This window comes from Oricola sp. (genome assembly GCF_022763245.1).
In the GTDB taxonomy this organism is placed as follows: Bacteria; Pseudomonadota; Alphaproteobacteria; order Rhizobiales; family Rhizobiaceae; genus Oricola.
In genome coordinates this window covers 56,585-287,270 of record NZ_JALEGV010000011.1, presented here as the reverse complement: position 1 = coordinate 287,270, position 230,686 = coordinate 56,585, and the positions used below count along the sequence as shown (strand labels likewise).

Sequence of the window (230,686 nt, the reverse complement as noted above, 5' to 3'; positions counted from 1 at the left end):
GAACTGGTCGGCATGCCGGTCGGCCGCATGCGCAAATTGCGCGGCCACGACATCGCGATGGTGTTCCAGGATCCGATGATGACCCTCACGCCGGTGCTGCGCATCGAGACGCAGATGGTCGAGGCGGTGCTGGCGCATGAGAAGGTTTCGGCAAAGGCGGCGCGCGACCGAGCGGTCGACGTTCTGGCCCGGGTGGGCATTCCCGCGCCGGAAGACCGCATCCGCGCCTATCCGCACCAGTTTTCCGGCGGCATGCGCCAGCGCGTCGCCATCGCGATCGCGCTTCTGCACAAGCCGGCGCTGATCCTCGCCGACGAACCGACCACGGCGCTCGACGTGACGATCCAGGGACAGATCATCGCCGAGATGCAGAAGCTGGTGTCGGAGACCGGCGCTGCGATGATCTGGGTCAGCCACGATCTGGCCGTGGTGGAGACGATCGCCGACAAGATCGCGGTGATGTATGCGGGCCGGATCGTCGAATTCGGCACCGCCGCCGAGGTGATCGGCGCGCCGGCGCATCCCTACACGCAGGGGCTGCTCGATTCGATCCCGAGCCGCACGACGCCCGGCCAGCGGCTCAACCAGATCCCCGGCATGGCGCCCTCCGTGCTGCACCTGCCGCCGGGCTGCGCCTTCGCGCCGCGTTGTCGATACGCGGACGAAGCCTGCAACGCGCCACCGCCGGTGCGTGACACCGGTGCGGGCCGATGGGCGCGCTGCGTTCGCCCCCTGGTGCTGGAGGCAGCGCAATGACGGCCCAACCTCACGTCGTCCTGGAAGACGTCTCCAAGCTCTTCACCCGCAAGCCCGACTTCGCCGAGCGGATCGCCATCTCGCTCGGCTGGCCGGAACCGCCGGTCGTGCGGGCCGTCGACGGCGTGTCGCTGGAAATCGGGCATGGCGAAGCGCTCGGCCTCGTCGGCGAATCCGGCTGCGGCAAGTCCACGCTCGGGCGCATCGTCGCCGGCGTGCACGCCAAGTCGGGTGGCCGCTTCAGCTTCGACGGCAAGGAGGAGGCCGACTGGACGAAAGCCGACGCCAAACGGGCGCGGCTCGACATCCAGATGATCTTCCAGGATCCGATGTCCTCGCTCAATCCGCGCAAGCGCATCGCCGACATCATCGGCGAGGCGCCGGTGGTGCACGGCCTGATCCCCGCGAGCCAGCGCCAGGCGGCCGTGGCGGAGCTGATGCGCGAAGTCGGTCTCGATCCGGCCTATGCGCGCCGGTTTCCGCATCAATTCTCCGGCGGCCAGCGGCAGCGCATCGGCATTGCCCGGGCGCTCGCCGTGGAGCCGAAATTTCTCGTCTGCGACGAGGCGGTGGCCGCGCTCGACGTCTCGATCCAGGCGCAGGTGCTCAACCTCTTCATGGATCTGCGCGAGCGGCGCGGCCTGACTTACCTGTTCATCAGTCACGATCTCGGCGTGATCGAGCAGCTGACCGACCGGGTCGCGATCATGTATCTCGGGCAGATCGTCGAGGTGGGCGCCACGCGCGACATCTTCGCCGGGCCCGCGCATCCCTACACGCAGGCGCTGCTCGAGGAGGCACCGCGCATCGGCCGTGGCCGACGCGTCTACGCGCCGCTGAAAGGCGAATTGCCGTCACCGCTCGCGCCGCCGCCCGGCTGCCGTTTCCACACGCGCTGTCCCCACGCCATGCCGGTCTGCAAGACCGAGGCGCCGGCGCTCAAGCAGATTGCCGCGGGGAGGATCGCGGCATGTCACCTGAACGACAAAGCCACCTAGGAGAATGTGCATGAAAGCCCTGATGAGACTAGCATTGGCCACGGCGCTTGCGCTGTCGGCCGCGCCTTCGATGGCGCAGGAACTGACGATCGGACGCGGCAACGAGCCGCAGTCGATCGATCCGCAATTCTCGCGCACCGGTCCCAACCAGATGACCGCGCTGCACATCTTCGACCGCCTGACGACCACGGACAAGAACGTGCGCGTCAAGCCGGCGCTCGCCGAAAGCTGGGAAAGCGTCGATCCGACCACGTGGATCGTGCATCTGCGCGAGGGCGTGACCTTCCATGACGGTTCGCCGCTGACCGCCGAAGACGTGGTCTATTCGATGGAGCGTGCTCCGGACGTGCCGAACTCCCCGGCCTCGTTCGCTGGCTCGGTCGCCGACATCGAGTCGATGGAGATCGTCGACGATCTCACGATCCGCTTTGTCTCCAAGACGCCGTCGCCGCTGTTCGTCCAGAACATCGGCACGGTCTACATCGTTTCCAAGGCCGCGACCGAGGGCAAGGCGAACGAGGACTTCAACTCCGGCGTGGCCGCCATCGGCACCGGCCCCTACAAGTTCGTCTCCTGGGAGCCGGGCGACAAGCTGGTTCTGGAACGCAACGACGACTACTGGGGCGACAAGCCGGCCTATGAAAAGGTGACGATGCGCTTCCTGTCGAACGACGCGGCGCGTGTCGCCGCGCTTCTGTCGGGCGCCGTCGACCTGATCGACCTCGTGCCGCCGGCCGACCTGCCCTCGCTGCGCTCCAACCCGGACATCACGGTCTACGACACGCCGACCGTCCGCCTGATCTACCTGGCGCTGAACCAGCAGGACGACGCGCCGTTCCTCACCGATCTCGACGGCAACCCGCTGCCTGAAAACCCCTTCAAGGACGCTCGGGTTCGCAAGGCGATCTCGATGATGATCGACCGCCAGGCGATCATCGACCGGCTGCTCTACGGCGCCGGCGAGGCGGCCAGCCAGATCGTTCCGGACGGCGTCTACGGCTTCAACCCGGAGATCGGCGTGCCGCAAGCCGACATCGACGCGGCCAAGGCGCTGCTGGCGGAAGCCGGCTATCCGGACGGCTTCGGGATCACCATCCACAGCTCCAACGACCGGTTCAGCCAAGACGGGGAACTGGCGCAGGTGCTCGGGCAGTTCCTCGCCCGCGGCGGCCTGAAGGTGAACGGCGTCGAGACGCTGCCCTATTCCGTCTATTCGAAGGAAGCCGGCAAGAACGCCTATGGCGCGTTCGTGTTCTCTTACGGAAACTCGACCGGTGAATCCTCGCGCGGCCTACTGAGTGCGATCCACACCTACAACAAGGACGCCAATCTCGGCACGCTGAACCGCTTCCGCTACTCCAACCCGGACTTCGACAAGGCCGTGGTGGACGCTGCCCAGATCTTCAACGACGACGAGCGCGAGGCCGCCCTGCAGAAGGCCGCAGCGATCGCCGCCGAGGACACGGCCGTGGTTCCGCTCTACTTCCAGGCGCTTAGCTGGGCCTCGAAGAAGGGCATCGAGTTCGAGCCGCGTCGTGACGAGCGCACGCTCGCCATGGGCGCCAAGCCGGCCAATTGACCTCAGCGCACGGGACCATCATGGACTACATCATCTTGCGGGACGTGATGGTCCCGATGCGCGACGGTGTCCGCCTTGCGACGGACATCACGCTACCGGCCCGGGCGGGCGAACCCCTGCCCGGCGCCTTTCCCACCATCTTGCACCGGACACCCTACGACAAATCCGCGGCGCGCCTCAGCGAGGTGACCGTGACGCGGCGCGAGCCGAAGAGCAACGGCCAGATCGCCATCGATCTTGCCCGGGCCGGCTATGCCGTGATGATGCAGGACTGCCGCGGCCGACACGGCTCGGAAGGCGTCTTCCAGAAATATATCGGGGAGGGCGAGGACGGGTTCGACACGCTTGCCTGGGCCCGCGAGCAGGACTGGTGCAACGGCGATTTCGGCACGTTTGGCCTGTCCTATTCCGCCCATACTCAGACCGCGCTCGCCATTCTCCAGCCCGAGGGGCTGAAGACGATGCTGCTCGATTCCGGCGGCTTCTGGAACGCCTATCAGGGCGGCGTGCGCCGGGGCGGCGCCTTCGAGCTCAAGCAGGTCACATGGGCCTTCAAGCATGCCCGGCTCAGCCCGGCCGCGCGCGACCCGCTGGTTGCCGCCGCGCTCGATGCCGAGGACATCTCGGACTGGTTCAAGGCGATGCCCTGGCGGCGGGGCCACTCGCCGCTGCGCCATGCGCCGGAGTATGAGGACTACCTCTTCGACCAATGGGAACGCGGGGCGTTCGACGATTTCTGGCGCAAGCCGGAACTCTACAGCGCCGAGCATTACGAGACGCTGGCGCGCTATCCCATGTTCCTGATCTGCGGCTGGTACGACCCCTATGCGGAGACCATGCTGGAACATTTCAAGGGCGTGCGTGCCGCCGGCGGCACGGCGGAACTGGTGATGGGGCCATGGCTGCATGGCCGGCGCAGCCAGACCCATGCCGGCGACGCGGATTTCGGCCCTTCATCCGTTCTCGACGGGCAGATCGCGCAGGATTACGACAGTTTGCGGCTCGCCTGGTTCGACAGCAGGCTTAAATCCGCCGGGGCCGAGGCGGGACCGTCCGGTGCGCGATGGTTCTGCATGGGCGGCGGCGACGGGCTGCGCGACGAGGCCGGGCGGCGACGGCATGGCGGGCGCTGGCGCGAGGACGCGCATTGGCCCCCTTCCTTCACGCAGCCGGTTTCCCTCCATCTGACGGGTGAAGGGTCGCTGCAGGCTGGAGAAGCGGCGCCGGCGCAGATCGTCTACCAGACCGACCCGGCAAACCCCGTTCCCACGATCGGCGGCGCCATCACGTCCGGCGAACCGGTGATGGATGGGGGCGTCTTCGATCAGGTGGTGACGGCGGAGACGTTCGGCGCCAAGCCGCCGTTCCTTCCGCTCTCGGCGCGGCCCGACGTGCTCGTCTTTGCGACGGAGCCGCTGGCGGAGGACTTCGAGATCGCCGGGCCGGTCGAATTGCACCTGACGCTGTCGACCGACGTTCCGGATGCCGATGTCACCATCAAGCTGATCGACTGGGCGCCGCCGAACGCGGATTATCCGGCCGGCTTCGCGATGAATGTCACCGACGGCATTCTTCGGCTTCGCTACCGCGACGACTGGGCCGCGCCGACGATGATGCGCGACGGCGAGAAGGTGGCGATCACGGTGGCCGCGACGCCGGTCGCAAACCTCTTCAAGGCAGGGCACCGCATCCGCCTCGACGTCGCCGGATCGAACTTTCCGAAGTTCGACGTCAATCCGCAGAGCGGCGAAGCGGAGGGTGGCGGGCGCTGCCGGCGGATCGCGACGACGACGCTGCATCTCGGCGGCGCGGACGGTGCGCGGCTGGTGCTGCACGCGGCCCGCTGATGCGGATCGTCGTCTTCGGCCAGGCGGTCATCCACGGGCCGGTCGATTGGTCGGCAGGCGTTCGGGAGGCCGCCGCCGGGGCGGATGCCGCGATCTGCAATTTCGAGGGCTGCCTGCCGCCGGACGGCGCCTGGCCGATGAAGCGCAAGACCGTCCACCCGGCGCATCGCGACGCGCCGTCCATGCTCGCGGATCTCGGGGTCACCCATCTCGCGATCGCCAACAATCATGCCTGGGATTTCGGCCATGCCGGCATCGTCAACACGCGCGCGGTGGCGCAGGCCGCCGGGTTCGCGGTCGCAGGCGCCGGCCGGACACTCGCCGAAGCCTCGGCGCCCGCGACGCGCAACGGCGTGGCGCTGATCGCCGCCGATTGCGGCCCGACACCCGACTGGGCCGTCGCCGGCCCCGCGACGCCGGGCGTCAACCCGCTGCGCATGACCCGCAGCCTCGGGCTGCCGCAAGCCGATCTCGACCGAATGCGCGCGATCGCGGAGCAAACCGGCGAGGCGGGGTTGCGGCGGTTGCGACGCGCCATCGGCTATGACCGGCCGACCGAACGCGAAGAGTTCTACGGTCTCGCGATGGAGGCGGCCGACGCGCCGGCCGAGATATGGCGGTGTGACGAAGGCGATTTCGACCGCCTGGCCAAAGGCGTTGCGACTGCGCGTCAAGCCGCCGAAAAGGTCGTGGTCGCGCTTCACTACCACCACTGGGCCAGCGACTGGCGCCGCCCACCCGAATGGATCGTGCCGCTCGGCCGCCGGATCGTTGAGGCGGGCGCCGACGCCGTGGTCTGCACGGGGCCGCCATTTCTCTACGACATGGCGGATCACAAGGGCGCGCCCATCGCGCCGAGCCTCGGCAATCTCGTCTTCCACACCGCGCGGGGCGAGGCCTATGACCGCCTCGGTCACCCGGTGTGGGAGGGCGGCATTCTCGTGATCGAGGACGAAGGCTGCTCGCTTTTGCGAACCGACGTTCCCCGCCTCGAGACAGGAGCGTGAGGCAGCCTGTGCTGGCTAGGCGCTGTCCGCCTTCCGCCAGGTGGCGAGAGCCGAGAAGCAACCCGCGATCGAGCGGAAGACGCAGAGCCGCTTCGTCGCCTCGGCCGCATCGGCGCCGGGGCCTTCCAGCCACTGGCTCATCCAGACAAGGCAGATCGGCTTGCCATGCGCCTCGACAAGGTCGGACAGAGCGCCGAACTGGCCTGAATCCCATGCCTTGCCCCAAGGCAGAACGAGGCAATCGACCGCCGGATCCGAGAGGAGGATGTCGGCGCATCGCGTGACCATGGGCGGGTTGGCGGTGGCCTGCGCGGTGGCGTCGCAGGGATTTCGCGGAGACGCGAAGGACGGGAGTTCCTGTGCGAGCAGGGCGCTGGTCTCGTCGCTGAAGACGGCGAGCGGCACCCCTGCCGCCGTGGCGCCGTCCGCGGCGAGGATGCCCGAACCGCCGGAACTCGAAAGGATGGCGACGGCCGGTGCGGCCGAGGGGCGGGCAAGGTCGGCCGTCTTCGCCAGGAACGCGGCTGTTTCGACCAATCGCTCCGCACCACGGACAATTGAGGCCCCGGCTTGGGCGAGGTTCTCGTCCCACGGATAGTCCACATGCGGGTTCGTGCCCGTGTGCCAACGAACCGCGCTGGCGCCGGCCGGCGTGACGCCGACGCGGCAGATTGCGACGGGTTTTCCGCTGGCGGTCGCGTTGCGGACGGCTTCGATCAGGCGTTCGGGCGAGTTGATGCCTTCGAAGGTCAAGGCGATGGCGCCGACTTCGGGCTGGTCGGTCAGGAACGACACGAGGTCCGCGACCTCGATGTCGGCGGAGTTGCCGCATGTCAGCACATGGCTGATGCCGGTACCGTGTTCGGCGGATTGCGCCAGGGCGAGGCCGAGCGCGCCGGATTGGCTCACCAGCCCGATGCCCTTGCCGCCATCGGCGACGCCGCCCGGAAATTCGGCGAAACCCGCATGCGCGCCGAGGGCGAAATTGGCGAAGCCGGTCGTGTTCGGGCCGAGCAGCCGCATGCCAGCCTCGCCGGCGAGGTCCCGCAGGCGCTTCTGTGCGGCGGCGCATTCGGCGTCGTCGAGTTCACCGTAGCCTGACGCGAAGACCACGCAACCGCCCACGCCGCGCCGGGCGCAGGCCTCGACTTCCGCTTCCACCGCCGCGGCGGGAACCGCGAGGATCGCACAATCCGGCGCGTCCGGCAGGTCGTCCATCGAGGCGTAGCAGCGATGGTCGCCGATCTTTTCGAGGCGGCGGCTGACGGGAAACAGGCGTCCCGAATAGGCTTCGAGATTGCGCATGGTGCGCAATCCCAGGGAACCCGGCCGGTCGCTGGCGCCGATGACCGCGATGCTTCGGGGCGCGAGAAACCGGTTCAGGTTCTTGCGTGATTGTTCGGGTGAATTGGTACTCATGGGTAGACAGAATCCGCAAATACTCGCGCGAAGTTGCGCCATTGCGCCAGATATGTCCAGTGAATGAGTTGCGTTCCCGCAATAAACCTACCAATAAGTAGAAATGGTTGCGTCATCGGCGAGGCCACGAACGGGAGGGATGCGACATGCGGGCGGTGGTCATCCGCGCTTGGCAGGAGCCGTGGGACTTGACGGTCAGCGAGACGGATGTGCCCGTCTGCGGGGCAGACGCGGTTCGCATCGCGGTGCGGGCCGTGCCTGTGAGCCATGCTCTCGGCCTCCTGGTGCGCGGGAAATACCAGCGCAAGCCGGACTTCCCCTTCGTCCCGGGTAACACCGTCGTCGGCGAGATATTGGAGGTCGGGGCCAACGCTGGGCGCGGGCTCCGGGTTGGCCAGCGAGTGATCGCATCGGTCGAATTCGGCGCGCTGGCGGAACAGGTCGTCGCGCCGGCGGTCAATGTCTATCCGCTCCCCGGCGGCGTGGACGCGGCAGCGGCGACGGCGATCAACACCTCCTACAATTCCGTCTACGCGGCGCTGACATGGCCGCGGCTGCTCGACCTTCGCGCGGGCCAGACCCTGCTCGTGCATGGCGCGGCGGGCGGGGCCGGGTCCGCGGCCGTTGAGATCGCGCGCGAACTGGGCGTGCGGGTCATCGCCACGGCCTCTACCGAGGAGCGGCGCGCATGGGTGCGCGGCCGGGGCGCGGACGTGGTTCTCGCCTCGGACCCGGCCACGCTGCGGGACGCTGTGAGGGCGGCCACCGGCGGCAAGGGCGTCGACGCGGTGCTGGACACGGTGGGTGGGGAGTTGTTCACGCAGTCGATCCGGTGCCTTGCGCCGGAGGGCCGGATCGTGCCGCTCGGCTTCGCGTCGGGACGCATTCCCGAGGTCGCGGCGAACCTGATCCTGGTGAAGAACATCTCCGTTTGCGGCCTTTATATGGGCTATTACAAGATCGACGCCCGCGACCGCTACGAGGGCGAGGTGCGCGCGATCTTCGACACGCTCGGCGCCTGGCTGGCCGCAGGCCGGATCAATCCGAAGGTTTTTGCGCGGCTGTCGTTGTCGAATGTCGGCGAAGCGTTCCGGCTCGTCGAGGACCGCGGGCGGCTCGGGCACGTCGTGCTCGAGCCTTGAGGTTTCAGCCCGCGACCAGGCGCTCGGTCAATGCGTGCAGCCGCTCGGCGTTTTCCCGGTTGAGATGCGGCAGCGTGCCGTTCATCGGGCGCTCCGGCGTCCAGGTGGCAGACTCGTTGCAATCCTCGAAATAGCGACCGCTGACGCCCCGCGTCTCGTCGGCCGTGGCGATCCACACCGAGGTGGCGGCGCATTGCGCCGGGGTGCGCCAGCGGGCGAGCACCTTGCCGTTCTCGTCGATCCAGCCGAGTTCGCGCTGCTCCTCCTCGGTCAGGAAGCGCTGCAGGCCGGTCATCGAGCCGCCGGGATTCATCGTGTTCACGAACACGCCGTCGCCGGACAGCCGTTCGCCGAGCGCGATGGTGATCAGCGCGCAGGCGGTCTTGGACTGCCCGTAGGCTTCCCATCGGTCATAGGGACGGGTCAGGTAGTCGGGATCGTCGTAGATGATGTCGGAGCGGCGATGCCCGATCGACGAGACGCAGACGACGCGCGCGCCGTCGCCCGACCGCAAGGCCGGCAGGAGGCCTTGCGTCAGCCTGTAGTGGCCGAGGTGATTGATGCCGAGCTGCAATTCGTGGCCTTCGGCCGTGCGCCGCAGCGGCGGAGCCATCACGCCCGCATTGTTGATCAGGATGTCCAGTTTCGTGCCCGAGCCGAGATAGTCGTCGGCGAAGGTGTCGATCGAGGCGAAGGCGGCCAGGTCGACCTTGCGGGCGGTGACCGTGTCGCGACCGAGTTCGGAATTGATGGCGCCTGCGGTGGCCGTGGCCGTGTCGATATCGACATCGGCGATCACGACCTCGGCGCCGCCCATGGCGAGGCCGCGCGCGATTTCGCGGCCGATGCCGCTGCCGCCGCCGGTGACGATGGCATTTCGGCTGGACAGATCCTTGTCCGCGATCACCTCCTCCGCGGTGGTGGTGGTGTCGAACCTCGAGGTGATCAGGGGTTCCCCCCGGTAGTTTGTCGGCGCAGTTTGGGTGTCGTCGGCCACGCGATGCTCCTCCATCTGAATGTGTGTTCGGTCGTGCCTTGTCGCGCTCAGGCGATGGCGCGTTCGCGACCCTTCCAGTACGGCTCCCTGAGGACCCGCTTCAGGATCTTGCCGCTGGCGTTGCGCGGCAGTTCGCGCACGAATTCGTATTGGCGCGGGATCTTGTAGCCGCCCAGCCGGTCGCGGCAGAACCCGATCAGGGCGTCCGCCGGCAGTGTGTTGCCGGATCGCGTCACGCAGATCGCGAGCGCCGCCTCGCCCCACTTCTCGTGTGGGACACCGATCACCGCGACGTCGAGAATGTCGTCGTGCTCCAGAAGCGCGCTTTCGATCTCGTTGGGATAGATGTTGGTGCCGCCGGACACGATCATGTCCTTGATGCGGTCCTGCAGGAACACATAGCCCTCGGCGTCGAGATAGGCTGCGTCGCCGGAATGCAGCCAGCCGTCGACGATGGTTTCGGCCGTCTTCTCCGGGTTGCGCCAATAGCCCTTCATCACGTTGGGGCCGCGTATCACCAGTTCGCCGACGGTGCCGGCCGGCACCTCGTTTCCGTCGCCGTCGACGACCCGTATGTCGGCGAGAACGACGGCGCGGCCGGTGGATTTCAGAAGCTCGGGGCGGCCTTGCAGCGCCTTCTGGTGATCGACCTCGTTCAGATAGGCGATGCCGCCGGTGGATTCCGAAAGGCCGTAGCCCTGGATGAGCGGGCACTGGAAGGTGGCAAGCGCGCGGCGCAGGACCGGTTCGCCGATCGGCGCGGCGCCGTAATAGATCACCTGCAGGCTGTCGAAGTTCATGTCCTCGATGCCCGGATGCTCCAGCAGCGTCTGGACGATGGACGGCACCATGTTCACGGTGTTGATCTTCTCGGCGACCACGGTTTCCAGAAACGCCTCCGGGTCGAAGTGTTCCATCAACACCACGGTTCCGCCGTTGATCGCCGCGGTCATGATCCGCAGCACGCCGGCGGCGTGATAGAGCGGCGTGACCACCAGCGCCCGCGAACCGGGCGCGCGCGCCGCCACCGACGCGCACATCGACTGCTCGACATGGGCGATGACGTTCTGGTGGCTGATCATGATGCCCTTGGGGTGACCCGTCGTCCCGCTGGTGTAGATCAGGTAGAGGAGGTCGTGCTGCGTCAGCGGCAGGCGGGGGGCGGAGGCCTCGCTGTCGCCGATGAACGCGTCGAGCGGCTGCCAGCCCTCGCGTGTGTCCGTGCCGACGCTGACAAAGGCGTCGACGCCCTGCAGTTGGTCCCGGATGGTGTCGATGCCGTCCAGATAACTGCCGCCATGGACGAAGGCGGCCTTCACCTCGGCGTCCTGGAGGATCCACAGCCATTCGCGGGGCGCGAGGCGGTAGTTCAGCATGACCGGGGCGACCCCGGCCTTGGCGCATGCCATGTACATGACGCCCATATCGATGGTGTTGGTGGAGAGGTAGGCGATGCGGTCGCCCGGCTGGAGGCCCCGCGCGATCATCGCGTTGGCCCAGCGATTGGCCTTCAGGTCAGCGTCGCGGTAGCTGAGGCTGACCCCGTCCTGGCGCAGGAAGGGAATGTCCGGTCTGCTTCGTGCATGATACTCGAACCAGTCATGAACCCGCATCATCTCTTGTCTCACCTTTCATTCCGACGCCCCGGAAGAAGAAGTCGAGGAAGTCCTCGGCGATCATCTCCGGCGATTTGCGTCCGTTCTCGTCGTACCAGTAGCTCAGCCAGTTGAAGGCGCCGAACATCGCGAAGGAGAGCATGCGGGGATCGCAGCTGCGGATGGAGCCGTCGGCGATGCCTTCGGCGACGATCCGCTCGACTTCGTGGTTCAGGCGGCGGCGTCCGGTCCACAGCGTGTCCCGGCTCTTGGAATTCAGGCTTCCGGGCGCGGTGGACCGGATCAGGCAGATGCCGAAATCGGTCGTCATGACGCGCGCGTAGCGGCGGAACAGCATTTCGAGCCGTTGCTTGCCGTTGACGTCGGCGGCGCGGACCTCGTCCAGCAATTCGTGCAGCTGCATCGTGGCGATGCGCGAGCACTGGAAGATCAGGTCTTCCTTGTCGTTCAGGTAGTAGTAGAGAAACGGCTTGCTGACCCCGAGCGCCTCGGCGACGTCGGCCATCGAGGTGTTGTGGAAGCCGCGGCTGTTGAAGAACGCGGCCGCCGCCTTCAGGATCGTCAGCCGTTTGGCTTCCCGTTCGTCGCCATTGCGCTCCGTCTCCGTCGCAGTCTTTCCGGTCATGTCGCTGAACCCTCGTGTCTTTTGAACCGCGGGTAGCATAGCGTCGGGGCATCGGCGTCGCCATGGCGATGTCCGATGTGAACGGGAAAGTGACGGGGACGGCGTCTCATGCGCTAGACCACGCTCGGCCGGGCATAGGTGAAGCCATCGTCGAGCCACCATGCGGCGCCGGAAGCGCGCAGCGATTCGGCCTCTTCGCGGCTCAGACCGGCAAGCCCGGTGAGGATCCGCAGCGTGTCTTCGCCCAGCGCCGGCGCATGCCGGAAACCTTCGAACGCATGGGCGGAGAGCTTGACCGGCGTGCCGGCGACCTTCAACCGGCCGCCGAGCGGATGATCGAAGCTTTCCAGCATGTTGCGGGGTGCGACATGGGGGTGATCATAGGCCTCGGCGATGCTCTTCACCGTCGCGCCGGGAATGCCGAGATCGACGAAGCGGCGCTGCCATTCCTCCGCGCTTTCGGTGGCCATGACCGTCTCGACCAGCGCGTTGAGCGCGTCTTCGTTGGCCTGCCGGTCCGCCTCGGTGACGAACCTTTCGTCCTCGATCCACTCGGGATGGCCGAATGCGCGCGCCACGGCCGGCCAGAACTGCCCGGTGATGCCGAGGACGAACCAGCGGCCGTCGGCGCATTTGAAGGGGCCGTAGGGCAGGGCGCCGCTGCCGCCGCGTCGTTGTACCGCGGGGTAGTCGCGACCGGACAGGGCCGGCGCGACCCGGTAGCCATGCATGGCGAGCTGGATGTCGAGGAGCGCGATGTCGAGCGAGGCCGTGCGGCCGGTCGCCCGGCGGCGGCGCAAGGCCGCGAGAATGCCGATGACGGCGTAGAACGCCCCGGCGATGCCGCCGATCGGGTTGCCGTAGCGCACCGGCATGGTGCCGGCTTCGCCCGTTCCCGTTATGCTCATGCCGCCGCCCAGCGCCTGGATCGTGGCGTCGAATGCGGGCAGATGCGACCAAGGCCCCGTCTTGCCGAAGCCGGAGACCGAACAGGTGACCACGTCCGGGTTGACCGCGCGCAAGCTGTCGGGGTCGAGGCCCAGCCGCTCCATCACGCCGCCCTTGTAATTGTCGTAGACCACGTCGGCGCGACGGACGAGCCTCAGCACCGCGTCGCGGCCTGCGTCCGATTTCAGGTCGAGGCAGATCGAGCGCTTGTTGCGGTTGAGGCCGAAATAATAGGCGACTTGCGGCGAGACGCGCATCCCGACCAGGTCTTCGGCCTCGGTGCGCTTCGGCATGCGCTCGATCTTGACGACGGTGGCGCCGAGATCGGCCAGCATCTGCGTGCCGAAGGTGCCGCTCGGCTCGTCGCCGCAGAATTCCAGCACGAGTAGGCCGTTGAGCGGGCCATCCTGCGCAGCGAGCGCCGCGATGTCGGATTGCACGTCTTGCGACGGCGTTTCTGCGGAGGGCGAACGGATCTCGCCGAGGAGTTCGTCATTGTCGGCGCCGTCGGGCGTCGGTGCACCGAAGCGCGGCGTTTCCTCGCCGATGAAGCGGATCGGCGATCCGGCGGTTCGGACGCCTTCCGCGCCTTCCAGCGACACCGTCATGTTGCGCGCGTGCGCCTGCGGCTGGTCGAAGGCCTCGCGGATCGTGTTGACCTTGCCGACGGGCACGCCGGCTTCGATCAATCTGTCCTGCCAGGCGCTCGCGGTATCCTGCGCGAGGCGCGCCTCGATCAAGGGGTCCAGTTCGCGCTGGTTCGCGTTGCGGTTTTCCAGCGTGTCGAAGCGGGGATCCTCGATCAGGTCCGGCAGGCCGACGGCGTGGCAGAAACGGCTCCAGAAATTGGAGGAGACGCCGATGACGATCCAGCTGCCGTCGCCGCACAGGAAGGGGCCGTAGGGCACGCTGCCGGCGCCGCCGCGGCGCGGGGCGGGCGCGCCGAAGGAGACGCCTGCGCCGAAGGCCTGCGGCACCCGGTAGGTGTTGAGCGCCAATTGCCCGTCGAGCAGCGAGATCTCGACCGCCTGGCCGGTCCCGGTGCGGCTGCGTTCCTCGATCGCCGCGAGAATGCCGATGACGGCGTAGAACGCGCCGGTGATGTCGCCGACCGGGACGCCCCAGCGGCAGGGCATGCCCTGCGTGTCGTTCGTGCCGGTGATGCTCATGCCGCCGCTCAGCGCCTGAACGGTGACGTCGTATGCGCCCACCTGCGCCCAGGGGCCTTGCGCGCCATAGCCGCTGATCGAGCAGGAAACGATGCGCGGATTGACCGCCTTCAGGGCGGCATGGTCGATGCCGAGCCGCGCCGTCACGCCGGGGCGGAAATTGTCGTAGACGATGTCCGCGCCCTCGACGAGGCGCAGGAACGCGGCCTTGCCGTCTGCGTCCTTCAGGTTGAGCGCGACCGACTTCTTGTTGCGCTGGAAGGCGTAGACGAACCCGTCCGCATCGGTGACGGACGCATGCGGCTCGCGCGTGCCGATCCCGGGTGCGGCCGTCTTCGGGGTGACGCGGATCACCTCCGCGCCGAGATAGGCGAGGATGTCCGAACCGTAGGGACCCGCGACGACCGTCGACAGGTCGAGGACGCGCAGCCCGGCAAGCGGGCGGATGTCGGGCGTGTCGCTCTTCATAGTGTCCGCGCGATCAGCGTCTTCATGATTTCGGAACTGCCGCCGGCTATGCGCCGCACGCGCGCGTCGGTGTACATGCGGGCGATCGGCGTTTCTGCCATGTAGCCCCAGCCGCCATGCAACTGCAGGCATTCGTCGACCATCCGGCATTGCAGCTCGGTGTTGAACAGCTTGGCGGCGGCGGCCTCGTCCGACGTCAGTTCGCCCTTGAGGTGCCTGGCGATGCACCAGTCGAGATGCGCCCATCCGACCTGCAACTGCGTCTTGAGTTCGGCCAGCTTGAACTGGGTGTTCTGGAACTCGACCAGCGGCTTGCCGAAGACCTCGCGGTCCTTGACGTAGGCGACGGTCATGTCGAAGGCCTTTTGCGAGGCGGCCATGGCGATGGTCGCGATCGACAGCCGTTCCTTCGGAATTTCGTGCATCACCTGCTTGAAGCCGGCATTCTCGGTGCCGAGCAGGTTCTCCACAGGCACGCGGACGTCGTCGAAGAACAGTTCCGCCGTGTCGGACGCCTTCATGCCCATTTTCTTCAGCCGCTTGCCGCGCTCGAAACCCTCAGCCGGGGCCTCAATGACGATCAGGCTGACGCCCTTGCGGCCAAGTTCGGGCGCGGTCTTGCAGACCACGATGATCAAGTCGGCATTGATGCCGTTGGTGATGTAGGTCTTCTGCCCCTTGATGACGAAGTGGTCGCCGTCGCGCCTGGCGGTGGTGGCGATCGCCTTGAGATCGGAGCCGGCCTGCGGCTCGGTCATCGCGACCGCGCCGATCAGTTCGCCCTTGACCATGCGCGGCAGCCAGCGGCGCTTCTGCTCCTCGGTGCCGAGGGCCTCGACATAGGCGGCGACGATGTCGGTGTGGGTCTGGATCGTGAAGCTCGCCTGGCCGGTGTAGCCCAGCTCCTCGTCGATGACGGAGAGATGCAGGAAATCGCCGCCGAAGCCGCCATACTCCTCCGACACGGTGGGGCAGAGCAGGCCCATCGCGCCGGCCTTCAGCCAGAGTTCCTTGGGAATGATGCCGTCGGTTTCCCATTGGTCGATGTTGGGCAGCAGTTCCTGCTCGAAGAACTTGCGGGTGGAACGCCGCAGCTCCTCGTATTCGGGGCCGTAGATCGCGCGGTCTTCCATCATCGCCGGGTCACTCCGCAGCCTTGGCATCGGCGTCTTCGGCCGGCGAGGGATTGACGTAGCCCTGCAGCAGCGCCTGCGGGACCATGCGCGACAGTTCGTCGAAGGTGAAGATGCCCTTGTCCGCCTTCACGAGGCTCGCCTTGATCTCGGGCTCGTTGTAGATCGCGACCCGGCCTTCCTCGACCCGGAAGGCCTGCCCGTTGATGTTGGCGGCCGCGTCGGAGCAGAGATAGGCGACGAAGGGGGCGATGTGCTCGGGCCCGCCCATGTTGACCACGGCGTCGTAGCGCTCCTGGGTGACGAGGCCGGCCTCGAGGCGCTTGCGGAAGCCTTCCTTGACCGCCTCGTCGAGCGTCAGCCGTGTCGCGGCCGCCGGGCAGATGGTGTTCGCGGTGACGCCGTATTTGCCCAGTTCGCGCGCCATCGACCGGCTGATGGAGAAGTTGCCGCCCTTGGCCGCGCCGTAGTTCACGCCTCCGACGGTGCCGCGCCACGCTTCGGAACCCATGTTGACGATCCGGCCCCAGCGCGCCTCGCGCATGTGCGGCGCGGCGTGGTGGATCATCGAGAACGTGCCGCGCATATGCGTGTTGACGACGATGTCCCAGTTTTCGACCGGCATGTTCCAGATCATCTTGGGGCGCAGCACGCCGGCATTGTTGATCAGGATGTCGACCGAACCGAAGGTGTCCTTGCAGAGCTGCACTGTGCGGCCGCAGGCGTCGTGATCGGCGACGGATTCGGCTGCGACGATGGCCTCACCACCGGCGTCGCGGATTGCCTGTACGGCCTCTTCGGCCGGGCTTGCGCCTTCGCCGCCTTCGCCGTCCTTGCCCGTGCCGGGATCCATGATGACGACCTTGGCGCCCTGCCTGGCGAGTTCCTCGGCGATGGCGCGGCCGATTCCGCGGGCCCCGCCCGTCACGATAGCCGCCCTGTTCTTGAAATGCATGGTTCCAACCTCCGTGATTGCTGTGCCGGCGTCAGGCCGCGCGTGTCCTGTGAGAGACGGATTTCGCGACGAGATAGCCGTCGAAACAATGGCTTCCGCCTTCGCGGCCGTAGCCGCTGTCCTTGACCCCGCCGAAGGGGATTTCCGGGTTCGCGCCGCCGAAGTGATTGATCGACAAGATGCCCGTTTCGACGCCGTCCGTGATCCTCGCCGCGGCCTCGCTCGAGCCGGTGAAGGCGTAGGCCGCGAGGCCGTAATCGGTGCCGTTGGCGCGTTCGATGGCGTCGTCGAGGTCAGAAAAAGACTGCACGAGCGCGACCGGGCCGAAGGGCTCCTCGGTCAGGATCCGGGCAGTGTCGGGCAGGTCCGTCAGCACGGTCGGCGGGTAGAAATATCCATCGCCTTCCATGGGCCTGCCGCCGGTGCGCAGCGTCGCGCCGGCTTCGACGGCCTGGGAGACGAGCGTGTGCACGGCGTCGCGGCGGCGGGCGTGGATCATCGGTCCGACGTCGGTTTCGGCGCCGAGCGGGTCGCCGAGTTTCAGGGCCTCGGCGCCGGCGATCAGGCGCTCGGTGAACGCCTCCGCGATCGTCTCGTGGACGAAGAACCGGGTGGGCGAGATGCAGATCTGGCCGGCGTTGCGGAACTTCGGCAGGATCGACGCGTCGGCCGCGGCGAGCGGATCGGCGTCCTCGCAGACGATGACGGGGGAGTGGCCGCCGAGCTCCAGGATGCAGGGCTTCAGATGCCTTCCGGCCTCGACGGCGAGGTGCCGTCCGACCGGGACGGAGCCCGTGAAGGTGAGCATGCGGATGGTCCTGGACGCGATCAGCGCCGCCGAGATCTCGGCCGGATCGCCGAACAGCATGTTGACGACGCCCTTCGGCAGGCCCGCTTCGACGAGGCATTCGACGAGGACGATGGCCGTCGCCGGCGTTTCCTCGGCCGGCTTGATGACGACCGAGCAGCCGGCGCCGAGCGCGGCCGCCATCTTGCGCGCCGGCGAGGCGCCGGGCCCGTTCCAGGGCGTGAAGGCGGCGACCGGGCCGACCGGCACGCGCAGCGCGGTGTTGGTGATGCCGGGCGCGGCGGGGATGGTCTCGCCGAAGGTGCGCAGCGCCTGCTCGGCGTGCCATTCGAAGTGTTCGGCCGCGCGGCCGATCTCGGCGGGGCCCTGCTTCACCGGCTTGCCGAGTTCCAGCGCCATCAAAGCGGCCATCTCGCCGGCGCGGCTTCGGATGATGCCGGCGGCGCGGTGCATGAGCGCGGCGCGCTCCCTGACCGGTGTGTTGCGCCAGACCTGAAAGCCCGCCTCTGCGGCGGCGATGGCCCGCCGGATGTCGTCGGCGGACGCGGCCGGCAGGTCGCCGAGCGTCTCGCCGGTGGACGGGTTTTCCACCGCGATCGCGCGGTCGCCGGTGCCGTCTGTCCATTCGCCGTCGATGAACAGTTTCAGCGCGCTGTATCGGTTGGTTGCGTCAAGCATTGGCGAGGATCACCGTTCCTGCGGCCGCGAACTGGCGGCCCGGCCCATGGACGAGCGAAGTTTCGATGCCCTCGACCTGCCGCGCGCCGGCGTCGCCGCGCAATTGCGTGACGGCCTCGATCAGCGCGTACATGCCGTAGCGGCCGCTGTGGCAATAGCTGAGGCCGCCGCCATTTGTGTTCATGGGCAGGTCGCCGCCCGGCCCGGTCTTGTAGACCAGCTTGCCGTCGGGGCCCGTGCGGGTTTCCGACACGAAGGCGCCGGCCTCGCCCTTGGCCACGAAGCCGAGATCCTCCAGGAACAGCATCGGCGTGAAGCTGAAGGCGTCGTAGAGCATCAGGTGGTCGATGTCGGCGTGATCGAGGCCCGCCTCGGCAAAGGCGGCCTTGCCGGACAGGACGGTGGAGTCCGACGTCGTGAAATCGCGCATCATGGAGACCTGGCGATGCGCCGTCGCTTCGCCGGTGCCGAGAACGTGGATCGGCTTCTGCCTCATGTCCCTGGCGCGTTCGGCCGAGGTGATGACCAGCGCGCCGCCGCCATCGGCGACAAGGCAGCAGTCGAGCAGGTTGAACGGATAGCAGACGAGCGGCGACGCCTCGACGTCCTCGGGCGTGATCGGCCCCTTGTCGTGCATCATCGCGCGCGGGTTCAGGACGGCCCATTCGCGTGTCGCCGCCGGCACATGGCTCATCTGGCGTTTCGTCGTGCCGTATTCATGGAAGTGGCGCAGGACGGGCAGGGAATATGTCGTCGGCGCGCCGCGCGTTCCGAAGGGCTGTTCGAACTGGCCGTTGGGGCTGGCCGGGCCGTCGAGCCCCGGCATGTCGATGCCGCTCCGTCCGCTCTCGCCATGCACGATCAGAGCGACGTCGCAGTAGCCGGCGGCGATCGCGGCGACCGCGTGGCGCACGAAGATCATGTAGGAGCAGCCGCCGACGCTCGTGCCGTCGACGTATCGGGGCACGATGTTCAGATATTCCGACAGTTCGTTCGGGCCCGCCGGCGCGCAGAACAGTCCGTCGACGTCCTGCAGCGACAATCCGGCGTCGGCCAGCGCGTTCTTCGCGGCCTGGGCATGGATCGCCAGTCGCGACATGCCGGGAAGCTTGCCGATCGTGTCGGTCTCGGCCGCGCCGACGATGGCGCAAGTGCGGGAGAGCTTTCCGGTCATGGCGCAGGCCTGAAGCGCGGAAGCGTGATGTCGTCGGTGACGGGGTCGAAGGTCACTTCGAGATCCATGTCGATCGTCAGCATGTCCGGCGTCGGTTCGCCCTCGGTGACGACGTTCGACAGCATGCGCGGACCCTCCGCAAGTTCCACCACGGCGATCACGTAAGGTGCGGTAAAGCCCTTCGCCGCGCGGTGGTTGATGACATAGGTGTGCAGCTTGCCGCGCCCCGAGGCCTGACGCCAGTCCAGACGGTCGGACAGGCAATGAGGGCAGATCGCGCGCGGATAGAAATGCGGCTGACCGCAGTCTTCGCACCACGGCAGCATCAGCTTGCCGGCTTTCGCGCCTTGCCAGAACGGCAGCGTCTCCGGTGTCGGCCTGGGCAGCTTGCCCTCATATGCGCCGTCCATCTCAGGCCACCTGCGCCAGGCCGTTCTTGAAGATCACGATGTCCCGCTCGGGGATCCGCGCCTCGAAGCCGAACTGGCCGTCGCCCTCGTCCCAGATATCGACCCGGATCGTCTCGCCGGGATAGCCGGGCGCGCTGAAGCGGCCGCCGAATGCGCGCAGACGCGAGACGTCCTTGCCGCAGGCGGTGGCGATGAGGGCGCGGCCGATCATGCCATAGGTGCACAGGCCGTGCAGGATGGGGCGGTCAAAGCCCGCCTTCTTCGCTTTCTGGGGATCCGCGTGGATCGGGTTCCAGTCGCCGGACAGGCGGTAGATGAGCGCGGCCTCGGGCCGGGTGTCCATCACGTAGCTCTCGTCGGGCTTGCGGTCGGGCACGGCATGCGGCACGGGCTGCTTGCGGGCCGGCGCGCCGCAGCCGCCGTCGCCGCGCAGGAACGAGGTGGAGGTGCGGGTCGCGATGATCTCCCCGGTGCTCTCCTCGACGATGTCGCGCTCCAGCATCAGGAGCGCGCCGCGGCCTTCGCCCTTGTCGATGATGTCGACGACGCGATTGCGTCCGATGACGTCGCCCGAGGCCGGCAGGGGACGGTAGATCTTCAGCCCCTGTTCGCCGTGCAGGCTCTTGATCCAGTCGATGCCGGTGCGCGGATCGGTCATCCAGGGGCCCGGTCCGCCGAGTACGACGGACATGGTCGGAACCGCGACGAGCCGGTCTTCGAGAAGGTAGTCGAGATCGTCTTCGTCCAGCGGATCGTGGCCGTAGCCGAGGCCCAGCGCATACAGGATCGTGTCGCGGACGGTGTAGGACTGCCTCACATCCTCGAATTTCCAGTTCATCACCGTTTCGTAGTCGAGCACACCGCTCCTCCGCGCTTCGCCGTCCTGAATGTCGGCCTGACTAGGCACCTACCATTGGGTAGGATACCTGTCAACGCGCGCGGTGAAATAGCGACAAGATCAGCGGAAAATCCGAAATTCCGAGGTTGAAAGACCCGTTCGTAGCGCTCATAACCTACCATCAGGTATATTGAAGGTGGTTGCAATGGAGCGCTTCGGTCCTCTCAAGGGCATTACTGCAGTGGAATTCGTGGGCGTCGGTCCCGGGCCCTTCGCGGCCATGTGGCTGGCGGACATGGGTGCCGAGGTGGTGCGCATCGACCGGCCGGGCCAGCGCTGGAACCAGACGCGCGGCGACATCCTCAATCGCGGCCGCCGCTCCATGGCGCTCGACCTCAAGGCGCCGGGCGCGACCGACGTGGCGCTGCGCATGATCGACAAGGCTGACATCCTGCTCGAAGGCTATCGACCGGGCGTGATGGAGCGGCTCGGCCTCGGCCCGGAGACCTGCCTTGCCCGCAATCCGCGGCTGGTCTACGGCCGGATGACCGGATGGGGCCAGGACGGCCCGCGCCGGATGGAGGCCGGCCACGACATCAACTACATCGCCACGACCGGCATTCTCGCGACCGTGGGCACGCAGGAGCACGGTCCCGTGCCGCCGCTGAACCTCGTCGGCGATTTCGGCGGCGGCGGGCTGCTGCTGGTGGCGGGCATCCTGGCGGCGCTGGTCGAGCGCTCGACATCGGGGCAGGGTCAGGTCGTGGACGCGGCGATGTCGGAGGGAAGCAGCCTGCTCGCCAGCATGATCTGGTCCTATCACAACAAGGGGCTCTGGCGCCCGGAACGCGAAGCCAACATCTTCGACGGCGGTGCGCCCTATTATCGCTGCTATCGCTGCAGGGACGGGAAGTTCGTCTCTCTCGGCGCGATCGAGCAGCAGTTCTGGGAGCAGTTCCTCGACCTCTGCGGCATCGACGACGAGGAACTGCGCACGAAGCGCAACGACCGGACGATGTGGCCGGAACTTCGCGGTCGTCTGGAGCGGATATTCCTGACGCGCGACAGCGCGGAGTGGTGCGCGCTGACCGAGGGAAGCGACGCCTGCCTCACGCCAGTGTTGGGTTTCAACGAGGCCGCTCGCGACAAGCAGGCCGTTGCCCGAGAGGCCTTCGTCGATATCGGGGGCGCGCTTCAGCCGGCGCCGGCGCCGCGTTTCGGCCGTACGCCCGGCAGTGTCGCGTCGCCGTCTCCCTTCGTCGGCGAGCAGACCCGCGAGGTGCTCGCGGACATGGGGTTTTCCGCGGACGAGATCGCCGATCTGGAGCAGCGCGGCGTGGTGCGGCACGAAGACGACGTGCAGGCGGGCGAGGCCGGGCCGCTCGAATAGGCGGCGGGCCCGGCTGCCTAGTCGTCCTGGGTGGAGACGCCCTCGCGCAAGATCACGGTGCCGTCGATTTCCACCGTCGGCTTGTGCATGATCAGGTCGATGTGAATGTCGGAATTGACGTCCTGATTGTAGACGAGGCCGTTGCCGACCGCGATGTGCAGCCGCCCGAGGCCCTTCTTGTAGGTGTTGCAGCTGTGATCATTGGCCTTGGCGTTGATGCCGAGGGCGATCTCGGCGATGTTCGCGCCGTTCTCGTTGTCGCAGATCAGCTTCCACAGCGCGGCCGAGACCTCGGGATCGCCGGTGACGGAGGTCGCCAGCCCGTTTTCGATCTCGACGACGACCGGCTCCTTCGGCCACTCGAAACCAAGGATCGGCCCGTCGCAGACGAAGCGTCCGTTCGTGGTGCCGACCACCGGCCCCTGATAGACCTCGCCCCAGTTGCAGGGCGACATGCGGCCGGGCTCGTGGGCGAAATTGGAGCGGTGCGAGGGCTGGCCCTTGATGCTGGCGGTCAGGTCGGTGCCGGCCCGCGACGTCACGCGCACGGTCTCGCCGTCCTGGAAGGCGGCCTGCCAGAAATTGGCGACTTTCGACATGGCGGCGTAGTCGGCCTCCAGAACGCATGTGTCGAGCAGGTCGGCGCGGCTGCGCTTGACCATGAAGACGCCGCGCGCCTGGCCGGATCGGATCAGCCCGATCGGAACCTGGTGGTGAGGAAGCGGCGCCGAAGTTGTTCGCGTGAGGCTGATGATGATGTCCTGCCCCGGCATCATCTTCTGCACGCCCTCCGGCAGGTATTCACCGCCTCTGCGCGGGTTGTCGTTCATCTCGACAAGCAGGACCTCGGCCTGCGCCGCGCGGCTTTTCGCCGCGATCGCCTCGACGATGTCGCCGTTCTCGGCCATGCCGGAAACGTCCGTCACGATCACGACCTTCTCGTCGGGCCGCGTTGCGAGCAGCGTGTCGACGACGATCTCTGCGAGTTGGGCGACCTTGTCCGCGTCGCTTCGTGGCGTCAGCATCGGCATTCTTGCTCCCTCCTGGTTTGATCCGGGTGAATATACCCGTTGGTAGGTTTCTTCAAATGAAATCTCCCTCGCTGCTTCATCTTCCCGCGAACCGATAGGCGTTGACACCCGTCGGGGGCTCCAATATCAAAGCGAATGCCTACTGATGGGTAGAAGTCATGACGGTTATGGACACAATTCACGAACTCGACCTGGAGGAGTGGCGCCGCGCGAGTGCTGCGGTCGCCAAGGGCAGGATCATCGAGCTGGGGCGCGTGTTCCAAACGCAGATGCCCCATTATCCGACCCATCCGGATTTCGAGGTCGCGCTGTTTCGCAAGCATGGCGACCGCGTCCGCGGCGACGGCGCGAGCTCAGCCAGCTGCCATTGGTCCTTCGGCGGGCATACGGGCACGCATATCGACGCGCTCTGCCATGTGTCTCATTGCGGCGCGATGTTCGACGGCACGCCGGTCGACAATGAGAGGCTGGAGCGCGGGGAGGCGGACGGGGACGCGGCGCAGCTCGCTCCCTATATCCGCCGCGGCGTTCTCTTCGACATCGCCGCGTTGAACGGTGTCGCGACACTCGACGGCGACCACGTCGTCACGGCCGACGAGATGGAGCGGGCGGCGCATCTGCACGACCTCGACGTGAAGCCGGGCGATGTCGCGCTGATCCGCACGGGTTGGGCGCGCCATTGGGAGACCGGGGCCTACATCGCCGAGGAGACGCCGGGCCCCGGATTGAACGCCGGCACGTGGCTCGCGGACCGGTGCGTCGGCCTGGTCGGGAGCGACACGGCGGTCTTCGAAAAGGGCCCGGTGACCGAGGCGGCGCCTGTCCACCGGCTGATGCTGATGGAACGGCGCATCCACATCATGGAGAATCTGGATCTCGAGGGGCTTGCCGAGGCGCAGGTTCATAGCTTTCTCTTCCTGGCGCTGCCGCTGCGCACGCGCGGGGCCACCGCGTCGCCGCTGCGGCCGGTCGCGGTTTGCTGAACGGGCGGAGCCAAAGAGTGTCAAAAAGAACGATCCTGATAACGGGGGCGTCCAGCGGCCTGGGCGAACATTTCGCACGCGTGCTGGCCGAAGACGGCGCGCACGTGATCCTTACCGCGCGCCGGCGCGACCGCCTGACCGTCATCGCGAGCGAGATCGAGGCCGGCGGCGGATCGGTCGCCGTCGTCGAGATGGATGTCGCCGATCCCGCCTCGGTGGCCGCGGCCTTCGAGGCGATCGAGGGTGGGATCGACGTCGTCGTGAACAACGCCGGCATCAGCGGCAGTGGCCCGGCGCTGGAGATCGATCATGAAGCGTTCGAGCAGGTTGTCGATACGAACCTGAAGGGGACGTTCTGCGTCGCGCAGGCGGCGGCCCGGCGGATGCGGGAGACCGGGGGCGGCGCGATCGTCAACATCGCCTCTATCCTGGGCCTGCGGGTGGCCGGCAACGTGGCCGCGTATGCGGCGTCGAAGGCCGGCGTCGTGCAACTGACCAAGGCGCTGGCACTGGAATGGGCCCGGTACGGGATCCGCGTCAACGCGCTCTGCCCCGGCTATGTCGAAACCCCGATCAATGCCGATTTCTTCGCGACGGATGCCGGCCAGGCCCTCATTCGCCGTATCCCGCAGCGCAGGCTTGGCCGAATGTCCGATCTGGACGCGCCGCTGCGTCTGCTATGCTCTGAGGGTGCGTCCTACATGACCGGCTCCGTGCTCGCGGTCGATGGCGGGCATCTCGTCTCCAGTCTGTGAGGTTGACCATGGATTTCACAATTCCCCGTCACATCGAGGATTTGCGCCGGCAGATCGCCGAATTCGTCGATAGCGAGCTGCTTCCGCTGGAATCGGACGCTTCCACCTATGACGCGCACGAGAACATCCGCCCCGAGGTTTTGGCGGGACTCCGCGCCAAGGCGCGCGAGCGGGGCCTCTGGTGCCTGCAGCTTTCCACGGACGCCGGCGGGCGCGGCGTCGGCCGGGTCGGCATGGCGGTTTGCTACGAGGAGATGAACCGCTCCATCTTCGGGCCGGTGACCTTCAATTCCGCAGCGCCCGACGACGGCAACATGATGGTGCTGGAGGCGGTCGGAACGCCGGAGCAGAAGGCGACATGGCTCGAACCGATCGCCGACGGGCGGGTGCGCTCGGCCTTCGCGATGACGGAGCCGCATCCGGGCGCCGGGTCGGATCCCGGCATGATGCAGACCACGGCCACGCGCGACGGCGGCGATTACGTGGTTCACGGCCACAAATGGTTCATCACCGGCGCGGAGGACGCGGCCCATTTCATCCTCGTTGCGCGCACCTCGGACGATGGGCGCCGTGGCCATACGTGTTTCCTGTTCCATCAGGATGATCCGGGCTGGGAGATCGTTCGCCGCATTCCGATCATGGGACCGGAGGAGCATGGCGGCCATTGCGAGCTGCGGTTCGACGGGCTGCGCATTCCCGCCGAAAACGTGCTGCTCGAAGAGGGGCGGGGGATGAAGGTCGTCCAGACGCGTCTGGGCGTCGCGCGGCTGACCCATTGCATGCGCTGGCTGGGGCTGGCCAAGCGCTGCGTCGAGATCGCCAGCGAATATGCCGGAAGGCGCCAGGGCTTCGGTATTCGCCTGGCGGATCGCGAGAGCGTGCAGATCATGCTCGGCACCTTGTGCGCCGACATCGAGGTCGGACGCCTGCTGGTCATGAAGGCGGCCTGGGAACTCGACCGTGGCGGCTATGCGCAGAAGGAGGTTTCCACGGCCAAGGTCCATGTCGCCAACCTGCTGCATCGCGCCGCCGACACCGCGATCCAGATCAACGGCGCGCGGGGCTATTCCAAGGACACGGTGCTGGAGTGGATCTATCGCTACGCCCGCCAGGCGCGGCTGGTGGACGGCGCCGACGAGGTGCATCGCATGGTGCTGAGCCGCCACCTGAGCGATCAGGGCATGGATTTCTGGCGCTGGCCGGTGGCGCAGGACGGCGCCTGATGGTCGCCGCCGCACACCTGTCGCGCCGACCGGCGAACTACAGGGCGCTGACGCCGCTCGACTTTCTCGACCGGGCCTGTCGCAACACACCCGATCGGCCCGCCGTGGTGTGGCGCGACGGGAGCTGGAGCTACCGCGAGTTCGGCGTCGTGGTCGCCCGGCTGAAGGCGCATCTCGCCGCGTGCGGCGTCAAGGCGGGGGACGTGGTCTCCGTCATGTGCGGCAACCGGCCGGAAATGCTGGCGGCCCATTTCGCGGTTCCCGCGCTGGGCGCCGTGCTGAACGCCATCAACACGCGGCTCGACGCCGGCGCTGTCGCCTGGATCCTCGAACACGCCGAAAGCCGCCATTTCCTGTGTGATCCGGGGTCTGCCGACGTCGCCGCGGCGGCGGCGGCCATGGCGGGCCTGCCGCTCGCTCAGTTTTCGGAGGACGGCACGAGCGGGCCCGATCTCTCCCTGCTCGGACGATCGGACGAGACCGTCGGCGAACTGGCGGGCGCCGTTGCGGACGAATGGACGCCGATCGCGCTGAACTACACTTCCGGCACGACCGGCTCGCCCAAGGGCGTGGTGCTGCATCATCGCGGGGCCTATCTGAACGCGCTCGGCAACATCGCCTCGCTCGGCCTCGGCCCCGATACGCGCTATCTGTGGACGTTGCCGATGTTCCACTGCAACGGCTGGTGCCACACCTGGGCGGTGACGGCGGCGGGCGGCGTGCATGTCTGCCTCGACAAGGTCGATCCCGCGCTGATCATCGACACGATCGCGCGTCACGACGTCACGCACATGTCCTGTGCGCCGGTCGTCTTGTACATGATCCTCGGCCATGAAGCGGCATCCGGCTGGTCGGCGCCGCGCCGGGTGACGGTCGCCTCGGGCGGGGCCGCGCCGACGAGCGCCCTGATCGGCCGCATGGACGCGATCAATTTCAACTTCATCCATCTCTACGGCCTGACCGAGTGCTACGGACCGACGTCGCTCAGGCGGCTGGACGAGAGCGAGATGGCGTTGCCGGCCGAAGAGCGGGCACGGTTGCTGGCGCGGCAAGGCGTCAGCCATCTCACCGCCAACATGATCAGGGTGCTCGACGACGGCGGAAGCGACGTGCCTGCGGACGGCGCCACCTCCGGCGAGATCGCGCTGACCGGCAACACGCTGATGGCGGGCTACCACCGCGACGCCGACTCGACGCATGCTTCGCTCGGAGACGGCTTCTTCAGAACCGGCGACATCGCCGTCATGCATCCGACGGGCGAGATCGAGATCCGCGACCGTGCCAAGGACATCATCATCTCCGGCGGCGAGAACATTTCGAGCCTGGAGATCGAGAGCGTCCTGCACATGCATGACGCGGTGGGCCTTGCTGCGGTCGTGGCGCGTCCGGACCCGAAATGGGGCGAGGTGCCCTGCGCCTTCGTCGAGGTGAAGGCCGGTCACGCGCCGACGGTGGACGAGCTGATCGCGCATTGCCGGGCGAACATGGCGCATTTCAAGGCGCCGAAGCACATCGTCTTCTGCGACCTGCCGAAGACGGCGACCGGCAAGATCCAGAAGTTCAAGCTGCGCGAACAGGCGCGCGAGGAGGCGGCGCACCCATGAGCGAGACGGCCCCCGATTTCGACCTGCCGGCCTTCGAGCGATATCTCGATCGTGTCTTCGGCGCGAACCCCTCCGGCTCGATCGAGCTGCAGCGGATCGGCGGCGGCCAGTCGAACCCGACCTACATCTTCGCCCATGGCGGCCGCCGCATGGTGCTCAGGAAGCAGCCGAACGGGGACATCCTGCGCGGCGCGCATGCCGTCGATCGCGAATTTCGCGTTTTGAGCGCCTTGTACGGGACCGACGTTCCCGTGCCGGAGCCGATCCGCTTCGAGGCGGACCCGTCGGTGTTGGGTACGCCCTTCTACCTGATGGCGTTCATCGAGGGGCGCGTGTTTTCCGACTGCAGGCTGCCGGATCTGTCTCCCGACGAGAGGCGCGCGCTCTACGTCTCGATGGCGGAGACGCTGGCGCGGCTGCACCGCATTCGTCCGGACGATGTCGGGCTGGAGACTTACGGCAAACCGGGCAGCTATTTCGCCCGGCAGGTCCATCGTTGGACGACGCAGTTGCATGCGTCCGTTTCTGCGCCCGACCCCGTGCTGCACGAACTGGCGGGCTGGCTTGGCGACAATCTTCCTGACGATGACGGACTGGTGTCCGTCGCGCATGGCGATTTCCGTCTCGGAAACATGCTGGTGCATCCGACCGAGCCGAGGGTGATCGCGGTGCTCGACTGGGAATTGTCGACGCTCGGCCATCCGCTCGCCGACCTCGCCTTCTGCTGCATGCCCTGGCACACATCGCCCGACGAGTATGGCGGCATCCTGGGTGCCGTCAGCGAGGGTATCCCGTCGGAAGCGGAATTCGTCGCCGCCTATCGGCGGCTTTTGGCGGAGGTGCCCGAGCCGGAGCCCTTCCATCTCGCCTTCGCACTGTTCCGCTTCGCGGTGATCTTCGTGGGCATCGCCGACCGTGCCGCGGCCGGCACCGCCGCGGACCCGGAGGCGGCGCGCTATGCGCCGCTTGCGCATCGCTTCGCCTGCCGGGCGCGCGAAGTGCTGGACGGAAACGCGCACGCCCTCTGAGGCTTCAGCCAACCCCAAATGAAAAGGCGCTCCGGGTTTCCGAAGCGCCTTTTTTCTTGAGCGGATTGTCGTCACTCCTCGTCGATGTCGGGCGGCACCTTCCTGCTGAGGCCGCTGACGATCGACCAGACCAGCACGAGTGCGGTGATGGCCAGCAACACGCCGCTGATCGGCCGAAAGACGAATGTGCTGAAGTCACCGCGCGACAGGAGCAGCGCCCGCTGGAAATGCTCCTCCATCATCGGGCCGAGCACGAAGCCGAGCAGCAGGGGCGCGGGCGAAAGCCGGGCCCAGCGCATGACGTAGCCCATGAACCCGAACAGCAGCACGCACCAGACGTCGAAGGGGCTGTTGCTGAGCGAGTAGGTGCCGATCGCGATGAACACCAGCACCGCCGGAAACAGGAGGTGGTAGGGGATCGACAGCAGGCGCACCCACAATCCGATGAACGGAATGTTCAGGACGAGCAGCATCAAATTGCCGATCCAGAAGCTCATCACCAGACCCCAGAACAGGGCTGGCTGCTGGGCGATCATGTTCGGGCCGGGCGTGATCCCGTGGATCATCAGCACGCCGAGCATCAGCGCCATGGTGACGCTGCCGGGAATGCCGAGCGTCAGGGTCGGAATGAAGGCCGTCTGGTCCGCGGCGTTGTTGGCGGCTTCAGGGCCCATGATCCCCTCGATGGCGCCCTTGCCGAAGCGCTCGGGGTGTTTCGACGACCGCTTTTCCACCGCGTATGACATGAAGGCCGCGATCCCCGGGCCGGCGCCGGGCAGGGCGCCGAAGAACGAGCCGATCGAGGAGCCGCGGATCATCGGGAACCAGGTGCGCTTCATCTCCTCGCGGTCGGGCCACATGTTGCGCAGCTTGAGATCGTCGGTGCTGATCGCTTCCTTCTCGACCTTGCCGATGCTGGAAATCACTTCGGACACGCCGAAGAGGCCCATGGCGAGGGCGACGATGCTCACGCCGTCGACGAGTTCGAGCCGGTCGAATGTGAAGCGGTGGACGCCGGTGTTCAGGTCTGCGCCGACCAGGCCGATGATGATGCCGAAAAGCGTCATCACCAGCCCTTTCATGGCCGATCCGTCGGTGATGCTGGAAGCGGTGACGAGGCCGAGCAGGATGAGCGAGAAGAACTCGGCGTCGCCGAATTTGAGCGCGTAGGCGGCGATGAGCGGCGACAGCGTCATCACGAGGATGATGCCGAACGACGCCCCGAAGAACGACGCCACCGTCGTCATGAGAAGCGCCGTGCCCGCGCGTCCCTGCTTGGCCATGGGATAGCCGTCGAGGCAGGTGACCGCGTTGGCCGGCGTTCCGGGCACGTTCAGGAGAATGGAGGAGGTCGATCCGCCATAGGTCGTGCCGTACCATATGCCGGCCAGCATGATCAGCGCCGTGTCCGGGTCCAGATAGAAGGTCAGCGGGAACAGCATCGACATGGCAGCGAGCACGCCGATGCCTGGAATGACGCCGAGCAGCGTGCCCAGGCTCACGCCGAGCAGGCAGTAGAGCAGGTTGTGGATCGACAGGGCCGTCTCGAGACCCAGCAGCATATTGGAGAACAGGTCCATCAGAAGGGCCACCGGAACATGGGAAGGGAAAGGCCGAGCGCGTAGCTGAAGATCAGCCAGCCGCCGGCAAACAGCACGCAGGCGACCATCAGCGCGGGGACCAGCTTGACCGGCCGCTCGGCAAGCGAGGCGACGAGCACCGACGCGAAGACTGCGGCGAACAGGCCGAACGGCGCGATCAGCGCGGCGAAGCAGGCGACGCCGCCGAGAACGAACAACAGGCTGGTGAACGAGAAATCGGGGAGGTCACGGTCCTTGTCGGGCGCCAGGATCGCGATCCCCAGGCCCAGCGCCGCCATGGCCAGGCCGAGCAGGAGCGGGAACATGCCCGGTCCGACGCGGCGGAAGGTTCCGAGTTCGAACGTCGTCGCGGTATGCACGCAGAAAACGACGCTGAACAGAACGATGACGACGCCTATCAGGCGTTCCGCCTTCAATGAAGACAACTTCAAACCTCCCTTGAACGTGATGTGCCAAATCGTTTGCGGTCGATCATGCGATCGGGCCGGATCGACCACGCATTACGGGAGCGCCGCGTAACACGGCGCTCCCTGAGAGCTAGACTGCCATGATCGGCCCTGCGGTTCATAGCGCGACCCGCGGGCATCGGTCAGTTGGTCGGGATTCCCGCCGTCTCGATCAGCTTGGCGTCGCTGGCGATGCGGTTCTCCAGCATGGTGCGGAAGCCTGCGCGATCGTTGAGCGCCTTCACGAAGCCGTAGCCCTGGAGGGCGACCGTGGCTTCGTCGCTGCTGAGCACCTCGTTCACGTCGGCGTTCAGCTGATCGAGGATCTCTGTGGGAACGCCGGACGGGGCGACGATGCCGAACCACGAACCGTAGGAGATGTTCACGCCTTCTTCCTTGAAGGTCGGCAGGTCGGGGGCGACGCCGATGCGCTCGTCCGCCGCGACGGCGAGCATCTTCAGATTGCCGGCTTCGGCCTGTCCGGAGACGGTGGAGAAACCGCCCATATACATCTGCGTTTCACCGGCGACGATGGACTGCAGCGAGGGAGCGGCGCCCTGATAGACGATCATTTCCATGTCGAGGCCGGCCTCGGCGCTCAGGAATTCAGCGGCGAGCTGGGTGGCGGAGCCGACGGCGGCCGACGCGTAGTTCACTTCGCCCGGGCGGTCCTTGGCCCATGCCACGAACTCGCTCAGCGATGCGGCGGGAACGTCATTGCCGACGACCATGACCAGCGGGGACAGGCCGACCAGCGCGACCGGTTCGAAGGCCTCGAGCGTCTTGTAGGGCGTCTTGCTCGGGTTGAGGAGCTCGTAGGTCCCCTGCGCGGCGTTGTTGCCCATCAGGATCGTGTAGCCATCGGGTTCGGAGCGGGCCGTGTAGTCACCGGCCAGCGTGCCGGACGCGCCGGGACGGTTCTCGACGACGACCGGCTGGCCCCATTTTTCCGAAAGCCGCTGGGCGACGAAACGTGCCGTCAGATCGGTCGGGCCGCCCGCCGAGTAGCCGACGACCATGGTCACCGGCTTGGTCGGGTAGGACTGGGCAAGAGCGCCGGTGGTGCCGGTCGCAGCAAGGATGGCCGCAGCGCTCATCGCGCAGATGATATCTCTTCTCGTGGTCATGTTTTCTCCTCCACTGATGCGGCGTGCCGGACCAAAGGCGGGCCGGACGACACTTTTTGCAGCATGCCTACTTATGGGTAGGAATCAACCCCAAAACTTCAACGAAACGTCAAAAAAATCGGCGTTTTCGGGTGTTGTTAGCCGTTCGAAGCGTCAATGACCCTACCTGTGGGTAGCCAGTTTCAGATTTCTCTGACAGGTTGCGATCCGGCCGCGGTGACGGGGGATCGGCGCCGACTTCGGGCCCCGGGAAAGGAACAAGCTGGCGTGCGCATGGGGAATCCGGCCTTTGTCGTCTTCTCGAACCAGACCTTCCGGCGGCTCTGGCTGGCGGCACTCGCGTCGAATTTCGGCGGGCTGATCCAGGTCGTCGGCGCCTCCTGGCACATGACGACGCTTTCGGCCTCGGAGAGCATGGTCGCGCTGGTCCAGACGTCCATCACGCTTCCGATCATGCTCTTCTCGCTCGCCGCCGGCGTGCTTGCGGATGGCGGCGACCGCCGGCGGATCATCCTGACGGCCCAGCTCTTCATGTTGGTGGTCGCCGTCGCGCTCGCGGTTCTGGCCGGCTACGGGCTCCTTACGCCTTGGCTGCTGTTGACCTTGAGCTTCCTGATCGGCTGCGGAACGGCCCTGCACAATCCGTCCTGGCAGGCCTCGGTGGGAGACATCGTCTCGCGGGAAAACGTGCCCTATGCGGTGTCGCTCAACGCGATGGGCTTCAACATGGTGCGTGGCGTCGGGCCGGCCGTCGGCGGTTTCGTGGTCGCGCTCGGCGGCGCAGCGGCGGCCTTCGCACTGAACGCGGTCAGCTATATTGCGATCATCTGGGCGATCTGGCGATGGCGGCCGGCACGCACCGCGGCGGCCCTGTCGCGCGAGCCCTTCGCTCCCGCCTTCGTCGCCGGTCTGCGCTATGTGGCCATGTCACCGAGGCTGCAGCGCGTGATCGGCCGGGCGATGGTCTTCGGCTTCGCGGCGATCGCGGTGCAGGCGTTGCTCCCGGTCGTGGTCAAGGAGCGCCTGGAACTGGGCGCGGTGTCTTATGGCGTTCTGCTCGGGTGTTTCGGGTTCGGCGCGGTGACGGGCGCCTTCGTCAGTCCGGGGCTGCGGGCGCGTTATCGCAACGAGCGAATCGTGACGATCTGCTTTGCCGTCGTCGGATGCGGCACCGCGGTGGTGGCGGTGAGCACGATCTTCATCGTCAGCGCCGTCGCTCTGATCGTCTCGGGCTGCTTCTGGCTGATCGCGATGTCGCTCTCCAACGCCACGGTCCAGATGTCGACGCCGCGCTGGGTCCTGGGGCGCACCCTGGCGCTCTACCAGACCGGCGCATTCGGCGGGATGGCGGTCGGCGGCTGGGTGTGGGGCGTGATCGCCGAGGTCTATATAGTACAGGAAGCGCTTATCGGAGCGGCGGCCGTGCTGGCGTTCGGAGCGCTGGTCGGACGCTTCGCGCCGTTCCCGGATTTCGACGGGCTGGATCTCGACCCGTTGGATCAGTTCCGCGAGCCGTCCCTGCGGCTCGATCTCACCCGCCGAAGCGGGCCGATCAAGATCGGGATCGAATACGAGATCGCCGAGGACGACGTCGGGCAATTCATGACGCTGATGGCGGAACGCCGGCGCGTCCGGATCCGCGACGGCGCGCGACGCTGGTCTCTCAACCGGGACCTCGAGAACCCGGCTCTGTGGACAGAGGAGTATCATGTTGCAACCTGGACGGAGTATCTCCGCCACCATGCGCGCCGCACCATGGAGGACGGCTCGGTCAACGACAGGTTGAAGCGGCTGCACAAGGGAGACCTGCCCCTGCGGGTCCGTCGATCGCTCGAGCAGTCGCGTTCGCCAGCAGGCCGCAGAGCCCATTTGCCTTAGAAAGCATCAGGCCGGGCGAGATTTCTGTGCAGGGTCCTCGGAGAAAGGTCCGCCTAGTTGCCGCTTTGCAACGTTGCGCGGGCAAATGTGGTCACAACTGCAGAATCTGAGGACTAGAAGTTGTAGTTAACCTTTGGGAAAAAGATACTCGGCGATCTGTTCCATTCAAGCGATTGATTCGGCTCGATATCGGGGGGGCTCAGGATGAAAAATGACGCATGTGAGGCCCTGGTGGTGCCTGGTGAGGTTGGGGCATCGAGGCGATCGCGGGGAAAGCATGCCCGTCTCCTGAGCGGCACGGCGATCGGCCTGTTCTTCATGGGTTTCGGCGGCCCCGCGACGGCCGATACGCCCTGCACGATCAACGGCGTCACCCAGACCTGCACCGACGATCAGTCCGGCGGTATCGCGGTGACCGATCCGATCGAGGTCTTGAACGTCCACTCGCTGGACGGCTCGATCTTCCCCTCGCCGGGCACGAGCGGCATCAGTTTCCAGTCGACCGGACCCGTTTCGATCGTGAGCGACACGGGTAACAAGTCGATCTTCGTGTTCGGCGCGGACGGCATACACGCGGAAACCTCCGGCGACACGCTGTCGATCGATCACGAGGGCAAGATCATCTCGTTCGGCGGGATCGGCGTGAGTGCGGTTTCGCTGGGCGATGTCGATGTCGACGTGGACGGCGACATCCTGGCTTCGACCGGGATCTACGCGCGCAACGACGTCGCGGGTTCGACGCTCAGCGTCACGCATGACGGAAAGATCTGGGCTTTCGACGGCGCCGGCATCGATGTCGCGTCGTCCAGCACGCCGATCTACATCGACAATTCCGGCAACATTCTCTCCGTCGGCGACGGCATCAGCGCGGTCAACACCTCCGGCTTCGGCATCGAGGTGGAGCAATATGGCGACATCATCGCCGGGGGGCGTGGCGTCTTCGCGGATTCCTCGGTCGGGTCGGTCTCGGTGATGGGTGTCGGTGACATCCATGCCGACGGCAACGGCGTGGAAGCGCTCTCGTCGAGCATGAACGTGTCCGTCGACTATCACGGCGACATCACGTCGCTGAACGGCTACGGGATCATGGCCGACGCGCCGGACGGCAGCGCGAGCGCCACCGGCTCCGGCGACATTTCCGCCTATAGCGGCGGCATCTTCGTCCAGGCGACCGGCCTCACCGGATCCGCCACAGTCGACTGGGACGGCGACATCTCGACGGCGACCGGCCGCGGCGTCTACGCCTATGCGGCGCGGGGCGTCGTGTCGGTCACTACGGATGGCGACATCGTCGCCCCGAATGACGGCATATTCGCCTATGGCGACGGAGAGGCCTCCGTCACGGTGAACCATGCCGGCGACATCGATGCGGGCAATCGCGGCATCTACGCCTATTCGCCGCGCGGAGAAGTGTCGGTCACGGTTTCCAGCGGCGACATCACCGCCTTGGCCTACGGCATCCACGCGTTCAACGAATCCGATGCCAACGGGGTGACCGTCGATTTCACCGGCAACATCCTGCAGAGCGTGCACGGCATCCACGCGGAATCCCCGCGCGGCGAAATCGACGTCACGGTGCGCGGAGACATCACGGCTTCAAGCGACGGCATCTTCGCGCAGAACTTCGGCGAAGCGTCGGTCAGGGTCGACCAGTCCGGAGCGCTCGACGCGGGCGAGCGCGGCATCTTCGCCTATTCGTCGGAGGGCGCGATCACCGTCATCGCGGACGGCACGATCGACTCCGGGAGGGAGGGCATCTTCGCCCAGAACTATGGCGCCGGCGCAATCGACATTGACAACTGGGCCGACATCGATGCGGGGACGAAAGGCATTTTCGCCTCCACAACCCGCGGCCAGATCACGATCGACAATGTCGCCCGCATCGATTCCGCTGCGGACGGCATTTTTGCGATCAACGACGGCACTGCCTCGGTCTCGGTGACCAGCACCGGCGACATCGACGCCGGCTACAAGGGGATCTACGCCTATTCATCGCGCGGGTCCGTGATGGTCGACAGCGATGGCGACATCACCTCCACCAATGACGGCATCTACGCCCAGAACGACAGCAATTCCTCGGGCGTCGGCGTCACGGTCTACAGCGACGGCATGATCGACGCCGGCAATACCGGCATCTACGCCCGCTCGACGCGCGGCTCGGTGCTGGTGGACAATGACGGCGACGTCTACGCCAATTTCCACGGTATTTTCGCGGAAAACGACAGCACGTCGGGCGACGCGGGCGTGTCGATCACGACGATGGGCGACATCGACGTGGGCAGCATGGGGATCTACGGCCGCTCGACCCGCGGCGCGGTCACGATCTGGAACGACGGCGACGTCACCAGCGGCAATCACGGCATCTTCGCCGAGAACAACAGCAATACCAGCACTTACGGGATCTCGATCACCAGCTTCGGCGACATCGACGCATCCGGCATGGGCATCTACGGTTATTCGCCGCGGGGCGCCGTGACCATCGCCAGCGAAGGCGACATCGATTCCGGACAGGACGGCATCTTCGCGCAAAACGACAGCAGCTCGGGCGATTACGGGGTTTCGGTCACCAGCGTCGGGCACATCGATTCCGGCGGCATGGGCATCTACGGGCAATCGACGCGCGGCGGCGTCTACATCGACAGCGAAGGCGACATCGACGCGACCAAGGCCGGCATCTTCGCGCTGAACGACGCCTCGACGAACGAGGCCGGCATCACAATCGTCAACGTCGGCGACATCGACGCCGGTACGAAGGGCATCTACGGGCAGTCGACGCGGGGCTTCGTGAGCATCGACAGCCAGGGCGACATCGATTCCGTTTCCGATGGCCTGTTTGCCGAGAACGACAGCGACGACGGAGCGACCGGCGTGTCGATCGTCAGCGTCGGCGACATCGACGCCGGCGGGATGGGTGCCTATGCCTATTCCACCTATGGCGCCGCTTCGATCGAGAGCGAAGGCGATATCGACGCCGAGGGAAGCGGGCTCGTCGCGATCAACTCGGGCGATCTCAACGACCTGCCGGGTTCGAAGGTCACCGTGACCCACACCGGCGACATCGATTCGGAGACCGGCTCGGGCATCGTCGGCCAGTCCGACGTCAGCGAAGTCAGCGTGACGCTCAATTCGGGCGCCTTGACGGCTGCGGCGGACGGCATCAGCGTCCACAGCGAGAACGACCTTTCGGTGATGATCGGCGAGGACGCAAGCGTCACCGGCGCGGCGGGCTTTGCCGGCGTGCTGTTCTCGCAGGGCTTCGAAAACAGCCTCGTCAATTACGGCACGATCTCCAACGCGGGCGGTTTGACCGAAGACGCGGTGCTCGCCGACGGCAACGACATCGACGTGGACAACTACGGCACGATCACCGGCCGGGTGACGCTGGGACCGTGGTCGAACAGCTTCAACAACCATGCCGGCGGCCTGTTCGAGATGGGCGACCTGGTGAACCTGACCAGCGGCAACATGCTGACCAATTCCGGCGTCGTGTCGCCGGGCGGCCAGGGCCTCGTTCAGACAACCGACCTGACGGGCGGGCTGGTGAACAATGCCGACGGCACGCTGCTCTTCGACGTCGACATGGACGGATCGCAGACCGACGTGGTCAACGTCACCGACGAGGCGTCTCTCGACGGCGACCTGGCGCTGAGCTTCGTCAGCGCAAACGCGACGCCCGACAGCTACACGATCATCACAACCGGCGGCGGCGTCACCCTCCAGTCGCTCGACCTGGTCAATCCGATGGTTCTCGGCGACATCTCCTACGTGAACGGGGGCAATGACGTCGAACTGTCCATCACCGGGTTCGACTTCTCACCGACCGGGATCGTTGGCAATGCAGCCGCGTTGGGCGACTATATCGGCGCCTCCTTCGAGGCGGGGTCCGACGGGCTCGATCCGATCGTCCTCGCCCTTTTGAACCTGCCGACGCTGGAAGAGGCCGACGATGCGCTGAGCCAGCTCTCGCCGACCATGTACCTGTCGGACCAGATCGCCGCGATGAACGACGCGGAGGCGTTCGCCGACAGCATGCTGAGCTGCCGCATGGCGTCCGGCAACTACAAGTTCGGATCGGAAGGCCAGTGCGTCTGGGGCCGCGGCGTCTACCGGGACTCTGACCGCAGTAGCGGGAATGGCTCGGCAGGGTTTGCGAGCCAGTCCTTCGATCTGGCGGGCGGCGTCCAGGTTGCCCTGAAGGACACCGACTGGCGGCTGGGCGGTGCGCTCGGGGTCAGGCTTTCCGACCGCAGCGGCGAGAACGGCGCGTCGAGCGAAGGCACCAGCGTGATGGGCGGCGGCGTGTTGAAATACGCGCCCGGGCCGTATCTGTTGGCGGGCGCCGTGTCATTCTCCTATGGCGAATACGACACCGAGCGCAGCGTTTCCTTCCCCGGCTTCAGCGACATGCTGACGGGTACCGCCGACGTGACGACGGTGAACGCCCGGCTGCGTTCCGCCTACACGATGCAATCGGGGGACTTCTATCTGCGGCCGCAGGCTGACCTGAACGCGACCTATGTTCACACCGCTGCGTTCACGGAAACTGGGGGCGTCGCGTCCATTTCGACCGATGCGACCAGCAACACGGTGTTCAGCCTCGTGCCGTCGATCGAGATCGGCGGGCAGACGACGATCGGGGAAGGCCTCCTCGTTCGGCCCTATCTGCGCGGCGGCGTCGGCCTCTACATGAACAACGACTTCGAACTGAACGGCATCTTCTCCGCCGACACGGCCGGCGTCGATCCCTTCACGATCGGCGTGGGAACGGACGACATCCTGTGGACCGTTGCGGCGGGCGTCGATTTCCTGCGGACCGAAGGCGGCGTCGTTCAGCTGTTCTATGAGGGAAGCTTCGGAGACCACACCACGATCCATTCCGGCGGCGCCAAGCTCAGCATGGACTTCTGATTGCGGGACGAACGCAGGGCGTAAATGTAGCAATGTACGATTGCACGCGAGACAATCTGGGTATGGAGTTGAGCACGGCGCCGATCAGCGCCGGCACCGCCCAGCATTTCGCGAAGAAGCCGACCGCCCAGGCGAGGGACGCATCGGAGACGGTCACGGCACCGCGTCCGCGTGTCCTCGAGTCCGGTGCGATCCTCGCCGGCATGGTGTTTTCGACCGTGCTGCTCAGCGGTTTCGTCGTCTATCATTTCTATGTGCAGGCGCTTTTCAGCACGGGGCTTCTGGTTCACTACGGGCTGATCCTCGGTCTTTTCTATTGCACGATCGCCTATCAGCTGAACCGCTGGGGTGCCGCGCGGCGCGGATTTCGGGATCAATCCGTACCGGAGACGGATGCGGCCGAACTCTTGAAATCCGAAGCGCCGCTGGTCACCGTCCTGATCCCGTCCTACCGCGAAGAACGGCGTGTTCTCGTCTCCACGGTCCTGTCGGCGGCGCTGGCGCAATATGGCAATCGCAACATCGTCGTCCTCGTTGACGATCCTCCGGGCGATGCGGAGTCCCTGCAAAGCTCGCTGGCCGCGATCGAGGAAGTGAAAGCCTGGCTCGATCAGCGCAGCGACCTCTTGCGCCGCGAGGCCTCAGACTGGCTGGAGCGCTGGGTTTTCGGCCGGTTTTCCGCCGAGGGCGAAGCCAAGCGGCTCGCCTCGACCTACCGGCTCGTCGCGGGATGGCTCGAGGCTCTCTCCGGCGACCTCAGGGCGCAGGCAACCGAGGACTTCCGGCACGTCGACACGTTCCTGACGGACAACGTGATCCTGGACCTGGCGAAGCGATGTCGCCGCGACGCGGACCGGCTGGAGCGCGCGGATCTGGGCATCGCGCAGGTGGACGCGGAATACCGGAAGCTGGCGAACCTCTTCTGTTCGGACGTCTCCAGCTTCCAGCGCAAGCGTTTCGAGAACCTGTCGTATGCGCCGAACAAGGCCATGAACCTCAACGCCTATATCGGGCTGATGGGCGGGCGCTATGCTGTCGCCGAGCGGGACGGCAAGCGGTTCATCGAAGAGTGCGGCGCGGAGGAGGCATGCGATTTCGAGGTCGCGCGTCCCGACTACGTTCTGACGCTCGACGCCGACAGCGTGATCCTGAACCGCTACATCCTGACACTGGTCAACGTGCTGGAGAAGCGGCCGAATGTCGGCGTTGCGCAGACGCCGTATCGCACCTTTCCAAACGGGGCTTCGGCGATCGAGCGCATCGCGGGTGCGACCACCGACATCCAGTATCTCGTCCACCAGGGATCGACCCACTTCGACGCGGCCTATTGGGTGGGGGCGAACGCGGTCATCCGCTACGATGCGCTGAAGGACATCGAGACCACGCAGCCCGAGGGCGACAAGACGGTCAAGGTCTTCGTGCAGGACCGCACGGTGATCGAGGACACGGGCTCGACGATCGACCTCTTGGAGCGCGGCTGGCGCGTGCAGAACCATTTCGACCCGCTCGCCTACAGCGCGACGCCTGCCGATTTCGGAGCGCTGGCCATTCAGCGCAAGCGCTGGGCCAATGGCGGCCTCATCATCCTGCCGGCCCTGATGCGTGAATATCTGAGGGCCGGACGCCGCATCCGCCGTCTGCCGGAGCTGCTGCTGCGTTCGCACTATCTGCTGTCGCCGGTCGTCGGCAACGTGGCCGTGCTCGCGCTGATGCTGTGGACCAGTTCAGAGGCCGACAGCATCGTGTGGACGCCACTGATCATGCTGCCCTATTTCCTGCTCTACGGCCTGGACCTGCGCCGCCTCGGATATCGGCCGCACGACCTGTTCGGCGTCTGTGCGCTGAACCTGATGCTGCTGCCGGTCAATTTCGCGGGCATCGCGTCGTCGATCCGGCAGATCGTGACGGGTCGCAAGGGCAGTTTCTCGCGCACGCCGAAGATCGCCGACCGAAGCTTCATTCCGCCTTACGCCTATCTGTTCAACCTGGGCATCCTGGCGCTGATGGTGCATTTCGCCGCGAAGGCCCTGGCGGCCGGGCAATATGCCGGCGCGATCATCCCGATCGCCAATATCCTGCTCTACGGCTACGGGCTGACGCGCTTCGTCGGCGTGCTCGAGGGCGTGAACGACCTCTCGCTCTCGGTGGCGCAGCGGCTCTCCTTCCTGGCGCGCCCCGTCAAGGCGCTGGCGCGTGCGGGCCGAGGATTTGCCGGAGCGGGCGCACAGACCGCCAGGCGCTTCGCGCCGGTTCCGGCGCTTTCAGCCGTCATGCTCGTGGCGCTGCCCTGGGGCCTTGCGGCCGGCGACGCCAATAGCGAGACGACAGGTGTGGCGGTGAACTACAGCGAGGCGGTGTCAGACCGCTTCGCGGCGCCGAGAGACGCCGCGGCAAGTGAGGCGCGCTCCGACGTGGCAGCCAGGATCGCCGGGCAAATCGGTTCGCAGCAGTAGAACTGCATGGCCCGTATTCGATAGGGTGGCGGCGGCCGCGGTCGAACCATGGGGTCATGACCGGGATGATGGGGGCAGGACAATGAAACGTATCAGCATGAGCAGAGTAGCCGTGGTGGCCTCCTCGCTGTTCGTGGCGGCGTGCACGCTGGACACCATTTCCCCGGCTGCAGGCAACGAGGCCATGCAAGCGATGAAGGCCGGCGACGCGCTGATGAAGCAGCCGACCGACAGCAACGCCTCGGTCGCGGCGCGCTACTACAAGAAGGCGGCGGATCTCGGCAATCCGTGGGGCGCCTACAAATACGGCAACATGCTGTTCGAGGGGCAAGGGGTGGAAAAGGACATCCCCGCCGCCGTGGCCGCCTACACGCTCGCCGCCGACAAGGGCAATCACTGGGCGCAATACCGGCTCGGTGAGATTCTGGTGGACGGCACCGGGGTGGAGAAGGAGCCGGAACGGGGTCGCGAGTTGCTTGCCAAGGCCGCCGCGCAGGACAATCCCTGGGCGCAATATCGGCTGGGCGACATCTACCTGAACGGCACCGGCGTCGAGAAGGATCTGGCCAAGGCGATGACCTATCTCACCCCCTCCGCCAGCGCCGGAAACGCGTGGGCACAGGTGCGGCTAGGCGAGATGTATGTGAGCGGCACCGGCGTGGCCAAGGATGTCGCGAAAGGCCGTTCCTATCTGGAGAAATCGGCCGCGCAGGACAACACCTTCGCGCAATATGCGCTGGCGAACCTGATCGTCGATCAGGATCCCGACCGGGCGAGGGCGCTCCTGAAGAAGGCGGCCGACGCGGGCAACGAACTCGCCGCAAAACGGCTGAAGCAACTCGGCGCAGGCTGAGCGGGCCTTCCTTCAGCCTCGGCTGCGTGGCTGCCGGGGGGGCTGAAAGCCCATGGCCTTGAGGCGGGAATGGTCTAGAATGGGCGGCTTGTTCAGCAAGAAGCCCCGATGTTCCGCCCGCCCCGCCACTACCTCTATCTCGACGCCGTCGCCCGAACGGGCTCGATCCGCAAGGCCGCCGCGAAGCTCGGCGTCGCCTCGACATCGCTCAACCGCAAGATCATCGAGATCGAGGCGGAACTCGGCGTGCCGATGTTCGAGCGCCTCGCGAAGGGGGTGCGGCTGACCACGGCCGGGGAGGTGCTGATCGAGACGGTGCGGCGAAACCTGGCCGACATCGAATCGGCCAACGCCCAGATCGAACAGCTGCGCGGGCTGGTGCGCGGCAATGTCAGCCTGGCGGTCGCGCATTCCGTCGCCAACGACCTCATCCCGACCGCGATCGCGGATTACCAGGTTCATCATCGGCGGGTGAATTTTCAGCTCATGGTCGGCGGGACGGTCGACCTGATCGCCGCTCTTCTGCGCGACGAGACGGACCTTGCCCTCGTCCACGACCCGGCGCCGTCGCCGGACCTCAACGAGATCGCCTCGATCCGGCAGCCGCTTTGTGCGCTGGTGCGCCCCGACCACCCGCTGGCCGGCCGCAGCAAGATCCGCCTGGCGGATTGCCAGCCATACCCCATCGCCATCGGTCACCGGGCCTTCGGAGGCCGGCAGCTCCTCGAACCGGTGATCCGGCGTTCGAACCTGTCGCTCAATGTCGTGCTGGAATCCAACACCGTGCGCTCGCTGACTGTGTTCGCCCGGCGTACGGGCGCAATTTGCTTCCAGTTCCAGATCGGGACGCTGGAATATGTCAATGCCGGGGAAATGGTGGCGCTGCCGTTGTCGGACCCCGAACTCAACAATGGCCGGCTTGTGCTGGTGAGCCGGGCAGGCCGCAAGCTGTCCTTGCCGGCGCTCAGCTTTTCGGAAGCCCTGAAGCAGCAGCTCGCGCGTATCTGAACCCCTCCATGAAGCGCCGAGCTATCGGCAAGTGCACACATTTTGCTCTCAGGCCGAGTGTTTTTTTGAACTATCGCAGATGCATTTTTCGTCCCAACCTTCCCTTGGACAGTCAAGAAATTCGGACGAAGTGAACCGTGCAGGCCGACGTATTCAAGCTCTCGATGGACAATCCCGGCGACGTTTCGGCCCTGGCCGGCCTGATCGAGAACGGCACGATCCTGGCGCAGGAGATCGTCGCGTTCATCGGCAAGACCGAGGGCAATGGCGGCGTCAATGACTTCACGCGCGGCTATTTCACAGACCGCCTGATGACGATGCTGTCGACCTATCTGAACGAGCCGGCCGAAAGCCTCGCCAGGCGCATTCCCTGCATCCTTTCGGGCGGGACCGAGGGCGTTCTGTCGCCGCATTATCTCGTTTTCGTGCGCAAGACCGGTGAGAGCGACGGCGCCACCGGTGCGCTTGCCGTCGGCACGGCGTTTTCGCCGGCGCTCGACTATCGTCATGTCGGAACGCGCGAGCACGCGCTGAGCGTGGCGAAAGCCGTGGAAGCGGCCATCTCGGATGCGGGGATCCGGTCGCTGGACGACGTGCATTTCGTGCAGGTCAAGGCGCCGTGCCTGACGTCGGAGCGCATCGCGATCCTGCATGAGCGTGGCGAAACGCCGCCGGCGCCGAATGCCGGGCGCTCCATGGCGCTGGCACGCGCGGCCGGCGCGTTCGGCGTTGCCCTGGCGCTGGGCGACATCGGCGAAGACGAACTGTCGGACGACCTGTTCCTGGAGGATTTCCAGCGCCACTGCGATCGCGCGAGCATATCCTCCGGCGTCGAGGTCGAGGCGAACGAAGTGATCGTGCTCGGCAACAGCGAGGGCTGGACCGGAAACTTGCGGATCGCCCACCGGGCCATGTGCGACGCCGTCGATCTTACGGCGGTCCAGGCGGTTCTGGGCGATCTCGGGCTTGCCGCGACGCCGCAACTCGACGCAAGCGAATGGGACAGGGTCAGGGGCGTTCTGGTCAAGGCGGAGCCGGACCGCCGAGGCCGGATCCACGGCCAGCGCCACACCATGCTCAACGATACGGATATCGACGCCCAGCGCCATATTCGCGGTGCGGTCGGCGGGCTTGTCGCGGGCGTCATCGGGGACACCCGCATCTTCGTGTCGGGCGGTGCGGAGCACCAGGGCCCCGACGGTGGCGGCCTGATCGCGGTGATCGCCGCGTCTGACACCGCCGACATCAACCAGCAAACGGCAGGAGCTTAGGATGCGGATCGTCATCGTCGGGGCAGGTGTTGCGGGATGCGTGATCGCGCGCGGGCTGTCGCGACTGCCCGGCATGGACATCCATTGCCTGGAACGCGTCGAGCCGGGCGACCATGCCGAGGCCGGCACCGGGCTGAACATCGGCCCGAACGCCGTCAAGGCGCTGCGCATTCAGGATCCGGAACTCGCCGGCATCATCGACGACGCAGCCTTCGAGTGGACGAACTGGCGCATTTCGCTGACCGACGGAACCGTGCTCTTCGACCTGCCGCTGGACGACGTGGCCTCCGAGAACGGCTGGCGCCTGCGCTGGTCGGAACTCTACCGGGTGCTGCGGGAGTCCGCCGAGGGGCTGATCACCTATGGATGCCGGATCGCCGACATGGGCGCCACGCCGGAGGGTGCCGGCAAGACCTGGATACGCTGGTCGGACAGCGAGGGCGATCACGAATTGACCGACGTCGACCTGCTCATCGCGGTGGACGGCCGGTTCTCGCAGACCCGCCAGACCTTTGCAGGAGGCGTGAATTCGCGCCAGATCGGCGTCGCGATCTTCAGGACCCTCGTGCCCGATACGAGCGACGGCCTGATCACGGACTACCAGCAATGGTTCAATGGACCGAACCGCCTGCTCGCCTATCGGGTGCCGGAAGACCACATCTACATCGCGGGAACCTTCCCCATCCCGCTCGATATGGAAACGCCTGACGAGATGAAGACCGCCGAGGCGTTGCGGGCGGCCTACACGCCGGTTTCCGGCTATGCCAGCGGTCAGGCCCGATGGCTGATCGACACGGTCTGCGCCCCCGAAAGCGAATTGCACTGGGCGCGTATCCAGGAATCGGAGGCGCGATATCGCGAGACCGGGGCCAATGTCCTCTATCTCGGCGACAGTTCCAACGGCATGGTCCCGACGCTCGGCCAGGGCGCGACCCAGGCGATCGAGGGCGCCTGCGCGGCGCTCGGCGAAATCGAGCGGCTGGCGGGGGACGGCAATTTTGACGCCGGCGACTGGCTGGCGGCCATCGAGGCGGTGCGCGCGGACCGCACGCGCTTCGTCATGGAGTTCTCGCTCGAGGCGAGCGACACGCTTCTGGCCGGGTCCGACCCGGTCGAGGGCACACGAAAAAAGAGAAACCCGGCGTTCCAGGAAAAACTCAAGCGTCTCTACAACGATATCGGAACGATCGGGGCGGTTCACTCCAGGGAGGAAAGCGCAGTTGGCTGACAGCACTGCCGCCAGATGCGGCCAACGACTTCCAGCAACAGGGAAATCAGGATGATCAAGCTCACCTCACTGAAACAACTGGCCGTCACCGGCCTCGTGATCGCGGCGACCGCGGTCGGCACGGTTTCCGCCGATGCCGCCGACAAGGTCAAGGTCGGCGTCTTCAAGGCAAGCTCGGCGCTGCCCTATTACATCGGTCTGAAGCGCGGCTATTTCGAAGAAGCCGACATCGAGGTCGAGACGGTCGTCATCGGCACGCATCCGCTGATCGTGCAGGCGCTCGTGACCGGCGACATCGATGTCGCGTCGAACGTCGTGACGCTGGAAGGCGCCAACATCGTGTCGCGCCGCCCGGGCACCCTGAAATTCATCGCGCTGAACGGCCAGAATTCCGAATACATCATGGAGCAGTTCGTCGTCGCACCGGACAGCGAAGCCAAGACCGTAGCCGACCTGAAGGGCGCGCGCCTGTTCTCGGCGCCCGGACCGGCCAATCTCGGCGCGGCCAAGGCCGTTCTCGTCGCCGCCGGCCTGAAGGAAGGCGACGACTTCACCATCCAGGAACAGGGCATGGGCAACCATATCGGCGCCATGCAGGGCGGCTCGTTCGAGGGCGGCTACACGCTTGAGGCCCTCGCCAGCACCATGGTCGATCAGGGCATCGCCAAGCGCCTGGAAACCGGCGTCATCTCCAAGTACCTGCTGAAGGACGAAGCGGCGGAAGCCTATGCGGCCGGCGCCGCGGTTTCCGGCAAGATGCTCGAGGAGCGCCCCGATGTCGCCGCCCGCTTCAAGGCCGCCTGGGCCAAGGCGACCGCCGACGCCAATGACGACCCGACCGCCCGCGCCTATATGGCCGAGGACATGAACGTCAATCCGAAGCTGGTCGACACCGTTCCGCTCGCCCATTTCGTGATGTCTGCCGACCTGACCGAAAAGGAAATCGAGGACTTCCAGAAGTTCATCGGGATTGGCGTCGATCTGGGTGTCGTGGCCTCCTCGGTTTCCGCCGAAGACCTGCTCGAAAAGTAATGAACGAGGTTCTTGCTCGCGTGCCGATCGATCCCTCGACCATGGCCGAAACACCGGCGGCGCTTGATGCGTCGCCGGAGTCCGATCCCGACCGGCTGCGCTGGTTTCCCAAGGGCACCCACATCACGATCCGGGGCCTGACGAAGACCTTCGACGACGTCGTCCTCTACAAGGACTTCGATCTCGACATTCCCAAGGGCAAGGTCGTCTCCGTCTTCGGGCCCAACGGCTGCGGCAAGAGCACGCTGATCAACATGATCTCCGGCATCCTGGAGTTCGACAGCGGACAGATCCTGTTCGACGGCAAGACCGCGCGAGAGACGCGGATCGGCTATGTCTTCCAGAATTACCGCGAGGCGGTGTTTCCCTGGTCGCGGGCCATCGACAACATCCGCTACCCGCTGCAGTTCCTCGGGCTGTCGAAGGCGGAGCGTGACGCCCGCGTGGAGGAACTGCTCACCAGCTTCGACGTGAAGATCGACCTCAACCGCTATCCCTATGAATTGTCCGGCGGCCAGCAGCAGCTCGTCTCGATCATGCGCGCCCTCGTCGTCGATCCGGAAGTGCTGTTCCTCGACGAACCCTTTTCCGCGCTCGACTACGAAATGACGCTTTTCCTGCGCGACCGGCTGCAGAAGGTCCTGACCGAGCGGGAGGTGACGACGCTTCTCGTGTCGCATGATCTCGACGAGGCGGTGACGCTTGCCGACGAGATTCTGCTCCTGACCAAGAAGCCGACACAGGTGGCCGAGCGGCTGCAGTTCAATGCATCGCGTCCGAGGACGCCCGAAACGACGCTGACGGACGAGTTCATCGCCGTGAAATCCCGCAGCCTCGAAATCTTCCAGCGGGAGGTGCGCAAATGAGCGCGGGTCTTGGAAAGAACCGGATCGTGAAACGTCTCCAGCCGCTGATCGGTGCGGCCGTTCTCGTTTTCCTTTGGTGGCTGGCGAGCGAAGGACGGCTTGTCGATCCCGTGCTCCTGCCGACACCGGGCGAATCCTGGCATGCCTTCGTGTCCGGCCTGACGGAAGGCACGCTGTGGAACGATTTCTGGCGCACGATCGTGCGCACGACGGTGTCGTTTGCGATCGCGATCATCGTCGCGGTCCCGATCGGCGTGTTCCTGGGATCCTCCGAGACGGTCTATCGCTCCGTCGAGTTCTCGGTCGACTTCTTCCGCTCCACGCCGGCATCGGCGCTCTTTCCGCTGTTCCTCGTCATCTTCGGCGTCGGCGAGGAAGCCAAGATCGCAGTGGCCGCCTTCGGTGCGGCGTTGATCATCGTCTTCAACACCGCCTATGGCGTGATGAACGCCCGCAAGCAGCGCCAGCTGGCCGCCAAGGTGATGGGCGCGCCGAGGGTGCGGATCCTGACGGACGTCACGATCTGGGAGTCGCTGCCGCAGACCTTCGTCGGCATGCGCTCGGGCATTTCCATCGCGCTGGTGATCGTCATCGTCGCGGAGATGTTCATCGGCTCCACCGACGGGCTCGGCCAGCGCATCATCAACGCCCAGATGATCTTCGACATGCCGGAGATGTATGCGTCGATCTTCGCCGCGGGCGCGCTGGGCTACGGGCTCAACCTGCTTTTCATCATCCTGGAACGGCGCTTCGTCCATTGGGGCGGCAAGTAGCCCGAACCGACAGCACACGCACGAGAAGAGGTCGCAGATGAAAGTCGGCGTACACAAGATCGCCATGAACGCACCCGACGACGTGTCCGCACTCGTCGCCCTCCTCGAAGACGGCACGATCGACGCCAACGCCATCGTCGCCGTGATCGGCAAAACGGAAGGCAATGGCGGCGCCAATGATTTCACGCGCGGTTTCGCCACCCTGTCCTTCGCGCGGGCCCTGGCGCCCTATCGCGGCGGAAGTGCCGAGGAGATCATGGGCGAGATCGCCTTCGTATGGTCGGGCGGCACGGAAGGTGTGTTGTCGCCGCACGCAACCGTCTTCACACGCTCTGCCGATACCGGCGGCGAGACCGTCCCGGGCGGGCGGCTGGCGCTTGGCATCGTCATGACGCGCGACATCCTGCCAGAGGAAGTCGGCACCATGGTCCATGTCGGGGAAGTCGCGGATGCGGTGAAGCGGGCGCTGGCCGAGGCCGGGATCGCCGATCCCGCCGATGTCCACTATGTGCAGGTGAAGGGGCCGCTGCTTTCGCCGGCGAAGATCGCCGATGCGGATGCGCGTGGCGCGGCTGTGGTGACGCGCGATCCGAACGGGTCGAAACCCTATGCCCGTGGCGCGATGGCGCTGGGCGTCGCGCTCGGCCTCGGTGAGGTGGATGCGGCGGAGGTGTCTGAGACGACGATCGCCAAGGATATGGCTGTCTTCTCGATGGTCGCGTCCACGTCGGCGGGCGGCGAACTGACGAAATGCGAGATCCTGCTGTTCGGCAACGCGCCTGATGCCACCAGCGATTGCCGCATCGGCCACGCGGTCCTGGGCGACGCCATCGACGCGGCTGGCGTGCGCCGCGCGCTCGCATCCGCCGGCCTTCAGGACGGCGAAGAGGATCGCATACTCGCCGTCTTCGCCAAGGGCGAGGCCGCGCCGAAGATCAGGGGCCGGCGCACGACAATGATGTCGGACGCCGATATCCATTTCGAACGGCATGCGCGTGCCGCCGCGGGCGCTGTCATCGCCTCCGTCACCGGCGATCCGGCGATCTTCCTGTCCGGCGGGACGGAGCATCAATGCGCGCCTGGCGAAGCGCCGATCGCGGCGATCGTCAAGGCATGAGCGGCGGCGACCGGCCGCTCTGGCAGCTGACGGCGGGCGAGCTCGTCGAGGGCTATGCGGCGGGTCGTTTCACGCCCGTCGATGCGCTGGATGCCGTGCTCGAGCGTCATGATGCGGTCAATCCTTCCCTGAACGCGGTGGTGACGCTGGCTGTCGAACAGGCGCGAGCCACAGCTGAGGCGAGCACGCAACGATGGCGAAATGGTACGCCCGCGAGCGGGCTCGACGGCGTGCCGATGACCGTAAAGGACAATCTCTTCGTTGCGGGCATGCGTGCGACCTGGGGCAGCCGTGCCTTTTCCGATTTCGTGCCGGACCATGACGAGCGGCCGGTGGCCCGGCTGCGGGCGGCCGGTCTCGTGATCTTCGGCAAGACCAACGTGCCGGAACTGACGGTACAGGGCTACACCGACAATCTGCTGTTCGGTGCGACCGGCAGTCCCGCGAAACCGGCCTTGACGCCGGGCGGATCGAGCGGCGGCGCGGCGGCGGCCGTCGCAAGCGGCATCGGCCCGCTGGCGCTTTGCACCGACGGCGGCGGTTCGATCCGCAGGCCGGCGTCGCATTGCGGGGTGTTCGGCCTCAAGCCGTCATCGGGAACGATCCGGCGCGGACACGGATTTCCCGCGATCCTTGGAGAGTTCGAAGTCGTCGGCCCGATTGCCCGTTCGTTCGACGACATCGCTCTGATGCTCGACGTGCTCGCGGACGGCGCGCTGCCGGAAGCGCGAACCGAGGATGCGCCGCGCATACTCCACGCCCGCACCTTCAACGGCCAGCCCGTCGATCCGGAGATCGCGGCGGGCATCGACCGCGCGGCCGAAAGCCTGCGCTCGCGCGGCTGCGCGATCGAGACCCGCGACAGTTTCGACTGTCTCTCGCCGATGGACGCGATCTGGCCGGTCATCAGCACATCGGGCGTCGCCTTTATGTTCGAGCAGAACCCCGCCCTCGCCGAACAGGCCGGGCCGGCATTGAAGGCGATGGCCGAGACAGGCCGCGGCTTTACGGCGACGGACTACGCCCGCGCGATCGTGGGGATCGAAAAGCTGAAGGATACGTATCGCGAGGCGATGGCCGGTTTCGACGTGCTGATGACGCCGGCGATTGCGGCCCTTTCCTGGGCGAAAGAGACCAGCCATCCGGAGACGATCGACGGACAGTCGGTGGGACCGAGAGGCCATGCGGTCTTCACGGCGTTTGCGAACGCACTCGGCCTGCCGGGATTGAGCGTGCCGGCGGGAACATCTGCCGACGGCCGGCCGTTCGGATTCCAACTGGTCGGGGCGCGCGGTTCGGAGAAATCGCTGATCGATCTGGCACGGCGCTTCGCGATCGACTGACAAGTAATCATGCGAACCGGCCTTCCATCCCGTGATTGACGGGCATCAACGCATGCCGTCTTCCGCAAAGTAATCTTGTCCCGATTTCTTTGCGGGGGAAGACGAAATGCAAACCGATGATCTGACAATTCGCGCCCGTGGCAGGGCGGAAGCCAAATTCGGCTTCTACAAACATCTGGCCGTCTATGCGGTCGTGTGCGTTCTGCTTCTGGTGATCAATTTCCTGACCGAGCCGGGTTCATATTGGGTGATCTGGCCGGTGCTTGGCTGGGGTGTCGCCATCATCATCCATGCCGTGACGGTTTTCGGTGCGCGCCGGAAGGAAGAGATCATCGACCGCATGACGGACAAGGAGATGGGCAAGCGGGATTGGGGCCGCAAATAGCCGGCGGCGCGCGATGACGGCAGGTCGGCCATGAGCGGGACACGCGACTTCGACATCATCCTTTGGGGCGCGACCGGCGCCGCGGGACGGCGCGTGGCGCATCACTTGGCGCGCAGGATCGCAGCGCACGGGCTGAGATGGGCGATCGGCGGGCGAAATCGTACCAAGCTAGAGGCGGTGCGAAAGGCGCTTCCTGATGCCAGTAGCACGGCCGCGATCCTGATCGGGGACAGCCATGATCGCGCCTTCCTGGCAGAAATGGCTGCGCGAACCCGGGTCGTGGTGTCGACCGTCGGCCCCTTCGCTCTCCACGGCACGGAGTTGCTGGAAGCCTGTGTCCGAAGTGGCACGCATTACTGCGACCTGACGGGCGAGGTGCAATGGATGCGGGCGATGATCGACGCGCATCAGGCCGAGGCGCGCGAGACCGGTGCTCGGATCGTGCATGCTTGCGGGCACGACTCGATCCCTTCCGATCTGGGCGTTCAGTTTCTGCAGGAGGCTGCGGTGCAGCGCCACGGCAGGCCCTGCACGCGCGTCACCACGCGGATCACCCGGATGAAGGGCAGCTTCAGCGGCGGGACCGCGGCGACGTTCCTGAACGCCATGGAATTGCGCGAGAAGGATCCGGGTTTCGATGCACTGTCCGTGGATCCCTACGCGCTTTGTCCCGAGGGCGAGCGGCAGGGACTGGAAGAGCCGGATCGAATGATGCCGGTCTCCGTCACCTATGACAAGGATCTGAAAGCCTGGACCAATCCCTACTTCATGGCGCCGATGAACGCGAAGGTCGTGCGGCGCACCAATGCGCTGCTCAAATATCCCTATGGTCGCGATTTCAGCTATGCGGAGACAGCGTTGACGAGAGGCGGCGTCGGCGGCTGGTGGGTGGCGATGCGCCAGGCTTTGCTCGGTCGGACCTTCCTGATCGCGATGGCGATCCCTGCCACCCGGCGGCTTCTGAAGCGTCACGTGCTGCCGAAATCGGGCGAGGGTCCGTCTGCCGAATTGCGCGAAACGGGCTCCTACGAACTGATCCAGGTCGGTGAGATGTCTGACGGCACGATCCTGAAGGCCCGCATCACGGGACAGGGCGATCCGGCGATCGAATCGACAAGCAGAATGCTGGTCGAGGCGGCCCTGTGCCTCGCCGAAGATGCCGACAGGATCGGTGTCGGCGGCGGCTTCTGGACGCCGGCCTCGGCGCTCGGCCCGCTTTTGCGTGACCGGATCACCAAGCATGCGGGTCTGAGATTCGAACTGCTCTGACCCCCGGGCGTGTCAGGCGTCACGTGCCGCAGTCTGGCGCCTATCGAATCTTGCATCGCACATGAAAGGAACGCCCATGCATTGGATCCTGCTTTCGACGGGAATCGCCATCGAAATCCTTGCGACCGCATCGCTCAAACTGTCAGACGGCTTCACGAAGATCGGATTTGCCGCTCTCGCCCTGATCTGCTTCGGACTTGCGTTCTACGTGATGTCGCTCGTCGTCAGGACGATGCCGATCGGCATCGCCTATTCGGTCTGGGCGGGTGGTGGCATCGCAGGCGTGACGCTGCTCGGCGCCCTGGCGTTCGGTCAGTCGCTCGACGGTTTTGCCTTTCTGGGAATTGGCCTGATCGTCGCCGGCGTGGTGGTGTTGAATGCCTTGTCGTCGGCGGCAAGCGGGTAGGAACGCAAAGGCCCGGACGGACCGGCGCCTCCCCAACCGTCTGGAAGCGCCGGTGAGGCGATGCTAATGGGTTGCTGGTTCAAGAAGAACTCCGGCGCGATTTCAATCGGCGCCGAAGAGACCAACTTGGCTCAGGGGAGGGGTAATGTCTGGACCATTGTTGAAGGACAAGCATTGCGTGATCACGGGCGCTGGCGGCAGTCTCGGAAGTGCGACTGCGCGGCGGTTCCTGGAGGAGGGAGCCTGCGTCGTGCTGGTCGATCTGGATGAGCCGGATCTCGACCGTCTCGGACTGGGGACGTATCGCGACTCCGCGCTGACGGTCGCCGCCGACGTGTCCGACGCGGCATCGACCGCGGCCTATGTCGAGGCGGCGACACGGCGGTTCGGCGAGATCGACGTGTTGATGAGCAATGCCGGAAATTTCGGCACCGTCGCGCCAATCGACGAATATCCGCTGGATGTCTTCGAGAGCGTCCTGTCGGTGCATGTGCGCGGCGCCTTTCTCGCCTGCCAGAACGCGGTGCCGAAAATGCGTGACGGTGGCAGCATCATCATCACGTCGAGCGTCGCGGGGGTGACAGGTGACCCGGGCGTCTACGGATACATCACGGCGAAGCATGCCCAGGTCGGGCTCATGCGGTGCCTCGCCAAGGAACTCGCGCCGCGCCGCATCCGCGTGAACACGCTTCACCCGGGGCCGATCGACAACAGTTTCCAGAAGAATGTCGAGGACGGGTTCACGGCCGCGACGGGCCGCGACGGCACGGAGTTCTTCAACAGCATCATCCCGATGGGCCGGCACGCGTCGCCCGACGAAATCGCCGCTTCCGCGTTGTTTCTGGCGAGCGACATGAGTACGTTCTCGACGGGAACGCTGCACATGGTGGACGGCGGAATGAGCATCTGACGGGTGCTTCCGGGTCAGTTTCGGACAGGCCAAAAGCGATGTCCGAAACTGACGCCCCAAATGTCCATTATGACCCGTGACCGCCGTCCCCGCTGCGGTTAAGCTGACAACATGTCGCAGTCTCCCCGCTCAGTGAGCGGCGGGGTTTTGCGTCAACTGTCGCTGCCTGCCATCGGCACCGTGCCCGGCAGGCCGCAGGCCGCAGGGCGGAAACGGTCGCCAAGAACCGTTTTCGGGGAGGAGGACGAATGCCGTCGGTACAGGAGATGTTCGACGTCAGCGGCAAGTCGGTGATCGTGACCGGAGGCGGAAGCGGTCTCGGACGCGCCTATGCCGAAGTGATGGCCGACAACGGCGCGAATGTCTGCATTTTCGACATTGATGAACAGCGGCTTGCCGAGACGGTCGATGCCATCAAGGCAGCCGGCGGTTCCGTCTGGTCGCAGAAGGTCGATGTTTCGGACCGCGCTGCAATGGCGGCAGGCTTTGACGCAGTCGCCGAGAAGCACGGCAGGATCGACGTCGTCTTCGCCAATGCAGGCATCGATGCCGGCCCCGGCTTCCTGACGCCCGAGGGCGACCGCAACCCGGACGGCGCGATCGACGCGATGGACGACGAGCATTGGGATCGCGTCATCGCGGTGAACCTGTCCGGCGTCTACACTTCCATCAAAAACGCCGCACGCCACATGAAGAAGACCGGCGGCGGGCGTATCATCGTGACGTCGTCGGTGGCAGCGCAGATCAACGAGGCGATCGTGGGCACGCCCTACATGCCGGCCAAGGCGGGCGTCGACCATCTGGTCCGCAACACCGCGATGGAACTCGGCATGTTCGGCATTCACGTCAACTGCATTTCGCCAGGCCCGTTCATGACGAACATCGCGGGCGGCAGGCTCAAGAACCCGGCGGACCGTGCGGCCTTCGAGGCCCAGTCCCTGATCGGGCGTATCGGCGATCCTGAGGATGTGAAGGGGCTCGCCCTTTATCTCGCCTCGCCGGCTTCATCCTATGTGACGGGGGCGCAATTCGTGATCGACGGGGGGTCGATGCTGCGCATCGCGTGACTTCATGCCCGTGGTCGTGTCGTGGAGGGCGCGCCCGGGTTTCAACTGCAACCGCAGACATCTGGGAGGAAACCATGTCTCACTTCAAGAACAGGCTGATCACGTCGACATCCCGTCGGACGGTGCTCAAGGGAATGGGCGCGGGCGCGGCGGCGCTCGCCATGCCGAACATCGCCCGCGCGCAGGCCGGCACGATCAAGATCGGCTATGTCACGCCGGCCACCGGCCCGATGGCGCTGTTCGGCGAGACCGACGGCTACATGGTCGAGAAGATCAACGCGTTGCTGGCCGACGGCCTCGAGGTCAATGGCGAGCGCTACAATGTCGAGATCCTGGTCCAGGACAGCCAGTCTGACTCCAACCGCTCGGCAGAAGTTTCCGGCGACCTCATCCTCAACGAGGAAGTGAACCTGCTGATCCCGGCCTCGACCACGCCGACGATCACCGCGGCCGCCGACCAGGCCGAGCTTTACGAGATTCCCTGCGTGTCGTGTGGTGCGCCCTGGCAGGCGATCATCTTCCCGCGTGGCGGCGCCGACAATCCGTTCAACTGGACCTATCACTTCTTCTGGGGTCTCGACGAGGCGCTCAACACCTTTGTCGGCCTTTGGAACACGATCGAGACCAACCGCAAGGTCGGCATGCTGTTCCCGCAGAACATCGACGGGGAGACCTGGGGCAACGAGGACTACGGCCTGCCGTCTCCGACGCGTGAAGCGGGCTTCGAGGTCACAAAGCCGGGCTACTTCCAGCCGCGCACGAACGACTTCACCGCGCAGATCGCGACCTTCAAGAACGAAGGCTGCGAGATCGTCGGCGGCATCGCGTTCGTCGACGATTTCAAGACCTTCGTGAACCAGTGCAACCAACAGGGCTACAACCCCAAGGCCATGACGATGGCGGCGGCGCTGCTGTTCCCGTCCGCGGTCGAGGCGATGGGCGATCTGGGCAATGGCATGTCCTCGGAAGTCTGGTGGACGCCCGCATTCCCCTTCAAGTCCTCGCTGACCGGCCAGGTCAGCCGCGACATCGCCGACGTGTGGGAAGCCGAGTCCAATCGCCAGTGGACGCAGCCGCTCGGCTACAGCCACGCGATCTGGGAGGTCGCCATCGACGCGCTCAAGCGGTCCGGCAATCCGCTCGACAAGGTGGCCGTGCGCGACGCCATCAAGGCGACGAACCTCAACACCCTGATCGGACCGGTGAACTTCTCGACCGGACCGCACCCGAACGTTTCGACCACGCCTATCTTCGGCGGTCAGTGGGTGCCGGGCGAGAAGTGGATGTACGATCTCAAGATCGTCGACAACTCGGTCAATCAGCTGTTCGAACCCGAACAGAAGATGAAGATCCTGCCCTGGGCGCAGTGATCCCTTGACGGCGGTGGAGACTATGGAGGGATCCTCCGAAGGAGTTGCAGCAGCGTCGCCGACGCTGCTGCAGGCTGACGGGCTCGGCAAGTCGTTCGGCGCGAACCGTGTTCTCCACGACGTGAGCTTCACTGTCCGGCGCGGCGAGGTCCTTGGCATTCTCGGACCGAACGGCGCCGGAAAGACGACGCTCTTCAATCTGATTTCGGGCGACCTTCGCCCGAATTCCGGCACGATACGGTTCGACGGCCACATGCTGGGCGGCGAGCCGCCTTTCCGCCGCGCGCGCCTGGGCATTGGGCGGACCTACCAGATTCCGCTGCCCTATGGCGGGATGACGACCTTCGAGAACCTCCTCGTGTCGGCCAGTTTCGCCGGCAACAAGAGCGAGAGCGCGGTCTACGACTACTGCGCCACCGTGCTCGAGGAGTGCGAACTGGGCGGCAAGGCCAACAAGATGGCCGACACCTTGACGCTGCTTGACCGCAAGCGGCTGGAACTGGCGCGGGCGCTGGCCGCCCGTCCCAAGCTCCTGCTTCTCGACGAGATCGCGGGCGGCCTGACGGATGACGAGGGCAGGGACCTCGTCGAACTCGTCCGCAAGATTCGCGACCGGGGCATCACCATCGTCTGGATCGAGCATGTCCTGCACGCGCTGATGGCGGTCGCCGAGCGGGTAATGGTTCTCGATTTCGGCGAGAAGATCGCCGAGGGCCCGCCGCGCGAGGTGATCGAGGACCCCGAAGTCAAACGCGTCTACATGGGGATCGAGGTATGAGCGAAGCGCTTCTGTCCACGCACGGGCTCAAGGCTTTCTACGGCGATTTCCAGGCATTGTTCGGCATCGATTTCGAGATCTGCCCGGGCGAGGTGGTCGCGCTTATCGGCGCCAACGGGGCCGGGAAATCCACCTTTCTGAAATCGGTCATGGGTGCGCTCAAAGTGGCGCCCGACAGCGTCCGGCTGCAGGGAAAGCCCTGCGGCGGGCTGCAGCCGCACCAGATGGTTTCGCAGGGCGTCGCCATCGTTCCCGAAGGCCGCAGGCTGTTTGCCGGCATGTCGGTGGAAGACAATCTTCGCGTGGCGATCGATCACAAGGCGGGCGGGAGCGACACATGGACGCTCGACCGGGTCTACCGGCTCTTCCCGATCCTCAAGGAGAAGCGCCGCGATCCGGTACAGAGCCTGTCGGGCGGGCAGCAACAGATGGTGTCCATCGGGCGGGCCCTGCTCAACGAACCCAAGGTCCTTCTCTGCGACGAAATCTCGCTGGGTCTGGCGCCCAAGGTCATCAACGAGATCTACGAAGCGATTCCCTCGATATCGGCGGCGGGCACCGCGATCGTGCTCGTCGAGCAGGATGTCGGCCTCGCGAAGAAGGCCTCGGACCGACTTTATTGCATGCTGGAGGGAAAAGTGACTTTGACGGGCAAATCCGCCGAAGTGCCCCGCGAGGATATTTCCGCGGCCTATTTCGGAGCAAGCCATGCAGTGGCTTGACGGCTTCATTCAGGGCATTCTTCTGGGCGGCCTCTATGCCCAGTACGCGCTCGGGATGGCGCTGATGTTCGGTGTCATGCGGATCGTGAACATTTCCCATGGCGATCTGATGATCCTGCTGGCGCTGATTGGCGTTTCGCTGGTTGCGTCGCTGCATGTCGGACCCTTCGTCCTGGTCCTCTTGCTCGTCCCGATCGCCGCAGCGATCGGCTATGTCCTGCAGCGCGCCGTGCTCAACCGCGTCGTCAGCCAGGATCCGCTTCCCTCGATCATCGCGACTTTCGGCCTGTCGATCGCGCTGCAGAACGCGATGCAGCAGATCTGGTCGGCGGATACACGCTCGATTCCGGGCGGCGGCATCGAGCAGGCGTCATGGCAGATCGGTCCGATCTTCATCGGCGTCCTGCCCGTCATCGTTCTGGTCGTGGCGACGGTGCTGACCGGCGGACTGGACGCGCTTCTGCGCTACACCCGCTTCGGACGCGCGCTGCGGGCGTCGGCTGCCGATGTCGAGGCTGCCGCGTTGACCGGCATCAACCCGAAGGCAGTCTACGCATGGGCGACCGCGATCTCGGTGGGCATCCTCGGTTTCGCGGCGCTCTTCCAGGGGCTGCGTTCCACGGTCGCTCCCTCCGACGGTCCCGCGCAGCTGATCTACGCCTTCGAGGCGGTGATCATCGGAGGCATGGGCTCGATCTGGGGTGCGTTTCTGGGCTCCATGGTGCTCGGCGTGAGCCAGGCCATCGGGTTCCGGATCAATCCCGGCTTCGGCATCCTCGCTGGGCATCTCGTCTTCCTGTGCGTGTTGATCGTTCGCCCGCAGGGCATCTTCGGGAGGTCTTGAGATGACAGGCTTCGAGAGCACCGTGCGCGCGCAGGTTCGCAGCCAGACCAAGTCCGGCATCGCCGCGATGATCATCGGGATTGCCCTGCTTGTCGCGCTCGTCGCCATGCCGTGGTGGGCGAGCCAGGGCACGATCCGCTCGGTGGTGGAATTGTGCTGCTACATCGCGATTGCGCAGATGTGGAACCTACTGGCCGGATATGGCGGCCTCGTCTCCGTCGGCCAGCAGGCTTTCAGCGGCGTCGCGGCCTATGCCATGTTCGCCCTGGCGCAGAATCTCGGCATCAATCCGTTCTTCGCGGTACCGCTTTGCCTCATCGCGCCCGTCTTGCTGGCGGTTCCGACCTACGGGCTTCTCCACCGCCTCGACGGACCGTATTTCGCGATCGGGACCTGGGTGGTGGCCGAGGTCATGCGCCTCCTGACGTCGAACTTCAGCTATGTGAATGCCGGCGCCGGGATGAGCTTGCGCGTGATGACGCAGTACAGCGCCCATGAACGCGCGATCGGCGTGTCCATCTTGTGCGCGCTCATGCTCCTGATCACGGTGGGCGGAACCTATTGGCTGCTGCGGTCGCGCTACGGCCTGGCGTTGACGGCAATGCGCGACAATCCCGTATCGGCGGCGAGCCAGGGCGTGAATGTTTCGCGGCTCCGCTTCCTCCTGTTCATCGCGGGCGCGGCGGGGACAGGACTCGCGGGCGCGATCTATTTCATGGCGCAGTTGAGGATCACCCCGGAGGCCGCCTACGGGCCGCAATGGGCCACCGTCGCGATCTTCATCGTCATGATCGGCGGGCTGGGCAGCATAGAGGGCGTGCTCGTCGGTTCCATCATCTACTTCTTCGCCGACCGCTGGTTCGGCGAATACGGGGCCACCTACCTGATCGTTCTCGGCATTCTCACCCTCATCGTGGCGCTCTTTGCGCGTCAGGGGATCTGGGGGCTGATGAGCAAGGTCGTCGACGCACCATGGTTCCCGACGAGACGGGTGCTTGTTTCGGGAGAAAGCCGATGAAAGCCGTCCTGTTCGACACCGTCGGCCGGCCGCTCCGCGTCGACACGATCGGAGATCCGCAGCCGGACGACGACGAGGTCCTGCTGAAGGTCGCCGCCTGCGGAATCTGTGGCAGCGACCTGCACATGACGGAGGATCCCAAGACATTCGGCATCGGGCAGGGCGTGGTGCTGGGGCATGAATTTGCCGGCGAGATCGTCGCTGTCGGGCGGGACGTTTCGGATTTTCGCGAAGGCGACAGGGTTGCGGTCGCCCCGATGCGCGGCTGCGGCGCGTGCGACCGGTGCCGCGCGGGCGATCCGGCATGGTGCTCCGAAATGCAGTTGATTGGCGGAGGCTATGCGGAACTGACCACCGTGGCGGCCCGGCAATGCCGGAAACTGCCCGACAGCCTGTCGCTGGTCGAGGGGGCACTGGCGGAACCGACCTCGATCGGACTGCACAGCGTCATGCGCTCTGGGTTGAGGCCTGGCGAGAAGGTCCTCGTTCTCGGGGCCGGCCCGATCGGGCTGCTGGTCGCGCTTTGGGCGAGACGGATGGGCGCCTCGGACGTGATCGTGGCCGACATCAAGGACCATCAGAAGGAGCGGGCCAAGGCGGTGGGCGCCACCGGGTTCGCCCTTTCGGGACCCGGGCTGGCCGACGAGTTTGCAGCCATGGCGGGCGGTCCGCCCGACATCGTCTTCGAATGCGTCGGCAAGAAGGGCCTGATCAACTTCGCCTGCGAACTCGTACGGGTTCACGGGAAGGTCGTCGGTGTGGGGCTTTGCGTCGGCGGCGACGAATGGGATCCGTTCGCCGTTTTGAGCAAGGAGATCACGATCGTGATGGCCGCGTTCTTCAATATGGCCGAATTCGAGATGGCGATCGACGCGCTGGCGACGTTGGAGACCTACCGGCCCCAGGCGCTGATCACCGACAGGATCGGTCTCGGCAAGGTGCCGGACACGTTCGAGGCGCTGCGCGACCGGACCACCCAGTGCAAGGTTCTCATCGAAGTCGCTGCCTGAGACCCTTCGCGCGCCATCCGTCAGGACAAGAAAAAACCGCCCGGCCGATCTCGGTCCGGGCGGTTTCGTTTGCGCGGCGAGGGATGTTCAGATGAACATCTCCTGGTTGATCGGGATGCCCTGCTCCTCGCAATATTTCGTGTAATGGTCGATGAACCAGAAGACGTCGGCCGTGAAGTCGTACTTGCCGTTGTCGTCGTAGAACTCGATCGGGCCGTTGATCCAGAACAGCGCCTTCATCCCGTTCGGGTCGTCCGAGTAGAGCGTATGGGCAGCGCCCGGCAGTTCGTAGACGAAATCGCCGGGCCGGGCGACCCAGTCATATTCGTAATAGGCCCAGGAACCTTCCAGCGTGACGGCCGACACGACGCCCCGGTGCTTGTGCGTGCCGATGCGGCCGCCACCCTTCACCCAGAGGATGTTCGCCACCGAATTCGTGCGGACATCGAAGCAGAAATGCTTGATGGAAGCGGCCTCTCCGAAGGGCACCCAGGGGTTGGCTTCGTCGTCTCCCGGGATGTGCGCGCCCTCCTTGGCGAAACGCTGGATCGTCGCCTCGTAGGCCTCCTCCGGCAGCTTGGTTATCTGGTTGATTTTGCTCATGTTCCTCCCTCGCGACTGTGACTGTGCGAATGCCCGTCAGTATCGCAAAACGGGGCCTTTCATTCAATGAAAATGGCCCGTTTTTTGGGGTTTTGTTGGCACGCGAAGCCGCCGTTGCGGCGGGCGTGTTCATCCCTGGAGCGCACCTCGTCAGGCGCGCAGTCATTCCGCTTCAAACGACGCCGACAGGAGGGGCGGTCGTCCGATTTTCCGGCGAGGCTAGGTCGCGTTCTCCGCGTCCTGCGCGGCGACGCGCATCTCGCTCGGCGCGACGCCGAAACGCCGCCGGAAGCTTTTGGAAAAATGCGACGGGCAGGAGTAGCCGCAATTGTAGGCCAACTCCGTCAAGGTGAAGCGTTCACCGCCCGATGCGCCCGATATCACCCGGTGGGCGCGGTCGAGCCGCTCGTTCTGGATGAGTTTGCGCACGGTCAGCGACTGGACCGCGAGGATCCGGTTCAGTTGGCGCGAACTCATGCCGATCTCGACGGAGACCGTTTCCGTATCGAGGTTCGGGTCGTCGATGCGCGAGCGAATGAGGGTTCGCACCCGCTGGATGATGCCGAAATGATAGGACGAGATTTCCGAGCTGCCGAATACGTGGTCATGGACCATTTCCAGCGCCGACCAGATGTTGTTGATCAGCATCGGTTCGGGAGCGAGATACTTGCGCGCGCGCACCTTGGAGAAGGTGTTGCGCATCGCCCGGCCGATGGCGATGCCAGTCCCCTTGTTGCCGTCGATCTTCAGCGCGTCGCGCAGGTCCCATTCGGGGAAACGCTTGCGGAACTCGCCGCCCGGAACATCGAACAAGACCTGCCGCGCCTCGGTCGGGAAACCGTGCATGTAGGGCGTGGTCGTATCGTAAAGCACGATGTCGCCGGTGTTCAGCAGATCGATGCGATCGCGCCGGTTCACGAAGACATTGCCCTTCATGATGATCGTGAAGAAGACGGAGTCTTTCTGGTCCCGGCGCACCATTTCCGACGATCGGCAGATCACATGCGGCCGGCCCGCGATGTCGAAGGCCGAGAAACTGCCGAAATCATAGTGATCGAATTTTGCCTCGAAGCCGTTTTCTTCGGTGGTGGAGCAGGTCAGGCCAACCACGCTGCTGGAACAGCGTTCTTCCCAGAAATCGATGCGATCGGACTTCGCGACACTCCTCGTGTCGAATGAACTGATCAAACCCATATCCGCGATCCTCCCTATCGCATTCAATCGGTCGAGGGAGGATGCACCAATAACTCGCCACCTCCAAGTGCTGGAACGATTCCGGGGCGGTTCATGGCGTTTTCACGGGTCAGGCGGTCAGATATCCGCCATCGATCGGCAGGGTCACGCCGGTGATGTAGCGGGCGAGCGGCGAAGCCAGGAAAAGGATCGGATCGGCGACTTCGTCCGCCTGGCCCCAGCGACCCATCGGAATGCGCGCCTTGATCGGCGCCGAGACCGGAATGTCGGAGAAGAGGCCCCGGCTCAGCGGCGTCTCGATCCAGCCTGGCGCCACGGCGTTCACCCGAATGCCCTGCGACGCATATTCGATCGCCAGCGACTTCGTGAGCTGGACCATCCCGCCCTTGCTCGCGCTGTAGGCCGGGCGGTCGGCCGCTCCGAAAGTGGAATACATGGACGCGATGTTGACGATCGAGCCGCTGCCACTGCGTGCGAGCATCGGCCGGGCCGCCTGGCTCGCCCGGAACGCCGCGGCGAGGTTGATGTCGATAACCTCGTCGAACGCCGCGTCGGTCCATTCCACGCGGTCGCGGCTGACGCCTGCGCAATTGACAAGGACATCGAGCTGGCCCAGCCCCTCGAGGGACGCGACGAGCGCTTCGCGGTCGCGTACGTCCATCTCCTTGCAGGTGACGTTGTCGTGGCGTGGGGCGTCCTCGCCTCCGGCGTTCAACCCGAGTGCAAGAACCCGGGCGCCGGACTGCGCGAAGGCAAGGGCCGTCGCGCAGCCGATGCCCGACGTTCCGCCGGTGATCGCGACGGTCATGCCTTCGAAGGCGTCGTTTTTCAAAGTCATGGCGTGGGTCCGACCTGTAGCGGGCCGCGAGGCGCTGTCCCGCGGCCCGAAACCTCCGTTACCGGAAGAGCTTCTCGATGTAATCGGCGCCGATCCCGACCTCGTCATAGTGCTTCTTGCACATGTCGATATACATGTGGACGTCGAAATAGCCGTCGGGTTCGCCGTTCTCGTCGAGCCAGATCAGCGGGCCGGTCACCTTGAAATGCACCTTCATCGGGTCGGGGTGTTCATAGGCCACGAGCGTGTGGCCCTCGCCCGGCGTCTCGTAGATGAAGTCACCGGCGGTCGCGACCCAGTCGTGTTCCAGGTACCCCCACTTGCCCGAAATCGTGTAGGCAAACACCTCGTGCGGATGGTAGTGGCGGTTGACCAGGCCGGGGCCCTTGGCCATCAGCACGTCGCACCACATGTTGCGCTGCGGGGAAATCCAGATCGGCTTGGTGAAGACCGTCTCCGACAGCGGAACGTAATAGCGTTCGTCGTCATCGGCGATGTTGGGCAGGTAGACCTCGGGCAGGGCGTCGGGCTGGAATACTTTCTCGATCGGTTTGATGCCGCGCCAAAACTCGTTCCGTGCTTCCTCAGCCATCTCAACTCCTCCTTTGAAAGACCAAGCGGTGCCAGGAGCACCTTCCTCGGCCTGATCATAGGCGGATCGGCCTTCCGATGGATTGTCCCGACCGGACGGAACGTCCGTCAAATTAGGACGCAAACGCCTGCGCGGAGCGCCTTTTCCGGCAGCTCCGCCCGTGAAATTCGCGGCAAGTCGGTCCCTGCGGCTTCGATGCTTTGCCTAGGCGCTGAGCGTTTCCTTCCCGGTTATGAACCGCGCACCGCGTTCGGCGATCATCATCGTCGGCGCGTTGGTGTTGCCTGAAACGAGGCGCGGCATGACCGACGCGTCGCAGACGCGCAGGCCCTCGACGCCCTTCACGCGAAGCTCGTTGTCGACGACCGCCATCCTGTCGCTGTCCGGGCCCATCTTGGCCGTGCCGACGGGGTGAAACACTGTCTTCGCCGTCTGCCGGACGAAATCCCGCAGCGCGTCGTCGTCCTTTTCAACGCCGGGCTCCGGGAGCGCGCGGCGCTTGACGAGCTTTGCCAGCGACGGCGCCTCGAGGATCTCGATACCCTTCTTGACGCCGCGCATCAGGACTTCGAGGTCTTCGGGATCGGAGAACGCGCCGGCGTCGAACAGCGCCGGATCCTTCGGATTGGCCGAACGGAGCTTGACCGTGCCGCGCGATCGCGGACGCAGGAAGCAAGGCCCGATGGCGATGCCGTGTTCCTCGATCGGCGGCCGGTCGGCCCAGCCCACCATGAACGGCAGCACGTGGAACTGGATGTCGGGCAAGCCCGCGTCCGAGACATCGGCAAAGCCGCCGCATTCGACGACGTTGGAGCACAGGATGCCCGTCTTCGTCGCGAGATACTGCAGCATGTGGAGCGCGGCCTTCACGCCCTTGTCCTCGCGATAGATCGAGATCGGATCGCGGGTGACGCCCTGGACGGTGGATTCCAGATGGTCCTGATAGTTCTCGCCGACGCCCGGAAGGTCCGAGACAACCTCTATCCCGTGGCTCTTGAGGTGCGCGGCGTCACCGACGCCGGAAAGCTGCAGGAGCCTCGGTGTCTCGATGCCGCCCGCGCACAAGACGACCTCGCCTGTCGCCTGGTACCTGGTGCCGTTTTCAAGCTCGACGCCGACGGCGCGCGTTCCTTCGAAGAGAATGCGTGCGACGCGCGTTTCCGTCAGGATCTTCAGGTTCGCGCGACCTTCCGCCGGACGCAGGAAGGCTTCAGCCGCCGACCACCGTCTACCGTTGTGGGTGGTGGTCTGGTAGAAGCCGACGCCTTCCTGGACCTGCCCGTTGAAATCGGGATTGTAGGGAAGGCCGGCCTCTTGCGCCGCGCGAACGAACGCCCGGCTCAACGGATGGTGAAAGCCGGTTTCCGACACATGCAGTTCACCGTCCGTGCCGTGGAACTCGCCAGCATGCTCCATGTTGTTTTCAAGGTCGCGGAAAACCGGCAGCACGTCGGAGTAGGCCCAGCCGCGATTTCCCTCCTGCGCCCAGCCGTCATAGTCCTGCGATTGGCCACGGATGTAGATCATCGCATTGACGGACGAACCGCCGCCGATGACATGGCCCTGGATCACGATGGAAGGGCGGCCGTTGACGCGTTCCGAGGGCTCGCCGACATAGGCGACGATGTCCTTGCCCTGTTCGATCACCTTGAAGAACGTCGCCGGGATCTTGATCCAGCGATTGTCGTCGCGTCGGCCGCTTTCGATCAACAGCACGCGCGAGGCGCCGTTCTCGGAAAGCCGGTTGGCCATGACGCAGCCCGACGAGCCTCCGCCCACCACGATATAGTCGAATTGTTCCATCTTGCTCCCCCTCAGCAGTAGACGACCTGGATGTCAGTATACTCCGCAAGGCCTTCCTCGCCGAATTCGACGCCCAGTCCGGAGGATTTCACGCCGCCGAAGGGCGCGTTTGGCTGGATCGCTCCGTGCTTGTTGATCCAGACCGATCCGCACTGCAGTCGGCGCGCGATCTCTTTCGCCTTCCCGGTGTCCTTCGACCAGACCGAGCCGCCGAGGCCGTTCTCGCTGTCATTGGCCAGCGCGATCACCTCCTCGATGTCGGAATATTTGACGATCGGCAGCGCCGGGCCGAATTGCTCCTCGGCGACGAGCGGATCGTCATGGGAGAGGTCGGCGATGATGGTCGGAGCGAAATAGAGGCCTTCGCCCGGTTCGCCGCCCAGCAGAACCCTGCCTTTCGTCTTGGCGTCGTCGACCAGCCGCTTCACCTTGTCGAACTGCATCTGGTTGGCGATCGGACCGAGGACGGAGGTTTCGTCAAGGCCGTCGCCGACCGTGACGTTGCGCGCGTAATCGACCAGGGCGTCGCACACGTCGTCATAGACGTCTTCATGCACATAAAGCCGCTTCATGGCGGCGCAGGTCTGGCCGTTGTTGATGAAGCCGCCCCAGAACAGTCCTTCGGCGATCTGTTTGGCATCCACGTCCGGCAAGACGATGCCGGCGTCGTTGCCGCCGAGTTCGAGCGTCAGCCGCTTCATGGTCTCGGCAGCCGTCATCATCACTCGCTTGCCGGTCGCGATCGACCCGGTGAAGACCATCTTGCGGATGTCGGGATGCGCGGCCATCGCCGCGCCGATATTGTGAAGCTGGTCGTCCGACGCGACCGCGTTGACGACCCCGGCCGGCAGGACCTCGTTCATGATCTCGACGAGCCGGAGCGTGGACAGAGGCGTGTACGGCGAGGGCTTGATGACGACGGTGTTGCCGGTGCGCACGGCCGGCAGGATGTGCCAGACGGCGATCATCACCGGCCAGTTCCAGGGCGTGATCGATCCGACAACGCCGACCGGGTTGCGATGCAATTCGATCCGCCCCTCATTGGTGTCCTGAAGCACCTTCATCGGCAGCGAGAGCCCGGCCGTGTGACCGGCCCAGGCCTGCGCGCCGCCCAGTTCGAAACGCGATCCGAGCCCGTTCAGGGGTTTGCCCTGCTCTTTCGTCAGCAGATGCGCGAGTTCCTCGGCGTGCTCGCCGATCCTCGCGGCCACGGCCTCGCAGGCGGCGGCCAGTTCGGCGTCCGACTTCTTTGACCAAGTCTCGAAGGCGACCTTGGCGGCCGAGACGGCTTTGTCGAGGTCGTCTGGCGTCGCGTTCGGCGCCGAACCGACGATCTCTCCGGTGGACGGATTCGTGACGTCGAAACTGGCGGCGGCGGCCATGCGGCCGCCATCGATGATCATTCCCATGTCGGACATGGGCTCCTCCCTTTATGACTTTCCTCCATCGTCACAGCTATCAGGGCACAAGGCAGCCGTTCTTGGCGTTTCACGACAGCATGCTTGGACGGCGGCGACAAAGCGCGCGAGCACCCTGCATCCGATCGATATTGAAAACTGGCGGCAGCGCGTCACAATGGGCGCCATGCTGACCGTCGTTCACCCCGGCGAACTCGCCGTCGATCAGTTCCAGTCGCGCCTCCAGGAGGTGTGCGGCCTGTTTCGCGCCGAGCCGGCGAAGGGACGGGACAGGGTCAGTGGCTGCATAGTCCTTGAGGAGCGAGCCGGCATCGAGATGGCGCATATCGCCAAGGACCTGCAGAAGGTGAGGCGCTCGGGCGAGGACTGCCGCAGGGACGACGGGGAACACTTCTTCCTCGTCATCCAGGAAGAGGGCCGAGCGCTGATGTCGCAGCACGACACGGCCCGCATGATGACACCGGGCGACATGATGCTGATCGACAGCGCGAGACCGTCGGAATTCACTTTCTTCGGCAATTACGGCCGCCAGCTGTCGGTGCACCTCTCGCGGGCCGAGATGCGGGCGCGCTTCGGCGAGAACATTCGCAGCGGCCTGTTTCTGCCGCGTGGCGACTACACGGCGCTCGCCATCACGTCGGTGCTCGCCAAGGCGCTGTCGCTCGACAGCTCTCCGCAGCAGGACGGTTACCTTCGCGAATCCATGTTCGGACTGCTCGGCGTCATGCTGCATGAGCGCGAAGGGCGCGAGCGGCTCATGCAGATCGAGGCCGACATGGGCGGTGCGCATCTGTTGAAACAGGGCATCGCCTATCTCGACGCACAGTTCGACCGCTGCGAACTGACGATCAGGGAGATCGCCGCCGATCTGCGCGTCTCGACGCGGCAATTGCAGCGGGCGTTCTCGCTCATGGGCACGTCGCCGACCGAATACCTCACCCGCAAGCGCCTGGAGCGGGCGTGCCAGCTGCTGCTTGACCGCAGGCGCGGCAGGAACGATCTGCTGATCTCCTCCATCGCCTATGCATGCGGTTTCAGCGACATTTCCAACTTCAACCGCCAGTTCCGCCGCGCCTTCGGCTGCGCGCCGGGACGATACGGACAATGACGCGACAATCGTCGCGGCGCTGAGCGCGTGACGCGCTCTCCTGGAAGCGTACCGAACAATCGAGCCGACACCGCCAGCGTGTCTTGACGCCGCCCAAGCGGGGGCGTAATTAATTCGTGGTGGTAAAAAATAATTCGCAGTAGCGAATAATGAAAAGCCGCTCAGGCGGCGGCCGCACGGTGCGGTCCGAGAGGGGAGTGGAGGCCAGCATGACGTTCGAAGCCATGGTGAAGACCGACGAGCAGGCGGCCATCCGCGACGCCGTCAAAGCGATTTGCGACCGGTTCGACGACGCCTATTGGCGCGAAAAGGATGCGACCGGCACGTTTCCCCATGAATTCACCCAAGCGATCGCCGAAGGCGGATGGCTGGGTATCGCGATGCCGGAGGAATTCGGCGGTGCGGGGCTCGGCGTCACCGAGGCGGCGATCATGATGCAGGTGGTCGGCAATTCGGCCGGCGCCTTCGCCGCATGCTCGTCCATTCACATCAACATTTTCGGGCCTCACGCGCTCGTCGTGCACGGCACGCCGGAACAGCACGACCGCATGCTGCGTCCCTTGATCGCCGGCAAGATCCGCGCCTGTTTCGGCGTCACCGAGCCTGATGCCGGTCTCGACACGACGAAGCTGAAGACGCGGGCCGTCCGCCAGGGCGACAAATACATCGTCAACGGTCGCAAGATCTGGACCTCCACGGCGCAGATCGCCGACAAGATCATGCTGATCGCGCGGACCACGCCGATCGAGGAATGCAAGAAGCCGACCGAGGGCCTGACCCTCTTCTTCACCGACCTGGATCGCAACAAGATCGACGTGCACGAGATCCACAAGATGGGTCGTGCCGCGGTGGATTCGAACTCCATCTTCATCGACGGGCTGGAAGTCCCGGTCGAGGACCGGATCGGCGAGGAAGGGCAGGGCTTCAAGCTTCTTCTGGACAGCCTCAATCCGGAGCGCATCCTGAACGCGGCCGAAGTCATCGGCATTGGTCGCCGGGCGCTGTCCAAGGCGTCGCAATATGCCAAGGACCGTGTGGTCTTCGGCCGTCCGATCGGCATGAACCAGTCGATCCAGCATCCGCTGGCGGAAAGCTGGTCCGAACTGATGGCCGCCGAGTTGCTGACGCTTCGTGCCGCCGAACTCTATGACAGCCGCCAGTCGTGCGGCGCGGAAGCCAACGCGGCCAAGTATCTTGCCGCCGACGCCTGCTTCAACGCCTGCGACCGCGCGGTGCGCACGCATGGCGGCATGGGCTATGCTGCGGAGTTCGATGTCGAGCGCTATTTCCGCGAGGCCGTCGGCACGCGGCTGGCGCCCGTCTCGCGCGAACTCGTCCTGTGCTACCTCGCCGAGCGCGTGCTGGGCCTGCCCAAATCCTACTGATCAAGGAGGCCAGGCATGAGCGAACGCCTCGTCCGTATCGGCGGCGCCTCGGGCGCCTGGGGCGACAGCCCGACCGCGATCCCGCAACTGCTCACCGCGGAAGTGGACTACTTCGTCATGGACTACCTCGCCGAGGTGACCATGTCGCTTCTGGCGCGGGCCCGAATGAAGGATCCGAAGGCCGGCTTCCCGCCGGACTTCGTCAAGGACCTCGCGGCGAACCTCCCCGACATCTCAAGCCGCGGCATTCGCGTGGTCACCAATGCCGGGGGCGTCAACCCCGCCGCATGCCGTGATGCGCTCGCCGCCGCGGCCGCAGACAAGGGGCTTTCGCCGAAGATCGCCATTGTCGAGGGCGACGACATGCTGCCCCATGCGGAGCTCTTGCAGGTCGAGGCCGGGTCAGGCGAGCTGCCGGAACTGCTGACGGCGAACGCCTATCTCGGCGCCCTGCCGATCCGCGCGGCCCTCGAAGCAGGGGCGGACATCGTCATCACCGGCCGCTGCGCCGACAGTGCGCTGGCGCTCGGCGTGCTCATGCATGAATTCGGCTGGAGCGAGGACGATTTCAACCGGATGGCGGCGGGAAGCCTTGTCGGCCACGTGCTGGAATGCGGCCCGCAGGCGACCGGCGGCATCCACACCGACTGGGACAAGGTGCCGGGCTGGGAGAATATCGGCTATCCGATCGCCGCCTGCGCCGAGGACGGCAGTTTCACCCTGTCGAAGCCGCCCGCGACCGGCGGGCTGATCACGCCCGGCGTGGTCGCCGAGCAGGTTCTCTACGAAATCGGCGATCCGTCGGCCTATCTGCTGCCCGACGTGGCGGCCGATTTCTCCAATGTGATGATCGAGCAGACGGGACCGGACGAGGTTCAGGTGTCCGGCGCGCGCGGCCGGGCGCCGACGCCCACTTACAAGGTGTCCGCCACCTGGCTCGACGGGTATCGCGCGGTCGCGACCATATCCATCGTCGGCCCCGAGGCGGCGAAGAAGGCCTACCGAACCGGCGAGGCGCTGGTGGCGCGCGGCCGTGCAATCCTCGCGCGCAACGGGTTCGAAGATTTTTCCTTCACCCATGCCGAGGCTCTCGGCGCTGAATCGGCCTATCCGCCCGGACAGCGCAACGAAGCGACGCGGGAAGCCGTTTTGCGGCTGGTCGTCGCGCACAAGGACCGGCGGGCGCTCGACCTGTTTTCCAAGGAGATCGGCTCGATCGGCATTTCCTTCGCCCCGGGAACGACGGGCATCATGGGCGGTCGTCCGCGGGCGACCCCGCTCATCCGACTGCTGACGGCCTTCGTCGACAAGGCGAAACTCCCGGCTCCGGTCGTCACGGTCGATGGACGCTCCTTCGAGGTCGCGGTGCCGGAAGGCGAGGCTCCTGCACCGTTGTATCGCGCGGATGGGGAGGTCGCGCAGCCCGATGTCGGCGAGACGGTCAAGGTTCCGCTGCGGATGCTTGCTTTCGCCCGTTCGGGTGACAAGGGAAACAGCTCCAACATCGCGATCATCGCGCGCAAGCCGGAATATCTGCCGTTCATCCGCCGCGAGGTGACAACGGATCGGATGCTGGCGCATTTCGAGGGGCTTGTCGTAGGACCCGGAGAGCGTTTCGAGGCGCCGGGGATCCATGCGATCAATTTCCTGCTGCAGGATGCGCTCGGCGGCGGCGGCATCGCCTCGCCGCGCATCGACCCGCAGGGAAAGGCATTCGGCCAGATGGCACTCGAGATGACCGTGGACGTTCCGCGCGATCTCGTCAAAGACGCCTGACCGGTTCATACGCAACGAAAGGAACCGCCCATGTCCGCGACCGATCCTGTCCTCGTCGAACGGCGTGGCGCCGTCATCTGGATCACCATCAACCGGCAAGAGCGCCGCAACGCCATCAACAACGATGTCATCACCGGCATCGAAAATGGTCTGCGCCGCGCAAGTACCGAGGAGGGTGTCCGCGCTGCCGTTTTGACGGGCGCTGGCGAGAAAGCCTTTTGCGCCGGCGGCGACCTGCAGCAGGGGACGTCGGTCTTCGGCGACCAGTTGCAGGAGCCGACCACAGATTTCGGGCGGCTGGCCCGTTTCGTCCAGACGATGCCTCTGCCGGTGGTCGCCCGGATCAACGGCGCCTGCGTTGCCGGCGGGATGGGACTGATGTCGCTGTGCGACCTTGCGGTGGCCGCCGATCACGCACGTTTCGGGCTGCCGGAAGCCCGCGTCGGGGTGTTCCCGATGCAGGTTCAGGTTTATTTCCGCAACATGATCCTGCCGCGCCATGCCGCAGAACTCTGCTTCACCGGCGAGCTGATCGGCGCGGAACGCGCACGTGAAATGGGCCTTGTGAACTACGTCGTTCCCGCGGCGGAACTCGACGAGAAGGTCGATTGGATCCTGGAGCGGCTGGCCATGAATTCGCCGACGGCGATCCGGCGCGGCAAATATGTCATGGCCGCCATGCAGCAGATGAATTTCCACGAGGCCATCGCGTTCGCGGAAGGGCAGATCATGCTGACCGCGATGACGGACGATGCCGCCGAAGGGCTGTCAGCGTTCACCGAAAAGCGCAAGCCGCGCTGGCAGAGCGACGGTGAATAGGCGGTTGCCGGCGCCTCGCTTCGCCTTGACACAGGCAGGTTGCGGGGATAGCAAATTACGCAGTGTCGAATTAAACTTCGATACAGCGAATTAAAGCAGGAAGCTGTCCCATGAGAGCGTTTCGATGACCGACCTGAACACCGGCGATGCCAAACCGACGGGGCCGCTGGCCGGGGTCCGCGTCATCGACCTGACCTCCGTGGTCATGGGACCTTCCGCGACCCAGATCATGGGCGATCTTGGCGCAGATGTCATCAAGATCGAGCATCCGGGCGGCGATTCCGTTCGTCACATCGGCCCTGGACGGCATTCCGACATGGGGCCGCTCTATCTGCAGAACAACCGCAACAAGCGGTCCGTCGTGCTCGACCTGAAGACCGACGAAGGCCGGGACGCGTTGCTGGAACTGGTCAAGTCGGCCGACGTGTTCATCTACAATATCAGGCCGCAGGCGATCTCGCGGCTGCGCCTTGAGTATGCCGACGTTGCCGCCGTCAATCCTGGCATCATCTATGCTGCCGCGGTCGCCTACGGAAAGGGCGGTCCGGATGCCGGACGTCCGGTCTATGACGACATCATGCAGGCTTCGGCCGGCATTTCGGACCTGTTTGCGAAGGTCGACGGCAAGCCGCGCCAGGCGCCGATCAACATCTGCGACCGGGTCACGGGCCTTTACCTGGCGATCTCCGTGATCAGCGCGCTCTATCACAAGGCTCTGACCGGCAAGGGGCAGGAGCTGGAAGTGCCGATGCTGGAGACGATGGCGCAGTTCGTCCTCGGCGACCACATGGCGGGCAGCGCGTTCGTGCCACCGCTCGGGGACATCGGCTACATGCGCCTCCTGTCGCGCCATCGCGGCCCTTACCCGACCAAGGACGGCCACATCTGCATCGTGGTCTACACAGACAAGCACTGGCGCGCCTTCACCGAACTCGTCGGCGATCCCGACCTGATCGATCGCGATCCCGATTTCGCCGACCAGACGGTGCGCACGAAGAACGCGGAACTGTGCGGCGCCTATCTCGCCAAGCACATGACGTCGCGCACGACCGAGGAATGGCTGGAATTCTGCCGGACGATCGACATCCCGGCCGCCAATGTGACGACGCTGGAAGGCCTGTTCGATCATCCGCATCTCAAGGCCGTCGACATGTTCTCGGTCGTCGAGCATCCGACCGAGGGCAAGATCCGCAGCGCACGGTTTCCCGTGACGTTCAGCGAGACGCCGGCGACTATTCGCCGGCCCGCGCCGGGGCTGGGCGAACACACGCAGGAAGTGCTCGCCGAAATCGGCGAGGCCGTTTCGGAGCGGACCGGCACGAACGACTGACCGGGAGGACCGGCCGCGGTGCATCCTGGGAGGGGATCGCCACCATGACGCGACACCTCAACATTTCCGACATCCGCGAGGCGGCCCGACGCCGGTTGCCGAAGGCCTTCTTCGAGTTTCTCGACCGCGGCACGGAAGACGAAGAGGCCATGGTAGCCAATCGCGCGGCCCTGTCTGCCCTTCGCCTCAAGCCTGCCGTTCTCAAGGATGTCAGGCGGATCGACACGTCCACCGATATCCTCGGCCGTAAATCGCCGCTGCCCTTCGCGATCGCGCCTACCGGATCGGCCGGAATGCTCGCATGGCGGGGTGAATTGGCGGTCGCCCGCGCGGCAGGCCGTGCCGGGATCCCCTATACGCTCGCGACGAGCTCGACATCGACGATCGAGGAGATCGCGGCCGTGGCGACCGGCGGAATGTGGCTGCAGCTTTATGTCTGGGACGACCGCGAGGCGAGCCTCGAAATCGTCGACCGCGCCGCCCGCGCCGGCGCCGAGGCGCTGCTGATCACCGTCGACACGCCGGTGATGGCGAACCGGGAATACAATGAGCGCAACGGCTTCAGCTTTCCGGTGAAGCCGCGCCCGCTTCTCGTCGCCGACATCCTGTCGCATCCGCGCTGGTTCGCCGGCGTCCTGGCGAAATACTGGATGACCGGCGGGATGCCGCATTACGCCAACTATCCGCGCGCGATGAGCGGGCCCGTGACGCAGGCGCCTCCGCGCCGCGCGAATTCCGCGAGCGTCACGTGGGACGATATCGGCCGCTTCCGCGACCGCTGGAGGGGCAAGCTGGTCCTGAAGGGCGTTCTCGACCCGGCCGACGCGGTGCGAGCCGCCGACATCGGCGCGGATGCAGTCGTTGTCTCCAATCACGGCGGGCGGATGTTCGACGCTGCGCCGTCGAGCATCGAGGCGCTTCCCGGCGTCGTGGCCGCGGCAGGGGATCGGCTGGACGTGCTGTTTGACGGCGGCATCCGGCGCGGCACGGATATCATGCGAGCATTGGCGCTTGGCGCGCGCGCCGTTCTGATCGGTCGCGCGCCGCTCTACGGTGTCGCGGCTGAAGGCGAGGCGGGTGTCGCGCGCGTGATCGAGATCCTGGCGGACGAGCTGGAGCGGTCGATGGCACTGGCGGGGACGACCAGCGTCGGGGCGATAAGCCGTGATTGCATCTGGTGTTCGCAGCCGACTAACGGTTAAAGGCGGGGAGTGTGTGGTGCCCGGCCGGTTCCGGGCGGATCGAATTCCAAGGAGCGCCCATGTCGAAGATCGTCAAGCGGACCCTCGATTTCATCGAGCTCTTCGCCGAAGAAAAGCGTCCCCTGTCCCTGTCGGAGATATCGCGGCTGCTCGATATCCCGATGTCGAGCTGCTTCGACGTCGTGCGTTCGATGCAGGAACGGGGTTACGTTTATGAACTCGGGCAACGCGCCGGATTCTACCCGACGCAGAAGCTGAAGCACCTGGCCGGCGTGATCTCGGAAAACGACCCGATCATGGAGCGGGCCGGGATCAAGCTTCGGGAGTTGCGCGACGAGTTTGACGAATCCGTTTCGCTCGCCCATTCGATCGGCCGCCAGGTCACTTATCTGCTCGTCTTCGAACCCTCGCACGCACTGCGGTTCCTCGTGAAGGTCGGCGACCAGGCGCGCAGCCTTCACGCCACCTCCGTCGGCAAGGCACTGCTCAGCACGCTGTCCTCGGACGCTCTTGAGGAGGAGCTGTCGAAGGGGCTGAAGCCGATGACCGATCACACGATCACCGACCCGGAAGTGCTGCGCAAGGACATCGCGAAGAGCCTGGAGCGGGGCTATTTCCTCAACCAGGAGGAAAGCATCCAGACGGGCCTGACGGTGACCACGCACTTCCGCTGGAACCGTTCGGACTACTTCATCACCATGGCCGGCGCCAATTACCGCATGGAAGGCAAGATCGACAAGGCGATCAGCCGCATGCAGGAGATCTGCCGACAGCTCGAAACTCCCTGATTTTCCGGCAGATTCGCCTCCTTGGCTTGACAAACCGATACTTCGCTGTCTTGAATTTAACTCCGCCCCGGCGAATAAATTCGAGCCGGACAGGTCGGCCAAACAGGGAGGAAATGATGAAAATCCAGTCAATCGCGGCCGCAGGTGCCGTTGTCGCGGCCACGCTTCCGGCGAACGCGCAAGAAGTCTACACGCTGCGTCTCGCGGACCAGTTTCCGCTGACCCACATCGCGTCCGTCGTCACGGTGCAGCCCTTCATCAACAAGCTGGAGGAGCGGTCCGAAGGTCGCATCAAGATCGAACACTACCCGGCGCAGCAGCTCGCCAAGTCCGCCGGCATGCTCGAGGCGGTCCGCACCGGCGTCGCCGATCTCGCCGTGCAGGTCGCGGGCTACGTGTCCGACCGCATTCCGCTGTCGACGGTCGTCGAACTGCCGAGCATCAGCGCCGACATCGAACAGTGCTACACCGCGTTCCAGGCGCTCGCCGATGGCCCGCTGCAGGAAAAGGAATACGGTCCGCTTGGCGTCCGTGCCGTCGAGGTCCAGTGCACGCCTTCGCAGTTCCTGACCACCAAGGCCGAGAGCATCGACACCGTCGACGCGCTAAAGGGCCTGAAGCTGCGCGCCGGCGGCAGTGTCGTCGAACTGACGCTCAAGAACGCCGGTGCGATCCCGATCAACATGGGCGCCCCGGACATCTATGTCGGCGTCGAACGCGGCACGATCGACGGCGCCATCTTCGCCCCGGCCTCCACGCTCGGCTACAACCTCCAGGAAGTCGTCAAGGGCGTCGCCAAGAACATCTCCTTCGGATCGAACTCCGGCGTGATGTTCATGAACGAGCGCAAGTTCCAGAGCCTTCCGAAGGACCTGCAGGACCTGATCATGGAAGTCGGCCGTGAAGTCGGTCGCGACATCGCTGTCGAGTACAACAAGGGCAGCGACGAGGCGATGGCGAAGCTCGCCGAAGCCGGCGTGAACGTCTACGACCTGTCGGACGACGTGGTCGGCGTGATCAAGGACGCGCAGGGCAAGGTTGCCGACGAATGGGCGACGCAGATGAACGGTCGCGGCCTTCCCGGCGATGAAATGCTGGCCGAAGCTCGCAAGGCCGCCGGTCTCGACTGAGCCAACGCTTCACGGCCATAAAACAAAAGACGGACCAGAAACAAGCTAACGGAGGAGGCGCAAGCCTCCTCCGTCTTTCTTTGGTCCGCCACCTGCCGTGAGGCGCGGCGGATCTGGCTCTTGGGATTTGCGAGAGTCGAGAGAACGCTCCGGGCGAAGGATCTTCGACCGGCTTTCGTCGGACTACTGGCGAGACTGTCTGTTGGAGCGCCGCGAGTCCGGGGCGGCGCCGCCGATCGGCACCACGCCAATGACTTCATTGCAGATGGAAGGCTGGACGGCGCTCAGGGCGTCCGCGCGCACCGTGATCGGCCGTGCCGTCAAGCATGGCAGCGAATGGCGCTTGGCGCGAATTGCGGCGGACAAGCGAAGCGTTCCGGGCGGGGAGGATGTCGCCCGGAACGCGATGCCCCCTGAGGGAGCGTTGGCTGCTCTTATTCGTAGTCCGCGGACTGGCCTTCATACGCCACCGGCCAGATGGTCTGGTGGAGAAGGCGCAGGGACAGGATGCCGACGCCGATCGGCACCCAGCAATAGCTCAGATAGGTGGGAAACTGCACGGCGCCGAAGGTCGTCGTGCGCGCCGCGATCCGGCTCAGCGCTTCCTCGCCTGTCAGCCATGTCATCAGCCCGAAGGCGATGAGGCACAGCAGGCTGGTCAGCCGCGCGGCGATCCGGAACGGCAGCTTGTTGAGAGTCGGCGCCATGATGGAGATCGCGATATGCCCGCCGAGCGCCTGCGTGCGTGCCAGTCCCATGAACGTCATGATCACCATCAGGTAGAGCGCCGTGAACTCGTACTGGCCTGTGATCGGCGTATGCAGGAAGTAGCGTCCGAACGCGTCCGCCGTGATCGAAATCATGATCAGGAAGAGCGTCAGCAGCGCCAGCGACATGCCGGCAATCTCGATTGCGGACAGGATGCGGTCGGTTGCTTTTCTCATGATTTGCCTCGATCTCTTTCCGGCTTCTTCAGCCCGGCAGCCAGAGGGAAAGTTGCGGCACGGCGATCAGCAGGCCGAGGATGACCAGTTCGGCGAGGACAAAGGGCCATATGCCTCTGAATACCGTGTTCACGTCGACCTTTGTCACCGAACTGACCACGAAGACGTTCAGCCCCATCGGCGGCGTCACGACGCCGATCTCTCCCGCCTTGACCAGCAGCACGCCGATCCAGATCGGGTCGAAGCCCAACTGCATCAGCAGCGGAACGACCACGGGAACGGTGAGGACCTGGATGGCGAACTGTTCCAGGAAGAAGCCGAGGAAGAGCCAGATCGCCACGACGATCAGCAGGATCGTCCAACGGTTGAGGCCGGCTTCCGTCACCATGACCAGCAGCGACTGGGTCATGCCCGACACGGTCAGGAACAGGCCGAAGATGCCGGCGCCGATGATGATCGTGAAGATCATGATGGAGTTGCGCGCCGAGGCGGCCATGGCGCCGTAGAATTCCTTCCAGCCGATCCGGCGCATCACCACGCCGAAGACCAAGGCGAGGAACGCGCCGACGGCGCCGATCTCGGTGGCGGTGACGGCGCCGCTGTAGAGGCCCGCGAACATCAGCACCATGAAGCCGAGAATCGGCCAGATCGGCAGCAGCGCGCGGACACGCTCCTTGATCGGCGGAGCAGGCGCGACGCTGGGCGCGGAATCCGGTCGCAGACGCACATTCAGATAGATGACGATCAGGAAGGTGAAGCCGGTGATGATCCCCGGGATCAGGCCCGCCAGGAACAGCTTGCCGATCGAGACCTCGGTCAGGATGCCGTAGAAGACGAAGCCGATGGAGGGCGGGATCATGATCGCCAGCGTGCCGACGATCGCCGTGGAGGCGGTGGCGAAGCTGTCGGAATAGCCGAGCCGCTTCATTTCCGGATAGGCCGCGGCCGCGAGCGTGCCCGCAGCGGCGCTCGAGGATCCGCAGATCGCCGCCAGCAATGTTCCGCCGCCGACAGCCGCCATCGCCATGCCGCCGCGAATGTGGCGAAGCCACTTGTCGCCGGCTTCGAAGATGTCGCGGGTGAAGCGGCCGGCCGTGAGGAACTCCGCCATCAGGACGAACATCGGGAGCGTGGTCAGGGTGAAGCTGGCGACCGACTCATAGGGCCCGAGCTGCAAGGCGCCGGAGAGCGGGCCGAAGCCGATGGTCATGTAGAGACCGACCATCCCTGAAATGAGCAGGGCGAATGCCACCGGTGTCGCTGCAAGCAGCAAGATCACGAGCAAGGCGCTCGCCCACAGAAGCGGACTGTCCAACGGTACTCCTCCCCCGCGGCTCCGCCATGACGTGGCTCGCGCGCGTTTCCTATTTTCCGCATGCGCGAATACAAATTCACGACCGCGAATAAGACGTTACGTCCCCCGCGCGAGTGCGTCAAGGCGACTCGCTGCTTCGCTGTCACGATAAATGTTGCGCTCTGTCGAATAATGCGGTTTTGTCTGCGCATCATGCATTCACAATAATGATAAGGCATTCGGGGAGGGGACGCATGCGAATTTGCGTGCTTGGGGCCGGCGCCACGGGCGGCCATTTCGCCTATCGGCTGGCACAGGCTGGACATGAGGTCTCGGTGGTCGCGCGCGGCGCCCATCTCGCCGCGATCCGCGAGAACGGGCTGGGCTTCGTCGGCGGAGAGGAGCGCGGAACGGTCGCGGTTGCCGCCAGCGACGATCCGGCGTCGCTCGGGCCTCAGGACGTGGTCATCGTCGGCGTTAAGGCGACCGGCCTTGCCGCCATGGTCCCGCTTCTGAAGCCGCTTGTCGGTCCGCACACCCTTGTCCTCTTTCCCCAGAACGGCATGCCGTGGTGGTATCCGGTCGGCGAAGACCTGCCGCATGCCTTGCCCGATCTGCCGATCTTCCGGCTGGCCAGGGGATTCCTGGATTACCTCTCGCCGTCGCAGATCGCCGGCGGCACGATCTATTCGGGCAACGAAATCCGCGAGCCCGGCGTCGTGTTCAATTCCTCTCCGGGAAAGAACTTCGTCAGTTTCAGCGAACTGGTTCCGGAGGGCGAGGCGGCGACCGACCGCCTGCTGGATGCGTTTTCCGGCACCGACATGATCGCTTCGCGCCCGGCCGGTGTGCGCTCCTCCATGTGGCGCAAGCTCCTTCAGAACATGAGCGGCTCGGCGATCGCGCTGGCGACCCGCAACCGCTCCTCCATCTCCCGGGAGGATCCGCGTCTCGGCGAGATCTATTCGCGCATCATTGTCGAGGGTAACGCCATCGCCAAGGCGTGGGGCTACGAGGTGGAGATCGACCCCGCCGAGGTGATGGCCAAGATCGCGCATCATCGTCCGTCGCTGCTTCAGGACTACGAGCAGGGCCGGCCGATGGAGATCGGAGAGATCGTGCTCGCGCCGGCCGCATTCGCGCGCGCCGCAGGCGTCCCGTGCCCGTCTCTCGATGCCGTGGCGGCGATCGTCGCGCGCCTGGCGATCGACAAGCAGCTCTATTCCGATGACTGATCGGCCGAGCCTGACCGGCACGATCGGCGCGTTCATCGCGCAATCGCCGCAGCCGCCGGCGGAAACGATCGAGCGCGCCCGCATCAATCTCGTGCACAATCTTTCCGTCGCTCTCGCCGCAAGGACGCGCGAAACCGTCGCCCACCGCGTGGCCGTCGACGGGCGCAGTGGTCCGTCCACGCTGATTGCGAGCGGCAAGCGGACGACGCCGGACTGGGCGGCGCTTGCCAATGGCGCGCTGATGGCGATCCGGTCGCAGGACGACACCCATCTCGCTTCGACATCACATCCGGGCGCGCCGATCACCGCTGCCGCCCTTGCGGTCGCGGAAGCCCGGGGCGCGTCGGGCCGCGATTTTCTCGACGCGCTCGTCTTCGGCTACGAGACGCTCGGGCGCATCGGGCGCGATTTCGACAAGGAAGTCAGCGCGCGCGGCTTTCGCGCGGCGGCCGTTTGGGCCGGTTTCGGCGCTGCCGGTGCGGCGGCGCGTCTGCGCCACCTGGACGGTGTCGCCGCGGGCCACGCGCTGGCGCTGGTCACGCACCAGGCTGGCGGCCTGTTGCAGGTGTGGCGGGAAGGCAGTGCCGAATTCCCGTATCATCTGGGTTTCGGCGCCCGCAACGGCGTGGTGGCCGCCGAACTCGCGGCTGCTGGCGCGACCGCCGGGCGCCACATGCTGGAAGGCGAAGACGGTCTCTATGCCGCTGCCGCCGGTGTGGATCGTCAACCTGTGGAGGCGTTGGAGGCGTTGGGCGAGACGTGGCAGGTCATGGAGGTGACGGTGAAGTCCTTCCCCTGTTGCGCCGTCCTGCAGGGGCCGATGGGCCTGGTCCTGTCCCTTGCCGAGGACATCCGTGGCGCGACGGTGGAACGCTGCGTCCTCTCGCTCAATCCCTTCGAAGCCAATTTCCCCGGCATCGACAATCCGGGCCCGGACTTCGCCAGTGCCACGGCGACCAAGATGAGCGCCCAGTTCTGTCTCGGTGTCGGCCTGCTCGACGGGAGGCTGGCGCTGGACGATCTGCACCGCCTGACCGATCCGGACATCCTGCGCCTGGCTGCCCGCATCGCGGTGGAGAGAGACGAGGGGCTGGAAGAGCGCCAATGCCGCATCGAGATGCAGCTGTCGGACGGACGCACGCTCAGGGGCTCGGTCGACAAGGCCGTGGGTCAGCCGGATTTCGACGAAGCTCGCGCCTTCGCGCTTCGCATGGCGCCGGAGATCGGCACGGAGGAGCGGAAGATCGCCAGGTTGGTCGATGAGATCGAGCGTCTGCACGACGCGCCGAATCTCGATCGTCTCTTCGCGGCTGTCACCGCTGTTGGCACCGAGTCGAATTGACTCCGATCGTGCTGGCCTCCACCTTGTTTGCCAAGGCAAGAGGCGGCGATTCGAGAGGCTTAACAACAGGATGGCGAAACGCGACGATAGCGATGAGCGGCAGGATGTCGACATGCGCTACATTGTGCCGGGGCTCTCGCGTGGCGTCGCGATGCTGCGCCTGTTTTCGCGCGAGCATCCCGAACTGTCCGCCGCGGAACTGGCCGCCGGTGCCGGCGTTTCGCGGTCCACGGCCTTCAGGCTCATCTATACGCTGGAGGCCGAAGGCCTGATCGCGCGTACCGCCGACGGCCGCCGCTACGTGCTCACGGGCGAAGTGCTTGGCCTCGGATACCACTATCTTTCCACGCGCAGCATCGGCGAGGTGGCGCAGCCCTTTCTCGAAGACCTCAGCCGCCGCACCCATCTGTCGACATATCTGGCCGTTCTCGACGGGCGCGACGCCGTCTACACCGCGCATGTTCCGGCCCAGGCGTCCCTTGTGAGCAGCTTGCGGGTGGGCGCACGTCAGGACGCATGGAGCACGTCCAGCGGTCGCATACTGCTCGCGGCGATGGACAGTGCCGCGCTCGACCGGTTCATCAAGCGCCACCTGCCCGCCCGCGAAAAGCTGAAGCCGACGGAGTTGCGCCGCCAGGCCGCTGACGACCGCGAAGCCGGCGTGGTGCACAAGCGGTCGGATTTCGACCCTCACATGGCGAGTTGCGCGGCGGCCGTGCGCGGCGCGAGCGGCGAAGTGGTCGCGGCCGTCACCGCGATCGGTCCCGCGAGCCTGGTGCTCGATCCGGCCTTGGCGGCGAGCATCGAAACCGAGGTCAGGCGTTGCGCCGAGGCGCTTTCCGGCGCGCTCGGCTCGCGCGCCGACTGAGGGCGAAGAAGTCTAGTCGACCTTCTCGCGCGTTCCCTCGGGATCGTGGAGGGCGTCGGCCGGTCCGGCCTTGAGCACCATGCCCGGCAGGTTGCGCCCGAGCAGGTCCTGCGCCAGGCGGGCGGCGTCGAGCAGGCGGTCGAGGTCGAGGCCGGTTTCGATGCCCATGCGATGGCACATATGGACGAAGTCCTCAGTGCAGATGTTGCCGACCGCGCGCGGCGCGAACGGACAGCCACCCAGCCCGCCGATGGAGCCTTCGAAGTCGGTCACCCCGCATTCGAGCCCTGCCAGCGCGTTGGCGAGGCCAAGTCCGCGGGTGTTGTGCAGATGCAGGCCGACGCGCGTGTCGGGATGGCGTTCGGCGAGCCGCGTGACGCGATCCTTCACGGCCGACGGGTCGGCCATCCCGGTCGTGTCGGCGAGATAGATGAGGTCCGTGCCGAGCCCTACCAGGTGGGTGAACAGCCGATCGACCTCCTCGAAGCGGACGGCACCCTCATAGGGGCAGCCGAAGGCCGTCGCGACCACGCCGACGACGCGCGACGGCGTGCCGGCGGCCACCTCGGCGATTTCCTCCAGCGAGCGCATGCCCGTGGCGGTGTCCATCCGGACATTCAGCCGGTTGAACGTGTCGGAGGCCGCGACGCCGCATTTCAGGTCATCGACGCCAGCCGCCACCGCACGTTCCGCTCCCCGCCGGTTCGGTATGAACGCGGCGTAACGGACACTTGGCCGGCGCGGCAGCGCTTCGGCCACCTCGGAGGCATCCGCGAATTGCGGGATCACCTTCGGATGGACGAAGCCTGTCGCCTCGATGCGGGTCAGTCCGGCATCCGCCAGCGCCTCGATCAGGCGCAGCTTGTCGGCGGCAGGCAGCATCGTTTTCTCGATCTGCAGGCCGTCGCGCGGGCCGACCTCGCTGACCGTGACTTTCTGGGGAAGCGACATGTCTGTCCTCAATAGGATTTCGGCATGCCGAGCACGTGCTGCCCGACATAGGCGAGGATGAGATTGTAGGAGATCGGCGCGATGCGGGCGAGGCGTGCCGAACGCCACTTGCGCTCGATGTCGTACTCGCTCGCTGCGGCGAAACCGCCGAAGGTCTGCATGGCGGCCTCGGCGGCGTTCCAGGCCGCTTCCGACGCCATCAGCTTGGCGATGTTGGCGTCCTCGCCGCACGGTTCGCCCGTCTCGAACAGCGCCGTTGCGGCACGGTTGAGCATGTCGGCCGCCTTCCATTCCGCATAGGCTTTGGCGATCGGAAACTGCACGCCCTGGTTCGCGCCGATGGGGCGGCCGAAGACCTCGCGTTCGCAGGCATATTTGCGGGCGCGCTCGATGAAGTAGCGGGCGTCGCCGAGACCTTCTGCGGCGGCGAGAATGCGCTCGGCATTCATGCCGTCGAGGATGTAGCGGAAACCCTTGCCTTCCTCGCCGATCAGGTTTTCGACGGGAACCCGCAGGTTGTCGTAGAACATCTCGTTGGTGTGGTGGTTCACCATCGTGTCGATCGGCTTGATGGTGAGGCCGTTGCCGACGGCTTGCTTCAGATCGACCAGCAGGACGGACAGGCCGTCGGTGCGCTTCTGCACCTGATCGACCGGCGTCGTGCGCACGAGCAGGGTCATCAGGTCGCTCTGCAGGGCGCGCGAAGTCCAGATCTTCTGGCCGTTGACGACATAGTGGTCGCCGTCGCGCACCGCCCGCGTCTTGAGCTTGAGCGTGTCGGAGCCGGTGGTCGGCTCGGTGACGCCGAAGGCCTGGTAGCGCAATTCGCCGGACGCGATGATCGGCAGGTAGCGGTCCTTCTGCGCCTGGGTGCCGTGCCGCAGGATGATGTTCATCATGTACATCTGGGCGTGGCACGCATAGGCGTCGCCGCCGGACGCGTGGATCTCCTCAAGGATGACGGCGCCGGCGCGCAGCGGCAGGCCGGACCCGCCATACTCTTCCGGGATCAGCGCGGCGAGGTAGCCGGCTTCCGTCATCGCCGCGACGAACTCGTCCGGGAAGGCGTCCTTCTTGTCGAGCTCTCGCCAGTAGGAGGTCGGAAATCGGCTGCAGACGGCCTGCACGCCTTCTCGAATTTCCGGGTAGTCGTTTCCGATCTCGACGTGAGCGGTCGCGGCGTCGAATGCCATCGTGTCTGTCCTTTCTAGCGGCCCTTGAATTCGGGCTTTCTCTTTTCGTTGAATGCGCGCACGCCCTCGAGCCGGTCTTCCGTCCCGATGGTGCGGCCATAGGCGAGGATTTCGATTTCCAGCCCGCGCGTGAGGTCGGTCTGCAGGCCGTGGCGAACCGCCTTCTTGATCTGCTGCACGGCGACCGGCGCGTTGGCGGCGATGGCGCGTGCCGTCTCCATTGCGGCGGACATCAGTTCCGCCTGCGGCACGATCCGGTTGACCATCCCCCATTCATGCGCGTCCGCGGCCGAGAAGGGGCGACCGGTCATCATCAGTTCCTTGGCTCGGCGTTCGCCGACGGACCGCGACAGGGTCTGGGTGCCGCCGCCTCCCGGAATGATGCCGCGGGTCACTTCGGGCAGGGCGAAGCGGGCGGTGTCGGCGGCATAGATGAAGTCGCAACACAGCGAGAGTTCGCAGCCGCCGCCATAGGCGACGCCGTTGACGGCGGCGATGGTCGGGGCGGTGGCGTTGAGGAGCGCCCAGGCGCCTTCCTCGATGATGTCGTGCTGGGCGCGCCACTGGTCGTCGGTCATCCCCTGGCGTTCCTTCAGGTCGCCGCCGGCGCAGAAGGCGCGGTCGCCGGTGCCGGTAAGGATGATGGCCCGCCACGGACCGGGATTGCGGCTGAAGGGCGCGAAGAGATCGCGCAGGTCCTCGCAGGTCGCGGTGTCGATGGCGTTCATGACTTCGGGTCTGTCGAAGCTGACCACCAGGATGCCGGGCTCGACTTCCTCGAGCTTCAGGCGCCTCATTGCGGGAAGGTTCGTCATTGGGCTGCTTCTTTCCGGTTGTCCTCGTCTTCGTCGAGCAGGTGGGTGGCGTCGCCGAGCGCCGGCGGGCCGTGCCGCAGCGGCGGACGGACGCCGTCGAATGTCAGCGGCACGCCGATCAGCCGCATGTCGTCTTCGGGAAGCGTCTGCTCCATCTCGACGGCGTCGAATTGCGGATCGGCGACGACTTCGTCGAGGCTGAGGACGGGCGCGGCCGGAACGCCGACGGCGTTGAGCCGCGCGACCCAGTCGTCCCGATCGCCGCGGCCGATCAGGTCCTGAAGCCGGGCGTTCAGCTTCTCGCGGTTTTCCACCCGCTGTGGGTTCGAGGCGAAATCCGGATCGTTGGCGAAGTCGGCGTCGCCGATGACGTCGGTCAGCTTCCTGTAGAGCCGGTCATTGCCGGCCGCCAGCATCAGCCAACCGCCCTTCGCCTCATAGGCCTTGCACGGCGCGTAGCCGAAATTCTCGGTGCCGAATTTGCGCGGCACCTTGCCGTTCAGGAAATAGGTCGCGATCTGCACCGGCACCCAGCCGATGGCCGTTTCGTAGAGGGAGGTGGAGACCTCGGAGCCTTCGCCGGTCAGTTCGCGTTCGCGCAGCGCGGCGAGGATGCCGATGACGGCCCACATGCCGGTGCCCTGATCGACGATCGACGGACCGACCCGGATCGGCTCCTGGCCCTCCAGCCCGGTAATGCTCATGATGCCGCCGCATGCCTGCATCAGCGGGTCGTAGCCCGGCTGCATCTTCTTCGGGCCCTGGGCGCCGAAAGCGTGCATGTCGCACCAGATGAGCTTGGGCGCGTCCGCGCGCAGCGACTTGCCGTCGAAACCGAGGCTCGCGAGCAGGCCGGGCCGCAGGTTTTGCAGAACGATGTCGGCGTGGCGGACGATGAAGTCGCGCAATTTGCCGCGCTCGGCTTCGTCCTTCAGGTTCACCGCCAGCGACTGCTTGTTGCGGTTGAAGGAATTGAAGACCGGCGACATGCCGTTGTCGGCGAAGGGCGGCCCCCAGTTGCGCGCGTCGTCGCCATGCTCCGGGTTCTCGACCTTCATGACGCGCGCGCCGAGATCGGCCAGCACCTGACCGGCGAAGGGGGCGGCAACGGAGGTGGAGAACTCCACCACCGTCAGGCCGCGGAGTGGAAGTTTGTCGTCAGGCATCGGCGAATTCCCGTAGTTCGAAAAGAGAGGTTGTGCTGGCCAGCGCCGGCAGATCGGCAAGCGCTCGGTAGAGGGTGTCGGCCCGCTCCTTCGGCAGGCAGCCGGTGAGGCAGTCGTCGAATTTGCGCTTCAGCGCGTCTGGCCCGGCGGGCTTGCGGAAATGGCCGAGCGGGAAGTCGACCTTGCGCGAGACGAGCACGCTGCCGTCCTTCATGCGGATCGTGACGCGGTCCCAGGGCGAATGGGCCGGCTCGTCCGGCGACCGTTCCTCGAGCAGCGTCATCGTGATCTTGGGCGTCAGCGCGCGAACCGGTTCCGACAGGATGAAATCGTCGGCCAGTTCGCCAAGGCCGCATTTTCGCCGCAGCAGGATCGCGGCGATCGAGAATTGCAGCGAGAATCGTGCCTGCGCCACGGTTTCGGGTTGGCTGTAATGCAGGAGGCCGGCCTGCGTCGCGCCGATCTCGACATCGACCGCGGCCACCTGCGCGGGATCGATGTCATTGTCGGCGGCCAGTTCCGCCGCCGCGTCCAGGGCGCGATGCATGGCGTAGCAGACGGGGTAGAACTTGATGTTAAGGCCTTGCTGCAGGACATGCAGGTCTGCGGCGCGCGGGCCGTCGAGCCGGGCATTGCCGCGAGGCGACAGCGCTCCGAGAAAACCGCGCGGATGCTCCAGCGCGTCGGGCGCGGCCTCCATGCCGGTCTCGGCGAGAGAGGCGGCGACAAGGCCGGCCTGCGCGGCCCGTGCGAGTTGCCAGGGCTTCGTCCAGGTGCCGAACTGCGCCACCAGTCCGCCCGTCATCGACGCGGCGATCGAAATCGCCGTCTGCGTCTTGTTCGTATCCAGATCGCGCAGGGAGGCGATGGCCGCGGCGGCGGCCGGGGGGCCGTAGACCGCGCTTGGATGCCAGCCCTTGCCATGCAGGGGATCCGGCTCGCGCGCGTCGAGTTCGGCCCACACCTCGTATCCGGCGACCCAGGCGGCAATGGCGCGCAGGCCGGGTTTCGGATTGGCCTTCAGTTCGGCGAGGATCGCCGGGACGAGGACCGCGCTCGGATGGCCGGCGATCGCAGTGTCGTCGAAATCCAGGGCATGGGCGGCGATGGCGAGGTGCAGGGCCTCCTCCTGCGCGGGAAGTCCCGAGGCCTGCAGCGGATCGGCCCAAGTGTCGGTTCCAGCCACCTTGCGCATATGCGTGGCGGCGGGCGCGTCCCAGCCGGCATAGAGCACGGCGATGCAGTCGATGAAGCCGCTGAGCGCGATGTCACGCGCCTTGGCGGGCAGGTCGTTTGCGTCCAGCCCGGCCACGAAATTGGCGAGCGAGGCGGTGAGTTCGGTCGGTTCAGGCATCTTGCTTTGTTTCACAATCAAACATATTGATCCTCATATCAACAGAAGCGCGCTGATGGAAGACCAATGATCGTTCTGTCCAAATGTCGGTGGAAACAGTGATCGAGGACCTCTCCGCCATTGTCGGTGAAGCCAATTGCATCACCGAAGCCGAACGGCTCGAGCCCTATGTCACGGAGATCCGGGGGCTCTTTCGTGGCGAGACGGCCGCGGTCGTGCGGCCGGGATCGACGGAGGAGGTCGCGGCGGTCGTCGGCCATTGCGCCGCCAACGGCATTCCCATGGTTCCGCAGGGCGGCAATACCGGCCAGTGCGGTGGCGGCGTTCCCAAAGGCGGCCCGCGAACGATCGTGATCTCGACGGACAGGCTGAACAGGATCCGCCGCCTCGACGAAGACGAACATGTTGTCGTCGCCGAAGCCGGCTGCATCCTCGCCGAAATCCAGGACGCGGCGGCGAAGGCCGATCTTCTCTTTCCGCTCTCGCTTGCCTCGGAGGGCTCGTGCCGGATCGGCGGCAATCTTTCCACCAATGCCGGGGGCATCAACGTGTTGCGTTACGGCAATGCGCGCGACCTGGTTCTCGGGCTCGAAGTGGTGATGCCGGACGGCCGGATCTGGAACGGCCTGCGCCCGCTTCGCAAGGACAACACCGGTTACGCGCTCAAGCACCTGTTCGTGGGTGCGGAGGGAACACTCGGCATCATCACGGCGGCTGCCCTGAAGCTCTTCCCCGCCCAGCACGAGATTGCGACTGCCTTCGTCGCGCTCGACGATCCGGCGGCAGCGATCCGGCTGCTCAGGATGGCGCGCCGCAGCACCGACGATTCAGCCACGGCGTTCGAGTTGCTGCCCCGCATCGCGCTCGACATCGGCTTCAAGAATCTCGGGCAGGCGACGGACCCGTTTGCGGACCCTCATCCATGGTACGCCCTTGTCGAGATCGCCTGCCACCAGGCCGACGCGCGAATGGAGGCGTTTCTAGAAGAGGCGCTGGAGAACGGCCTCGCCCGGGATGCCGTGATCGCGCGCTCGGGCGCGCAGCGGCAAGGCCTCTGGCGGCTGCGCGAAGTCGGTGCCGGCGGCCACCAGTTCCATGAGGGCGCGCTCGTCAAGCACGACATCTCCATGCCGATCGGCGCCATTCCGGAGATGATCGAGCGCGGGGCGCGAGAGGCGCAGAAGGTTGTCGCAGGAACGCGGGTCATCGCCTTCGGCCATGCCGGTGACGGCAACCTGCATTTCAACCTTGTGCAGCCGGTCAGCCATGATGCCGAGGCCTTTCGAGCGCGCACCTCCGAGTTCAACCGCGTGATCCACGACCTCGTGCATGAACTCGGCGGCAGCATCTCCGCCGAACACGGAATAGGGATGTTGAAGATCGCCGAGATGGCGCGCTACAAGCAGCCGCTGGAGATCGACCTGATGCGCCGTATCAAGGACGCGCTGGACCCGGAGGGCCTCATGAATCCGGGCAAGCTGTTTGCCTCTGACAATTCGCCGAACGGAGACGCACATTGAGCGGCGTCGCGTTCACGGCGGATTCGCCTGTCGAGGCCGCGAGACAAAAGCCGCCGGTGAAACTGCTGGTCCTGTTCGGCATTCTCGGGCCGCTCACCATTCACCTGATCATGCCGTCCCTGCCCAACATGCAGCAGGAGTTTGCGACGGACTATGCGACGGTGCAGCTTCTCATTTCACTCTACGTGATCGCGCTGGGTGCCGCGCAGCTCTTCGTCGGGCCGATGGCCGACATACTCGGCCGGCGCAGGGTGCTGATCGGCGGATTGACGCTTTATACTGTCGCGAGCGCCCTGTGCGCCTTCGCGCCGGGCTTCGAGGTCCTTCTGGGGTTGCGCATCCTGCAGGCGATCGGCGCCTGCACGGGCGCGGTTCTCGCCCGCGCGATCATTCGCGACCACTATGACGAAAGCCAATCGACCCGGGTGATGGGCTATCTCGCGATGGGCATGGCGGTCGGTCCGATGCTGGCACCCTTGCTGGGCGGCATCCTGTTCGAGATCGTCGGATGGCGGGGCCTGTTTGCGGCACTGGCGGCGATGGGTGTCGCCAGTTTCGCCTTCGCCTGGAAGTTCATCGGCAATTCCGGCCAGATCCGCCACGGGCAGAACCGCCTGAGACGGCTGTTCGCCGACATCACCGTGCTGCTGCGCAACACCCGCTTCATCCTCTACGCGGCCAACATCTGCTTCCACACCGGTATGTTCTACGCCTTCATCGCCGGCGGGCCTTATCTCGCCAGCGTGTTCCTGGGCATGACGCCGAAGGTCTATGGCGCCTGGTTCGCCACGGCGGCGCTCGGCTATGCGGGCGGCAATTTCCTCGCAGGCCGCCTTATCGCACTGGTTCGCAGCGAGACGCTTGTCCTGTTCGGAGCGATCGGCACTTTCACGTTCACGCTGATGCTTTTCCTGGTGCTCATGGCCGGGATCCATATGCCGCTTGCCATTTTCGGGCCGGTTGCGCTGGCGACGTTCAGCAGCGGCTTCGTGATGCCGACCTCCTATTCGGGGTCGCTCAGCATCGATCCGTCGCTTGCGGGTTCGGCCTCCGGCTTCGTCGGTTTCCTGCAATTCTCCTTTGCGGGCATCCTCTCCACGCTGGCGAGCATCGCGATCGAGGTCTTCGACACTCCGGTCGCCCTTGGCGCCGTGATGACGTTTGCCGCGGGGATCGGACTGCTCACCTCGGCCGCGGTGGCGGCGACGAAGCGGGTCTGACGGTCCGCGGCGCGGTTACAGCGAGAAGCTGATCAGGCCCGAGGTCTTCAGCTCGGTCTTGAGGATCTTGCCCAGATCGTTGCGCGGGATTTCGGGCACGGCAACGATCTTCTTGGGGCATTTGTAGCTCGCGAGATGGCCTTTCACGGCGGCGAGCATCGTCTCCTCGTCGAGGAACGGGTCCGTGACCCGGACTGCGGCGACCACCGCCTCGCCATAGTCCGGATGTTCGACGCCGTAGACGGCTGCCTCGGCCACGCCTTCGATCTGTTCCAGCGCCAGCTCCACCTCGCGCGGATAGACGTTGTACCCGCCGGAGATGATCACCTCCTTGTCGCGGCCGACGATGTAGAGATATCCGTCGTCGTCGAGCCGGCCGAGATCGCCGGTGTCGAAATACCCGTCCGGCGTCATCGAACTTGCTGCCAGGTCCTCGCGTTTCCAGTATCCGAGGAAGACGTTCACGCCGCGCGCCTGGATGCGGCCGACCGTGCCGGTCTCGACCGGCTCCCCGTTCTCGTCGGCGAGCCGCATCTCCACGCCCTCGGGGATCTTGCCGACCGAGCCGCGGCGTGGCGCCTTGAGAGGATTGGCCGCGATCAGGCCGGATTCGGTCGACGCGTAGCGCTCGACCACCGGCAGGCCCGTTCGGCCCAGGACCTCGTCGAACAGTTCCATCGAGAGCGGGGCGGACCCGCAGCTCAGGAGCCGCAGGTTCCGGCAGGCCTCGCGGGTGAAGTCCGGATGGTCGAGAAGGCGGCGGTAGATCGTCGGGACGGCCATCACCACGGTCGCGTCCGGCAGTCTCGCGATCATCCGGTCGATGTCGAATTTCGGCATCAGCATGATCGTCGCCCCGGCGAAGATCGGGCAGGCGGTCGCCATGATCAGCCCGTGGGCATGATATGTGGGCAGCACGTGCAGCAGCCGGTCCGCGCTTCCGATTTCCCACGACCGGTTGATGAAGGTGAAGGTGTTGATGATGCCTTCATGGCTCATGATCGCGCCCTTCGGGCGACCCGTCGTGCCGGAGGTGTAGAGCATCGCCGCCGCTTCGGCGGCAGCGGTGGGCGGAGGTGTCGCGTGTTCCTGTCCGTCCGTCAGGATCGCGTCGTGGCCGTCGCATGGCCGCAGCGACACGGCGAGGGGGCCTCCGCCGCCGGTGGCGTTCGCCATCCGGTCGAGATCGTCAGGATCGTCGGCGATGACGAGCAGGGGTTCGGCGTCGGAGACGATCCAGCGGGTTTCCTCGTCGGTGAAGCCGGGATTGACCGGCACGTAGATGACGCCGACTTTCAGCGCCGCGTAGAAGAGGGCGATGCTGTCGACGGATTTGCCCACCTTCGCGGCCACCCGGTCGCTTGTCTTCGCTCCAAGGCGAAGGAGGCCGGACGCGATGCGATCGACCAGGGCGCCGAATTGCGCGTAGGTCAGGTCGCCGGCGTCCGTTTCGAAGGCGATCTGGTCCGGCAGGCGCCTGACCGTCGCCTCGAGGAGGTCGTTCACATTGCGGGTGTCACCACGGGTCGGTCTGTCCATCGGCGTCATTTGCCCTCGAATACGGGTTGGGTGCGATCGCGAAAGGCCTGGTAGCCGCGCCTGTAGTCGTCGCTCTCGTCGCAAAGCCGCGCCAGTTCGTGCGCCTTCTCCCAGCGGTCGTCGTCGCGAACCTCGGTGCTGGCCCGGATCGCGGCCTTGGCGGCTCGCAGCGAGAGCGGCGCCAGCGCCGCCGACCGGCGCGCGACCTCCGCCACGGTCGCGTCGAGCTCCTGCTTGTCGACGAGTTCTGTCGCGAAGTCCCAGCGGGCGGCGACGTCGGCCGTGAAGAGTTCGCTGGTGAACATGAGACGCTTGGCGGCGTGTTCGCCGACCACGTCGACCAGCCGCTTCAGCCAGTCCGGCGAATAGGCGATGCCGAGCTTTCCGGCGGGAATGCCGATCTTGCCCGACGGTTCCATGAAGCGCAGGTCGCACATCAAGGCGAGCGCCATGCCGCCGCCGACGCAATAGCCGTGAATGACCGCGATCACCGGCACTTCCAGATCAAGGACGCCCTTGAAGGCGGCGTCGATGAGCGCGTTGAATTCGTCGGCCTGTTCGCGGGTCGCGCGCAGGCTCTCGAACTCGCCGATGTCTGCGCCGGAACAGAACGCGCTGTCGCCGGCGCCGCGCAGGATGACGACGCGTGCGGCGGGGTCGTTCGCCACGGCGTCCGCCGCTTGCGCCAGTCCGATGCACATCGCCCGGGTGAGCGCGTTGCGACGGCCGGGATTGTTGATCGTGATGGTGCGAATGCCGCCGGGATGTTGCGCGAGTTCGATGTTCGGCGCGCTCGCGCCGCCGAAGCTCTGGGGTTCCGTCACTGGCTCGTTCCTTCTTCAGGCATCGTACGCCACCCTAACAGCCACGCGCCCGACGGTCGCCCGGTCGGCCAGGAGCTGCAACGCCTCGCCGGACCGTTCGAAGTCGAAGACATGCGCCGGCGCGGGCGCACGAAGCGCGCCTGTCGCGATCCGGTTCACCAGGTTTTCGAACCTTGCATGCGCGGCTTGCGGCTCCTGTTCGCAATAGGCGCGAAAGCTGTCGCCGATGATCCGGCAGCGCCGGACAAGCGCCAGGTTCATGGGGATGCGGGGAATGCCGGCGGCAAATCCCAACACCAGATGGCGTCCGCCGACGGCGATGTTGCGCAGCGCCGCCTCGCTCATGTTGCCGCCGATCGGGTCCACGACGATGTCGGGGCGTTTCTCGCCGAGGAAGGATTTGAGCCTCTTCGACAATTCCGCGGGCTCCGCGTGCATGTCCAGTGAGCCGATCTGCAGGCAATCGGCGGCGCCGTTGGCGAGCGCCAGGTCGCGCTTGGCCGGGCTCGACACGAGGGCGAGCGCCTCGGCTCCCGTCTCGCGGCACACTTGCAGGGCCGCCGTGCCGACAGCGCCCGCGGCGCCCAGAACGAGTACGGTTTCGCCTTTTGCGAGATGCCCGTGGTGATGAAGAAAGTGGTCGGCCGTGCCGAAACTCACCGGAAGGACCGCGGCGGCCAGGAGGTCGATGCCATCCGGCAGAATGACGCAATTGTCGGCCGCCGTCTCGACGCATTGCGCCAGTCCGGCGCCGCGGCTGCATCGGGCAGCCACACGGTCGCCGACCTTGAGCGACGTGACCCCGGCACCGACATCCGAGACCGTGCCGCTGACCTCCTGTCCGGGAATGAAGGGATAGTCCGTCGCCTTCTGGTAGCGGCCGGACATCATCAGAAGGTCGACGAGGTTGAGACCGCAGGCAGCGACCCGGACGACCACATGGCCGTCCGCCGGTTTGGGAACGGGCCGGTCGCGCGGCATCAGCGTCTCGCCCGTTCCCGGTCCGGCCACCTCGTAGACTTTCATGTCGCTTTGCCCCGGCTTAGCCTACATCGGTGCAACGACGCACCGGTCAGAACATGTAATGGCCGCCGTTGACGTGGGTGGCCTGTCCGGAACAGAAACCGCCGCCGGGCGATGCCAGGAAGGTGATGGCGGCTGCCACCTCTGCCGGGTCGCCGAAGCGCTTCAGCGGGATCTCGTTCTGGATGCGCTCCTTTTCCTGGTGCGGGTACTGGCTCCAGTCGCGCTGCGTGTCGATGGCGCCGGGCACGACCGTGTTGGCGGTGATGCCGTCCGGGCCGAATTCGCGCGCGATCGCCTTGGCCAGACCGTGCAGGCCCGACTTGGCGGTGATGTTCGCCGCGCGGTGGGTCACGTTGCCCCAGAAGCCGTCGAAGCCCGAGACGAAGATGATGCGCCCCCATTTGCGCTCCTGCATCACCGGGATGATGTGGCGCGACAGCAGAAAGCCGGGGGTGAGGTTGGTGCCCATGATCTGGTTCCATTCCTCCGGATCCATGTCCAGGAAGGCGCGGTAGCGGCGGATGCCGACATTGGACACCAGGATGTCGGCGCTGCCGAATTCCTCGACCGCCGATTTGACCAGCCGTTCGCAATCCTCGTCGCGCGACACGTCGGCCATCACGCCCTTCGCACGGCCGCCGGCGTCGCGGATTTCCTGAACCACGGCCTCGACAGCGGCGCTGTCGGAACTGCCGTTGACGATCACGGCCGCGCCTGCGCGGGCGAGTTCGATGGCCGCGGCGCGACCGATATTGCGTCCCGATCCTGTGACGATCGCGACCTTGCCCTCAAGGTCGAAGCTGTTCATGCGATTTTCCTCTGCTTCGGTGAAAAACGGCCGGCGAAATGGCCGGCCGCTGTGTGGTGCTGCTTGAACCCGAGGGTTCGCTTATTGCGGCTGGATGCCGATTTCCGGGAGGAGCACCTCGAACTTCGCGAGATCGGACTTGATCAGCTCCGAGAACTCTTCCGGAGAGGAACCGACGGGCACGAGACCGGAGTTTTCGAGGCCTTCGAGAACCTTCTCGTCCTTCAGCGCGTCCAGGGTCGCTTCATTGACGCGGTCGATGATCTCCTTCGGCGTGCCCGCGGGTGCGAGAATGCCGAGCCAGGTCGTCATGCCGACGCCCGGGACGGTTTCGGCGACGGTCGGAAGGTCGGGCATCTTGTCGAAGCGCTCGGTCTCGGCCAGGGCGATCAGCTTCAGGGCCTTCGCCTCGAGATGGGGCATGGCCGAGGGCAGGGTGGCGAAGGCGGATTCAATGTGGCCGCCGACGAGGTCCTGCATGGTGGGGCCGCCTCCCTTGTAGGGAACGTGAATCAGGTTGATGCCTTCTTCCTTGTTGATCACCGCGCCGGCGATGTGCATCGCCGAGCCGATGCCGGAGCTGCCGAAGCGGACCTTGCCCGGATGCTCACGGGCATATTCGACATATTCCGACACGGTGTTGGGCGGAAAGTCGGGATGCGCGACGAGGACCATCAGCGTCTTGGCGACGATGGAGATGGGCGCCAGGTCCGTTTCCGGATCGTAGGTCAGGCCGGAAAAGACGAACTTGTTCAGCGACACCGGCGGATTGACCGTGATGACCAGCGTGTAGCCGTCGGGGTCGGCATCCGCCACTTCGCCGACGCCGATATTGCCGGCGCTGCCGGGCCGGTTCTGGATCGCCATCGGCTGGCCGAGCCTCTCGGCGATCGCCGGGATGATCACGCGTGCGGCCGTGTCGGTGGAGCCGCCGGGCGAATAGGGAACGACGACCGAGATCGGTTTGGACGGGTAGTCGTCCTGCGCCATCGCGGCGGACGCGCCGGCGAACGCCGCCGCCAGCGCCAGGGCGCGTAGCCCCATGCGGAATGTATGCTTCATGCTTTTCCTCCCTTGTTCGGAGAGCCGCGATCGTCAGACGCGCGACTCCAACTCAGGATCGGCAGCCTAGTCGATGCGGGTCCGGAGTCAACTTTTGTTTTGTAATGAAATTGCATGTTTCATATTTCAATCAAAATCGCGTTGGCACGCGCGCGGCAAGCTTCACAATATGATTGGAATATGAAACAAGCGCTTTGACAGTGATGCAGGGCGCATCTAGATTTTCGCGACTGCCGGGCGCCATGCTGCCGCCCGGGAAAGCGCTGGGAGGAGACGGCACTTGGCGGGCATTGGAGATCATGCAAATCCCGGGAGCGATGACGGCGACGTCGGGTCCCGCAGCGGCCGGAAGCTCGCCGCCGCATTCGGCGGCATCCTGATCCTGGCGTTCGGCCTTCTGGTGCTCGTCACGTCGTTCGACTACCGGATGGGCACGCTGCGGCAGATGGGGCCTGGCTACGTGCCGGCCATCCTCGGCGCCACGCTCACCGTACTCGGGGTGCTGGTCGTCGTGCAGGCGGTGCGCGAGGAAACGCGGATCGGATTGCCGAACATGCGTCCCTTCGTGATGATCAGCGCCAGCGTCCTGATCTTCGCGCTTCTGCTCGAGCGGGTCGGCCTTGTCCCGACGGTGGTCGCCACCGTGCTGGTCGCGTCGCAGTCGCAGGCCGGCAACAGGCTGCTCGCCGCCTTTCTTCTTTCCCTGGTCATCGCGGCACTGTCCTGGCTGATCTTCAGCTACGGCCTGCGCCTGCCGATGCCCGCATTCGCCTGGCGGTTCTGATGCAGATGATGTCCGATCTCGCGCTTGGTTTTGCCACGGCCTTCTCGCTGCAGAACCTGCTCTACTGTTTCATCGGTGTGTTTCTCGGCACCTTCATCGGCGTCCTGCCCGGCATCGGGTCGATCGCCGCCATCTCGCTCCTGCTGCCGGTCACGTTCTATCTCGATCCGACAACCGCGCTGGTGATGCTCGCGGGCGTCTATTACGGCGCGGAATATGGCGGGTCGACCGCAGCGATCCTGCTGAACTTGCCGGGCACCCCGTCCTCGGCGGTGGCCTGTCTCGACGGCTATCCGCTGGCGCAGCAGGGCCGGGCGGGCGTGGCGCTGTTCATGACGACCATCGCCTCTTTCGTCGGCGGCGTCATCGGCATCATCGTCCTGATGGCGTTCGGTCCGCTGCTCGCATCCGTCGCGCTCAAATTCGGCCCCGCCGAATATGTGGCGATCATGGTGCTGGGGCTCATCGGCGCTGCGACCATCGCGCAGGGCTCGCCGGTCAAGGGCATCGCCATGGTGGTCATCGGCATCACGCTCGGCACGGTCGGCATCGACGTCAACACCGGCACGCCGCGCTTCACCTTCGGCTATGCCGAGCTCAACAGCGGCGTGAACCTGATCGCGCTGGCGATGGGATTGTTCGGCGTGACCGAAGTCATCGCGTCGATCCGGCAGGGCGGCAAGTCGGAGGTCTCGCGCAAGATCAGCCTGCGGTCGATGATCCCGACCCGGGCGGACTGGCGCGTGTCCGCGCTGCCGATCCTGCGCGGCACCGGTGTCGGCGTGCTGTTCGGAACGCTGCCGGGCACCGGCCAGACGATGTCGTCCTTCATGACCTATGCCCTGGAGAAGCGCCTGTCGCGCCATCCGGAGCGCTTCGGAAACGGCGCCGTGGAGGGCGTCTCCGCGCCGGAGGCCGCCAACAACGCCTCGTCGCAGACAGCCTTCATTCCCACCCTGACCCTCGGCATTCCCGGAAGCGCCTCGATGGCGCTGATCCTGGGCGCCATGATGATCCACGGCATCACGCCGGGGCCTGTCATGCTCGACCGCCACCCCGAGGTGTTCTGGGGCCTGATCGCCAGTTTCTGGATCGGCAACGTGATCCTTCTGCTGCTGAACATCCCGCTGATCGGGCTGTGGGTCCGCTTCCTGCAGATCCCCTATCAGTTTCTCTACCCGCTGATCGTCGTCCTGATCTGCATCGGCACCTACAGCGTCAACAACTCCGTTTTCGACGTCGTGCTCGTGTTCCTTCTCGGCGGCGTCGGCTACGTGCTGCGGCTGTGGGACTTCCAGCCCGCGCCGCTCGTGATCGGATACATTCTCGGTCCGATGATCGAGGAAAACTTCCGCCGTGTGCTGACGATCAGCGGCGGCGATTTTTCGGAATTCGTCACCCGGCCGATCAGCGGAAGCGTGCTGGCGATCTCGGCGATCCTGCTGGTGTGGGGTATCGCGTCGTCCTTCAGGAACGGCCGCCGCCGGGAAGCCGACGGCGTTGGGGAGGCCGCGCAGCCGTGAGCTGCGCGGATCGGCCGTGAACGCTCGGCCGCTCCTACTTCAAGGCGACGACAGCCTCGACTTCGACGGAGATGTTGCCGGGCAGTGACGCGACGCCGACCGCGGTTCGCGCATGTCGGCCCATCTCGCCGAAGGCCTCGATGAAGACTTCGGAGCAGCCGTCGATCACGGCGGGATGGCCGGTGAACTCCGGCACCGCGTTGACGAAGCCGTTCAGTTTCACGACCTCGTGGACGCGGTTCAGGTCGCCGATCGCGGCGCGCAGGTTCGACAACAGCGCCAGTCCGACGAGCCGGGCGCGGCGCCTGGCCTCGTCGGTGTCGATCTCGGCGCCGATGCGCCCGGTGAGCGCGACGCCGTCTTCCACCGGCGCAAGACCCGACAGGAACACCAGTCCGCCGGCAATGCGCGCCGGCAGGAACTTGGCCACCGGAGGGGGCGGGGGCGGCAGGCTGTCGAGCAGCGCCGCCGGAAGCGGGTGCCGGTGTGCGCTCATTTCAGCGGAGACGCGGCGGTCGCCACGCCGAGTTCGGATGTCAGCGAGGTCAGCTGGGCCGAACCGCCGGGGGGCGGCCAGATGCCTTCCTTGGACGCCTGCGCGCGCGCCTTCACCCGGTCTTCGAGCGCCGAGTAGGGCCAGATGTGGAGCATCTTCTTCGGCGCGTCCTCGATCGAGGCCATGATGCCGAGGAGCGGCGACATCGCGTCGCGCCGGTCGATGACCTTGGCCCAGGCTTCTTCCGTCTCCGCCAGTCCGTGCGGCGCCAGGGTGTAGGTGCGGAACTCGTAGAACGGGCCGAAGCTGCCCGGCACGATCTCCTTGGAAAATGACAACGGCTTGTAGGCGGTGCGGCTCACGCCGCCGAGATGTTCGGCGATGCCGTAGGGATCGTCCTTTTCCATGTAGCTGGCGCGATCGGTGCTGATCGCGTCGGTGCTCTCGTAGCGTGAGAGCAGGTGGAAGCGGTTGAGGACGCCGAACTCGATGGAGAAGCAGCCGAGCAATTCACCGGACGGGGAGGCCGCCGCGCAGACGTCGGACAGGACCGGCATGACCGCGCCGAGCCGGTTCGGCAGGAGCGCGAGGGTCGTGAGTTCATAGAGCATTGTGCCTCGTTTCCGAATTTGGTGTGCGAATGGTATGCCAAATTCGTGCCACACGATGCCGCCGTTTGCAAGCCGGCATCGGGACGGTTGTGCGGAAGGCGCTGAAAATGGGGCTGACCCGCTGCGACGGAGCGGCAAACCCGCTTGGGTGGAGCGGTTCGGGTCTAGGCGATGACGCCGGTCAGGCGGTTGATGATCGCGGTCTTGACCACGGAAATATGGTCGGACATCGCCGCGCGCGCCGCATCCGGGTCGTCGCCGGCGACGGCGTCGAGCATGTGCAGGCTTTCCTTCACGTTGAACCGGGACTCGTGCGGATTGCGATAGGCGTTGAAGACGTGCGTGCGGCGGCGCAGGTCGCGGATCAGTTCGGCCAGCAGTGCGTTGCCGGAGGCCTCGGCGATCGTGCTGTGCAGCATGTCGTCCACCTCCCAGGTTTCCGCCAGGCTGACCGTGCTCTGCTTGCCGAGTTCGATGATGCGGTCGCGTATTTGTTCGACCTTCGACGCCGACAGCCTCCCCGCCGCCAACCGAGCCGCCTCCGCCTCGAGCAGTTGGCGTACATTTAGAATTTCCAGCAGGGCCTCGGTCGAAAACGGGCTGACTGTCACGCCGCGATTGGGCTGCTTGAACACCAGCCGTTCGGCTTCGAGGCGCCCGAGCGCCTCACGCACGGGGGTGCGCGACGCGTTCAGCCGTTCGGCGATCTTGCGTTCCACGATCACGTCGCCGGGCCGCAGTTCTCCGCTGATCAGGATCTGGATCAGCTTGTCGTAGACCTGTTCCGTGAGATTCGGTTTCGCGCCTTCGCCGGCGGCGGATATCGGTGAAACCTCGGTCATGGCGGATCCTCTTCGTACGGTTGACCTTCGACGCACGGTGCCGTCGGGCTTTGCGCGCGAGTGGTCATGGTGTTTGCACCGTATTCCAGTCGTATGTCACGCGAAGATGCGCCCGGCGACATCGCTTTCAGGTTGTTTCCCCACAAATCAGGGTCTGCCGTTTCTCCCGTCAATGCGCATTTCGTGATGTTGCGGCCTTGCAATCGCCGCGCAGTTGATAGATCATTGTTGGTATACCAATGGTGGGCAATCAGTCTGCCGACGAACCCGGAGACTGCGCATGACCACTGGACAGAACGCACCGAAACCGTGGCGGGCGACCTGCATCCAGATGAAGAGCGAGCGCGCCAGCCAGGCCTCCGACACGGCCGAGGCCCGGCAGGTCATCGCACGCAACCAGGCGCGCCTTGTCGGTCTCATCGAGCAGGCCTGCGCGTCGGATACGCCGCCGGATCTCGTCGTCTTTCCTGAGTTCGGGATGCAGGGGCCGCCGCTCGGCATGCCGGTCGGCCAGTGGATCGAACGGGCCTGCTCACCCGTCCCGGGCTGGTTGACGGAGCCCCTGCAGGATCTCGCCCGGCGCAAGGGCATCTACATCGCCGGTAACGCCTTCGAGGCGCCGGACGAATGGCCGGGGCGCTATTTCAACACCTCCTTCATCATCGGTCCCGATGGCGAGGTCATCCTGCGCTACCGGCGGGTGAACACGGCGGCCTTCCCCTCGGTTCACGATTTCCGCACGGCCTATCTCGAACAGACGCCGATGGAAGAGGTCTTCCCAGTGGCCGACACGCCGCTCGGCAAGCTGTGCGTCGTCGCCTGCGGCGAGATCAGCGTTCCCGAGGTCGCGCGTGTCATGATGATGCAGGGCGCCGAGGTGATCCTGCATCCGACCAATTCGCGCTATTCGGCGTCGCAGGAGGCGGCGAAGATCGCGCGGATCGCCGAGAACATGACCTGCATGGTGTCGGCCAACGTCGCCGGGCCGATCGGATTTTCGCCAGACGGGTCCCTCCTCGGCGGGCGTTCCCACATCCTCGACCACCAGGGGAATACGCTCGCCTATCAGGAGGATGCGGAGGAAAGCACCGCCGTATCCGCGATGATCGACATCGCTGCGCTGCGCCATGACCGCCGAGCCGATACCGGCCTGTCGAACCCGCTCCTTCGGGCCCGATTCGAAATGTACGTGCCGTACTACGAAGCGGCGCGCTTCTATCCCGCCGACGCCTTTCTCGACGCGCCGATGACCGACGTGAGCCAGATCGCGCCGGCGATCGCGCGGTCCCGCGTCAATCTCGAGAACGCGGGCGTGCTCGAACCGCTTGCCGCCGGGTCGGCCGAGCCGGAATCCACCGTTGAACTCTAGGAGAGACACATGATCACAGCAGAAGAGAATATAGACCTGTGCAGCGTCGGACGGGGCACACTGATGGGAGAGTTCTTCCGTCAGTTCTGGGTTCCCGTGTGCCTGTCGTCCGAACTCGTCGCAGACGGCGACCCCGTCCGTCTCATGATCCTCGGCGAGAAGCTTGTCGGTTTCCGCGACACCGAAGGCCGCGTCGGCATCATGGATCATCGCTGCCCGCACCGCTGCGCCTCGCTGTTCTTCGGGCGCAACGAGCAGGGCGGCATCCGCTGCGCCTATCACGGCTGGAAGTTCGATGTGACGGGCAAGTGCCTCGACCAGCCCAATCTCGAAGACAAGACCAAATACCCTGCCGGCACGCCGGCCTATGCCTACAAGACCTGCGAGTCGGGCGGCCTCGTCTTCGCCTATTTCGGTGAGCGCCAGGACAATCCGCCGCCGCTCCCGGAAATCAACGCTATCATGGGCGAGGGCGACGAGCGAAATATCGCGCTGACCCACCGTGACTGCAATTACATGCAGGCACTGGAAGGCGACATCGACACCTCGCATCTGGGGTTTTTGCATGTCGGTGGTGTCGATGGCGAACGTCTTGACCTCTCGGATCCCGAGGCCTTCACGGTCACCGAGAAGGCGCCGAAGATCAACGTGACCGAAACCAATTTCGGCACGATGTATTCGGCCCAGCGCAACGCCTATGAGGGCACGGAACACCAGCGTTACGCCTGCTACCTCTTCCCCTTCTGGGTCACCTATCCCGGTGGCGGGGGGCTTGAGGAAAGCAAGACGGTGAACGCCTGGGTGCCGATCGACGACGAGTCGACGATGATCTTCAACATCGACCTCAGCCGCGCCGCCGGCGGCGGCAAGAAGGCGTTGAAATACAAGGACGGCACGCCTGTGGAAGGGCTCGCCCGACCGCTCGAATACCTGCCGACCACGACCGACTGGAAAGGCCGCTGGCGGCCGGTGAAGGATGCCACCAACGATTACGGCATCGACCGCGAATGGCAGCGTTCGGGCGGCAGCTACACCGGCATCGTCGGCATCCCGCTGCAGGACCAGGCGATCCAGGAGAGCATGGGCCACGTCGTTGACCGGACGCTCGAGCACCTCGCCGCTTCCGACCGCATGGTCGTCCTCACCCGCCGCGTCATGCTCGACGCCGCACTGGCGTGGCGCGACGAGAAGATGTTGCCGGAGTTCGTCGACCGTCCCGAATATGCGCGCGAGGCCCGCGGCGGCGACATGATCGTGCCGAAGGGCACGGACTGGCTCGAGGGTTACGAGGAGGTGATGGCCCGCATCAAGGGCTATGTCGCGCCGAAAGAACCCGCCGAATGACGGAGCATTTCGCGGTTCCCGGCAATCCGGGCGAGACCGGCCACGCATCGATGATGATGCGCGTGCAGGCCATCCGCTGGCGTGCGCCGGACATCCGCGAGATCGAATTCTGCCTGCCCGTCCCGGGCGGCACGCTGCCCGGCATCGAGCCGGGCGGCCATGTCGATATCGAATTGCCGGGCGATCTCGTTCGCAGCTACTCGCTGACCAACGGCCCCGATCGCCGCGACGCCTATTGCGTCGCCGTTCGCCGCGCGCCCGACAGCCAGGGCGGCTCCGCCTATATGTGCGACAGTCTGCGTGTCGGCGAATTGCTGCGCGTGACGCTTGCCCGCAACACCTTCCCCATGGCCGCCGACGCGGCTGAATCGATTTTCATCGCCGGTGGCATTGGCATAACGCCGATCCTGTCGATGATCCGTCACCGCGAGGCCTGCGGCGCGGCCTGGCGTCTGATCTACGCCGCGCGCAGCCGCGCCGATGCGGCCTATCTGCCGGAACTCGAGGCGCTGGATGGCGACCGGGGACGCGTGCAATACCATTTCGACGACGAGAACGGCGGCGCGCATCTCGACCCCGCCACCTGCGTGGCGCAGGCGCCTGCCGGCGCCCATCTCTATGCCTGCGGGCCGGCGCCGATGCTGGACGCCTACGAGGTCGCCTGCGCGGATCTGCCGCCCGATTGCGTCCATCTGGAACGCTTTGCCGGTGACGCCGACCTGTCGGGCGGCGGCTTCACGGTCGAATTGCGCCGCTCCGGCAAGGAGCTCTTCATTCCGGAAGGCCGCACCATCATGGAGGTCCTGCACGAGGCCGGGATACGGGTCGCCTATTCCTGCCAGTCGGGCGTCTGCGGCACTTGCGAGACTCGCGTGCTGGAGGGCCAGCCGGATCATCGCGACCAGCTTCTGTCCGAAAGCGAGAAGGCGCGTGGCAGAACGATGATGATCTGTTGTTCGCGCGCCCTGTCGGACCGGCTGGTTCTCGATATCTGACGCGGTTCTCCCTCTGTCATCAACCGTTTGAGACAAGCCCCCGCCAAGCTGCGGGGGCTTTGTCGTTGTGGTCAGTGAAAAGCGCTGGACCCAACGGGCAAACGCAAAACGGCCCGGCTTCTGCGTGAAGCCGGGCCGTTGAACTGCGCGTGGTTGGTTTGTTTGAACGGCGATCAGCCCTCGCCGGCGATCTCGGTCTGCTCGCGCCACGGGATCATCGTCCGTTCCAACCAAGAGATCAGGCCGAAGAAGCCCATTCCAATGATGGTGATGATGATGATCGCCGCGAACTGCCGGGCGATGTCGAAATTGGCGCCGGCGATGAGGATCAGGTAGCCGAGCCCCTTGTCGGTGCCGATGAACTCCGCGATGATCGCGCCGATCACCGATAGCACCGTGGCGAGGCGCAGGCCGGCGAAGACGCTCGGAAGCGCCTTCGGCAGGCGGAACTTCCAGAAGATCTGCCAGCCATTCGCGCCCATCGATTTGGCCAGGTAGAGCATTTCCGGCGTCGTCGCCCGCAGACCCATCACAGAGTTGATGACGATCGGGAAGAAGGACATCATGATGACGATGACGATCTTCGGCGTCATGCCGTAGCCGAACCAGGTGAGAAGCAGCGGCGCGACGGCGACTTTCGGCACGGTCTGGCTGAGCACGATCAGCGGGTAGACGGCGCGGCGGATCACGCGCGAATAGACGATCGAGACAGCCAGCGGAATCGCGATGAGCACCGCGAGCGAATAGCCCAGCGCGATCTCGCTCAGCGTGACCAGCGCGTTGGGCAGCAGACGATGCCAATAGGAGCCGATCTCGCCCGCGATCTGTGTCGGGGCGGGCAGGATGTATTCCGGCACATTGCGCAGCGTGACGACGGCTTGCCAGAAGATGATCAGGCAGACGAGGGTCCAGAACGCCGGCGGCATGAAGGTCACGACACGATGCAGCATCTCGTTGCGTGCGCGGATCGGCTGGTCGGGGATTGCGGACATGGTCAGTGTTCCTCTCTAAACACGCCGAGCGATTTGAAGGTTTGCGTCAGTTCGCGCACATAGCCGGTGAATTTCGGATCCTCGCGCATGGCCAGGCGGCGCGGGCGCGGCAGGTCGATGTCGAGCACCTGCTCGATGCGCCCCGGGCGCGGTTTCATCACCACCACGCGATCCGACAGGAAGATCGCTTCCGGGATCGAGTGGGTGATGAAGAAGACCGTGATGTCGCGCTTTGCGCACAGATGCATCAGGTCGATCTGGAGCTGGTCGCGGGTCATCGCGTCCAGCGCGCCGAAGGGCTCGTCCATCAGCAGCAGCGGCGGCTCGTGCAGGAGGGCGCGGCAGATCGAGACGCGCTGCCGCATGCCGCCCGACAGCTCCCTCGGATAGGCATCCTCGAAACCGGTGAGCGAGACCATTTCCAGCAGTTCGCGGGCCTTCGCCTCGGCCGCCTTCATGTCGGCGCCGCGGATTTCGGCCTGCAGCAGGATGTTGTCGAGCGCGCCGCGCCAGTCGAGCAGGACGTCCTGCTGGAAGACGATGCCGAGATTGGAGTTCGGGCCGCTGACCTGTTCACCGTCGATCGTGATGCGCCCGGCCGTCGGATCGAGAAGGCCGGACAGGAGCATCAGAAGGGTGGATTTTCCGCAGCCCGACGGTCCGAGCACGGACACGAACTCTCCGCGCCTGATGTCGAGGCTGACCGGGCGAAGCGCCTCCACGTCGCCTTTCTTGCCGCCGAGAAAGGTCTTGCTCACATTCTCGATGCGGATGTGCGGATCGCCTTCGGCGACCTCGGCCATGGTCTGTGTCATCATGTTCATCGTCTTCGCCGGACGGGCCGGTCCTTTCACTGGTGTTCCAGATCGCGTGCAGGGTGGGTGCGGTCTCAGATCGAGCGGATTGCGCCTCCGTCGACCCGAATGATGCTGCCGGTGACGTAGCTGGCCTGGGTGCTGGCCAGGAAGGCGGCGACTGCGCCGAATTCTTCCGGCGTGCCGTAACGCCCGGCCGGTATCGAGGCGGCCGAGGCGGCGGCGACCTCTTCGACGGGCTGTCCCGATCGTTCAGCGGCGTTCCGGTCGAGCTGCGTCGTGCGCGCCGTGCCGATGCGGCCGGGGGCGATGACATTCACTGTGACGCCGTCCCTGGCGACTTCTCCGGCCAGCGTCTTCATGAAAGCGGTCACCGACGCGCGCAGGGCGTTCGACATCGGCAAATGCGGGATCGGTTGAATGACGCCCGACGATGTCACTGCGAGGATACGACCCCACTTGCGCGCGCGCATCTCGGGCAAGAGGTCGAGCGTCAGGCGCAGAACCGGGTCGACCATCGCGCCATATTGCGCGCTCATGACCTCCGGCTTGATGCCGCTCGGCTGCCCGGGGGGCGGGCCGCCGGTGTTGGCGACGACAATGTCGACTGCGCCTGTGCGCCGGCGGGCGGCCGTGGCGAGCGTTTCGGCGACCTGCGGATCGTTGAAATCCGCCAGCACGGTGTCGGCCAGCGGCTTGAGGCCGTCGGGCAAGCCGTCGATGGCGGCCTGCAGCTTGTCTTGCGAGCGGGCGGCAAGCGTGACGCTCGCGCCTTCGGCGAGCAACGCCGTGGCGATCGCCAGGCCAAGGCCGGAACTGGCGCCGGTGACAAGGGCATGCTTGCCGGATAGTCCGAAATCCATGTCTCTTCTTTCAAGAAAGCCCGGGCCCGCGAGGGCCCGGGGTTGTCAGTCGCTGTTGTCGTTATTCGGATGCCGGCAGGTAGGCATCCGTGTAGATCGCGTCGGGGGCCAGGCCCGGCTCCATGCCGCTGTATTTCTCGAGAAGCGAAATGGTCAGTTCGATGTCTTCCGGTGCCAGCACGCCGTAGGGCTTGCCCTCGGTCAGGGCGGTGTGCTCGTACTTCGCCATCGTCTTGATCTGGTCCAGGATCGCTTCGGGATCCGCGTCGGGCCGGTACTTCATGAAGATGTCGCGGGCGGCTTCCGGATCGGCGTCAACCTCGGCCTTGGCCTGGATGATCGCTCCGAGGAAGCCCGAGACGGCATCGCCGTGATCGGCCAGGAAGTCCTTGCGCACGATCACCGAGGAGCCGAGGATGTTCACGCCGTGATCGGCGAACAGGATCGGCGGCTCGATGGGCTTCATGGCCGCGACCTTGTCGCCGTCCGGATTGGCCCAGCCGTTGATGAAATCGACGTCGCCCTTGAGCAGCGCCACACGGTCGGCACCGCCATTGATGATCACGACCTCGACCTTGTCCATGTCGATGCCGTTGGCCTCTGCGAAGGCCTTGATCATGCCGTCCTCGAAGTTGCCGGCGTCGGTGCCGAGCTTCTTGCCTTCGATGTCCTTCGGCTCGGTGATGCCGGAGCCCTTGAGGCTGATGATCGAGGTCGGATCCTTCTGCAGCAGTCCGGCCACCGCGATGATGTCGCTCGCGCCAGCGGCCTGCTGGGCCTGGGCGAGGGCGCCGAGACCCGCGATGCCGATTTCGAAATCCTTGTTGCCGACGGCCTGGATCGTCCCGGTCGAGCCGTTGCCGTCAACGATGTCGATCTCGAGGCCGGCATCGCTGAAATAGCCTTTCTCCGCCGCCACGAAGAAGGGCGCGTCCACGCCGCCGGCGATCCAGGCGAGGCGCAGGCGCATCTCTTCCAGGTCTTGCGCCAGTGTTGGGGGAACGGTCGTGGCGATGCTCAAAAGCATGGCGCCGATTGCTGTGCTGAGTTTGGAATTGAGCTTCATCTTGAGACCCTGTTCGCTGTGCAGTCGTTGCTTTTCGCCTTCCGGCATTCTGATGGTATGCCACTGGTGTATACCAGTCAAACACCAAAGCTCAAAAACTCGCCACCCATTCGAAAATTCCCTGTTTTGCTCATTTTCTATGCACATTGCCGCAAATTCGGCGTTGGATTTCTGAAAATTTCAGCGACCGACCGGTGTTCCGCGCAGTGCGAAGGGCCTTGCAATCCGGGGCCGGAGACCGGTCGCGGCCCGTTCAAGGCCGGGGCGCAGCCGTCGGCGCGCCCCGGCGAACCGGATCAGGCCGGACGCAGCACGCCCTCGGCTTCGAGGTTGGCCAGAGCGGCACGATGGACCTCGGTGAAGTCCTGCATGGTCTTGACCGGATGGTCGGCGAGCGCGTTGGCGGGATAGAAGTCGGCCGACTGGTATGCCGCCCTGTACATCTCCCAGCGCGACCGCATCAGCCCGTTGCCCATGCCGGTGTCGCGCCGTGCCGCCTGCAGCGCCGCCACGTCGATCGTCGCCGAGCAGGCGGTGGTCTCTTCCGCCGTCTCGGTCATCGCCAGGATCTTGCCGGTGTAGTCGATGATCTGCGAATGGCCGCCGGTGAGCGTGTCGGAAAAGCCCGCGGTTCCGGCGACATTGGCGGAGATCAGGTAGCACATGTTCTCCGCCGCCCGGCAGACCTTGGCCGCGTCCGCCACCGGGCTGAGCGGTTCGTTGTTGGGATGCAGCAGCACTTCCGCGCCGCGCATCATGAACATGCGCGAAATCTCCGGCACCGCGATCTCGCCGCAGGGGAAGATCGCCAGCCGGCCGAGTTCCGTGTCGGCGACGGGGAAGATGCCGGCGTCGCCATAGGCGTCGCGATAGGCGTCGAGAATGTCGTGCGGTGACGTCCAGCTCGCCGTGTTGATACGGCGGTAGCGCAGGATCATTTCGCCCTTCGGATCGAGGCAGAAGGAGGAGTTGAAATACCGGTCCGGCCATCTCGGATCGACCTCGAAATGATTGCCCGCGATGAATATGCCGAGTTCCTTCGCCACCTCCGCGAGGCGGTCGGTGATCGGTCCCGGCATCGTTGTGCATGCACGGTCTATCCATTCCGGCACGGGCACGCTGCGCGGCGGTCCCTGAAACGCGAATTCCGGTATGACCACCAGTTTCGGCGGGTTGGGGCCGGCGCAGGCATCACGGATCATCCCGATGGCGCGGGCGATGTTGGCCTCGATGATCTCCCAGGTTTCGTCCTTGCTCTTTGCGTTGCATGCAATCCTGCTCTCGACCTGAATGCACGTGGCGTGCCAAGGCGCAATTTTCATTGCCGTGTCTCCTGTGTTCTTGTTCGTGGATTTCGGGTGGACATATGGAGTTCCCATGGTATACCAAATCGGAAACCAGGAATGCGTCAAGCTGAAATTCTGCGGAACTCGTTTCGCGCCGGATTTCACGACAATCGAAAACAGAGCGGGCGGACGCGCGCGTGGATCGGCTGGAGGTGCCGGTCCCGCGAAACGTGCCTGCCAACCGGGAGAAGCGTCGGGATGAATGCGCAAGCGCTGCGGTCGGAGGATGACAACAAGGCCTTCTCGGGGGAGGGGCACCTGTCCGATTACGCCTATACGCGGCTGCTCGACATGATGCTGGCGGGAGAATTGAGGCCCGGCGCCGCGTTGCAGGAGCGGCGGCTGGCGCAGATGCTCGAGATTTCCCGCACGCCCGTTCGCGAGGCGCTGTTCAGGCTGGAGGCAGAGGAACTGATCATCCGCCGGCCGGAGCGCCAGCTCGTGGTCGCCGATATCGGGCTTGAAACCTATGTGCGCCTGCTCGACCTGCGTCGCATCCTTGAGGTCGAGGTGGCCGGCCGTGCCACCGGACTGGTCACCCACCAGCGCTGCGCCGAGGTCGAGGCGGCGATCGACAACCTGCTGAAGTCCAACATGGTCACTGCGGCCCAGCATTGGGCCGTCGACGACATGGTCCATCACACAATCGCCGAGGCCGCCGGCAATCCGGTCCTCGCCCAGTCCATCCTCGATCTGCGGCGGCGCACCCACATCTTCAACACCAAGCGCATATCCCACCGTCTGGTACCCGGCGCCGAGGAACACCGGCAATTGATCCGCGCGACCACCGGCACCGATCCCGAACTGTCGCGCCGGCTGATGGGCGAGCATCTCGACCATGTGCGCGACGCCATCGTCGATTATCTGCTCGGGATCCGTCGTTGACGGCTGACCCGGCTCCGCCAGCTTCCGGATTGCGGGCGCGCTTCGCCGCGCTGCTGGCGCCCGGCACGCCGCGGCTTCTCGCCGCCGCCATGCTGGCGCTGTTTCTCGCCGCACTCGAGCAGACCATCATCGGCCCCGTTCTCGGCGGCATTCTCACCGATCTGGGGCAGGGCGCGTTGGTGCCCTGGATCACCACGGGGTTCCTGCTGGCCTCCACGGTCGCCGCACCGCTCTATGGCGCGGTCGCCGACATCCATGGCCGGCGCAAGGCGCTCCTGATCGGCTGCGGCCTCTTTCTCGCCGGTTCGCTCGGCTGCGCGCTCGCCACGGGCCTCGAAGTGCTGGTGCTCGCCCGGATCGTGCAGGGCGCAGGGGCGGGCGGTCTTGTCGCCTTGCCCTTCATCATTGTCGCCGACCGCGTTCCGATGCGCCGTCGCGCGGTGTTCAGCGCGTATATCTCGACGATCTACGCGGTCGCGGGTCTGCTCGGGCCGGTGGCCGGCAGCGTCGTCGCCGCGTGGCTCGACTGGCGCTGGGTTTTCTGGATCAATCTTCCGGCCTGCGCGCTCGTGATCTGGGGCGTGACTTCGGCCCTGGCGCCGCGGGCGCCGCACAAGGGGCGGCGGCTTGATGGTGTCGGCGCGCTGTTTCTGCTGTGCGCTGCGGTCCCGTCCATTCTTCTTCTCGAGGGGCATTTCGGAAAAGCCGGCACACTCGTGCTGGTGGTCGCGGCTGTCTCGTTCTGGGGTTTGTTCGCGCGCCACATCCGGAGCGCCGCCGATCCGCTCGTGCCGCTGGCGGTGATGTCGGACCGGTCCATCCTTCTGACCGCGCTTGCGCTTGCCATGGCGCAGGGGTCCAATTTGGGGCTCGCCGTCTACCTGCCGATTTGGCTGCAAGCCGTCTACGGACTCGATCCGGGCACGGCCGGCGTGGCGCTTCTCGCCTTTGTCGGCGCCATCATGGTGGGGGCCTACATTCCGCCGCGGCTGCTGCGCCGTAACCCCGCCTACAAGCCGATGATGCTCATGTCGGCGTTTCTGTCCTTCGCCTTCTCCCTGGTCTTCTGCCTGTTCGGCATCTGGTCCGTCCCGCTCTTCGCCGCGCTTCTTGCAGTGGTGGGGCTCGGTCTCGGGATAGGGCTTCTCTATCCGATCTTCACGCTGGTGGTGCAGAACTCCGCCGGACCGGGTCAGATAGGGGCGGCGATCGGCGTGCAATCCTTCCTGCGGTCATTGGGCGGAACGTTGGGTGTCACGCTCGCCGGGGCCGCAGCGCTCTGGTCCGGCCTATTGAGCACGACGGACGGCACCGAGGTTGCGCCGGGCATCCTGGCCATGGTGCCGACTGTGCTGATGGGGATCTGCGTGCTGCTGATCGCGTTCCTGCCGGCGCGCCGGCTCGAAGGCTACGCCGCCAAGGGCTGATCGAAGGGGATCAGCTCAGTTCCGCCAGCCTGCGATCAAGCCGTGCCATCAGACGATCGACTTCTGCGACAGCTTCGGCTGAAAGGCCGGCCCCCGGTTTGCGCAACACCGGAGACCCGATTGCGCCGCGCTTGTGCAGGACATGCTTGCGCATGGCCAAACCGATGCCGGGCTGCTGTTCGTAGCGGACCATGGGCAGATAGGCGTCGAAGATGTCCTGGGCGCGCGCCATGTCGCCGCTCGCGGCGAGCGCGACGACGTCCCGCATCATCTCCGGATAGCCGAAACCGGTCATCGCGCCATCGGCGCCGCGGCCCATTTCCTCGGGCAGGAACATGCCGCCATTGCCGCACAGGATCGAGATGCGTCGCCGGCCATTGGCTTCCGCGGCGCGCAGCGCGGTGACCTTTTCAAGCCCCGGCCAGTCCTCGTGCTTGAGCATGACGATCGAGGGACAAGTCTCGATGATTGTGCCGAGCGTCGCGACCGAGATGTGCACCCGGGTCGATAGCGGAAAGTCCTGCAAGACGACGGGAATGTCCGTGCCGAGCGCTTCGACCGCATTCTTGAAATAGGCGATGATCTGTTCGTTGGTTTCCAGACCCGTGGGCGGAGCGATCATCACGCCGGCCGCGCCCGCGTCCATGGAGAAGGCGGCGAGATCGCTCAGCGCGGCCAAACCGGGTGCTGAGACGCCGACGATGACCGGCAGTTCGTTCGCGCGCGCGATCGCCGTTCGCACGACCTGCCGGCTTTCCTCGGCGGACAGCTTCGGCGCCTCGCCCATCATGCCGAGCAAGGTCAGTCCGTCCGCGCCCTTCTCGATATAGAAATCGGTGACTCGTTCGAGGCTCGGCAGGTCGAGGTTGCCATTGTCGGTGAAGGGGGTGGCGCTGATGACGAAGACGCCGCGCGATTCGGAAGAGATCAGTGGCATGTGACGGTCCTGGTAGTCGGAGCCGCGCGCTGGGTGCGGCGGAAAGAAGTAGCGTGATTGCCGGGATGGCGGATCAGGCGGGTTTGTTGCACCGAAGGGCGGACTGTATCATGCGCCGCACTTCGGCAGTCTGTGTGATCATAATGGCATACCAATAGAATGCCAAGATTGGCGCGTCCAGAGAATTGAGCGCCATTTCCGATGATGATCTTCTCGGCGGCCGGCTCGTCTCGCTGAACGGATTGCGCGGGCTGGAAGCGTCTCGAGAGAGCAACTGTTTGATTCTCCTTAGCTATCGCGACCTTGTAGGATGGGTGGGCGGTCGCCGAAAAAATCGGAAACCAAGCGTTGCGATCGCGGCGCAAGCTTGGTATTCCAATAGTAGACCAAACAAATGGGTGGCAGTCGGTGGCTAGCATTCTCATATCCGGCGCGAACCGCGGCATCGGCCTCGAAATGGCGAGGCAGTTCGGGAATGCGGGTTGGCAGGTGATCGGAACGGTGCGCCGTCCCGACCAGGCCGACGCCCTGCGAGAGACCGGCGCGCGGATCGAAGAACTCGACGCGAGCGAACCGGCATCGCTGGACGCGCTTGCCGAGCGCCTTGAGGGCGAGCCCATCGACGTCGTCTTCGCCAATGCCGGAATTGCCCGCAATCTCGAGGCGGGGCCGGCGGACGTCGCCGCCGACGAGATGAAGGAAGTCTTCGCCACCAATCTTTGGGGCCCGATCGGCCTTGCCTGCGCGCTGAAGCGCAACGTGCTTGCGAGCGAACGGAAGACAGTGATCGCGATGTCGTCGCTGATGTCCTCGGTCTCTGCGAATGATTGGGGCACCCAGTACAGCTATCGGGCCTCCAAGGCGGCGCTGAACGCGCTCTGGTCGGCGCTGGCGCGGGAATGGACCGGGGAGGGCATCACCTGCACGCTGCTGCGGCCCGGCTTCGTCGCCACAGAGATGACCGGCAATCGCGGCCTGCCGGTCGCCGAAAGCGTCGCCGGCCTGTGCCGGGTCGTGGAGAGCCTGCGCCTATCCGACAGCGGTCGGATCATTGGCTATGACGGGCGCGACGTGCCGTGGTGAGACATTGGATTTGAGGGCCTGGACATGTCGACAGTTCTGATCACCGGGGCCGATACCGATCAGGGGCTGGCCCATGCGCGGGCGTTCGCCGCCGCGGACTGGAGAATCCTCGCCGCCGGCACCCGTCCGCTCGACGATGCCGCTCGCGCCTCGCTGGGCGCTGCGCTGGCGGTCGAATGGCCCTATGATCCTCTCAAGGACGGTGCAGCTGAGGATCTCGCCCACCACCTCGGCGCCGAGGCGCTCGATGCCGTGGTTTTCGCGTCTGAAACGCGCGAGGGCATCGATCTTCCCGCCGAGGAGTTGACGCGGGACCTGTTGGTCGAAGCGATGCTGGTCAACACCTATGCTCCCCTTCACCTTGCCGCCTGTCTTCAGCCCTCTCTCGCCGCGGGCGAGGCGCCCGCGATCGTCGCGCTGGTCGGAAACGCCGGCGTGACCGGATCCAGCGTGATGCCGCATGGTTTTCCGCTCAAGACATCCAAGGCGGCCCTGCGCCAGATGTGGCGCAATCTTGCGGTGGAATGGCGTGATTGGGGGTGCCGGTGTGTCGTCTCGGTCTCCGGTGCGCAAACGGGTTGCCACGATCCCGTCGATCGCGTTCTCGCGGCCATCGCGGATCCGCAAACGCCGCATTATTGTGAAGTCTGACGCGAGGCGCCGCCTGCCGATTGCGGGCGGTTGCACCAGGTTGAACCCGACGGAGAGCGCACATGGAACATGATATCGTCATCCATTCGGGACAGATCGCGACAGCCGATTTCCTGTTCGACGGTGACATCGCGATCAAGGACGGTCGCATCGTCGCCGTCGCCGAGACGATCGCCGGAGGCGAGCGCCGTATCGATGCCGGCGGTCGCATCGTCATGCCGGGCGGGATCGAGGCCCACGCCCATATCGCCCAGGAAAGCGCGGCCGGCGTGATGACCGCGGACGACTATCTGTCCGGCTCGATTTCGGCGGCATTCGGCGGCAATTCCTCCTTCATCCCCTTCGCCGCCCAGCATCGCGGCCAGTCCATCGACCACGTGCTCGAGACCTATGATGCGCGCGCGGCGCGGTCGGTCATCGACTATTCCTACCATCTGATCGTTTCCGATCCGACCGAGGAGGTTCTCAGGGACCAGCTCCCGCGCGCGTTCGAGCGGGGGGTCACATCGTTCAAGGTCTTCATGACCTACGATCTTCTCAATCTCGGCGATGCCGGCATGCTGGACATCCTGACCGTCGCGCGCGCCCACGGCGCCATGACCATGGTGCATTGCGAGAACGACGCGATGGTCAAATGGATGAACCGGCAGTTGGCGGCGCAAGGGCTTGTCGCGCCGAAATATCACGCCATTTCCAGGCCCGCTCTTGCCGAGGCCGAGGCGATCAACCGCGCCGTGCAATTGGCGAAGCTCGCCGATGCCCCGTTGTTCGTCGTGCATGTGTCCACGCCGGAAGGCGCTGAGATCGTGCGGCGCGAGAAATACGGTGGCGCGAAGCTCTATGCGGAAACCTGTCCGCAATATCTCGCTCTGACGCGGAACGATCTCGACCGGCCCGGCATGGAGGGCGCGAAGTTCATCTGTTCGCCGCCCGTGCGCGACACCGAAACCCAGTCCGCGCTTTGGCATCATGTCCGCATGGGCACCTTCGAGAGCGTATCATCCGACCATGCGCCGTACCGCGCCGACGACAGCGGCAAGTTCGGCGCAGGCCGCGACGCGCCCTATCCGAAGATCGCCAACGGCATGCCCGGGATCGCCATGCGCCTGCCCTACCTGTTCTCGCAGGGCGTGGTCGGCGGACGGATCAGGCTCGAGGACTTCGTGGCGCTGACCTCGACCAATGCGGCGCGGACCTTCGGCTGCACGAAGAAAGGCCGTATCGCGCCCGGCATGGACGCCGACATCGCGATCTGGAACCCGGAGACCCGTTGGACGGCGACGCTCGCGGACCAGCACGACAATATGGACTACACGCCCTTCGAGGGGATGGAGATCACCGGCCGGCCGGAAATCGTGATGAACCGCGGCGAGGTGGTCGTGGAACACGGCGCGCTGAAAGCTGCGGAAGGACAGGGTCGCTTCTTCGGGCGCGCTCCCGTCGATCTTCGCGCGCGGCCGGGCGTCGCCCTCTCCGAGTTCGACCCTGCCCGCAATTTCGGTGTCGGTTTGCGCTGATGCCCCGCATCCTGGTGGTGAACCCCAATTCGTCGACGGCCGTTACGGCGTCGATCCGCATCGCCCTCGCGCCCCTGGGGCCGCATTTCGATGTGGTGGAGGTGCCGGATGGTCCGGCAACGATCGCGACGGCGGCGCATGTTGCGCAAGCCGGGCTTGCCTTTGCCGATCTCGTTTCCCGCACGCCGGATGCCGACGCCTATGTCAGCGCATGCTTCTCCGATCCAGGCGTGGAAATCGCCCGGGAGAGGACGGCGAAACCGGTCATAGGCATTCAGGAGGCGGGAACATATGCCGCTCTCGCGCAGGTCGATCTCTTTGGAATTCTCGCCTTGTCCGAGCGGTCCATTGCCCGCCATCGCCGGCGATTGCGCGCGATGGGGGTGCTGTCGCGGCTGGCCGGCGAACTGGCCCTGCCGGATGTTTCCGCCGAGGCCTCGGGGTCGGGCGATCAGGTGTTCGACCTCGCATGCGAGCGGATCTCGGCGATGTCGGGCATGGGAGCGGAAGCGGTCGTGCTGGGTTGCGCCGGCATGTCCCCGCTGCGTTCCCGGCTCGAAGCCGAGACCGGCTTGCGCATCATCGATCCCGTCACCGCTGCCGGCGCGCTCGCATTGGGCGCAGTGCTTACCTGACGGCTCTCGATGGAGTTCTCCGGTTTCATGAGCCGGAAGAAGCCAACCGGCTCTCGGTCGCTCCTGCTGAAGGTCAGATGCGTAACCGCAGAGGCGCGCGGCCAAACTCGGCTTGCGCCAGCTCAGCGATCTCCGAAAGACAAGCCGGAATGCGGATGCCAGATTGCAACACGCGCCCATCTCAGCCCGCATTTGCAATTCCCAAGCATTTCTGCCGGAATCGCATTCGGCTCGGTCAAATGCGGTCGATCGATGCGGTTCTTTTCAATTTGAAAAACAAAGACACATAATCGATTTCTTTGAAAAAAAATCTTTCACAGTAAATGTGTTTCTGCTCACCGGATTTGGGACGGCGGTTGATCTCCTTTCAAATTGAAAATTCATTTTGGCGAATTGCAAATTGCTAAAACTTGCCCATCATGGCGACCGGGCAAGCCCTCTCTTCGTTTGAAAGCAAGATGCCTTGTCTGGTCATCTTGCGAGCGCCCATCCGAGAGGCGGTTTGTGGTGTTGACAGAGGATGGTTGTGTGCAATTTCCGGTGGTCGGCAGGTGAGTGACAAATCCAGGAACAATGCTGAAAGCCGCGCCAGGAAGATCGCGATCCTCGATGCGACGGCGCGCTTGCTGCGTGAAGAGGGGTTGCAGGCTTTCTCATTCGACGCCGTGGCCACCAAGGCGGGATTGTCCCGCCAGTTGGTGAGGTACTACTACCCCAAGCTGGACGAGCTGATCGTCGATCTCTGCGACTACCTGGCGATGGCCTATCAGGAGATGCTGACGACCAGGATCGTCGAGGTCGGCGAGGTGGAGCGACTTAACTTTTTCCTCGATTTCTTCTTCGGCGTCTCGGGAGAGCATCCGATGCCGAACAACCTCGAAGTGTATGACGCGTTTTTCGCGTATGCCGTCGGCTCGTCTGCGCTGAGGGATCGCCTGTGCGACAACTACAAGGTCCTGGGACAGGTCATCGGGCAGGAATTGGCCATTTCGCATCCGGAGCTCGATCCCGCCGCGTGCTCCGAACTTTCGTTCATCTTCGTCTCAATGATGCATGCGCACTGGGGCATGGTCGCGAGCCTGGGTTTTTCAAGCCAGCACAACCGGATGGTGCGCAACGCGTTCGACCGCCTGATCGCATCCTACGTCAAGGACGGGCCGACAGACGGAGTGACGATCAAGCCCTGGGCGCGCGGAAGCTGAGTCGCTCGGGGGGCAGGCCGCCCGCGAGGCGATGACAATGCAGGGTAGCGGACACCCGTCCAGTTCGATGCTCAGCGGAATGAAAGGCCGTGCGCGTAGTTGATCAGCGAAACGAAGTCGGCGGTCGGCACGCCATATCGTTGTCTCAGCGCGGCCGCGTACGGCGTGAATATCGCGCATTCGAGCAGGATCGCGCCGATGTCGTCATATCGTTCGAAGAGCGCGTCGGCCTCTTCCTCCAGCCGCGCCTGAAACGCGTCGGTGTCGAGATCGGCCGTCATGAAATTCTGGAATTCCCGCGTGTGTTCGATGCTCGAGATCGCGGTCTTCGTTTGAGGGCCGAGACCCGCGAGCGCGAGTAGGTCTGGCGTGATCAGGTCTTTCGCGCCCGCAAGGATGGCGATCCTCTTGTCGGGATGGATCATGCGCGCCAGCGTCGGCAGCTGCAGCAGGCTCGACAGGACAACCGGGATGTCCACCGCCCTTCGGACTGCGTCCTGGTGGTGCAGCATGAAGCCGCAATTGCTGGAGATCGCCTTCACGCCCATGCGTTCCAGTTCCTGGGCCGCTGCGACAATCGCCGGCCGGATCGATAAGTCGCCGGACAGGACCTTCTCGCCGACCGCTTCCTCCACAACCCTGAAAAGCACAGGATAATCATAAGTTTCCGCGTGCGCCGTGTCGCCGGGGACATGTGTCTCCATCAGATTGAGGAGCAGGACGCCCACCCGGTATCCATAGGCCTGGGGCTGCGGCAGGAGTTTGTAGGTGGGCATCGCTTGTATCCTTCCTTGCGCTCATCGCATCGTGACGTCTGGAATCGAGTCGTTCAATCAAATACGTTTTTCGTCGCAAATTCCATTGAGTGAGACGAAAAACAATGATAGTAGCTAATCTAGTAGATGGAAATCGTCGGCAATGAAAAAGAAATCGTGGGAATTCGTCAGCACCAGTGACCTCGACGAAACCGAGCAGGCAGTGCTGTCCCAGCTCAAGATCGACGGGCGGATGTCGAGCGTCGACATCGCCAGGAAGATCGGGGTGACGGAGGCGACGGTGCGCCGGAAGATGGCGCGCCTGCTGGAGGATCCCGGGATTAGCATCCAGGCGGTGGTGCGGCCGCTGCGAAGCGAGGAGGGCATCGCGGCCCTGGTCGGCCTCGACGTCATGCGCGAGCACATGACCGACGTGGCCGAGCGTCTCTCGACCTATTCCTACGTGGACAGCGTCTATGTGACGACCGGCCCGTTCGACCTGATGATCACGATCAGCATGCCGTCGACGGCAAGCCTCTACGATTTCCTGTCCCGCGAACTCACCGAGATTCCGGGGATCAAGGATTCCGAAAGCTACATGATCGCCCGCGCATTCAAGCATGCGGGCCGCGTTTACCCGGAAGTTGAACCAGGAGAAGAGGGCGACTGACTATGAACGAGAATGGATTGCGCATGACCCGGCGTCTGGCCGCGGCGATGATCACGACGGTTCCGCTATTTCTTGGAACTCTGTCGGGCGTGAAGGCCGACGGCCTGCTCGACGAGATCAAGGAACGCGGCAAGATCGTCGTCGGTACGGAGGCCGCGTTCGAGCCCTTCGAATTTCTGAAGGACGGCAAGATCGTCGGGTACAACAAGGACATTCTCGACTATGTGGTCGAGGGGCTCGGCGTCGAACTGGAGCAACTCGACCTGCCCTTCCAGGGACTGCTTCCCGGGCTGATCGCCGGCAAGTTCGACCTGATGGCGACATCGACGTCGATCAATCCGGAGCGTGCCGCCAAATACGCCTTCACCCGCCCGATCGGTACCGCGATGAACCTGATTTTGGCGCGTGCGGACGACGACAGCATCTCGTCGCTCGACGATATGAACGGCAAGGTGGCGGCGACCCAGCTCGCCTCGGTCGCGCAGCCCAAACTCGAGCAGTTCGACGCGGAACTCAAGGAGGCCGGTGGCCCGGGGCTTGGCGAGGTCAAGCTGTTCACCTCGTTCCCGGAAACCCATGTCGCCCTTGCTTCCGGCCAGGTCGATGCCATCGCGATCGCATCGCCCACGGCAGGCGTCCTGATGAAGAAGGTGCCCGACACGTTCAAGGTGATCGGCCCGATCAGCGATCCGGCCTATCTGTCATGGGTCGTTCGGCCCGAGGATGGCGACCTGCGGGATTTCATCAACATGAAGATTGGCGAGCTTGCCGAGAGCGGCAAGCTGAAAGAGCTGCAGATGAAATGGTTCGGGTTCGAGATGGAGACCCCGGCCGAAGGCTACTTGCCCGAAGGGGCGAAATAACCTGATCCGCACCTTCCGCCCGGCACGGCTCCGGGCGGACGATGCCGCCGGACGGCGCTTCGCGCCGCTGGTCCGTTCCTCCCCGAGAGATGCCCAGCGTCTCGCGAAAGCAGGACTGTCTCGTGTTCGACATCGATCATGCCTTGTCGCTGCTTCCCCGTTTCATGGCGGGGGCCGGCATCACGCTGGCGGTCTCCCTCGTGGGCTTTGCGCTTGGCACGGCGATCGGGGCGCTCCTTCTCTATCTCGGCCGGTCGGATTTCACGCCGGCGCGGTGGTTCGCCGCCATCTATACGAGCTTCATTCGCGGCACCCCGCTGCTCGTCCAGATTCTCGTGATCTTCTATGCCCTTCCGGGCCTGACCGGCGTCGATCTGCCGCCGCTCGCGGCCGGCATCCTGGCGCTGGCTTTCAACAGCGCGGCATTCATCGCCGAGATCTTTCGCGCGGGCATGACGCGGATCGATCCGGGCCAATACGAGGCCGCGCGGGCGCTGGCGCTCCCCAGGGCGGTCATCGCGTTCAAGATCATCCTTCCGCAACTGATCCGCAACGTCCTACCGCCGCTGATGAGCGAGTTCACGATGCTGGTGAAGGCGTCGGCCATTCTGTCGGTCGTTACAGTCGTCGAACTGACGCGCACCGCGCAGCAGATCATGACGGAGACCTATCGCCCCGTTGAGGCATTCACCGTCGCGGCCGCGATCTACTTCATCATCCTGTTCGCCTTTTCGACGCTGACGCGCCGTCTCGAGCGCAAATATGCGGCGGCGCGGTGATGGCTTTCGACGTCGGCCTAATCGTGGAGAGCGCTCCGGCCCTTGCGAAGGGTCTCGCCGGCACGATCGGCATTTGTCTCGTCAGCCTGCCAGCCGGTTTCTTCGCCGGCATCCTGCTGGCCCTGGTGCGCATGCGCGGTGGCGTGGTCGCTTCCGTTTTGGTCGGCGCCTATGTGGAGCTGTTCCGCAACATTCCGTTCCTCATCCAGGTCTTCCTGCTGTTCTTCGTCCTGCCGGCCTTCGGGCCGCGCCTCTCGCCGCTGACGGCTGCGTTCGTGGCGCTTTCGGCTTACGCGAGCGCCTATTCGAGCGAAATCTTCCGCGCGGCGCTACTGTCCATTCCGAAAGGCCAGACGGAAGCGGGCTATGCCCTTGGGCTGCGCTATCCGGTGATCCTGCGAAAGATCCTGCTGCCGCAGGCCCTCGGCTTCATCCTGCCGACCTCTACCAACCTCGCGATCACGCTGATCAAGGAGTCGGCGGTTCTCTCCACGATCACCGTGCCGGAGCTGACCTACGCCGCGCAGAACATCGTCGGGAGAACCTTCTCCCCGGTTGAGATCTTCACGGCGATCGCGCTGATCTACTGGGCCCTGACCGCATCCCTGTCCGCGCTGACACGCAGCCTTGAAGTGCGGCTGCAGCCGCATCTGCGCGCGGGCATTACCGACACCGATAACAAGACTGAACAGATACGGGAGGACATCCGATGACAGAACTCACCACCGCGCCGAGGCGCGACTACCGGACATTCATGGATTTTCCGCTCGTGGAGTCGCTCGACGATCTCGATGCCGACGTCGTCGTGCTTGGCATCCCCTATGGCGATCCCTACGAGATCGACGAACTGGTCAACGACCAGAGCCGGGCCCCGGCAGCCATCCGGCACGCGTCGATGCGCGTCAGTCTGGGGCTCGATCACTACGACTTCGACATCGGTGGCCCGGTCTTCGACGGCCGGCCGATCCGCGTCGTCGATGCCGGCGATGTGACCTCCTGCGCGCGCGACGTTGCCGGCCATTACCGGCGCGCGGAGGAAGCGGTGCGCAAGATACTGGTCGCCGGGGCATTGCCGATCGTGATCGGCGGCGACCACGGAATCCCGGTCCCGGTCTTCCGCGCGCTCGAGCACGAGGGGCCGATCACCTTGGTGCAGATCGACGCCCACATCGATTGGCGCGACGAGGTCAAGGGCGCGCGCGAGGGCTACTCGAGCCCGATCCGCCGCGCGTCCGAGATGGATCATATCGGCGAGATCTTCCAGCTCGGCATTCGCGGGCAGGGCAGCGCCCGCGTCGAGGAGTACGAAGCGGCGATCGCCTATGGCGCGCATATCGTCACGGCCGATGAATGGGAGGATGCCGGCACCGAGGCGATCCTAGCGCGGATACCGGACGGCGGTCGGTACTATCTGACGATCGATGCGGACGGCTTCGATCCCTCGGTCATGCCGGCCGTCGGCGGACCCCAGCCTGGCGGCGTCCGGTATCGCCAGGCGATCGACCTGATCAAGGGGCTGGTCCGCAAAGGTCGCGTGGTGGGCATGGACTTTGTCGAGATCTGCCCGTCGCGGGACGTCAACGAGATCACGTCCATCACGGCGGGTCACATCATCCTGAACCTGATCGGCGCGGCGGTTCGCGCCGATTATTTCCCAAGCACGAAGCGATGATCCGCGACGCAAAGGAGACGGTCAAATGAACTCGATCGATTACCGGTATTCGGACTATGCCGGGCGGTTGACGCCATCGGCCATCCGCGCGCTTGCAAGCGTCGCGTCGCCCGATGACACGATACGTCTCGGCCCGGGCGAGCCGGATTCGGAGCTCTTCGCGCTCGACGAGTTTCGCGACGCGATCGGCGGCCTGTTTTCCGACCAGAAGGAGGGGCGGAGCGCGCTGCAATATGCGCCTACGGCCGGCAGTCTGGAACTGCGGCAGCACATTTGCCGCCACATGGCTGCACGCGGTGTCGAGGCTGCGCCGGAGAACGTGCTGCTGGTGAGCGGCGCGCAACAGGGCATCCATCTTTGCTGCGCGGCCTTTCTCAATGCGGGAGACCGTGCGCTGGTTCAAACGCCGACCTATCCCGGCGCATTGCAGGTCCTGGCGGCTTGTGGCGCAGAGGTCGCGGATATGGACGAGGCGGGTAGCGAGAAAGCGGGCCTGCTCTATGCCATGTCGACGTTCCAGAACCCGACGGGTGTCACGCTGTCGCAGTCCGAGCGCCGCCGGATCCTCGGAATCGCGCGCGACCGCGATGCGATCGTGGTGGAGGACGATCCCTATGAGGCGCTCCGCTTCGATGGCGAACCGGCTCGATGCCTGCTTTCGCTCGACGCGGAGGACCGGACGATCGACGAGACGCGCACCCTCTATCTCGGCACGTTCTCGAAATCGATTGCGCCCGGTCTGCGCCTCGGCTGGATCGTGGGAGCGCGCCCCGTCATCGAAAAGCTGACATTGATGAAACAGGCCGAGGACCTGCAGGTCGGGACGTTGGCCCAGGCGGCACTTGTGCGCTTGCTTGACGGAGGTCTGGAGCCGCTGACCGACAGGCTGCGCGCCGCCTATCGGACCCGCCGCGATGGCATGCTCGAAGCCCTGCGGACGGAGTTCGGCAATCGCGGCACGTGGAACGTTCCCGATGGCGGGTTCTTCGTATGGGTGACGCTGCCCACGGACATGGACGCTGTTTCCTTGCTGCACGAGGCGGCGCCGCTCGGCGTCACGTTCGTACCGGGTGCCGCCTTCACCCATGACGGCGCGTGCCGCAACGCCTTGCGGCTGAGCTATTCCTCCGTTCCGGTCGAGCGCATGGCCGAAGCTGTCCGCCGTCTTGCGCGCGCCTTCGACACGCTCATAGGCTAGGGCGCCATGGCACGCAGGCGCAACATCCTGTTCGTCATGTACGATCAGCTCAGGTTCGACTATCTCGGCTGCACCGGGCATCCGACCCTGAAGACGCCCAATTTCGACCGGGTCGCGGCGATGGGCGTCCGGTTTGACCGCTGCTACGTGCAATCGCCGGTCTGTGGCGCCTCGCGCATGAGCTTCTACACCGGGCGCTACGTGCAGAGCCATGGGGCGCATTGGAACAATTTCCCGCTGAAGGTCGGCGAAATGACGCTTGGCGACCATCTCCGCGACATCGGCATGGAGTGCTGGCTCGTCGGCAAGACCCACATGAAGGCCGACGACAGGGGATTGGAGCGTCTTGGCATCGCGCGCGATTCCATCATCGGCGCTCGCGTGGAAGAATGCGGCTTCGACATTCATGTGCGCGATGACGGCCTTTGGGCGGAAGGCCCGGGCGGCCCTTATGATGCGCGCCGGTCCCCCTATAACGAGTATCTGCGGAGCCGGGGGTATGACCGGGCCAATCCATGGCACGATCACGCAAACGCAGCGATCAACGATGTCGCAGAGATCGCCTCGGGCTGGTTCATGGAGAATGCCGGCAGGCCCGCCAACATCCGCGATGAGGATTCCGAGACGCCATGGCTGACCGACCGGGCGATGGAGTTCATCGTCGATAGACGAGGGTCCGGCACTCCCTGGCTCTGCCACCTTTCCTACATCAAGCCGCACTGGCCCTATATCGTGCCGGCGCCGTACAACATCCTCTACGGACCCGGCGACATCGTTCCAGCTGTGCGCGACGCGTGCGAGCGGGACGATCCCCATCCGGTTTATGAGGCCTTCATGGAAAGCGGCGTTGCTCGCGCCTTCACTCGGGACGAGGTCCGCGAAGCCGCCATCCCGGCCTATATGGGGCTCATCGCGCAATGCGACGCGGAGCTCGGTCGCCTGCTCGATTTCCTCGAAGGCGAGGGCGTGATGAACGACACGATGATCGTGCTCACCTCCGATCATGGCGATTATCTCGGCGATCACTGGCTTGGCGAGAAGGACCTGTTCCACGAGCCGTCGGTGAGGGCGCCACTGATCATCTATGATCCCTCACCCGACGCCGACGCGACGCGTGGCACGGTGTGCGACGAACTGGTCGAGTCGATCGATCTGACCGCGACCTTCATCGATTTCGCCGGTGGCGAGGTGCCTGGCCACATCGTGGAGGGGCGTTCGCTGATGCAGTTCCTCCACAATGTCGAACCAGCGTCCTGGCGCGACTTTGCGATCTCGGAATACGATTACTCGGCGACGCCGATCGCTTCCCGGCTCGGCGTTGCGCCCGCCGAGGCCAGACTGTTCATGGTCACCGACAAACGCTGGAAGTTCATGCACGCCGAAGGCGGTTTTCGGCCCATGCTGTTCGACATGGTCAAAGACCCCGGCGAATTGCATGACCTCGGTTCCGATCCGGGCCACGCCCACGTCATTGCGTCGATGTATGAAAGGCTGGGCCGGTGGGGGCGTCGGAACTCGCAGCGGACGACGCGTTCGGACGCCGAAATCCTGGCCTATCGCGCAGATGCCGGCGGCAAAGGCGTCATCCTCGGCGCATGGAGCGCAGCGGACGTCGATCCCCGAGAGGTGGAAAAATATGTCGGAAAAGCTGAGCGAATCCACTTGAGCGAAGTGGAGGAGCGGATGGTGGCATCTGGTGAGGACAACATAACTGACAGGCCACATTCAGAGACAGGCGAGCAGTGACGGCATGATCGAAGTGGACGTGAAGCGCGACCACATTGATTGCGCCCTCTCGTCACTCCGCTGCGAAAGGGCGGACGGGTCTGCCGGCGTGTGCGGCCTCGCATTGGGCGCGGATCAGAAGGATCTCCGCTTCGTGGCAGGCGCAAAGCTGGTGCCAGCGGGCGTCGTCCATGCTGCGCGGCCGCCAAGCGGTCATCGTGACGCAGCACTGACCCGCATCAAGCTCGCAGATTTTGGCGGGCACCACGCGGGTGGAAATACGCGGAACCATGGCGCCTGGGTTGCCGAGCAGGTAGTCGATCGTGAGCCGCTCGGTATCGGCGCTGATCGAGAACCGCGTCTGTGACCCGTCGAACAGCGACCGGCCGATGTAGATTCCGTTTCCGGTTTCGTCGGGCCGCGTATTCATGCAGCCCAGCGACCACGCTCCCAGAGCCAGCGGATCGCACAGGAAGCGGAACGCCGCCTCCGCCGCGACACCGACTTCTGCGCTGACGCTGTGGGACAATTGCGACGAGGAACCCCTCATGCGGCGGCCCGCATTCGAGCGAGTTGGTCGAGCAGGCGCGATACGCCGTCGGCGGTCGTCACCGAACCGGGTGACAGGCGCAGCAGGCTGCCACGGCAGTCGGCGTAGAGACCCGATGCGCGCAGCGTCGCCACGGTGTGCGCAGGGTCCGCGTATTCGGGCAAGCGGAGCATGACGCTGCCACCTCGCCGTGCGTCGTCGTCAGGGCTGACGAGGCTCAATCCGAGCTCGGGCGCCGCGTTGAGGATACGCCGCGACAAGGCGCGATTGTGGGCGAGCATCGCTTCGGCATCGGCCGCAACATTCCACTCCAGCGCTGGGATCGAGCCGAGGCAGGCCAGCGCGGAGGGCGTGCCGTGATCGAACCTGCGAGCATCCGGCGCGAACTTGAAAGCGTCGAGATCCCACGAGAACGGGTTCTCTTGGCTGAACCAGCCACGCAATTCGGGGCGGCACTCCTCCAGCAGAGGCCGCGCGACGTGCAGAATTCCTCCTCCCGACGCGCCACCGAGCCATTTGAGACTGGTCGACACCGTGAAATCGACTTCCGGCGCATCGACCCGGTAAGGAATGAGGCCGATGCCCTGGGTCACGTCCACGCCGACGAGGCTGCCCATGCGCCGGCCGTGGGCGACCAGCGTGTCGAGGTCGCACCGGTGGGATGCCGTCGATGTCACGAAAGTCAGAAGGGCGAGCCCGACGCTCTCGTCCCAGGCGGCGATCATGTCTTCGTCGCGGACCCATCCCTCTCCAGGGCGCAGAGGCACGGTGCGCAAGGTGAAGCCGAGTCGCGGCGCCAGGCCTACAAGCATGAAGTGGAGGCTGGGAAAGCAGTCGCCTGCCACCAGGAGGCTGCGGCCGCGCAAGTGTTCAGCGGGCAGGCCGCCGACGAGACTCAACAGCGCCGTGGTCACGTTCTCCGCCGAGGTGAGCGTCCCGGGTTCGGCTCCGATCAGCCCGGACCACAGGTCGATGAAACGCTGGCGTTTCTCCAGCACCTGCGGCCACTGGCTGTCGTCGGGGGTTCCCCAGATATGCGCATAGTCGTCGAGCGCCCGCGCCATCGCTTCGGCCTTGCCGGGATACATGCCGATGGAGTGGTAGAGGAAATAGCCCGAGCCGTCGGGGGAAGAAGTCATGTCGATCGGGTCTCCGAATATCGGGTTGGAGCTAGAAGCCCATCAAGGTGGGCAGCCAGAGGCTGAGGCCGGGAAAGGCGGCGACGATGCCGAGCGTGACGAGTGAAACCAGCAGGAAGGGCAGCGTTTCGCGCAGCAAGGGCACCAGGCCGCAACCCGCCAGCCGTTCGGCGGCAAACAGGCAGACGCCCAGCGGCGGGGTCAGCAGGCCGACATTGAGGTTGAGGATCGCGATGACGCCGAAATGCAGTGGATCGATCCCGGCATGCATCGCCGCTGCCGACAGAAGCGGCCCGAACAGGATGATCACCGTGGTCGGATCGATCACCATGCCCAGCACCAGCAGGATCGCGTTGAAGATCAGCATCGTGCCGAGATAGCCGAGGCCCAGTCCCTCGATCTGGCCGCCGATCAGGCGCGGGACGTTTTCCATCCCCATCACCCAGGAGAACGCGGCGCCGCAGCCGACGATGATCAGAAGCTGGCCCGAAAAAAGGGCCGAGCGGCCGAAGACCGGCCAGAAGTCGCGTATCTTGATCGCGCGGTAGACGACGAGCGAGATCAACGCCGCGTAGAGCGCGGCGACCGCGCCCGCTTCTGTCGGGGTCATCAGCCCGCCCAACATCCCGGCAAGGATGATCACTGGCAACATCAAGGGCAGGATCGCCTTGCCGGTGACGGAGGCCAGAACGCGCGGGGAGCGGTCCATCTTGACGGCCGGAAAATTCTGACGTCGGGCGTGCCAGGAAATCAGCAGCATCTGCGCGACGCCGATGAGCAGCCCGGGCACCAAGGTCGCCGCCATGAGCGCGCCGATCGAAATGTCTGTCATCGAGCCGTAGATCACTGCGATGAGCGAGGGCGGGACCATAGGGCCGATGATCGATGACGAGGCGGTGACCGCGGCCGCATAGGCCGAAGAATAGCCTTGCTTCACCATGGCCGGGATGAAGATGCGTCCCAGCGCGGCGATGTCGCCAAGCGCCACGCCCGTGATGCCCGCAAAGAGGATCGACGCACCGACATTGACCTGAGCCAGGCCGCCACGCATCCAGCCGAACAGGGCGTTGGCGAAGGCGACGAGGCGTTCTGTAATGCGTCCCTCATTGACGAGCTCGCCGGCCAGGATGAACAGCGGGACGGCCATCAGCACGAAGCTGTCCATGCCCTGGAACACCCGCTCGGCGATGACCGGGAGAAAATGGATGTTGCCGGTGAACAGGGTCCAGACGAGGACCGCCGCGATCATCGACCACGCCACCGGCAGACCGAGGATCAGGAGCGCCACGAAGCTGGCGATCAGGACGGTGAGGGACGGAGTCATCGTGCGTCCGCCTGCTCGTGCTCGCTAGCAGGTTGCTGGGTCCCGTGGACAACGCGCAGGAGCGAGAAGACGGCGGCACAGCAGAACGCGACCGGCATCACCGCATAGGGATATGACAAGGGGATGCCGATGCCGGGGCTGGCTTGTCCGTCGGCGAACAACATGGCGTCCAAGCCGTACCAGGCGAGCACCAGGAAGACGGTGAGCGACACGGTTTCGAGGGCCGCTTCGAGGCAGCGCCGCGCGACGGGCGACAGGTTTCCGACCGCGGCGGGCAGGAGGTCGATGCGGATGTTGGCGCCGTCGCGCACGCCGAGCGCGGCGGCCATCATCGCCATCCAGATCATCGCGAAACGCGCGGTCTCCTCGGCGAACAGCGGAACGCTGCCCACGACGTACCGGCTGATCACCTGAAAGATGACCAGGCCCGTCAGCGCCATGAGGCACAGGGCGACGAGCGCGCGAAGCGCCCGGTCGACCATGTTCACGATCCGCATCATCGCCGCGCCGATCACTTGGACGCAGCGGCCGAGATGGCTTCGTCGATCAGCGCCGGCGTGTCGACGTTCTCACGCAGCCACTCGACGGCGACCGGCTGCATGACCTCTGCGAAGGCGGCCTTCGCGTCGGCGTCCAGTTCCAGCACCTCGACCCCGTTGTCCCGCGCGAAGCCCACGGCTGCGGCGTCCTTGGCGCTGGAGGTCTCGCGGTTGAAGGCGATGGCCTTCTCGGCCGCGGCCGTCACTGCGGCCTGCTTGTCCGCGTCGAGCCCCGAGAAGAAGGCGTCATTGATGCCGAGCGGGCCGAAGGCGTAGGTGTGCCCGGTCAGGGAAAGGTTCGACTGAACCTCGTAGAGCTTCACGAGGTTGAAGACGGTGACCGAGTTGTCCTGCCCGTCCACGACGCCCGTCTTGAGCGAGGTGTAGAGCTCGCTGAAGGCCACCGGCGCGGCAGAGGCGCCAAGCGCTTCGACCGGGATGGTCGCGAGCGGGCCGAGGACGCGCATCTTCAGGCCTTTCATGTCGGCCGGGGTGGCGATCGGCTTGTTCGCGCTGAAATGCTTGAAGCCGCCGGATTCCCACCAGCCCAGCACCTTGATGCCGGTCTTCTCGCGCAGGGATTCGGCCAGTTTGTCGCCGAACGGGCCGTCCAGCACGGCGCGCGCCTGATCGACCGTCGAGAACAGATAGGGCATGTTCAGGATCTGGATGTCCGGGAACACCGTGGCGATGTTGCCGTCGGCGGAGTCGCTCATCTGGATGACGCCACGGCGCATCTGCGCGAGGCGGTCGTTCGGGGCGCCGAGCGCGCCGCCATAGACGAGGTCGACGGTCATGTCGGTGTTGGCTTCGACCTCGGTCTTGAAGGTCTCGTACATGCCGTTGATGAAATCGAAATCGGCCATGCCTTCAGGCAGGGCGAGGCCGACCTTGATTTCCTGGGCTTGACCGGAGACGGCGCCTGACGCGGCCAGGGTGGCGGCGAGGGCGAGGGCGCTGAAGAATTTTTTCAATTTGAACTCCCTTTTGCAGTGAGCCGGGCACCCGATGCGCCTCGACAGTTGTTGGCGTGTCAGTCGTCTAGTGTCGCCCCGAAGGCAAACGCGGCACTGCGCACCGGTGCGTTCAGCCAGGGGACGAGCGCGTGGACGGAGGAGGTCCGACCAGAGCTTTTTCAACCATACGGGGGCGATGAGACCCGGGAAGCCAAAAAATAAGCTAGATGATAACCGGAAGTTATCACTGACTTCGACCGCGCGGTTCAGGCGTCGGACCCGACACTCTCGCCGGTTTCGGAAGACTCCGACACCCCGCCCGGCAGCGCGCGCGCCGCACGCTCCAGTCGCTCGGCCAGCGCGGCGGCGGCGGGGGGCAGCACGCTCGCGCGGCGGCGGATGAGGCAGAGGTCGGCGCCCCGCAACCGCTCGGCGATCGGTATTTCGACGACGCTGACCGGGCCGGTCATGGACGGCACCATCTCCTTGGGAATGAGACCCACCATGTCGCTGGCGGCGACGTTGGTGATCAGCCCGGTGAAGGTTTCGCAGGTCACCATGCCGGAGGGGCGAGGCAGGCTCGCCCGGTGCATCGCCGCCCTCAGCGCCTGCGCGGTCGCGCATTCCTGCGTCGGCAGCATCCATTCGGCCTCGGCCAGTTCGCCCAGCGTGACGGCGCCGGCCAGGGGGTGACCGCGGCGCACCACCGGCGTCAGCGTCGTCGCCAGCAACGGCACACGGACAAGATCCTCGGGCCAGTTTTCCGACGGGGCAGGCGAAATCGCGAAATCGAGGGCACCTTCGCGGATCTGCGGCAAGAGGAACGGGTAGACGCTGGCGGCGATGCGCAGTTGGACGTCGGGCCAGGCCTTGCGATATGCGGGCAGGATGCGGGGCATCAGGACCGTCGCGGGCATGTGGGCCAGCGCGACCGAAACGGAGCCGCGCCGTTCGCCCTTGATATGGTTCAGCGTATCGACGCCGGCCTTCAGTTCGGCATCGACCAGCCGGGCGTGCAGCAGCAGCGCCTGGCCGTATTCGGTCAGCACCGCGCCATGCACCGAGCGGTCGAACAGGCGCACGTCGAGTTCCGCTTCAAGCCGTTTCAGCGCCTTAGTCACCGCCGGCTGCGTCAGCCCCAATGACCGTGCCGCAGCGTGCTGGCTGCCGGTATCGACGATGGCAAGGAATATTTTCAGTGGGTTCAGTCTCATGCGGGGCAGTCCCTGCCAGCGGACCGCGCGCCGCCGCGGCAAGCTACGGCGCGGCGCCGCAGCCGGTCAAGCATGCGGCCGATACGCTTGCGTTTCCGGATCAGGCCCCGGAACCGGTTCCCGCATCCGAAGTCATGGGCTGTTTTTCCGAATAGAGCCGGATGTCGCGCAGTTCTCGCAGCAGCAGTTCCGCAGAGGGCGTCAGGTCGGTGAAGCGACGGCGAACGACGTTGAGCCTGCGGTTCCACCACAGGGACGGAACTTCGAGGAAGGCCAGGTCCTTGTCCTGCGCCTGATCGTACATGTGAACCGGGAAGAACACCGCGCAGCCGATCTCGCGCACCAGGTTCTTCATGACGAGGGGCGAATTCGTCTCCATCAGGAGCTGCACGGACTCCACCCCGTAGCGCGACAGGATGTTGTAGAAGGTGCGGCGGATCGGGTCGGTCGGCAATGGCATGGTCCACTGCAGGGCGGCGAGATCCACCGGTGTCGGCGCCGTGTTTCCGACCAGGGGATTGTCGCTGCGCACCATCACCTTGACCGGGCTGTCGCGCAGATATTCCTGCATCAGGCTGTCGTCGATTTCCTCCAGTTCGGTGACGATCATGAAATCGAGATCGCCCCGTTTCAATTCGTCGAGCATCGCGGTGATCGATCCTTCCCGGAGCACCGTTCGCACATCCGGGCGGATCTTCAGGATTTCCGCCAGCGCGTGCGGAAGGAAGACGGCGCCAAAGCTCGGGCGCATGCCGATGCGCACGGTTCCGCGCCGCCCGCCACGCACCTCCTCGATCTCGCGTTCGATCGTGGACACCTCGCCGACGATCGCCTCGGCACGCGGCAGAAGGGCGCGGCCGTAGACGGTGAGGCTGACGCCGCGGGTTTCCCGCTCGAACAGTCGCACGCCAAGGCGCGTCTCGAGTTTTGCGAGGCTCTTGCTGAGCCCGGGCTCGCTGATCGCGACCTCTTCGGCGGCGCGCCCGAGGGAGCCATGGGTTGCGATTGCGAGAAAGTGGCGAAGCTGACGAAGTTCCATGACATAGCCATCAGTTATGACTTGGGGAGAAGAAGATAATTGACGGGGTGGAGGGGTTCCCGTCAAGTTCGGGTCGAGTCGAAACAAGGCTCAAACAAGCATCAAGGGAGGAGACGATGCTGAAGAAACTGTTTGCGACCGCTCTCGCGGCGGCCGCCCTGATTGCAACATCAGCCTCTGCACAGGATTACCCGTCCAAGCCGATCAAGCTCATCGTGCCCTATGGCGCCGGTGGCGGATCGGACTCGCTTGCCCGCGCAATTCAGGCGGCCATCGAGAAATACGACCTCATGCCCGAACCGCTGGTCATCGTGAATGTCGATGCAGGCGGCGGTGTCGTTGGCGCTCGCGAAGGCAAGAACGCGAAGCCGGACGGCTACACCTTCCTGCAGGCGCATAACGAAATCTTCCCGCTCGCGCTCTCGGGGCGCCTCGGGTTCGAGGTGCTGGACGGGCTCCAACCGGTGGCGCAGACGACCACGGCCTGCAACTACCTCGCCGTGCCGGCGTCGTCGCAGTTCCAGTCCTTCGACGAGGTGACCGCCTTTGCGAAGGAGAACCCGGGCGACCTGAAGCTTGCCGACCTGATCGGCGGTCTTTCCCATTACGGGCTCGTGGCCGCGCTCAAGGACCAGGGCGTCGATATCGGTATCGTCCAGACGGGCGGAACCTCGGCACGCTTCGCTTCGCTGAAGGGCGGCCACACGGATCTTGCCGTGATGTCGCCGGGCTGGATCGAGCGCGGCGGTGACGAGCTGCGCGGCCTTCTGTGGCTGGGCGACGACGTGCCCGAATATGCCGGCGACATGCCGACGGCAAAATCCGCCGGGCTCGACATCGTTGGTTGCCTCAATCGCCGCTACTGGGCGCCGAAGGGCACGCCTCAGGAAGCCATCGACTACTTCGCGGGCGTGCTGGAAAAAGCGCTCGACACGCCGGAACTGAAGGAATTCCACGCGAAGTCCTTCGCCAACATCAACTTCCAGACCGGAGACGCGTTGATGAGCGGCATTCAGGACGAAGTCGAGAAGTTCACGGCTGCCGCCGCGAATGTCGACCTCTCGGGTCAGTAAGGCTCTCCGGCGCCGCCAACGGGTGGCGCCGGCTTTCCATCATCCGGAGTAATTCAGGTGTTCGTCTTCATCGCGTCGACACTGATCGCTGCGCTCGCGCTCTGGCAGGCACTTTTGTTGCCGCCGGCGATCTTCGAGCCGCTTGGCCCGTCGACATTCCCGATCTGTCTGGCAATCGCACTGTTCGCGCTCGGTCTGCTGGATCTGCTGGCGTGGGTTCGCAGGTGCCGCTCCGCCGCACCGGCCGAAGAGCAGGCCATGGCCGCGACCGAGGTCGACATGCCGGCGCAGCCCGGAAACGGCCGCTTGTGGGTGCCGGTGCTCATCGGTGCGGCGACATTCGTCTATGTCGCGGTCTGGCAGCATTTCCGCGTCGGGTTTCCGATCCTGACCGCCGTCTACGTCTTCGCGGCAAGCGCGGCGTTCGCCGGGAAGAAGCCGGTCGAACTGTGCCTGATGGCGATCGGCGCCATCCTGTTCGGCTATGCGAACTATTACCTCTTCACCGAAGTCCTCTTCATCGACATCTGACGCCGGAGACGCATCATGAGCTCGGAACTGCTCACCGCGCTTGGCGCGATGTTCCTGCCCACCACCTTTTTCTTCCTGACGCTCGGCGTCTTCGTCGGCATCGTGGCCGGCGCCATCCCCGGCATCAATGGCGCGATGGTGATCGCGCTGTCATTGCCGCTCACCTATTTCATGCAGCCCGGTGACGCATTGGTCCTGCTGGTCTCGATGTATGTCGGCTCGACCACCGGCGGCCTGATTTCGGCGACCCTGATGAAGATGCCCGGCACGCCCGCGGCCATCATGACCACGCTTGACGGGTTTCCGATGGCGCGGCGCGGCCAGGCTGGGCGGGCGCTCGGCTTCGGCATCATGTCCTCGTTTGTCGGCGGCCTGATTTCATGGGTCTTCCTCGCGACGCTGTCGCCGCCACTTGCCGAGATCGCGGTGCGTTTCGGCCCGTTCGAGATCTTCTCGATCACGCTCGTCGCGCTGATGCTGATCGCCGCCATCAGCCAGGGTTCGATGGTGAAGGGTCTGATCTCGGGCCTGCTCGGGGCGATCGCCGCGACGGTCGGCGTGGACCCGGCCTCCGGCGGCGTGCGGCTGACCTTCGGTTACGGCGAGATGGATGCCGGCTTCCGGCTGATCTCGGTGCTGCTCGGCGTTCTCGTGCTCAGCCAGGTGGCCGAGGACTACCGGATGCTGCACCTGCCGGTCGAGAAGATCCGGACCTCGACCCGGGACATGTTCATGCGGTTTGCCGACATGCGCGCGCAGGCGTGGAATTTCCTGCGCTCGTCGATCATCGGGACCTGGATCGGCATCCTGCCGGGCATCGGCGGAACGACCGCGAGCATCGCGGCCTACACCGTGGCGAAATCCTTCTCGAAACGCTCGTCGGAATTCGGCAGCGGCTGCGAGGACGGCATCGTCGCCGCCGAATCCTCCAACAACGCCGCGGTCAACGGCGCGCTGGTGCCGCTGATCACGCTCGGCATTCCAGGCAGCGTCGTCGACGTGATGCTGCTCGGCGCGCTGATCATCCACAATCTCACGCCCGGCCCGCTCCTGTTCCAGAATTCGCCCGAGGCCGCCTATGGCATCATCGCATCCGCGCTCGTCGCGAATTTCGTGATGCTCGCGATGATGCTGGTGCTGACGCCCTACATCGCCCGCCTGATCGACGTGCCGAAGAAATGGATTCTCGCGCCGATCATCGTGTTCTGCATCATCGGCGCCTATTCGGAAGCCAACCGGTTCTTCGACGTGTGGGTGATGCTCGGATTCGCCGTGGTCGGTTTCCTGATGACCCGGCACCGCATTCCGGCAGGCCCCTTCATCATCGGCTTCATCCTGACGCCGATCGCCGAGGTGAACCTGCGGTCCGGGCTGATGATCTCCGACGGCAGTTTCTGGCCGCTGGTGAACCGCCCGATCTCCGCGGTCTTCCTCGTCTTCGCGGTGATCACCGCCTGCTGGCCTTTCATCCAGGGATACATGGCGCGCCGACGCGGCGCCCGTGAAGACGCCGCCAATTCGGTCCGGTGACCGCCGGATTTCAACCCGTTTCAGATCACGCGAGATGACTTCATGAAGATTTCCTCCATCAAGGCCATACCCCTCTACATTCCCATTCACGTGGACATCGCAGGCGCCGACAAGGAGACCGCGATGTCGGTGTGCCTCGTTCGCATCGACACCGATTGCGGCCGCACGGGCTGGGGGTTCACCGCGATCACCGAGGAAGAGGTGATCGCCGAGATCGTCAATCGCGTCGTCGCGCCGAACCTCGTCGGCGAGGAGGTGATGGCGCGCGAACTGATCTGGCACAAGCTCTACTGGCTGCTGTCGCCGCGCGGGCAGACGGGTTATGCCTCGCATGCCATCGCGGCGATCGACGTGGCGGTCTGGGACCTGATCGGCCAGAAGCTGGAGGCGCCCGTCTGGCAGCTGCTCGGCGGCAGCCGGGACAGGGTTCCGCTCTATGCCACGTTCGGATTTCCGTTCTTCGATCAGGACCAGCTCGCCGACGCGGCGCGCCAGTGGGTCGCGGACGGCTTCACCCATCTGAAGATGACGGTCGGCGACGGCGCGCTGAAAAAGGCAGCCGGCGGCTACTCGATCGACGAGGCGATCGAGCGGGACATTCGCCGCGTGAGGGCGGTGCGCGAGGCCGTGGGGTCCGAGGTGCGGCTCTATCTCGACGCGAATTGCAATCTCGACCTCTTCCATGCGGCCAAGCTGGCGCGCGCCGTCGAGGAATGCGACATCGCGATGTTCGAGGAGCCGATCACGCAGAACGACGTGCCCTCGATGGTCGAACTCAAGCGCAAGACGTCGATCCCGCTCTCATGCGGCCAGAATGAGGGCCTGTCGTTCCGCTTCCGTGACCTTTTGGCCGCGGGCGCGGTGGATGTCGTCCAGCCCAATGTCGTGATCAGCGGCGGCTTTACCCAGTGCCTGAAGATTGCGGGCATGGCGGAAGCGCACAATGTGCGTTTCGCGAACGGGGGCGCGTGGTCCTATCACAACATGCACATTCACGCCGGGCTGGCGAATGGCGGGCTTGTCGAGCATCACTACCTGGCCGTCGAGTGCTACAAGGCGGTCTATCGCGGCCTGCCGGAGCCGGACGCCGGGTTCCTTGCCCTGCCGGACGGCTCCGGGCTCGGCTTCACGCCGGACGAGGACGCGGTGCGCGAACTCTCCAAGCGGCCGACGTCGGCCGGGGCGGGCAAGGCATGAGCGCGTCGGAAGAGACCGGCCGCCCGAAGATCGGCCTCATCGTCCCGCCGGCGAACAACGTCGTGCCGCCGGAATGCGAGACCCTCTATGCCGACGCGATCGAGTTCGCCGCTCGTGGGGCTGCGCTGAAGAGCCTCGACATCGCGGGCTACACCGACGCGGAAACCCGCATCGCCGGGCTCGCCGAGGAGCTGCGTGACTGGGGCGCGGAGGCGATCGTGTTGATGGGAACGTCGATGACCTTCTATCGCGGCCGCGCCCATACGCGCGAGATGGAGGAGATGGCGTCCGCCGCCTCGGGCCTGCCGACGACGTCGCTGAGTTCCTCCGTCATCACGGCGCTCGCTTCGCTCAAGGCCAGCCGGATCGTGCTCGGCACCGCCTATGTCGACGAGGTCAACCAGGCGCTCATCTCCTTCCTCGCGGAACACGACATCGAGACCACAGGGCTTTCGGCGATGGACATCCGCGATGTTCGCGCAGTCCACGAGGTGACGAGCCGGCAGGTGCTGGAAACCGGCCTGAGGGCCTTCGAGAAGGACCCGGAGGCTGACGCGATCCTCATTTCCTGCGGCGCTCTGCATACGCTGGAGATCACCGAACCGCTCGAACGGGAAACCGGCAAGACGGTGATCTCGAGCGCTGTGGCCGGCGCGCGTGGCGCCGCCGCCATGGCCGGGATCGACACGCGGCGCCGCGGCTATGGACACTGGCTGGAAGCAATGCCGTTCTAGGCGGCGATCGCCCTTCCACCGCCTTTGGCGCGATTGCGCCCCGACAATCGCGCGCTACCGTGGTGTCCGGGCGTTCGGATCGAACACCCAGCCGTCCGGCCAGGCACGCAGCACGTAGCCGGGGTCTTGTCGCCATTGCGCGACTTCGCCGGTCCATGCCGGGCCCCGGTTGAACCCTGCCGCTCCGGCCTCGAATTCCACGAAACCGATCGCGAGCAGCCAGATGACCGCGATGCGACCGACCCATCGCGGCACGCCGCGTTTCTGGCCCGCGAGCCCCAGGAAGACCAGGGCGAACAATATGTGCGGTACATAGGAGTAGCGGTTGCTCGCCTCGATCGCCATGACGGATCCGCCACGGGCGTTGGCGTAGGAGAGGATGCCGACGACCAGCGCGGCTGCGAACATCCAGGTCAGTGTGCCCGGCCGCCACGCCTTCACGAGCAGAGCCATCGCTGCGACATAGGCGATCGTACTCGCGCCCACCCAGTAGAGGACGTTCCCGGTCTGAATGGCGTTGACGAGTATGGCGGCAACGCGAACCTCGTCTCGGATGCCGAGCCATGGCAGCAGAAGATGGTTCTTGAAGAAGATGTAGGAGAGGATCGCGGCGTCGAAGGTCGTATCGACCTTCGGGGCCGGCTGGAGGAACCAGACGACCTGTATCAGCACCGCGACGCCAAGGACGGCCGTCTGCAGTGCGCGCGCCGGCGACCGGTCCAGCAGCGCCCGCGCGGCAAACAGCGGTGTGAGGAACCACGTCGTCGGACCGCTCAGCGCGCCCAGCGCCAGTATTGCCAGTTGAAACGTGCCCATCCACCGACCGCGCGCCGGCATCGCCAGGATGAGCGCCGCGCAGAGCGTGAGATGGAATTGCGGATGCAGGGAATTCAGCCAGACTTCCTGCATCAGGTGTGCGGTTGCCAGAAGCGACAGCGCCGCCACGATCTGCCATCGACGCCGCAGCCAGTCCACCGACGAGGACAAGAGCAGCGCTCCGGTCAGCCCCTGGAAAACCAGGCCGGTCACCATGCCGACCCACCGCACCTCCTCAAGGGGAACGGCGTGGGCTGCGACGAGGCCTGCCATGTTGGCGACGATGTTGAGATAGCCGCCATAGGAATGAAACAGCGCCTGCCACCAAGGCAACAGCAGTGCGTTGCCCAGGAAGATCGCTTCTTCTGCCCAGACCCGTCCGTGAAGGGCGACGTTGGGCAGCCTTGCCAGGACGAGCAGCAGGAACACGATCAGCCAGATCACCCGCTCGTTCCTTCCCGGACGGACGCGCCACCAGACGGCGGCTGGATGGCTCAACGCGCGTCGCACGAGAGCCGACGCGGAGAGGAAGGAAAACTTGTCATCCGTCTTCGCCATGGAGTGACGGTTCGGAAGAGACGTGTGCATCAGAATGTCGGCGGCGACTTCGGCGTCCGGCTCCACCGCGGCGAGCGCGCGCCGGACCAGCCGCCCGACATGGACCGTGGCCAGGAGCGTTGCAATGACCCCCATGCCGAGCCAGGCGAGGCGAAGGTAGGCGACTTCGTCACTTGCCGCGCGTCCGATCTCGCCGGCGAATGCGCCTGTGGCCACATAGCCGAGCAGGGCGGGCAAGGACGCCAGCGTGCCGATCATGTAATCCCGGAACCCGATGGAGGTGAGACCGAGCGCGTAGCTGGTCGGCGCGAAGGGCATCACCGGCGAGACGCGCAGCAGCAACACCAGCTTCCAGCCGTCGCGCGCCAGCAATTTGTCGACTTCGGCGAGGCGCGGCCGGTTTGACAGGCGCTGCTCCATGCTCGGCCTGGCAAGGGAGCGCGTGAGCCAGAAGGCGATCGCGGCGCCGGCAAGGGTCGCTCCCGTCGACAGCGCAAATCCGGGGCCGATTCCCCACAACGCCCCCGCAGAGGCGCCCGCCAGCGAGGCCGGCAGGATTCCGGCGACGACAATGACGATGAAGGCGGCAAGGAACAGCAACACGCCGCCGGTCTCGTTCAACCGGGAGAGCGCCAGCGAGACCGATCCGTCGTGAAGGCCGGGCCAAAGCATCACGGCCGCCACCCCCGACAGTCCGACGAGGAACAGCAAGGCGGACACCCGGGTGATCGCCATCAGCGGGGTGATCCTGCCGCTCGCGGCGGCCTGGGTCCGGCCGGGCCGGAAAACAGTCCGGATTTTCGCAGGCCCCACCGGTGCAACCGAAAGGCCACCGACGTGGAGAGCACGCCGAGGCCGTAGATGACGCTTCGCCGGAAATTGATCGACGAGGCTTCGGCGAAATAGCGTGTCGGACAGGAGATCTCGCCGATGCGAAACTCGGCGTCGATTGCCTGGACCAGCATCTGGTTGTCGAACACGAAATCGTCCGAACACGCATCCAGGTTCAGGCGCTCCAGGACATCGCGATGCCAGGCGCGGTAACCGGTATGGTATTCGGAGAATTTCTGCCCGACGAACAGGTTCTGTGTGAAGGTCAGCAGCCGGTTGGCGACATATTTGTAGAACGGCATGCCGCCTGCGCGCGCGCCCTTGCCGAGCATGCGCGACGCAAGCACGGCGTCATATTCGCCGGAGGCGATCATGGACGCCATCGCCGTCACGAGCTTCGGCGCATATTGGTAGTCCGGATGCAACATCACGACGATGTCCGCACCGCCCTCGAGCGCGGCGGCGTAGCAGGTCTTCTGGTTGCCGCCATAGCCGCGATTGCTCTCGTGGCGCAGGGTCCGGATGCCCAATGAGCGGGCGAGAGCCACCGTGTCGTCGCTGCTGGCGTCATCCGTCAGGATGATATCATCGACGACATCCTTCGGAATGTCGTCGAACGTGCGCTGAAGCGTCAACGCGGCGTTGTAGGCGGGCAGGACGACCGCGACCCGGTTTTCGTGCAACATTCGTGATCCCCCATCGTCCGATGCCCGTCGGACCAGCGCTCGCCCTCCCGCTCGGCCGACGCCCAAAGACGAGCCTTTGTCTGGCGGGAGGACGAGCCCGAGTCAATTCAGATCGCGGCCCCTGCTTTGAGGCTGACGTTGCGAACGCGCGGAAATGACGCGGCGATCCGGGGCGAAACCGGAAATGCAGCTTTGGGAAGGCGGTTCGGCTGTGAGGTTGAATCTCGGCGAACCAGCCCGTGTTCGCAATTCCCTGCCGTCCTGGAACGTCACGGGGAAGCAGGGTCAGTCTCGGGCCCGGCAGGCCCGCCGGCAGCTCCGGTTCTCCGGTGAGATCAGAGAGCTATGAGAGGACTGCCCGTTGCGGAAGCGCTAGGCCAACGCGTTCCGTTTGAAAATGCAGGTGAAATCGCCTTTGCCTGTCGTGCCCTTCTTCCCTCAAGGCGAGGGAACAAGGCGGCTGCGAAACCAAGTGCTATTCAATCGGTCAGCCTTGTCGCGCCACCGCCGGCACGAAGTTCTCCAGATCGGCGGAAGCGATATCCACGGTCTGGCCGGTCTCCGCCGACTTGTAGAGCGCCATCAGCATCTCCACGACCGCGACGCCGTCCGCAAAGGTTTCCATCGGCGCGCGGCCGGCGCGAAACGCCTCGATCATGTGACGGTTGCCGTCCGTGTAGCCGTAGACGCCGGCTTCGTCTTCGAGCACCGGCATCAGACCCTGTTCGGAGTTCTGTTTCTCGACGAGATCTTCGCCCTGGTCGCCGCTCACCGCGCGCGACATGAACACCTTGAGGCCGGTCGATAGGGTCGAGAATTCCATCGCGTATTCGGGACCGAGAAGCTCGAGCACGATCCGCAGGCCCGGCCCGACATAGGCCCAGGAGGTGGTGGCCTCGACGATGACCTCGTTGCCCTGCTCGTCCTCGAAAACCAGGATGCCGCGCGCGAAATCCTCCGCCGGGCGCTTCGTGTAATCGACGGCGTCGCCCATGCGGGCCTTCAGGTCGGCCGCGTAGCGCGGCCGCGCCCACTTCAGTGTGGCCGTTGTCGCCGATGCGTTCTTGAAGGTCAGGCTGTTGCGCGGCGCGCCGGGCTCGGTCAGCAGGTAGCGCCCGACCTCGACTGAGTGGCACATCATGTCGAGCAGCACGCCGCCGCCCTGCAGCTCGCCTTGCCAGAACCACGGTTCGTGCGGCCCGGAATGCTCCTCCGCCGCGCGTGCCAGATAGGGGCGCCCGGTCGCCGGCACCGCGCGCCGCCAGATGACTTCCTTGCCGCGCTCGACGGCCGTCGAGAAGAGCTGGTTTTCCAGGTAGCCGTGCAGCAGTCCGGCGCTTTCGGCCAGTTCCAGCATCTGCCGGGCTTCCTTCAGCGTGCGCGCCAGCGGCTTCTCGCAGGCGACGGCGCGGATGGCGCTCTTGCCCGACGCGACAGCGTTCGCGATGACCTGCATCGTCGCAAGCCGCGTGTGGTTGGGCGACAGGATCCACACCGCGTCGAGGTCCGGCGCCGCCAGCAGCGCTTCGAGGCTGTCATAGGCAACGCAATCGCCCAGGCCCTGGACTGCGGCGTCTTCGGCAAATGCCTGGCGCTTCGCCGGTGTCGGGCTGTAGACGCCGACAACCTCGACATTGCGCACGCTGTTGAGCGACTTCAGGTGAAAATGGGCGATGAACCCGGATCCGATGAATCCGATCCGCAAGGGCTTCTGGGCAGGCATGGCATTGGCTCCTGGCTGGCTGGGCGTGTCACGCCCAGAGGGTCTGGAAGATGTCGATGAACATCCGGAGGGCGGTCACGCCCAGGAAGGCGGCGAAGGCGTAGCTCAACATCCGGCGCGGGATGACATGCGCGGCCTTCGCTCCGAGCGGCGCGATCAGCATGGTGAGCGGGATCAGCGCGACCAGCGCGATAAGGTTCACATAGCCGATCGATCCGGCCGGCAGATCGGCCTCGCCCCATCCGGCCAGCGTGTAGCCGACGGTGCCGGGGATCGCGATGATGAAGCCGATCGCCGCCGCGGTGCCGACGGCCTTGCGGATGTCGAAGCCGAAGGCGGTCAGGATCGGGACGCTCAGCGTTCCGCCGCCGATCCCCATCATCGCGGAGAACAGGCCGACGAAGACACCGGCCGCCGATTTGACGCCGACATTGGGAAAATTGTCCGTCAGGGCCGAATTGTTGGCGCGCACGACCATGTTGAGGGCGACGAGCAGCGCCACGACGGCGAACACCGTCGTCAGCACCAGGCCATCGACATGGCCACCGATGGCCGTGCCGCAGACAACCCCGATGAAGATTGGCAGGCCCCATGATTTGAGCAGTGTGAAATCCACCGCGCCGCGCTTGTAGTGGCTGCGCGCGGATGACAGCGACGTGAAGATGATCGTCGCCAGCGAGGTGGCGACGGCGACCTTCATGCGGATCGTGTCCGGCACGCCGACGCCGCCGAGCACGAAGTAGAGCACAGGCACGATCACGATGCCGCCGCCGACGCCGAGAAGCCCTGCGACGAAGCCGCCGACGACGCCCGCGAAGATCATCGCGGCGATCCACATGCCGTAATCGGCGAAAAACTCCTGCATCAGCCTTGTCCGTCCTTGGCGTGGGCGCTGCCGTTCCCCGGAATGGCGGCAAGCAACTGGCGCGTGTAGGCGTGCCGGGGATTGGTGAAAAGGTCCGCGGTGGGGCCGGTCTCGACGATCTTTCCCTGCCGCATCACCGCCAGCCGGTCGCAGATCTGCGCCGCGACATGCAGGTCGTGCGTGATGAACAGCATGGCGAGGTCGAGGCGTTTCTTGAGTTCCTCGAGCAGGTCGAGCACCTGCGCCTGAACCGTGACGTCGAGCGCGGAGACCGCCTCGTCGGCGACCAGCACGTCGGGTTCGAGCGCAAGAGCGCGGGCGATGCCGATCCGCTGGCGCTGTCCGCCGGAGAATTCGTGCGGCAACCGGTCGGCAGCCTTCGGGTCGAGCCCGACAAGCGCCAGCAGGTCCCTGGCGTCGCTCAAAGCCTTGGTGCGTGGAACCCCGTTCGACATCGGCCCGTCGGCGATGGCGAGCCCGATCTTGCGGCGCGGATTGAGCGAGGCGAAGGGATCCTGGAACACCATCTGGATGCGGCTTCGCCGCCGGCGCAGTTCCTCGCCCTTCATCGCGCCGAAATCGTCGTTGCCGAGGCGGATCTGGCCGGTATCCGGCTCGATGATACGCGTCACCAACCGTGCCACCGTCGACTTGCCGGAGCCCGATTCCCCGACAAGGCCGAGCGTCTCGCCCTTGTGGATCTGGAAGCTGACGTCGTCCACGGCCTGCACGACGCGGTGGTCGCCCAGCATGCCGGCCTTCGACCGGTAGGACTTGTTGAGACCGACGACCGAGCAGGCGACCGGGTTGGCGTCGACAGTCTCGCGTTTCGGCGGCGCGCCGGTCGGCACGGCGGCGAGGAGCGCCTTCGTGTAGGGATGGCGCGGATTCTTGAGAACTTCCTCGGCGGTCCCGGTCTCCACCACGTCACCCTTTTGCAGCACAAGGACACGGTCCGCGATGTCGGCGACGACGCCGAAATCATGGGTGATGAAGATCACCGAGGTGCCGCGCCGCTGCTGGATGTCGCGGATCAGCCGCAGGATCTGCGCCTGGGTCGTGACATCAAGCGCGGTCGTCGGTTCGTCGGCGATGAGCAGTTTCGGCTCCAGCGCGAGCGCCATCGCGATCATCGCCCTTTGCCGCTGCCCGCCCGAGAGCTGGTGGGGAAAGGCACGCACGATGCGTTCCGGATCGGGCAAGCGCACCTCTTTGGCCAGTTCGAGAACCTTGCGCTGCCGTTCGGCCCGGGTCAGCAAGCCGTGCGCCTCGAACACTTCGGCGATCTGGTCGCCGATGCGCATCGACGGGTTCAGCGCGGTCATCGGTTCCTGGAAGATCATGCCGATGGCGCGGCCGCGCATGCCGCGCATGGTCTTCTGGTCGACCTTGAGAAGGTCGCGGCCGTCGAACAGCGCTTCGCCGCGTTCGACATGGATGACGGAGGGCAGCAGGCCCATCAGCGTCTGGGCGCACAGCGACTTGCCGGAGCCCGACTCCCCGACAATGCACAGGATCTCGCTCTCGGGCAGATCGAAACTGAGGTCGTTGAGCGCATAGGCGCGGTCCGCTCCGCCGGGCAGCCGAAGGGCCAGATGCCGGACCGAGACCGCGGGCGAAGGTGTCGAGGCGGATTGTGTGTTCATCGTCAGTACCCCAGCGCGATGCCGTCCTTGCGATGGTCGGACGCGCCCCACAGCACGCCGCGCTCGTGATCGATCCGGACCGCCTGGCAACCGCCGAGCGGTTCGTCGGCCCAGCGGGTCTTGTGGCCGCGGGCTTCCAGGTCGGCGCGGACCGTGTCGTCGATGGTCGGTTCGAGCGAAATCGCGCCGTCCGTGAAGAAGGAACGCGGCTGGTCGGAGGCCATCTGGATGTCGAAGTCGCGATCGATCACCTGCGAGACGAAATGGGCGTGTCCGGTTGCCTGATACTGGCCGCCCATGACGCCGAAGGACAGGACCGGCTTGTCCTTGTCGAACAACATGGCCGGGATGATCGTGTGGAACGGCCGCTTCGACGGGCCGATCTCGTTCGGGTGGCCCGGCTCCAGCGAGAAACCGCAGCCACGGTTCTGCAACAGAACGCCGGCCTTCGGCGCGTAGATGCCGCTGCCGAAGGCGAAGAAGATCGAGTTGATCAGCGAAATGACGTTCCCGTCGCGATCCGCCACGCTGACATAGACCGTGTCGCGGTGGATCGGCATGTCGAGATCCGCGGGATCGGACGCCCTGTCCATCGAGATGCGGTCGCGAAGCGCCGCGATGCGCTGCTCGGCGAGGATTTCGTCCACCGTGACGGTCATCGCGTCCGGGTCGGCGATCCAGGCGTCGCGCTGCCGGTAGGCGGTCTTGGTCGCCTCGGCGAGAATGTGGATGCTGTCCGCCGCGGACATCGCCGGGTCGCAGAGATCGAACCCGTCGAGAAGGCGGGCCATGATGAGCGCGGCCAGGCCCTGGCCGTTGGGCGGGCATTCGTGCAGCGTGTGGCCGCGATAGTTCGCCGAAATGGTGTCGGAGACGGTGGTCGCAGTCGCCGCGAAGTCTTCCGCCGTATGCAGTCCGCCCAGCGCATTCAGCGTGGCGAGCATGTCCTCGACGGCTTCGCCTTCGTAGAATGCCGCGCGGCCCCTTTGCGCGATGTCGCGCAAGGTCGCGGCGAGGGAGGGATTGTCGAGCCGGTCGCCGGTCACCGGGGCGCGGCCTCCGGGAAGGAACTGCCTGACGGAGGCCGGGTAGGGGCGGAGCCGATCGGCGTACCGCGCCCAGTCGAGGGCCACCCTCGGCGTGATTGTGAAGCCGTTCTCTGCCGCCGCGATGGCGGGCTGGAGGATCCGGTCGAGCCCGGCGCGACCCCAGGTCTCGCTCAGGTGACACCACGCGTCGACCGCTCCGGGGATCGTCACCGCATCCACGGTTCCGTCATCGATGCGGGACCATCCCTTGTCGCGGAAATGATCGGCCGTCGCGGCGGCCGGAGCGCGGCCCGATCCGTTGACGGCGATCGGCGTGCCGCCTGCGGGCGTGTAGAGCGCGAAACAATCGCCGCCGATCCCGGTCATGTGCGGATCGATGACGCCTTGCAGCGCCACGGCCGCGATGGCCGCATCGACCGCATTGCCGCCGGCGCGCAGGACGTCCAGCGCCGCAAGCGTCGCCTGCGGATGCGAGGTCGCGACCATGGCGTTCTCGGCCAGGGCCACGGATTTGCCGGGTTTCATGAAATCGCGCTCAAGCATCGGTGTTCGTCCGCGTAGAGGAGAGGAAACGCGCTGCGTCGCGGTCGGAAATGACCGTGACATCGGAGTGCAGGCGCAGGAAGCAGGCGGGATTATCCGGCGTTATGGGGCCCTCCAGGGCACGGGCGAGCGCATCGGCCTTGGCCTCTCCGGTCGCCAGCAGAAGGATGCTCCGCGCCGACAGGATGGTTGCGATCCCCATCGTGACCGCATGGGTGGGTACGGTCTCGCCGTCGGGAAAGTCGCGCTGGTTCGCGGCGCGCGTCGCCGCTGCGAGTTCCACCACGCGGGTGCGGCTGGTGACCGCAGCGCCGGGTTCGTTGAAACCGATATGGCCGTTGCGGCCGATGCCGAGGATCTGGAGGTCGATACCCTTTTTTGCGATCGCGGCTTCGTATTCCGCACAGCTGTTCTCGTCGGGCAGATGAGCCGAGTTCCGCGGCATGTCCACATGCGCGAAGAGATGATCCTGCATGTAGGACGCGAAGCTCGACGGATGACCGTTGGGCAGGCCGCAATATTCGTCGAGGTTGAAGCTCGTCGCCCGGGCAAAGGAGAGGCCCTCGTTGCGGTGCATTTCGACGAGCGCCCGGTAGACGCCGACCATCGAATTGCCGGTCGCCAGCCCCAGCACCGAGTCTGGCTTACCGCGCAATTGCGCGGCCAACCGTGCCGCGAGGTCCATCTCTGCGGCGTGCCGTTCGGGAAGAACCGCGAGGGCGGGAGTTTCGTATTTCTGTGCGGCCATCATTTCACGGCCTCTGCAATGTCCGGCGTTTCCGCAGGTGTGTAGCGCGGCAATTCGAAGAGGTTCTCGCGCATGTGGTCGAGGCTGTTGGCGAGCGTGCCGTACAGGCCGGCGCGGCTTCCGAGCTGGCTGATGGTGCATTCCGGCGGGGCGGGCATGCAGAGCGGCAGCGCCGCGCAGACCCGTTCCAGCAGTTCCGGGCGTGCGCCGATGCTGCCGCCGAGAATGACGCGTTCGGGATCGACGATGGCCGACACCGCAAGGATCGCCTCGGCGATGGTGCGCGCGACTTCGTTGATCGTTGCCTTGGCCTTCTCGTCGCCGGCTTCGATGGCGTCCATGATGTCGCGGACGCTTCGGCCGGGCATCCCGCCATAGTTTTCATACCGGTCACGGATCGCCGCACTGCCGACCATCGTCTCGAGAGCGCCCGCGTGAAAGGTGCGGCTGTCGAACGGATCGGCGCCGATCGGCAATGTCGAGATTTCGCCTGCCGCGCCGCGCGAACCGTTGAGGATCTGGCGTTCGTTGATGATCCCCATGCCGATGCCCGTTCCGAGGGCGATGAAGACGAAATTGCTGATGCCCTTGCCTTCGCCGAGCCACTGCTCGCCCTTGGCCGCCATGTTCACATCGTTCCCGATATGCACCGTGCAGCCCATCCGCTGGGTCAGGATCGTCTGCAGCGGCGCGCCTTCGAGGTCCGGAATGTTGGGCACCATGATCAGCTTGCCCGTCTTCCGGTTGTAGGCGCCGGGAATGCCGACGGTCCCGACCATGACGCGCTCCAGTGGGAGGCCCGCCTTCTCGGCCAATGAATTGTTCAGCGAGACGAGCTGAGACATCACATGCTCGCCGCCGCGGGAATCCGTCGGTTCCACGCTCTCGGCGACGATCTTGCCGTTCATGTCCGCAAGCGCGGCCTGGATCTTGGTGCCGCCGACATCCGCGCCGAAGACGAGGGCGCGGCTTGGCGTGATCTCGTAGGCCGCCGCGCTGCGACCGACCGTGCCCTGCGTGCGGCCGGTCACTTCGAGCCAGCCGTCATCCTCCAGGAAGCGGAAGACCTCGGACATGGTCTGCTTGGACAGGCCGGTGATGCGCGCGAGTTCGGCACGCGAGATCGGTCCCCTGTCCATGACCGTCCGCATCACGGTGCGAAGCGTGATCTGGCGGGACATCGGAACGGATGAAAAATCGATCATGTGCGGTAGCGCCTAATTGGTCAGTTTTCAGAACGAATAGGTGGAGGAAGCGGCCTGGTCAAGCGGATTGACGGCGAATTATCGGAGATTTCTGCATGTTTTCAAGCTCCGGAACTTTTATTGGTTCGGAAACTTTACAAATGCAAAATCCTGTGGTTCGCTCGGTGGAGAGGTCAAGCGGAAGGCGAAGAGGTCTCCGTGCCGAAAGGGAGTGCACAATGAAAGCTTCAACGAAATTCATGCTTCTGGCTTGTGTCATGGCGATGGGTACCTCCAGCGTCAGCGCGCAGACCTTGCGCGTCGGTATGCAGGACGATCCGGACGCCCTGGACCCGGCAATTGGCGGAACCTATGCCGGCCGTATCGTGTTCGACGCGATGTGCGACAAGCTTGTTGACATCGACGAGAATCTCGAGATCGTACCGCAGCTCGCCACGAGCTGGGAGTGGAATGACGACAACACCGAATTGACCATGGCGCTGCGCGAAGGCGTGACGTTCCAGGATGGCGCGCCGTTCAACGCGGAAGCCGTCAAGGTGAACATCGAGCGCATGAAGACGATCGACGAGTCGCGTCGCAAGTCGCAGCTGGCGCCGATCACCGAGGTCGAGGTCGTCGACGATCACACCGTCGTGCTGAAGCTCGATGCGCCTTTCGCACCGCTGCTTTCGATCCTGACCGACCGCGCAGGCATGATGGTCTCCCCGGCCGTCGCCGGTTCCGGTGACGAATTCGCCGCCAATCCGGTCTGCTCGGGGCCCTACAAGCTGGTCGACCGCAAGGCGCGCGACACCATCACGCTCGAGAAATATGACGGCTACTGGAACGCCGCCGAGATCGGCTACGACAAGATCGTCTACGAGATCATCCCGGACTCCACGGTGCGTCTGTCGCGCCTGCAGGCCGGCGATCTCGAGGCCGCGGAGCGCATCGCGCCGACCGACCTCACGACTGTGCGGTCCGACGACGGCCTCGCGCTTCACACCGCTCCGGGTCTGGCGGTCTCGCACCTCTTCATCAGCCAGAAGCCGGATTCGGGCGTTCTCGCGACCAATCCCGACCTGCGCCATGCGCTGGAGCTTTCCATCGATCGCAACATCATCAACCAGGTCGCGTTCAACGGCGAGTTCACGGCCGACAACCAGATGATCCCGCCGTCAAGCGCCTTCTACAGCAAGTCGCATCCGATGCCGGCTCGCGATCTGGACGCGGCGCGTGAGCTGATCGCCAAGTCGGGCGTCGAGAACCCGACCATCGAGATCACCTATGAGAACTCGCTGACCGACGGCCGCGTCGCCCAGATCATCCAGTCGATGGCGAACGAGGCCGGCTTCACCGTGAACCTGTTGCCGCTCGAGACCTCCTCGGCGATCGAGCGCTACCTGGCAGGCAATTTCGAGCTCTATATCGGCAACTGGAGCGGCCGTGCCGACCCGGATCCGACGCTCTACACCTTCTTCGGAAGCGACGGCAGCCAGAACCTCAACGGCTACAGCAATCCGAAGCTCGACGAAGTCCTGATCGCGGCCCGCAAGGAGCTGGACATGGATGCCCGCAAGAAGCTTTATGACGAGGCTGCGGACATCTACCTCGCCGATCTATCGACCATCCCGCTCTACCACCCGACGTGGTTCTACGCGGCTCAGTCGAATATCGACGGGATCAAGATCTTCCCGGACGGCCTCCTTCGCGTCACCGGCGTGAAGCCCGCCGGCGAATAAGCCAACAGACCAGGCCGCACCCGTTGCTCCGCGGGTGCGGCCACCCTTCGGAAGACACGCGAACATGTTGAACTTCGTATTCCGGCGGCTGCTTGTCGCGATCCCGACCCTTCTCATCGTGTCGGTGTTCGTCTTTCTACTGCTCAAGCTCTTGCCGGGAGACCCGGCGCTGGCGCTGGCCGGCGAGGAGCGGGACCCCCAGGTCATCGAAACCATCCGCGCGAAATACGGGCTCGATCAGCCCCTGCCGGTCCAGTATGTCCGCTGGCTGGGCGGCGTGCTGCAGGGCGACTTCGGCGTGTCGATCCGCACCCGGCTGCCGATCGGCGAGATGATCGTGGAGAAGCTTCCGGTCACGCTGCAGCTCTCGCTGCAGGCGATGATCATCGCGCTCATCATAGGCATCCCCGCCGGCGTCCTTGCCGCCTTCAAGCGCGGCACGCCGATAGACTACCTGGTATCGACGCTCGGCCTGGGCGGATTGTCGATCCCCAGCTTCTGGCTCGGCATCATGCTGATCCTGCTGTTCGCGGTCTCGCTCGGATGGCTTCCAAGTGGCGGCTATGTCGGCTTCCTGGAATCTCCGCTGGCCAATCTCCGCTACACGCTGATGCCCAGCCTCGTTCTCGGTACGGCGGCGGCGGCGATCGTCATGCGACACACACGCTCCTCGATGATCGCCACGCTGCAGCAGGATTACATCCGCACCGCGCGTGCCAAGGGGCTGCGTGAATATGTTGTGGTCACCCGCCATGCCCTTCGAAACGGTCTCATCCCGGTCGTCACCACCGCGACGCTTCATCTCGGCGAGTTGCTGTCCGGCGCCGTCCTGACCGAGCAGGTCTTCGGCATTCCCGGCTTCGGAAAGATGATCGTCGACGGCGTGTTCAGTCGCGACTATGCGGTGGTGCAGGCCGTGGTCCTGTGCGCGGCGGTCATGTTCCTGCTGATGAGCCTGATTGCCGATATCGCCTATGTCATCCTGAGCCCGAGGTTGCGCTCATGACCGATCTGTCGCTCCCGTCTGAACCCGCGGTCGACGGTGGACGCCGCAAGTCCGCGATCCGGCAGATCCTCTCGCAGCCGAGCGCCGTCATCGGCGGCTCGATCGTGGTCTTCTTCATACTGGTCGCTGTCTTCGCCCCTGTCCTGGCGCCTTTCGATCCGAATGCGTCGGACTGGCTGGCGATCCGCCAGGCACCGAACGCCGCGCACTGGTTCGGTACCGACGATCTGGGGCGCGACATTCTCTCACGGATCGTGTTCGGTGCCCGTGCCTCGCTCCTTGCCGGCGTGATCGCGGTGGCGATTGCCATCGCGATCGGCGTGCCGCTGGGACTGATTGCCGGCTATTTCGGCGGCCTGCTCGACGCGGTGATATCGCGCTGCACCGACGCCCTCATGGCCGTGCCCTTTCTTGTTCTAGCGATTGCGCTTGCCGCCTTTCTCGGTGCGAGCCTGCAGAATGCCATGATCGCCATCGGCGTGTCCGCCGTGCCCATCTTCATCCGGCTCACCCGAGGGCAGGTTCTGGTGGTCAAGGGGGAGGACTACATCACCGCCGCGCGCGCGGTCGGCGTGCGCGATCGCAACATCATCGTGTCGCATGTGTTTCCCAACGTCCTCGCTCCGATCGTCGTGCAGGGCACGATCACCATGGCCGTGGCCATCCTTGCCGAGGCCAGCCTTGCTTTCCTCGGTCTCGGGCAGCGTCCGCCGGCGCCGTCGTGGGGCAGCATGCTCGATGTCGCTCGCCAGTTCCTGATAGAGGCGCCCTGGATGGCGGTTTGGCCGGGGCTGGCGATCGTGGCGATCGTGCTGGGTTTCAATCTTCTCGGCGATGGACTGAACGACGCTTTGAACCCGCATCGGGACGCCGAATAGCGAGGCCGTTGAACTCGGTCGCGTTGGCCTCGGCAAAGGTGCCGGGCAAGACGGGCACAATCAGGTCATCGCGCCGGGCCGTGCGCCTGTCACCGGAACACAGGCTGGACCGCTGGCCTGACCGTCACGCGTTCCACTCATGCTGTTCGATCCGGAATTTCTCCATGCGTGAGTAGACCGTCGTCGGTTTCATGCCGAGAAGGGTTGCCGCGCCTTCCTTGCCGGCGACACGCCCGTTCGTCTCGCGCAGCGCGGCCACGAGATTGGCCCTGATTTCCTGCTGCATCTCGCGCTCGGTGCGCACCGTCCGGCCGGTGTCGCCGTTGGAGCGCTCTCCGCCGATTTCGACGATGAGCTTGCTGCCGGTGGAGACGATCGCCGCGCGCTCGATGACGTTTCGCAGTTCCCGCACATTGCCCGGCCAGTGATAGTTCATCAGGGCGTTCATGGTGCGCTCCGTGATGATCGGCGGCTTGCGGTTCAGCCGTTCGCAGGCGATCGCGAGGATGTGCGCGGCAAGGTCCGGAATATCCTCGCGACGGTCGCGCAGCGGCGTGCAGTGGATGGGAAAGACGCCGAGAAAGAGAAGCAGGTCCTCGCGAAAATGCCCGACGGCCACCTCCTGCTCGATATCCTTCGCGGATGACGCGATGACGCGGAGGTTCAGGTTGCGGGAATGCGTGTCGCCGATGCGCTTGAATTTCCTGTCCTGCAGCGCCCGCAGCAGGTCGCCCTGAAGATCGAGCGGCAATTCGCACACATCCTCCAGAAACAGCGTTCCGCCATGCGCCAGTTCCAGCGCGCCGGAATTGTCGCCGGCGGTCCCGTCCGCTCCACCGAGCTGGCCGAACAGTTCCGCCTCGATCGAGCGCCGGCTGATGGATCCGCAGCGGAACTGGATCAGCGGGCGTCGCTTGCGGCTGCTGTCCTTGTGGATCGCGCTGGCGACGATCGCCTTGCCGGCACCCGTCTCCCCGGTGATGAAGACCGGCGCGTCGGTGGGCGCGACGAGTTCGATCTTGGCAAGCAATTGCCGGATCGCCGGCGACCGCCCGATGACGTCGTGATGGGCGCGCTCATTGGTGATCGCTTCCTGCAGATAGGCGTTCTCCTGCTCGAGCCGGTCGCGCAGTTCCGCGACCTCGATCAGCGCGTCATGCAGCTTGCGTTCGCTCAGCTTGCGCTCGGTGACATCGCGAAAGATGACGACGGCGCCGGCCAGGACTTTCTGGTTGTAGATCGGCGTCGAGACATACTCGACCTGGATCGGCTTGCCGTCCTTGCGCCAGAAGAGTTCGTCCTCGACACGGGCGACCTGCTCGAACCGGAACGATCGATAGATCGGGCAGTCATGCGCGTGATAGGCGCTGCCGTCCGAGTGATGGTGGTGGATGATGTCGTGAATGGACTTGCCCAGGAGGTCGTCCGTATCCCAGCCGAGCATTTCCTGGGCCGCGCGATTGACGAAGGTCGCCTGTCCCTTCGTGTTGACGCCGTAGATGCCTTCGCCGGCGGCGTTCAAGATGAGCTGGTTCTGGAATTCCAGTTCGGAAAAGAACTCCTGGGCGCGCCGCCAGCCCATGAGCCCCTCGCGCTGAAGCTGCTCGGCTTCCATCGCCCGTTCGTGACGGCGCAACTCCTCCAGATTCAGGAACAGCAGCAGGACAAGGCTTGAATCGGGTGCGAGGCGCCGCCCCCTGATCTCGACGCCGACCGTATCGCCGTTCTGCCGTTCGATCGCGACTTTGCGGGTCCAGGCCTCGCCGCGATAGGCGAGCTCGTCGAGGAAGACGATGAACTCGGCCAGATCGCTTTCGACATATTCGGAAAAGCGGCCGCCATCGGTCGCGCTTCCCGCCAACAGATGGCGCGCCTTCGGATTGGAATGAACGATCCGGTCGTCGATCGTCTCGATGACGATGGCCGCCTCCGGAAGCAGCGCCAGTGCCGTTGCGTCGACCGCGTTTCGGGCCATCGTCAGGGGGCGTATCTCGTTCATGCGGTGGCCTCATCCGTTGCAGATGTCGATATTACGAAGTTTCGTGAATTATGAAATATCGTAATTATTGCACCGCGCAATAAACGCTCAACCTGTTGAAAAACAAGGCCAAAAAATTCTGGCTCTTTCGCCGTTCGGCTTTTCCCGGCGCGAGAACTCCTGGGATACGCTCCTTGGCGAACCTGTTGAACGCACCACGATTGAGGGAGCCAATGACCAAGAGCCTCGGAAATCCTTTTTCACACAAGACCGATCTGCGCCATGGCGCCGGTTGCGGCTGCGAAACCTGTTCGAGCGGTCAGGGCTTTCGCGCCGATGACGGACAGTCGATGTCGTCCGACGACATGATGGAGCGTGCAGTCGAGAACGCCATCGTCCGCTCGATGTTCGGTCAGAACGACTTCTCCCGGCGCTCCTTCATGGGCCTGGTCGGAGGCGGCACCTTTGCCGCGGCGCTCGCGTCGGTCTTCCCGATGGACAAGGCCAAGGCAGCGATCCTCGACACGCTCGGCACGCCGGAGAAGACGGATCTCAACATTGGCTTTGTGCCGATCACCTGCGCGACGCCGATCATCATGGCGCAGCCGATGGGCTTCTACGAGAAGCACGGCCTGAACGCGCAGGTCATCAAAACCGCCGGCTGGGCCGTGGCGCGCGACAAGTCGCTGAATGGCGAATACGACGCCTCGCACATGCTGACCCCGATGCCGCTGGCCATGACGCTCGGCGCCGGCAGCGTTGCCGAGCCCTACATCATGCCGGCCGTCGAGAACATCAATGGCCAGGCGATCGTCCTTTCAAACGAACACAAGGACAAGCGCGATCCGAAGGACTGGAAGGGCTTCACCTTCGGCGTCCCGTTCGAATATTCGATGCACAATTTCCTGTTGCGCTACTATGTGGCCGAGCACGGTATAGATCCCGACACCGACATCCAGATCCGCGTCGTTCCGCCGCCGGAGATGGTCGCCAACCTGCGCGCCGGCAACCTCGACGGTTACCTGTCGCCCGATCCGTTCAACCAGCGCGCGGTCTGGGAAGGCATCGGCTTCATCCACACGCTGACGAAGGACATCTGGGAAGGCCATCCGTGCTGCGCGTTCGCCTGCCCGCTGTCGTTCGCGGAAGAGCTGCCGAACACCTACGGCGCCCTTTTGAAGTCGATCGTCGATGCGACGCAGTACGCCTCCAATCCGGAGAACCGCAAGGAGATCTCCGAGGCAATCGCGCCCACCAACTATCTGAACCAGCCGGTTCCGGTGATCGAGCAGGTTCTGACCGGCACCTATGCCGACGGCCTGGGCGAGGTGAAGCAGGTGCCCGACCGCATCGATTTCGATCCGTTCCCGTGGCACTCGATGGGCGTGTGGATCCTCACCCAGATGAAGCGCTGGGGCTATATCGAGGGCGACGTCGATTACAAGACGGTGGCCGAAGAGGTCTATCTGGCGGCCGACTGCGCGAAGATCATGCAGGACCTCGGTTACGAGGCGCCCGAAGTCACCTATGAGAGCTACACGATCATGGGCAAGACCTTCGATCCGGCCGAGCCGGATGCCTATGTCGACTCCTTCGCGATCAAGCGGGCCTGACGGATGGATCGACTGTCGATCAACCAGCGGGCCGTCATCCTGTCCTTCGTCCTGCTGATCGGAGGCCTCCTGGTATGGGAGGCCTCGATTCCGGCGCAGAAGGCAGCGTCGGAACTGACCGAATACGAACGCCTGACTGGCGGCGGCGCGCCAAAGGCGGGCGTTCCGCCGCCGAGCCAGGTTATCGAAAAGGCCTGGCAAGAGCTGTCCAATCCGTTCTACGACGCCGGGCCCAACGACAAGGGCATCGGTATCCAGATCGCCTATTCGCTTTACCGCGTGCTGTCGGGCTACTTCCTCGCCGCTCTCGTCGCCATCCCGATCGGTTTCCTCATCGGCATGAGCCCGGTCGCCTACAAGGCGCTCAATCCCTTCATCCAGGTGCTGAGGCCCATATCGCCGCTTGCCTGGATGCCGCTCGCGCTCTTCATCATTCAGGATTCCAACGCCTCGGCCATCTTCGTGATCTTCATCTGCTCGATCTGGCCAATGCTGATCAACACCGCTTTCGGCGTGGCCGGCGTCCGCTCGGACTGGGTGAACGTGGCGCGCACCCATGAGCTGGGCCCGATCAAGACGGCACTGACGGTGATCCTGCCAGCCGCCGCGCCGACCATCGTGACGGGCATGCGGATTTCGATCGGCATCGCCTGGCTCGTCATCGTGGCCGCGGAGATGCTCGTCGGCGGAACCGGGATTGGCTACTACGTCTGGAACGAGTGGAACAACCTCGATCTCACCTCAGTCATTTTCTCGATCCTCATGATCGGCGTGGTCGGCATGGCGCTCGATGCCGCCTTCGGCCGGCTGCAGCGCGCCGTCGCCTACGTCGAATAGGAGAAGCCAGTGTCCAAAGCATTCCTTTCGATCGAAAACCTGACCCAGCGCTTTCCCTCCGGCAAGGGGGAGCAGATGACGGTCTTCGAGAATGCCAGTTTCGGGATCGAGAAAGGCGAGTTCGTCTGCATTCTCGGCCATTCGGGCTGCGGCAAATCGACGATCATGAACATTCTCGCCGGACTGGCCGACCCCACCTCCGGCGCCGTCCTGATGGATGGCAAGGAGGTCTCGGGCCCGAGCCTTGACCGTGGCGTGGTGTTCCAGAACTATTCGCTTCTGCCCTGGCTTTCGGCGCTGAAGAACGTCACCTTCGGTGTCGCCGCCCGATACCCGGAATGGTCGAAGGCGAAGGTCGTCGAACATTCGACCAAGTATCTTTCCATGGTCGGCCTCGATGGCGATGCAATCCACCGCAAGCCGTCGCAACTGTCCGGCGGCATGCGGCAGCGCGTGTCGATCGCGCGCGCTTTCGCCAATCACCCGAAACTGCTGCTTCTGGACGAGCCGTTCGGCGCGCTCGACGCGCTGACCCGCGGCACCATCCAGGACGAACTCCTGAAGATCTGGAGCGGCACTTCCCAGACCGTGTTCATGATCACTCATGACATCGACGAGGCGATCCTGCTGGCCGACCGCATCCTGCTGATGACCAACGGTCCGTTCGCGAGGGTGGCGGAATCGGTGGAAATCACCATTCCCCGTCCGCGCAAGCGCGACCAGATCATCGATCATCCGAACTACTACGCGATCCGCAATCATCTGGTCCATTTCCTGGCGACACGTTCCAAGGAACTGGCGGGCCAGCAGACGGGCAGCGAGAGCAACACCCCGCAGACCGTGCGCATCGATCGCCTGGAGGAGGCAAAGGGCGATGACAGCGACGATCCGCGACCGGCGTCGCATCTGCGTGCCGTAAACGAATAAGCGAAAAGAGGAACCACACTGCCATGACCATCGAAATTCCGCAGATGCTGACCAAGGACGACGTCGCCCTGATCATCCTGGCGGCCAAGAAGAAATCCGGCATGACCTGGGAGGAAATCGCCGACAAGATAAGCATGTCGGCCGTCTGGACGCACTCCGCCTGCGTCGGCATGAACGCCATGCCCAAGGAGAAGGCGCAGTCGCTTGTCCAGGTGCTCGGCCTGCCGCAGGAGGTCGTCGAGGTGCTCGCGGAAAGCCCGACCAAGGTCTGGGAACAAGCCGTGCCGACCGATCCCTGCATCTATCGCTTCTACGAGATCGTCGGCGTCTACGGGCCGACCCTGAAGGCGCTGATCCACGAGGAATTCGGCGACGGCATCATGTCGGCCATCGATTTCGACATGAATGTCACGCGTGTGCCGAACCCGAAAGGCGACCGCGTGAAGGTCGAGATGTCCGGGAAATATCTGAGCTACAACAGCTGGTAAGGCTGGACGCAACCGCCATCGATGAAGGCCGCGCTGGCGCAATGTGCGGCCTTCATGCTGCTGATGTCTGAATGGGAGATGCAAGATGACCCGCGCGCCCGTGCCGCCATTCTCGTGGGAAGACGTCGTTACGAAGGTTCGCATGGCCGAGAACGCCTGGAACACAAGGGACCCCGCGAAGGTCGCGCTGGCCTACACGCCGGACACGAAATGGCGCAATCGCTCGGAATTCATCAGCGGACGCGCCGCGGTGGAAGCGTTTCTGACCCGAAAATGGGAGAAGGAACGCGATTACCGGCTGATCAAGGAAATCTGGGCGCACGGGGAAGACAGGATTGCCGTTCGCTTCGCCTATGAGTGGCATGACGCGCAAGGCGACTGGTTCCGGTCATACGGAAACGAGAACTGGAAGTTCGATGCGGAGGGCTACATGGCGGAGCGCCATGCCTCGATAAACGACGTGCCGATCGCGGAGCAAGAGCGGCTGTTTCACTGGTCCTTCGGTCCGCGCCCGGACGATCATCCCGGCTTGACGGAGCTCGGCCTGTAGGCGGGCCGAGCATGGCTTTCGGGAAGCCAGGCGATCGTCAAACATATCCGTTTTGCGGCACAGATCGGCGGCGGCCATCGCCGCCCGGTGCGCCTTCGAAGGGCCGATGATCTGCTCATCGGAAGATCTGGATCGTTTCATCGCATGTTCCCTTCGTAAGGGCGCAGGCTGACCTCACGCCGATGGCCACTCAGGGGAGCCCGCCAGCATGGATCCGCTTTCGCAACTGCACGGAATTAAGTGCAGAGATCTGACTTGAACCGGCCGGTTCCTATCGGCAGATCAATTCGGCCTTGCGCACGGCGCAACTCACGCCTTCGATCACGGGAACGGAAACGAGGGGCGCGACGATATCCGCCATTCCGCCGGCGGCGATCGCACCACCGAGAATGATCACATCGGCCGCATCGGTTCGGACGGCCGAATTCGCCAGTTCGGCCAGGGCATGGGCCGTCCCTTGCGGGTCGAGATGGCTGGCGATCACGCCCCGGTCGAGCGCATGCACGCCGCCCAGCCTGTGGGCCAGCCCGTAATCCGCGACGAGACGTTCTATGCCGGGCACCGAGGTCGGCGCCACGGTCACGATTGAAAACCGAATGCCCCGCATCGCGGCGGTGTAAAGGGCCGCCTCGGCAATGCCGATGACCGGGAAAGGGGCTCGTTTCCTGATTTCCATCAGGCCGGGATCGCTGAAGCAGGCGACGATCGCCGCATCCACGGTGGCGGCATGCTGCAGGATCTCCCTGCTGGTTGCCTCGGCGGCGATGGCGGCATCCGCCGCGGTTTCGATGGCCGGCGGGCCGTCACGCGCCGTCAGCGCGGTGATTTTCGTGTCAGGGCCGGCGGCGTTCTCCGCCCCGATGCGCACCAGTTCGGTGATGGAGGTGGAACTGTTGGAGTTGACGACGAGAAGGTCCATCGCTTCAGGGGAGGGCTCTTCCGGCCATCGGCGCTTGCGGCATCCATTCGGGCAATGCCGACCGATCGCGCCAGAAACGGGCGATCTCGGCGCGCGTGGCGAACCAGACGTCGCCGCGCTCCGACATGTGCCGGAGAAGAGCCTGCAGCCCCGCGATCCTTCCCGGCCGGCCGATGATGCGCTGGTGCAGGCCGACGGACATCATCTTCGGCGTCGTTTCGCCTTCTTCCCAAAGCCAGTCGAAGGCATCGCCGCAGTAGCGCGCGAAATCCTCGCCGAAGACAAAGCCGCCACCCGGACTGAAGCGCATGTCGTTGGTATCGAAACTGTAGGGAAGGACCACATGGGGGCGGCCCGATTGCGTCACCACATAGGGCAGGTCGTCATTATAGGCGTCGGAATCGTAGAGAAATCCGCCGTGTTCGCAGAGCAGCCGGCGCGTGTTGACCGAAGCGGCTGAGCGGGTGTGCCAGCCGACCGGCGCGACGCCGGCGATGTCCGTCAGGGCCTTGGCGGTCCGGGCGATCACCTCCGCTTCGCGGTCGGCCTCCATATGCGCGTGGCTTTCCCACCGATAGCCGTGGCAGGCGATCTCATGCCCTCTGGCGGCGGCGCTCGCGATCAGCTCCGGCGCGCGCTCCGCCGCCCGGGCACACGTGCTGACGGTGGCCTTGACGCCGAATGACTCCAGAACCCCGAGAATGCGTCGAAATCCGGCGCGTGGCCCGTATTCGTAATGGGAAGCCATGCAGGGGTCCGCGGCGCCCACCACTTCGTCCACGACCTCATAGACGGCCTCGTTGCGCTCGTCGCCGTCCGCGACGGAACGCTCGGCTCCTTCCTCGAAATTGAGAACGAACGACACGGCTATGCGGGCATTGCCGGGCCAGGTCACGACCGGCATCTCGTCCCCGTATCCGAGGAAATCCCTTTGCGCCTGTGCTGCGTACGTCATTCAATCCTGCCTCAGATGTGCGAACGCCGTCGCCAGGGATTTTGACGGGCCCGTCTTCGGGCCCAGATTGAGGCTGTCCATCACATCCTGAAGGTGATGGCGCATGGCGTGGGCGGCGGCATCCTCGTTTCCTTCGGCGATGCGGTCGATCAGCGCGGCGTGGCCGTCGAGCGAGCAGGCCGCGGCGTTGGGCCGCTGGTAGAGCGCCACGACGAGGTTGTCGCGCGAAACGAGATCGCGGACGACGTCGGCGACCACCTCGTTGCCGGTAATGCGGGCGAGTTCGCAATGGAACTCCCCGGTCAACCGGTGCGCCTGTCCGCCGTTCCGCGTCAGTCGCGCATTGTGTTCTTCCGCCACGATCTCGCGCAGCGCTTTCAAATCCTTCACGCGGGCGACGCGCGTGGCGGCGCGGATGACGCCTTCTTCGATGATCTGGCGCGCCGCGTTGACGGCGCGGGCCTCCTCGACCGAGGGGCGCGCGACAAAGGCCCCGCGCATGGGCTCGATGACGACGATCTTCTGTTCGTTCAGCCGGTGCAGGATTGGCCGGATCCGCGTCTTCGAGACCCCGAACACCTTTCCGAGTTCGTCCTGACCGAGCTTGTCGCCAGGCGACAGCCGGCCCTCGATGATCGCGTCCGTGATCTCGCGCAGAATCTGGCCATCGCTCAGCGGCTTCTTTTCGCGATCCAATTCCGCATTCATATCGTATCCGATTTTCATCGATATTCTCACTCAAGAGGAGCTTTGACATCCGCCTGTCATGCGCTTCCGGCTCCTCCTATATCGAGCGGGCAGGCCCGTTGTCCATCGAGTTTGATCATAATTTCACTGAATTCGTGCGGCTTTGATGATTTTTTGTGCAAATAGTCGGGGGCGCATAATTTTACGGCCTGATTCTTTAAATCGTATCCGATTTCTGTTGCAATTGATATCCGATGATGGTGCACTCGCCTTCGTTACGCCCGCAGCACGGGTCGGACCGCACATCAATCAGCCGGGAGTCGGATCAATGAACTTCAAGCGTACCATCAGGTATTTCCTCGCCGCGGCGGCCTTCGCCGCGACTGCTTCAACGGCGTCCGCCGAAACCAAATGGATCATGGCGAGCGGTTACGCCGACACCAATTTCATGACGCAGAACATCCAGAAGTTCATCGAGGATGTGAGTGCGGCGACGGGTGGCGAACTCGCGATCACGCTCCACTCCAACGGCACTCTGATCAAGCTCGACGGCATTCGCCGCGCCGTGCAAACCAACCAGGTCCAGATCGGCGAAATCCGCCTCGGCTCCTATTCGAACGAGGATCCGATGTACAATCTGGCCGGCCTGCCCTTCGTCGCCGGCGACTATGAGAGCGCATGGAAGCTGATGGAGGCGCAGAAGCCCTATTTCGACGCCATGTTCGACAAGCTCGGCTTCAAGGCGCTGGCTTACCAGCCCTGGCCGGGGCAGGGCTTCTATACGAAGAAGCCGGTCAACGGACTGGCCGATTTCGCCGGCCAGAAGCTGAGGATCTACTCGAAGGCGACCCAGGACATGGGCAACGCGCTCGGTTTCGAGGCGACGATCCTGCCCTTCGCGGAAATTCCGCAGGCTTTCGCAACCGGACTGATCGACGCCCTTTTCACAAGCCCGCAGACCGGCATCGACATCCAGGCCTGGGATAACACCGACTACTTCACGGCAGCCGGCGCCATCTACACGAAGAACGCCATCATCGTGAACAAGGACGCGTTCGAGGCGCTGCCGGAAGACGCCCAGGCCGCGGTGATCGCCGCGGGCGAAGCCGCGACCAAACGCGGCTGGGAAATGAGCGAGGCGGTCTATGGCGAGCAGCTCGATATCCTCAAGTCGAACGGCATGACCGTGACCGACGCGCCGGCCGAAATCATGGACAAGCTGAAGGAAATCGGCGGCACGATGATGGAGGAATGGAAGGCGTCCGCGTCCGAGGATGCGATCGCCGTGCTCACCACCTACCAGTCGAGCATGTGAGCACGAGGGACTGAACACCATCCGCTTCCGGCTCTGGCCGGGGGCGGTTAGTCTGAAGGGCCGGGGCGGCTTTCGGAGCGGGATGATGCGAAAAGGTCTGGACCTTCTCTACAAGGCGAGCGGCGGCTTCGCCGCGCTATGCCTGTTCATGATCGCGGTGACCATCGTCGCGCAGATCGCCGGACGGTTCTTCGGGCTGACTATCGATTCTACCGAAAGCGGCGGCTTTTTCCTGGCGGGAAGCACCTTCATGGGGATGGCCTACACGCTGAAGAGCGGCGGCCATGTTCGCGTGACCTTGCTGGTCGCCAAGCTGAAGGGCCGGGCGGCGTTTCTTTCCGATGTCTGGATATGCGCCTTCGCCACTTTCGGTTCCGCGTTTCTGACATGGCAGACGATGCGGATGGTTCGCGATTCCTGGCGGTTCGGCGATCTCAGTCCCGGCCTCCTCGCGGTACCGTTCTGGATTCCGCAATCGGTCATGCTGATCGGTCTCGCCATCCTGACCATCGCCTTCGCGGACGAGCTCGTGCTGGTGTTGCGCAACCGGGTGCCGGGCTACGCCACCCCGCACGAAACAGCGCTCGAGGGCATAGAGGAAGGCGAATGAGCAAGCACGAGGGGCGGCCGGCATGGAAATTCTGACGATCACCGGCATTCTTGGCCTGTCCCTGCTGATCCTGCTTGCCGGAGGCCTGTGGATCGGGGTGACGTTGACGGCGGTCGGCTATCTGGCCATCGGGGCTTTCTCTCCTGCGCCCGCCGGTTCCTTGATGGCCACCACCTTGTGGGACAATAGCTGGAACTGGGCCCTGACGGCCCTGCCGCTTTTCGTCTGGATGGGCGAGATCCTGTTTCGCTCGCGGCTTTCCGAAGACATGTTCTCAGGGCTGGCTCCCTGGCTTGATCGCCTGCCCGGGCGCCTGCTGCACGTGAACATCGTGGGCTGCGGCGTGATGGCTGCGGTGGCCGGTTCCTCCGCCGTAACCTGTGCCACCGTCGGGCGCATGAGCCTGCCGGAATTGCAGCGCAGGGGCTACAGCGAGAGCATGGCGATCGGCACGCTGGCGGGGTCTGGTACGCTCGGTCTGTTGATCCCGCCGTCGATCATGATGATCGTCTACGGCATCTCCGCACAGCAGTCGATTTCGCGTCTGTTCATCGCCGGCATCATCCCGGGCATTCTGATCATGGCCCTTTTCATGGGCTATGTGATGATCTGGTCGGCCTTCAACAAGGAAGCAGTGCCCCCCGCGGATGTGGCGCTGCCGTTTCGCGAGAAATTGCGGCGGTCTCGCAGGCTCTTTCCGATTGTCATCCTCATCGCAGTCGTCATCGGCTCGATCTATGGCGGCTATGCCACGCCGACGGAGGCCGCGACGCTCGGCGTCTTCGGCGCTCTGGGGCTTGCCTGGGTGACGGGCGCGCTCAGTTGGCAGAGCTTCATAGACAGCCTGATGGCGGCGACCCGTACGAGCTGCATGATCACCGCGATCATTCTCGGCGCCGCCTTTCTGTCGGTCGGCATGGCATTTCTGGGGATCCCCGCGATGCTGGCGGCCTGGGTCTCCGGGCTGGGACTGTCGCCGGCGCTCCTGCTGATACTGCTGACGCTGATCTACATCGTGCTGGGCTGTTTTCTCGAAGGCGCCTCGATGATCGTCCTGACCACGTCGGTCGCCCTGCCGATGGTGGTCGGCGCCGGTTTCGACCCGATCTGGTTCGGCATCTACCTGATCATCGTCGTGGAGATGGCCCAACTGACACCACCTGTCGGCTTCAACCTCTTTGTCCTTCATGGGATGAGCGGGCGGGACATGTGGACGGTGACCAAGGCGTCGGCGCCGTTTTTCGGCATTCTTGCGCTTGGTGTTGCGCTGCTCGCGCTGGTTCCCGGCCTGGCAACTTTCCTGCCCAATCTGATGTTGTCGCGTTAGTGTCTCCGGCGGGCGGTCATCCGCACCGAAGGATCGAGGTATCAGGCCAGTTGACCCATTCAGGTTCGAATCTCCATGTCCCGAGTATCGGGGGCAAGGCGTGACCGCGATCCTTGCGCTGCTTGGGCTGACGGCGCGATACGGCCGCGTTTTCCTCGTCGCCGGACTGGTGGCCGGCGTCATGCTGCCGGACCTGGCCTTGGCCATGAAGCCCTGGCTGCCGGAACTGGTGGGCACATTGCTGTTTTTGGCCGCGCTGCGCATCGGTCCGCGAGCGGCAGTGGGCGCGATAGGCGATCTGCCGGCAACAATCGGAGCTGTCCTGCTGTTTCAGCTGTTCCTGCCGGTCGTCCTGATCCTGGTCGCCATTGCGGGAGGCTGGATCGTCAGCCCGATCGCAATCTCTCTTGTGCTGATGCTGTCGGCCCCCTCGATTTCCGGCAGCCCGAACCTGACCGTGATGACCGGTCATGATCCGACCGCGGCCTTGCGCCTCCTCGTGCTCGGCACTTGCCTGCTGCCGCTGACGGTGCTGGGCCCGTTCTGGCTGCTTCCGGAGCTCGGTTCCGCGCGCGAGGTGTTCGGCGCCGCCGGCCGGCTTCTCGCGGTGATCGCATTGGCCGGCGCGACAGGCTTCCTGATCCGGGGCTTCATTCTGCGCGAGCTGTCCGTCGAAGCGGTTCGGGCGATCGATGGGCTCTCCGCCATCGCAATGGCCGTTGTGGTCGTCGGGTTGATGTCGGCGGTCGGTCCCGCAATCGTTGAGACGCCGGTTCGTTTCGCCGGGTGGCTGCTGGTGGCCTGCCTCGCCGATTTCGGCCTGCAGTTTGTCGCGGCGCACCTGATCAGGCATACGCGTCTGAGAGACGACCATGTCGCCTATGCGGTCGTTGCCGGAAACCGCAACATCGCACTCTTCCTCATCGCATTGCCGGCAAACGTCACGGATCCGTTGCTGCTGTTCATCGGCTGCTACCAGATACCGATGTATCTGACGCCGATCGTCATGCGACGCTTCTATCGCGTGGCGCCAGAGAGATTGTGATTGGGCGGTCTCGTCTTGTTCGCTGTCCAGGGTTCATGGCGAAGACATTCACCCGCTGGTCCTGCATAAGTGAGAACCCGTTTCGGGTGGCGTCCTTCAGATAATTTGCGGGCTTCGCAAACTCCGATGTGAAAGTCAGGCGCGTGGCACAACGGCTCTGCGGCGCCATAGTCGCGGCGACCGCCTCGATGCGCGTTGCAGCCGCTCCGAGTTGATGCGGCCTAACAAGGCGCTCCGACCGACGCGTGCTGAACAGTCAGCGCCTTCAGCCTGTCGGGATCGGGCACCCAACCGGCACCAGGCCGATCGGGGGCCGTCACGCGCGAGAGACTGGAAAAGTCGATGTCGCGGTCGGCGAGATCTTCGGAATAGAAGCGTGACGTCGGGAAGATATCGGCGGGATAGGTCATGTTCGGGAGCGTCGCGAAGGCCAGGGTGGCGCCTTGTGCGACGGCCGATTCCAACATGCTGCCCATCCAGTTGCCGATGCCGGCCTCCTCGCACATCACGCGGGCCGCCAGTGCGGGCGTGATGCCGCCGAGCCGTCCGAGCTTGATATTGACGATATCGCACGCCTGCAGCGCGATAGCCTGCCTGACGCGGTTGATCGAGACGATCGTCTCGTCGAGGCAAATTGGCGTGCCGATCTTCGAGCGGAGCTCGGCATGGTCGAGTATGTCATCATGGGCCAGCGGCTGCTCGATCATGGCGAGATCGAAAGCGTCGAGCTTTCGAAACATGTCCAGATCGTCGAGCGAATAGCTGCTGTTGCAGTCGATATGAATGACGAGATCCGGGAAAGCGGATCGCACGGCAGCGATCATGTCGAGGTCCCAGCCGGGACGATATTTGAGTTTCACCCTGGCCATGCCGGTGTTGGCGGCGGTTTCAATGTTGGCGAGCAAGTCGTCGATCGTGGCGCCCACGGCGATGTCCGCGCCGACGAGCACCTCGGGATCGGTGCCGCCCAGCATTCTCCACAACGGGCTCCCCGCTCTGCGCGCCAGCAGGTCGTGGAGGGCGATGTCGAGGCCGGCCTTGGCGAATGTGTTGCCCTTGACCCGTGCCATCAGGCGCTGGATTTCGGCGCCGCTCTCGACATCATGGCCGACGACCGACGGGGCCAGCACCCGAGCCAGGACGTGGAACGCGCCGAACGCCCATTCCGGGCAATAGTTGGGGCCGCTGTGCGGAGCGGTCTCGCCCCATCCCGCCACGCCGTCGGCCTCCATCCGCACGATCAGGGATTCGATCGCCGTCTCGTCGCTCGCCGCCGTGCGCCATGGCTCCTTGAGCGGCATCGCCACGTGGAAAAGATCGATCTTCTCTATGAACATCCGGACGCTCCTTCCGCGCCAAATGGACGCGCGGAGACGACTTATGAGCCGATGGAATTGACTTGGCCAGATTTGAGGCGCATTTTTTCATAAATGAAACAAGCAGGGTTCGGTAATGCCTGATAGCGACCAGTCACGACTCTTTTCGCAACGTATCCTCGAAACCTACAATCAGATGTCGCGCGGCGAGCGATACCTTGCGGATGTCCTCCTGGAAAACCCGCTTTCCATCCTCGACCAGACGGCCACGCAGCTCTCCGAGCGCGCCGGCGTCTCCAAGGCGACGACAGCCCGGTTCATCCGCAGGCTGGGCTATCCGAGCTACAAGTCGGCGCAGGCGACCGCGCGCGCCGAAGGCATTCAGTCCGGCCAGTCGCGCATGGGCGAACGCATGAGCGAGATGCGCAGTCATCGGCCCGACATGAGCATCCATCTGCAGAGCGAGGTGCAGAACCTCGTCCGCACCATCGAGCAGCAAAGATCCGATCATATCGAGCAGGCGATCCAGATCCTCGCACGCGGAGAAAAGCTTTGGGTTGTGGGGTTTGCGGACAATTATCCGCTCGCGCACATCGCCCGGGCCCAACTGATCCGGGTTCGGCCGGACATCCGGCTGATCCCGCTCGGCAGCTTCTCGGTCGCGGAGGAATTCGCGTCGATCTCGTCCAGCGACGCCTTTCTCGCGTTCGGGGTGCAGAAGCGGATCCACCAGTTCCGGAGCGTGCTTCGCTCGGCGATCGGCGCCGGTTCCAAGGTGGTCTACATCACCGACCAGGTCGGACGATCGAGCGACGATATCGCCACCGTGACGTTGCGCTGCCGGACGCGAGGGGCGGGAATATTCGATTCCATCGTGCCGGCCCTCAGCATGATCAACTACCTCTGCTCGGCACTCGCCATTCATATCGGCGAGCCGGCGATGGAGCGCCTGAACATGATCGACGACATCCATGCAGAATGGAACGATCTGCTGTCCGACAATCTGTAGCGGTTTCAGTTTTTGAATGAATTCTTGTTCCCTGTTTCATATAAATGCGCAGTTATGAAAAAAATCGTTTCATTTTTAAAATTCTGTTGACCGCGGTTCCGACCGCGTCACAGCATGTGCCTGCAATCACGCTGAATGCCGCCGCTGGCGGCTCAAACCGAGGGGGTTTGCGTGGCCGCGTCCCCCCGAACCTGTGAGGACCTGGCAATGCGCAAATCTCTTCGCCGCATGGCGACGGCAGCCCTGACCGCGACCACCGCGGCGGTGCTGGTCGCTCCGGCATTCGCTTCCGATATCATCTGGGCCCGATACGGAGACAGCGATACGCTGGATCCGCATGCCAGCACGACGACATTGTCGATGCAGTCCTGGCGGCAGATCTACGACACGTTGCTCGCCTTCGACGAAAACGGCGCTCCCCGCCCAAACATGGCGAAGAGCTACGAGGTGAGCGATGACGGCATGACCGTGACGTTCTCGCTGCAGGACGGCCTGATGTGCCATGACGGCACGCCGTTCGATTCCACGGACGTCAAATACACGTTCGACCGCGCCCTGTCCGACGACAGCCCGAGCATCACCAAGTCGGCCTGGGGCCCGATCTCCTCGGTCGACGCGCCGGATGCATCCACCATCGTCGTGAAGTTCGACACGCCCTTCGGCGCCTTCGTGCCGTTCATGGCCGATCCGTTCTCGTCGATGCTCTGCGACACCAACGAGGCGCTTGGCGATGCCTTCGGATCGACGGCGGCCATCGGCACGGGCCCGTGGAAGCTGGACGAATGGGTCAAGGGCGACCGCATCGTGCTCTCGGCCAATCCGGACTACAAGAATTTCGGCCATCCGGTGGAGAACAAGGGCAAGCCCTATTCGGACCGGCTGATCATTCGTACCGTGCCGGAGGCGCAGACCCGTCTCGCCGGACTGCGCACCGGCGAACTGCACATCGTCGAGCCGCCGCTCGAAGAGGTCGCGGCGATCAAGGAAGACAGTTCCATGGACCTGCATATCGCCGAGGCGACGGGCCAGGACGTGTTCTTCGAATTCACCATTTCGCGCCCGCCTTTCAATGACGAGCGCGTCCGTCAGGCCATCGCTCATGGCGTCGACGTCGATATGGCGCTCGACATCGCGTTCCAGGGCCTCGTCCAGCGCGAAAAATGCCCGATCGCACAGGGCGTCTTCGGCAACGACCAGGAGTTCTGCGCCGAGCATCTTGCGTCCTACGATCCCGAAAAGGCGAAGGCGCTTCTCGCGGAGGCCGGCTACGGCCCGGACAATCCGGTCGATGTCACGATGATGACCTGGACCGGTGGCGGCCGCGAGCGCATGCTGCAGATCTTCCAGAACCAGCTCGCGCAGATCGGGGTGAAGACCAATATCGAGATCATGGATATCGGTACGCTGAACGCACGGGTGAAGCAGGAAAACGAGAAGACGGAAGGCAAGTCCACCTTCGACATGATGGGCTGGTCCTGGTACGACCCCGACATCCTCTACCAGCTCTGGCATTCGCCCGGCGCTTACAGCGGTTACAACACGCCGGAACTCGACGCCATGCTCGAGGACATGCGTTCGACCGTCGATCCGGACGCTCGCCTGGAGATCGTCAAGCAGGTCAACGCCTATCTGCTCGAAAAGGCGATCCACGTGCCGCTCTACACGCCGGGCTGGATGTGGCTCTACGTCACCGCGCAGGATGTCGACGGCTTCGTGATCGGCGCCTTCGACCAGCCGTTGCTGATGGACGTCAAGATCACCGACTGATCGGCTCAAGCCATCGCGGCGGCCAGCTCTGGCCGCCGCTGCCCCGTTACGTTCGAAGCATGCATGGGACCGGTCGATGCGCCGCTATCTTGTCCAGAGAATTGCCGCCGCCTTGCTGACCGTCTGGGTCACGACCATTGCCGTCGCCATGCTGATCCATATCGTGCCCGGCGATCCCGTGCAGATCATGTATGCCCAGTCGCAGGGCACCACCCCCGAACAGCTCGAGGAAATCCGCACCCGCCTCGGCCTCAACGAACCGGTCTGGAAGCAGTACGCCATGTTCATGGGGCGCATCCTGCAAGGTGATTTCGGCCAGACAATTCGCGGCAAGCAGCCGGTGCTGGACCTGTTGATCGGGCGGCTGCCGAACACCCTGCTGCTGGCTTCCGTCAGTCTGGTCATCGCGGCCGTGATCGGTATCGTCTTCGGCTTCATCGCTGCCTATAGGCGCGGCACCGCGGTCGACACGAGCCTTATGATCATCGCCCTTGTCGGTGTGTCGATGCCGCATTTCTGGCTCGGCCTGATCCTGCTGTTCGTCTTCGCCGTGAACCTTGCCTGGCTGCCGGTCGCCGGCACGGATTGGCGCTCGCTGGTGTTGCCGGCGATTACGCTGGGTGTCGCCAATGCCGGCATTATCGCGCGGCTGACGCGGTCTTCGATGATCGACATTCTTGACCAGGATTTCGTGCGCACAGCGCGCGCCAAAGGCCTCAAGCGCGGTACGATCCTTTACCGGCATGTGCTGCTCGCCGGGTTGATCCCCGTCGTGACCATGCTCGGCCTGCAGTTCACCTACATGCTGGGCGGCGCGATCGTGGTGGAGAACGTCTTTGCCTGGAACGGCATCGGGCGTCTCGCCATCCAGGCCATCTTCCAGCGTGACTATCCACTGATCCAGGGTTTCATCCTGGTCTTCGCGGTCCTTGTCGTCACTGTCTCGCTGCTGATGGACCTGCTCTATGCGGTCCTCGATCCGCGCGTGAGGTTGAGCTGATGTCCGACCAGACCGTCACCGCGCCTGTGCCCGCAGCCAGCGCCGCTTCGGCGAAGTTCAGGCAGTTCCTCGGAAACCGCGGCGCGACAGTCGGCCTGGTGATCGTCGCGGTCCTCGTCGTCACCGCCGCCTTCGCGCCCTGGATCGCACCCTACGACCCGCAGATGATGGGCGCCGGTCCGCGGCTGACCGCACCGTCCTTTTCGCACCTCTTCGGGACCGACGAATTCGGCCGCGATCTCTTCTCCCGAGTGGTGTACGGATCGCGCCTGACGCTGATGATCGCGGCGATCGCGGTCGGGATTGCGCTGGCCGTCGGCCTGACCATCGGCCTGATCGGCGGCTATGCCGGAGGATGGATCGAGCGCATCGTCATGCGGCTCGTCGACGTGGTGTTTTCCTTCACCGAGACGCTGATCGCGCTGGCCGCGGTGGCGGTGCTCGGGCCATCTCTGCAGAACGCCATGATCGCGGTCGGCATTGCGACGATGCCGTTCTATGCCCGCATCTGCTACGCGACCGTGCTGGTCGAAAAGAACAAGCCCTATTTCGAGGCGAGCGTCGCGGCGGGGGCGGGGCACTTTCGCATCGTCCTCCTGCATATCCTGCCCAACATCCTGCCGACCATGGTCGTCGTCGCGACGCTGGGTGTGTCAACCGCGATCCTCGCTGCGGCGGGTCTCAGCTTCCTCGGGCTGGGCGCGCAGCCGCCATCGCCCGAGTGGGGCTGGATGTTGTCGGCAGGCCGCGACTATTTCTCGCGCGCGCCGTGGATGATGATCGCGCCGGGCGTTGCCATTGCCGCGACCGTGCTCGGCTTCAACCTTCTCGGAGACGGCATTCGCGAAGTGCTCGACCCGCGACAGACGGCGAGGCGCTGACCGATGACCGAGACGCTTCTCGAAGTCCAAGACCTGACGATCGGGTTCGGCGAGAACGCCGCCGACAACCCGGCGGTGCGTGACCTGTCCTATACGCTCTACCGCAACGAGACCTTGGCCATTGTCGGCGAATCCGGCTCGGGCAAGAGCGTGTCGAGCATGGCGCTGATGGGGCTTCTGCCCCCGCAGACAGCGCGCATACTGGGCGGGACCGCGAAACTCGGCGGCACCGACCTGCTCACCCTCGATGACGAAGCGCTGAGGCTGATCCGCGGCAGGCGGATCTCGATGATCTTCCAGGAGCCGATGACCTCGCTCAATCCGGTTCTGACCATCGGCCGGCAGATGACAGAGATGGTGCTGGCGCATGAGCCGAAGGCGCGCGACGCCGTGGATCGCTCCGTTGCGATGCTGGATCGCGTCAAGCTTCCCGATCCGAAATCGATGATGACCCGCTATCCGCATCAATTGTCGGGCGGCATGCGCCAGCGGGTCATGATCGCCATCGCGCTCATCAACAAGCCCGAGATCCTGATCGCCGACGAACCGACCACCGCACTGGACGTTACGGTCCAGGCGCAGGTTCTCGACCTGATGCGCGAATTGAAGGACCAGTTCGGCACGTCGATGCTGCTGATCACCCACGATATGGGTGTCGTCGCCGAGACCGCGGACCGGATGATCGTCATGCGAAGCGGCGAGAAGGTGGAAGAGGGAGAGGTTCGTCCGGTCTTCGCCGACCCTCGACACGCCTACACGCAACGCCTTCTGGCGGCGGTGCCGAAGCTGGGCAACGCCGGCCCGGCTGCGACGAGGGAAGCGGGACCGAAACGACCCGTGCCGATCGTCGAGGCGGTCTCGCTCAACAAGACATTCTCCGACAAGGGACGCGACGTCCGGGCGCTCGACGAGGTGAGTTTCGCGATCGCGCCCGGTGAAACGCTGGCGCTGGTCGGCGAGTCCGGCTCCGGGAAGTCGACGGCCGCGCGGGCGATCCTGCGCCTGATCGAGGTCGATTCCGGCGAGATCCTGCAGGACGGCGCGAACATTCGCGAATACGGGCCGCAGATGATGCGCCGGGCGCGCCGCCAGATGCAGATGATCTTTCAGGATCCCTATGGCGCGCTCGATCCGCGCATGCGCGTCGACAAGCTTGTCGCCGAACCCATGCATATCCACGGCATCGCCCGGGGCAGCGAGTTGAAGGACCGGACCGAAGCTTTGTTCCGGCAGGTCGGGCTCGGTCCCGAACACATGAAACGCTATCCGCATGAATTCTCCGGCGGCCAGCGCCAGCGTCTCTGCATTGCCCGCGCGCTCGGCGTCGAACCGAAGCTTATCGTCGCCGACGAGCCGACATCGGCGCTCGACGTCTCGATCCAGGCGCAGGTGATCGACCTGATGAAGGATCTGCAGGAGCGGCTGGGCCTCTCCTACCTGTTCATCAGTCACGATCTCGCCGTGGTGGAGGAAGTCAGCCACCGGATCGCCGTGATGCTGCAGGGACGCATCGTCGAGCTCGGCGCCCGTGACGATGTGCTTCGCAATCCCGCGCACGACTATACGAGGTCGCTGCTCGAGGCGATCCCGATTGCCGACCCAACGCGCCAGCGCGGCAAGCTTGTCGTGCGCGACCGTTCGACCTTTTCGCGAGGGCCGCTTGTTGCGGTTGGTCAAGACCACATGGCCGCCTCATGACGATCGGGATCGCGGCTGCGGGCCCGAGGGCGGGCCTCGGCATCTTCCACGCATTGCGGGCAGTGGAGCGTGTGGGACGCGGCGCCATAGGCGGCTTCGTCAGCCTGGCGGTGCTGACGTCGGATGGAGAGATCTTGCGCGCATCCACCCAGACGGGCGGCACGACGACGCTCTTCGGAGGCGACGGGCCGCCTCTCGAAATCGCTGAAGCCCGGCTTGCCGTGCTGATGTCCAGCGGCCCGAACAGGCCCGAGCCCTTGGCACAATTCACGCCCGTTCGGCCCGATGTCGCGCTGATAACCGGCCATCGCCTGCCCAACGTGGTCGCCGTCGGGGCGACGCCGCCCAACGAAATGCTGCTCGACGCGATCGAGACGGGGCTGTCGGCACAGGCGGCCGTCCGGCAAGTCCTGCAGGCGAATGCCGACGCGGATGCCGGTGTCATCGCCTTGACCCCGGCCGGCGAGATTGCGCTTGGCGACACGGCGTTGGTCGAACGACGCGGGGATCGCGGAGGGCTGCTTTTCAGCGACGAGCAAGCCGGCGTGACAGGCGGTGTGCTTCACAATTCCATCTTTCCGGTGCGGGGCATCACCGAAATCGTGGCTGGCATGATCATCGACACCGCCCGAGAGCCCGACCGGGCGGATTTCATGATGACGGTCGACACGAACACGAAAGTCGTTTGCGGAGCCGCGTCCGCCGTCAGTCTCGGTCAAGACCTGCATGCGGAGCGCATCGTCGTGGAGCCAAATCAGATGCGCGACGGTTACCTTGAAGGTGCGCTGTTCTTTCTCGGCACACCCGTCTACGGGCCAGGCGAGGCGCTTCTGGGGCACGTGAGCGGCGAAGAACCCTACACCATCGTCTCCGGCGAACGCATCGTGTCGCTTTCCGGCCGGCCTTCCGCACGGATCGGCGTCCGCGCCGGCGAAAGGTCTGCCCGCTGACCGGTTGCGGGTTGTCGCCTCCGGCGCATGGAACCGCGGCGGTTGTCGGTCAATAGGTCGGCGGGTTCACCGCGCTGACGATCTGGCTTTCTCCATCGAAGACATTGCGGAAGCGATGCGGCTGGCGGCTGTCGAAATAATAGCCGTCGCCGGGCTCCAGGACGGCTGTCTGCGTTCCCACGGTCAGTTCGATGGAGCCTGTCACCACAACGCCCGCCTCCTGCGCCGGGTGCGCGAAGGGCGTACCCGTATCGGCACCCCGGGCGTAGTTCTCGCGCAGCATCAGGATCGTGCGGTCGGGATGATCGGCGCCGATCACCTGGTACGAAATGGAATCGGCGCTGCCGATCTCGGGAAGGTCCGCACTTCGATAGAACGGCGAATAGTGCAGATTGGTCTCGATGCCCGTGAAAAACCCGCTCAAGGTCGTGCCGAGCGCATCCATGACCGCCTGGAGCGTGTTCACCGTGGGGCTGATCCCGTCCTGCTCGATCAGGGAGATGGTCGAGTGGGAGACACCCGAACGCGCCGCGAGCTCGCGAATGGAGATGGCGCGGCGCAGGCGTAGTTCGCGCAGTCTTTTTCCGACTTTGGCCAAGGTTTTCAGTCCTCCGTTCGCTGGCAAGTATATTTGACGGCAGGCGCCGGTGCTATTGCGGACCGTCGACGCTTGGCACATCCATAATCCCATCAACAGGAGATGCCAGGGACATGAGCAGCAGTGCCTTCGCAGACGGAAATCGCGTCGTCTACATCAAGGCTCCGGCCGGGAGCGCGGCCTCGGACGAAGCGGCCATACGGACGCGGGTGGAAGGCATTTTGGAGCGCGTTCGGACGGAGGGCGATGCGGCGGTGAGGGACTTCTCGCGCCAGTTCGACAAGGTCGATCTGGCCGATGTGGAAGTTGGCAAGGCGGAGCGCGAGGCGGCGCTTGCCGGGCTCGATCCGCAGACGCGGGCCGACACCGAATTTGCCATCGAGCGTGTGCGTGCCTTCGCCGAGGCCCAGCTGGCCACGATCGGAGACCTGGACATGGAGGCGCTTCCGGGGCTCAGGCTTGGCCATCGCGTCATCCCGATCCAGCGCATCGGCGCCTATGTGCCCGGTGGCCGCTATCCGCTTCTGTCGGCGCCGGTCATGACCATCGTGCCGGCAAAGGTCGCGGGTTGCGAGGAGGTCATCGCCTGCCTTCCGCCCACGGCCCATCCCGCCATGATCGCGGGGTGTCACATGTCCGGGGCGGATCGCATTTTCCGCATCGGCGGGGCGCAGGCGATCGCCGCAATGGCGTTCGGCACCGAGACTGTGCCCGCGGTGAACAAGATCGTCGGTCCGGGCAACGCCTTCGTGAACGAGGCGAAGCGCCAGGTTTTCGGTCCCGTCGGCATCGATCAGCTTGCCGGACCGAGCGAGATTTTCATCGTCGCCGACGAGACCGCGAATGCGACGACGCTGGCCGTGGATCTGCTGGCGCAGGCGGAGCACGACATTCGCGCGCGCGTCGGGCTGATCACCACCAGCGCGGCACTCGGCGAGGCCACCATGCGGGAGGTCGAGCGGCAACTTGAGACCCTGCCGACGGCCGCGGTGGCCAGACAGGCCTGGCTCGACAATGGCGAGATCGCGCTCTGCGAGACCGAGGAGGACATGATCGCCTATTCGGACTGGATTGCAGCCGAGCACCTTCAGGTGCACACGCGCGCACCCGACGCTTTGGCTGCCAGGCTGCGCAATTTCGGTTCGTTGTTCATCGGTGAAATGGCGAGCGTCGTCTATTCGGACAAGTGCTGCGGAACCAATCACACGCTTCCGACCATGGCCGCTGGGCGCTACACCGGCGGGCTGTGGGTCGGATCGTTCGTCAAGACTTGTACGTTTCAGTCGCTGGACCAGCGCGCCGTGGACACCGTCGCACCGCATGCAATCCGGCAAAGTGCGAGCGAGGGGCTCGATGGTCACCGTCGCGCCGCGCAACTGCGATTCGATCGAGCATCGGTGTTGGCGGAGTTCGGCTGACTGGAAAGGAAGGAAACCGGACAAGGGAGGTGCGCCGGAGGATCGATGTCCTATGGCGCCTCACTGCTCCATTCGATGTCGTCCAGGGGGTAGACGGGACGGGCGCTGTCATAGGGAAGCGTGTCGAGCCGGTCCGTCGCAAACCCCGGCGTCGCGACAGACACGCAGGGGCAAATAGCTGAAAAGCTGAGGTGAAAGTGCATTCCCGATTTGAGGACGACGACGTCGATCTCGTCCAGATCGAGCAAGGCGAGACCGAGCGCGGCGGGATCGTGCGCGTTCGGTGCGCGCGTTGTCGCCACCACCGTCATATTGCCGTCGGTCAACACGGCGTGTTCGCCGAAATCGGACTTCATGCCAGCCATGTAGGGGCCACGGTTCACGTATTGCGCGCGTCCGAGTGCCTTTGCGGTCCAATGTGCCGCGACCGGCCGGATCGCCGGAAAAGCGTGTGACGAGACCGCGGCGCCGATTGCGAATTCGGCGGTGTTGCCGAGACCGACCTGAACAGCCGTATCCACGGCCCTCGGGTCGTGGACGAAACTCAGAGTTCGGAGGTGCGGGAAATCCCGGCGCGTGGTTTCTGCGACGTAGAGTGAATCGCCGGGTGCGCCACCCAGCACGCGATCACCGAAATCGCCGAGCGCCAGCAGACCCGGCTTCTTGCCGGCCAGCGTGGTGTCGAGATCGGCCAGCACGGTCGTGAATTCCGTCCGGTGCCGCCAGAGCATGGCGCCGAGTTCGCGCGCGCAATGCGCGGCCAGATTTTCGTCCTGCGAATAGACGAGGACGGTCTGTCCGGTATCGGCGACATCGAGCTGCGGCTGGGTGTTGAAGACAGACAGATCGGCGATGCGTGGATCGGCGCGCATTGCGCCCGCTCTTGCGCAGATGTCGGCGAGCGGGCCCTTTGAGGTCCAGTCGTTGCCCGGCGCCAGCATCGGAACCCGCAGGCTGGTGAGTTTCGGACGTTCGCCGTCAAGCAGACGTGCGAGCAGCCGGACCGCCCGCTCGCCCGTATCGCCCATGTCCGCATGCGGATTGGTGCGATAACCGGTGATGATGTCCGCAGCGGCTGTCATTGCGGGCGTGATGTATCCGTGCAGATCCGCGGCGACGGCGATCGGAGTGTCGGGTCCGGCCTCCTGCCGGAGCCGCGTCAGAAGATGGCCCTCGACATCGGGCAGACCGGTAGCCGTCGTCGCGCCATGGAGGTCAAGGCAGATTGCATCCGGCCGCTCCCGCCGGACGCATTCGACCAGACTGTCCACATAGCGCTCGATGAAGGCGCGCTCGACGGGGCCACCCGGCCGCGCCCTTGCCGCGGTCGCGGGGAGTGGATCGAAGCCTTGCCGTTCCAACCCGCGCAGGATGCCGCCCAGCGCGGTTTCGGAGCCGCGATAGTCCCGAAGCAGCGTTTCGCCCTCGCTGAGCGAGAAATCCGCTTCAAGCGTTTCGAGTGGGTTGAAGGAATTGCCTTCGTGCCAGAGCAGCCCGACGAGGACGCGTGCCATGTTTCGATCTCTCGGTTCCAGAACGCGTCAGAGTGCCCATTCCCGCCTATGATTCCAAGCGGTAGACCGGGGACGTTCGCTTTATCGACCATCGATCGGGCGAACCCCTCTTCGTGCATCCTCACTGCAGGCAAGTCGGCTTCTGCTCCGACAACGCGCTTCGCCAGTTTTCGCGAACCGGAAGGTTGCACGCGGCCTCTCGGGACGGTGGTGTTCCGGCTACTTCCGGGGTGTCAAGTATATTGGACACGACGGCCTGACCAGCTTGTCTGCCCGGGCCGATATGCAATGGTCATATAGCACCCAGGGGCCGACGCCGTCGGGCGGGTTGCCGATAAACAAGGAGAGCGCGAATGAAAGTCTTTGGTAACCTCGTCGGCCTGGCCATTTCAGCAAGTCTACTGACTGCCGTGCCGGCGCTTGCACAGGACAAGGTGATCGGCGTGGCCGCCATCGACCTGCAGAACCCGTGGTTCGTGCGGATGAAGGAATCCGCCGACGTCGCCGCCGGCGACTATGGCGTGACCACCACCTGGCAGAGCGCGGAAGCAAATCTGGAGAAGCAGATTTCCATCGTCGAAAGCTTCATCAACCAGAAGGTCGATGCGATCCTGATCGATCCGCTCGACAAGAACGCCCTGCTGCCTGTCATCACCAAGGCCAAGGACGCCGGCATTCCGGTCGTCACGATGGGGAACCACGTGAAGGGCGACTGGAACCATTCGACCCTCTATCCCGACGATGCCGATCTGCGCGTCGTCGCAAAGGCGCTCGGCAAATCGCTCGACGGCAAGGGCCAGGTGGCGCTGCTGGTCGGCACGCGCGGAAATTTCGTGTCCGACACGCGCGAAAAGGCGTTCAAGGAAACGCTGGCCGAGGAGTTTCCGGATATCGAACTGGTCGGCGTGCAGCCCACCGACTGGAACACCACGAAGGCCGCGACGGCCGCCGAAACCTGGCTGTCGACCTATCCCGATCTCAAGGCCATCGCCTGCATCTCCGATTCCATGTGCCTTGCCGCCAATACTGTCGCCGAAGCGCTGGGCCGCGACATCGTGTTCGCGGGCGACAATGGTGACGCGGAAATGATGCCGCTGGTCGAAAGCGGCAAGATGATCATCACCGTGCTGACCAGCCCGCAATATGTCGGCTACTGGAACATGTCGGTCGGCGCGCGGCTGGCCAATGGCTCGGAATTTCCCGAGGCGCTGTACATGAAAACCTATTATATCATGTCGGATGCGACAGCCGCTGCGCTGAAGGAAAAGGGGCTCGACATCGACTACATCACGCCGGAAGAGGCGTTGGTCGAAGCAGACAATGTGAAGGAGCCGCTCGGTCCCCAGCAGCCCGACAGCGCGATGACCTCTCAGTAAAAGAGCATGGAACCCACTGCGAGCATCTCGAAGCCGGCGCACCAAGCGCCGGCTGCATTTCAGAAAGCCGGACGCATGAGATCGCTCATCGAAAGATGGTCGCACGAACTGGCCATCGCCGGGATCGCATTCATCGCCGTGATCGTCTTCGGCCTGATCGAACCGCGTTATCTTCTGCCCGGCAATCTCATCGACATCGTCCGGCAAACCGCGGTCATTGCAATCCTCGCCTTCGCCATGACCGCCGTGATCGCCGCCAGGGGTATCGACATGTCGATGGGCGGCATCCTGGCGCTGTCCGGCATGGTCCTTGGCATCATCCTCAGCGCCACGGGCTCGGAGGTCCTCGCCATCCTGGGGGCTATCGCGACGGGATGCGCGGTCGGTCTCGTCAATGGCGTGATCACCGGCGTCTTCGGGATCAATGCCTTCCTGTCGACCTTTGCCATGCTTGCCGTGATGCGCGCCGGCGCGCTGATGGTCAACGAGTCGAGCAGCATTCGGGTGCAGGGGCCCTTCGTTCTGTGGACGGGTCAGGGCGAGCTTTTGGGAGTTCCGGTCAGCATCGTGGTGATGGCGTTCATGTGCGCCCTCTGGATCTTCCTGCTGGGGCGAATGCGCCTCGGCCGGTGGATCTTCGCCGTCGGCAATTCGCCCTCTGCGGCCGTCGCCTCGTTGCTGCCGGTTCCCACCATCATCATGTCGACCTATGTGCTGAGTGGTCTGTCTGCGGGCATCGGTGCGGTCGTGACCGTCGGCCGTCTTGGATCGGCGCAGCCGCTCGCCGGGGCAGGGATCGAGTTCGCCGCGCTGACCGCCGCGATTATCGGCGGCGCGCGTCTCAACGGCGGACGCGGCTCCATAATCGGCACGTTCCTCGGGGCGATACTGCTCGGATTGCTCGGCACGGGCCTGTCCTTCATGCAGATCTCGCAGCAGATGACCTATGTCGTGACAGGCACGATGGTCATCCTTGCTGTGCTGATCGCCGATCCCGCCTTCCGAAACCGGTTGCTGCGTGTTGCAGGCCCACTGGCCGGACGCGACCGGGCAGGCCATGGCGAGGCCGCTGCTTCACCGGGCATCGCTCAACGATCGGGCTCGCAGGACCCGGTTGTCGAGGGCAAGCTCGACGCAGTCGTGCGTGTGCGGGGACTGTCGAAGAGCTACGGCGCGATCCAGGCGCTCAGCAAGGTCGATCTGAACATAAGGCCCGGGAAGGTGCTGGCTTTGCTGGGCGAAAACGGTGCCGGAAAATCCACGCTGGTCAAATGCCTCGGCGGCACGGTTCGCTGCGATGCGGGCGAGTTGCTGGGGCGCGGCGGCGCCTCCAGCCTTCGCGACCGTTCCGACGGCGCCGACTGCGCCATCGTGCATCAACATTTCAGCCTCGTGCCGGACTTGTCCCTCGTCGACAACCTCGTCGCGGTTCGCGGCGCCGGGTTTTCCGCTTTCGGTCAGAGGAAGCGCCTTCGCGAGAAGCTGAATGAAATCCGTTCCGAGTTCGGCCTTGATGTCGATGCTTCGGTTCCCGTTCGCGAACTGACTGTCGGGCAACGCCAGATCGCCGAGATCATCAAGGCGATCATCGAGGACAAGTGGCTGATCATCATGGACGAGCCGACCAGCGCGCTGACGGTTGCCGAGCGCGAGGCGCTGTTCAAGGTGATCGCCGAGCTCAAGTCGCGCGGCAAGGCCGTGATCTATATCAGCCACAAACTCGACGAAATCTTCGAGGTCGCCGAGCACATCGCGGTCTTGCGCGACGGCAAGCTGGTTGGCGAAGTCACCACCGCGGAGACCGACGCCGCCGAACTGATCCGCATGATGGTCGGCCGGCAGATCGACGCCGTCTTCCCGCATGTGGAGGCCGCCACGTCGGATGTAGCGCTGCTCGTCGAGGATCTCTGCGACGGAAACATTTTGGCGTCCGCATCCTTCGACGTGAAAAAGGGCGAAATCCTGGGCATTGTTGGCCTGATGGGGAGCGGGCGCACCGAACTGCTGCGATGCATAGCCGGCCTGTCCGGCAGAACAGCAGGTTCTGTAACGGCGGGCGGCCAGCACATTGCCCCCGCAGATCCGCTCGGCGGCCGGGCCGCAGGCATCGGATACGTCCCGGAAGACCGATTGAAGGACGGCATCTTTGCCGACCTTTCCATCGGCGCCAATCTCACGCTATGCCGGCTCTCGAACCTTGGGGTCGCCCCACGGCCGGCAATGCTCCGGAGCATCGCCTCGGACTGGATCGATCGGCTGGATGTGCGGCCGCGCAATCCCTTGATGCGCGTGGGCGACCTCTCCGGCGGCAACCAGCAGAAGGTGGTGCTGGGGCGCTATCTCGCCATGTCTCCGACCGTGTTGCTGCTCGATGAACCCACGCAGGGGGTCGATGTCGGTGCGAAGTCCGAGATTCACCGCCTGATCGGCGAACTGAAGAAGACGGGTGCCGCGATCGTCATCGTGTCGAGCGAGCTGCCGGAAGTCTTGGGTGTGGCGGACCGTATCCTGGTCATGTCGGCCGGCCGGAGTTACGGTCCGGTGCCGCGCGGTACGACGCCCGAGACGATCATGGCAATGGCATTGGCGGGGTTGAACCGATGAAGCCGAACAATCCCCTCACCAGCCTCCTCAACCCGACCTTCGCGCCGGTGCTGATCCTGCTGCTGCTGGCGGCGGTCTTGGGCCTGACCGATCCGCGCATCCTGTCGCCCGGCAATCTGCTGACGATCTCCATCGCCGCCGTTCCCATCGTGCTTGTGGCGTTGGCGACGATGGTGACGCTGGTCTCGGGCGGCATCGATCTGTCGGTCGGCAATCTGGTGACCTTCCTGTGCATCACGCTGGCGACCGTATTGACGGCGACGACGTCGCTGCCGCTGGCGCTCGCCGCCGGGCTGTTGACGGCGCTCGCCGTGGGCGCGGTCAACGGCGCGCTGGTCGGACTGCTGCGAATTCCACCCTTCATCGCAACGCTGGCGACCATGATCGCGCTGCAGGGGGCGACGCTCTATTTCGCGCAGGCCGGGGTTCTGATCGTCAAGGAACCGGTTCTGCGGGTGCTCGGGCAGGGCGCATTCCTCGGCGTGCCGATGCTGATCGTCTACGCGCTTGCCGCCGGCGTCGTTGCGATGCTGGTCATGCGACACACGCCATTCGGATTGAGGATCTACGCTGTCGGTTCTGACGCCGACGCAGTGGCGTTGTCCGGCGTGCCGGTGGCGCGCATCCGCTTCTTCACCTATCTGCTCGCTTCGGTCTTCGCGTTCCTGTGTTCCATCGCGCTTATCGGGCGGGTGCCGATCGTGACCGCGACGATGGGGGGCACATCCCTTCTGCTCGACGGCTTCTCGGCCGCCGTTTTGGGTGGCGTATCGATCTTCGGTGGCCGCGGCACGGTCCTCGGCGTGTTTTGCGGCGCGCTCGCGATCAGCCTTATCACGGCGGCGACGCAGGTCTTCGGTGTCGATCCCGCCGCGATCGGACTGATCAAGGGCATGATCGTGCTGATGGCGCTGGCGACTGATCGAGGGCTGCAATGGCTGTCACGGCGCTACAGTCTCCCGAAGGCGAACGCGGCGTGAAGCGGGAGGCAGGTCAGTCCGTGGATGCGAAGAGGCTCGCCGTACTGGCTGATCGCCTCGGCATCGCCTGCACGCCGGACCAGCTCGCGCAGATCGGTGACGCCATCCCCGATCTCCTGAACGATATCGACGCGACTTTTGCGCACTGGTCGGACGCTGTCACGCAAGCACCCGCGAACGCCGGGCGCTCCCATTCGGCTCCTTTGCCAGAAGAGGATCCGTACAACGCCTGGGCGACGCTCTGCCATATCGAAGGCGCCTCAACCGGGCCGCTCGCGGGCAAGACGGTCGCGGTCAAGGACAATATCCAGGTTGCCGGACTGCCCATGCAGAACGGTTCGGTCGAACTGGAAGGTTACATCGCCGAGGCGGATGCGGAAGTGGTATGCCGCGTGCTGGACGCTGGCGGCACGATTGTCGGCAAGGCGCGCTGCGAGAATTACTGCCTCTCGGGCGGAAGCCATACCGGATATGGCGGGCCGGTGCGGAACCCGCATGATCCCGAACGAACGACCGGCGGTTCGTCCTCGGGTTGCGCGGCGCTTGTCGCCTCGGGTGCCGTGGACATGGCCATCGGCGGGGACCAGGGCGGGTCGGTGCGCATCCCGGCCTCGTTTTGCGGCGTTGTCGGACTGAAACCGACCTGGGGCCGCATTCCATATGCGGGCGCGATGGCGATGGAGCCCTTCATCGACCATTTGGGGCCGATCACGCGGAATGTCGCCGACAACCGCCTGTTCTTTTCGGTGTTGGCCGGAGACAAGGCGATGCGCGATGCGCCGTTGGCCGGCATGGAGGGACTGCGTCTTGGCGTGCTGGAAGAAGGGTTCGGACAGCCGAATGCCGATGCGGCGGTGGAGCGTGCCGTACGCGAGTGCCTGGCCGCGCTCGGGAGAACCGGCATCTCCGTAGCCCCGGTCTCTGTGCCGCAACATCGTCACGCGTCGCCCATCTGGACGGCCATCGGCCTTGATGGCATGCGGCGCATTCTGCTGGACGGCGAAGGCGCGGGTGATTCCGCCACCGGCGGCTGGCCGCTCGGAGTGACCCGCCATCTGCACGCGCAGCGCGCTGAGCACGGGGTTCGGGCGTCCTTGCGAACGCTCCAGTTTTTCCTCGCGGCGCAACTGGTTCACGAAGAACGAGGCGGTGCGCCCTATGCGTTCAGCCGCCAGGCCGCGGAGAGGCTTCGCAGCTGTTACGATGACGTTCTGAATTCTGTGGATGTGCTGGCCATGCCCACGACGCCGCACGCTGCCGCGCGGCTGCCGGGCGACACTTCACTGGCGGCGAGCAATTTCGCCGCGAGTTCGATGGCTGCGAACACGGTCGCGTTCAATCTGACGCATCATCCTGCGCTTTCTGTGCCATGCGGGTCCGTCGCCGGGTTGCCCGTCGGTCTCATGCTGGTCGGCCGCCACGGCGAGGAAGACACACTCTATCGCGTGGCGGCGGCGGTGGAAGCATCATAGCCGACCAGGTTCAGCAACGATGAGATGATCCGCGCCCGACGGTTGCAGGACGGGTTCACGCTTGTCGTGGCCACCTCTTCCATCTGGGCGCGGGGCCGGCCGGACTGGTCCTCGATTGCCTCCCGACCCGTCATTAATCCTGAGATAAATTATCCACTTTTTTTGTGACGACCCGAATGCCCGCGCGTCTCTTGGGGTGAGGGGGCGGTTCTGCGGTGTGAGCGCGGAGGCCCGTCATCAAAGGACAGAAGGGCGTTGGAATGAGTAAGAGTCACCTAGTCGGGGATGTGCAAGCGAAAGCCGTGAGATCCAGGGGGATTGCGCGGATTGCCGGCATGTTGCTGTGTTCGACCGTGCTTGGTTTTTCCGGGGTGCTGTCGATGCCGGCGGCGCGAGCCCAGCAGGCCGAAACGCTGAGAATTTCGATACCGGCGCAGCCGTTGAGCTCGGCGATCGACGCCTTCAGCCGGACCACCGGCTGGCAAATCGGCTATTCCTCGCCGATCGACGGAACCCTTCGGACGCGTGCGGTGTCGGGCAACATGACACCCCGGCAGGCGCTGCAGTCGATGCTCGCCGGAACCGGAATCTCCATCAGGATCACGGGCACCAGCAGCGCCGCTCTTGTCGATCCGTCCGCCACGGCCGTCGATCTTGAGGATGACGGCTCGCTGTTGCTCGACACGATCACCATCGACGCCGGCGGACGCGGCGCGCCGGCAGGCTCCGGGTTCAAGGGCACGCCGGACTGGGTCTACGAGACGTCCGACAGTGTCAGTGTCATTTCGCAGGAAGCGATCGACCAGTCCGGTGCGCGTGACACGCGGGAACTGTTCAACTCGGTCTCCGGCGTCTACTCGGGTGACGGTCTCGGCAGTGCGCCCGGCGTATCGCCGAACATCCGTGGCCTGCAGGATTCAGGCAGGGTTGTCGTCTCCATCGACGGCGCCCGACAGAACGCCCAGGACGGCGGGCGGTACGGCGCGGCGACAACCGGCTTGTACGGCACGGCGATGGTCGATACGGCGTTCGTTCGCACTATTGACATCGACAAGAAGACCGACGCCTCGGCGAACAATGCCGGTTCGTTGGGCGGCGCGGTGGATTTCCGGCTGGTCAAGGCCGACGACATCATCTCGCCGGACAAGCAATGGGGCGTCGAGATGGACGGGGCCACCGGCACCAACGCCTATGAATTCGCCGGCTCGATCCTCGGCGGCTTGAGGCTGAGCGACGAGGTGTCGCTGATCGTCGGCCTGAGCGCGCAGCAACTCGGCGCATACGAGCCGGGACACAATGGCGATGCAGACGCCCGGTTCGATCTTACGGACCGCGACAACCGGTCCTCGCTGGTGAAGCTGGAGGGCGACTATGGAGACCTTCGGACGTCGCTGGCTTGGCTGCATCAGGAGAACCGCTACGCTTACACGACCGGCGGCGACGGCACCTATGGTAGCCGCTTCGACACGCGCACGGATTCGGTGATCGGAGACCTGGAATGGTCTCCCGACGATCCGCGCTTCGACGTCAAGGCGAAGCTGTGGTTCAACAATTCGGCCACCGATGAGATTCGCGACGCGCGCGAAATCATCAGCGTTCCCGAAACCTATATCGACAAGCGGCTGACCTCGTTCGGCGGAATTCTGGAGAACACCTCGGTGCTCGAAACAGCAGCCGGGCCGCTGACCCTGAACTACGGTGTCGAGGCGTTCCGGGATGACGGTGCGAAGTCTGCGACCAGCGAGACGATTGCGGAGAATCCGCATTACGCGACCTCCTACGGGACGTTCAGTCCGCCCGGCACACGCGATGTCGCCAGCGGTTTTCTCAACGCGGAATTTGACCCGGTTTCTTGGATGACCCTGAACGGGGGCCTGCGCTACGATTGGCATCGGCTTCAAGGGAAGCCAGTGTACTATAATGATCTGTCTTACTCGGACTATGTGTTCATTCCGTGCGACCCCGTGAGCAACCACTATTCTGCTGCGGATTACTACAGTGAAGTTTTTCTCGTTCAAAACCCTACCTGGACGAACTATCCGGTCTACGAGAACATCTTATTCCCCTCGTTTTGTATGCCGGGGACCAATACGGGCGATACGGTCTACATCGAGGACATTCACGAGAATCTGCTTGAAATTGACCGTTCCGACGGGGCGTGGCTGCCGAGCGCGACGGTGGAGGTCAGGCCGCTCGACGGGGTCGACTTGTTCGCAAGCTATTCCGAAAGCTTCCGGCCCCCGACGCTGACTGAAGCCTTCATGACCGGCAGCTTCGCACCGGGCGACTATTTGGGTCAAAGCGTCGCGCCGAACGCTTACCTGCGACCGGAACAAGCCCGCACGTTCGAGATCGGCGCGAACATCCGCGCTGAAGGCCTGATCGCCCCGGACGACGCCTTTGCTGCGAAGGTCGTCGCCTTCTACCGCGAGGTCGACGACTACATCGTATTCGGCCAGATACTCCCTGACGATGGACCCGGGCGGACCTATCAGGGCTTCGTCAATCTCGACGGCACCGCCTATATGCGCGGTCTCGAAATCGAGGCGAATTATGATGCCGGACAGTTCTGGCTGGGTACGGCAGCGTCCTTCCTTGACGTCGATTGGCCGCAGAAAACCGAAGTGTTCAGCAACGGCACGACCACGACGAACGGAGAGGTGTTTGCGTGGAGCAACAACGTTCCGCCGCGTATGAAGCTGGTCTTCGACGGCGGTGTGCGGCTGTTCGAGCGGAAGCTTACGCTCGGCGCCACGGTGAACCACGTCACGCCGACCAATACCGCCTATATCGACAATGAAGGCGACGTCGTCGAGCACTCCGGTCCTTACACGACGCTCGATCTTCGCGGATCCTACAGGTTCAACGAGAATACGACCCTGCACGCCTCCGTCACCAACGTGACCGACGAGCGATACGTGCCGGCGACAGGCGTGTATCTCGCGCCGGGCAGGACCTACATGGCGAGATTGAAGACGAAGTTCTGAATCTGTCGCCATTGAACATGGGTGGCCGGCGGACAACTCCGCGCCACTCGTGCCGTTTTCACCACCAGCTCTTGATGCGTCGGATGTCGGGTGACTGCGTCCTCGCGGATGCCGACGTCAAACATGTGAAAAATACTCAACTTTCTTTGAAGGATCGGGCGGCCTGAATCGTCTTTACCAGTAAGGGGCCGATCGGCAGCCGAGCAATCAGGAGTACCACAATGGAAGCAATCGAGGTCGATCGGCAATCCGCCGACCTTACGCGTGTGAAGCGTTTCAAGGCGGAAACGCATTCCGCGCATGAACGTCTGGACAATGCGATCATGGCGCGCGAGCCGTTTTCGAGCCGGGAGCGCTATGCCGGGTTTCTCCGGGTGCAGTATCTGTTTCACCGCGATATCGACGCGCTCTACCGCCATCCTGTCCTCAAATCGGTGCTGCCTGACCTCGACGGACGCCGGCGGATGTCGCTTGTCGCGCAGGATCTGACCGATCTTGGCGCTGCTGTCCCCGTGTCGCCAGCGCGGCCGGCGTTCGACCTGGACGAGCCCGCCGACATTCCCACGGCCCTCGGCTGGCTCTATGTGGCGGAAGGGTCGAATCTCGGCGCGGCGTTCTTGTTGAAAGCGGCCGCGAAACTGGGACTGTCGGAAACCTTCGGCGCAAGGCATCTCGCCGGCGCGCCGGAGGGCAGGGGGCTTCACTGGCGCACCTTCACTTCGGCGCTGGACGAATATCCGCTCGATCCGGACGGAGACGAGCGCGCCGTCGCAGGCGCCGTCGCCGCTTTCGCCCGCGTCTCGGACTATGTGCGTCTCGCCTACGATGGCTGACCGCATTGCGGCCGAGACTGACGGGGTTCGGTCCGTGGGCAAACCGGTTGCCGGTCACCGGATCGGCGGCCCGGTGATCCGCGCGGCCTGTTGTGCGCTCGGCTGTCTGATGCTGGCGCTCGGCGTGATCGGCGCTTTTCTGCCGGTGATGCCGACCACGGGGTTCCTCATTCTCGCTGCCCTGTTCTTCGGCCGCTCGTCACCGCGGTTTGAGGCCTGGATGCTCGACCATCCTCGTTTCGGACCCGCCATCCGGGACTGGCGAGAGCACGGCGCGATCTCGCGCCGCGCCAAGCTCATGGCCTGCGCCGGCATGACTTTCGGCTTTGTGGTCTTGCTGGCCCTCGCCTCTCCCGGGCCGGGGCTGGCAGGTCTGGTCGCGGCCTTCATGTTGGTGGCGGCTCTCTATCTCGTCACTCGTCCGGCCGTTCCTGGAACCTTCGAAAACGCGGGTGATCGCGGCAAGCCGGAAGGGAATCGATCATGCATCTGACACGTCAATCGGAGATCGCGATCACCATCCTGATGGCCTGCGCAGAGGACGGTGAAGAATTGACCCGGACACAGGAGGCCGCCGAGCGGGCGGGAACGAGCAAGGACTTCGCCGCCCAGGTCGTCGCCATGCTCGTCCATGCCGGATATCTGGAGAGCCGGCGCGGACGATATGGCGGACTCAGCCTTGCCATGCCGGCGGAAGACATTCCGCTCGGCGCGTTGCTCTGCCTGACGCAATCCGGAATCGGGCATGACAAGCGGGGCGCGAGGGCATCGCCCTCACATGCGTTCGAAAGCGTCTTGAGGGCGGCGACCGTCTCCTTTCTTTCGACTTTGGACAGTTTCACCCTTGCCGATCTGATGGAAGGGGAGGGGCGTAGCCGTCTCGCCTGCCTCGATTGCGCGCTCTGGGCGGCGATGGCGCGCCGTCCGCTGCCCCGAAGGACAGTCAGCTAGCCATCCAGCGGCCGAGTGCGCCTTCGGCGCCCACCAGCCAGACAGCAAAGCGCCAACCAAAAAGGATCGACCATGCCCGGCACGAAGCCTGCCTCATCACATCTCCGTCCTTGTTTGCGAGGGCGCCCGACATGGGCACAGGCTCTGCTTGCGTTCATGCTGACGTTCTGCGGACCGGTCTCGGCGCAGGAGACGGCCGAGCCCGCCGCACAGGCGGAGCCGGTCGGACCGGGCGCATCATCGCCATCGGAAGCCGCGCAGCAAGCCTCGCCCGCGCCGGGGATGACCGATGAAGACGCCGAGCTGGCGCCCGAGGAAGGGCAGTCCGCGGACGACGATGCCGCGCCATTGGGCAACCAGGCGTCGGAGACGGAGGAACACACACAGGTGGCCGCCCTGCCTTCGCCGGAAGCGTCGACCCTGCCGCACAACCTGTCGCCCTGGGGCATGTTCTTGGCGGCGGACAACGTGGTCAAGGGCGTGATGATCGGGCTTGCGGTCGCTTCCGTTGTTACATGGACAGTGTGGCTCGCAAAATCGCTGGAACTGATGGGTGCGAACATGCGTGCGCGCGGCGTGCTGAGGATCGTGACGCGCGCGAACGATCTGGCGGAGGCCGGCCATGCGCTCGGCGGGCGCCGCAGCCCGGCCGCGCTCCTGGTCCAGGCCGCGCAATACGAGTTTCAGCGCTCCCAGGGCGCGCTCGACCATGCGGGCGGGCAAGGGCTCTTGCAGCGCGTGACCTCGTCCCTTTCGCGCATCGAGGCACAGGCTGGACGGCGGATGACGCGCGGGACCGGCGTGCTGGCGACGATCGGTTCGACTGCCCCCTTTGTCGGCCTGTTCGGCACGGTCTGGGGGATCATGAACGCCTTCATCGGCATCTCGGAAGCCCAGACGACCAATCTCGCCGTCGTCGCGCCTGGTATCGCCGAAGCGCTTCTGGCGACGGCTTTGGGGCTGGTCGCGGCGATTCCGGCGGTGGTCTTCTACAACGTCTTCGCGCGCGCGACCGCCGGCTATCGCCAGCTTCTCGCCGACGCATCCGCCGCCGTGGAGCGGCTGGTGAGCCGGGATCTCGACTATCGCAAGACGCCGCAGCCCGCCTTGCAGCAGGCTGCGGAGTAGCGGTCCATGGCAGGCAGTCTGAATGTCAGCGCCGAAAACGACGATCTGACGGAAAATCATGAGATCAACGTGACGCCGTTCATCGACGTCATGTTGGTGCTGCTCATCGTCTTCATGGTGGCCGCGCCGCTGGCCACCGTCGATGTGGACGTTGATTTGCCGGCATTGACGGCGGAGCCGAAGGAACGGCCGGACGAGCCGCTCTATTTGACGCTGAAGGCCGATCTGACGCTGGTGCTCGGCGAGGTGGCGGTACCTGCCGACGCGCTTCAGGCGGCGCTTGACCGGCAGACCGAAGGAGACCGGCAGACACGCATCTTTCTGCGCGCCGACAAGGTGGTGCCCTATGGCGAACTGATGGGTGTGATGAACCTGCTGCGCGATGCAGGTTATCTGTCGATCGCGCTGGTCGGGCTGGAGGGCGTCCCCGCGACCGGCGGGTCGATCGGGGGCCACGCCGCCTCCGTGGATGCGAATGATGGCGGCGCTGCGGCGCGGGACGCGGAGGGGGCGTCCGGGCCGGCGGGGCAGGCCGAACACCCGATCGGCGCGGACGGCGAACGCGGAGCCGGCCGTAACCCGTGAGAGCATATGCGGACATCCTTCCTCCCGAAGCGCTTAGCCGGTTCTCGTGGAGCCGGGTCGGGCTATGGTCGCTCGCTGCCGTGATGATATTGTCGGCGCATGTGGGTACGGCGATCTGGTCGATGCGCACGCCGACGGCTGAGACCGTCCAGGAGGCCGCGCCGGCAGCGATCATGATCGAGATGGCCGCCGAGCCGGCCGCGCCGGAATCGGATGAAGAGGAGATCGCACCGCAGGAGACAGAATCCGCGGAAGCCATGGCAGCCCAGCCTGTCGAGCTGGCCGAGCAACCGGAGGAGGAGGTCGAGCCCGATCCAGACACGCTCCCGGACGTCGTCGAGGAGCCCGAACCGGAAGAAATCGTCGAGGATCCGGAGCCTGAAAAGCCTGAGGAGATCGTCGAGACGTCACGGCTCGAAACGCCCGAACCCGAGCAAGCCGAGGAGATGACGGAGGAAGAGCCCGAATCGCTGCTCGAGGCGACGAACGTCCCGATCCCCACGCCGCGTCCGGCCTACACGCCACCCAAGATGGTGGAGAAGCCCAAACCGAAGAAGAAGGTCGCCGCAACGCCGAAGACGAAGAACGCGGCGTCCCACGCGTCGGCGAAGGCGAAGGTGAAGGCGAAGAAGGCGCCTGTCGCCGCCGCCAAGCAGACGAGCCGCGGTGCAGCGCGCACGATCTCGCCGGCCCGCTGGCAATCGCGCCTGTTGGCGCATCTGGAACGCCGAAAGCGCTATCCCTCAGGCGCGAAGCGCCGTCGCGAGCAGGGCGTCGCCTATGTCCGCTTCACCATCGACGCCGCCGGCAACGTGAAATCGGCCAGGCTCGCGCGCTCGTCGGGCTTTCCGGAACTCGACCGCGAGGTTGTCGCCATGGTCCGGCGCGCTTCGCCCGTCCCCGCCCCGCCGCCGGGCGTCGGCAGGACGATAACCGTGCCGGTCAGGTTCAGGCTGAAATAGGAGATTTGCGGATTTTGGACAGGCCTGCGACCGACGGGTCATTCAGGTCGTCGACGCAGATGGCCACCAGATAATCTAACGGGGTCGGAAGTTCCTGCGAATTTCCGACCCCGTCGATAGGGCAAGAACGCACAACTGGCTCGTCGCGGCCCTGATTCGCCAGCCGTGGGAGTGTCGTCTTGCCTGTTCCGCTATGTTCAGATGCGCGATTTCCGTACCCTGACTATAAAACATGATAAATTTTGTCAAATTAATGTTCGGTTCAACGAACTCCCGCCCATAGCCTGGGAGCAGCTGACCCGTCCTTTGGCGATGGGCCGTCGCGCTCACACTACGGGTCCGTACTCGCCCGAGAAGTCGCGCAGGCGTTCGGGTCGTCAAAAAGAAAGGGGATACTCTATCTCAGGATCAGTATTCTGCCCGGAAGCCGGGTGACGGAAACGCCTGCGGCCTCTGCCAGCGTGCGGATCGCCGCCTCCGGCTGGTCCAGATCGTAGTTGCCGCTGACCAGAAGATCTTTCAGCCTGTTGTCGGCGACGATCACGCGACCGTCGTAGTAGCGCCGCAAGGTCGCAAGCGCCGTCGCAAAACTCTGCTCGCGAAAGATGATGCGGCCATCCAGCCAGGCGAGCGCGCGCGCCAGATCCACCTCCCCGACCGGGGACAGCGAGTCTTCGTCCGCAACGATCATCTGGCCGGGATCGAGCCGCACCCGGTCTTCGGGCCACGAAAAACGGCTCACATCGACCAGTCCTTCTTCCAAAACGATGGAGTCCCCGGTATCGCCGCGCCTTACCGCAAAGGCGGTTCCGATATCCACCGTCTCGCTGAATTGCGCCGTGACGGTGAAGGGATGCGCATCGTCGTGCCGGACGTCGAAATAGGCCTCCCCTTTGAGGAGCCTGACGCTCCGTCGCCCGTCCTCGAAGTCGAGCGCGGCCGCTGATGCAGTGTTCAGTCTCATGACCGACCCGTCCGGCAGATCGATCGTCTTGCGCTCGCCGACGGCGGTGACATGATCCGCCTGCCAGTCCAGCCACAGATCGGGCCCCTGTAAGACGCCGACCGCGAGAACAATAATAGCGGCCGCGGCAGCGACCATGGTTCGAACGCGCGCGGGGACCGTGCCCGCATGCGCCCGATGCGAATTCATCGACAGGGCGCCGCGCTTTCGGTCATCCGCCTCCACCGCCAGACGCATGGACGCCATCCCGTGCATTCGCTCAAGCCTGTCGAAAGCTTCAAGGTGTCTGTCGTCGCTGCGTCGCCATCGCTCGAAGTCCCGCAGGATGGCCGCATCGGGCGTGCTGTCCTGAAGGCGCATGAACCAGTCGAGCGCCTCATCCGTGATCGCGTCCGGATGGCGATGGGGCTCGTCCGCTTCGAGCTCTGCGCTCTTGTACTCTCGCACGGTCTTCATCCGAATTCCGGATCCCCCGGGGTATTCGGGACCAATGGATGGTCCGGGTGTCCGAATGCCTCACAGAAGAGACGTTTCGCCGACCGGCAAGTCACAAACAATCCTCCCGGGACACCCCAACCGGCGTCCGTCTGCCGCGCTTTGGCCAATGTCGGCAGATGGAATACGCCCCTCAACCGTTTTCCAGGCGCTTCAACACGTCATGGCAGTGGCCCATCACGAGTTTTACGTCATTGTAGACCGTGTTGCGCGATACCCCCAGGTGCCTGGCCACGCGATCATAGGTCCAGCCGTCGATCTGCGACAGTTTCCAAGCCTTCTTCGCCCGCTCGGGCAGTGAATCGAGCGCTTCGGCAAAACGGCGAAAGCGCTCCTTCTCGATCAACGCATCCTCAGCGCTGACGGTATCGGCCGCAACCGCTTCGATCGTCGCTTCACCGGCGTTGCGGTCCTCGAAGCGCTCACGGCTGCGTTGGCGCCTTCGGTAGTCGATTGCGAGATTGCGAGCTGTCTGGCGCAAGAAGGCCGCGACATTGACGATCGGGCCACCCTCGGACGCCCGGTATGCGCGAATATAGGCTTCCTGGGTCAGGTCTTCGGCAACCTGGCGATCCTTGACGATTCTCAGGACGAGCCCGATCAACGAATGCCGGTTCGAAGAGAATATCTCGGTTAGCGTGGCAGACACGGTCAGCACCTGCCGGGAGCGCGAATAGCTGACATCCGGTTCGGAGAAAACTCTCCCGTCACCGGCTGGATAAGAGCCCCGTAATGCATTGCAAATTTCCGACGCCTCGTGAGTTCCGTCGGGCCGCGTACCCTGAAACTCATAGAACGAACTTGTCGGTCTATCAATATTTGCAGTGGCGCAGCTCTCAACCTAGAACGGCAGGTCCTCCCTGACCCCTTGTCGGAGGCCGGCCCGGCGAATGCCGGGCCGGCCTGAAGGGACGTCGTTAGAACCTTACCTTCAGAGACATCGTCGCCGTCCGTCCGGGCGCGCCGAAATTCGGATTGCCGAGCGTGTCGGCATAAGCCACGTCCGTGATGTTGCTGACAGCGAAGTTGAGTGTCGCGGTTTCGTTGAAATCGTAGGAACCGAAGATGTCATAAACAGTGAAGCCGTCGATATCCGACTGGTGACCCGCCGACCCGCGATAGACCGAGGGGCCCGAATAGGTGACCCGCCCGCCGAGCGTGAGGCGCTCGTCGAGAAAGCGCATCCCGGCCTGCGCCGTCGCCTTGTGCTTCGGCGGCACGTATATGAAAAGGCCGCCTTCGGACTCGGCATCGCCCTCGATGACGCCGGGGATGACCACGTAATGGTAGGTGTAGCTGGTGTCGAGATCGGCATCGAGATAGCTGTAGGATCCGCCGACGAAGAACCGGTCGGACTCGTAGTTCGCCTCGAGTTCGACGCCCTTGAACCGGCTGTCGTTTGCGGCATTGATGTTGGTGTAAACAAGCGGATTGGGCGTGACGACGGCCAGCGAGATGTAGTTCTCGACACGCCGGTCGAAACCGGCGAGCTTCATCCGCAACGAATCTCCTGGTGCCAGCAGGTCGTCGAGCCTCAGATTGGCGCCCACTTCCCACGTCGTCGAATGCTCCGCCTCGAGATCGGGGTTGGGTGCATAGAACTGCCCGGCACTTCCGATATGGGTGCCGCTGGCGGCGTTCTCCATGATTGCCGGCGGGCGATAGCCTTCGGAATAGGACGCGAAGACATCGAGCCAGCCGGTCGGCGATATGGTCACCGAGGCCGACGGCAGGAGCCGGCCGCCGGAACTCGCGACGTTCTCCTCGTAGTAGCTGCTGGTCGTGCCGTCCCACATCAGCGCCGTGGCGGAGAGGTCATAGGCGTCGTAGCGCAGGCCGGCGCCGACGCTCAGCCAGTCGGTCACCGCGTAGTCCGCGCTGGAAAACAGGCTGGCGACACTGCGGGTTCCTTCCGGCATCGCACCGGCAAACCAGGCGCCGTCGGGATCGTCCGTCGGATCGGACCCGGCCGACGCGCTCGTGGTGTCGTCGCGAAACGCTTCCAGACCGTAATTGACCGAGAGCATGCGGTCCGCCAGTTGGAAATCGCTGGTGTTTTCCAGCGTCACCCCGACGGAACGCATGCGGTAATCGACGTCGAAGGCGCCGTAATTGGTGCGCGCCGGCCGGTACTGGGAGACATGCGTGTCGTTGTACCAGAGATTGGCCTTCAGATCGACGAAGGGCGACAGCGGATCATATTCGTAGCCGGTCCGCAAAGTGTGGTTCGTCGTGGTGTTGGTATCGATATATTGCCCGGTTCCCGTGGCATAATCGCCCTGGAAGCCGAGCCAGCTCAGGACGAGCGACTGTTCGTCGTCGGGCACGATCTCCGCCTTGAACAGACCCGACCAGATATCGGAACCGGTGTAGTCCGCCGGTTCGGTGACCGGACCGAAATAGCCTGCGATTTCTCCATTGTGTCCGATATCGTAGTCGCCGAGCTTCTTGTGGCTTACGCCGCCGACAAACGAGAGCGTATCGGACGCCCTGGCTGCAGCCAGGATCGATCCGGAGAATTCATAGGCGTTGGTGCCCGTCGTCCCCTCGACCTCGCCGCCGATGCTGTCGCCCGGATCCAGCAGATCGTCCGCCGTGACGGTCCGGAAATCGACCTGGCCGCCAAGCGTTGCCGCACCGCCGGCGCCTGCTGCAACCGTCTTCTCGACCTCGACCGCACGGATCATTGCCGGGTCCAGATAGGTGTAGCCAGTCGACCCGTGGCCGGAGAGCTGGAAATTCTGGCGCACGCCGTCGATCATCGTGTTCACGCGCGCCTGGTCCTGCAAGCCGCGGACATTGACGTTGATCCCCGGGTCCTGCGGATTGTCCGCAGTGTAGGTGCCCGAGACGTCATCGAGCAGATCGTTGCCGTGTCGCGCGGGATTGGCATCCAGACTGTCGGTGGACACGACGCTGACCGCCTCCGGTGTCTCGTAGACCCAATCGGGCGTGCCCTGGAAGCCGCGGCCCGATTTGGCCGTGCGGTCGGCGCCCGCCGTCACGTCGATGGCGTCCAGCATGGTCGATCCGTCGGCGGCGACACCGGCGGAAGCTTCGGCGGCCGGATCGATGATCGTGACGGTGTTCACGCCGCTGAACCGGAATCCGAGACCGGTGCCCTCGAGCAACCGCTCCAACGCAGCCTCGTGCGTGAGCGAACCGGATACACCGGCACTGATCCGCCCGGCAGTGAGCTGCGAGGCGAAGATCAACCGCATCCCGGCGCGATCGGCGAATTGGGTCAGCGCCGAACCAAGTGGCTGGGCGGCAATGTCGAACCGGCTGGTCACGTCCGCCTGCGCTTGTGCCGAAGCCATCAGCGGGGCGAAGATCCAGCCCGTCACGCAAACAGCTGTTGTCGCCAGCAGGACGATCCGCAGCGAAGTGCGCCGTGCTTGCCTCGTTATTTCCGGATTTGCGCGTCTCATACGCCGCTCCCATGCCTGTTGTTCACACCGGGACGCCGAATGAGTTCTTCGGTTTTTCGGGCGTCCTTTCCTCAGGACGAAGCGGGGAAACGATCCCTGCACCGGAAATCGAAATAAGTGGATATTTTTTGTCTAGTTTTTAGATTCGCCTATCGCAGCAGCGTCACTAGCGGCAGCCGCACGATGCGTACGGGAAGGCTCATCTCGATCGCGGAGAGTACGGCGTCCGGATTGTCGAGGTCGAACACGCCGGTGACTTCGAGCTCCGCCGTCCGCCGGTTCGCTATGACAATACGGCCGCGATACTGACGGTCGACTTCACCGACGACTTCAGAGAGCGGCCGGCGGTCGAAGACCAGCTTGCCTCTGCGCCATGCCGTTTCGACATCCGCATTGACGCCCTGCGTCGTGGACGGCGCGCCGGTAGCGCCATAACGGACGCGCTGGTCGGCTTGCGCCCGGGCCACTTCCGCCGGCGCCCCAGGAGACGCAACATCGACCACCCCCTCGATCACGGTGACGACCACTTCGTCGCGCCGGATGTCGATGTCGAAAGCCGTGCCGATCGCGCGCGTTCGTCCGCTTTTCGCCTCCACTATGAAAGGACGTGCCGGATCGTGCGCGACTTCGAAGATCGCCTGCCCGCGATGCAGCGTCAGACGGCGTTCCGCGGAGCCGAAGTCGACCGACATCGCGGTTTCCGCGTTCATCCGAACGACGGAACCGTCCGCAAGCGCAATCTCACGCCGCTCTCCCGTTCCCGTGATATGGTCGGCGAAAAGGCCGGGGCCGATCAATCCCGCCTGATGGGCCGCCAGGCCGCCCGCCGCGATCACGCCACCCCCGAGCGCGGCGCGTCGGGTGAGACGCCGCCGCGCCACCTGCCGCTCTGAAGCGCGCTGTTCGTCGCTGGCCATACCGACGCCGTACCAGATCGTCTCGGCCTCCACGGCCGCGCTCTCATGCGCATCGCTTAGACTACGCCATGCGTCGAATGCGGCGTGATCCTCGTCGCTCGCCGAGCCGGAATGCAACCGAACCAGCCAGTCGATGGCTTCATCGCTCAACTGGATATCGGCGTTCTCCGTTTGGTTTTCGTCGCCGGTCATCATCCGCCAGGCAGATCTCCCTCGAAAAGCGTTTCCGGCCACGCACGGCCGGAAATCGCCTCGTCAGCCATAACAAGGACGAAACAGCCGCCGGCTTCCTGCACAGGCAAGGAGAAGATTCTTCCCGATCGCGCGGGTTCAATCCAGCGCGCGAAAATGATCTCTGCAATGGCGCAGCGCCTGCGCAAGGTATTTCGCGACCATGCTCTCCGAGACCTTCAGCCTGTCGGCGATCATCGCATATGACAGGCCGTCGCAGCGGCTTAGAAGCAGTGCAGTCCGCGGTTTGGAAGGCAATTGCGAGAGCGCGATCACGAGGCAGCGCAACCGGTCCCGATCGATGACGCATGTTTCCGGAGAGGGCCGGCTGTCGGCGATCGCCTGCATAAGGTCATCGTCACTGATGCAACGCGACGAGTGCCGGTTTTCCTTGCGCAGAAGGTCGATGGCGATATTGCCTGCGATGCGCAGAATGAATGCCTGGCTGTCACGAACCGTGTCCGGGGTTTCCTTCAGCGCGGCGAGGCGAAGCCAGGTTTCTTGTAGCGCGTCTTCCGCCAGTTCATGCGAACCGGTGCGCCGCTTCAACGCAATGCGCAACGTATTCCAGTGACGGAGATAGGCGGAAAGCAAATCCTCTCGGTTGTCGAATGTCAAACTCATCGGCGACGCCATTAGACCGTCTCAAAACAGTGTCCGAGCCTCAAGAACTCGCGAAAACCTTGAATGCCTTGCAAATCCGGAACCCGGCTCACGGCGGCTGCGCAAGCGTACGTTATTTAATATGAATATTATTGTCCACTTTTAATGAATCACGTCACTGGCGCGCCGGCGAACTCGCCAAGGCTTGCGCTTACAGCTGTGCGCGAGCATTCGAGGGAAATGATGCGTCGTGTACCTGTCGATCGCGTGAACGATCCTTCGGCCGAAGACATTCGGCGCATTTGCGATATGTTTGTCGAAGCCACGTCGGGTAACCTGCGGAAACTACGCAGTTATCCGGCGACGAAGCATGAATAGCAATTTTGGAGGAGTGGTTGGCTGTGAATTTATTTTTCGGCGAACCAGTCTCTGGTCGCAATTGCCTGGTTTGCAGGGAAAATACAGGGAATCCGGGCCACAAGGCGCGTGACGGTGACGGAAATTTGCGGGTGATTTCAATGGGTTTGGTGCAACTTCCCTGATGCGCAGAGTAGGGAAATCATTCGGCCCCTGCAGGGAAAGGTTGCGCGCGATCGGGGATTTCTCGCCTGAAACCCCGCTCTTGTGGTGCCCCCTGGCGGGTTCGTATTGTCGTTAGCCGGGATGCAATTGCCGTTAGGTGGGAACGCATTGCAGTTACTTGGGAACGGATCGCAGTTTCGGGCAATTGGAGCGCGATTGTGCGGGACCGTCGTTCCGCGAGGCGATCGCGGGGCCGGACAGATTGGCGGCCAGCAATATCAATTGCCTTTCCGTGCGCATCGTTTTCGGAGCGCGGGCTGCTGACAAGCCTGGACGCAATGACGACACAGCGATGAGTGAAGTGCCGATCGCGATAGGGACTTGCGAGATATTGCGATGGCGGACCTGATTGACATTGGCGCCGACGATCTGCCGGTCGAGCGGCGATTGCGGCTCTCGATCCGGTGGCGGTCGATACGCACCCTCTTCATGTTTCCCGATGAGGCGTGTGCCTATTTCTCGATTGGTCTCTTCCTTGGTGACCAACCGCTTTTCAATGAAGCCGTCTACCCGGACGTCGATGATGAAGTCAGCGCCTCCACTTCGAAGGGCTACTTCAAGGTCTATGACGACAATTGCGACTTGCTCACCGGGCTTCGAGACCTGCTGGTCGCAAACAAGCGCTTCGACTTCGAGGATTTCGTCGAACCGCTGTTTCGCCTGATCATCGCGCCGGACGCGCTCGATGCGGCCGACAAGGTAACGTCCGACACCGACGACTTCGATGTGCTCGCAATCATCTATTCGGGTGGAAACTGGCATGGCCAGGCGCTGGGTGACACTGGTCCTGCCGTCAGGTTGCGGGTTGCGCGCAATGATATTGCAGCGTTCTTTCGCGAGCTTCTAGACGAAGCGCTGGACCCGGATGTCTGCGCCGAGGACTCCCGGCAGATTTTGCGCCAACGTTTCAAGGATGACCTCGCGAACCGACCCGAAACAGCCAGCGGCATGCCTCTCTGAGGCCCGTTCGCGTGAATGCCAGGCCGGAATTGCTTCCGGGTGAGCAAATGGCGCAGAAATGAAATTCCTTGTTTGGCTCGCTGTGGCACGTTGAATGGAATCCAATTCTAGAAAAATGCCGGTTTTGCCTCCTCCCGGTTTTTTGAAGCCGGTTTTCGATTTGAGGGGTCTTCGAGGGCTTCTAAAGGGGCTCTAAAGGGCCTTTCGAGAGATACCGTTTCGAAAGCGAAACGATCGGAAACAGTTTTGCTTTCTGCATGGCCCCCCGTTGCGACGCTTGTCGGTGTTCCGGTAATGTTCATGTCATCGCCAGCGGGCGATCACCTCTGACAAACCAACCTCCGCACTTCAGGCGGACAGAATGGAGATGCACATGCATTCGCCAAAGGAAGAACTGTGTCCTGTCGACAGGCTCACACCATATGCCAACAATGCTCGGACGCATTCGAAGAAGCAGGTTCGACAGATTGCCGAGAGCATCAGGCGCTTCGGCTTCACCAATCCGGTTCTCGTCGCTGATGACGGAACGATCATCGCCGGCCACGGTCGCGTCGAGGCCGCGAAGCTGATCGGCATGGCCGAGGTGCCGATCAGGAGACTGTCGCATCTCAACCGGGAGGAGGTTCGCGCCTACATCCTGGCCGACAACAAGCTCGCCGAGAATGCCGGCTGGGACCGCGACCTTCTCGCCATCGAGATGCAGGGCCTGATCGATCTGGACTTTGATGTCGAACTGCTTGGCTTCACGACCACCGAGATTGACATCGTCATCGACGGCGAGGCTTCGGGCAATCCCGGAGTTGATCCGCTGCGTGATGCGTTCGAGCCGGTTGCATCCGGGCCGGCAGTCACGCAGCCAGGCGACCTGTGGCTGCTCGGCCCGCACCGCCTGTTGTGCGGCGACGCACGCTCCGTTGAGGACGTCACGCGGCTGTGCGGAGGTGACGCCGTCGATCTGTTGTTCACCGACCCGCCTTACAATGTCCCTATCGACGGGCATGTCAGCGGTCTCGGTCGCATCAGGCATCGCGAGTTCGCGCTGGCCTCGGGCGAGATGGATGCCGCGTCCTTCACGGTCTTCCTGCGAGAGACGCTCGGTGCCGCGGCGTCGTGCCTGAGAGATGGCGCCATCGCCTATGTCTGCATGGACTGGCGCCACATGCGCGAGGTGCTGGATGCCGGCGGGGCGGTGTTCGATGAACTGAAGAACCTGTGCGTCTGGAACAAGACCAATGGTGGCATGGGCTCCTTCTATCGCTCCAAGCATGAGTTGGTCTTCGTCTTCAAGAAGGGCAAGGCGTCGCACATCAACAATTTTGGCCTTGGCGATGGAGGGCGGTACCGGACCAATGTCTGGGATTATCCCGGCATCAGTTCTCTGGGCGCCTCGCGCGACGAGGAGCTGGCCATGCACCCGACGGTCAAGCCGGTGGCGCTGATCGCCGATGCGATCAAGGACTGTAGCAAGCGCAACGACATCATTCTCGACGTGTTCGGCGGTTCAGGCTCGACACTGATTGCCGCCGACAAGTGCGGCCGACGTGCCCGCCTGATCGAGATCGACCCGCTCTATTGCGACACCATAATCCGCAGGTTCGAGCGGGTGACTGGTGAGCCAGCACGGTTGGGGCACTCCGGGGTGGTCTTCACCGACAGGGCCGCAGCATTGCAAGACGCAAATGCGGGAGGGTTCTGACCATGGCGCGCGGAAAAGACAACCGCACGGACGCCGGCGCCAAGACCGGACTTCGCGAGCTGACGCAGTTCGAGAAGGGGTTGCTCAAGGAGGCCGGGCGCAAGGTCACGGTCCGTGTTGATGGCAAGGCGGTGGAGGCGGATCTGGCGCAAGTCGTCACCAGCAAGCTGTTCGCTGTAGCCGCCCAGGGTTCGCCGCACGCGCTCGGTCATGTCCTGCGCAGCATCAACGAAGCGCAGAAACTGAATCAGGCACTTGTTCGTGAGGAAGTTGAGAGAGGTCGCAATATCAGGAAGTCCCTGGAGGAGCACCTCGCGCGAGCAGTCAGGAATGGCGCCGACCCGATCTGGGTTGTTCCGCATCCCGACGACATTGTGATCACCGAGGGCGAAGGCTGGGCGCTGACAGGCCCGGTTGACGAGGACGGCCTTAAACCAATCCAGGAACGCGTCGGGATGCGAGATGTCCTGCTGCTCCAATCGGTACTCGACGAGCGGAGTGGTCATGGTGACGGGGACGGGGGCAGCGCCTCCGACGTCCCGATGGCGGAGCAGGCGGGCAGTGCCTCGACGGCATTTGCCATGATGCTCAACGACAGCATGCCCGAGAGGTTCCGCATGTCGACACTGGAGATGGTGTTTGTCACCGATCGGCACCATCGCCTGACCAAGCGGGAACTGTTGAAGACCACCTACCGCGCCTGGGCGGCAATCGGTCAGCCCAAGCCGCGTGGCACAACCCTGCCGCCTTGGTGTGAGGTCGAGCCGCGGGTGGAGCGGCTGGCTGCCGTCTTACGCAGAGTGTTGGATGAAATTCGAGCGGACGACCTTGTTAGCGGCCATCAGATTGCTCTAAGTCTTCAAGACCTGCTTCGGCCTCGGGGGGCCGAGAAAGCGTAGAGCCCAAGAAGTTGGTTGGGGGAGGGCCTCCAGCCAGCCAACAGTTAGCACTGACTTTTTTGCGTTATCGAGGCTGACTCGATAGTATTTGCTCCAGGTCGTCGCTTCGAACCCGCGACTCCTACCCGAGATGACACATGCGGCCGGTAGATGTATCCGGCCCCTGAGAAAGTGTACTTGAAACGCCGGTGGCTGCTTAGGCGAGAATGATCCGGTCCATGCGCACGTCATGCCACTGTGGATAGATCGTCGCGAGGCGTGCACATGCGTAACCGACACCGAGGACGAGAGGTCCTGTTGCCATCGCGGTAAGCGTCCGGTCATAGAAGCCTCCGCCATAACCCAGGCGATAACGCTCGGCGTCAACGCCGACCAGAGGCGATATGACGATATCGGGCGAGACCGGTTCGCCTGCCGCGGGAACGGGAATATTCCAGATTCCGCGCTCGAGCTTTTCTCCGGGTGACCATAGGCGGAATTCAAGCGGTTCGCCTTTTGCGACGACCACAGGAAGCGTGATCCGACCACCCCGGTCGATCACGCGTTGCATCCATGGACGCAGGTCAGGTTCTCCCCGAAACGGCCAATAGAGCGAGACGATACGCCCGTTCGGATCCCCGGCCTCCTTGTCCAGGCGGTCCGCGATCAAACCGGCGAGACGGGTCCGTTCCTCCGCGGGGATTGCGCGCCGTTCGGCTATGAGCCGCTCACGCTGCGTCTTTCGCCAGTGGCTAACGTCATATGCGGCTTGGCGGTCTTCTGTCTCGGCACGAAACGCGGGATCGAGTTCATGCATGAAGCAGGGCGGCGAGGCGAATTGCGGATGGTCGTAGTCTGCCAAGTGTCATCCTCCTCCATGCGCGGTGGCGCCAGGTTGACCCGCCAGGTCGCCTTCAGGCGGACTTGCGATGCCTAGCAGCGCGGCCAGCGCTTCACGGTTCCTGACGAGGTCGCGTAAGTGATACTTATCGAATACGGAGAGGTAGGCGGCGAGCGCCTCACGGACGACTCCGATAAGACGGCATGACGGCGTGATCGCACAGGCCCCGCCATCGGCTTTCAGGCACTCGACCATGGCCTTGTCGTCTTCCATCGCCCGAACGACGAATCCGATATTGATTTCTTCGGGCGGTCTTGCGAGCCTGATTCCGCCCGCACGTCCGCGCAGTGTCTCCACCAATCCGAGTTCCGAAAGCCCCTGCGCCACCTTGATAAGGTGATTGCGGGACAGGCCATAGGCGGTCGCGACATCGTTGACCGTGCACGGCCTGCCATTGCGGACCGCGAGAAAGATCAGCATGCGAAGCGCGTAGTCGGTGTGAAGAGTCATCCTCATGCCGGCACCGGCCCGCTGGTTGCGGCAGGCAGCCGGAAGAACATCGCAAGCTTGAGGCTCTGCGCGATCCTCTCAGCCCGTTCAACGAAGACCTTGGCTGCGTCCGGGTCACAGAGATCCTTCGCCGTTCCGGCGAATATCGAAAGCCAGATGTCGAAATCGCTTTCCGTCACGCCCTCCAGCTTGATGTGCGCGGGCACAGGGCGACCCTGATAGCTTCGCGTCTTCAGGATTACCGAGCACCAGAAATCCGTCATCTTCTCAAGATGCGGCTCCCAATCGCCGGTGATTTCGCGAGCGAAGATAGGGCCTAACCGGTCGTCTTGGCGAACCCGGCGATAGAATTCCCGGACAAGGCGTCCGGTGAACGCCCTGTCCACACCCTCACGCTCCAGGGGCCGTTCTTCCATGGGAGCTGAATTCGCAATTCGGGAAAGTCCCATTTCCTAACCTCAATAAAGTGGTACTGTAAATACCACTTTAAGCACCCATTGCCGTGCACGCAACGGCGTGGCCGCGATCCCGTTCGCGCGGCCGTCGGACTCTTCCGCATCAAGCAGTGCGCAACCGAACCCATGGATGGTCGGATGCCGGCTTCCTCGCATTTCAGTCCATAGGCCTCTGACGCATGTTGCGGGCTCTGATAGCTGTGATGAATGACGTTTGTCGGCTTGTGCTGTCCGATCGCTATGTTCATCGCGCCCATAACTGACTGAGCCTCAAGGTTGGCCCCCATGACCGAGTCGACGATCTTGCGTCTACAGGGGTCAAAGACAGTTGCCAGATACAGGCAGCCGACCCGAGTGGTTACGTAGTTGAAGTCAGTGAACCAGAGCATCTTCGGCTCATGTGCATAGAAGTTCCCGTCAACCAAGTCATTGGTCGCCGCAGCCGTTCGTCACGAATCGAGGTCCGCCTGTACTTGCGATGGCTAACTCCCTTCGGGTCTGTGGATTTCATCAACCACCCGACACGCTTGCGACCGAGATGAATGCCGGCTTCAGCCAGGGCGCGCGGTGCGTCATCGATCTGCCTGGAGGCTTGATGGATGGTCTTGATGCGTCCGGTCAGATCACCATCGGCCAACCCGCAGGCTGATGGTGATCCACAGCGCCACGCATATAAACAGTTACGCGAAACCCTCAGAATACTCGCGATCGTCCCAATCGGGTAACAGGCCCTCCTCTAGGCGAATGCGTAGCATTCGCCCGCGGCCAATGGGTTGGCGATCATGAATTCGCAGACCGGGACGACGTCACGTCGTTCGCTGCAAACCGGGCCGAGGCACTCAAGAAGGTGTCGCGCTCGTGCGAAGCTGACGGTTCTACTTGCACGGCAGCCGGAGCTCGGCAATCGTCTTCTCGTGTCCCGCCGTCGATCCCGGCCTGCTTGGCTGAGCCATGGATCGTTGCGACATTCGGTTCGAACTCTCGGCCAAGGAATTCAACATTGCGCCCGTCTCGCATCAAGGCAATGATCTACTACCTGGTTTCCGCAGGGTACGGGTTCCTGGTTCTCGGCATGAGAAACACTCTCTTTCACAATCGGTAAAGTGTCCATCAAAGCGGGGTACTCTACCGGCCGGTACTTTCTGCTGAATGACTCGTCGTGGGTATTGCCCGCCGGCTTGCCGGGGCGTGAAAACCATTGCATATGCCTTCAATTAGAGGTCAAGCAGTATGAATTCGTCAAGACGGCATGATTAAACTGAATTTACTCCGAATATCTTGAGCTAAACTCTCTTGCGGCGACTGCGGCGCTTTCTCGTAAGCAATGCCAATATATACAAATCGGCCAACATAATATTCTAAATACCCGCTTGATAAAACCGAAGTGTGTATGATTTCGTATCCTTTGTCCTTTGTTTTTCATCTCGCCTCCCCATGTCGAAAAAGAAAGTAGCGGGTACTTAGTGCAGTGCCGAAATTGGCTCGTTTTGCGCTCTATGTATGCTTGGTGGGCGTAGAATTGCAAATACGTTCGGACCATGCTGCACCGCGGTAATTCAGGTGTTGAGGGCGGCTTTCACCTCTCCTCGGGTATTGAACACTGGCACAGCGAGCGGGCGCAACCGAGTTCGACCTTCTGGTCGACGTTCTTGGTTTCAAGTTGGTTTCATCGCCAGGATCGATTGGCAATCATACGTTCGGAAGTCGCTCCGCACTGAGACAATTCCTGTCATCGTCGGGCGAGTGTGTTGGGTTTCAATGATCCGGAGTGATTCTAGGACTCGACGGGCCTTCTGCGCGACTAGCCGGACCGAGAGCGCTCGCGGCCAATCGAATTCAACGCTGGATGACGGGCCGACCGATATGTGTGATAACACTTCATTGCGTCCGGTCAGACTCTTATCTGGCCTGACGTTTGTTGATCCCAACAGACTGGTAGCCGCGTCGGCATCCAGCTTTGATGAGATGTTTCGCAGGCTCGCTTTTCCAGCTCGGCTTTCTACGAGGTCCGGCAAAGCGATGTTCTGGGGTGCCGCGTGCAACAACTTTCGTTGCTCTAGCCGTCTTTCGCCGCGGCCTTATACGCTTCAATCATAAGCGCGGCATTTTCGGTCTTCAGGTCCAGTTTCCCTGCCTCGATCTCAATCGCGATCTCTACAACGCGCTGGTTGACAGGCGCCTTGCGCCCTTGCGCGCGCAAGGTCTCAACGACCCAGCCATTGACGTCGTCGACTTCGGCGCGGCGTCCCTTGCGCCAGTCCTGAAGGGAGGTGGTGAGCGTGTCTTCTTCGGAATAGGTCGTCAGAACCTTTTCAAAGATTTCATCGACATAGCGGTCGGGGTGATTGCTCATCACTGGGGGCATGCCGATGATCGGCATGATGGTGGCGCCGTCTGCCAAGGCGGCCTGCATGGCTTCGTAGCCGGCCGCCCGCATGACTTCAAACATGCCGGGTACGCGGGTTGCACCCCGCAGTTCTGTATTGATGATGGCGGAGGGGATAAGTTCGGCTGCGTTCACCACTAGTTTCATCCACTTTGCGGAATGGATGTCCTCGTGAACCTCGACGGTTCCCGAATGTCGCAGCAGCTCGGCCACTCCCTGGACGCGTTGCTGCGTCTCCGGGTCAAGCGCGCCCAGCGCGAACCAGGAGTCGTCGTGATCGTTCTGACGGGTTGTGACCCCCGGCGTCCACATGTTCGACGCGATCTGGATCACGGCTCCGACAGTGCGTTCGCGCCCGACGACGGCGGCGATGTCCTTGTGGCTCATTCCGTTTTGAAGACCGACGACGAGGCCATCGGGCGCTAGCACGGGCTTGATCAACTCGCACGCCCAACGCGTGTCATAGGCCTTGACGACGAGGAACACGATATCGAAGGGTTCCTTGACCTCTGCGACCTCGCACAGGTGGAGAGCCGGTGCCTTCGCGTTGATCGTGCGAGTGGGAAGGTTGACCGTGATCCCGTTCTCACGAATGGCCTCGACATGGGCGGGCCATTGATCGATGAGGGTGACATCGAGCCCGGCTAGGGCGAAGTCGGCCGCGATCGACGCTCCCTGCGCACCGGTTCCGAGGAATGCTATCCGGGGATCGCGGGTTGTTTCCTGGTTCATCGATTTCTCTCCCTGTTGCTGGCTTGGAACATGGCGAATGGGTCGCTTTTCCACGCTCAGGCCGCTGTTGGCGCCTGCCAGTGTCTTTTCAAATTGTTGAATTGAATGGTTTTATTGCGTTTCTAGTAGAACCCGCATCCTCCGTTCACGTCGAGCACCGCGCCGGTGAGATAGGAGGATTCCGGCGAGGCGAGAAAATGAAACGCCGCCGCAATTTCAGTAGGTTCGGCTGGGCGACCGAGCGGGATCTTCGCCCATTCGATCTCCTGCATCTCCTTCAGGGAGATGTTGCGTTCCCTGGCTTCGACCTCGAGCGCATCGAAATGCATCGGCGTGCCGACATTGCCCGGAGCGACCGAGTTGACCCGGATCTCCGGTGCGAGTTCGCCCGCCGCACTCTGGGTCAGCGCGATAACGCCGGCTTTCGAGGCGCAGTAGGCGCTGAAATAGGGATGCGCGGCACGGCCCCACCAACTCGAGGTCGTGGCAATGGCCCCGCCGCCCGACTGGCGAAGTAGCGTTACGCAATGCTTCATCATCAGGACGTTCGCCCTGAGATTGATCGAAAAGACCCTGTCCCAAATGTCCATATCGATCTGGTCGACGGGGGCGGCCTCGTGGTTGATGCCAGCGATTAGGCCCAGGAACGTCATGGGTTGGCCTGAGTTGGCGGCAACTGCCGCCACCCGCACCGCGTCGTCCTCGCGTGCGATGTCGGCTTGCACGCCGATGACCGTGGTTCCATGTTCGCGCGCCGCATTGCGCGCAACTTCCTCTACGGCGTCGGAAACGTCCGTGATGACAAGGGACCAGCCATTCGCTGCGAACTTGTCGACGGTGGCGCGGCCGATATGGCCGGCGGCGCCCGTCAAAATACCAAGCCTGGTCCCGGTCATTGCATGATCATCCCGCCATCGATCATCAGGCACTGGCCGGTCATGTAGTCCGACGCAGGCGAGATCAGGAATGCGACCGTTCCCACCACGTCCTGCGGAGTGGAGGTGCGGCCGAGCGGGATGCTCTTTGAGAAATTGTCCATCGCCTCGCCGGGTACCGAAGAAATGCCCATCTCCATCAGGTCCTTGTCGAGCTGGGTCCACAGGTCCGTCTGCACGACACCCGGGGCGAAGGCGTTGACGTTGATGCCGTGCTGGGCCAGCGCCTTGGCACCGGCCTGGGTCATACTGACGACGGCGGCCTTGCTGGCGCAATAGGGCACCCATTCCGCATCGCCGCCGCGGCTGGCGATGGAGGCGGTGTTGACGATCTTGCCCTTGTGGCCGGCCGCGATCATGGCCTTGGCCGCTTCCTGCATCCCGATGAGCACGCCGAGACCGTTGATCGTCATGATCCGGTCCCAATTCTCCTCCGTCGTCTCGAGGAAGTGCTGTGGCCGGTTGAAACCTGCATTGTTGACGATGGCGTGGATGAAGCCGAACGCCGCCTCGCATGCCTTGACCGCGGCCGCCAAGGAAGCGCGATCCGACACGTCGACCTTGTGGAAGAGTGCCTTGCCGCCCGCCTTGTCGATCTCGGCGACGGCCTCGGATCCGGCCTTCTCGTCAAGATCGGCAATGACGACACCGTAGCCGGTGCTGGACAGCTCGCCCGCGATGGCCCGGCCGATTCCGCGCGCAGCTCCCGTCACTATCACGCCGCCAAGATTGTCAGAATTCATGTCTTTTCCTCAAGATGCAGTCAGGTTTCAGCAATACGCCATCGTTCGCCCGGAGCGAGGTTGTCAGATGCGCGCAGACGCGGGCATTCCCGCATCCGCGCAACGGCTTCCCATTCCTCCCGCGTCGCGACGCCAGGCGGACAGGTGCACCGTATCGGTGAACATGTCTCGAAGAGATTTATTTTCCAGAAAAAGTACCTAGTCAACATATTTTCCACAAAATATCCTAGTAAAGATGGAAGCGATTCTGGCTTCCGCGCTATCGGACGTCCCAGACTTGCGAGCGTTGGCCACGGAGATGATCTAGTCCGGTCGAGGTGCGGATGTCCCTATCAACCGCCTTTCCGGCAGAAATCACACCGGATTTTCCAAGATATTTGCTTGTTGGCGGACTTGTCCGTATTCTGTGCGTTCGCGCTTCGGGCCGTGTGAGAGGTTCACCGGCTTGGACGCGAGGAGATCGTGCGGACTTGACCGTCTGTTGGCGGCGCGTGCGGTTCCGGTTTTCGGGGTAGGACGATTGAAAGACAGCGAAACAGTTCTGACGCGAGCGAGTTCGGTATATGAAACGATCCGTCGCGACATCATGAATGGAGAGATTCCGCCTGGCGGAAAGCTCTTGTTCGACGCGTTGCGATCGAAATACGACATCGGCATCAGTCCGCTGAGAGAGGCGCTGAACCGGCTCGATTCGGAAGGTTGGGTCGTGCGCGAGGAGCGCAAGGGGTTTCGCGCGGCGCCGATCTCCGAAGCCGAATTACGCCAGATCGTGGAGTCCCGGATCATGATCGAAGGGGCGGCGATCGCTGCCGGAATCGAACGTCGAGATGTCGAAGCTGAAGAGAAGATCGTATTAGCTTATCATAGGCTTAGTAAGGAAAGACGCCTTGTTGACGGGCGGCGCTCGACCCTTTGGGAAAAGCTGCACAAGGATTTCCATATAGCGCTGGTGGACGCTGCGGGGCTGGCGCCCGTCACGGCTTTCTGTTCGCAGCTTTTCGATCGGGCGGAGCGCTACCGGATCCTTTGTGCCTCGACCTATCCGGAGCGCAACGAGCGCGAAGAGCATGCCGAGATCCTCAATGCCTTCGTCGCCGGCGACGCGGCGCGAACCACAGATCTTCTGGCGGCCCACTATCAGGTGACTGTCGACCGCATTCTTGAGAACGGGTTCGACCAGGGCCGCCGCTGACCGCCCGCGACGGCGCTCAATTCTTGTTTTAGATTGTCGTTTTGCGTGGAGGCGGAGGGCAATGCCTGCTCCGCTTGTGTGAGCTCGCGCCGCGGTGCCGCCGCACGGCTTCAGCCGATTTTCCAAAAAAACTCGAATTTTCGAGATTCTGACTTTCCAAAAACATTTCCGTGATCTATTTGTTTGGAAATTAACGAAGCGGCAGCCGACGGGTCTCCGAATGGGGCAGGTGGGTGCTCGCCTCGCACCGGACACTCTGTGTGGCGGGCGACAGCAAAGGGACGTAGCGATATGTATTTCGTCGTGCATTGCCTTGATCACGAAAACTCTGTCGACAAGCGTCTTGCTCAGTACGATGCACACAAGGCCTATCTCGCCGATGCAGCGGTCAAGACGGTGATCTCTGGTCCGTTGCTCGCCGATGACAATGAAACCATGATCGGCTCGCTGTTCGTCTTCGATGCAGACAACGCGGAGGCGGTGGTCGCCTTCAATCGGGCCGATCCCTTCTACAAGGCCGGCCTGTGGAAGTCGGTCAACATTCATCCGTTTAACAAGCGCGTCGACAATCGCGCCTGACGCGACTGCGAGGCTTTCGTTCTTGAGCGAGGCGCGCTTTCCGGAGGAGACCCGAGGGGCCAACATGTTCTTTCAGTCCCGCTTTGATTGCCAGGGTTCGCCGGCCCGCGTCGTGTTCGGCCCGTCCAGCCGCCTCCGGGTTGGCGAAGAACTCGTTCGTCTTGGTCTTGAACGCGTCCTCGTGATCGCGACTCCGGAGTTGGAAGGTGTGGCCGGGGAGATTGCCGGGGCGCTTGGTCCGCGCGCGGCCGGATTGTTCGTTGGGGCGGCGATGCACACGCCCGTTTCCGTGACCGAGGCGAGGATGGCGCGGCTCGGCGATGCCGATGGCCTCGTCGCTGTCGGCGGGGGCTCGGCGATCGGTCTTGCCAAGGCGCTGGCGCTACGCAGCGGGTTGCCGCAGATCGCGGTGCCGTCGACCTTCGCCGGCTCGGAGGCTACGCCCATTCTCGGCGAAACGAAGGGTGGGGAGAAGACAACTCTGACCGATTTGAGAGTGCGCCCGGACACGATCGTTTACGATCCGTTGTTGGTTTCCTCGCTTCCGCCGCGTCTTGTCGCGTCAAGCGCTATGAACGCGATCGCTCATGCGGTCGAGGGCCTATATGCGCGGGATCGCAACCCGGTCGGAAGCTTGATGGCGGCCGAGGGCATTCGCGCATTCGCGGCCGCAGTGCCCCGTGTCGACGCCGACCGGGCCGATCTCGAAGCGTGGTCGATGGCGCAATACGGCGCCTGGCTGTGCGGCACGGTCCTCGGACAGGTCGGCATGGCGCTTCATCACAAGCTCTGCCATGTGCTAGGCGGGACTTTTGACCTTCCCCATGCCGAGGTGCACGCGGTCGTCCTGCCTCATGCGATTGCATATAATGAGGCGGCCGTGCCGGAATTGCTCGCGCCCGTCGCCCGGATTTTCGGTGCGGAGACGGCGGCCGACGGGCTCCACGAATTTGCGCGCGCAATCGGTGCCCCAACGGCGCTGGAGGCCTTCGGTTTCACCGAGGCGGATATACCGCGCGCCGTCGATGTCGCGCTGGCCCGGCCATACTGGAACCCGCGCGCGATCACGCGGGAGGGCTTGAGCGTGCTCTTATCAGGCGCGCTGACCGGAGAGCGCCCCGCGCGAGCCATGTTCAACGAAGACACGGAGACGGTGAAATGAACGCCCATTTCTCTGAGGCCCGCTCGGCCGACATTGCTATCGAACGGATCAGCGCCGACGCGCCGCCCCGACTAGTCGAGGTGGTGTCCTCTCTTGTGCGTCATCTGCATGCCTTCGCCAAGGAAACGAGGCTCACGCAGGAGGAATGGGAACTCGGTATCGATTTTCTTACCAAGACCGGGCAGATCTGCTCGGACGAGCGCCAGGAATTCATCCTGCTTTCGGACGTGCTCGGGCTGTCGATGCTGGTCGACGCGATCAACAATCGTCGTCCGGCGGCGGCGACCGAGAACACGGTTTTTGGTCCTTTCCATGTAGCGAATGCCCCGTTTCGCGAGATGGGTGACAATATCTGCCTCGACGGCAAGGGCGAGCCTTGCCTGTTTGAGGGGAGTGTCGTCGATCTCGACGGAAATGCCATCACCGGCGCGTGCGTTGATGTCTGGTCGGACAATGCCGAGGGTTACTATGATGTTCAGCAGCCCGGGATACAGCCGAAATGGAACAATCGTGGCCGATTTCTGACGGGCGAGGATGGGCGGTATGTTTTCAAGGGCATCAAGCCCATCTCCTATCCGATCCCTGATGATGGTCCTGTCGGCAAGATGCTTGAAGCGCTCGGGCGCCATCCCTACCGGCCCGCCCACATGCATTTCCTCGTAACCGCGCCGGGATATCAGCGGCTGGTGACGCACACTTTCGTCGAAGACGACCCGTATTTGGAGTCCGATGCCGTGTTCGGTGTCAAGGAGACTCTGATTGCCAACTACAAGCGCGTCGACGGTGGGGATATTGCGTGGCGTTCGACCTTCGGTTTCGTGTTGGCGCCGCTTTGAGGACGCTGAATCATATGCCCACGGCTGTGGCCGCAGGCCGAAAAAAGCAAAGCGTGCGCCCGGTCGGGCAATTGCAATGGAATTGGACATGCTCGAAAGTACTGCAATATCTGTTGCGCAGCCTGTCCGGGACCGCACGAGGTGGAGGAGACTTATAGCATGCCGCAGCAGTCCGACGACATGGCACAGCTGTACTGACGGGCAGGTCGTGTGGGGGGCGGCGGTCCGGGTTTCGCACCAAGCTGTTGCCTGGACGCCTTACCCTTAGGGTTCAATTTCGCGCTGCCGAAACAGCAATGATGGCTTGCGCAACACTCTGCGTGTGCAGGCCAGGTGTCTTCTTTGTCCGAATTTCGGGTGGAGATCTGCCGCATTTCCCCGGCGGCATGTAATCGGGGATGAAAAAGGAGGAGAGAACCTTGAAGCTGAATCTGAAGACAATCGCATTGGCTGCCGCGGCGGCTCTCACGCTGGGCTCGGCGTCGGCATCCGCCCAGGACGAACACTTCGTGTTCATCTATCACTCGCCGGACTCGGATTCGTGGTGGAACGTAATCAAGAACGCGATCACCGACACCGAGACCCAGATCGGTGTGACGGTCGATATTCGCAATCCCCCGAACGGTGACCTTGGCGACATGGCCCGCATCATAGAACAGAGCGCGGCATCGAATCCCGATGGCATCATCGTCACCATCCCGGACTATGATGTGGTTTCCGGTCCGATCAAGGATGCAATCGGGAAGGGTATTCCGGTCGTCACCGTGAACTCAGGCACTGCTGAGCAATCGGCGCAGCTCGGCGCGCTCATGCATATCGGCCAGCCTGAATATGACGCGGGGTTCGCGGCCGGAAAGCGCTCCGCCGGTGAAGGCGCGACAAGATTTGTCTGCGTGAACCACCAGATCAACAATGCTCCCCTGACCGAGCGCTGCCGTGGCTTTGCCGAGGGCATGGGCCAGGATTTCGAGGATCAGATGATCGATGTGGGCGCCGACCCGGCCGAGGTGAAGAGTCGCGTCGAAGCCTATCTGCGCGTCAACCAGGACATCGACGCCATCCTCGCCGTCGGCCCAAATGCGGCAGAGCCGACCATTCTCGCGCTGGAAGAAATGGGTCTAGCCGGTGAAATCAATTTCGGTACGTTTGACAACTCGGAAGCAATCGCTGGCGCAATCAAGAGCGGGACGATCAACTACGCGATCGATCAGCAGCCCTTCCTTCAGGGCCAGCTTTCGGTCATCGCCCTCGCCGACTACGTTCGCTATGGCGTCAGGATTCCGCATAACGTGAACTCTGGCCCAGGGTTTATCACCAAGGACAATATCGACCAGATTGCCCAATTCGCGGGTAAGTACCGCTAATTATGGCTGTCCGGGACAACGAGTTCCGTTGCCCCGGATCCCTCGCGTTGGAGATGCAATTTTTATGACCGACGAACGGCTCAAAGAGACCTCGGCGTTACGGAAACTCATGATACGGCCGGAGCTTGGCGCACTTGCCGGCGTGGTCTTGGTTTTCGCCTTTTTCCTGATCGTTGCCGGAGACAGCGGCATGTTCGCCGCCGACGGCGTCATGAATTGGGGCGTTGTTTCCGCCCAGTTTGCGATCATCGCAGTCGGTGCGTGTTTGCTTATGATCGCCGGGGAATTCGACCTCTCAGTCGGTTCCATGATCGGCTTTGCCGGGATCGTGATCGCGATCCTGTCGGTCCAACTCGACTGGCCCATGTGGCTATCAATCATCGCCGCCTTCGTCGTCTGCATGTCGATAGGCGCGCTCAACGGCTTCCTCGTCATCAAGACGGGGTTGCCATCGTTCATTGTGACGCTGGCGTTTCTCTACATCCTGCGTGGTATGACGATCTTCCTCGCGGTCGCTACCACCCGCCAGACGATCATTGGTGGCGTCCGCGATGTAAGCCAGGGAGACTGGCTCGCGCCCCTCTTCGGCGGTGTGATCCTGAAGCCAGCATTTCAATTTCTTGCCGATATCGGCTTGATTGACACCTATGTGCGAGGGACCAAGATGGGGCAGCCGGTTGTCGAGGGACTGCCCATGCTGATGGTCTGGGCCATCGCGCTGATCATCTTCGGGCACTGGCTTCTGTCGAGAACCAAGTTCGGCAATTGGATTTTCGCCGCTGGCGGCGACCCGGTTGCGGCACGCTATGTGGGCGTTCCAGTCAATCGCGTGAAAATAACCATGTTCATCTTCTCGGCCTTTTGCGCAACGGTGTTGGCGACCAGCCAGGTGATGGAATTTGGCTCCGCCGCTGCTGATCGCGGCATTCTGAAGGAGTTCGAGGCGATCATCTGCGTCGTTATCGGCGGTGCGCTGCTCACGGGCGGTTACGGGTCCGTCATCGGTGCGGCGCTTGGCGCGCTGATCTTCGGCGTTGTGCAGCAGGGACTGTTTTTCTCCGGCGCTGAGAGTTCGCTGTTTCGAGTGTTTCTCGGAACCATCCTCATCCTTGCGGTGATCCTGAACACCTATATCCGCCGCATGATCACGGGGGAGCGCTAAAATGAGCCAAGATACGAAGTTCCATCACGGCGATGCGACGAACAGGCGAGCGCTCCTCGAAATGAAGGATATTGAAAAGCATTTTGGGCCCGTTATCGCGCTGGCCGGAGTGAGTTTCGATATCCATCCGGGCGAGTGCCACTGCCTCTTGGGGGACAACGGCGCGGGCAAGTCGACATTCATCAAGACAATGGCCGGCGTGCACAAGCCGACTCACGGGTCGATCCGGTTCGAGGGCAAGGAGATGAAATTCGACTCTCCGCGCGATGCGATGGAAGCCGGAATCGCCACGGTCTATCAGGATCTGGCCATGATTCCGCTGATGTCGGTGACCCGCAATTTCTGGATGGGGCGCGAACCGGAACGTCGCCGCGGTCCGTTCAAGTCGATCGACTTCAAGCATGCAAACGAAGTGACCGTGGAGGAGATGCGCAAGATGGGCATCAATCTTCGCGGCCCGGACCAGGCTGTCGGCACCCTTTCGGGCGGCGAACGCCAGACCGTCGCCATTGCGAGGGCCGTCTATTTCGGCGCCAAGGTGCTGATCCTTGATGAGCCGACCTCGGCGCTCGGGGTACGCCAGACCGCCAAGGTGCTGGCGACGATCGACAAGGTGCGCAGCCAGGGTATCGGGGTCGTCTTCATCACCCACAATGTGCGCCATTCGATGGCTGTGGGCGACAGGTTCACCGTGTTGAACCGGGGCAAGACGCTGGGCACAGCAGTTCGCGGCGAGATCACCGCAGAGCAGTTGCAGGACCTGATGGCCGGCGGCCAGGAGCTTGCCGAACTCGAAGGTAGCCTCGGCGGCACAGTCTGAAACGCAACGGCCTCTGCGGGCGTCGTGTACGTCCGCGGAGGCCGTCGCCTGTTGCACCCCAGCGCTCCTATTTTTCCGTGGCGATCGGAATGTGCGGAGTGGTCTTGTTGTCTTGCACCCGGGCTGCCACGGCGACGACGAGTGCCTGTGCCAGGCAGATCGGCGCTGTGAGAGAGCGCGTGTATTTGTGCTCGCGCTCGGGTACGGCGAACAGAACCCGAGCGGACTTGGCCAAAGGCGAGAGCGTGCTGTCCGTGATCGCGACGATCGGCATGCCCTCGGCGCCGGCGTTTTCGACAATGGACACAACCTCGTTGGCATAGAAGCGGAACGATATGGCAATCATGACGTCGGAACCGCGGATCGTGCGCGCCATATGCGTGGCCAGCCCTCCCCCGGCGTCGAGCAGGATGCAGCGCTTGCCCAGCATGGTCAGCATGTAGCGGATCAGCAACGCGATGGGTTCGGCGCGCAGCTGGCCGACGATAAAGACGGTGTCGGCGTTGTGAATGAGGTCGGACGCAAGCGCCAGATCGTCCTGGCTGATGTCTTCCAGCAGCGCCTGCAGGGCCGAAACGTCCTGAATGACCAATTCGTGCAGGAAACCGATCTCCGACACGTCTCCGCGGCTGGCAAGCTCCTCGCGGAGCGCCTTGGAGCGTGCCTCGAATCCAGGCGCGGCCGTTGAAAGCCGCTTCTGGAAGAGCACCTGCAGTTCCTTGAAGCCGTTATAGCCAAGCGCCTGGGCGAAACGGACGAAGCTGGACGCGTGGATCCCGACCTTCTCGGCAATCGTGCTCACCGGCTGGACCGCCACTTCGTTCGGATTCTGCGTGAGGTAGACCGATATCTTCTGATACGTCTTGCTCATCTGATCGTACCGCTCGTGAATGAGCCGTATCAGTGCCTCGTAATCCCCGGGCGGCGTGCCGGTTTCCATCGGTTCTCCAGTCGCAGTGTTGTCCTGCAATATCTATTGCACAATCCGGATTGCCTGTTGCAATACTCCTGTTGCCGGGCCGGTCCCGGCCGCATCGGTCAGACCACCAGCCAGCGCCCGGTTCGCGACGACTCCTGGATCGTTTCCACCAAGGTCTGAATACGCTGCCCCGCCTTGAAGTTGAACGGCTCCGCCGTTCGTCCGGCTATGGCGTCGACAAAGCCGGCTGCCTCGATGGCCTTGAGGTCGTTGAAGCCCAGTTGGTGGCCTGGTGCGACGCAGAAAGAGCCGTAGGGCGGATGGTCGGGCGCAGCCTCGATGCGGCGGAATCCACGCCGGCCAGCCGGATCCCCGACCGAATAGAAGTGCAACTCGTTGAAGCGTTCCTGCGTGAATGCGAGCGCGCCTTTGGTGCCGTGGATTTCGAAGTCATGCTGCATCTTGCGGCCGGTGGCGATCCAGTTCCCCTCGACGGAGCCTGTCGCGCCGCTGGCAAAGCGGATCAGGGCCCGGCCGATGTCGTCGACCTCTACGCGGCGAACGGCGACCTGGCCGTTGGGGCGTTTCGGGATCATGGTGACGCAGTCGCCCATCACCTGCGATATGGGCCCGAGCAGATATTCCGCCGTCGCCAAGGCATGGCTGCCGATATCGGCAAGCGCGCCGCCTCCGGTCGGATCGTGGCGGAAGGTGAACGGGCTGTCCGGATCGGCCATGTAGTCTTCGCAATGGATGCCGCGATAGCCGAGGATGTCGCCGAGTTCTCCCCCGGAGATCATCTCCCATGCGAGATGGATCATCGGATTACAGAGATAGTTGAAGCCGACCTGTGTCTTGACCCCCTTAGCTTCTGCCGCCTCGGTCATTTCGCGGGCGTCTGCAACGGTCGGGGCGAGCGGCTTTTCGCAATAGACGTGCTTGCCCGCCGCGATCGCGGCCAGAGACATCTCCTTGTGCAGGGCGTTCGGCGCGGTGATGGAGACAATGTCGATTTGCGGATCGTCGACGAGCTGCCGCCAGTCCGATGTCGAATGCGCGAAGCCGAGCGCCCGCCCGGCGTTTGCCGCCAGTTCCGCGGTCGCGTCGGCGAGCGTGTGCAGTTCGAGTTCGAACGGAAGATCGAAAACGCGCGATGCCGTTGTAAATGCGAAGGCGTGGGCCTTGCCCATAAAGCCGGAACCGATCAAGCCGACGCGCAGTCTGGGTTTTTCAGGCATTTGCTGATTTCCGATTGACGATCAGCGCGGGATCGATGTTGCCTTCGAGAAACCCGATGGCGTTCTCGATGGAGGATATCGCCATTCGCATGGCGGCTTCCTCGGTGACCCCGGCGATGTGGGGGGACAGGATGGCGTTGTCCTGCGAAAGAAAGGGAGACTCGTCGGTCGGCGGTTCCTGTTCGAACACGTCGATGCCGGCGGCGTTAACGCGTCCGTCGGCAAGCGCCTGAGCCAGGGCCCGTTCATCGATCACGCCGCCGCGCGCGGTGTTGGCGATAATGATGCCGGGCTTAACCGCGCGGAGTTCCTTCTCGCCGATGACCGGCCTGTCGCTTTTCGGTACATGCACCGACAGGCAGTCGGCCCATGCGAGCCCCTCCGACAGGTCGTCGAAGCTGGCAACGTCGCCTTCCGGCCAGCCGGCTTTCTTCAGGAACGGATCATGTGCCCGAACCTTCATGTCGAAACCCGAAGCCATCCGTGCGAGATGGCGGCCGGATCGGCCATAGCCGACGATCAAGAGATTCTTGCCGTGGATTTCGCGCTGCTCGAGCCTGTTGCGCCAGTTCCAGTGCGACGGGTCGCGAACGGCACGGTCGGCGCGCAGGATCTGCTTGGCGGCGGCGAGGAGTTGCATCATTGCGTGTTCGGCGACCGACACCGAGTTGACGTCGCCAACGATCGTCAGCGCAATGCCGCGCGCGTTGAGTGCGTCGAGATCGACGGCATCGTAGCCGACACCGTGGCGTGAAACGACCTTGAGCCTTGCCGCCTTAGCGATGGTTGCCGCCGACAGGGGCTGGGTGCGGATCACCAGGGCGTCTGCCTTGTCGATGAGCGGCGCGTAGGATGGCTCCGAGATTTCCTCCACATAGTCGAAGGTGACGCCCCGGGCTTTCAGCTCGTCGAGCAAGGCGACGCCGGCCGGATGCAATTTCCCCGCGACGAGCAGATGCGGCATCAATAGCTTCCCTTGTCGTCTGCGGCGGCTATCTCTTCGCGGCCCGTCAGATACTTCCAGGCGGTGACAGACGCGCTGGCGGCGGAAGCAAGCAGCCGGCTATCGCCCGAGACGGTCGTCATCCGGTAGCCCCAGCCAATCGCCTTGGCCGCGTATTCGGGCGTGCCGCAATGGAGGGCCGCCTTGATTTCGTTGTCCCGGCAGATGTTGGCGATACGCCTGATCAGCGCGACCATTTCGTCTTCCTCCCGGTCGAAGCCTGGAGGCAGGCGGCCTTCCTGTGTACCGAGCGTCAGGTCAGCCGGACCGACATAGATCCCGTCCAGACCTGGAGTTGCCGCGATCTCGGCAAGATTTTTCACGCCATCGGCGGTCTCGATCATGGCGAATGCGAGAACTTCCTCGTTCATCTGCGTGCCGTAACCGGGCATGGCGATCGCGGCGCGGGTCGGCCCGAAGCTGCGCTGGCCGAGCGGCGGATAGCGCATGTAGGAGACGAACTCCTCGGCTTCGGCGCGCGAGTTGATCATGGGGCAGATGATGCCCATCGCACCGGCATCGAGTACCTTCATGATGGCTGCCGGGTCGAGCCAGGGAACCCGTGCCATCGGCACGATACCGGAGCCGCTCATGGCCTGAAACATGGCCAGGGCCGAGGAATAGTCGAGCGCGCCATGCTGGATGTCGATGGTCACTGAATCGTATCCCTGCGCGGCCATGATCTCGGCAGTGAAGGCATTGCCGATCGAGCACCAGCCGTTCAGGACCGGTTGGCCCGCCGCCCAGATTTGCTTGAGCCTGTTTTTCAGCATGGGTCTTCCTTACATCACGATCTGCGCGAGCTTGGTTTCGAGATAGTCTTCCATGCCTTCCGGCCCGCCCTCGCGGCCAAGGCCCGAATGATTGGTGCCGCCGAAGGGCACCTCCGAGGCGGCCAGCGCGAAGCTGTTGATGCCGACCATGCCGGATTTCAGGGCGGAGACCGTGCGGCGCGCGCGCTCGGGTGAGCGCGTGAAGGCATAGGCCGAGAGTGCCATCTCGCAGGAGTTGGCGCGGGCGAGAACCTCGTCTTCCTCGGTAAAGCCGGTGATCGCGGCGATCGGCCCGAAGTTCTCCCGCGCGAACACCTTCATGTCGTCAGTGACGCCGGTCAGCGCGGTCGGTTCGTAAAAGTGACCTTCGTTGAAGTCCGCCGACCGCTGGCCGCCTGTCTCGACCTTCGCGCCGGCGCGGACGGCATCGCGCACGATGTCGTCGATCTCCGAAAGGCGTTTCGCATTGATAAGCGGCCCCATCGCGGTATCGGGATCGAGGCCGTTGCCCAGCTTGATCGCCCTGGTGCGTTTCACGAAGCCCTCGACGAAGCGGTCGTGCAGGCTCTCGTGAACGAAGAAGCGGTCCGGCGTCACGCAGACTTGGCCGGCATTGGCGAATTTGGCCGCAACCGAGATGTCGATAGCCGCGTCCAGATCGGCATCGTGATAGACGATCAGCGGCGCGTTTCCGCCAAGCCCCATCGACACCTTCTTCACCGTGTCAGCGGCGTCGCGGATCATCTGCTGTCCGACACGGGTCGAGCCGGTGAGCGACACCTTGCGCACGCGCGGGTCGGCCATGATCGGCGCATAGGTTTGCGAGGTTTGGCCGACGACCAGATTGATCGCGCCGCGCGGCAGCCCGCCGGTGCGAATGCAATCGACCATGATCATCGCCGTTCCTGGCGTCTGCGACGACGGCCGCAGAACGACGGGACAGCCGGCAGCGAGCGCCGGGGCGAGCTTGCGCGCCGGCAGCGAGGCGGGGAAGTTCCAAGCGGTGAAGGCGCCGACGACACCGACGGCCTCCTTGGATATCTCGAAGCGCCCGCCCGGAGCCCGGCTCTCCACCACGCGTCCATAGATGCGTCTGGCCTCCTCGGCGTACCAGCGGAACTGGTCGACGGCGAGGGTCCATTCTCGTCGCGACTGGGCGATCGGCTTTCCCGTCTCGGTGGAGAGCATCTTCGCGGCTTCCTCGCCGCGGGCGATCATTTCGTCGGCGACCCTGTGAAGCGCGTCGGCGCGGGCGAAGCCGCCGAGCACTCGCAACGCGGGGAGCGCCGCCGCGGCCGCATCGAGCGCCGCTTGCGTATCGGTTGCGGAGGCGGTCGCGATTTCGCCGAGGACCTTTTCCGTTACGGGCGAAAAGACCGTCGCGGCGCCGCTTCCCTTTCGCCATTCGCCGTCAACGAAGAGCCCGAACCTCTCGTACATGCCTCATCCGATCTCGCTGATTTTGACGACGCGGCCCTCGGCGACGGATTTGAAGCAGGCATTGGCGAGCATGAGCGCGATGCGTCCGTCCTCGAAGCCCACCGGAACCGGTCTGTGGTTTTCGATCGCGTCCACGAAGAGCCCGATTTCCGTCATGAACGCCGGCATGTAGCGCTCGATGAAGAAGAACTGCAGCGGGGCCGAAATGCCTGTTGCCGACGCCAGGTGCTTCGTGACGAGGTTCTGGCGGTGGTTTTCGGAGATGACCATGCCCTTCGAGCCGAAGAGCTCGAGGCGCTGATCATATCCGTAGGCGGCCTCACGTGAATTGGTGATGATCGCCTGCTTGCCGCTATCCGTCATCAACGTGACCACGACGGTGTCGTAGTCGTCGCATCGCTCCATCAGTTCCGGATTGACCAACCGCGATCCTTGCGCGGAAACCGCCGCGACCTCCTCGCCGAGCATGAAGCGGGCGAGGTCGAGGTCGTGGATCGTCATGTCGCGGAAAATCCCTCCGGAGACCTCGATATACGCTTCCGGCGCAAGGCCCGGGTCTCGAGACGTGATGACAACCTGATGGAGATTGCCGATTTCGCCGTCGAGCATCGCCTGGCGGGCGGCTGCGTGACCTTCGTCGAAACGACGAACGAAGCCGAGCATGATGGGCACATCGGCTCCGGCGATGCGCTCCCTCAATGCGTTGACCCGATCCAGAGACAGATCGATCGGCTTTTCGCAAAAGATCGCCTTTCGCGCCCTAACGCCTTGTTCGATGAAATCCACATGGGTAGGGGTCGACGTCGCGATGAGGACGGCGTCGACCTCCGCCGAGGAGAACACGTCGTCGGCGGAAGCGAACTTCCGGACATCATGCCTGGTCGCGACTTCGGTGGCCGAGGGGTCGTGCACATCGAAGACGCCGGCAAGCCTGGCGCGGGGATGGGCTGCGATATTGTCTGCGTGCATGCGGCCGATGCGACCGCAGCCAAGGACTGCAATTCGGACCAATTTGTCCTCCCGATTTGTTTCTGCAATAATCATTGCAAATGACATGGTGTGTCAATATACATTTCAACAAGGAAGCTCAAACGTCCGCGGGGGGAGGAAGGAATGACCGACAACACCGTTCGTCTGACGATGGCTCAGGCGCTGGTGCGCTATCTGTGCAGTCAGTACACCATGGTTGACGGTGAACGTGTCCCGTTGTTTGCGGGCCTGTTCGGTATTTTCGGGCACGGCAACGTGACTTGTCTTTCCGAAGCGCTTGAGGCCGTGCAGGATCGGCTGCCCACGTGGCGCGGCCAAAACGAACAGTCCATGGCCCTTGCCGCCGTCGGTTTTGCCAAGGCTAGGCGTCGACGGCAGATCATGATCGCCGCCTCGTCGATCGGTCCGGGCGCGCTGAACATGGTGACTGCCGCCGGGACCGCCCATGCGAACCGCCTGCCGCTGCTTCTACTGGCGGGCGACACCTTCACCAACCGCCTGCCGGACCCAGTGTTACAGCAGGTCGAGCATTTCGGGAATCCGACCACGACGGTGAACGATGCCTTCAAGGCGGTAAGCCGTTACTGGGATCGCATCACCCATCCGGCCCAGATCATTTCCTCCATGCCGCAGGCCATCGCGACCATGCTGGATCCAGCCGATTGCGGGCCGGCATTCATCGCCCTGCCGCAGGACACGCAGGAAATCGCCTTCGACTATCCGCAAGAGTTCTTCGAGGAACGAGTCTGCACCATTCCGCGTCCCCGCCCTGACCGGGACAGCGTGACGCGTGCGGCCGAAGTGCTGGCGTCGGCCGAAAGACCGTTGATCATATCCGGTGGCGGCGTTCGCTATTCCGGCGCCGAGCGGGCGGTGCAGGCGTTCGCGCAGAAGCGCGGAATCCCTGTTGTCGAAACCATCGCGGGCAAGGGGGGGCTGACCCACTACGATCCTGTCCATGCCGGCCCGATCGGCATCGTCGGCTCGACCTCGGCGAACGCGCTTGCCGAGGAGGCAGACGTCATCGTCGCCATCGGCACGCGCCTGCAGGATTTCACCACCGGCTCGTGGACGGCGTTCTCGCGCGACGCGCGGTTCATCTCCATCAACGCGGCACGCTTCGACGCGACCAAGCATCGGTCGGTGGCGGTGGTCGGCGACGCGCTGGAGACGGTCAACGAACTCGACGCGACCCTCGGAGACTGGAAGGCGAAGCCGTCCCGTCTGGAGAGGGCGCAAGCTTTGTTCAGGGAGTGGGACGCGCTTCTGGACGATCATCAGAAGCCGACCAATGCGCCGGTTCCCACGTATGCGCAGGTCGTCAATGTCGTGAACCGGGCTGCGGGCGAGGACGATAACCTCATCGCTGCGGCGGGGGGTATTCCGGGGGAGGTCGCCAAGGGCTGGCGGGTGAAGAACCCCAACACGTTCGATCTGGAGTTCGGCTTTTCCTGCATGGGCTACGAGATCGCCGCCGGCTGGGGTAACGCCATGGCAAACCATGGCAAGTCGACCCCGATCGTCATGCTGGGCGACGGTACCTACATGATGATGAACTCCGACATCTATTCGACCGTCCTGAGCGGGCACAAGATGATCGTCATCGTGTGCGACAATGGCGGCTACGCCGTGATCAATCGCCTGCAGGAGTTCAAGGGCACGCCCGGCTTCAACTGCCTGCTCAAGGATTGCCGCATCGAAAACCCGCAAGCGCCGCTTCATGTCGACTTCGTCAGACACGCGGAGTCGATAGGCGCCTATGCGCGAAGCTGCGAAAGCCTGGCCGATCTTGAGGCCGCGCTGGAATGGGCCAAGGGCAACGACCGGACCACGGTCCTGTCGATTGTCACGGATGCTTACGCATGGGTGCCCGGCGACGCGGACTGGGATGTCGGCGTGCCGGAAGTCTCGACCCGCGACACCGTCAGAGAGGCGCGAAAGGCACAGGACGAAATCCGCTCCAAACAGCGCGTGGGGGTCTGATCCATGCTCAAGGCAAAATTGGGAATCGCGCCGATTGCGTGGTGGAACGACGATCTCGCGGAACTGAGCGACGATGTAAGTTTGGAGGAGTGCCTGCGACAGGCCTCTGTCACGGGGTTCACGGGCATGGAGACCGGCCGGCGCTTTCCTATGGACATGGGTGAGCTCGGGCCGATCCTCGCCCAATATGGCATCAGCGTCTGCGGTGGCTGGTTCTCCGGACTCCTGCTCGACGGCGACATCGGGGCGGAAAGGGAACGCATTGCCGCACAGATGGCCTTCTTCAAGGCGGCGGGCGCGCCTTGCATCGTCTATGGTGAAACTGCCCGCTCAGTGCAGGGCGAGCGTCACACGCCGCTTGCCCGCAAACCGAAGCTGACCGAGGCCGAGATGGCCACCTATGGCCGCAAGGTTTCCGATTTCGCCGACTGGTGCGCCGGGCAGAGGATACCGATCGCCTACCATCACCACATGGCGGCCGCGGTGGAGACGGAAGCCGAACTTGACCTCTTCATGAAGCATTCCTCGGTCCCGCTGCTGTTCGACGCTGGCCACATGGCGTTTGCCGGGGGCGACAATCTGCGCGTGATCGACAACCACCATGCTCGCATCACGCACGTCCATACCAAGGACGTGCGGCAAGGGGTGATCGACGGGCTCGACCGCAGCCGCGACAGCTTTCTCGATGCGGTCATCAAGGGCGCCTTCACGGTGCCGGGAGACGGAAGCCTCGATTTCGAGACCATCGTCAAGGCGCTCGCAGCCAAGGGCTACGAGGGCTGGTTCGTCGTCGAGGCTGAGCAGGACCCGGTCGCCAATCCTCCGCTGGAGATGGCGAAGAAGGGACACGCGGAATTACTGCGGGTCATGGCCGCGGCCGGCTACGAAGTTGCCACATGAACCGTAGTGACGGAAAGATCGCTGCAGTAAGCGAAGCCACTCGAGGATTTGGCCTGCTTATCGCGCTGCTCTTGACCTGCCACTGAATTTTTTCTCCACTGTCGATCAGAGTCCGGCCCAACTTGAGGGCGGACAATGAAGCGAACGAGTCTCGCAGACGAGTAGATCGTCGGCATTGAGCCGCGCGTCTTCCGCTACCAGTCGAGCAGGCCGGACGATGCTGGCCTTCGACAGCGCTTGTGGGAGCTGTCGTCGGAACGACGGCGGTTAGGCTATCGTCGCCTGCATCTGCTATTGAAGCGCGAAGGCGTCGCGGTGAACTGGAAGAAGCTCTACCGCCTCTACAGGGAGGAACGGCTCACGGTTCGCAAACGTGGCGGCCGCAAACGAGCCTTGGGCACAAGGGCGCCGATGGCGATCTCGCAGGATTCGAACCAGGGATGGTCACTCGACTTTGTGTCGGACACGCTGATCGACGGACGCCGCTTCCGCATCCTGTGCGTCATCGACGACTTCAGCCGGGAATGCCTAGCGACGATGGTCGACAACTCGATCTCGGGAGAACGTGTCGCTCGCGAACTGGACGCGATCGCCGAACGGCGCGGCTAGGGCCGATGACCGTTGTGGGTCAAAAGCGGTCTATTCGATTGAATATCCCCACGTCCGCTTTCGGGGCACTCTCAGACACAGCGCCGACTTCCAGAACGCGCGTTATGCGACATCGGATTCGGCGATGGTTGAATGTCCAATTAGGGGCCGCAAGCAGACCAACCGCTTTTCAGGAGTAATCGGCTGATAGCGGCCATAAGGGAATGTATCTCCCAAGCGGATACTCGCCATCACCTACTTGCTGCAAAGACAGACATTCTCGCGCGCTGCTGGCGGACTAACTATTTCTTAAACAAGGCGCGTGTGCGACGGTTGCCGGCTTTTCTCCTGAAGATCGGATGTGATGGGCGCTTCAGGGATGTCCCTCCGAGGCGCCAATGTGATGTTCCTCGGGTCGATGAGGAGTTTCAGGTTGCAGGCTGTCGCCTGGTCTATTCCGTATTCTTCAAGATCATCGACCTTCGGTCGAACGTCGAGAGCCTCGAAACGGGTTGACCGAAACCGCCATTCTGGATCACCCGACTGCTCGAAGAAGACCTTCGCGCTGAAGGTTATGCTGGTGTCGGCGAAGGACGTGCTGTTGAAATACAGGCCTTCGGGCGGCGGCGACGACTCTTCAATCTCAAGGGTCTGGAATTCGAAGCGGGCCTCGGATTGCGGCTGGAGCAGGATGTCCACGGCCATGCGTGCTTCATTGGCCTCCCAGAACGCATCGAACTTGAATCTAGCGGTCGACCGAAGGCCCGCATTCGTGAGAAGCTGAAGCCACCCGTCCAAGAATGTGGAAATCAGCGGAATCTCCTCGAGGTACGGTCCGGTGATGGGTTGATCGACCGGGAAGGAAATCGAGGAGATGCGGTCATTTCCGGCAATCGTCAGGGTCGCTCGCCCCATCGCCATGAGCGTGAGAGCGCGAAGCAGCTCCGCCCACTCCTCCAGAGAATGCTCCATTTCATCGATCGAGCCGACGCTCTCGAACTTGAGCGCCGGCGGTGTCAGCCGGATGATGAAGTCCGGGGTGCGGATGAGGAGCTCTGCTCCATGAGGCTCCGCCATCGGCGGCCCGATGAACATTTCGCCGTCGAACCGCGCCGCTTGTCCGAAGTTGGGTCCGCGGATCGAAATATCACAGGAACCCAGAGTAGGAGGCGTAATGCGCAGCTCTTCGATATCGTCGAAAAGCGTGCCATGGTAGGGCAGACGTATGCCGAACCGGTTGTCGAACACGCGAAGCCGATGCGGCTTCAAGGGCGCGAGGCCGAGCAACAGATTGCTGAAATGCTCCGGACCCTCGATCTGGATAAGTGCCTCGGCCTCGAACTGGCCGTTTTCATAGCCAAGTTCGGCGAGCTGTCGTTGCTTCTCGATTGTATAGGCACCGGGATTTTGACCGCAGGCAGCAGTCAGGGCTGCCAACAAGCCGGCGGGGGTCGGCTCGAAGCGTACCCCGACTTTCTCGTAGTCGTAGCTGATATCGGTGTGGTTGATGTCGTGAGCCTTGCGGGCCTCCGCCAGTCTCAAACGCCTGAGAACGCGCGCGAGCTCATTCCCGATAAGGTGGACGAGATAAGCGGATTGGAGTTCGCCGTCGGCTCGCAGCCGAAACACGACGATGAGCGCCGGCCGAGGGTCCTTGGCGAGGCGATCAATGGCGGACAGGCTGAGGCGGATGCGATTGCCGGCTCGGCCGAGTGTCGACTTCAATTGTACCCGTGCGGCGTTGGTGGGGCGTTGATCGAGAGGTAGCGCCTGGCCGGCCGGCCCCATCGGGAACTCTACGATGAAGTCCCACCCCATGACGTCGACGGCGCTCTTGTTGCAATAAAGGCCTGCGCGCTCGCAGAGCACTTCGAACTGCCGTTCGCCAATGCGGCCAATGCGATCAGGACCTAGTTCGCTTTCCATGTCGTCGTCCGTCCTCATCGATCGAGACGGACGCGAAGCCGCCGTGCGCGCTCCTTGAAGGCGCGGTCGCCACCTTCGAGGATGTCGCAGACATGCTTGCGCATCTCCACGCTTTCGAGGCCACCCGATAGGTAGCGGATGGGCGGCAGGCTGCCGGGCGTATGCGTGCCGGAAAACGCGACGATGACCTGATCGGCGTCCGTATTGACGACGAGGTTTGCGTTGTGCGTCACCATAATGACCTGGCGCACATTCTTCGCGGCGATGAACAACTCGACCAGTTCGTCGAAGATCGACTTCGGATCGAGGTTTTCCTCCGGCTGGTCGATGATTAGCGGGCGGTCATCGCTGTCATCCAGGGCGAGATAGAGCAGCAACAGGACAATGCCGCGCGTGCCCGGAGAGAGCTTGCGAATATCAACGGCTTCATAGTCGATGCTGTAGCTGATCTCGATATGGCTGGTGCCATAGAGCCATTTGGCGAACCGCTTTAACCAGGAGCGATAATCCGCTTGCTGTGATCGCGGCACCTCGGAGAGATCGAGAAGCTCGGCTTGGTGGGCCTGGCGAAATCCCGCCATCGCCTCGGCGACGGCTTTCGGATTGCCCGACTCCCACGCTGGCTTCAGCAGCGCGTCTGCCCAAATCTCCAATGTGCCAACGCCCTTGAACGGGCCAGTGCGCCGCTTGTCGAACAAGCCTTCGCCCTCAGCCGCCCAGCGATGCACGTCTGCATGACGGGACACCGAGAACGATAATTTGCGCAGCGTGCCGGACGCCTGCGCGAGCCGATCCATGAGCGGGCGATACAGCGCATGCAGCACTTGCTCTTCCGCGACGATGGATTCGAAGACCCGCGCAAATAGGCCTGCTCGCGATCTTTTTGGAGTTGGGCGGTCCGCGCCGCGGCGCCTTCGCAATCGGTCAGCGCTTCCTTCAGGCGCTTCAGCGTAGCGTTCTCGTCCCCGATTTTGGTGGTTATCGCTCGCAGGCGATTGGCGGTGTCCGTATCGATGTTGATGAGGCGCTGAATGCGGCCGATCTCGGCCTCAAGTTCGCCCAGCGACAATCGCTTCAACTCAGCGTCGTCGGCCACATAGGGCTCTTGGTCGTTTGCCTTACGGGGCAGTTCTTTACCCCGCCACCCGGCCGTTGCCTTCTCGGCCTTGGCAAGGCGCTCGGTCAATGTCCCGTCGACGTTGCCGGCGTAGGTCTGCCGGAAAACCTCCCAAGCATTGTCATCCAGATGCGCGCCGACAAAGTTCTGCTTGGTCGTGCGCAGCGCCATCGGCGCGCGGTTGGTTCGGAAATCCGACACGTCGTTCTGCAAAGACCGGAGGGCTTGGGTTTCCTGCGACCACAACCGAATCTGTGTCCGGGCGAGATCGGCCGCTTCGGTCAGCGCATTCAGCCGCTCGATCCGCTCCGCGCTGCCTGTGGTCACCAATGTATCTCGGCTTTTGATATAGCCGGCGATCAGCGCTTCTTTCTGAGTGATTTGCGACTTGAGGCCGGTGATCTGGCTTTGTTTCTCGCGTTCGAGCCCGACCTGATCGGACAGGGTCGCGATGGCGTCCTCGTCGCGGCTGCGATTGTCGCGTAACACCGTCGTTCGAAGGTCAAGCAGTTCGCCGAAATCTGTCGCGCCGTCGCGTTCGAGCGTGCTGTGGGCTTCGAAAATGACCCGCTCGATCTCGCTCAGCAATTCGTCCTTGACGCCGTCGGCCGAGCACAGCTCTTCGACGAATTTCTGTGAGAGATAGCGCGCCCGCGGATAGAGCGAAGGATCAAAGGAATCGTCGAGCAAAGGGCGCACCGACGGGTCGCCGGTCTCCCAGGTCAATCGGACGCCGGCACCGTCGAGATGCTCACGGGCCCGCACGATAAACGACGCGTTGCTCAAGCGGCCGTCCGTGGCGTCGCAGCCCGCGGCGATCGCATCGGCGAGCGCGGTCTTGCCCGAGCCCCGCGCGCCAATGATGGCGACCAATCCGGGATTGAGTGCGAGCCTAGGTGTCTGTGCCCAGTCCGCTCCCGTCAACTCTATCTCCGCAATGACACGCGCGGGGGTAGCCCGAAACGGGGGATGGGGGCCGACATAGGCCCGCCCGGCGGGATCGATATAGGCTTGGCGCAGCGCGTCGAACTCCAACGCGCCCTTGATCCAGGAATAGCGGTCGCCATCGGGCTTGGCGACGGTAGCTTGCTCATGCGAGTCGCTGCCGTGCAGGCAGGGCTTGCAGCCGTCGTATCGCTCGCGAAGCACGTCCTCTCCGACGCCGTTTTTTCGCCCCAGCCAGAAATCGCGCTGCGCCGGACTGCTGGCAAAAATGACATGCGCGAACTTCTCGATTTCCTGTCGCAAGGTTGCGTCATTTGCATCGCGGATGCCGGACGTTCCATCGGTTTCGGCCCCTGCGACGGCAATCAGGATGTTCTCCTTCGCCCAATCGCTCTTGCCATATTCTTCGCGCAACTTTCCGAAGTTGACCTTGAACTGCGAAGCCCCGTGGCGGAACGCGGCCCGCTCTTCGCTCAGCTCCGGCTTGGACTTCCGGCCCAGCTTGGCTAGGTCTTCTCGCGTGCAGGCGAAGTTGTCGCCAAAGGCTTCAAATCTCAGCCGGCTGAGAAATCGTTCGACCTCCGCCCCATGTTTCGGATCGTCGGGGCAGACGAGCAGGTGGATGTTGGTCCAGCGCTCTTTCACCGTCGCCACGTCGAGCCGCAGCTCGACATTAGGGAAAACAAGCGCGACCTGTGGCAGGCGGCCGTTTTCATTCATCTCTCGGACAACGTCCTGATAGGTGTCGGTGCAATAATAGTCGGTCACCGCAATCGCGCAGATAACCGGGGTCGCCTGTTCGAGGCTGGTGAGATAGTCGCTCCAGGCGTTCGGGCCTTTGAATTGGTTGTTGAACAGGGTGCCGGGCGCATGGATATGCGGCTCCCATCGATGCCATTCGGAACCGCGATTGATCATACACCCCCCTGGTTTTCTTCCTTATGGTTGCCTCGGGGAGCCGCATTCGCCGCGGCTGGCGGCGGCACGGCCGGGAAGTCGACGCCCGAGACGAACAACTTCACGGTGTTTCCTTCGACGAAGATGCTGTCGGCATCATTGGTAATGAAGCCGGTGGCCGCGTCCCGGCTTCCCCTGATCCGGCTATGCGCCGTGTTGAAGGAAATGGCCTCGCAGATCGCGTAGCCGTAGCGAACGAAGTCGGAGCCGTAGAGGCCGTCCGCGCCCTTCGGGTAGCTCGCGAACTTCACCACGTTGTATTCGGGCTTCAGGAGGCTGACGAAAGCCTTCTCGGCGTCGGCGACGATACGCTTCCGGTCGTAGGCACCGCTGAAATCCTCGTTCTCGAAGTCATGCTCCGGTTCAAAGGTCGTCATGATCAGCGGCTGGACGTTAAACAGGAACAGATAGATTTCGTCGGTCACCCGCGCTCCGGGATAGCGCTGGGGCTCGTTGCCGAGAATCTCCATGCGGGCCTTGTGCCCATTGCTGATGAGGCGATCGAAGCTGTCTCCGACCTTGGCGATGCCGACATAAAGGAGATCATAGGTCGCGGCCTCGCGGTAACGATCGAAGCGCTCGAGACCGGCACGGCCGCGCGACCGATCCCAGATCAGCTTCTCGGTCGTGAACCACTCCAGAACGTCCGAGCCGGGCTCGCCGATCGGCCCGTCCCATACCCGGATATTTTTGTCGCCAGCCTCAATCCAATAGGACTCGGCGTCCGATTCCTCGACGGCTGGCAGGTCGCGGATGCGGATCACGACGGGGTCGCGAAAATCGTCGCCTATCGCGAAGTCGAAGGTGATGACGTAGGTCTCAGGATCGATGACGAGGTTCAAGTATTTCGCCTCGGCGCGACCTCCAATCATATAGAAGTCACTCTGCCTGAGCAGCGCCTCCACCTCCGGGTCATTCTGAAGCCAGATGGCCTCCTGATTGGAAATCGGCGGATAGACGGTTTCCAGGAAGGTGACCTTGGATTTCGTGCTGGAGATGCTCGTGGTCATGATCAAATACTTTATTGCAGAGGGCGCGAAGGGTTCTGAACATGATGCCCGTGCGCCAGCGGGCCAGAATAAACAAATACCTTCTCACTATTATCTAGGTAGGATGCACTTGGAGCGAGCCGGAGTCGACACCTGAGTGATCGTCGGCCGGCCATCGCAATGGGAGCTTTCGGGACAATGCGCCGGGTTTCTAAATGACCGATACGAGGGCGCAGAACTGTCATTGACAGAAAGGCCGCTGTTGCGGCGCTAGGCAGATTGCGGCGTCTTCCTGGGCATACCTGACCATTGCGAATCCGCTCGCAATTCGCCGACATATTCGATCCGCAAAGAAAGTCTCCTTTTGAGCGTTTTCCCGCTCGACTTCGTCGGCAAAGGAAGCGGTAGTGTTGGCAGGTCAAGCTGCGCTTATCGGCTGACCGTGCCCGCGCCGCGGGCTTCACTCAGTGCGAAGCCGGATAATCCGGCCTCGAAAATTGAGTGGAGAACAGCATGAACACCCAAATCATCGAGAATGGCGGCGACAGCGGCAAGGCCATCAATACCGAGACCCACGCAATCAAAAAGCCTGCCACCAAGCGTACAC

General features: G+C 64.3%; 199 protein-coding genes and 2 pseudogenes (2 of these 201 cut by a window edge). 116 read left to right on the top strand and 85 right to left on the bottom strand.

Annotation, left to right across the window (positions count from 1 at the left end; all coding sequences use genetic code 11):
• The 5 genes in view from MRY80_RS04135 to MRY80_RS04115 are tightly spaced (at most 20 nt apart) and all read left to right on the top strand, a layout consistent with a single transcriptional unit that may run on beyond the window.
• On the top strand, positions 1-756 hold the 3' portion of the coding sequence (locus MRY80_RS04135; RefSeq protein WP_293288341.1) for an ABC transporter ATP-binding protein. It extends 222 nt beyond the left edge of the window; only the last 756 of its 978 coding nucleotides appear in the window; its start codon lies beyond the left edge, outside the window; the stop codon is at positions 754-756.
• On the top strand, positions 753-1,754 hold the full coding sequence (locus MRY80_RS04130) for an oligopeptide/dipeptide ABC transporter ATP-binding protein (RefSeq protein ID WP_293288339.1): 1,002 nt from the start codon (positions 753-755) through the stop codon (positions 1,752-1,754). The genes MRY80_RS04135 and MRY80_RS04130 overlap by 4 nt, the downstream gene beginning before the upstream one ends.
• Positions 1,755-1,764: 10 nt before the next feature.
• Complete coding sequence (locus tag MRY80_RS04125; protein WP_293288338.1) at positions 1,765-3,333, top strand: ABC transporter substrate-binding protein; 1,569 nt, start codon at positions 1,765-1,767, stop codon at positions 3,331-3,333.
• Positions 3,334-3,353: 20 nt separating this feature from the next.
• The gene (locus tag MRY80_RS04120; RefSeq protein ID WP_293288336.1) at positions 3,354-5,180 is read left to right on the top strand and encodes a CocE/NonD family hydrolase; all 1,827 of its coding nucleotides are present in this window, start codon (positions 3,354-3,356) and stop codon (positions 5,178-5,180) included.
• Positions 5,180-6,187 (top strand): CapA family protein, encoded by a 1,008-nt coding sequence (locus MRY80_RS04115; RefSeq protein ID WP_293288334.1) that lies wholly within the window; start codon positions 5,180-5,182, stop codon positions 6,185-6,187. Before MRY80_RS04120 ends, MRY80_RS04115 begins: the two co-directional genes overlap by 1 nt.
• A gap of 15 nt (positions 6,188-6,202) precedes the next feature.
• Here the strand turns inward: MRY80_RS04115 and MRY80_RS04110 are convergent, their stop codons facing one another.
• Positions 6,203-7,606: a CoA-binding protein gene (locus MRY80_RS04110; RefSeq protein ID WP_293288332.1), complete on the bottom strand. Its 1,404-nt coding sequence runs from the start codon at positions 7,604-7,606 to the stop codon at positions 6,203-6,205.
• Between the two features lie 146 nt (positions 7,607-7,752).
• On the opposite strand from MRY80_RS04110, the gene MRY80_RS04105 reads away from it, so the two are divergent.
• Positions 7,753-8,748, top strand: coding sequence for an NADPH:quinone oxidoreductase family protein (locus tag MRY80_RS04105; protein ID WP_293288330.1), 996 nt, complete (start codon positions 7,753-7,755; stop codon positions 8,746-8,748).
• Between the two features lie 4 nt (positions 8,749-8,752).
• Here MRY80_RS04105 and MRY80_RS04100 read toward each other — a convergent pair whose 3' ends face one another.
• From MRY80_RS04100 to MRY80_RS04055, 10 genes are all read right to left on the bottom strand, one after another.
• Positions 8,753-9,745 carry an SDR family NAD(P)-dependent oxidoreductase gene (locus MRY80_RS04100; RefSeq protein ID WP_293288328.1) on the bottom strand — a complete coding sequence of 331 codons (993 nt, stop codon included), beginning with the start codon at positions 9,743-9,745 and terminating at the stop codon, positions 8,753-8,755.
• Between the two features lie 47 nt (positions 9,746-9,792).
• Positions 9,793-11,361: a long-chain-fatty-acid--CoA ligase gene (locus MRY80_RS04095; RefSeq protein ID WP_293288326.1), complete on the bottom strand. Its 1,569-nt coding sequence runs from the start codon at positions 11,359-11,361 to the stop codon at positions 9,793-9,795.
• Positions 11,345-11,986 (bottom strand): TetR/AcrR family transcriptional regulator, encoded by a 642-nt coding sequence (locus MRY80_RS04090; protein WP_293288324.1) that lies wholly within the window; start codon positions 11,984-11,986, stop codon positions 11,345-11,347. Before MRY80_RS04090 ends, MRY80_RS04095 begins: the two co-directional genes overlap by 17 nt.
• 113 nt (positions 11,987-12,099) lie before the next feature.
• Positions 12,100-14,571 (bottom strand): CoA transferase, encoded by a 2,472-nt coding sequence (locus MRY80_RS04085; RefSeq protein ID WP_293288322.1) that lies wholly within the window; start codon positions 14,569-14,571, stop codon positions 12,100-12,102.
• Entirely contained in the window at positions 14,568-15,707 is a 1,140-nt protein-coding gene (locus MRY80_RS04080) for an acyl-CoA dehydrogenase family protein (RefSeq protein ID WP_293288320.1), read from the bottom strand. Before MRY80_RS04080 ends, MRY80_RS04085 begins: the two co-directional genes overlap by 4 nt.
• A gap of 7 nt (positions 15,708-15,714) precedes the next feature.
• Positions 15,715-16,659 (bottom strand): SDR family NAD(P)-dependent oxidoreductase, encoded by a 945-nt coding sequence (locus MRY80_RS04075; protein ID WP_293288318.1) that lies wholly within the window; start codon positions 16,657-16,659, stop codon positions 15,715-15,717.
• Positions 16,660-16,690: 31 nt separating this feature from the next.
• The gene (locus tag MRY80_RS04070) at positions 16,691-18,145 is read right to left on the bottom strand and encodes an NAD-dependent succinate-semialdehyde dehydrogenase (RefSeq protein ID WP_293288316.1); all 1,455 of its coding nucleotides are present in this window, start codon (positions 18,143-18,145) and stop codon (positions 16,691-16,693) included.
• Complete coding sequence (locus MRY80_RS04065; RefSeq protein ID WP_293288314.1) at positions 18,138-19,319, bottom strand: thiolase; 1,182 nt, start codon at positions 19,317-19,319, stop codon at positions 18,138-18,140. Before MRY80_RS04065 ends, MRY80_RS04070 begins: the two co-directional genes overlap by 8 nt.
• Positions 19,316-19,729 carry a Zn-ribbon domain-containing OB-fold protein gene (locus MRY80_RS04060; protein ID WP_293288312.1) on the bottom strand — a complete coding sequence of 138 codons (414 nt, stop codon included), beginning with the start codon at positions 19,727-19,729 and terminating at the stop codon, positions 19,316-19,318. The genes MRY80_RS04065 and MRY80_RS04060 overlap by 4 nt, the downstream gene beginning before the upstream one ends.
• A 1-nt stretch (position 19,730) precedes the next feature.
• Positions 19,731-20,588: a MaoC family dehydratase gene (locus MRY80_RS04055; protein ID WP_293288310.1), complete on the bottom strand. Its 858-nt coding sequence runs from the start codon at positions 20,586-20,588 to the stop codon at positions 19,731-19,733.
• 184 nt (positions 20,589-20,772) lie between these two features.
• Here MRY80_RS04055 and MRY80_RS04050 point away from each other — a divergent pair, with 184 nt between their 5' ends.
• A complete protein-coding gene (locus tag MRY80_RS04050; RefSeq protein WP_293288309.1) occupies positions 20,773-21,957 on the top strand; it encodes a CaiB/BaiF CoA-transferase family protein in 1,185 nt (394 codons plus the stop codon).
• Positions 21,958-21,974: 17 nt separating this feature from the next.
• Here MRY80_RS04050 and MRY80_RS04045 read toward each other — a convergent pair whose 3' ends face one another.
• The gene (locus tag MRY80_RS04045; RefSeq protein WP_293288307.1) at positions 21,975-22,988 is read right to left on the bottom strand and encodes an aminopeptidase; all 1,014 of its coding nucleotides are present in this window, start codon (positions 22,986-22,988) and stop codon (positions 21,975-21,977) included.
• A 158-nt stretch (positions 22,989-23,146) separates the two neighbouring features.
• On the opposite strand from MRY80_RS04045, the gene MRY80_RS04040 reads away from it, so the two are divergent.
• From MRY80_RS04040 to MRY80_RS04020, 5 genes are read left to right on the top strand one after another with little or no spacing between them, the layout of a single operon-like run.
• Positions 23,147-23,971, top strand: a complete 825-nt coding sequence (locus tag MRY80_RS04040; protein WP_293288305.1) for a cyclase family protein — start codon at positions 23,147-23,149, stop codon at positions 23,969-23,971.
• Positions 23,972-23,988: 17 nt separating this feature from the next.
• Positions 23,989-24,726 (top strand): glucose 1-dehydrogenase, encoded by a 738-nt coding sequence (locus MRY80_RS04035; RefSeq protein ID WP_293288303.1) that lies wholly within the window; start codon positions 23,989-23,991, stop codon positions 24,724-24,726.
• An 8-nt stretch (positions 24,727-24,734) separates the two neighbouring features.
• Positions 24,735-25,949, top strand: coding sequence for an acyl-CoA dehydrogenase family protein (locus MRY80_RS04030; protein ID WP_293288301.1), 1,215 nt, complete (start codon positions 24,735-24,737; stop codon positions 25,947-25,949).
• Entirely contained in the window at positions 25,949-27,553 is a 1,605-nt protein-coding gene (locus MRY80_RS04025; protein WP_293288299.1) for an AMP-binding protein, read from the top strand. Before MRY80_RS04030 ends, MRY80_RS04025 begins: the two co-directional genes overlap by 1 nt.
• Positions 27,550-28,581 (top strand): phosphotransferase family protein, encoded by a 1,032-nt coding sequence (locus MRY80_RS04020; protein WP_293288297.1) that lies wholly within the window; start codon positions 27,550-27,552, stop codon positions 28,579-28,581. Before MRY80_RS04025 ends, MRY80_RS04020 begins: the two co-directional genes overlap by 4 nt.
• A gap of 71 nt (positions 28,582-28,652) precedes the next feature.
• On the opposite strand, the gene MRY80_RS04015 is transcribed toward MRY80_RS04020, so the two are convergent.
• The 3 genes from MRY80_RS04015 to MRY80_RS04005 all read right to left on the bottom strand — a co-directional run bounded on the left by MRY80_RS04015 (position 28,653) and on the right by MRY80_RS04005 (position 31,755).
• Positions 28,653-30,161: a tripartite tricarboxylate transporter permease gene (locus MRY80_RS04015; protein ID WP_293288295.1), complete on the bottom strand. Its 1,509-nt coding sequence runs from the start codon at positions 30,159-30,161 to the stop codon at positions 28,653-28,655.
• The gene (locus MRY80_RS04010; protein ID WP_293288293.1) at positions 30,161-30,607 is read right to left on the bottom strand and encodes a tripartite tricarboxylate transporter TctB family protein; all 447 of its coding nucleotides are present in this window, start codon (positions 30,605-30,607) and stop codon (positions 30,161-30,163) included. Before MRY80_RS04010 ends, MRY80_RS04015 begins: the two co-directional genes overlap by 1 nt.
• Positions 30,608-30,771: 164 nt before the next feature.
• On the bottom strand, positions 30,772-31,755 hold the full coding sequence (locus tag MRY80_RS04005; protein WP_293288291.1) for a tripartite tricarboxylate transporter substrate binding protein: 984 nt from the start codon (positions 31,753-31,755) through the stop codon (positions 30,772-30,774).
• Between the two features lie 273 nt (positions 31,756-32,028).
• On the opposite strand from MRY80_RS04005, the gene MRY80_RS04000 reads away from it, so the two are divergent.
• The 23 genes from MRY80_RS04000 to MRY80_RS03890 all read left to right on the top strand — a co-directional run bounded on the left by MRY80_RS04000 (position 32,029) and on the right by MRY80_RS03890 (position 60,264).
• Positions 32,029-33,633, top strand: a complete 1,605-nt coding sequence (locus tag MRY80_RS04000) for an MFS transporter (protein WP_293288365.1) — start codon at positions 32,029-32,031, stop codon at positions 33,631-33,633.
• A 204-nt stretch (positions 33,634-33,837) separates the two neighbouring features.
• Positions 33,838-38,541 carry an autotransporter outer membrane beta-barrel domain-containing protein gene (locus tag MRY80_RS03995; protein ID WP_293288289.1) on the top strand — a complete coding sequence of 1,568 codons (4,704 nt, stop codon included), beginning with the start codon at positions 33,838-33,840 and terminating at the stop codon, positions 38,539-38,541.
• A 62-nt stretch (positions 38,542-38,603) separates the two neighbouring features.
• Positions 38,604-40,994, top strand: coding sequence for a glycosyltransferase family 2 protein (locus tag MRY80_RS03990; protein WP_293288287.1), 2,391 nt, complete (start codon positions 38,604-38,606; stop codon positions 40,992-40,994).
• A gap of 97 nt (positions 40,995-41,091) precedes the next feature.
• A complete protein-coding gene (locus MRY80_RS03985; RefSeq protein ID WP_293288285.1) occupies positions 41,092-41,847 on the top strand; it encodes a tetratricopeptide repeat protein in 756 nt (251 codons plus the stop codon).
• 108 nt (positions 41,848-41,955) lie between these two features.
• Positions 41,956-42,855: a LysR family transcriptional regulator gene (locus MRY80_RS03980; RefSeq protein ID WP_293288283.1), complete on the top strand. Its 900-nt coding sequence runs from the start codon at positions 41,956-41,958 to the stop codon at positions 42,853-42,855.
• A 137-nt stretch (positions 42,856-42,992) separates the two neighbouring features.
• Positions 42,993-44,126 carry a ring-opening amidohydrolase gene (locus tag MRY80_RS03975; protein ID WP_293288281.1) on the top strand — a complete coding sequence of 378 codons (1,134 nt, stop codon included), beginning with the start codon at positions 42,993-42,995 and terminating at the stop codon, positions 44,124-44,126.
• 1 nt (position 44,127) lies between these two features.
• Entirely contained in the window at positions 44,128-45,354 is a 1,227-nt protein-coding gene (locus MRY80_RS03970; protein WP_293288279.1) for an NAD(P)/FAD-dependent oxidoreductase, read from the top strand.
• Positions 45,355-45,405: 51 nt separating this feature from the next.
• Complete coding sequence (locus MRY80_RS03965) at positions 45,406-46,386, top strand: ABC transporter substrate-binding protein (protein WP_293288277.1); 981 nt, start codon at positions 45,406-45,408, stop codon at positions 46,384-46,386.
• A complete protein-coding gene (locus tag MRY80_RS03960; protein WP_293288275.1) occupies positions 46,386-47,252 on the top strand; it encodes an ABC transporter ATP-binding protein in 867 nt (288 codons plus the stop codon). The genes MRY80_RS03965 and MRY80_RS03960 overlap by 1 nt, the downstream gene beginning before the upstream one ends.
• On the top strand, positions 47,249-48,025 hold the full coding sequence (locus MRY80_RS03955; RefSeq protein ID WP_293288273.1) for an ABC transporter permease: 777 nt from the start codon (positions 47,249-47,251) through the stop codon (positions 48,023-48,025). The genes MRY80_RS03960 and MRY80_RS03955 overlap by 4 nt, the downstream gene beginning before the upstream one ends.
• 37 nt (positions 48,026-48,062) lie before the next feature.
• The gene (locus MRY80_RS03950) at positions 48,063-49,142 is read left to right on the top strand and encodes a ring-opening amidohydrolase (RefSeq protein WP_293288271.1); all 1,080 of its coding nucleotides are present in this window, start codon (positions 48,063-48,065) and stop codon (positions 49,140-49,142) included.
• Entirely contained in the window at positions 49,097-50,485 is a 1,389-nt protein-coding gene (locus MRY80_RS03945) for an amidase (RefSeq protein ID WP_293288269.1), read from the top strand. The genes MRY80_RS03950 and MRY80_RS03945 overlap by 46 nt, the downstream gene beginning before the upstream one ends.
• Positions 50,486-50,591: 106 nt before the next feature.
• Positions 50,592-50,870 (top strand): 2TM domain-containing protein, encoded by a 279-nt coding sequence (locus MRY80_RS03940; protein WP_293288267.1) that lies wholly within the window; start codon positions 50,592-50,594, stop codon positions 50,868-50,870.
• Positions 50,871-50,900: 30 nt separating this feature from the next.
• A complete protein-coding gene (locus MRY80_RS03935; RefSeq protein ID WP_293288265.1) occupies positions 50,901-52,139 on the top strand; it encodes a saccharopine dehydrogenase NADP-binding domain-containing protein in 1,239 nt (412 codons plus the stop codon).
• 76 nt (positions 52,140-52,215) lie between these two features.
• On the top strand, positions 52,216-52,545 hold the full coding sequence (locus MRY80_RS03930; RefSeq protein WP_293288263.1) for a multidrug efflux SMR transporter: 330 nt from the start codon (positions 52,216-52,218) through the stop codon (positions 52,543-52,545).
• Positions 52,546-52,690: 145 nt separating this feature from the next.
• Positions 52,691-53,455, top strand: a complete 765-nt coding sequence (locus MRY80_RS03925; protein ID WP_293288261.1) for an SDR family NAD(P)-dependent oxidoreductase — start codon at positions 52,691-52,693, stop codon at positions 53,453-53,455.
• 248 nt (positions 53,456-53,703) lie between these two features.
• Positions 53,704-54,522 carry an SDR family NAD(P)-dependent oxidoreductase gene (locus MRY80_RS03920; protein WP_293288259.1) on the top strand — a complete coding sequence of 273 codons (819 nt, stop codon included), beginning with the start codon at positions 53,704-53,706 and terminating at the stop codon, positions 54,520-54,522.
• A 74-nt stretch (positions 54,523-54,596) separates the two neighbouring features.
• Positions 54,597-55,892: an ABC transporter substrate-binding protein gene (locus MRY80_RS03915; RefSeq protein WP_293288257.1), complete on the top strand. Its 1,296-nt coding sequence runs from the start codon at positions 54,597-54,599 to the stop codon at positions 55,890-55,892.
• Between the two features lie 22 nt (positions 55,893-55,914).
• Positions 55,915-56,670 carry an ABC transporter ATP-binding protein gene (locus MRY80_RS03910; RefSeq protein ID WP_293288255.1) on the top strand — a complete coding sequence of 252 codons (756 nt, stop codon included), beginning with the start codon at positions 55,915-55,917 and terminating at the stop codon, positions 56,668-56,670.
• Positions 56,667-57,392, top strand: coding sequence for an ABC transporter ATP-binding protein (locus MRY80_RS03905; protein WP_293288253.1), 726 nt, complete (start codon positions 56,667-56,669; stop codon positions 57,390-57,392). The genes MRY80_RS03910 and MRY80_RS03905 overlap by 4 nt, the downstream gene beginning before the upstream one ends.
• Positions 57,379-58,236 (top strand): branched-chain amino acid ABC transporter permease, encoded by an 858-nt coding sequence (locus tag MRY80_RS03900; protein WP_293288251.1) that lies wholly within the window; start codon positions 57,379-57,381, stop codon positions 58,234-58,236. Before MRY80_RS03905 ends, MRY80_RS03900 begins: the two co-directional genes overlap by 14 nt.
• Position 58,237: 1 nt before the next feature.
• Complete coding sequence (locus tag MRY80_RS03895) at positions 58,238-59,254, top strand: branched-chain amino acid ABC transporter permease (protein ID WP_293288249.1); 1,017 nt, start codon at positions 58,238-58,240, stop codon at positions 59,252-59,254.
• Entirely contained in the window at positions 59,251-60,264 is a 1,014-nt protein-coding gene (locus tag MRY80_RS03890; protein ID WP_293288247.1) for an alcohol dehydrogenase catalytic domain-containing protein, read from the top strand. The genes MRY80_RS03895 and MRY80_RS03890 overlap by 4 nt, the downstream gene beginning before the upstream one ends.
• An 87-nt stretch (positions 60,265-60,351) precedes the next feature.
• Here the strand turns inward: MRY80_RS03890 and MRY80_RS03885 are convergent, their stop codons facing one another.
• The 6 genes from MRY80_RS03885 to MRY80_RS03860 all read right to left on the bottom strand — a co-directional run bounded on the left by MRY80_RS03885 (position 60,352) and on the right by MRY80_RS03860 (position 66,712).
• Complete coding sequence (locus MRY80_RS03885) at positions 60,352-60,867, bottom strand: 2,4'-dihydroxyacetophenone dioxygenase family protein (RefSeq protein ID WP_293288245.1); 516 nt, start codon at positions 60,865-60,867, stop codon at positions 60,352-60,354.
• 219 nt (positions 60,868-61,086) lie between these two features.
• Positions 61,087-62,055: a helix-turn-helix domain-containing protein gene (locus MRY80_RS03880; RefSeq protein ID WP_293288243.1), complete on the bottom strand. Its 969-nt coding sequence runs from the start codon at positions 62,053-62,055 to the stop codon at positions 61,087-61,089.
• A gap of 115 nt (positions 62,056-62,170) precedes the next feature.
• Entirely contained in the window at positions 62,171-62,899 is a 729-nt protein-coding gene (locus MRY80_RS03875; protein ID WP_293288241.1) for an SDR family NAD(P)-dependent oxidoreductase, read from the bottom strand.
• Positions 62,900-62,957: 58 nt separating this feature from the next.
• Entirely contained in the window at positions 62,958-63,491 is a 534-nt protein-coding gene (locus MRY80_RS03870) for a 2,4'-dihydroxyacetophenone dioxygenase family protein (protein ID WP_293288239.1), read from the bottom strand.
• 204 nt (positions 63,492-63,695) lie between these two features.
• Entirely contained in the window at positions 63,696-65,294 is a 1,599-nt protein-coding gene (locus tag MRY80_RS03865; RefSeq protein WP_293288237.1) for a GMC family oxidoreductase N-terminal domain-containing protein, read from the bottom strand.
• Between the two features lie 11 nt (positions 65,295-65,305).
• Entirely contained in the window at positions 65,306-66,712 is a 1,407-nt protein-coding gene (locus MRY80_RS03860) for an aldehyde dehydrogenase family protein (protein WP_293288235.1), read from the bottom strand.
• Positions 66,713-66,878: 166 nt separating this feature from the next.
• Between MRY80_RS03860 and MRY80_RS03855 the strand changes: the two genes are divergently transcribed.
• The 8 genes from MRY80_RS03855 to dctP all read left to right on the top strand — a co-directional run bounded on the left by MRY80_RS03855 (position 66,879) and on the right by dctP (position 76,250).
• Positions 66,879-67,820 carry a helix-turn-helix domain-containing protein gene (locus MRY80_RS03855; RefSeq protein WP_293288234.1) on the top strand — a complete coding sequence of 314 codons (942 nt, stop codon included), beginning with the start codon at positions 66,879-66,881 and terminating at the stop codon, positions 67,818-67,820.
• 209 nt (positions 67,821-68,029) lie between these two features.
• Positions 68,030-69,205: an acyl-CoA dehydrogenase family protein gene (locus MRY80_RS03850; protein WP_293288232.1), complete on the top strand. Its 1,176-nt coding sequence runs from the start codon at positions 68,030-68,032 to the stop codon at positions 69,203-69,205.
• 15 nt (positions 69,206-69,220) lie between these two features.
• Complete coding sequence (locus tag MRY80_RS03845) at positions 69,221-70,981, top strand: acyclic terpene utilization AtuA family protein (protein WP_293288230.1); 1,761 nt, start codon at positions 69,221-69,223, stop codon at positions 70,979-70,981.
• Positions 70,982-71,011: 30 nt separating this feature from the next.
• On the top strand, positions 71,012-71,800 hold the full coding sequence (locus tag MRY80_RS03840) for an enoyl-CoA hydratase-related protein (RefSeq protein ID WP_293288228.1): 789 nt from the start codon (positions 71,012-71,014) through the stop codon (positions 71,798-71,800).
• A 124-nt stretch (positions 71,801-71,924) separates the two neighbouring features.
• Positions 71,925-73,130: a CoA transferase gene (locus MRY80_RS03835; RefSeq protein ID WP_293288226.1), complete on the top strand. Its 1,206-nt coding sequence runs from the start codon at positions 71,925-71,927 to the stop codon at positions 73,128-73,130.
• Positions 73,131-73,174: 44 nt separating this feature from the next.
• Positions 73,175-74,332, top strand: a complete 1,158-nt coding sequence (locus MRY80_RS03830; RefSeq protein WP_293288224.1) for an alpha-hydroxy acid oxidase — start codon at positions 73,175-73,177, stop codon at positions 74,330-74,332.
• Positions 74,333-74,391: 59 nt separating this feature from the next.
• Positions 74,392-75,120, top strand: a complete 729-nt coding sequence (locus MRY80_RS03825; RefSeq protein WP_293288222.1) for an IclR family transcriptional regulator — start codon at positions 74,392-74,394, stop codon at positions 75,118-75,120.
• Positions 75,121-75,236: 116 nt separating this feature from the next.
• On the top strand, positions 75,237-76,250 hold the full coding sequence (gene dctP / locus MRY80_RS03820) for a TRAP transporter substrate-binding protein DctP (RefSeq protein WP_293288220.1): 1,014 nt from the start codon (positions 75,237-75,239) through the stop codon (positions 76,248-76,250).
• Positions 76,251-76,684: 434 nt separating this feature from the next.
• Here dctP and MRY80_RS03815 read toward each other — a convergent pair whose 3' ends face one another.
• Together MRY80_RS03815 and MRY80_RS03810 are read right to left on the bottom strand one after the other, a co-directional pair.
• Entirely contained in the window at positions 76,685-77,194 is a 510-nt protein-coding gene (locus tag MRY80_RS03815) for a TRAP transporter small permease (RefSeq protein WP_293288218.1), read from the bottom strand.
• 28 nt (positions 77,195-77,222) lie between these two features.
• Positions 77,223-78,509 carry a TRAP transporter large permease gene (locus MRY80_RS03810; protein ID WP_293288216.1) on the bottom strand — a complete coding sequence of 429 codons (1,287 nt, stop codon included), beginning with the start codon at positions 78,507-78,509 and terminating at the stop codon, positions 77,223-77,225.
• A 233-nt stretch (positions 78,510-78,742) separates the two neighbouring features.
• Here MRY80_RS03810 and MRY80_RS03805 point away from each other — a divergent pair, with 233 nt between their 5' ends.
• From MRY80_RS03805 to MRY80_RS03795, 3 genes are all read left to right on the top strand, one after another.
• Positions 78,743-79,723, top strand: a complete 981-nt coding sequence (locus MRY80_RS03805; RefSeq protein ID WP_293288215.1) for a 2-dehydropantoate 2-reductase — start codon at positions 78,743-78,745, stop codon at positions 79,721-79,723.
• Positions 79,716-81,065: an MmgE/PrpD family protein gene (locus MRY80_RS03800; RefSeq protein WP_293288213.1), complete on the top strand. Its 1,350-nt coding sequence runs from the start codon at positions 79,716-79,718 to the stop codon at positions 81,063-81,065. Before MRY80_RS03805 ends, MRY80_RS03800 begins: the two co-directional genes overlap by 8 nt.
• A gap of 112 nt (positions 81,066-81,177) precedes the next feature.
• Positions 81,178-81,933 carry an IclR family transcriptional regulator gene (locus MRY80_RS03795; protein WP_293288211.1) on the top strand — a complete coding sequence of 252 codons (756 nt, stop codon included), beginning with the start codon at positions 81,178-81,180 and terminating at the stop codon, positions 81,931-81,933.
• Positions 81,934-81,945: 12 nt separating this feature from the next.
• Here the strand turns inward: MRY80_RS03795 and MRY80_RS03790 are convergent, their stop codons facing one another.
• The 5 genes from MRY80_RS03790 to MRY80_RS03770 are packed head-to-tail and all read right to left on the bottom strand — an operon-like array spanning position 81,946 to position 87,412.
• Entirely contained in the window at positions 81,946-82,884 is a 939-nt protein-coding gene (locus MRY80_RS03790) for a hydroxymethylglutaryl-CoA lyase (RefSeq protein ID WP_293288209.1), read from the bottom strand.
• An 8-nt stretch (positions 82,885-82,892) separates the two neighbouring features.
• On the bottom strand, positions 82,893-84,077 hold the full coding sequence (locus MRY80_RS03785; RefSeq protein ID WP_293288207.1) for an acyl-CoA dehydrogenase family protein: 1,185 nt from the start codon (positions 84,075-84,077) through the stop codon (positions 82,893-82,895).
• 14 nt (positions 84,078-84,091) lie between these two features.
• Positions 84,092-84,892 carry an enoyl-CoA hydratase-related protein gene (locus MRY80_RS03780; protein WP_293288204.1) on the bottom strand — a complete coding sequence of 267 codons (801 nt, stop codon included), beginning with the start codon at positions 84,890-84,892 and terminating at the stop codon, positions 84,092-84,094.
• A complete protein-coding gene (locus MRY80_RS03775; RefSeq protein WP_293288201.1) occupies positions 84,889-86,058 on the bottom strand; it encodes a CoA transferase in 1,170 nt (389 codons plus the stop codon). The genes MRY80_RS03780 and MRY80_RS03775 overlap by 4 nt, the downstream gene beginning before the upstream one ends.
• Positions 86,051-87,412 (bottom strand): MmgE/PrpD family protein, encoded by a 1,362-nt coding sequence (locus MRY80_RS03770; protein ID WP_293288198.1) that lies wholly within the window; start codon positions 87,410-87,412, stop codon positions 86,051-86,053. Before MRY80_RS03770 ends, MRY80_RS03775 begins: the two co-directional genes overlap by 8 nt.
• 83 nt (positions 87,413-87,495) lie before the next feature.
• Between MRY80_RS03770 and MRY80_RS03765 the strand changes: the two genes are divergently transcribed.
• Both MRY80_RS03765 and MRY80_RS03760 read left to right on the top strand, forming a co-directional pair.
• Positions 87,496-88,932, top strand: a complete 1,437-nt coding sequence (locus tag MRY80_RS03765) for an FAD-binding oxidoreductase (RefSeq protein ID WP_293288195.1) — start codon at positions 87,496-87,498, stop codon at positions 88,930-88,932.
• On the top strand, positions 88,929-90,152 hold the full coding sequence (locus tag MRY80_RS03760; RefSeq protein WP_293288192.1) for a multidrug effflux MFS transporter: 1,224 nt from the start codon (positions 88,929-88,931) through the stop codon (positions 90,150-90,152). Before MRY80_RS03765 ends, MRY80_RS03760 begins: the two co-directional genes overlap by 4 nt.
• Before the next feature lie 15 nt (positions 90,153-90,167).
• On the opposite strand, the gene MRY80_RS03755 is transcribed toward MRY80_RS03760, so the two are convergent.
• The 5 genes from MRY80_RS03755 to MRY80_RS03735 form a co-directional block, all read right to left on the bottom strand.
• Positions 90,168-91,691, bottom strand: coding sequence for an AMP-binding protein (locus tag MRY80_RS03755; RefSeq protein WP_293288189.1), 1,524 nt, complete (start codon positions 91,689-91,691; stop codon positions 90,168-90,170).
• Between the two features lie 5 nt (positions 91,692-91,696).
• A complete protein-coding gene (locus tag MRY80_RS03750) occupies positions 91,697-92,515 on the bottom strand; it encodes an enoyl-CoA hydratase-related protein (protein WP_293288187.1) in 819 nt (272 codons plus the stop codon).
• A 15-nt stretch (positions 92,516-92,530) separates the two neighbouring features.
• Positions 92,531-93,541, bottom strand: coding sequence for an NADPH:quinone oxidoreductase family protein (locus MRY80_RS03745; protein ID WP_293288184.1), 1,011 nt, complete (start codon positions 93,539-93,541; stop codon positions 92,531-92,533).
• A 46-nt stretch (positions 93,542-93,587) separates the two neighbouring features.
• The gene (locus tag MRY80_RS03740) at positions 93,588-94,349 is read right to left on the bottom strand and encodes a 3-oxoacyl-ACP reductase family protein (protein WP_293288181.1); all 762 of its coding nucleotides are present in this window, start codon (positions 94,347-94,349) and stop codon (positions 93,588-93,590) included.
• Positions 94,350-94,430: 81 nt separating this feature from the next.
• Entirely contained in the window at positions 94,431-95,411 is a 981-nt protein-coding gene (locus MRY80_RS03735; RefSeq protein ID WP_293288178.1) for a tripartite tricarboxylate transporter substrate binding protein, read from the bottom strand.
• Between the two features lie 280 nt (positions 95,412-95,691).
• On the opposite strand from MRY80_RS03735, the gene MRY80_RS03730 reads away from it, so the two are divergent.
• Both MRY80_RS03730 and MRY80_RS03725 read left to right on the top strand, forming a co-directional pair.
• On the top strand, positions 95,692-96,195 hold the full coding sequence (locus MRY80_RS03730) for a tripartite tricarboxylate transporter TctB family protein (RefSeq protein WP_293288175.1): 504 nt from the start codon (positions 95,692-95,694) through the stop codon (positions 96,193-96,195).
• Positions 96,195-97,718 carry a tripartite tricarboxylate transporter permease gene (locus MRY80_RS03725; RefSeq protein WP_293288172.1) on the top strand — a complete coding sequence of 508 codons (1,524 nt, stop codon included), beginning with the start codon at positions 96,195-96,197 and terminating at the stop codon, positions 97,716-97,718. The genes MRY80_RS03730 and MRY80_RS03725 overlap by 1 nt, the downstream gene beginning before the upstream one ends.
• A 34-nt stretch (positions 97,719-97,752) precedes the next feature.
• Here MRY80_RS03725 and MRY80_RS03720 read toward each other — a convergent pair whose 3' ends face one another.
• The 3 genes from MRY80_RS03720 to MRY80_RS03710 all read right to left on the bottom strand — a co-directional run bounded on the left by MRY80_RS03720 (position 97,753) and on the right by MRY80_RS03710 (position 99,667).
• Positions 97,753-98,214: a RidA family protein gene (locus tag MRY80_RS03720; protein WP_293288169.1), complete on the bottom strand. Its 462-nt coding sequence runs from the start codon at positions 98,212-98,214 to the stop codon at positions 97,753-97,755.
• Positions 98,211-98,825 (bottom strand): NIPSNAP family protein, encoded by a 615-nt coding sequence (locus MRY80_RS03715; RefSeq protein WP_293288166.1) that lies wholly within the window; start codon positions 98,823-98,825, stop codon positions 98,211-98,213. The genes MRY80_RS03720 and MRY80_RS03715 overlap by 4 nt, the downstream gene beginning before the upstream one ends.
• Before the next feature lie 164 nt (positions 98,826-98,989).
• Positions 98,990-99,667 (bottom strand): GntR family transcriptional regulator, encoded by a 678-nt coding sequence (locus MRY80_RS03710; RefSeq protein ID WP_293288163.1) that lies wholly within the window; start codon positions 99,665-99,667, stop codon positions 98,990-98,992.
• 280 nt (positions 99,668-99,947) lie between these two features.
• On the opposite strand from MRY80_RS03710, the gene MRY80_RS03705 reads away from it, so the two are divergent.
• The 3 genes from MRY80_RS03705 to MRY80_RS03695 are packed head-to-tail and all read left to right on the top strand — an operon-like array spanning position 99,948 to position 103,375.
• Positions 99,948-101,036 (top strand): nitrilase-related carbon-nitrogen hydrolase, encoded by a 1,089-nt coding sequence (locus MRY80_RS03705; protein WP_293288161.1) that lies wholly within the window; start codon positions 99,948-99,950, stop codon positions 101,034-101,036.
• 9 nt (positions 101,037-101,045) lie between these two features.
• Positions 101,046-102,380: a Rieske 2Fe-2S domain-containing protein gene (locus MRY80_RS03700; protein ID WP_293288158.1), complete on the top strand. Its 1,335-nt coding sequence runs from the start codon at positions 101,046-101,048 to the stop codon at positions 102,378-102,380.
• On the top strand, positions 102,377-103,375 hold the full coding sequence (locus MRY80_RS03695; RefSeq protein WP_293288156.1) for a PDR/VanB family oxidoreductase: 999 nt from the start codon (positions 102,377-102,379) through the stop codon (positions 103,373-103,375). Before MRY80_RS03700 ends, MRY80_RS03695 begins: the two co-directional genes overlap by 4 nt.
• 173 nt (positions 103,376-103,548) lie before the next feature.
• Here MRY80_RS03695 and MRY80_RS03690 read toward each other — a convergent pair whose 3' ends face one another.
• The 5 genes from MRY80_RS03690 to MRY80_RS03670 form a co-directional block, all read right to left on the bottom strand.
• Positions 103,549-104,367: an ABC transporter permease gene (locus MRY80_RS03690; RefSeq protein WP_293288153.1), complete on the bottom strand. Its 819-nt coding sequence runs from the start codon at positions 104,365-104,367 to the stop codon at positions 103,549-103,551.
• A gap of 2 nt (positions 104,368-104,369) precedes the next feature.
• Positions 104,370-105,191 (bottom strand): ABC transporter ATP-binding protein, encoded by an 822-nt coding sequence (locus tag MRY80_RS03685; protein WP_293288151.1) that lies wholly within the window; start codon positions 105,189-105,191, stop codon positions 104,370-104,372.
• A 65-nt stretch (positions 105,192-105,256) separates the two neighbouring features.
• The gene (locus tag MRY80_RS03680; RefSeq protein ID WP_293288148.1) at positions 105,257-106,045 is read right to left on the bottom strand and encodes an SDR family oxidoreductase; all 789 of its coding nucleotides are present in this window, start codon (positions 106,043-106,045) and stop codon (positions 105,257-105,259) included.
• Positions 106,046-106,106: 61 nt separating this feature from the next.
• Positions 106,107-107,159: an ABC transporter substrate-binding protein gene (locus MRY80_RS03675; protein ID WP_293288145.1), complete on the bottom strand. Its 1,053-nt coding sequence runs from the start codon at positions 107,157-107,159 to the stop codon at positions 106,107-106,109.
• A 248-nt stretch (positions 107,160-107,407) separates the two neighbouring features.
• Positions 107,408-108,433 (bottom strand): nitrilase-related carbon-nitrogen hydrolase, encoded by a 1,026-nt coding sequence (locus MRY80_RS03670; protein WP_293288143.1) that lies wholly within the window; start codon positions 108,431-108,433, stop codon positions 107,408-107,410.
• 222 nt (positions 108,434-108,655) lie between these two features.
• Here MRY80_RS03670 and MRY80_RS03665 point away from each other — a divergent pair, with 222 nt between their 5' ends.
• Complete coding sequence (locus tag MRY80_RS03665; RefSeq protein ID WP_293288140.1) at positions 108,656-109,342, top strand: GntR family transcriptional regulator; 687 nt, start codon at positions 108,656-108,658, stop codon at positions 109,340-109,342.
• Positions 109,339-110,769 (top strand): MFS transporter, encoded by a 1,431-nt coding sequence (locus MRY80_RS03660; protein WP_293288137.1) that lies wholly within the window; start codon positions 109,339-109,341, stop codon positions 110,767-110,769. Before MRY80_RS03665 ends, MRY80_RS03660 begins: the two co-directional genes overlap by 4 nt.
• A 10-nt stretch (positions 110,770-110,779) precedes the next feature.
• Here the strand turns inward: MRY80_RS03660 and MRY80_RS03655 are convergent, their stop codons facing one another.
• Positions 110,780-111,706, bottom strand: coding sequence for a dihydrodipicolinate synthase family protein (locus tag MRY80_RS03655; RefSeq protein WP_293288134.1), 927 nt, complete (start codon positions 111,704-111,706; stop codon positions 110,780-110,782).
• A gap of 408 nt (positions 111,707-112,114) precedes the next feature.
• Here MRY80_RS03655 and MRY80_RS03650 point away from each other — a divergent pair, with 408 nt between their 5' ends.
• The 5 genes from MRY80_RS03650 (at position 112,115) to MRY80_RS03630 (ending at position 116,794) form a co-directional block, all read left to right on the top strand.
• The gene (locus tag MRY80_RS03650; RefSeq protein WP_293288131.1) at positions 112,115-112,789 is read left to right on the top strand and encodes an SDR family oxidoreductase; all 675 of its coding nucleotides are present in this window, start codon (positions 112,115-112,117) and stop codon (positions 112,787-112,789) included.
• A 24-nt stretch (positions 112,790-112,813) separates the two neighbouring features.
• On the top strand, positions 112,814-113,440 hold the full coding sequence (locus MRY80_RS03645) for an SDR family NAD(P)-dependent oxidoreductase (protein WP_293288129.1): 627 nt from the start codon (positions 112,814-112,816) through the stop codon (positions 113,438-113,440).
• Between the two features lie 62 nt (positions 113,441-113,502).
• Complete coding sequence (hydA, locus tag MRY80_RS03640) at positions 113,503-114,957, top strand: dihydropyrimidinase (protein ID WP_293288126.1); 1,455 nt, start codon at positions 113,503-113,505, stop codon at positions 114,955-114,957.
• Positions 114,957-115,592: an aspartate/glutamate racemase family protein gene (locus MRY80_RS03635; RefSeq protein ID WP_293288124.1), complete on the top strand. Its 636-nt coding sequence runs from the start codon at positions 114,957-114,959 to the stop codon at positions 115,590-115,592. Before hydA ends, MRY80_RS03635 begins: the two co-directional genes overlap by 1 nt.
• 551 nt (positions 115,593-116,143) lie before the next feature.
• Positions 116,144-116,794: a TetR/AcrR family transcriptional regulator gene (locus MRY80_RS03630; protein ID WP_293288121.1), complete on the top strand. Its 651-nt coding sequence runs from the start codon at positions 116,144-116,146 to the stop codon at positions 116,792-116,794.
• 71 nt (positions 116,795-116,865) lie between these two features.
• On the opposite strand, the gene MRY80_RS03625 is transcribed toward MRY80_RS03630, so the two are convergent.
• Positions 116,866-117,570, bottom strand: a complete 705-nt coding sequence (locus tag MRY80_RS03625) for an aspartate/glutamate racemase family protein (protein WP_293288118.1) — start codon at positions 117,568-117,570, stop codon at positions 116,866-116,868.
• Positions 117,571-117,712: 142 nt separating this feature from the next.
• Between MRY80_RS03625 and MRY80_RS03620 the strand changes: the two genes are divergently transcribed.
• The 7 genes from MRY80_RS03620 (at position 117,713) to MRY80_RS03590 (ending at position 124,477) form a co-directional block, all read left to right on the top strand.
• The gene (locus tag MRY80_RS03620) at positions 117,713-118,219 is read left to right on the top strand and encodes an Lrp/AsnC family transcriptional regulator (RefSeq protein WP_293288115.1); all 507 of its coding nucleotides are present in this window, start codon (positions 117,713-117,715) and stop codon (positions 118,217-118,219) included.
• A 23-nt stretch (positions 118,220-118,242) separates the two neighbouring features.
• Complete coding sequence (locus MRY80_RS03615) at positions 118,243-119,082, top strand: transporter substrate-binding domain-containing protein (protein ID WP_293288113.1); 840 nt, start codon at positions 118,243-118,245, stop codon at positions 119,080-119,082.
• Between the two features lie 122 nt (positions 119,083-119,204).
• Complete coding sequence (locus MRY80_RS03610; protein WP_293288111.1) at positions 119,205-119,861, top strand: amino acid ABC transporter permease; 657 nt, start codon at positions 119,205-119,207, stop codon at positions 119,859-119,861.
• On the top strand, positions 119,861-120,574 hold the full coding sequence (locus MRY80_RS03605) for an amino acid ABC transporter permease (RefSeq protein ID WP_293288109.1): 714 nt from the start codon (positions 119,861-119,863) through the stop codon (positions 120,572-120,574). Before MRY80_RS03610 ends, MRY80_RS03605 begins: the two co-directional genes overlap by 1 nt.
• Positions 120,571-121,533: an agmatinase gene (locus tag MRY80_RS03600; RefSeq protein WP_293288106.1), complete on the top strand. Its 963-nt coding sequence runs from the start codon at positions 120,571-120,573 to the stop codon at positions 121,531-121,533. Before MRY80_RS03605 ends, MRY80_RS03600 begins: the two co-directional genes overlap by 4 nt.
• A 25-nt stretch (positions 121,534-121,558) precedes the next feature.
• Positions 121,559-122,731 carry a PLP-dependent aminotransferase family protein gene (locus MRY80_RS03595; protein WP_293288103.1) on the top strand — a complete coding sequence of 391 codons (1,173 nt, stop codon included), beginning with the start codon at positions 121,559-121,561 and terminating at the stop codon, positions 122,729-122,731.
• A 6-nt stretch (positions 122,732-122,737) separates the two neighbouring features.
• Positions 122,738-124,477 carry a sulfatase-like hydrolase/transferase gene (locus MRY80_RS03590; protein ID WP_293288100.1) on the top strand — a complete coding sequence of 580 codons (1,740 nt, stop codon included), beginning with the start codon at positions 122,738-122,740 and terminating at the stop codon, positions 124,475-124,477.
• A gap of 52 nt (positions 124,478-124,529) precedes the next feature.
• Here MRY80_RS03590 and MRY80_RS03585 read toward each other — a convergent pair whose 3' ends face one another.
• The 7 genes from MRY80_RS03585 to MRY80_RS03555 all read right to left on the bottom strand — a co-directional run bounded on the left by MRY80_RS03585 (position 124,530) and on the right by MRY80_RS03555 (position 131,217).
• Entirely contained in the window at positions 124,530-124,985 is a 456-nt protein-coding gene (locus MRY80_RS03585) for a hypothetical protein (RefSeq protein WP_293288097.1), read from the bottom strand.
• Between the two features lie 17 nt (positions 124,986-125,002).
• Complete coding sequence (locus MRY80_RS03580; protein ID WP_293288094.1) at positions 125,003-126,145, bottom strand: aminotransferase class V-fold PLP-dependent enzyme; 1,143 nt, start codon at positions 126,143-126,145, stop codon at positions 125,003-125,005.
• 31 nt (positions 126,146-126,176) lie between these two features.
• Positions 126,177-127,469, bottom strand: a complete 1,293-nt coding sequence (locus MRY80_RS03575; protein WP_293288092.1) for a TRAP transporter large permease — start codon at positions 127,467-127,469, stop codon at positions 126,177-126,179.
• A complete protein-coding gene (locus MRY80_RS03570; protein ID WP_293288090.1) occupies positions 127,466-127,984 on the bottom strand; it encodes a TRAP transporter small permease in 519 nt (172 codons plus the stop codon). Before MRY80_RS03570 ends, MRY80_RS03575 begins: the two co-directional genes overlap by 4 nt.
• On the bottom strand, positions 127,981-128,982 hold the full coding sequence (locus MRY80_RS03565; RefSeq protein ID WP_293288087.1) for a TRAP transporter substrate-binding protein: 1,002 nt from the start codon (positions 128,980-128,982) through the stop codon (positions 127,981-127,983). Before MRY80_RS03565 ends, MRY80_RS03570 begins: the two co-directional genes overlap by 4 nt.
• A 248-nt stretch (positions 128,983-129,230) precedes the next feature.
• On the bottom strand, positions 129,231-130,178 hold the full coding sequence (locus tag MRY80_RS03560) for a LysR substrate-binding domain-containing protein (protein WP_293288085.1): 948 nt from the start codon (positions 130,176-130,178) through the stop codon (positions 129,231-129,233).
• A gap of 100 nt (positions 130,179-130,278) precedes the next feature.
• The gene (locus MRY80_RS03555) at positions 130,279-131,217 is read right to left on the bottom strand and encodes a LysR family transcriptional regulator (protein ID WP_293288083.1); all 939 of its coding nucleotides are present in this window, start codon (positions 131,215-131,217) and stop codon (positions 130,279-130,281) included.
• Positions 131,218-131,333: 116 nt separating this feature from the next.
• Between MRY80_RS03555 and MRY80_RS03550 the strand changes: the two genes are divergently transcribed.
• Genes MRY80_RS03550 through MRY80_RS03530 form a run of 5 tightly spaced genes read left to right on the top strand, consistent with a single transcriptional unit; the run spans position 131,334 to position 136,282 of the window.
• Entirely contained in the window at positions 131,334-132,290 is a 957-nt protein-coding gene (locus tag MRY80_RS03550; RefSeq protein WP_293288081.1) for a tripartite tricarboxylate transporter substrate binding protein, read from the top strand.
• Between the two features lie 57 nt (positions 132,291-132,347).
• Positions 132,348-132,821, top strand: coding sequence for a tripartite tricarboxylate transporter TctB family protein (locus MRY80_RS03545; protein ID WP_293288078.1), 474 nt, complete (start codon positions 132,348-132,350; stop codon positions 132,819-132,821).
• A gap of 15 nt (positions 132,822-132,836) precedes the next feature.
• Complete coding sequence (locus tag MRY80_RS03540; RefSeq protein ID WP_293288075.1) at positions 132,837-134,351, top strand: tripartite tricarboxylate transporter permease; 1,515 nt, start codon at positions 132,837-132,839, stop codon at positions 134,349-134,351.
• A 42-nt stretch (positions 134,352-134,393) separates the two neighbouring features.
• Positions 134,394-135,548: a mandelate racemase/muconate lactonizing enzyme family protein gene (locus MRY80_RS03535; protein WP_293288073.1), complete on the top strand. Its 1,155-nt coding sequence runs from the start codon at positions 134,394-134,396 to the stop codon at positions 135,546-135,548.
• Positions 135,545-136,282 (top strand): arylmalonate decarboxylase, encoded by a 738-nt coding sequence (locus tag MRY80_RS03530; RefSeq protein WP_293288070.1) that lies wholly within the window; start codon positions 135,545-135,547, stop codon positions 136,280-136,282. The genes MRY80_RS03535 and MRY80_RS03530 overlap by 4 nt, the downstream gene beginning before the upstream one ends.
• A gap of 54 nt (positions 136,283-136,336) precedes the next feature.
• On the opposite strand, the gene MRY80_RS03525 is transcribed toward MRY80_RS03530, so the two are convergent.
• The 8 genes from MRY80_RS03525 to MRY80_RS03490 form a co-directional block, all read right to left on the bottom strand.
• Positions 136,337-138,391: a VTT domain-containing protein gene (locus MRY80_RS03525; protein ID WP_293288068.1), complete on the bottom strand. Its 2,055-nt coding sequence runs from the start codon at positions 138,389-138,391 to the stop codon at positions 136,337-136,339.
• Complete coding sequence (locus MRY80_RS03520; RefSeq protein ID WP_293288066.1) at positions 138,391-139,173, bottom strand: glycosyltransferase family 2 protein; 783 nt, start codon at positions 139,171-139,173, stop codon at positions 138,391-138,393. Before MRY80_RS03520 ends, MRY80_RS03525 begins: the two co-directional genes overlap by 1 nt.
• Before the next feature lie 487 nt (positions 139,174-139,660).
• Positions 139,661-140,896: a Gfo/Idh/MocA family oxidoreductase gene (locus MRY80_RS03515; RefSeq protein WP_293288063.1), complete on the bottom strand. Its 1,236-nt coding sequence runs from the start codon at positions 140,894-140,896 to the stop codon at positions 139,661-139,663.
• Positions 140,897-140,924: 28 nt separating this feature from the next.
• Positions 140,925-141,761, bottom strand: coding sequence for a sulfite exporter TauE/SafE family protein (locus tag MRY80_RS03510; protein WP_293288060.1), 837 nt, complete (start codon positions 141,759-141,761; stop codon positions 140,925-140,927).
• Positions 141,761-143,407 (bottom strand): ABC transporter ATP-binding protein, encoded by a 1,647-nt coding sequence (locus tag MRY80_RS03505; protein ID WP_293288058.1) that lies wholly within the window; start codon positions 143,405-143,407, stop codon positions 141,761-141,763. The genes MRY80_RS03510 and MRY80_RS03505 overlap by 1 nt, the downstream gene beginning before the upstream one ends.
• A gap of 2 nt (positions 143,408-143,409) precedes the next feature.
• Positions 143,410-144,999 (bottom strand): gamma-glutamyltransferase, encoded by a 1,590-nt coding sequence (ggt, locus tag MRY80_RS03500; protein WP_293288056.1) that lies wholly within the window; start codon positions 144,997-144,999, stop codon positions 143,410-143,412.
• Complete coding sequence (gene nagB, locus MRY80_RS03495) at positions 144,992-145,750, bottom strand: glucosamine-6-phosphate deaminase (protein ID WP_293288053.1); 759 nt, start codon at positions 145,748-145,750, stop codon at positions 144,992-144,994. Before nagB ends, ggt begins: the two co-directional genes overlap by 8 nt.
• Positions 145,747-146,952, bottom strand: coding sequence for an ROK family transcriptional regulator (locus tag MRY80_RS03490; protein WP_293288051.1), 1,206 nt, complete (start codon positions 146,950-146,952; stop codon positions 145,747-145,749). The genes nagB and MRY80_RS03490 overlap by 4 nt, the downstream gene beginning before the upstream one ends.
• 218 nt (positions 146,953-147,170) lie before the next feature.
• Here MRY80_RS03490 and MRY80_RS03485 point away from each other — a divergent pair, with 218 nt between their 5' ends.
• From MRY80_RS03485 to MRY80_RS03475, 3 genes are all read left to right on the top strand, one after another.
• Entirely contained in the window at positions 147,171-148,673 is a 1,503-nt protein-coding gene (locus MRY80_RS03485; protein WP_293288049.1) for an ABC transporter substrate-binding protein, read from the top strand.
• A 64-nt stretch (positions 148,674-148,737) separates the two neighbouring features.
• Positions 148,738-149,679 carry an ABC transporter permease gene (locus MRY80_RS03480; protein ID WP_293288046.1) on the top strand — a complete coding sequence of 314 codons (942 nt, stop codon included), beginning with the start codon at positions 148,738-148,740 and terminating at the stop codon, positions 149,677-149,679.
• Positions 149,676-150,557: an ABC transporter permease gene (locus MRY80_RS03475; RefSeq protein ID WP_293288043.1), complete on the top strand. Its 882-nt coding sequence runs from the start codon at positions 149,676-149,678 to the stop codon at positions 150,555-150,557. Before MRY80_RS03480 ends, MRY80_RS03475 begins: the two co-directional genes overlap by 4 nt.
• Before the next feature lie 124 nt (positions 150,558-150,681).
• On the opposite strand, the gene MRY80_RS03470 is transcribed toward MRY80_RS03475, so the two are convergent.
• A complete protein-coding gene (locus MRY80_RS03470) occupies positions 150,682-152,556 on the bottom strand; it encodes a sigma 54-interacting transcriptional regulator (protein WP_293288040.1) in 1,875 nt (624 codons plus the stop codon).
• Between the two features lie 329 nt (positions 152,557-152,885).
• Here MRY80_RS03470 and MRY80_RS03465 point away from each other — a divergent pair, with 329 nt between their 5' ends.
• From MRY80_RS03465 to MRY80_RS03445, 5 genes are all read left to right on the top strand, one after another.
• Entirely contained in the window at positions 152,886-154,148 is a 1,263-nt protein-coding gene (locus tag MRY80_RS03465) for a CmpA/NrtA family ABC transporter substrate-binding protein (RefSeq protein WP_293288363.1), read from the top strand.
• A 3-nt stretch (positions 154,149-154,151) separates the two neighbouring features.
• The gene (gene ntrB, locus MRY80_RS03460; protein ID WP_293288037.1) at positions 154,152-154,985 is read left to right on the top strand and encodes a nitrate ABC transporter permease; all 834 of its coding nucleotides are present in this window, start codon (positions 154,152-154,154) and stop codon (positions 154,983-154,985) included.
• Positions 154,986-154,994: 9 nt separating this feature from the next.
• Positions 154,995-155,912 carry an ABC transporter ATP-binding protein gene (locus tag MRY80_RS03455; protein WP_293288034.1) on the top strand — a complete coding sequence of 306 codons (918 nt, stop codon included), beginning with the start codon at positions 154,995-154,997 and terminating at the stop codon, positions 155,910-155,912.
• A gap of 23 nt (positions 155,913-155,935) precedes the next feature.
• On the top strand, positions 155,936-156,400 hold the full coding sequence (gene cynS / locus MRY80_RS03450; protein ID WP_293288033.1) for a cyanase: 465 nt from the start codon (positions 155,936-155,938) through the stop codon (positions 156,398-156,400).
• An 85-nt stretch (positions 156,401-156,485) separates the two neighbouring features.
• On the top strand, positions 156,486-156,950 hold the full coding sequence (locus MRY80_RS03445; RefSeq protein ID WP_293288031.1) for a nuclear transport factor 2 family protein: 465 nt from the start codon (positions 156,486-156,488) through the stop codon (positions 156,948-156,950).
• Positions 156,951-157,221: 271 nt separating this feature from the next.
• Here MRY80_RS03445 and MRY80_RS03440 read toward each other — a convergent pair whose 3' ends face one another.
• From MRY80_RS03440 to MRY80_RS03430, 3 genes are read right to left on the bottom strand one after another with little or no spacing between them, the layout of a single operon-like run.
• Positions 157,222-157,869: an aspartate/glutamate racemase family protein gene (locus MRY80_RS03440; protein WP_293288028.1), complete on the bottom strand. Its 648-nt coding sequence runs from the start codon at positions 157,867-157,869 to the stop codon at positions 157,222-157,224.
• A gap of 4 nt (positions 157,870-157,873) precedes the next feature.
• A complete protein-coding gene (locus tag MRY80_RS03435; RefSeq protein ID WP_293288026.1) occupies positions 157,874-158,824 on the bottom strand; it encodes a polysaccharide deacetylase family protein in 951 nt (316 codons plus the stop codon).
• Positions 158,825-159,550, bottom strand: a complete 726-nt coding sequence (locus MRY80_RS03430; protein ID WP_293288024.1) for a GntR family transcriptional regulator — start codon at positions 159,548-159,550, stop codon at positions 158,825-158,827.
• Positions 159,551-159,839: 289 nt separating this feature from the next.
• Here MRY80_RS03430 and MRY80_RS03425 point away from each other — a divergent pair, with 289 nt between their 5' ends.
• From MRY80_RS03425 to MRY80_RS03410, 4 genes are all read left to right on the top strand, one after another.
• Positions 159,840-160,826, top strand: a complete 987-nt coding sequence (locus MRY80_RS03425) for a TRAP transporter substrate-binding protein (protein ID WP_293288022.1) — start codon at positions 159,840-159,842, stop codon at positions 160,824-160,826.
• A gap of 85 nt (positions 160,827-160,911) precedes the next feature.
• Entirely contained in the window at positions 160,912-161,436 is a 525-nt protein-coding gene (locus tag MRY80_RS03420) for a TRAP transporter small permease (RefSeq protein WP_293288020.1), read from the top strand.
• Between the two features lie 22 nt (positions 161,437-161,458).
• Positions 161,459-162,763 carry a TRAP transporter large permease subunit gene (locus MRY80_RS03415; RefSeq protein WP_293288017.1) on the top strand — a complete coding sequence of 435 codons (1,305 nt, stop codon included), beginning with the start codon at positions 161,459-161,461 and terminating at the stop codon, positions 162,761-162,763.
• 100 nt (positions 162,764-162,863) lie between these two features.
• The gene (locus MRY80_RS03410) at positions 162,864-163,808 is read left to right on the top strand and encodes a hypothetical protein (protein ID WP_293288015.1); all 945 of its coding nucleotides are present in this window, start codon (positions 162,864-162,866) and stop codon (positions 163,806-163,808) included.
• 221 nt (positions 163,809-164,029) lie between these two features.
• On the opposite strand, the gene menC is transcribed toward MRY80_RS03410, so the two are convergent.
• The gene (gene menC / locus MRY80_RS03405; RefSeq protein WP_293288012.1) at positions 164,030-165,145 is read right to left on the bottom strand and encodes an o-succinylbenzoate synthase; all 1,116 of its coding nucleotides are present in this window, start codon (positions 165,143-165,145) and stop codon (positions 164,030-164,032) included.
• A gap of 115 nt (positions 165,146-165,260) precedes the next feature.
• Between menC and MRY80_RS03400 the strand changes: the two genes are divergently transcribed.
• The 6 genes from MRY80_RS03400 to MRY80_RS03375 all read left to right on the top strand — a co-directional run bounded on the left by MRY80_RS03400 (position 165,261) and on the right by MRY80_RS03375 (position 172,429).
• Positions 165,261-166,133, top strand: coding sequence for a MurR/RpiR family transcriptional regulator (locus MRY80_RS03400; protein ID WP_293288009.1), 873 nt, complete (start codon positions 165,261-165,263; stop codon positions 166,131-166,133).
• A gap of 207 nt (positions 166,134-166,340) precedes the next feature.
• The gene (locus MRY80_RS03395) at positions 166,341-167,900 is read left to right on the top strand and encodes an ABC transporter substrate-binding protein (protein WP_293288007.1); all 1,560 of its coding nucleotides are present in this window, start codon (positions 166,341-166,343) and stop codon (positions 167,898-167,900) included.
• A gap of 76 nt (positions 167,901-167,976) precedes the next feature.
• Positions 167,977-168,900, top strand: coding sequence for an ABC transporter permease (locus MRY80_RS03390; protein WP_293288005.1), 924 nt, complete (start codon positions 167,977-167,979; stop codon positions 168,898-168,900).
• Positions 168,900-169,781, top strand: coding sequence for a nickel transporter permease (gene nikC / locus MRY80_RS03385; RefSeq protein ID WP_293288003.1), 882 nt, complete (start codon positions 168,900-168,902; stop codon positions 169,779-169,781). Before MRY80_RS03390 ends, nikC begins: the two co-directional genes overlap by 1 nt.
• A gap of 3 nt (positions 169,782-169,784) precedes the next feature.
• A complete protein-coding gene (locus tag MRY80_RS03380) occupies positions 169,785-171,479 on the top strand; it encodes an ABC transporter ATP-binding protein (RefSeq protein WP_293288001.1) in 1,695 nt (564 codons plus the stop codon).
• Complete coding sequence (locus MRY80_RS03375; RefSeq protein WP_293287999.1) at positions 171,476-172,429, top strand: hypothetical protein; 954 nt, start codon at positions 171,476-171,478, stop codon at positions 172,427-172,429. The genes MRY80_RS03380 and MRY80_RS03375 overlap by 4 nt, the downstream gene beginning before the upstream one ends.
• Positions 172,430-172,478: 49 nt before the next feature.
• Here MRY80_RS03375 and MRY80_RS03370 read toward each other — a convergent pair whose 3' ends face one another.
• The gene (locus tag MRY80_RS03370) at positions 172,479-173,027 is read right to left on the bottom strand and encodes a cupin domain-containing protein (protein ID WP_293287997.1); all 549 of its coding nucleotides are present in this window, start codon (positions 173,025-173,027) and stop codon (positions 172,479-172,481) included.
• 113 nt (positions 173,028-173,140) lie between these two features.
• Between MRY80_RS03370 and hisD the strand changes: the two genes are divergently transcribed.
• The gene (gene hisD / locus MRY80_RS03365) at positions 173,141-174,445 is read left to right on the top strand and encodes a histidinol dehydrogenase (protein WP_293287995.1); all 1,305 of its coding nucleotides are present in this window, start codon (positions 173,141-173,143) and stop codon (positions 174,443-174,445) included.
• Positions 174,446-174,495: 50 nt separating this feature from the next.
• Here the strand turns inward: hisD and MRY80_RS03360 are convergent, their stop codons facing one another.
• Positions 174,496-175,959 (bottom strand): M81 family metallopeptidase, encoded by a 1,464-nt coding sequence (locus tag MRY80_RS03360; protein ID WP_293287993.1) that lies wholly within the window; start codon positions 175,957-175,959, stop codon positions 174,496-174,498.
• A 353-nt stretch (positions 175,960-176,312) separates the two neighbouring features.
• Here MRY80_RS03360 and MRY80_RS03355 point away from each other — a divergent pair, with 353 nt between their 5' ends.
• The 11 genes from MRY80_RS03355 (at position 176,313) to MRY80_RS03305 (ending at position 189,837) form a co-directional block, all read left to right on the top strand.
• Positions 176,313-177,335: a sugar ABC transporter substrate-binding protein gene (locus MRY80_RS03355; protein WP_293287991.1), complete on the top strand. Its 1,023-nt coding sequence runs from the start codon at positions 176,313-176,315 to the stop codon at positions 177,333-177,335.
• A 75-nt stretch (positions 177,336-177,410) separates the two neighbouring features.
• Positions 177,411-179,939 (top strand): ATP-binding cassette domain-containing protein, encoded by a 2,529-nt coding sequence (locus tag MRY80_RS03350; protein WP_293287989.1) that lies wholly within the window; start codon positions 177,411-177,413, stop codon positions 179,937-179,939.
• Positions 179,936-180,919, top strand: a complete 984-nt coding sequence (locus MRY80_RS03345; RefSeq protein ID WP_293287986.1) for an ABC transporter permease — start codon at positions 179,936-179,938, stop codon at positions 180,917-180,919. The genes MRY80_RS03350 and MRY80_RS03345 overlap by 4 nt, the downstream gene beginning before the upstream one ends.
• The gene (locus tag MRY80_RS03340) at positions 180,874-182,391 is read left to right on the top strand and encodes an amidase family protein (RefSeq protein ID WP_293287983.1); all 1,518 of its coding nucleotides are present in this window, start codon (positions 180,874-180,876) and stop codon (positions 182,389-182,391) included. Before MRY80_RS03345 ends, MRY80_RS03340 begins: the two co-directional genes overlap by 46 nt.
• A 335-nt stretch (positions 182,392-182,726) precedes the next feature.
• Positions 182,727-185,378 carry a TonB-dependent receptor gene (locus MRY80_RS03335; protein ID WP_293287980.1) on the top strand — a complete coding sequence of 884 codons (2,652 nt, stop codon included), beginning with the start codon at positions 182,727-182,729 and terminating at the stop codon, positions 185,376-185,378.
• Positions 185,379-185,599: 221 nt separating this feature from the next.
• On the top strand, positions 185,600-186,211 hold the full coding sequence (locus tag MRY80_RS03330; RefSeq protein WP_293287978.1) for a biliverdin-producing heme oxygenase: 612 nt from the start codon (positions 185,600-185,602) through the stop codon (positions 186,209-186,211).
• Positions 186,186-186,704, top strand: a complete 519-nt coding sequence (locus tag MRY80_RS03325; protein WP_346433375.1) for a YbaN family protein — start codon at positions 186,186-186,188, stop codon at positions 186,702-186,704. The genes MRY80_RS03330 and MRY80_RS03325 overlap by 26 nt, the downstream gene beginning before the upstream one ends.
• On the top strand, positions 186,695-187,162 hold the full coding sequence (locus MRY80_RS03320; RefSeq protein ID WP_293287976.1) for an Rrf2 family transcriptional regulator: 468 nt from the start codon (positions 186,695-186,697) through the stop codon (positions 187,160-187,162). The genes MRY80_RS03325 and MRY80_RS03320 overlap by 10 nt, the downstream gene beginning before the upstream one ends.
• Before the next feature lie 156 nt (positions 187,163-187,318).
• Complete coding sequence (exbB, locus tag MRY80_RS03315) at positions 187,319-188,290, top strand: tonB-system energizer ExbB (protein WP_293287973.1); 972 nt, start codon at positions 187,319-187,321, stop codon at positions 188,288-188,290.
• Positions 188,291-188,296: 6 nt separating this feature from the next.
• Positions 188,297-188,875: a TonB system transport protein ExbD gene (exbD, locus tag MRY80_RS03310; RefSeq protein WP_293287970.1), complete on the top strand. Its 579-nt coding sequence runs from the start codon at positions 188,297-188,299 to the stop codon at positions 188,873-188,875.
• A complete protein-coding gene (locus MRY80_RS03305; RefSeq protein WP_293287967.1) occupies positions 188,872-189,837 on the top strand; it encodes an energy transducer TonB in 966 nt (321 codons plus the stop codon). The genes exbD and MRY80_RS03305 overlap by 4 nt, the downstream gene beginning before the upstream one ends.
• Positions 189,838-190,234: 397 nt before the next feature.
• Here MRY80_RS03305 and MRY80_RS03300 read toward each other — a convergent pair whose 3' ends face one another.
• The 5 genes from MRY80_RS03300 to MRY80_RS03280 all read right to left on the bottom strand — a co-directional run bounded on the left by MRY80_RS03300 (position 190,235) and on the right by MRY80_RS03280 (position 196,511).
• Positions 190,235-191,257, bottom strand: coding sequence for a FecR domain-containing protein (locus tag MRY80_RS03300; protein WP_293287965.1), 1,023 nt, complete (start codon positions 191,255-191,257; stop codon positions 190,235-190,237).
• A gap of 172 nt (positions 191,258-191,429) precedes the next feature.
• Positions 191,430-191,945: a sigma-70 family RNA polymerase sigma factor gene (locus tag MRY80_RS03295; protein ID WP_293288359.1), complete on the bottom strand. Its 516-nt coding sequence runs from the start codon at positions 191,943-191,945 to the stop codon at positions 191,430-191,432.
• A 268-nt stretch (positions 191,946-192,213) separates the two neighbouring features.
• Positions 192,214-194,643 (bottom strand): TonB-dependent receptor, encoded by a 2,430-nt coding sequence (locus tag MRY80_RS03290; RefSeq protein ID WP_293287962.1) that lies wholly within the window; start codon positions 194,641-194,643, stop codon positions 192,214-192,216.
• 233 nt (positions 194,644-194,876) lie between these two features.
• Complete coding sequence (locus MRY80_RS03285) at positions 194,877-195,839, bottom strand: FecR family protein (protein ID WP_293287960.1); 963 nt, start codon at positions 195,837-195,839, stop codon at positions 194,877-194,879.
• Between the two features lie 135 nt (positions 195,840-195,974).
• Positions 195,975-196,511, bottom strand: a complete 537-nt coding sequence (locus MRY80_RS03280) for an RNA polymerase sigma factor (RefSeq protein WP_293287958.1) — start codon at positions 196,509-196,511, stop codon at positions 195,975-195,977.
• A gap of 885 nt (positions 196,512-197,396) precedes the next feature.
• On the opposite strand from MRY80_RS03280, the gene MRY80_RS03275 reads away from it, so the two are divergent.
• The 3 genes from MRY80_RS03275 (at position 197,397) to MRY80_RS03265 (ending at position 200,615) form a co-directional block, all read left to right on the top strand.
• Complete coding sequence (locus tag MRY80_RS03275) at positions 197,397-198,020, top strand: hypothetical protein (RefSeq protein WP_293287956.1); 624 nt, start codon at positions 197,397-197,399, stop codon at positions 198,018-198,020.
• Positions 198,021-198,393: 373 nt separating this feature from the next.
• A complete protein-coding gene (locus MRY80_RS03270) occupies positions 198,394-199,716 on the top strand; it encodes a DNA methyltransferase (RefSeq protein WP_293287954.1) in 1,323 nt (440 codons plus the stop codon).
• 2 nt (positions 199,717-199,718) lie between these two features.
• On the top strand, positions 199,719-200,615 hold the full coding sequence (locus MRY80_RS03265) for a hypothetical protein (RefSeq protein WP_293287951.1): 897 nt from the start codon (positions 199,719-199,721) through the stop codon (positions 200,613-200,615).
• A gap of 196 nt (positions 200,616-200,811) precedes the next feature.
• Here the strand turns inward: MRY80_RS03265 and MRY80_RS03260 are convergent, their stop codons facing one another.
• The 6 genes from MRY80_RS03260 to MRY80_RS03235 all read right to left on the bottom strand — a co-directional run bounded on the left by MRY80_RS03260 (position 200,812) and on the right by MRY80_RS03235 (position 207,196).
• On the bottom strand, positions 200,812-201,411 hold the full coding sequence (locus MRY80_RS03260) for a 5-formyltetrahydrofolate cyclo-ligase (protein ID WP_293288357.1): 600 nt from the start codon (positions 201,409-201,411) through the stop codon (positions 200,812-200,814).
• Between the two features lie 48 nt (positions 201,412-201,459).
• The gene (locus MRY80_RS03255) at positions 201,460-201,951 is read right to left on the bottom strand and encodes an Rrf2 family transcriptional regulator (RefSeq protein WP_293287942.1); all 492 of its coding nucleotides are present in this window, start codon (positions 201,949-201,951) and stop codon (positions 201,460-201,462) included.
• Complete coding sequence (locus MRY80_RS03250) at positions 201,948-202,361, bottom strand: group III truncated hemoglobin (protein ID WP_293287940.1); 414 nt, start codon at positions 202,359-202,361, stop codon at positions 201,948-201,950. Before MRY80_RS03250 ends, MRY80_RS03255 begins: the two co-directional genes overlap by 4 nt.
• Positions 202,362-204,456: 2,095 nt before the next feature.
• On the bottom strand, positions 204,457-205,518 hold the full coding sequence (locus MRY80_RS03245) for a 2-dehydropantoate 2-reductase N-terminal domain-containing protein (protein WP_293287938.1): 1,062 nt from the start codon (positions 205,516-205,518) through the stop codon (positions 204,457-204,459).
• A 122-nt stretch (positions 205,519-205,640) separates the two neighbouring features.
• Complete coding sequence (locus MRY80_RS03240) at positions 205,641-206,414, bottom strand: SDR family oxidoreductase (protein ID WP_293287935.1); 774 nt, start codon at positions 206,412-206,414, stop codon at positions 205,641-205,643.
• Positions 206,411-207,196, bottom strand: coding sequence for a glucose 1-dehydrogenase (locus MRY80_RS03235; RefSeq protein ID WP_293287932.1), 786 nt, complete (start codon positions 207,194-207,196; stop codon positions 206,411-206,413). Before MRY80_RS03235 ends, MRY80_RS03240 begins: the two co-directional genes overlap by 4 nt.
• 520 nt (positions 207,197-207,716) lie before the next feature.
• Here MRY80_RS03235 and MRY80_RS03230 point away from each other — a divergent pair.
• From MRY80_RS03230 to MRY80_RS03200, 7 genes are all read left to right on the top strand, one after another.
• Positions 207,717-208,388 carry a GntR family transcriptional regulator gene (locus MRY80_RS03230; RefSeq protein ID WP_293287929.1) on the top strand — a complete coding sequence of 224 codons (672 nt, stop codon included), beginning with the start codon at positions 207,717-207,719 and terminating at the stop codon, positions 208,386-208,388.
• 291 nt (positions 208,389-208,679) lie between these two features.
• Positions 208,680-208,967 carry a YciI family protein gene (locus MRY80_RS03225; protein ID WP_293287927.1) on the top strand — a complete coding sequence of 96 codons (288 nt, stop codon included), beginning with the start codon at positions 208,680-208,682 and terminating at the stop codon, positions 208,965-208,967.
• A gap of 22 nt (positions 208,968-208,989) precedes the next feature.
• The gene (locus MRY80_RS03220; RefSeq protein ID WP_293287924.1) at positions 208,990-210,129 is read left to right on the top strand and encodes a maleylacetate reductase; all 1,140 of its coding nucleotides are present in this window, start codon (positions 208,990-208,992) and stop codon (positions 210,127-210,129) included.
• Positions 210,126-210,965 (top strand): intradiol ring-cleavage dioxygenase, encoded by an 840-nt coding sequence (locus MRY80_RS03215; RefSeq protein ID WP_293287921.1) that lies wholly within the window; start codon positions 210,126-210,128, stop codon positions 210,963-210,965. Before MRY80_RS03220 ends, MRY80_RS03215 begins: the two co-directional genes overlap by 4 nt.
• A gap of 419 nt (positions 210,966-211,384) precedes the next feature.
• Positions 211,385-212,329 (top strand): sugar ABC transporter substrate-binding protein, encoded by a 945-nt coding sequence (locus MRY80_RS03210; RefSeq protein WP_293287918.1) that lies wholly within the window; start codon positions 211,385-211,387, stop codon positions 212,327-212,329.
• Between the two features lie 64 nt (positions 212,330-212,393).
• Positions 212,394-213,491, top strand: coding sequence for an ABC transporter permease (locus MRY80_RS03205; RefSeq protein ID WP_293287915.1), 1,098 nt, complete (start codon positions 212,394-212,396; stop codon positions 213,489-213,491).
• A 1-nt stretch (position 213,492) separates the two neighbouring features.
• Complete coding sequence (locus tag MRY80_RS03200) at positions 213,493-214,311, top strand: ATP-binding cassette domain-containing protein (RefSeq protein WP_293287912.1); 819 nt, start codon at positions 213,493-213,495, stop codon at positions 214,309-214,311.
• Positions 214,312-214,378: 67 nt separating this feature from the next.
• On the opposite strand, the gene MRY80_RS03195 is transcribed toward MRY80_RS03200, so the two are convergent.
• From MRY80_RS03195 to iolG, 6 genes are all read right to left on the bottom strand, one after another.
• On the bottom strand, positions 214,379-215,251 hold the full coding sequence (locus MRY80_RS03195) for a MurR/RpiR family transcriptional regulator (protein WP_293287910.1): 873 nt from the start codon (positions 215,249-215,251) through the stop codon (positions 214,379-214,381).
• 98 nt (positions 215,252-215,349) lie between these two features.
• A complete protein-coding gene (locus tag MRY80_RS03190; RefSeq protein WP_293287907.1) occupies positions 215,350-216,468 on the bottom strand; it encodes a Gfo/Idh/MocA family oxidoreductase in 1,119 nt (372 codons plus the stop codon).
• The gene (locus MRY80_RS03185) at positions 216,461-217,432 is read right to left on the bottom strand and encodes a hydroxyacid dehydrogenase (RefSeq protein ID WP_293287905.1); all 972 of its coding nucleotides are present in this window, start codon (positions 217,430-217,432) and stop codon (positions 216,461-216,463) included. The genes MRY80_RS03190 and MRY80_RS03185 overlap by 8 nt, the downstream gene beginning before the upstream one ends.
• The gene (locus MRY80_RS03180) at positions 217,432-218,244 is read right to left on the bottom strand and encodes an aldolase/citrate lyase family protein (RefSeq protein WP_293287903.1); all 813 of its coding nucleotides are present in this window, start codon (positions 218,242-218,244) and stop codon (positions 217,432-217,434) included. The genes MRY80_RS03185 and MRY80_RS03180 overlap by 1 nt, the downstream gene beginning before the upstream one ends.
• A gap of 9 nt (positions 218,245-218,253) precedes the next feature.
• Positions 218,254-219,684, bottom strand: a complete 1,431-nt coding sequence (locus MRY80_RS03175) for an NAD-dependent succinate-semialdehyde dehydrogenase (RefSeq protein ID WP_293287901.1) — start codon at positions 219,682-219,684, stop codon at positions 218,254-218,256.
• Between the two features lie 3 nt (positions 219,685-219,687).
• A complete protein-coding gene (iolG, locus tag MRY80_RS03170; RefSeq protein ID WP_293287898.1) occupies positions 219,688-220,728 on the bottom strand; it encodes an inositol 2-dehydrogenase in 1,041 nt (346 codons plus the stop codon).
• Positions 220,729-220,797: 69 nt separating this feature from the next.
• On the opposite strand from iolG, the gene iolD reads away from it, so the two are divergent.
• The 3 genes and pseudogenes from iolD to MRY80_RS03155 all read left to right on the top strand — a co-directional run.
• A complete protein-coding gene (gene iolD / locus MRY80_RS03165; protein ID WP_293287896.1) occupies positions 220,798-222,657 on the top strand; it encodes a 3D-(3,5/4)-trihydroxycyclohexane-1,2-dione acylhydrolase (decyclizing) in 1,860 nt (619 codons plus the stop codon).
• A gap of 3 nt (positions 222,658-222,660) precedes the next feature.
• Positions 222,661-223,557, top strand: a complete 897-nt coding sequence (gene iolE / locus MRY80_RS03160; RefSeq protein ID WP_293287894.1) for a myo-inosose-2 dehydratase — start codon at positions 222,661-222,663, stop codon at positions 223,555-223,557.
• Between the two features lie 171 nt (positions 223,558-223,728).
• Positions 223,729-224,163, top strand: a pseudogene (locus MRY80_RS03155) (DDE-type integrase/transposase/recombinase); the annotation flags it as partial.
• A gap of 291 nt (positions 224,164-224,454) precedes the next feature.
• Here MRY80_RS03155 and MRY80_RS03150 read toward each other — a convergent pair.
• From MRY80_RS03150 to MRY80_RS03135, 3 genes and pseudogenes are all read right to left on the bottom strand, one after another.
• On the bottom strand, positions 224,455-226,071 hold the full coding sequence (locus MRY80_RS03150; RefSeq protein ID WP_293287892.1) for a hypothetical protein: 1,617 nt from the start codon (positions 226,069-226,071) through the stop codon (positions 224,455-224,457).
• 14 nt (positions 226,072-226,085) lie between these two features.
• Positions 226,086-229,051 (bottom strand): annotated as a pseudogene (locus MRY80_RS03140) (TrlF family AAA-like ATPase).
• Positions 229,048-230,100, bottom strand: coding sequence for a hypothetical protein (locus tag MRY80_RS03135; protein WP_293287885.1), 1,053 nt, complete (start codon positions 230,098-230,100; stop codon positions 229,048-229,050). Before MRY80_RS03135 ends, MRY80_RS03140 begins: the two are co-directional and overlap by 4 nt.
• Positions 230,101-230,592: 492 nt before the next feature.
• Between MRY80_RS03135 and MRY80_RS03130 the strand changes: the two genes are divergently transcribed.
• Positions 230,593-230,686, top strand: partial view of a DUF3489 domain-containing protein gene (locus MRY80_RS03130; RefSeq protein WP_293287883.1) — the beginning only. It continues 290 nt past the right edge of the window; 94 of the gene's 384 nt are visible here — the first part of the coding sequence; it begins with the start codon at positions 230,593-230,595; its stop codon lies beyond the right edge, outside the window.

Bases quoted from the DNA above. Each gene is read 5' to 3' on its own strand.
- MRY80_RS04130 (WP_293288339.1), top strand. From the start codon at position 753: ATGACGGCCCAACCTCACGTCGTCCTGGAAGACGTCTCCAAGCTCTTC.
- MRY80_RS04125 (WP_293288338.1), top strand. From the start codon at position 1,765: ATGAAAGCCCTGATGAGACTAGCATTGGCCACGGCGCTTGCGCTGTCG.
- MRY80_RS04120 (WP_293288336.1), top strand. From the start codon at position 3,354: ATGGACTACATCATCTTGCGGGACGTGATGGTCCCGATGCGCGACGGT.
- MRY80_RS04115 (WP_293288334.1), top strand. From the start codon at position 5,180: ATGCGGATCGTCGTCTTCGGCCAGGCGGTCATCCACGGGCCGGTCGAT.
- MRY80_RS04110 (WP_293288332.1), bottom strand. From the start codon at position 7,606: ATGAGTACCAATTCACCCGAACAATCACGCAAGAACCTGAACCGGTTT.
- MRY80_RS04105 (WP_293288330.1), top strand. From the start codon at position 7,753: ATGCGGGCGGTGGTCATCCGCGCTTGGCAGGAGCCGTGGGACTTGACG.
- MRY80_RS04095 (WP_293288326.1), bottom strand. From the start codon at position 11,361: ATGATGCGGGTTCATGACTGGTTCGAGTATCATGCACGAAGCAGACCG.
- MRY80_RS04090 (WP_293288324.1), bottom strand. From the start codon at position 11,986: ATGACCGGAAAGACTGCGACGGAGACGGAGCGCAATGGCGACGAACGG.
- MRY80_RS04085 (WP_293288322.1), bottom strand. From the start codon at position 14,571: ATGAAGAGCGACACGCCCGACATCCGCCCGCTTGCCGGGCTGCGCGTC.
- MRY80_RS04080 (WP_293288320.1), bottom strand. From the start codon at position 15,707: ATGATGGAAGACCGCGCGATCTACGGCCCCGAATACGAGGAGCTGCGG.
- MRY80_RS04075 (WP_293288318.1), bottom strand. From the start codon at position 16,659: ATGCATTTCAAGAACAGGGCGGCTATCGTGACGGGCGGGGCCCGCGGA.
- MRY80_RS04070 (WP_293288316.1), bottom strand. From the start codon at position 18,145: ATGCTTGACGCAACCAACCGATACAGCGCGCTGAAACTGTTCATCGAC.
- MRY80_RS04065 (WP_293288314.1), bottom strand. From the start codon at position 19,319: ATGACCGGAAAGCTCTCCCGCACTTGCGCCATCGTCGGCGCGGCCGAG.
- MRY80_RS04060 (WP_293288312.1), bottom strand. From the start codon at position 19,729: ATGGACGGCGCATATGAGGGCAAGCTGCCCAGGCCGACACCGGAGACG.
- MRY80_RS04050 (WP_293288309.1), top strand. From the start codon at position 20,773: ATGGAGCGCTTCGGTCCTCTCAAGGGCATTACTGCAGTGGAATTCGTG.
- MRY80_RS04045 (WP_293288307.1), bottom strand. From the start codon at position 22,988: ATGCCGATGCTGACGCCACGAAGCGACGCGGACAAGGTCGCCCAACTC.
- MRY80_RS04040 (WP_293288305.1), top strand. From the start codon at position 23,147: ATGACGGTTATGGACACAATTCACGAACTCGACCTGGAGGAGTGGCGC.
- MRY80_RS04030 (WP_293288301.1), top strand. From the start codon at position 24,735: ATGGATTTCACAATTCCCCGTCACATCGAGGATTTGCGCCGGCAGATC.
- MRY80_RS04025 (WP_293288299.1), top strand. From the start codon at position 25,949: ATGGTCGCCGCCGCACACCTGTCGCGCCGACCGGCGAACTACAGGGCG.
- MRY80_RS04020 (WP_293288297.1), top strand. From the start codon at position 27,550: ATGAGCGAGACGGCCCCCGATTTCGACCTGCCGGCCTTCGAGCGATAT.
- MRY80_RS04015 (WP_293288295.1), bottom strand. From the start codon at position 30,161: ATGGACCTGTTCTCCAATATGCTGCTGGGTCTCGAGACGGCCCTGTCG.
- MRY80_RS04005 (WP_293288291.1), bottom strand. From the start codon at position 31,755: ATGACCACGAGAAGAGATATCATCTGCGCGATGAGCGCTGCGGCCATC.
- MRY80_RS04000 (WP_293288365.1), top strand. From the start codon at position 32,029: ATGGGGAATCCGGCCTTTGTCGTCTTCTCGAACCAGACCTTCCGGCGG.
- MRY80_RS03995 (WP_293288289.1), top strand. From the start codon at position 33,838: ATGAAAAATGACGCATGTGAGGCCCTGGTGGTGCCTGGTGAGGTTGGG.
- MRY80_RS03990 (WP_293288287.1), top strand. From the start codon at position 38,604: ATGGAGTTGAGCACGGCGCCGATCAGCGCCGGCACCGCCCAGCATTTC.
- MRY80_RS03985 (WP_293288285.1), top strand. From the start codon at position 41,092: ATGAGCAGAGTAGCCGTGGTGGCCTCCTCGCTGTTCGTGGCGGCGTGC.
- MRY80_RS03980 (WP_293288283.1), top strand. From the start codon at position 41,956: ATGTTCCGCCCGCCCCGCCACTACCTCTATCTCGACGCCGTCGCCCGA.
- MRY80_RS03970 (WP_293288279.1), top strand. From the start codon at position 44,128: ATGCGGATCGTCATCGTCGGGGCAGGTGTTGCGGGATGCGTGATCGCG.
- MRY80_RS03965 (WP_293288277.1), top strand. From the start codon at position 45,406: ATGATCAAGCTCACCTCACTGAAACAACTGGCCGTCACCGGCCTCGTG.
- MRY80_RS03960 (WP_293288275.1), top strand. From the start codon at position 46,386: ATGAACGAGGTTCTTGCTCGCGTGCCGATCGATCCCTCGACCATGGCC.
- MRY80_RS03955 (WP_293288273.1), top strand. From the start codon at position 47,249: ATGAGCGCGGGTCTTGGAAAGAACCGGATCGTGAAACGTCTCCAGCCG.
- MRY80_RS03950 (WP_293288271.1), top strand. From the start codon at position 48,063: ATGAAAGTCGGCGTACACAAGATCGCCATGAACGCACCCGACGACGTG.
- MRY80_RS03945 (WP_293288269.1), top strand. From the start codon at position 49,097: ATGCGCGCCTGGCGAAGCGCCGATCGCGGCGATCGTCAAGGCATGAGC.
- MRY80_RS03940 (WP_293288267.1), top strand. From the start codon at position 50,592: ATGCAAACCGATGATCTGACAATTCGCGCCCGTGGCAGGGCGGAAGCC.
- MRY80_RS03935 (WP_293288265.1), top strand. From the start codon at position 50,901: ATGAGCGGGACACGCGACTTCGACATCATCCTTTGGGGCGCGACCGGC.
- MRY80_RS03930 (WP_293288263.1), top strand. From the start codon at position 52,216: ATGCATTGGATCCTGCTTTCGACGGGAATCGCCATCGAAATCCTTGCG.
- MRY80_RS03925 (WP_293288261.1), top strand. From the start codon at position 52,691: ATGTCTGGACCATTGTTGAAGGACAAGCATTGCGTGATCACGGGCGCT.
- MRY80_RS03920 (WP_293288259.1), top strand. From the start codon at position 53,704: ATGCCGTCGGTACAGGAGATGTTCGACGTCAGCGGCAAGTCGGTGATC.
- MRY80_RS03915 (WP_293288257.1), top strand. From the start codon at position 54,597: ATGTCTCACTTCAAGAACAGGCTGATCACGTCGACATCCCGTCGGACG.
- MRY80_RS03910 (WP_293288255.1), top strand. From the start codon at position 55,915: ATGGAGGGATCCTCCGAAGGAGTTGCAGCAGCGTCGCCGACGCTGCTG.
- MRY80_RS03905 (WP_293288253.1), top strand. From the start codon at position 56,667: ATGAGCGAAGCGCTTCTGTCCACGCACGGGCTCAAGGCTTTCTACGGC.
- MRY80_RS03900 (WP_293288251.1), top strand. From the start codon at position 57,379: ATGCAGTGGCTTGACGGCTTCATTCAGGGCATTCTTCTGGGCGGCCTC.
- MRY80_RS03895 (WP_293288249.1), top strand. From the start codon at position 58,238: ATGACAGGCTTCGAGAGCACCGTGCGCGCGCAGGTTCGCAGCCAGACC.
- MRY80_RS03890 (WP_293288247.1), top strand. From the start codon at position 59,251: ATGAAAGCCGTCCTGTTCGACACCGTCGGCCGGCCGCTCCGCGTCGAC.
- MRY80_RS03885 (WP_293288245.1), bottom strand. From the start codon at position 60,867: ATGAGCAAAATCAACCAGATAACCAAGCTGCCGGAGGAGGCCTACGAG.
- MRY80_RS03875 (WP_293288241.1), bottom strand. From the start codon at position 62,899: ATGACTTTGAAAAACGACGCCTTCGAAGGCATGACCGTCGCGATCACC.
- MRY80_RS03870 (WP_293288239.1), bottom strand. From the start codon at position 63,491: ATGGCTGAGGAAGCACGGAACGAGTTTTGGCGCGGCATCAAACCGATC.
- MRY80_RS03865 (WP_293288237.1), bottom strand. From the start codon at position 65,294: ATGGAACAATTCGACTATATCGTGGTGGGCGGAGGCTCGTCGGGCTGC.
- MRY80_RS03860 (WP_293288235.1), bottom strand. From the start codon at position 66,712: ATGTCCGACATGGGAATGATCATCGATGGCGGCCGCATGGCCGCCGCC.
- MRY80_RS03855 (WP_293288234.1), top strand. From the start codon at position 66,879: ATGCTGACCGTCGTTCACCCCGGCGAACTCGCCGTCGATCAGTTCCAG.
- MRY80_RS03850 (WP_293288232.1), top strand. From the start codon at position 68,030: ATGACGTTCGAAGCCATGGTGAAGACCGACGAGCAGGCGGCCATCCGC.
- MRY80_RS03845 (WP_293288230.1), top strand. From the start codon at position 69,221: ATGAGCGAACGCCTCGTCCGTATCGGCGGCGCCTCGGGCGCCTGGGGC.
- MRY80_RS03840 (WP_293288228.1), top strand. From the start codon at position 71,012: ATGTCCGCGACCGATCCTGTCCTCGTCGAACGGCGTGGCGCCGTCATC.
- MRY80_RS03835 (WP_293288226.1), top strand. From the start codon at position 71,925: ATGACCGACCTGAACACCGGCGATGCCAAACCGACGGGGCCGCTGGCC.
- MRY80_RS03830 (WP_293288224.1), top strand. From the start codon at position 73,175: ATGACGCGACACCTCAACATTTCCGACATCCGCGAGGCGGCCCGACGC.
- MRY80_RS03825 (WP_293288222.1), top strand. From the start codon at position 74,392: ATGTCGAAGATCGTCAAGCGGACCCTCGATTTCATCGAGCTCTTCGCC.
- dctP (WP_293288220.1), top strand. From the start codon at position 75,237: ATGAAAATCCAGTCAATCGCGGCCGCAGGTGCCGTTGTCGCGGCCACG.
- MRY80_RS03815 (WP_293288218.1), bottom strand. From the start codon at position 77,194: ATGAGAAAAGCAACCGACCGCATCCTGTCCGCAATCGAGATTGCCGGC.
- MRY80_RS03805 (WP_293288215.1), top strand. From the start codon at position 78,743: ATGCGAATTTGCGTGCTTGGGGCCGGCGCCACGGGCGGCCATTTCGCC.
- MRY80_RS03800 (WP_293288213.1), top strand. From the start codon at position 79,716: ATGACTGATCGGCCGAGCCTGACCGGCACGATCGGCGCGTTCATCGCG.
- MRY80_RS03795 (WP_293288211.1), top strand. From the start codon at position 81,178: ATGCGCTACATTGTGCCGGGGCTCTCGCGTGGCGTCGCGATGCTGCGC.
- MRY80_RS03790 (WP_293288209.1), bottom strand. From the start codon at position 82,884: ATGTCGCTTCCCCAGAAAGTCACGGTCAGCGAGGTCGGCCCGCGCGAC.
- MRY80_RS03785 (WP_293288207.1), bottom strand. From the start codon at position 84,077: ATGGCATTCGACGCCGCGACCGCTCACGTCGAGATCGGAAACGACTAC.
- MRY80_RS03780 (WP_293288204.1), bottom strand. From the start codon at position 84,892: ATGACGAACCTTCCCGCAATGAGGCGCCTGAAGCTCGAGGAAGTCGAG.
- MRY80_RS03775 (WP_293288201.1), bottom strand. From the start codon at position 86,058: ATGCCTGACGACAAACTTCCACTCCGCGGCCTGACGGTGGTGGAGTTC.
- MRY80_RS03770 (WP_293288198.1), bottom strand. From the start codon at position 87,412: ATGCCTGAACCGACCGAACTCACCGCCTCGCTCGCCAATTTCGTGGCC.
- MRY80_RS03765 (WP_293288195.1), top strand. From the start codon at position 87,496: ATGTCGGTGGAAACAGTGATCGAGGACCTCTCCGCCATTGTCGGTGAA.
- MRY80_RS03755 (WP_293288189.1), bottom strand. From the start codon at position 91,691: ATGGACAGACCGACCCGTGGTGACACCCGCAATGTGAACGACCTCCTC.
- MRY80_RS03745 (WP_293288184.1), bottom strand. From the start codon at position 93,541: ATGAAAGTCTACGAGGTGGCCGGACCGGGAACGGGCGAGACGCTGATG.
- MRY80_RS03740 (WP_293288181.1), bottom strand. From the start codon at position 94,349: ATGAACAGCTTCGACCTTGAGGGCAAGGTCGCGATCGTCACAGGATCG.
- MRY80_RS03735 (WP_293288178.1), bottom strand. From the start codon at position 95,411: ATGAAGCATACATTCCGCATGGGGCTACGCGCCCTGGCGCTGGCGGCG.
- MRY80_RS03725 (WP_293288172.1), top strand. From the start codon at position 96,195: ATGCAGATGATGTCCGATCTCGCGCTTGGTTTTGCCACGGCCTTCTCG.
- MRY80_RS03720 (WP_293288169.1), bottom strand. From the start codon at position 98,214: ATGAGCGCACACCGGCACCCGCTTCCGGCGGCGCTGCTCGACAGCCTG.
- MRY80_RS03715 (WP_293288166.1), bottom strand. From the start codon at position 98,825: ATGCTCTATGAACTCACGACCCTCGCGCTCCTGCCGAACCGGCTCGGC.
- MRY80_RS03710 (WP_293288163.1), bottom strand. From the start codon at position 99,667: ATGACCGAGGTTTCACCGATATCCGCCGCCGGCGAAGGCGCGAAACCG.
- MRY80_RS03705 (WP_293288161.1), top strand. From the start codon at position 99,948: ATGACCACTGGACAGAACGCACCGAAACCGTGGCGGGCGACCTGCATC.
- MRY80_RS03700 (WP_293288158.1), top strand. From the start codon at position 101,046: ATGATCACAGCAGAAGAGAATATAGACCTGTGCAGCGTCGGACGGGGC.
- MRY80_RS03695 (WP_293288156.1), top strand. From the start codon at position 102,377: ATGACGGAGCATTTCGCGGTTCCCGGCAATCCGGGCGAGACCGGCCAC.
- MRY80_RS03690 (WP_293288153.1), bottom strand. From the start codon at position 104,367: ATGTCCGCAATCCCCGACCAGCCGATCCGCGCACGCAACGAGATGCTG.
- MRY80_RS03685 (WP_293288151.1), bottom strand. From the start codon at position 105,191: ATGAACATGATGACACAGACCATGGCCGAGGTCGCCGAAGGCGATCCG.
- MRY80_RS03680 (WP_293288148.1), bottom strand. From the start codon at position 106,045: ATGGATTTCGGACTATCCGGCAAGCATGCCCTTGTCACCGGCGCCAGT.
- MRY80_RS03675 (WP_293288145.1), bottom strand. From the start codon at position 107,159: ATGCCGGAAGGCGAAAAGCAACGACTGCACAGCGAACAGGGTCTCAAG.
- MRY80_RS03670 (WP_293288143.1), bottom strand. From the start codon at position 108,433: ATGAAAATTGCGCCTTGGCACGCCACGTGCATTCAGGTCGAGAGCAGG.
- MRY80_RS03665 (WP_293288140.1), top strand. From the start codon at position 108,656: ATGAATGCGCAAGCGCTGCGGTCGGAGGATGACAACAAGGCCTTCTCG.
- MRY80_RS03655 (WP_293288134.1), bottom strand. From the start codon at position 111,706: ATGCCACTGATCTCTTCCGAATCGCGCGGCGTCTTCGTCATCAGCGCC.
- MRY80_RS03645 (WP_293288129.1), top strand. From the start codon at position 112,814: ATGTCGACAGTTCTGATCACCGGGGCCGATACCGATCAGGGGCTGGCC.
- hydA (WP_293288126.1), top strand. From the start codon at position 113,503: ATGGAACATGATATCGTCATCCATTCGGGACAGATCGCGACAGCCGAT.
- MRY80_RS03635 (WP_293288124.1), top strand. From the start codon at position 114,957: ATGCCCCGCATCCTGGTGGTGAACCCCAATTCGTCGACGGCCGTTACG.
- MRY80_RS03625 (WP_293288118.1), bottom strand. From the start codon at position 117,570: ATGCCCACCTACAAACTCCTGCCGCAGCCCCAGGCCTATGGATACCGG.
- MRY80_RS03620 (WP_293288115.1), top strand. From the start codon at position 117,713: ATGAAAAAGAAATCGTGGGAATTCGTCAGCACCAGTGACCTCGACGAA.
- MRY80_RS03615 (WP_293288113.1), top strand. From the start codon at position 118,243: ATGACCCGGCGTCTGGCCGCGGCGATGATCACGACGGTTCCGCTATTT.
- MRY80_RS03605 (WP_293288109.1), top strand. From the start codon at position 119,861: ATGGCTTTCGACGTCGGCCTAATCGTGGAGAGCGCTCCGGCCCTTGCG.
- MRY80_RS03600 (WP_293288106.1), top strand. From the start codon at position 120,571: ATGACAGAACTCACCACCGCGCCGAGGCGCGACTACCGGACATTCATG.
- MRY80_RS03595 (WP_293288103.1), top strand. From the start codon at position 121,559: ATGAACTCGATCGATTACCGGTATTCGGACTATGCCGGGCGGTTGACG.
- MRY80_RS03590 (WP_293288100.1), top strand. From the start codon at position 122,738: ATGGCACGCAGGCGCAACATCCTGTTCGTCATGTACGATCAGCTCAGG.
- MRY80_RS03580 (WP_293288094.1), bottom strand. From the start codon at position 126,145: ATGACTTCTTCCCCCGACGGCTCGGGCTATTTCCTCTACCACTCCATC.
- MRY80_RS03575 (WP_293288092.1), bottom strand. From the start codon at position 127,469: ATGACTCCGTCCCTCACCGTCCTGATCGCCAGCTTCGTGGCGCTCCTG.
- MRY80_RS03560 (WP_293288085.1), bottom strand. From the start codon at position 130,178: ATGAGACTGAACCCACTGAAAATATTCCTTGCCATCGTCGATACCGGC.
- MRY80_RS03555 (WP_293288083.1), bottom strand. From the start codon at position 131,217: ATGGAACTTCGTCAGCTTCGCCACTTTCTCGCAATCGCAACCCATGGC.
- MRY80_RS03550 (WP_293288081.1), top strand. From the start codon at position 131,334: ATGCTGAAGAAACTGTTTGCGACCGCTCTCGCGGCGGCCGCCCTGATT.
- MRY80_RS03540 (WP_293288075.1), top strand. From the start codon at position 132,837: ATGAGCTCGGAACTGCTCACCGCGCTTGGCGCGATGTTCCTGCCCACC.
- MRY80_RS03535 (WP_293288073.1), top strand. From the start codon at position 134,394: ATGAAGATTTCCTCCATCAAGGCCATACCCCTCTACATTCCCATTCAC.
- MRY80_RS03530 (WP_293288070.1), top strand. From the start codon at position 135,545: ATGAGCGCGTCGGAAGAGACCGGCCGCCCGAAGATCGGCCTCATCGTC.
- MRY80_RS03525 (WP_293288068.1), bottom strand. From the start codon at position 138,391: ATGGCGATCACCCGGGTGTCCGCCTTGCTGTTCCTCGTCGGACTGTCG.
- MRY80_RS03520 (WP_293288066.1), bottom strand. From the start codon at position 139,173: ATGTTGCACGAAAACCGGGTCGCGGTCGTCCTGCCCGCCTACAACGCC.
- MRY80_RS03515 (WP_293288063.1), bottom strand. From the start codon at position 140,896: ATGCCTGCCCAGAAGCCCTTGCGGATCGGATTCATCGGATCCGGGTTC.
- MRY80_RS03510 (WP_293288060.1), bottom strand. From the start codon at position 141,761: ATGCAGGAGTTTTTCGCCGATTACGGCATGTGGATCGCCGCGATGATC.
- MRY80_RS03505 (WP_293288058.1), bottom strand. From the start codon at position 143,407: ATGAACACACAATCCGCCTCGACACCTTCGCCCGCGGTCTCGGTCCGG.
- ggt (WP_293288056.1), bottom strand. From the start codon at position 144,999: ATGCTTGAGCGCGATTTCATGAAACCCGGCAAATCCGTGGCCCTGGCC.
- nagB (WP_293288053.1), bottom strand. From the start codon at position 145,750: ATGATGGCCGCACAGAAATACGAAACTCCCGCCCTCGCGGTTCTTCCC.
- MRY80_RS03490 (WP_293288051.1), bottom strand. From the start codon at position 146,952: ATGATCGATTTTTCATCCGTTCCGATGTCCCGCCAGATCACGCTTCGC.
- MRY80_RS03485 (WP_293288049.1), top strand. From the start codon at position 147,171: ATGAAAGCTTCAACGAAATTCATGCTTCTGGCTTGTGTCATGGCGATG.
- MRY80_RS03480 (WP_293288046.1), top strand. From the start codon at position 148,738: ATGTTGAACTTCGTATTCCGGCGGCTGCTTGTCGCGATCCCGACCCTT.
- MRY80_RS03475 (WP_293288043.1), top strand. From the start codon at position 149,676: ATGACCGATCTGTCGCTCCCGTCTGAACCCGCGGTCGACGGTGGACGC.
- MRY80_RS03470 (WP_293288040.1), bottom strand. From the start codon at position 152,556: ATGAACGAGATACGCCCCCTGACGATGGCCCGAAACGCGGTCGACGCA.
- MRY80_RS03465 (WP_293288363.1), top strand. From the start codon at position 152,886: ATGTCGTCCGACGACATGATGGAGCGTGCAGTCGAGAACGCCATCGTC.
- ntrB (WP_293288037.1), top strand. From the start codon at position 154,152: ATGGATCGACTGTCGATCAACCAGCGGGCCGTCATCCTGTCCTTCGTC.
- cynS (WP_293288033.1), top strand. From the start codon at position 155,936: ATGACCATCGAAATTCCGCAGATGCTGACCAAGGACGACGTCGCCCTG.
- MRY80_RS03445 (WP_293288031.1), top strand. From the start codon at position 156,486: ATGACCCGCGCGCCCGTGCCGCCATTCTCGTGGGAAGACGTCGTTACG.
- MRY80_RS03440 (WP_293288028.1), bottom strand. From the start codon at position 157,869: ATGGACCTTCTCGTCGTCAACTCCAACAGTTCCACCTCCATCACCGAA.
- MRY80_RS03435 (WP_293288026.1), bottom strand. From the start codon at position 158,824: ATGACGTACGCAGCACAGGCGCAAAGGGATTTCCTCGGATACGGGGAC.
- MRY80_RS03430 (WP_293288024.1), bottom strand. From the start codon at position 159,550: ATGAAAATCGGATACGATATGAATGCGGAATTGGATCGCGAAAAGAAG.
- MRY80_RS03425 (WP_293288022.1), top strand. From the start codon at position 159,840: ATGAACTTCAAGCGTACCATCAGGTATTTCCTCGCCGCGGCGGCCTTC.
- MRY80_RS03420 (WP_293288020.1), top strand. From the start codon at position 160,912: ATGCGAAAAGGTCTGGACCTTCTCTACAAGGCGAGCGGCGGCTTCGCC.
- MRY80_RS03415 (WP_293288017.1), top strand. From the start codon at position 161,459: ATGGAAATTCTGACGATCACCGGCATTCTTGGCCTGTCCCTGCTGATC.
- menC (WP_293288012.1), bottom strand. From the start codon at position 165,145: ATGTTCATAGAGAAGATCGATCTTTTCCACGTGGCGATGCCGCTCAAG.
- MRY80_RS03400 (WP_293288009.1), top strand. From the start codon at position 165,261: ATGCCTGATAGCGACCAGTCACGACTCTTTTCGCAACGTATCCTCGAA.
- MRY80_RS03395 (WP_293288007.1), top strand. From the start codon at position 166,341: ATGCGCAAATCTCTTCGCCGCATGGCGACGGCAGCCCTGACCGCGACC.
- MRY80_RS03390 (WP_293288005.1), top strand. From the start codon at position 167,977: ATGCGCCGCTATCTTGTCCAGAGAATTGCCGCCGCCTTGCTGACCGTC.
- nikC (WP_293288003.1), top strand. From the start codon at position 168,900: ATGTCCGACCAGACCGTCACCGCGCCTGTGCCCGCAGCCAGCGCCGCT.
- MRY80_RS03380 (WP_293288001.1), top strand. From the start codon at position 169,785: ATGACCGAGACGCTTCTCGAAGTCCAAGACCTGACGATCGGGTTCGGC.
- MRY80_RS03375 (WP_293287999.1), top strand. From the start codon at position 171,476: ATGACGATCGGGATCGCGGCTGCGGGCCCGAGGGCGGGCCTCGGCATC.
- hisD (WP_293287995.1), top strand. From the start codon at position 173,141: ATGAGCAGCAGTGCCTTCGCAGACGGAAATCGCGTCGTCTACATCAAG.
- MRY80_RS03360 (WP_293287993.1), bottom strand. From the start codon at position 175,959: ATGGCACGCGTCCTCGTCGGGCTGCTCTGGCACGAAGGCAATTCCTTC.
- MRY80_RS03355 (WP_293287991.1), top strand. From the start codon at position 176,313: ATGAAAGTCTTTGGTAACCTCGTCGGCCTGGCCATTTCAGCAAGTCTA.
- MRY80_RS03350 (WP_293287989.1), top strand. From the start codon at position 177,411: ATGAGATCGCTCATCGAAAGATGGTCGCACGAACTGGCCATCGCCGGG.
- MRY80_RS03345 (WP_293287986.1), top strand. From the start codon at position 179,936: ATGAAGCCGAACAATCCCCTCACCAGCCTCCTCAACCCGACCTTCGCG.
- MRY80_RS03340 (WP_293287983.1), top strand. From the start codon at position 180,874: ATGGCTGTCACGGCGCTACAGTCTCCCGAAGGCGAACGCGGCGTGAAG.
- MRY80_RS03335 (WP_293287980.1), top strand. From the start codon at position 182,727: ATGTTGCTGTGTTCGACCGTGCTTGGTTTTTCCGGGGTGCTGTCGATG.
- MRY80_RS03330 (WP_293287978.1), top strand. From the start codon at position 185,600: ATGGAAGCAATCGAGGTCGATCGGCAATCCGCCGACCTTACGCGTGTG.
- MRY80_RS03325 (WP_346433375.1), top strand. From the start codon at position 186,186: ATGTGCGTCTCGCCTACGATGGCTGACCGCATTGCGGCCGAGACTGAC.
- MRY80_RS03320 (WP_293287976.1), top strand. From the start codon at position 186,695: ATGCATCTGACACGTCAATCGGAGATCGCGATCACCATCCTGATGGCC.
- exbB (WP_293287973.1), top strand. From the start codon at position 187,319: ATGCTGACGTTCTGCGGACCGGTCTCGGCGCAGGAGACGGCCGAGCCC.
- exbD (WP_293287970.1), top strand. From the start codon at position 188,297: ATGGCAGGCAGTCTGAATGTCAGCGCCGAAAACGACGATCTGACGGAA.
- MRY80_RS03300 (WP_293287965.1), bottom strand. From the start codon at position 191,257: ATGAAGACCGTGCGAGAGTACAAGAGCGCAGAGCTCGAAGCGGACGAG.
- MRY80_RS03285 (WP_293287960.1), bottom strand. From the start codon at position 195,839: ATGATGACCGGCGACGAAAACCAAACGGAGAACGCCGATATCCAGTTG.
- MRY80_RS03280 (WP_293287958.1), bottom strand. From the start codon at position 196,511: ATGGCGTCGCCGATGAGTTTGACATTCGACAACCGAGAGGATTTGCTT.
- MRY80_RS03275 (WP_293287956.1), top strand. From the start codon at position 197,397: ATGGCGGACCTGATTGACATTGGCGCCGACGATCTGCCGGTCGAGCGG.
- MRY80_RS03270 (WP_293287954.1), top strand. From the start codon at position 198,394: ATGCATTCGCCAAAGGAAGAACTGTGTCCTGTCGACAGGCTCACACCA.
- MRY80_RS03265 (WP_293287951.1), top strand. From the start codon at position 199,719: ATGGCGCGCGGAAAAGACAACCGCACGGACGCCGGCGCCAAGACCGGA.
- MRY80_RS03260 (WP_293288357.1), bottom strand. From the start codon at position 201,411: ATGCATGAACTCGATCCCGCGTTTCGTGCCGAGACAGAAGACCGCCAA.
- MRY80_RS03255 (WP_293287942.1), bottom strand. From the start codon at position 201,951: ATGAGGATGACTCTTCACACCGACTACGCGCTTCGCATGCTGATCTTT.
- MRY80_RS03250 (WP_293287940.1), bottom strand. From the start codon at position 202,361: ATGGAAGAACGGCCCCTGGAGCGTGAGGGTGTGGACAGGGCGTTCACC.
- MRY80_RS03245 (WP_293287938.1), bottom strand. From the start codon at position 205,518: ATGAACCAGGAAACAACCCGCGATCCCCGGATAGCATTCCTCGGAACC.
- MRY80_RS03240 (WP_293287935.1), bottom strand. From the start codon at position 206,414: ATGACCGGGACCAGGCTTGGTATTTTGACGGGCGCCGCCGGCCATATC.
- MRY80_RS03235 (WP_293287932.1), bottom strand. From the start codon at position 207,196: ATGAATTCTGACAATCTTGGCGGCGTGATAGTGACGGGAGCTGCGCGC.
- MRY80_RS03225 (WP_293287927.1), top strand. From the start codon at position 208,680: ATGTATTTCGTCGTGCATTGCCTTGATCACGAAAACTCTGTCGACAAG.
- MRY80_RS03215 (WP_293287921.1), top strand. From the start codon at position 210,126: ATGAACGCCCATTTCTCTGAGGCCCGCTCGGCCGACATTGCTATCGAA.
- MRY80_RS03205 (WP_293287915.1), top strand. From the start codon at position 212,394: ATGACCGACGAACGGCTCAAAGAGACCTCGGCGTTACGGAAACTCATG.
- MRY80_RS03200 (WP_293287912.1), top strand. From the start codon at position 213,493: ATGAGCCAAGATACGAAGTTCCATCACGGCGATGCGACGAACAGGCGA.
- MRY80_RS03195 (WP_293287910.1), bottom strand. From the start codon at position 215,251: ATGGAAACCGGCACGCCGCCCGGGGATTACGAGGCACTGATACGGCTC.
- MRY80_RS03190 (WP_293287907.1), bottom strand. From the start codon at position 216,468: ATGCCTGAAAAACCCAGACTGCGCGTCGGCTTGATCGGTTCCGGCTTT.
- MRY80_RS03185 (WP_293287905.1), bottom strand. From the start codon at position 217,432: ATGCCGCATCTGCTCGTCGCGGGGAAATTGCATCCGGCCGGCGTCGCC.
- MRY80_RS03180 (WP_293287903.1), bottom strand. From the start codon at position 218,244: ATGCTGAAAAACAGGCTCAAGCAAATCTGGGCGGCGGGCCAACCGGTC.
- MRY80_RS03175 (WP_293287901.1), bottom strand. From the start codon at position 219,684: ATGTACGAGAGGTTCGGGCTCTTCGTTGACGGCGAATGGCGAAAGGGA.
- iolG (WP_293287898.1), bottom strand. From the start codon at position 220,728: ATGATTATTGCAGAAACAAATCGGGAGGACAAATTGGTCCGAATTGCA.
- iolD (WP_293287896.1), top strand. From the start codon at position 220,798: ATGACCGACAACACCGTTCGTCTGACGATGGCTCAGGCGCTGGTGCGC.
- iolE (WP_293287894.1), top strand. From the start codon at position 222,661: ATGCTCAAGGCAAAATTGGGAATCGCGCCGATTGCGTGGTGGAACGAC.
- MRY80_RS03150 (WP_293287892.1), bottom strand. From the start codon at position 226,071: ATGGAAAGCGAACTAGGTCCTGATCGCATTGGCCGCATTGGCGAACGG.
- MRY80_RS03135 (WP_293287885.1), bottom strand. From the start codon at position 230,100: ATGACCACGAGCATCTCCAGCACGAAATCCAAGGTCACCTTCCTGGAA.